We start from the raw sequence: 225697 nt of genomic DNA, 5'->3' as shown, positions 1-225697 counted from the left end.
CTTCGACAGGGGCCTGCACGCCCTGGCCATCCAGGCCAAGGCGCCGGGGGAATAGACCTCTCCGGTGTCATTCCCGGTCGACGCGAAGGGGAAGGGAATCCACTAATGCGCTCAGCGCTATGGATCCCCTTCCCTCGCCTGCGGCTCGCCGGGGATGACAAAGCCGTACGGCTTTGTCACTTGATCCGCTCGAGCACGCTCACGTAATTCGCCACCGCCGCGCCGCCCATGTTGAAGATGCCGCCGAGAACCGGATTCTTCACCTGGATGCCTCCGGCCTCCTCGCAGAGCTGCATCGCGCTGAGCGCATGCATAGAGACGCCGGTGGCGCCGATGGGGTGGCCCTTCGCCTTGAGACCGCCAGAGGGGTTCACCGGAAGCTTGCCGTCGCGATTCGTCCAGCCTTCCTTGATCGCGGTCGCGCCCTGCCCGCGTGGGGTCAGGCCCATCGCCTCGTATTCGATGAGTTCGGCAATGGTGAAGCAGTCGTGGGTCTCGATGAAGGAAAGATCCGTCAGCTGGATTCCGGCCTGGGAGAGTGCGCGCCGCCAAGCTTCCGCGCAGCCTTCGAACTGGATGATGTCGCGCTTCGACATGGGCAGGAAATCCTGCGCATGGGCTGTGGCCCGGAAGGCGACCGCGCGCTTCATGCGCAACGCCGTCTCGGTGTCGGCCAGGACCAGAGCGGCCGCGCCATCGGAGACGAGCGAGCAATCGGTGCGCTTCAAGGGTCCTGCGACGTAAGGATTCTTCTCGCTTTCGGCGCGGCAGAACTCGAATCCTAAGTCCTTGCGCATCTGCGCATAGGGATTGTCGACGCCGTTCTTGTGGTTCTTCGCGGCGATCAGGGCAAGCGCATCGGACTGGTCGCCGTAACGTTGAAAGTAAGTGCCGGCGATCTTGCCGAACACGCCCGCGAACCCGCCCGGGGTGTCGCCATCCTCCGGCAGATAGGACGCCTTGAGCAGGATGTTGCCGATCTCGGGCCCCGGCGTCTTCGTCATCTGCTCCACGCCGACCACCAGCACCGTCTTGGCGCGCTTGGCCTCAATGGTCTTGATCGCCTGATGCACGGCGGCCGATCCGGTCGCGCAGGCATTCTCGACCCGGGTCGCCGGCTTGAAGCGGAACTTGTCGCTCGCCTGGAAGACGAGGGAGGCGGTGAAATCCTGGGCCGAGAAGCCGCCGTTGAAATGGCCAAGCACCACCTCGTCCACGTCCTCGACGGCAAGGCCCGCATGTTCCAGCGCCTCGTTGGCGACGCGGACGATCAGGCTCTCGACACTCTCGGTATCGAGCTTGCCGAAGGGAGTATGGGCCCAGCCGACGATGCAGGCAGTCATGGATGTCTCCTCGAGGATTGTGTTGTTGAGAGACAAGGTGGCTCTCTTTGGGGCTTTCAGCAAGCCGGCCGATCGCATGTCAGGTGCGCTTGAGAGGCTTGAGCTTGGCTTCATCCTGTCGTTCATCGATGCGTGACACGAATCACGAAGGAAAATCCCATGCGCCTGTGTGTCTTCTGCGGCTCCAGCAGCGGCCAGGATCCTGTTTATCTCGAGACTGCGCGGGCACTCGGTGAGACCATGGCCGCCCAGGGGATCGATCTGGTCTATGGCGGCGCCTCTGTCGGGCTCATGGGCGCGGTCGCCGATGCGGTTCTCGCCAAGGGCGGCCAGGTGATCGGCGTCATGCCGCAGGCGCTGGTCGACAAGGAGATCGCCCATCGCGGATTGAGCGACCTTCGGGTCGTAGGCTCCATGCATGAGCGCAAGGCGCTCATGGCCGAGCTCGCGGACGGCTTCATCGCCCTGCCCGGGGGCTTGGGCACCTTCGAGGAGTTGTTCGAGGTCTGGACCTGGGCGCAACTCGGCTATCACCGCAAACCCTGCGCGCTTCTGAATGCCGACGGCTTCTACGACAAGCTGACGGATTTTCTGGACGACGTGGTCGAGCGCGGCTTCGTGAAGCCGATCCATCGCGCGATGCTGATCGTCGAGAATGAGCCTGCCGCCCTGATCAAGGCCATCCGCGCCTATGAGCCGCCGAAGGTCGACAAATGGATCAAGGCGGGCGAGCGGTGATCGAGATCGTCACCGCCCTCGTCCGCAACGAGCGTGGCCATGTCCTGCTCGTGCGCAAGCGCGGCACGACGCATTTCCTCCAGCCCGGCGGAAAACGCGAGCCGGGCGAGAGCGATTTGGATGCCCTTGCACGGGAACTCCATGAGGAAATCGGCTGCCGCATCGTTCCGGGATCCGCAAGGCACCTCGGTGTTTTCGAAGCGTCGGCAGCAAACGAGCCTGGAAAGACGGTGCGGGCCGTCGTCTATGCGGTCAGCCTTGCTGGAGAGATTTTCTGTCAGGCCGAGATCGACGAATTCATCTGGATCGATCCGCGTGCGCCGGTCAAAACGCAGCTCGCCCCATTGACGCGAGACACCATTCTGCCTCTTGCACTGTCGCTAAGCGACTGAGATCAGGCCTTGTAGGCGCCCACGCCTTCGCCGAGATTGGCGTTGTTCGCCTCGCGGATCTTGGCGGCCTCCTCGTCATAGAGGAAAGGCAGGAAGGCAAATCGGCGGCCCTCTGTCACGCGAGACACCGCATGAAGAAGCGGGCATGAGAACACCACCGCGCCTCCGGCCGGAGCCTTGTAGCTCCGCGAACCGAATTCCGGGAAACTGACCTCGCCGCCTTCGAAATCGCTGTTGAGATTGATCGAGACGGCGAAGCGTCGATGGGCCGTGCCGCTCGTCGTGTTGTCTCGGTGCGCACGGAAATGACCGCCGTCCTCCGCCGCATAGCAGGAGACGATGTAGCGCTCCATGCGCGAGGGCTTGAAGAAGTGCACCCGTTCGATCTCGGGATTGATGCGGCGGATGATGCGGTGCTGCACCTGGCGGATCAGATTTTGATCCGTGATCGTGTAATCCTTGCGCCGCTTGTGGTTCGGATCATGGGTGGCAACGGTCTTGCCGTTGACCTCGCGCATGAAGCCCGATTCCTCACCGCCATGCTGCTCGTAGAGACCGATCAGGTACCGGCAGAATTCGGGCTCGAACACGTCCGGGATCACGAGTACGGGAGCGGGAATCTCGAAACCGGCGAACCGATTCACCGGGGGCAGGTCACGTACATAGGCCATCACCTTCTCACGGTCGCTGCCATCGGCCTCGAAGGGAAAGATGGCACGCACGCGCAAGGTTGGGTTAAGTACCATCCAGAAGCGTCGGATCGGAATCTGCGACTGGCCCGGCAGTGCGTTGCGCGGCAGAGCACCATAGAGGCGACCGACAGTGCCATCGAAATCCCAGAAATGACGGATGCCCGGAACGATCTGCTCCGCCCGCATCTCCGACTCGTCCGACGGATCGACGCTCACGCCGAAGATCGCGACCTTGTCGTCGTCGAACAGATCGCGGTGTGTCTCCTGGAACGAGGCCAGGGTCGCACGCCCGACATCGTCCGAACCCATGCCGTAGAAGCACAGGACGACATAGCGCCCAGCCACCGTGTCGAAGCTGAATTGCGGATTGCTGGTTGAGTTCTGCTTGAACCAGGGAGCTGGGTCCCCAACCTGGAGAACACGGTAGGCAGGTTGAACAGTCTCAGGGGCAGCGGCACCAGTCATGAAAAGGGTCCGAACACGTTCATTGGATATGCAACGTTGTTCGTTAACATGTGACTGCCGCAGCGACAAGCTAACGTTGCGCCAGGAGCAGTAAGCCGACGCCGGCGAGGATCAGGAGCATGCCGGCCAGTTCCCGTCGGGTTGTCGTCTGCGCCAGGAAGCGATGAGAGACCGCCTGCGCCATCAGCACCTCGACGAGAGCCAGCGTACGGACATTCGCCGCTGTCGTCAGCGCGAAGCCGATGAACCAGAACTGGGATGCGAGCGCCCCGAGAAAGCCCGCTCCCAGGGAGGGACGCCATGCTTTGAAGCTCGCCATCAGCGCCTTGCGGTCGAAGAGCCCAAGCCAGATCAGAAGGATCGCCGTCTGCAGGCCCAGGCCCCAGACAAGGGTCGTGGAAGCCCTGATCAGGGGAGATCCCCCGTCGAGCGACAGGATGGCGCCGCGAAAGCCGATGGCTGCCAGAGCGAAGAAGGCGCCCGAGGCGAGGCCGAAGAGAATAGGCTTCAGGCCCGATGACGCGAGGCCCGTGCCGGGCTTCACGGACATGAGCAGAACTCCTGCCGTCGCGACGACAATGGCCAGTCCCATGGTCGGTGTCAGGTGATCCCCCAAGAGCACCAGCCCGAACAGAGCCACCTGCACCGGCTCCGTCTTGGTATAGGCGGTCACTACCGAGAAGGCGCGCTCGCGCATGGCCGCGAGCATCAGGGCCGTGGCAAGGATCTGGGTGACGGCGCCGGTGAGGACGTAGGCCAGAAAGGTCGGGTTGGATCCTGGAACAACCTCTCCGGTCACAAGGTTCATCACGACCAGCGCCAGAAGAGCGAAGGGAAATCCGTAGAGGAAGCGGACCTGGGTCGCTCCCACGGTTCCAATGGTTTCGGTCAGGCGGCGCTGGGTGGCATTGCGGCCGGTCTGCGCAGCGGCTGCAGCCAGCGTCACCGGAATCCAGAGAAGGGATGTATTCATATCGATCTTCAAACCGCACTGCTCTTGCCACTCTCTTGCCACGGATTTCGTTAAGAACGGTGATACAAACAAGCAATAAGCCGCCAAAACCTAGCCAAGGCCAAGGTTTGGCACTAAAAATAGCCCAGCTGACAGGCGGGGCCCGATCGATCCTCTCCTATCGTTGAACGAAGCCAAGGAGTCGTTCCGCATGAACGTTAGCCGAGCCCTCCGCGTGACAGCCTTTGCTTTGACTGCTCTGATGAGCGGTTCGGCTCTGGCCGCCGGCGGCCCCGCTCTTGTGGTTGAAGTGGAGTCCGGCCGCGTCCTGCACGCGGAGCGCGCGACTGACCCCTGGTTTCCCGCCTCGATTACCAAGCTGATGACGGCCTATGTGGCCCTCGACAAGGTCCGCTCCGGCCAGTTGAGCATGGAAACGCTCCTGACCGTCTCCGATAGCGCGGCCGCCCTGCCTCCCTCCAAGATGGGCTTCAAGCCCGGCACGGAGATCCGTCTCGACAACGCCCTGAAGATCATGATGGTCAAGTCAGCGAACGATGTCGCTGCAACCATTGCCGAAAACATCGGCGGCTCGATCGACGGCTTCTCGGAACTGATGAACGAGCATGCCCAGCGCCTCGGCATGGTCAGCAGCCACTTCGTCAATCCGCACGGCCTGCCCGACGAGCGCAACCAGACCTCGGCCCGCGACATGGCCGTGCTCGCCCGCGCGCTGCTGCGCGAGTTTCCCGCTCACGCAGACCTGTTCGATATCGGCGCAGTCCAGTTCGGTCGGCGCATCATGCGCAACACCAACGGGCTGATCGGCCGCTATCCCGGTGCCGACGGCATGAAGACCGGCTTCATCTGCTCGGCCGGATTCAACGTGGTGGCGAGCGCGACCCGCAATGGCCGCCATCTCATCACCGTCGTGCTCGGCGCTCCCTCCGCCAACGAGCGCACGATCAAGGCGGCCGAGTTGTTCGATCGCGGCTTCAGCAGCAAGGTGAACTTCACCAATCCCGAGCTTGCTGCTTTGCCCGCCTCGGCCAATACCACGCCGCCCGACATGCGCCCCGTCATCTGCGACCGGCGCGGACCGATGCCGCAGGAAGAGGATACTCCGGCCGTCGCCGAGACCGACAGCAACATCCCGAACCTGTTCTCCTCCGAGGTCATGGCCTTTGCCGGGGATTCCTCTGAGAAGCCGGTGCGCACCGTGCTCGGCCCCCGTGCCACGGTTCAGCCTGAGCGCGTCTGGATCGGCCTGAATCCTCCCTCCGAGGCCGAACTGGCCGCCCAAGCGGCAGCGGAAGAGGCCGCCGAGCAGGCTCGCAAGGCAAAGACCAAGAAGGCCACCGCTTCCAAGAAGACGCAGGCCAAACAGGCCGATGCCAAGGCATCGGACGACAAGAAGGCTGACGCGAAGGAGCCCGGGAAGGCCACCGCCAAGGGCAAGGAGCAGTCACGCGCCAGCGTCGCCGTCAAACCGGTGACCGGCAGCGCCAAACCTGCCGCAAAGTCGAAGCCCTCGACGGATACCAAGGCCAAGGCCCCGCAAAAGGCCGACGCCACGGCAAAGCCGAAATTCGTCGCGAACTGACCCGACAGATATCTGCTTCTCTGAAACGCCCGGCCACCGACCGGGCGTTTTGCTTTGGGCCTTGCATTCCCGCCCCTTTCGGGCGAACGGTTCCGCCTCATAGCCGAACCTTGCAATGAATCGCACCTCCTCCCCCGTCGACGGACTGCTCTTCGCCCTCGTCTCAGCCAGCCTCTACGGTTTCAATATCGTCTATGCCCGCATGGCTTCCTTTGCGGGAGCCAATGGCTCGGCCATCGTGGTCTATCGTGTCTTCTTGATGCTGGTGCTGGTCGGCATCGTCGCCGCTGTCACGAGAACTTCCCTGAGGGCGGCCCGGGTGGAGCGGGGCACGCTGCTTCTCCTCGGGGTCTCCACCGCCTTCGTGGGCATCTGTTATCTCTCGTCGGTCGCCTTCATCCCGGTCACGGTGGCGGCGGTGGTGTTCTACACCTTTCCTAGTCTCATCGTGCTCGCGAGCCCCTTCGTGGAGGGAACGAGACTCACGCCAGCTCTGCTTGGTGTGGTGGCAACGGCAACACTCGGCGTTGCCCTCGTCGTCGGACCGGCTTTCGGCGATCTCGACTGGCGTGGCCTGGCCCTCGCCTTCGGCGCGAGCATCGCCACCGCGATCCAGTTCTTTGCTGCCGCGCGGTGCCGCAAGACCGGCGTCATGGCCAAGACCTTCTGGATCCACCTGATCGTGCTGCCGACCGCCACGCTCATCAGCCTGGCCGCGGGCCAGCTCGCACCACCCTCCGCGCTCGCCATCGCGCCCTTCGCGGTCGCCATGACGATCGGCGGCTACGTATTCGGTTTCGTGCTGCAGCTCCTGGCGCTCGGACGCATCACGGCGGTTGCGGCCGGTATCATCTACTGCACAGAGCCCGTGGTGGCTGCCGTTGCATCGGCCGTCATCCTGAACGAAACGCTCGTCCCACTGCAAATCGCGGGCGGGGCTCTTGTGCTGGCGGCTATCGTTGCCAACGTTCTGTTGGAACAGCGCCGCCTGAAGGATGCGCCCCTAGTGCCGATTGCGGATTGACCCGATGACAACCATGACTCCCCCTGCCCCGATCCCGCTCACCATCCTCACCGGATTCCTGGGGTCGGGCAAAACCACCCTGCTCAACCGGCTCCTGAAGGATCCCGCGCTGCAGGACACAGTGGTCATCATGAACGAGTTCGGCGAGATCGGCCTCGATCACCTGCTGGTGGAGACCATCGACGAGGGCATGGTGCTGCTCTCCGCCGGCTGTCTCTGCTGCACCGTGCGCGGAGACCTCATCGCGACGCTCGAGGATTTGCTGCGCAAGCGCGATAACGACCGCATCCTGCCGTTCAAGCGCGTGATCATCGAGACCACGGGCCTCGCCGATCCGGCACCGATCCTCCACGCCGTACTCTACCATCCCTATCTGTCGATGCGTTACGCGGTCGAAGGCGTGGTGACGGTGGTCGATGCGGTGAATGGCACGGCCACCCTGGATGCGCATCGTGAAGCCGTGAAGCAGGCGGCCGTGGCCGAGCGGATCGTCATCACCAAAACCGATCTCGTTCAGGATCGGGACAGCCTCACCCTGCTGCGCGAGCGATTGCACCAGCTCAATCCCGGCGCGGCTCTTCTGGAGACGGATGCACCGGCCGAGGCGGTCATCTCGGGCGGTCTCTTCGGTCTCGACGGCAAGATCGCCGACGTCGCCGCATGGCTGAAAACGGAGGCTGTCGAGGAGGCGGAGCGCGAGAGCCATGCTCATCAGCATGGGCACCATCATCACCATCATCACGATGTGAACCGGCACGACGAGAAGATCCGTGCCTTCTGTCTCACCAGCGACGAGCCGATCCGCCAGGGAACACTCGACATGTTCCTCGACCTTCTGCGCTCGTCTCAAGGAGCGAAACTTTTGCGCGTGAAAGGACTCGTGGCTCTGGCCGAAGACCCAGAGCATCCGGTCGTGATCCACGGCGTGCAGCATGTGATCCACGTTCCCGCAGTGCTGCCGCGCTGGCCGAGCGAGGATCGCCGCAGCCGCATCGTGTTCATCGTCGATGATCTCGAACGCGAGACAGTGGAAAAGCTCTGGAACGCCTTCCTCGGACGCCCCGCCGTCGATCAGCCCGACGCGGCGGCGCTCTCCGACAATCCGCTGTCGTTGAGGCGTTAAGCCGCCATCTGCGAGCGCTGCGCCCAGCCGGTCATGGAGCGCTCCACATAGGCCGTGATCGCGTACATGATGACGCCGAGCACCGCGAGCACCAGGAGAGCCGCCCAGACAAGAGGCACTTCGAAGGCCGCGGAGGCGCGGGTGAGCAGGTTGCCGATGCCTACGTTGGACGCATTCTGTTCGCCGATCACGGAACCCACATAAGCCAGCGTGATCGCCACCTTCAGGGAACCAAAGAAATACGGCATCGCGCGCGGCACACCGACCTTGAACACGATGTCGCGCTTCGAGGCGCCGAGCGCCCGCAGCACGTCCTCCATTTCCGGCTCGACCGTGGAGATGCCGGTGGCGACGTTCACCACGATGGGGAAGAACGAGATCAGGAAGGCCGTCATCACCGGCGGCACCCAGCCGACGCCGAACCAGAACACGAGAATCGGAACCACGGCCACTTTCGGGATCGAGTTGAAACCCACGAGCAGCGGATAGGTGCCGGCATTGATGAGCCGCGAGGAACCGAGCAGCATCCCGAGCAGCAGCCCGAACCCGACCGCGAGACCGAAGCCGGCCAGCGTCATCCAGAGGGTGTGCATGGCGTGGTAGGCAAGCTGAGTCCGGTATTCCCACACGGCGAACAGGATTGTGGAAGGCGCCGGCAGGATGAAGCTCGAGATCCTCAGAACATGACAGAGGATTTCCCACAGGACGAAAAAGCCGATGGTGAAGACCCATGGAGCAAGAGCGAGCTGGTTCTTGGTTTTCATGGGTTTCTCATGCCGCTTGGCGCGCCTGCGCGATGTGACCGCGCAATTCGTGGACGAGAGCGGAGAATTCCGGCGTGTAGGTGATCTCGAGATCGCGCGGCCGCGGGAATTCGACCTCCCGCTCGGCAACGATGCGGCCCGGACGCGCGCTCATGCAGAAGATTCGATCCGACAGGAACGCGGCCTCGCGCAGATCGTGGGTGACCAGAATGATCGTGACCTTCTGCGCCGCATGCAGATCGCGCATCACGCACCACAACTCCTCGCGGGTGAAGCTGTCGAGCGCGCCGAAGGGCTCGTCGAGCATCAGGAGTTTCGGCTCATGGATCAATGCACGGCAGAGCGAGGCGCGTTGCTGCATGCCGCCCGAGAGTTGCCAGGGAAATTTGTGCCCCTGCCCCTTCAGGCCGACCTGCTCCAGCAGGCTCTCGGCCTTGACCACATATTCCGCCTTGTGACGACGCAGGCGTGAGCGGTGCGGCTCCACGATTTCGAGCGGCAGGAGGATGTTGTCGAGTGTCGTGCGCCAGGGGAGCATGGTTGGGTTCTGGAAGGCCATGCCGGCGAGCTTGACCGGCGCGCCCACCTGCTTGCCGTCGACGATCACCGTGCCTTCGCGGGGAAACTGCAAACCGGTGGCAAGCTTCATCAAAGTGGATTTGCCGCAGCCCGAGGGGCCGACGATGGCAGCGAACTCGCCCTCGCTCACCTTGAGGTTCAGGTTTCTGACGGCAGGCAAGCCATCCTCGGCCCGCGCATAGACATGGGTGACGTCGTGAATGTCGACAAAGGGTTTCATGAAACAATGCCGTCGGGTCAAAAGAAAAGCCCGGCTGCTGTCACAGCCGGGCTCGAACGTTCAGTTCACCTTGCGCTGGTCGGCGGCGGGGAGGAACTGCTCCGTGAACACGGCGTCTACCTCCGGCTTTGTCTTGTAGGTGAAGGTGAGGCCGATCTGGTCGAGGGCTTTGGCGAAGCGAACCTTGTCGATGCCGCCAAAACCGTTCTCCTTCACCCACGAGGTGATCATGTTCTGCTCCAGCACCATCTTGAGGCGCTCGAGTTCCACGTCCTTCTTGGCGACGTCGTTGCGCTTGATCACCGAATCCACTGCGCTCGACGGATCCTTCACCGTATCCTGCACGCCCTTCATGATGGCGCGCAGAAGCCCCTTCACGGCCTCCGGCTTCTCCTGGGCGAACTTCTGCGAGACGATGATGGTGTTGCCATAGAGATCGACGCCGTAATCGCTCATGAGCATCACGACGATATCGTCCGCTGGCACGCCGCGGGACTTCAGGTTGATGTAGGAAGACATGGAGAAGCCGAACACTGCATCGACTTCTCCCTGAGCCAGCATGGGCTCGCGGACGGGGAAGCCCACATTCTCGAACTTCATGGTGGAATCGTCGATCTTGTTGACGGCCTTGAAGATCGGCCATTGCGCATAGGCGCCGTCGGCAGCCGGAGCGCCGAACTTCCTGCCCTGGAGACTCGACACCTCCTTGGTGATGCCGCGGCTCTTGCGCCCAATGATGGCGAAGGGCGGACGGTCATAGATGACCATCACGGCCTTGATGTCGGTACCGGGATTCTCGTCACGGAAGCGCACGAGGGAGTTCACGTCGCCGAAGCCCACGTCATAGGTGCCCGAGGCGACGCGGGAAATCGGCTCGCGGGAGCCTGCGGCCGGATCGATCGTGACGTCCAATCCCTCTGCCTTGAAGTAGCCCTTGTCGATGGCAACGGCGAAGGGGGCCGCCGGGCCTTCCCAGCGCCAGTCCAGGGAGAACCGCACGGGTGTTTGAGCCTGAGCCGCAGCGGACCCGAGAAGCACGGCCGCTCCGGCCAGCATCCCCTTGACCCACTTCGCCTTCGTCGAACGATCCGCAAACATCACCGTCACCTCTGTTTTTATGGTCTGTGGCCTCGTGGCGCTCTTTTTCACCATCTGTCCTGTTCTTGACCATGCAATCAGATCGGCTCTCCGGGTCAAGTCTCTTGCCCGGGCAACCCCGCCTCCAGAACCGGCACATGACGTAAAATTGAGCAGAAATTCTTAAGTTCCGGACCCTTGACGGGTACAAGAGAGCTTCCCAAGTTGGACCCATCGGCGCCCGGGCCCCTCTGGCAGGATGCAGCATGCGACTGTGATGTCGGAGCCGATGCTTGAACAGAAGCAATCAAAGGTCCGGTTATGCCAGAATTCCTGCTCATGGAATGGCTGGGTAAGCCCGTCTGGATGTGGACGGCTTTCCTGAGCCTTGTCGTTTTTCTCCTCGCTTTCGATCTCGGTGTCCTGAACAGAAAGGACAAAGAACTCGGCGTGAAGGAGAGTCTCCTTCTATCTGCTTTCTACATCGGCATCGCAGCCGCCTTCGGTGCCTATATCTGGTGGTCCTTCGAGACCGGCCTGCTGGTGACCGAAGACGGCACGCACGCGGGCATCTCGTATTTCACAGGCTTCTTCATCGAGAAGTCCCTGTCGATCGACAATGTCTTCGTGATCTCGCTGATCTTCAGCTACTTCGCGATCCCCCGGAAATACCAGTACCGCGCCCTCGTGTGGGGTATCATCGGCGTCATCGTTCTGCGCGGCATCATGATCGCATTGGGCGCTGCGCTGGTACAGGAATACGCGTGGATGCTCTATGTCTTCGGCGCCTTCCTCATCGCGACGGGCATCAAGATGCTGGTCGTACCCGAGAGCGATCCCGACATCGAGAAGAACCCGCTCGTCCGCTTCCTGCGCAACCACATGCGGGTCACGAACCGCCTGCACGATCAGCACTTCTTCGTGCGGGAGCCCGATCCGAAAACGGGCAGGATCGTCACCTGGGCGACGCCGCTCTTCCTGGCCCTTGTGGTGATCAATGTCGCGGACCTGATCTTCGCGGTGGATTCGGTGCCGGCGATCTTCGCCATCACCACGGACACCTTCGTGGTCTACACCGCCAACATCATGGCGATCCTGGGCCTGCGGGCGCTCTACTTCGCGCTGGCCGCCATGGTGCATCGGTTCCATTACCTGAAATACGCCCTGGCTCTGGTGCTCGTCTTCATCGGCGGCAAGATCTTCTGGAACCAGCTCGTGGGCAAGCTCGATCCCACCATCTCGCTCGGGGTGACTCTCGCCCTGATCGCAGGCGGTGTCGTCTACTCGCTCTGGAAGACGAAGAACGAGGAAGAGACCGTTACCGGTTAAATCACCTCATACGTCATCACCGGCCTTGTGCCGGTGATCTCGTTTGGAAAGGTGCCGCGCCCCTCTTATCGAGATGGCCGGGACAAGCCCGGCCATGACGTCATGCGGCAGTCACACCGGCAGCATGCCGTCGCTCTTCACTTCTTCCATCACCGCATAGGTGCGCGTTTCCTTCACGCCCGGAAGCGCGAGAAGAATCTCCCCAAGAAAATGCCGATAGGCGGCCATGTCGGCCACGCGGGTCTTGACCAGATAATCGAACCCGCCCGCCACCATGTGGCATTCGAGAACCTCCGGAGCGCGCTTTACGGCAGCGGCAAATTTCTCGAAGACGTCCGCCGTCGTCTTGTCGAGGGAGACCTCCACGAAGACCAGAAGCCCAAGCCCGAGCCGGTGCGGATCGAGCCTCGCGCCGTAGCCGGCAATCACCCCCTCCCGCTGCAGGCGCTTGACGCGCTCACCGGTGGAGGTCGGCGACAATCCTACCTTTTCTGCAAGCTCGACCGTGGCGATGCGGCCATCGGCCTGGAGAGCCTTGAGAATCTTGCGATCGATCCGGTCCAAATCCGTCATTATCACGGCCCTTTGACACTTTATCCGCCGTTTCTAAGGCAGCATCGCCGATTTTGCCATCGAAACACGCCCGCCGGCCTCATATATTTCCGGAAACATCCAGAGGATTTTCCGATGAGCTCTGCTGCCAGCACCGCCCTGCCCTTCAACCCGCCCTATGCCGAAGACGACAAGGCCCTTGCGGCTCGGCTCCTTGCCGGCGCGCGGCTCTCGCCTGAGCGGGAGAAACGCGTCGACGAGCAGGCCACCCGCCTGATCGAGGCGATCCGCGCCAAGGGCGGCGGCCTCGGCGGCGTCGAGGAGATGCTGCGGGAATATGCGCTCTCCACCAAAGAGGGCCTCGCGCTCATGGTGCTCGCCGAGGCCCTGCTGCGGGTGCCCGACGCTGCCACCGCCGACCGGCTGATCGAGGACAAGCTGGGTCAGGCCGATTTCGCCGGTCACGAGGCGAAGTCCGATGCCTTCCTGGTCTCGGCCTCGGCCTGGGCGCTCGGCATCACGGCCCGTATCATCCAGCCCGGCGAGACGCCGGAAAGCATCCTGGGCCAGCTCACCAAGCGCCTCGGCCTGCCCGCCGTGCGCACCGCCACCCGTCAGGCCATGCGGGTGATGGGCAACCATTTCGTGCTCGGCCAGACCATCGAGGAGGCGCTCAAGCGCGCCGGCTCATCGAAAGGCCGCGTCTACCGCTATTCCTTCGACATGTTGGGAGAAGGCGCCCGCACCGCCGAGGACGCCCGCCGCTATTTCGAATCTTATGCCTCCGCCATCGATGCCATCGGCCGTTCCGCCGGCAACGAGCCGCTGCCGAATCGTCCCGGCATCTCAGTGAAGCTCTCGGCTCTCCATCCGCGCTATGAGGCCACGAGCCGCGAGCGGGTCATGCGCGAGCTGGTGCCGCTCACGATCGAGCTGGCGCAAAAGGCGAAGTCCTACGATCTCAACTTCACCATCGACGCGGAAGAAGCAGACCGGCTCGAACTCTCGCTCGAGGTGATCGAGGCCGTGCTCGCCGATCCGTCGCTCGCCGACTGGAAGGGCTTCGGGCTCGCCATCCAGGCTTACCAGAAGCGTGCCGGTTCGGTGATCGATGCGATCGCCGCCATGGCCGAGCGCTATGACCGCCAGCTCATGGTGCGCCTGGTGAAGGGCGCCTACTGGGACACGGAGGTGAAGCGCGCCCAGGAGCGCGGGCTCGACGATTACCCGGTCTTCACCCGCAAGGCGATGACGGACCTGCATTACATGGCCTGCGCCGAGAAGATGCTGTCCTTACGCCCGCGCATCTACCCGCAATTCGCCACGCACAATGCGCTCACCGTCGCGTCCATCATCGAGCGCGCCGGCGGAACGGAGGGCTACGAGTTCCAGCGCCTGCACGGCATGGGCGAGGCGCTTTATGCGCGGCTCCTGGAGGATAACCCGGGCCTCGCCTGCCGCGCCTATGCGCCGGTGGGCGGTCATCGCGATCTCCTGGCCTATCTCGTGCGACGCCTGCTGGAAAACGGCGCCAATTCCTCCTTCGTGTCAGTCGCGGCCGACACCGACGTTCCAATCCAGTCGCTGTTGAAGCGTCCAGCCGACATCATCGTATCCGCCGACCGGGCGCGTCATTCCAAGCTGCCGCTGCCGCGTGACCTCTACGGCCCGGAGCGCGCCAATTCGAAGGGCGTGGAGTTCGGCCATCAGGCCTCGCTCGATGCGCTGTTGGCGGAGATCAAGAAGGGTGGGCAGCAGAGCTTCAAGGCGGAGCCGCTGATCGATGGCAAGGCGGCCTCCGGCACCTCCCGCCCGCTCGTCAGTCCCATCGACGGCAGCATCGTCGTGGGTCATGTGACGGAAGCCTCTCCCGATGTGGCCGACCGCACGATGATTGCGGCGCAGGCCGGCTTCGCAAAATGGAGCCGAGAGGATGCAAAGACCCGCGCTAGGGCTCTGCAGCGCGCAGCCGATCTCCTGGAAGAGCGGCGCGGCGCGCTGCTTCACCTTTTGCAGGTCGAAGCTGGAAAGACCCTCGACGACGCACTCTCCGAGGTGCGCGAGGCGGTCGATTTCCTGCGCTACTACGCCGTCCAGGGTCGTACTCTCTTCGGTGCGGGTGAGGCCATGCCGGGACCGACGGGCGAGAGCAACGTGCTGCGTCTGCGCGGCCGCGGCGTGTTCGTTGCGATCTCGCCCTGGAACTTCCCGCTCGCGATCTTTCTCGGCCAGGTCAGCGCCGCGCTGATGGCGGGCAACGCCGTTGTCGCCAAGCCCGCCGAGCAGACGCCGCTGATCGCCGATTTTGCCGTGCGCATCCTGCATGAAGCCGGTGTGCCGAAGACGGCACTCCATCTCGTGCCGGGCGACGGACGCGTCGGCGCGCGTCTCGTCGAGCACAAGGACGTCGCGGGCGTGGTCTTCACCGGCTCGACGGAAGTGGCCCGTATCATCAACCGCGCGCTCGCGAACAAGGATGCCGCCATCGTGCCGCTGATCGCAGAGACCGGTGGCATCAACGCCATGATCGTCGACGCCACCGCTCTTCCTGAGCAAGTGGCCGACGACGTGGTGATGTCCGCCTTCCGCTCCGCCGGCCAGCGCTGCTCCGCGCTTCGCCTGCTCTGTGTCCAGGACGATGTGGCCGACCGCATGATCGAGATGATCGCGGGCAATGCGCAGGAACTGAGGATCGCCGATCCGCGCGAGATCTCGACCCATGTGGGGCCGGTGATCGACCGCGAGGCGAAGGACAAGCTCGACGCGCATATCGAGACGATGAAGCGCTCGGCGAAGGTGCATTACGCAGGCGAAGCGCCGGCCACCGGCACCTATGTGGCGCCGCATATCTTCGAGCTCAGCAAGCCGCACGATCTCGCGCAGGAGGTGTTCGGCCCGATTCTGCATGTGGTGCGCTACAAGGCGGGTCGTCTTGGAGAGGTGATCCAAGCCATCGAAGGTACTGGCTACGGCCTCACGCTCGGTGTTCACTCGCGCATCGACGCCACTGTCGAACGCGTCGTGCAGGCTCTGTCAGTGGGCAACGTCTATGTGAACCGCAACATGATCGGCGCGGTTGTCGGGGTGCAGCCCTTCGGCGGTCACGGTCTGTCGGGCACTGGCCCGAAAGCCGGCGGCCCGCACTACCTTCTGCGCTTCGCCACCGAGCAGACGGTGACGATCAACACGGCAGCCGCCGGCGGCAATGCGAACCTGATTGCGATGGGGGAGTAGATCCGCTCACCGCATCCTTGGCTTTCTCTCGTCATCCCCGGACTTGTTCCGGGGATCCACGTCTTTGGACGCACCTAGAAAAGACGTGGATGGCCGTGACAAGCACGGCCATGACGTTGCGGTGACTTCACGAACCAAAGTGAAAACGCCTCACTTTCTCCCACGGTCCACCGCGATACCACCACAACTCGAGCCCAACGGCCTTAACCTGAAACGACTTGAATCTGTCGCTCAGTTCTTCCAGGAGAGCCCTGGCCTGAGTCGGATCGACCTTGTTCTGCACCGTCACATGCGGATCATGGTTCTGCCGGTCCTGCGGCTTGAGCCAGTCAATCCATTGCAGGGCAAGATGTCGGCGCAGCTGTGCCAATTCCGCCGATTCAAGCATATATGCAACGCCGCGCCCGAGAGAGCGCAGACCTGTCACATCAAGAATGAAGGGTTTCTGGCCTGGAACCCACGTCTCGATGTCATGCTGAATGATTGGAAGATGCTCACCCGGCAGAGCATGGAACAGCGTGAGATGCGCGGGGATGAAATTGGACTTGGAAGGAAAGTAGCGCCGTCTTCTCTCTTCGAAGAAGGCGAAGGCTCGCTCGTCGAATGTCAGTGTGAGGATGAGCGGCGCGGTCTGGTCCATGAAATGAAAAACCCGGCTCGGGGCCGGGTTGTTTCAGCTTAGAAGTTCAGCGCCGCCTTGGCTTCGCGCAGCTGTGCGATGGCCGATTCAGCTGCATGCTTGGCTGCCGGTTCGTTGGTGGCGTCGTAGTGCATTTCCGCTGTCAGGATCTCCTGGTCGAGGATATCCTGAGTCAGCTCCTCCTCCGGAAGAGCGCGCTCGGCGAGGACCGTAAGGCCGTTCTGGTTCACGTCGGCGAAGCCACCGCGCACGAGGACGCGGCGCCCATTGCCGGGCGTGCTGGTGACGACGAGGAACCCGGTCTTGAGGGTGGTCATCACCGGCGAATGGCCGGCCAGAACCGTCATGTCGCCCTCGGTCGCCGGCAGCACGACGGCGTCGACCTCGCCGGAGAACAGCACCCGCTCGGGAGAGACGAGTTCGAAGTTGAAGGTAGCCATCTGAGCTCCTCATCATCCCGACCGATGATCGGGAATCGTTTGGGAGATACGCTTGGACAAGAGCATCCCGGAGCGTGCAGGCACGGCTCCGGGATGCTGCTTAATTTAACTTAAGCCGCTTCGGCTGCGAGGCGCTGGGCCTTCTCGACGGCTTCCTCGATGCTGCCGACCATGTAGAAGGCAGCTTCGGGAAGGTGATCGTACTTGCCTTCCACGAGACCCTTGAAGCCCTTGATGGTGTCTTCGAGAGCGACGAGCTTGCCCGGCGAACCGGTGAAGACTTCGGCCACGAAGAAGGGCTGCGACAGGAAGCGCTCGATCTTGCGGGCGCGGGCCACGGTGAGCTTGTCCTCTTCGGAGAGCTCGTCCATGCCCAGGATCGCGATGATGTCCTGAAGCGACTTGTAGCGCTGCAGAATCTGCTGCACCGAACGCGCGACATTGTAGTGCTCCTCGCCGAGGATCGCGGCGGAGAGCATGCGCGAGGTCGAGTCGAGCGGATCCACCGCCGGATAGATGCCCTTCTCGGCGATCGAACGCGACAGCACGGTCGTGGCGTCGAGGTGGGCGAAGGAGGTGGCCGGAGCCGGATCGGTCAGGTCGTCGGCGGGCACGTAGATCGCCTGCACCGAGGTGATCGAGCCCTTGTTGGTGGTGGTGATGCGCTCCTGCAGCATGCCCATGTCGGTCGCAAGCGTCGGCTGATAGCCCACCGCGGAAGGGATACGGCCGAGAAGCGCCGACACTTCGGAGCCGGCCTGCGTGAAGCGGAAGATGTTGTCCACGAAGAACAGCACGTCCTGGCCCTGGTCGCGGAAGTTCTCGGCAACGGTGAGACCGGTCAGCGCGACGCGGGCGCGGGCACCCGGAGGCTCGTTCATCTGGCCGTAGACGAGGGCGCACTTGGAGCCTTCGCCGCCGCCATGCTTGTTCACGCCCGACTCGATCATCTCGTGATAGAGGTCGTTGCCCTCGCGGGTGCGCTCGCCGACGCCGGCGAACACAGAATAGCCGCCATGCGCCTTCGCGACGTTGTTGATGAGCTCCATGATGAGCACGGTCTTGCCGACGCCGGCGCCGCCGAAGAGACCGATCTTGCCGCCCTTGGCGTAGGGAGCGAGCAGGTCGACGACCTTGATGCCCGTGACGAGGATCTGGGCTTCGGTGGCCTGCTCGGCGTAAGACGGAGCGGGCTGGTGGATAGCGCGGACGCCTTGCGCCGGGATCGGGCCGGCTTCATCGACCGGCTCGCCGATGACGTTCATGATGCGGCCGAGCGTTCCGTCGCCGACCGGCACCGAGATCGGTGCGCCGGTATCGGTGACGGGCTGGCCGCGGACGAGGCCTTCGGAGGTGTCCATGGCAATGCAGCGCACGGTGCTTTCGCCGAGCTGCTGGGCTACTTCGAGCACGAGGCGGTTGCCGCCGTTCGTGGTCTCGAGAGCATTGAGGATCTCGGGCAGGTGTCCGTCGAACTGCACGTCGACGACGGCGCCGATGACCTGGGTGATGTGACCGACCTTGCCGGCGGGAGTAGCGGTGTTAGCCATGTGAGGCTCCTCTCGGATTCGTCAGAGCGCCTCGGCGCCCGAAATGATTTCGATCAGTTCCTTGGTGATCATCGCCTGACGCGACCGGTTATAGGTCATCGTCTGCTTCTTGATCATCTCGCCCGCGTTGCGGGTCGCATTGTCCATGGCGCTCATGCGGGCGCCCTGTTCGGAGGCTGCATTCTCGAGCAGCGCCCGGAAGATCTGCACGGTGAGGTTCCGCGGCAGGAGCGTCGCGAGGATCTCGCCTTCCTCGGGCTCGTACTCATAGACCGCGTCGGGGGCGCCGGCGCTGGCCTCGATCTGGGCTGGGATGATCTGCTGCGCGGTCGGGATCTGGGCAATCACCGAGCGGAAGCGCGAGTAGAACAACGTCGCCACGTCGAACTCGCCCGCCTCGAATCGCGCGAGGATCTTCTGAGCGATCATGTCGCCCTGCTCGAATCCGAGCTGACGCACAGAGCGCAGGTCGATGAGCTCGATGATCTGCTCGGCGAACTGGCGGCGCAGGATGTCGTAGCCCTTCTTGCCGACGCAGATGATCTTGATGGTCTTGCCCTCGGCCAGGAGCCGGGTGGCATGATCGCGGGCAAGACGCGCGATCGACGAGTTGAACGCCCCGCACAGGCCGCGCTCCGCGGTGCAGACGACCAGCAGGTGAACGCGGTCGGAACCGGTGCCGGCCAGAAGACGCGGCGTGTCGGGCCCGATGGTGATGCCGGACGCGAGGTTGCCGAGCACCACGGCCATGCGCTCCGCGTAAGGGCGCGCGGCTTCCGCCGCGGACTGCGCGCGGCGCAGCTTCGCGGCGGCCACCATCTGCATGGCCTTGGTGATCTTCTGCGTCGCCTTAACCGAGGCGATGCGGTTACGAAGGTCTTTTAAGCTCGGCATCGAGCGTCCCTACCCTCTCCGGAAAACCGGCTGGATCTTACGAAAACGCAAGTCTTTACGAGAAAGACCTTTACGAGAAAGACTTGGCGTAGTTCTGGACGACGTCCTTGAGCTTCGCTTCCGAGTCGCTCGACAGGTCCTTCGAAGCGCGGATGGCATCGAGGAGATCGGCGTGCTTGCCGCGCAGGACCGACAGCAGGCCGTCCTCGAAGGCGCGCACCCGATTGAGGGCCAGACTGTCGAGGTAGCCGTTCACGCCGGCATAGATCACGGCGACCTGCTCTTCCATCTTCAGCGGCGAGAATTGCGGCTGCTTCAGGAGCTCGGTCAGGCGCGAGCCGCGGTTCAGCAGGCGCTGCGTCGTGGCATCGAGGTCGGAGCCGAACTGAGCGAAGGCCGCCATCTCGCGGTACTGCGCCAGCTCGCCCTTGATCTTGCCTGCGACCTTCTTCATCGCCTTTGTCTGGGCCGAGGAGCCCACGCGCGACACCGAGAGGCCGACGTTCACCGCCGGGCGGATGCCCTGGTAGAAGAGGTCCGTCTCGAGGAAGATCTGGCCGTCGGTGATCGAGATCACGTTGGTCGGGATGTAGGCCGACACGTCGTTGGCCTGCGTCTCGATGACCGGCAGAGCGGTGAGCGAACCCGAACCGTTCTCCTCGTTGAGCTTCGCAGCGCGCTCGAGCAGGCGGGAGTGCAGGTAGAACACGTCGCCCGGATAAGCCTCGCGGCCCGGCGGGCGGCGGAGCAGGAGCGACATCTGACGGTAGGCGACGGCCTGCTTGGACAGATCGTCATAGGTGATCACGGCATGCATGCCGTTGTCGCGGAAGTACTCGCCCATGGCGCAGCCGGCGAAGGGCGCCAGGAACTGCATCGGGGCCGGATCGGACGCGGTGGCCGCGACGATGATGGAATATTCCAGCGCGCCGTTCTCTTCGAGAACCTTCACGAACTGAGCCACCGTGGAGCGCTTCTGGCCGATGGCGACATAGACGCAATAGAGCTTCTGGCTCTCGTCGTCGCCCTGGTTCAGCGGCTTCTGGTTGAGGATCGTGTCGAGGGCGATCGCGGTCTTGCCGGTCTGGCGGTCACCGATGATCAGCTCGCGCTGGCCGCGGCCGACCGGGATCAGGGCGTCGATCGACTTGAGGCCCGTCGCCATTGGCTCGTGCACCGACTTGCGCGGAATGATGCCGGGGGCCTTCACGTCGACGCGGCGGCGCTCGGTGGCCTGGATCGGACCCTTGCCGTCGATGGGGTTGCCGAGCGCGTCGACGACGCGGCCGAGCAGGCCCTTGCCGACCGGCACGTCCACGATGGCGCCGGTGCGCTTCACGGTCTGGCCTTCGGCGATCTCGCGGTCGGAGCCGAACACCACGACGCCGACATTGTCGGTCTCGAGGTTGAGGGCCATGCCACGCACGCCGCTCTCGAATTCGACCATCTCACCGGCCTGGACCTTGTCGAGGCCGTAGCAACGGGCGATACCGTCACCGACGGACAGAACCTGCCCGACTTCGGTGACTTCAGCTTCGGTACCGAAGTTCTTGATCTGCTCTTTGAGGATCGCGGAGATCTCAGCGGCTCGAATGTCCATCAGCGGACCTCTTTCATCGCTAGACGAATGGAATTGAGTTTGGTGCGCACCGAGGCATCCACCATGCGGGACCCCATCTTCACGATGAGACCGCCGATGAGGCTCGGGTCGATTTTGACGTCGACGGAGACGTCAGCCTTGGCGACGTCGCGCAGCGCCGCCTTGATTTCGTTGAGAACGGTGTCGGACGGCGCTTCCGCCAGAGTGACCTGCGCCTGGACGATGCCCTTGGCTTCGGAGACGAGGTTCCGGTAGGCGCGGATCATGTCGGGCAGCGCAAAGAGGCGGCGCTTGGACGCGACGAGACGGATGAAGTTGCCGGCAAGGCCGGAAATGCCCGCCTTGTCGAGGACGGCTCCAATCGCGCCCGCCTGCTCTTCAGCCGTGAAAACGGGGTTCTGGATCAGGCGCTGAAGGTCTTCGCTACCGCGGATCAGCTGATCGAAGCGGCCGAGGTCGCTTTCAACGGCATCCACCGAATTCGCTTCCCGGGCGAGTTCGAACAGCGCCGAAGCATAGCGCAGTGCTACGCCCGACAGGAGGGGTCCTTCTTGCGAACCGCTTTGCGCCACGTAACCGTCTCTCTCGTGTCTTAACGGGCCTCGGACCGGGAATGCCTCTCGAACGAGGCCCTCGGGAAACCCGTCAGGTGTGGAAATGAGCCCGGGGCGGGAGCCTTCTCCCCCGTCAGGCGAGGGTGCACTAGCATGGGTTTTTCTGAGGCGCAAGGCGAGCTGGGCCCTGTCTGGCCGGGAAAAAACCGAGCACCCGGTTAAGGTAAAGCTCCTGAGGAGCCCCTTCGTCGAAAAACGCCCTAAAGCTCCAGGGCGGCAACTTCGCAGTTGCTCAGGAACCGCCCGACAAGCTTGCTGAAGAAGGTGCCATGCCCGACGACGGCAATCATCGTCTCCGGCCGCGCGGCGAGCCAGCCCCGAAACCGCTCGACCCTTTCCTCGAACACGTGGGCAGGCTCGTAGATGAAGCCCCGTTCGTTCACCTCGCCGTCGTTATGCCACCAGACTTCCTCCAGATGTCCGAAGTGCAGATGCGGAAAGTCCTGTGACAGCTGGGAAACGGCACGCCCCACATCGCAGCTGCTCTCCAGATGTTCCCGGTGGAGGCATTCGACGAGGATCGGCGGTGAGGACGGATGCGTTCCGAACAGCCCCATGGTGGTCTGGATCGCCCGGGTCAGCGGGGATGTCACAATGAGCTCATAGGCGTGCTGGCGCAGCTCCGGCGCCCGCTCGGCCACCTGTCGCTGACCGAGGTCGGTCAGAGGCGCATCGAAATGCAGCGGGTCCTCGCCGTGCTCTGCGAAATGGGCGTTGAAGGTCGATTGGCCGTGGCGGATGCAATGGACGATCTTGGTCATGGTGCCTGTCTTGATGCGAGGATCTTGCTTAATCACAAGAAGCTCTGCGGGTCCACGTCGATGGAGACGCGCGTGTTGCCGCGGATTTTCGGGCAGCGGGCCATCCAGCTCCTCAAGTAGGCCTGAAGGTCCACCTCGCGCTCGGTTTTGGCCAGGAGCCGGAAGCGATAGCGGCCCCGGATCAGGGCGAGCGGCGCCTCGGCGGGGCCGAGCACCGTGACACCGGGCGGCGGTTCCGCCACGAGCGCCATGGCGCGGGCATGGGCTTCCGCCACCTCGCGCTCCTCGGCCGAAACGATGAGGGAGGCCAAGCGGCCAAAGGGCGGCAGGCCCGCCATCTCGCGGACACGGGTCTCCTCCTCGTAGAACCGCTCCGCATCGCCGGAGATGAGAGCCGCGATGACCGGATGGTCCGGCTGCCAGGTCTGGACCAGGGCCCGGCCCGGCTTCTCGCCGCGCCCGGCGCGGCCCGTCACCTGCTGGAGCATCTGGAAGGTGCGCTCGGCAGCCCGCGGATCGCCCGAGGTGAGGCCGATATCGGCATCGAGCACGCCAACCAGCGTCATGAGTGGGAAGTTGTGCCCCTTGGCCACGAGCTGGGTGCCGATGACGATGTCGAACTCGCCCGCCGCGATGGCCGCCAACTCCGCCCGCAGCCGCTCCGTGCCGCCGGGAAAATCGCTGGAGAGCACGATGCAGCGCTTGTCAGGAAACAGCTCCGCCGCCTCTTCCGCGATCCGCTCGACGCCGGGGCCGCAGGGCACCAGCGAATCGACGCTGCCGCATTCGACGCAGGCGTGAGGCGTGCGCTCCACGTGGCCGCAATGATGGCAGACGAGGGAGCGCCGGAACCGGTGCTCGACCAGCCAGGAGGAACAGTTCGGGCATTCGTAACGATGGGCGCAGGCCCGGCAGAGGGTTAAGGGCGCATAGCCGCGCCGGTTGAGGAAGAGCAGGGCCTGCTCGCCTCGTCCGACGGTCTGCTCTACGGCCGTCACCAGGGTCGGCGAGAGCCAGCGTCCTTTCGGGATCTGCTCCTTGCGCAGGTCCACGGCCCGGATCTGCGGCATCGAGCGCCCGCCGAATCGTTCGGGGAGCTTCACGTGGCGATAGCGCCCGCGCTCCACATTGACCCGGCTCTCGATCGACGGCGTCGCGGAGGCTAGCACCACCGGGGCATTCTCGATCTTGCCCCGCACCACCGCCATGTCGCGGGCATGGTAATGAACCCCGTCATCCTGCTTGTAGGCGGTCTCGTGTTCCTCATCGACGACGATGAGGCCGAGATCGGCGTAAGGCAGGAACAGGGCCGAGCGGGCGCCCGCCACCACCTTCACCTCGTTCGCCGCGATGGCTGTATAGAGCCGCTCGCGCTTGCGGCCCGTGACGCCGGAATGCCAGGTCGCCGGCTTGACGCCGAAGCGGGCGGCGAACCGGTCGAGGAACTGGGCCGTCAGCGCAATCTCCGGCATGAGGATCAGGGCCTGCCGGCCGGTCCGCACAGCCTCGGCCACCGCCTCGAAATAGACCTCGGTCTTGCCGGAACCCGTGACGCCTTCGAGCAGGATGACCGGGGGATGCTCCTCGCTCATGGCGGCGACGAGCTTTTCTGCCGCATCACCCTGGCCGTCGGAGAGCGCCGTGTGATTAAAGACCGGATCGGGCATCTCGGCGACGGGCTCGGCCAGAAGCGCCACCGTCTCGAGGGTGCCCTCGTCGATCAGGCCGTTGACCACGCCGGCGCTGACCCCCGCCGCATGCGCCAGCTCGCTCTTCAACCGCACGATTCCGTCCTGGGCGACCTCGATCACCTTCTGCCGCGCGGGCGTCATGCGCTTCGGCAAGGCACCTGCCAGCTTCACGCCGACCCGCGAGACCTCCTGCCGGTCCGGGTCCGGGATCTTCAAGCCCATGGCGAGGGCCGAACCCTTGGGCGCCAGGGTGTACCAGGCGATCCAATCCAGGAACTTGCGCATGTTGGGCGACAGGTTCGGCGCCTCGATGACGCCCGTCACCTTCTTCAGATTGCCGCCCTGCCCTTCGCGTAATGACCAGACGACGCCCGCCACTTCACGGTTGGCGAGCGGCACCTGCACCACGTCGCCCTCCTTGAGGGCGAGGCCATCCGGCACGGCATAGGAATAGGCCGTGTCCAGCGCCAGCGGGATGAGGACATCGGCGATGCGGCTTGTCATTTGATAAGGAGTTAACCTGTGACTGTTATGGTTCTGCCCTTGCATAAATGGGACTCATGTCAAGCAGCGCCACGCAAAATGCCCTCGATCTCGTCCTTCCCGGCGCAGATGACACCCGCCGTGAGGCGATGGCGTGGCTCGCCTCCCTCGCCAAGGAGCGGCGGCTCTCAGGCAAAACCGTCGAGGCCTATGCCCGGGACCTGCGCCAGTTCCTGACCTTTCTGACGAACCATCTCGGCGAGCCGCCCGGCGTGAAGGGAATCCTCGGCCTGAAGCCGATGGATATCCGCGCCTTCCTGGCGGCCCGGCGCATGGATTCGGTGGGAAGCCGTTCCCTCATGCGTCAGCTCGCGGCCCTGCGCTCCTTCGCCCGTCATCTGGAGCGGGAGGGATTCGGGACGGCCTCGGCCTTTGCGGCGATTCGCACCCCGAAGGTGGACAAGAACCTGCCGCGCCCCCTCTCTGCCTCCTCGGCCGTCGCCGTGACGGATGCGGAAACGCGGGCAGGAGAGAGCCGCAAGCCCTGGATCCTGGCACGGGACGCCGCCGTGCTGTCGCTCCTCTACGGCGCGGGCTTGCGTATTTCGGAGGCGCTCGGATTGCAGCGGCGCGATGCACCGGTGAACGGCATCGATACGATCACGGTCACCGGCAAGGGTGGCAAGATGCGCAGTGTGCCGGTGATTCCGCCGATCCAGCGCGCGGTGGAAGAATATCTGCAGCTCTGCCCCTATGCGATTCCACCGGAAGGCTCCCTCTTCGTCGGCGCCCGCGGCGGGCCACTCTCGCCCCGCATCATCCAGCTTGCCGTCGAGGAACTGCGCGGCGCCCTCGGTCTTCCGGAAAGCGCCACGCCTCACGCGCTGCGCCATTCCTTCGCGACGCATCTGCTGGCCAAGGGCGGCGACCTGCGCGGCATCCAGGAATTGCTGGGCCACGCCTCGCTCTCGACCACGCAGCTCTACACGAAGGTGGATGCGGCAAGGCTGATGGATGCGTTCAACGCGGCGCACCCGCGGGCACGGGTGAAATCGGAAGCCTGAAGGTGTCATTCTGGACGGCGTAGACGATCCGGGATCGCTTAGAGAATGCGGCGCCTGAACCTCAACACTGTCATCCTCGCAAAGGCGGGGATCCATAACCACTGACGATGCCGAACTGGTCAAAGGTCGTGGTTATGGATCCCGGGCTCTGCTGCGCAGCCCCGGGATGACGGATGTGTCTGTCAAAGAGCCAGCACCGTGGGGCCCGCAGCTTGCGCTGCGAGCCTGAGTGGTGATCGAGGGTGGCGCGACAGGCAGCCCGGCTCGATTGCGCTGATGGGAGATGGAAGAGCCGAACTGTCTCTTCGCGTCCGGTTTGTTTCGGCGGACAGGAGAGGCCGGCTCAGTCAACCGCCGCCGGCGGTGACCGTCTGCGCGACGGCGGCCTGCGACCGATCCCGACTACCCGCCCAGCATCCTGGGCCACTCGCCTGATCCGCTTGCGAGGCGGACCAGCGAGACCGGGTCGTCTTCCACACTGCGACGCCTCGCGAGCGCGCCCCTCGAAGAAGAGACCCTCACGATATAGCCGGGTTTAGGAGAATTGTCAAGAACAAAAACAGAACATACCTTCGGCCTCCACCTCATCTGCGTCATGGCCGGGACAAGCCCGGGGATGACGTGGAGGATGTCATTTCCGGAAGGACACGTCGGCGGAGAGGAAGGGAACGTATCCTCCGCACCTGATCGTGGATCCCCTTCCCGGCCTGCGGCCGCCGGGGATGACAGCGGCAGCGTCAAGTCCGGGGATGGCCACGATTGAGATATCGGGCAGGAGCGCCGGCGGATGGAGACAGAGCCTACTCAGCCGCCACGGGCTGAGCCAGCAATTGTCGCGCCGCCGGCCCGATATCGCCCGCCGTCCAATGGGGCCGGCAGACGGAGACGTAGCGGCCTTCGCCGCCGATCTCGACCACCTCGCCGGAGCGCACGGCCTCGCCGTTGCGGTCGTATTTCAGGATCATCGTCGCCTTGCGGCCGCAATGGCAGAGCTGCTTGATCTCCTGAAAATCCTGAGCCAGCGCCATCATGGCGATGATGGCATCGCTGAACAGCGTGCCGTAGACGTTGTTCTTCAGCCCGTAGGCCATGACCGGGACGTTCAGCTCGTCGACGATCCAGGCGAGCTGGCGGACTTGGTCCGCCGTCATGAACTGGACTTCGTCGATCAGAACCACCGTGACCGGCTTTTTCGCGTGCTCGGCGGAGACGAGGGCGCCGATGTCGTCGCTCTTCCTCAAGGGGATCGCATCGGCCTCGAGGCCGATGCGGGATTTCACCTTGCCGACGCCGAAGCGGTCGTCGATCAGGCTCGTGAACAGCAGCACGTTGCCGCCGTTCTCGATGTAATTGTAGCGAACCTGCAGGAGATGGGTCGTCTTGCCTGCATTCATCACCGAATAGATGAAGTGAAGCTTTGCCATGAATCCATATTACATATGGATGGCACGCTTCTCTACCGCGAGCGCTGCTTCCTTCACAGCTTCCGCGAGCGTCGGATGCGCGTGGCAGGTGCGGGCCATGTCCTCGGAGGATCCGCCGAACTCCATGGTGATCGCCGCCTCGTGGATGAGGTTTCCGGCTTCCGGGCCGATGATGTGGACGCCGAGCACCTTGTCGGTGGTGGCATCGGCCAGGATCTTCACGAAGCCGTCCGTGGTGCGGTTGACCTTGGCGCGGCCGTTGGCCGTGAAGGGGAACTTGCCGACGTTGTAGGCGATGCCCGCATCCTTCAATTCCTCCTCGGTCTTGCCGATGGAGGCGACCTCGGGGAACGTGTAGACCACGCTCGGGATCACGTCGTAGTTCACGTGGCCTGCCTTGCCGGCGATGATTTCCGCCACAGCAACACCTTCGTCCTCGGCCTTGTGGGCGAGCATGGGGCCGGCGATCACGTCGCCGATGGCGTAGATGCCGGTGACGTTGGTGGAGAAATGCGCATCGGTCTGGATACGGCCGCGATTGTCGAGCTGGACGCCCGCATGGTCGAGGCCGAGGCCCTGCGTGTAGGGCACGCGGCCGATGGCGACGAGCACCACATCGGCCTCGATGGTCTCAGGCGTGCCGCCGGCGGCGGGCTCGAAGGTGAGCGTCGCGCCGTTGGCCGTCTTCTCGACCTTGGTGACCTTGGAGCCGAGCTTGAACTGGAAGCCCTGCTTCGAGAGGATGCGCTGGAAGTTCTTGGCGACCTCGCCATCCATGCCGGGCAGGATGCGGTCGAGATATTCCACCACCGTCACTTCGGATCCGAGGCGGCGCCACACGGAGCCGAGCTCCAGGCCGATCACGCCGGCACCGATGACCACGAGGCGCTTCGGCACGCTCTCGAGTTCGAGCGCGCCGGTCGAGGAGACGACGACCGTCTCGTCGATCTCGACACCCGGCAGGCGCGTTACATCCGAACCCGTGGCGATGATGATGTTCTTCGTCTCGAGCATCTGGTTCGAGCCGTCCTCGGCGGTCACCTCGACCTGACCGACGGCGGCGATGCGCGCGGTGCCGATGAAAGCATCGATCTTGTTCTTCTTGAGCAGGAATTCGACGCCCTTGGTGTTGCCGTCGACGCCTTCCTGCTTGAAGGACTGCATCGTCTTGAGATCGAGCGTCGGCGCGGAAACGCCGATGCCGAGACCGGCGAAGTGATCGCGCGCATCCTCGAACATGTGCGAGGCGTGCAGCAGCGCCTTCGAGGGGATGCAGCCCACGTTGAGGCAGGTGCCGCCATGGGTCTTGCGCTTCTCGACGACGGCGGTCTTCAGGCCGAGCTGCGCGGCCCGGATGGCGGCCACGTAGCCACCCGGGCCGGTGCCGATGACGATGACATCGTAGGACATGGGAATCATCCCTTTTTACGTCATGGCCGGGCTTGTCCCGGCCATCCACGTCTTGAAATGGCCGCCCGGTTCAGAAGGCGTGGATGCCCGGCACAAGGCCGGGCATGATGAGGTGTTTTGATTACAGATCGAGAACGAGGCGGGCCGGATCTTCCAGCGCCTCCTTGACCCGCACCAGGAAGGTCACGGCTTCCTTGCCGTCGACGATGCGGTGATCGTAGGAGAGCGCGAGATACATCATCGGACGCACGACGATCTGGCCGTTGCGGACGACCGGTCGCTCCTCGATGCGGTGCATGCCGAGGATGCCGGATTGAGGCGCGTTGAGAATCGGCGTGGACAGGAGCGAGCCGTAGATGCCGCCATTGGTGATGGTGAAGGTGCCGCCCTGCATCTCGTCGATGGAGAGCTTGCCGTCGCGGGCGCGGCGGCCGAAATCGGCGATCTTCTTCTCGATGCCGGCGACCGAGAGATCGTCCGCATCGCGCACCACCGGAACCACGAGGCCCTTATCGGTGCCGACCGCGATGCCGATGTGGTAGTAATTCTTGAAGACGAGATCCTGACCGTCGATCTCGGCGTTGACGGCCGGAACGTCCTTGAGCGCCTGGATCACCGCCTTGGTGAAGAAGCCCATGAAACCGAGCTTGGTGCCGTGCTTCTTCTCGAACACGTCCTTGTACTGGCTGCGCAGGTTCATCACCGCGCTCATGTCCACGTCGTTGAACGTGGTGAGCATCGCGGCACTGTTCTGTGCATCCTTCAGACGACGCGCGATGGTCTGGCGCAGCTTCGTCATCTTCACGCGCTCTTCGCGCTCGGCATCGACCGGAGCGGAGGGAGCACGGACCTGGACAGGAGCGGCAGGCGCGGGAGCCGCAGCGCCACCCGTGGCGATGGCGGCGAGCATGTCGCCCTTGGTCACGCGTCCGTCCTTACCGGAGCCGGCGACACCGGCCGGGCTCACGCCGCTCTCGGCTGCCAGACGGGCGACCGCCGGACCATGATCCTTGGCGGCGCCGGGAGCGGCCGGTGCGGGGGCGGGAGCCGGGGCCGGAGCGGCCTTGGGAGCCTCGGCCTTCGGCGCGGGCGCGGCGGCAGCCGCAGCGCCGCCCTCGACGATGGAGCCGAGCACTGCCCCGGGGCTCACCGTCTCACCGTCCTTGGCGATGATGTCGCCGAGCGTGCCGCTCGCAGGAGCGTTGACCTCGAGCGTCACCTTGTCGGTCTCGAGCTCGAGCACGGGCTCGTCGGCCTTCACGGGATCGCCGGGCTTCTTGAACCAGCGGCCGATGGTGGCCTCTGACACGGATTCGCCAAGGGTGGGTACGCGGATTTCGGTTGCCATGGTCGTCTTCGGGTCTTGCGGGACTCTTTCGAGCCCCTTGGAATGGGGTGAGAGCCGTCGCGGTGTTTAAGCCGCGAAAGCCTCGTCGAGGAAAGCCTGCAATTGGGCCGTGTGCTTGGACATGAGGCCTGTGGCGGTGGCGGCGGAGGCGGGACGTCCCACATAGCGCGGACGATCCACCTTGGAGCCGGCCGTCTTGAGCACCCACTCGAGATAGGGCTCGACGAACATCCAGGAGCCCATGTTCTTGGGCTCTTCCTGGCACCACACCACGTCGGCCTTCTTGAAGCGGGAGAGCTCTGCAGCCACCGACTTCGCCGGGAATGGATAGAGCTGCTCGACGCGCAGCAGATAGACATCGTCGATGCCCCGCTTCTCGCGCTCTTCGAGCAGGTCGTAATAGACCTTGCCCGTGCAGATCACCACGCGCCGGATCTTGTCGTCCTTCACCAGCTTGAAATTCTCGCGCCCGGTCTGAGCGTCGTCCTGCAGCACGCGGTGGAAATGCGTTCCTTCCGCGATGTCGGCGATGGTGGACGTGCAGCGCTTGTGGCGCAGCAGGGACTTCGGCGTCATCAGGATCAGCGGCTTGCGGAAATCGCGCTTCAGCTGCCGGCGCAGGATGTGGAAGTAGTTCGACGGCGTCGAGCAGTACCCGACCTGCATGTTGTCCTCGGCGCACATCTGCAGCCAGCGCTCCAGACGGGCGGAGGAATGCTCCGGCCCCTGGCCCTCATAGCCGTGCGGCAGCAGGCAGACGAGGCCCGACATGCGCAGCCATTTGCGCTCGCCCGACGAGATGAACTGGTCGAACACCACCTGGGCGCCGTTGGCGAAATCGCCGAACTGCGCTTCCCACAGGGTCAGCGCGTTGGGCTCGGAGAGGGTGTAGCCGTATTCGAAGCCGAGCACCGCCTCTTCCGAGAGCATCGAGTTGATGACCTCGTAGCGGGCCTGGTTCTCGCTGATGTGGTTGAGGTTGGTGTAGCGCTCCTCGTTCTCCTGGTCGGTGAGAACCGTGTGGCGCTGCGAGAAGGTGCCGCGCTCCACGTCCTGGCCGGAGAGGCGCACGCGATGGCCTTCGAGCAGGAGCGAACCGAAGGCGAGCGCCTCGGCCATGGCCCAATCGATGCCCTCGCCGGTTTCCAGCATCTTCTTGCGATTGTCGAGGAAGCGCTGGATCGTGCGATGGAGGTGGAAGCCCTCCGGAATCGTGGTGAGCGCCTTGCCGATCTGCTGGATGGTCTCGACCGAGATGCCGGTCTGGCCGCGGCGCGGATCGTCCTGATCCTCGCGCACCGCCTTGAGGCCCGACCAGCGTCCGTCGAGCCAGTCGGCCTTGTTGGGCTTGTAGTTGGACGCGATGTCGAACTCGGCATCGAGCTTCGAGCGCCAGCTCGACTTCATCTCCTCGACCTCGGCCTCGGTGATGACGCCCTCAGCGATGAGCTTCTTGGAATAGAGCTCGACGATCGCCGGATGCGAGCGGATCTTGCGGTACATGAGCGGCTGGGTGAAGGCCGGCTCGTCGCCCTCGTTGTGACCGAAGCGGCGGTAGCAGAACATGTCGATGACGACGGGCTTCTGGAACCGCTGGCGGTACTCCGCTGCCACCTTCGCGGCGAACGTGACAGCCTCCGGATCGTCGCCGTTCACGTGGAAGATCGGCGCCTCGACCATCTTCGCCACATCCGACGGATAGGGCGAGGAGCGCGAGAAACGCGGATCGGTGGTGAAGCCGATCTGGTTGTTGATGATGAAGTGGATCGAGCCGCCGGTGCGGTGACCGCGCAGGCCCGACAAGCCCAGGCACTCCGCCACGACGCCCTGGCCCGCGAAGGCCGCGTCACCATGGATGAGGAGCGGCATCACGGCCGTGCGGTTGTCAGGCGAGCAGCCGTGCTGGTCCTGCTTGGCGCGGACCTTGCCGAGCACCACCGGATCGACGATCTCGAGGTGCGACGGATTCGCGGTGAGCGACAGGTGGACGTTGTTGCCGTCGAAATTGCGGTCGGAGGAAGCGCCGAGGTGATACTTCACGTCACCCGAGCCTTCCACGTCGTCCGGCGCGAAGGAACCGCCCTTGAATTCATGGAACAGTGCCCGGTGCGGCTTGCCCATCACCTGGGTCAGCACGTTGAGGCGACCGCGATGGGCCATGCCGAACACGATTTCCTTCACGCCGAGATTGCCACCGCGCTTGATGATCTGCTCGAGCGCCGGGATGAGCGACTCGCCGCCGTCGAGGCCGAAGCGCTTGGTGCCGGTATAGCGGACATCCAGGAACTTCTCGAAGCCTTCCGCCTCGACGAGCTTGTTGAGGATGGCGCGCTTGCCTTCCTTGGTGAAGGAGATTTCCTTATCCGGCCCTTCGATGCGCTCCTGAATCCAGGCCTTCTCGACCGGATCGGAGATGTGCATGAACTCGACGCCGAGTGTCTGGCAGTAGGTGCGCTCCAGGATGCCGACGATCTCGCGGACCGTGCCGAACTCGAGGCCGAGCACGTTGTCGAGGAAGATCTTGCGATCCCAGTCGGCTTCCGTGAAGCCGTAATGGGAGGGGTGCAGTTCCTGATCGTTCGGACGCGGATTGATCTCGAGCGGATCGAGCTTGGCATGCAGGTGGCCGCGCACGCGATAGGCGCGGATCAGCATGATGGCGCGAATGGAATCGCGTGTCGCCTGCTGCACGTCGATCTGGCTGATCTCGGCGCCCTTGGCTTCCGCCTTCGCCTTGATCTTGTCGCCGACAACCTTCTCGATCTGGGTCCAGTTGCCGTCGAGGGCGGAGATCAGCTCGCCATTGGCATGGATCGGCCAGTTCTGTTTTTCCCAGGACGGACCGTTGGCCGCCTTCTCGACAGCCTGCTTGTCGTCCTTCAACGCGCCGAAGAAAGCCTGCCACTCGGCATCGACCGAGGCGGGATCCTTCTCATAGCGGGCCTGGAGCTCCTCGATATAGGACGCATTCGCCCCGTAGAGGAAAGCGGTGTTCAGGAGGTTTTGGTTGGCGTCTTGGCGTGCCATGGCAATCTACAATCCAAAAAGCTGGTTGGCCGCCCCGTCGTCGGGGCGGCCTGACTTGTTACTTACCCTTGAGAACCTCGACGAGGGTCTTGCCGAGGCGCGCCGGCGACGGCGACACGCGGATGCCCGCGGCCTCCATGGCGGCGATCTTGTCCTCGGCACCGCCCTTGCCACCGGAGATGATGGCACCGGCATGGCCCATGCGGCGTCCGGGAGGAGCCGTGCGGCCGGCGATGAAGCCGACCATCGGCTTCTTGCGGCCCTTCTTGGCCTCGCGGGCGATGAACGCGGCCGCCTCTTCCTCGGCCGAGCCACCGATCTCGCCGATCATGACGATCGACTCGGTCTTGGGGTCGGAGAGGAACATGTCGAGCATCTCGATGAACTCGGTGCCCTTCACCGGGTCACCGCCGATGCCGACCGCCGTCGTCTGGCCGAGGCCTTCGTTGGTGGTCTGGAACACGGCCTCGTAGGTGAGCGTGCCGGAGCGCGACACGATGCCGACGGAGCCGGGCTTGAAGATGTTGGCCGGCATGATGCCGATCTTCGACTCGCCGGCGGTGACGATGCCCGGGCAGTTCGGGCCGACGAGGCGCGACTTGGAGCCTTCGAGCGCACGCTTCACGCGCACCATGTCGAGCACCGGGATGCCTTCGGTGATGCAGACGATGAGCGGGATCTCGGCCTGGATCGCCTCGCAGATGGCGTCCGCCGCGCCCGGCGGCGGAACATAGACGACGGAAGCATCGGCGCCGGTCTTCTCGCGCGCTTCCATGACCGTGTCGAACACGGGCAGGTTCAGGTGCGTCGAGCCGCCTTTGCCGGGCGAGGTGCCGCCGACCATCTTGGTGCCGTAGGCGATCGCCTGCTCGGAATGGAAGGTCCCGTTCTTGCCGGTGAAGCCCTGGCAGATGACCTTGGTGTCTTTGTTGATGAGGATGGACATCAGCTCGAAACCTTACTTTCCGCCGCGCACGGCGTTCACGATCTTCTGGGCGGCGTCGTCGAGGTCGTCCGCCGGGATCACGTTGAGGCCGGATTCACGGATGATCTGCTTGCCCTCTTCCACGTTGGTGCCTTCGAGGCGCACCACCAGCGGGACCTGCAGGCCGACCGCCTTCACGGCGGCGAGAACGCCGCGGGCGATGACGTCGCATTTCATGATGCCGCCGAAGATGTTGACGAGGATGCCCTTCACGTTCGGATCGGCGGTGATGATCTTGAACGCCGCCGTCACCTTCTCTTCCGACGCGCCGCCGCCGACATCGAGGAAGTTCGCCGGCTCTTCGCCGTAGAGCTTGATGATGTCGAGCGTCGCCATGGCGAGGCCGGCGCCGTTGACCATGCAGCCGATGGTGCCGTCGAGGGCGATATAGGCGAGGTCGAACTTGGAGGCTTCGATTTCCTTCTCGTCCTCTTCCGTGATGTCGCGTAAGCCAACCACGTCGGAGTGACGATAGAGAGCGTTGCCGTCGAAGGAGATCTTGGCGTCGAGGCATTTGAGGTGCTGATCCTTGGTGACGATCAGCGGGTTGATCTCCAGCATCTCCATGTCCTTCGCGGTGAAGGCCGTGTAGAGCTTGGTCACCAGATCCTCGGCTTCCTTGGCGAGCGCGCCCTTCAGGCCCAGCGCCTTGGCGACCGTGCGGCCGTGATGGGGCATGATGCCGGTGGCAGGGTCGACGGAGAAGGTGAGGATCTTCTCAGGAGTGTCATGCGCGACCTGCTCGATGTCCATGCCGCCTTCCGTCGAGACGACGAAGGCGACCTGGCCCGTGGCGCGGTCGACGAGCATGGAGAGATAGAGCTCGGTGTCGATGTCGGAGCCGTCTTCGATGTAAAGACGATTGACCTGCTTGCCGGCTTCGCCCGTCTGGATCGTCACCAGGGTGTTGCCGAGCATCTGCTTGGCGAACTCCTTGACCTCTTCCACCGACTTGGCGAGACGCACGCCGCCCTTCTCGCCGGCAGCGGCTTCCTTGAACTTGCCCTTGCCGCGGCCGCCCGCATGGATCTGGGACTTCACGACCCAGAGCGGACCGCCGAGTTCCTTGGCGGCGGCTTCCGCCTCGTCGGGCGAGAAGATGGCGATGCCGCGGGAGACAGGCAGGCCGAATTCCTTCAGGACCGCTTTGCCTTGATATTCATGGATGTTCATGTGCTCTTCTCTTTCGTCATCCCGGACGCCGTAGTCGATCCGGGATCGTTGACCGCGTCAAACTCGTCATGCGATCCCGGCTCTTCGGCCGGGATGACGCTTTACTTCAGAGCCGAGTTGATCTGCTTGCAAGCGTCGACGAGGCCCTGCACCGAAGCGACGGACTTCTCGAACATGGCCTTCTCGTCGGCGGAGAACTCGACCTCGACGATGCGCTCGACGCCGTTCTCGCCGATCACGATCGGAACGCCCACGAACATGTCCTTCACGCCGTACTGGCCGTTCAGGTAGGCCGCGCACGGCAGGACGCGCTTCTTGTCCTTGAGGTAGCTCTCGGCCATTGCAATCGCCGAAGCGGCGGGAGCGTAGAAGGCGGAGCCGGTCTTGAGCAGGTTGACGATCTCGCCGCCACCCTTGCGGGTGCGCTCGACCATGGCGTCGAGCTTCTCCTGGGAGGTCCAGCCCATCTTCACGAGGTCAGGGAGCGGAACGCCGGCAACCGTGGAGTAGCGCACCAGCGGCACCATGTCGTCGCCATGGCCGCCGAGCACGAAGGCGGTCACGTCCTCGACCGACACGTTGAACTCTTCGGCCAGGAAGTGACGGAAGCGGGCGCTATCCAGCACGCCGGCCATGCCGACGATCTTCTCAGGCTTCACGCCCGAGAACTTCTGGAGCGCCCACACCATGGCGTCGAGCGGGTTGGTGATGCAGATGACGAAGGCGTTCGGGGCATATTGCTTGATGCCGTTGCCGACCGCTTCCATGACCTTGAGGTTGATGCCGATGAGATCGTCGCGGCTCATGCCGGGCTTGCGCGGCACGCCGGCGGTGACGATGATCACGTCGGCGCCTTCGATGGCGGCGTAGTCGTTCGCACCCTTGTACTTGGCATCGAACCCGTCGACCGGCGCGGATTCGGCGATATCGAGACCTTTGCCCTGGGGAATGCCTTCCGCGATGTCGAAGAGAACGACGTCGCCGAGTTCCTTCAAGCCGACGAGATGGGCGAGTGTTCCGCCGATCTGGCCTGCACCGATGAGCGCGATCTTTTTCCGGGCCATGGTCTGTCCTTGGGTTTTTTGGCAGGAGCCTTTTTGAGGTGGCGCTGTTTGCCATGAGAGATGGGCCGCCATCAAGCGACCAAAAGGTTAACGGGCAACGCTTTGAGCCTTCGGAAAAGTCGCAACAAGCTTAACCGTTCAAAAATACTTTTTTATTACAGCAGCTTGACCGCCCCGAAGCCGCTCTAATTTTCTTGTTACATTTTTTGAAATTTGTAACTAACGTTACACGCTACCGTTCGCCAGGGCCCGCAGGACGACCCGGATCATGGTGGCGAGACGCTGATCCAGGATGTCCTGAGGGACATCTGCATCAAGGCGAACCGTCAACGGATTGATGAAGCGATAGACGGAATCCGTAATGAAGGCATGGGCCTTCTCCCGATCCCGGGGGTCGAACTTGCTCGTCGTGATCCCCTCGTCCAGCACCCGCTCGATCAGCAGGCGCATCCGGGCCCGGTGCTTGCGGATGAGAGGACGCGCCGTCTCGGTGGCCGTGCAATAGACGTCGAAGAGATGCCGGTCTTCCTTCAGGAGATCCCGGTGGAGGCGGGCCCAAGCCTGGATCAGGCGCTCCAGCTTGTCGTCGGCAGGATCGGGGGAATCCGCAACGTCGGCGATGGCGGCCTCCATCTCCCGCAGCCATTGCCCGGCCACCGCATCGATAAGAGCCGCCTTGTTGGCAAAGTAGCGATAGACATTGGCATGGGTCATGCCGGCGGCGTCGGCAATACCAACCACGGTGATGTGCTTGGGCCCGAATTCCTTGAGCTGGTCGGCGGCGATGGCGAGAAGCCTTGTATCGGCCGGAGCGGCCTCCGCGGCCCGCAACGATGCGCCAGCCGGCCGCTTCATGTCTCGGCAAGCCCCGTCGTGTCGCCGGAAGCTTCCGAATCCGAGCGGCCATGCGGCAGGGACAGGTATTCCTCCGACCGCATCTCGATGAGACGGGAGACGGTGCGGTCGAACTCGAAGGCCTCGCGGCCGGAATCCGCATGATAGAGCTCATGCACCTCGGCCTCTGCGGAGGCCAGGAGCTTTACGTGAGCGTCGTAGAGAGCATCGATGAGCAGAATGAAGCGCTTCGCCTCGTTGCGCCGCTCGAAGGACATTTTGGGGATGTTTTCGAGGACGACCGTGTGAAACTCCTCGGCGACGGTGAGGTAATCGGCGGCGCCCAGGGGCTTTGAGCAGAGATCCGAGAAGGAAAAACGCGCCACGCCACCCGCCGCCTGCGGCACCTCGACGGGATGTCCTTTGACGGTCAACGTCAATGGCCTTCCGCTCTCGCGGCCGGTCAGACTCTTGAAGGCGCGGGTCAGGCAAAGATGGGCGTGGTTGTCTGCGGGTGTGTAGAAGACGGGACTTCCGGCAAGCTTCTCAAGCCGGAAATCCGTGCGGGATTCGAGCTTCACCACCGCCATCCGCTCCTGCAGCAACCCGATGAAGGGCAGGAAGAGCGAGCGGTTGAGGCCGCCCTCGTAGAGCCGGTCGGGCTCTACGTTCGAAGTGGCAACCACCACGACTCCGCGAGCAAAGAGCGCCGTGAACAGGCGCCCGAGGATCATGGCGTCTGCGATGTCGGTAACGGTGAACTCGTCGAAGCAGAGCACCCAGGCCTCGTCGGCCAGCGCCTCCGCTACGGGACCGATGGGATCGTCACCGGTGACCTGACCGGCCTTCAATTTCTGGCGGTAGGCATGGATGCGCTCGTGCACGTCGGCCATGAAGGCATGGAAATGGACCCGGCGCTTTCGCCTCACGGTCAGCGCCTCGAAGAACAGGTCCATCAGCATGGTCTTGCCGCGCCCGACCGAACCCCAGACGTAAAGGCCCTTCGGCGTCTCGGCGCTCTTCTTGCCGAAGAGCCAGCCGAGCGCGCTGGGCTTACGGGCGAGGCGGTGATTGGCGAGGTTCTCGGCCAGTGCCTCGAGACGCTTGAGCAGCGCCACCTGCGCCGGATCGCGCTCGATGGCACCCGAAGCGACGAGAGCGTTGTAGCGGGCCGTGATGGAATGAGGCGAGGAGAAGGAGGTGTCGTTCACGGAATGATCGATACCTCTCTCAGGATGTCAGCGCAAACGTCTTCAGGCCGGTCCGGGCTGAAAATCCGCCAGCCCCTGGCCTCACCGCGAGAGAGTGACAGGCGCGCCGGATTTGGCGAGAACGCCGCTGAGCGACGAGGACGAGCCGCGCAGGCGCGCCGCCACCGAACCGCCTGTCTGGTAGAGATAGACCTCGCCGTCGCGGTAATCCCAGGCGTTGACCTTGGACAGATCCTGGTTCGAGCAGCCGGAGGCCGAAGCCCGGTAGAGATCGAGTGCGGGCGAGCTCGAGAGCTGGACCCGGCAGGAACCGCCGGACGTCTGGACGTTCCAGTTGCCGACCATGGCGGTGCGGCTCGACGGTGTCGGAGCGGGCGCGGGTGCCGTAGGTGCAGGCGACCCGAAGGTCGGCGGCGGAGGCGCGGGCGGCAGGCCGGCGATATCGGTGCCGCCGGGAGGAGCCATCGGATCGGGAACTGTCGGCGCGCCGGCGATCGGCGGCAGCGGCGACGCCTCGATGGGGCCGGACGGCACCGCCTCGACCGGCGGAGCCTCGGTGATCGGCGCCGCGGCTGCGCCACGGATCGGCGGTCCGCCGAGCCGGGTCGAGGAGCACGCGCCGAGCGCCAGGGCGGAGCACATCACAGCCATCGTCAGCCAAATCGGCTTCGTCATCTTGATCCTCGCATACGGGACCGTCCTTGGGACGGTTGATCACGCGGCCTAGGCTATAAGGAGGAATATGAACCCAGGCCAACATTGTTCCGGTTACGACATATGAGATCACAATTCACAAAAAAAGGCGCCTGTGGCGCCTTTTCACGAAGATGTTGCAAGGAAGCGTCACCGACGTAAACGTCACACGGCCCGCGCGATCATCATCTTCTTGATCTCGGCGATGGCTTTCGCCGGGTTGAGCCCCTTGGGGCAGGTGTTGGCGCAGTTCATGATCGTGTGGCAGCGATAGAGCCGGAACGGATCGTGCAGGTTGTCGAGGCGCTCGCCGGTGGCCTCGTCGCGGCTGTCGATGAGCCAGCGATAGGCCTGCAGAAGGGCCGCCGGGCCAAGGAACCGGTCGCCGTTCCACCAATAGCTCGGGCAGGAAGTGGTGCAGCAGGCGCAGAGGATGCATTCATAGAGCCCGTCGAGCTTCGAGCGCTCCTCCGGGGTCTGACGCCATTCCTTTTCGGGCGCCGGCGTTTCGGTCTGAAGCCAGGGCTCGATGGAAGCATGCTGGGCGAAGAAGCTCGTCAGATCCGGCACCAGATCCTTCAGCACCGGCATGTGCGGCAGCGGATAGATCTTGATCGAGTCCGAGGCGCAATCGTCGATGCCGAGCGTGCAGGCGAGCGTGTTGCCGCCCATGATATTCATGGCGCAGGAGCCGCAGATGCCCTCTCGGCAGGAGCGGCGGAAGACCAGCGTCGAGTCGACGTTGTTCTTGATCCACAACAGGGCGTCGAGAACCATCGGGCCGCAATCGTCGCGGTCGACATAATAGGTGTCGATGCGCGGGTTCTGCCCGTCATCCGGGTTCCAGCGATAGATGCGGAATTCCTGGACGTTGGAGGCACCCGCCGGCTTCGGCCAGGCCTTGCCTTCGGTGTAGCGGGAATTCTTGGGAAGTTGAAACTGGGCCATCGTTTTTCGTCTTCCTTAGTACACGCGAGCCTTCGGCTCGATGTACTGGATGTCGTTCGACATGGTGTAGGTGTGCACCGGGCGGGAATCGAGGGTCACCTTGTGGGAGGTGTCGTCGAGCCACGCGAGCGTGTGCTTCATCCAGTTCTTGTCGTCGCGCTCGGAGAAGTCCTCGCGGGCGTGCGCGCCGCGGGATTCCTGACGGTTCGCAGCACCCTCCATGGTGACGACGGCCTGCCCGATCAGGTTGTCGAACTCCAGCGTCTCGAGAAGGTCGGTGTTCCAGATCAGCGAGCGGTCCGTGACCTTGATGTCGGCGGCTGCGTTCCAGACATCGTGGATGAGCTTCACGCCCTCATCCAGCACCTCGCCGGTGCGGAACACCGCGCAGTTGTTCTGCATGGTCTTCTGCATCTGGAGGCGCAGGTCTGCGGTCGAGGTCGAGCCCTTGGCATAGCGGAACTTGTCGAGGCGCGAGAGCGCGAGCTCGTCGGCGTTCTTCGGCAGATCCGCATGACGGGCGTTCGGCTCCAGGATCTCGGCGCAGCGCAGGCCCGCCGCGCGGCCGAACACCACGAGGTCGATGAGCGAGTTCGAGCCGAGGCGGTTCGCGCCGTGCACGGACACGCAGGCCGCTTCGCCCAAGGCCATCAGGCCCGGCACCACGGTGTCGGGGTTGCCGTTTTTGAGCGTCAGCACTTCGCCGTGATAGTTCGTCGGGATGCCGCCCATGTTGTAGTGCACGGTCGGCAGGACCGGGATCGGCTCCTTCGTCACGTCGACACCCGCAAAGATCTTCGCACTTTCCGAGATGCCGGGCAGGCGCTCATGCAGGATCTTCGGGTCGAGGTGATCGAGGTGGAGATAGATGTGATCCTTGTTCTTGCCGACACCGCGGCCGGCGCGGATCTCCATGGTCATCGCGCGCGAGACCACGTCACGGGAGGCAAGGTCCTTGGCGGAAGGAGCATAGCGCTCCATGAAGCGCTCGCCTTCCGAGTTGGTGAGGTAGCCGCCCTCCCCGCGCGCGCCTTCGGTGATGAGGCAGCCCGAGCCGTAGATGCCGGTCGGGTGGAACTGCACGAACTCCATGTCCTGCAGCGGCAGGCCGGCGCGCAGCACCATGGCGTTGCCGTCGCCCGTGCAGGTATGGGCCGAGGTGGCGGAGAAATAGGCGCGTCCATAGCCGCCCGTGGCGAGGATCGTCATGTGGGCGCGGAAGCGGTGGATCTCACCGGTCGACTGGTTGAGCGCGACGACGCCGATGCAGCGGCCGTCGGAATCCATCATCAGGTCGAGGGCGAAATACTCGATGAAGAAGTTGGTCTGGTTGCGAACGGCCTGACCGTAGAGCGTGTGCAGGATCGCGTGGCCGGTGCGGTCGGCGGCCGCGCAGGTGCGCTGCGCGGTGCCCTTGCCGAACTCGGTCGTCATGCCGCCGAAGGGGCGCTGGTAGATCTTGCCCTCGGAGGTGCGCGAGAAGGGAACGCCCCAGTGCTCCAGCTCATAGACCGCGGCGGGCGCGTTGCGCACGAGATACTCGATGGCGTCCTGGTCGCCGAGCCAGTCCGAGCCCTTCACGGTGTCGTACATGTGCCAGCGCCAGTCGTCCGGCCCCATATTGCCGAGCGAGGCGGAGATGCCGCCCTGCGCGGCCACCGTGTGCGAGCGGGTCGGGAACACCTTGGTGATGCAGGCGGTGCGAAGGCCGGCCTGCGAGCAGCCGACCGTGGCGCGAAGACCCGCGCCGCCTGCACCCACGATCACCACGTCGAAGGTATGGTCGATGATGGTATAGGCCTTGCCGTTGACGGCGGCGCCGTTCGTTGCTTGAGCCATGAGAGAATTCCTTAAACGAGGATGCGGCCGAGGCTGACCTTGAGGATGGCGTAGAGGCAGGCCACCCCGATGATCACGGCGTAGAAATTGTTCGCGATGACGGCGACGATCTTCCAACCCTTCTCGTGGACGTAATCCTCGATGACGATCTGCATGCCGAGACGCATGTGGTTCGTGACCGAGATGACCGCGAGGATCAGGATGATCGCGATCAGCGGGTGCGAGATGACGGCGATCGCCTCCTGATAGGAGGGAGAGCCGGCCAGCGCCGCGATGATGATCACGAAGGCGATGACGAGCGGGACGTTCGACACCGCCGTGACGCGGTGGATCCACCAATGCTCGACGCCATGCCCGGAGGGGCCGAGGCCCTTCACGCGGGAGAGCGGGGTGCGCATGGAAACGCGGGTATCAGCCCTGTTGTCGGCCATGGGTCCTGCTCCTTTAGAAAGCGATGAAGGCGACGATCCAGATCGCCAGCGTGAGCGCGACCGAGCCGACGAGGGTGAAGCGGGCCATGTTGATGCGCTGCTCCGGCTCCATGCCGTAGCCGAAATCCCACACGAGGTGGCGCACGCCGCCCAGCATGTGGTGCATCAGAATCCAGGTATAGACGAAGAGGATCAGGTAGCCGAGGGGCGAGCCGAAGAACCATTGCACGGCGTCAAAGGCCGAAGGCCCGGAGGCCAGGGCCACGAGCCAGATGGCGAAAAGCGCGATGCCGCCATAGAGCGCAAGGCCTGTGAGACGGTGGGCGACGGACATCGCCATCGTCCAGCTCCACCGATAAATCTGAAGATGCGGGGACAGGGGCCTGGGGGCCACTTTCGCCTCTGCCATGGTATACACTCCTGGTCGGCGACGATCGGTCGCCCTTAGTTTGGAATGGCTCGTATCTGATGCGCGGCAACACCGCAATGTGTCTTCGGCCCAAGAAGGCTACATCAGGACACACTTCGTCAGCCGCGAAGATAGATCCAGGCTCGCTTACTGCACAATTTTTAATTATTCTTATCTACCTTCGCGAATGACGAAGGAAGCCTCATGCAATTCGATCTGACGGACTTGAGCCTCTTCCGGCATGTGGTCGAGGCCGGCAGTATCACCCATGGCGCCGAACGGGCCCATCTGGCGCTGGCGGCGGCAAGCACCCGCATCCGCAACATGGAAAAGTCTCTCGGCGCTCCCCTCCTCCTGCGCAACCGTCAGGGTGTCACCCCCACGCCCGCCGGCCGGACCCTGCTCCAGCATGCTCGTGCGCTGTTAGCCCAGGCCGAATGCCTGCGGGAAGACCTGGGCTCCTACACGGGCGGGCTCATCGGCCAAATCCGGATTCTCTCCAACACCAATGCGCTGACCGAGTTCCTGCCCGAGGCGCTCGGCGCCTTTCTCGCCGAGCACCCCCATGTCTCCATCGACTTGGAGGAGCGACTGAGCGACGAGATCGTGGGCCTGATCGCCGAAGGCGTCGGCGATCTCGGCATCGTGGCGGGCACGGTCGATACGGGCCGGCTCGAGACCTATCCCTTTCGCAGCGACCGCTTCGTCCTCGTGGTGCCGAAGGGCCATCCCCTCGCCTCCAAGGCGAGCATTCCCTTTGCGGAAGTGCTGGACCACAACTTCGTCGGGCTCGACCGCGCAAGCGCCCTCCAGCGCTTCCTTGCCGGCAAGGCGACGCGCATCGGAAAGCCCATCCGCCTGCGGGTGCAGCTGCGCAGCTTCGATGCCGTCTGCCGCATGGTGGAGGCCGGTGTCGGCCTCGGCATCGTGCCAGAGACTACGGCCCGCCGCGCCGCCCGCACCACGGCCATCATCCCGGTCGAACTGGAAGATGCCTGGGCCGCCCGCGACCTCACGCTCTGCATTCGATCATTAAAAGACCTGCCGCCGTCCGCACGCCAACTTGTGGAGCATTTGCGCAAAGAAGCGTGACGGATTGCTCTAGGAATTCACGCCTGCCCGCCTTCAAAACGCCGTGAGGATGGAATGATGATCCTTACGGGATTGTCTGTAGAGCCGTCCGCCTCGAACAAGGACGGCCTGACACCATCAAGGAGGAAGCAATGCGTGGAATGGAACGCCTATCGCTTATCGCCGCCATCGGCCTTGTGACCCTGGCGCCCATCGGCGCCGCCCAGGCGCAAAGTGTCCAGGAGACCACGTTCTTCGTCACCAGCGTCGGCTCCGGCAAGGGTGCGGATCTCGGCGGGCTCGAGGGCGCAGACCGGCATTGCCAGACTTTGGCCGAAGCCGCCGGCATTCGCGGCAAGATGTGGCGCGCCTATCTGTCGACTCAAGGCACGGGCGGCGGAACGGCCACCAATGCCAAGGACCGCATCGGGCGCGGCCCGTGGCAGAACGCCAAGGGTGCGGTCGTCGCGAAGGACGTGGCAGACCTGCACGGAGCCAGCAACAACCTCACCAAGCAGACGGCCCTCACCGAGAAGGGCGAGATAGTGAAGGGCGGCGGCGACCAGCCGAACCAGCACGACATCCTCACCGGCTCGCAGCCCGATGGCACCGCGTTCGCGGGCAATCAGGACATGACCTGCGGCAACTGGACGAAGAGCGGCACCGAGGGCGCGGCCATGATGGGCCACCATGACCGTAGGGGCCTGGACGAGTCGCCGCCGGCCAAGTCCTGGAACTCGTCGCACGCGAGCCGTGGCGGCTGCAGCCAGGACGCCCTGCGCGGCACCGGCGGCGCCGGCCTGTTCTACTGCTTCGCGGCGAACTGATTAGGCGGCGAAATCCACCGCCGGCATGGTGAAGCCGCGTCGCAGGCAGGCGGCCTCCAGCGTGTTGCGCAAAAGGCATGCGATGGTCATGGGGCCGACACCGCCCGGCACCGGCGTGATGGCGGAAGCGACTTCGGCCGCTTCCGCGTAAGCCACATCACCGACCACCTTGGTCTTGCCCTCGCCGGCGGCCGGGTTCGGCACCCGGTTGATGCCCACATCGATCACGATGGCGCCGGGCTTGACCCAATCGCCGCGCACCATCTCGGGCCGGCCAACGGCGGCGATGAGGAGGTCCGCACTGCGGCAGACTTGCGGAAGATCCTTCGTCTTCGAATGGGCCACCGTCACCGTGCAGCTCTGGGCGATGAGCAGCTGCGCCATGGGCTTGCCGACGATGTTGGAGCGCCCGACCACGACCGCGTTGAGGCCGGAGAGATCCCGCCGCACCGATTGCGCCAGCAGCAGGCAGCCCAAGGGCGTACAGGAGACGAGGCCGGGCACGCCGGTCATCAACCGGCCAGCATTGATGGGATGGAAGCCATCCACATCCTTCACCGGATCGATGGCCTCGATCACCTTCTGCGCATCGATCTGCTTCGGCAGCGGCAATTGCACGAGAATGCCGTCCACCGCCGGATCAGCATTGAGCTGCGCGACGAGATCGAGAAGCTCCACCTCGCTGGTGGAGGCGGGCAGCTTATGTTCGAAGGAGCGCATGCCGACCTCGACGGTCTGGCGCGCCTTGTTCTTCACATAAAGCTGGCTCGCCGGATCCTCACCGACGATGACCACCGCGAGGCCCGGCGTGACGCTCTGTCCCGACAGGGCCTTGACCGCATGGGCAATGCGCCCACGCAGGCCTTCGGCATAGGCTTTTCCGTCGATGATCGTGGCGCTCATGGCTCTGTCCGTCCTGTCAGTGCGGCGAGGGCAGCGGCAAGCTTTTGCCCCTCGCCGGAGATCGCAAAGGTTTTCAGCCGGGCGGTGGCGCCCGCCTCGAGGCTCACCGCCGAGGCGGGAACCTTGAGCGCCTTGGCGAGCAGGCGTCGGACACCCTCGTTGGCCGCCCCATCCTCCGGCACCGCCCTGACCCGGACTTTCAAGACCGGCCTGCCATCGGAGAGAGTCTCGATGCCGTCAATGGCATCCCGCCCGCCCCGGGGCGTCACGCGCACCCGGACCTCGAGGCCGTCCGGGCGGATGCTCCAGGGCAAATCCTCAGCCCCTTAAAACGCGATCGGCATCAAGTAGTCGACGATCAGGTTCTGAATGAAAATGATCAGCAGGATCAGGATGATGGGCGAAATATCGACGCCGCCGAGATTGGGCAGGAGCTTCCGGATCGGCCTCAAGGCCGGTTCCGTCACCGCATCCAGGAAATTCCAGATCGAGCGGACGAAATCGTTGCGGGTGTTGACCACATTGAAGGCCACCAGCCAGCTCAGAATCGCCGAGGCGACGATGAGATAGGTATAGAGCTGCAAAGCCAGCAGGATAACATTGAGGAGCGCGCGCATGAGGAACCTGTCAGGGATCGGCTTTGCTCATGTAACGATTGAAGCGAAGCTGAACAACCCATAACCGCCTCGGCGGGCTGCCACTTCCCCTCCGGATGCCGTTGCCAGCCTGTCGCCGGCCGATTGACAGACCAAAGCCGGGGAGCCTAAAACTTGCGCCACTTGGCTCGATTCAATCGACCGGGGCTGTAGCTCAGATGGGAGAGCGCTGCAATCGCACTGCAGAGGTCAGGGGTTCGAATCCCCTCAGCTCCACCAAGTCCCCATCCTCATCCGGTCGTCACTGATAAAACGTCCAGAGAAGGCTTTCGCTGAGTTCCTTCAGGGCCTCGACGGCTTCGGGCCGCTCGCGAGCGATGGCGGCGACGATGGCATCGGCGAGCGCGAAGGTCGCCGTCGGCGAATTCGGCAGCAGCCGGTTCCTCGCCGGGGCGAAGAAGGTGATGTCGGCGATGGGCACGAGCGGCGAACTTGGCGCATCCGTCAACGCCAGCACCGTTGCCCCGCGATTCTTGGCGAGTTTCGCCAGATCGACGGTGCCGCGCGAATAGCGCGGGAGAGAGATGGCCAGGACAAGATCGTCGGCCCCGACCGTCATCAGGTGCCGGATCGCTTTCTCGGGCCCGCCGCGTGACGACGCGAAAATCACGTTCGCATCGAGATAGAGCGTCAATCCCTCCTCGAGATGAGCCGCCACATGGTGGCTCGCTCCGGATCCGACGATGAAGATCCGGCGGGCGCGCAACAGGGCGTCCATGGCCCGGGAACAGGTCTCCTCATCAATGGCGGCAAGGGTCTCGTCCAAATTGGCCGCCTGATCCTTGATGGCCGTGACGAAGGTCGAGAATGCTGAGCTTTTCGTGCTGTGGGCATCGGCCAGGCTGTCGACGGGAGCCATGGCGAGCCGGAGCGCCGCGGAGAGCGCCGCCCGGAACTCGCCGTAACCGCCGTAACCGAGAGCGCGAACGAACCGGGTCACCGTCGCGGTGGAAGCGCCGCAGCGCTCGGCGAATCCCTCGATCGTCATCGTCGCCGTCTCAAGCGGGTTTTGCAGTACGAAATCCGCCGCACGCCGGTGGGCACCGCTGAGCGAGGGATAAACGTGCGCAATCCGGTTGGCCAGATCCGTCGTCGGCTTCAGGACTTGCGACATGGGCGCTCCCTGCTGATTGACGTCAGAAAATTTTCATGATTTCTAATTCGCGAAAATAAATCTGTCAAAAAGGCAGTAACAAGGGAACCGGAGAGAAATCCAATGCGCAATCCTGTCATATTCGCCTTAGTCGCCGGCACGTGCCTGCTCAACGCTCCTGCCTGGGCTCAGTCCCTCAAGATCGCCCTCAGCTCGGAGCCGACCGCAATCGACCCACACTATCACGATCTGTCGCCGAACAATGCCTTGGCTGCGCATATCTTCGACAGCCTGACCAAGCAGGACGAGAAGCAGAAGGTCCTGCCGAGCCTTGCGACGTCCTGGGAGAACGACGGCGAGAATCGTTGGACGTTCAAGCTCCGCCAAGGAGTGACGTTCTCCAATGGCAAGCCTTTCACCGCCGACGACGTGATCTTCAGTTTCTGCCGGACCCTGAAGAACGAGACGGCGATCGCAGGCTCCTTCGCCGACATCACGGGCAACTTCACGGCTGTCGAGGCGCCTGATCCGCATACCCTCGTCATCACCACGAAGGCGCCGGATCCGCTTTTGCCGAACTTCCTGTCCAGCATCGCCATCCTGAGCTCATCCATCATCCCGCATGACAAGCTGAGCTTCGATCCCGCCAAGAACTGCGGCGTCACCGGACCATGGCCGGTCGTCGGTGACTTCAACGACGGCAAACTCGCCATCGGCACCGGCCCGTACAAGTTCAAGAGCTATGTGAAGGGCACGGGCATCGAGCTCGAGCGCAACGAGAAGCACTGGGGCCCGGCCGAACCCTGGGCCAATGTCAGCTTCGTGCCGGTTCCGAATGCCGGTCCGCGCCTGGCAGGCCTGCTCGCCGGCGATTACGACGTGATCGAGAACCCGGCCGCGCGTGACATATCCCGCATCAAGGACGACAAGCGCTTCGGCCACGTGATCACTCCCTCGACACGCGTGATCTACTTCCAGCTCGATGTGGAGCGCGAACCGAGCCCCTTCGTGAAGGCCGATAACGGCAAGAACCCGCTGAAGGATCCGCGCGTGCGCAAGGCGATGTCGCTCGCCATCGACCGTGACGCCATCATCAAGCGTATCATGGACGGCGCTGCGGAGCCTGCCTATCAGTTCCTGCCCACCGGCATGTTCGGCGCGCTGCCCAATCCGCCGAAGCTTGCCTACGATCCGGCCGCGGCGAAGAAGCTCCTGGCAGAGGCCGGCTATCCCAACGGCTTCCTGATCACGCTCTCGACGACCAACGACCGTTACATCAACGACAGCCAGATCACGCAGGCCGTCGCACAATACCTGACTCAGGTCGGCATCCGCTCCGACGTGGACGCCATGGCCCGCGCCCTCTATTTCCCGCGCCGCGCCAAGAAGGAGTTCAGCGTGGCGATCGGCGGCTGGGGTTCCACGAGCGGCGAGGCTTCGTCCTTCCTGCGCCAGTGGCCCGCGACACCGGACGAGGCGAAGACCATCGGCGGCTCGAACTATGGCGGTTATTCGGATCCGGAATTCGACAAGCTGCTCCGCACGGCCATCGCCACCCTCGACGACGGCAAGCGCTCGGAGATTCTCCAGCAGGCCGGAACGAAGGTTCTCGAAGGCGGCGCGTTCATCCCGCTGCATTTCGAAAGCACCGTGTGGGCCTATAAGGCGAACCTGAAATATGTCGGCCGCGCGGACCAGTTCACGATGGCCATGCAGGTCAAGCCCGCGAAGTAAGCAAGCAATCAGCGAAATCGCGAGCAGATCGGAACGTTTGACATGACGGCCTACATCTTGCAGCGCCTGATCCAGAGCGTCCTGGTTCTGCTCGCGGTCTCGGTCGTGGTTTTCCTTGCCGTCTACGGCATTGGAGACCCGATTGAACTCCTGGTTCCTCCGCAGGTCAGCGCCGCCGAACGTGCGGCGATGATCCGGCGCCTCGGGCTCGATCTGCCCGTCTGGCAACAATATTTTGGATTCCTGGGCAATGCTCTGAAAGGCGATCTCGGGCGCTCCTTCGTCCACGGCGTTCCAGCCGTCGATCTGATCCTGGCGCGATTGCCGGCCACCTTCGAACTCGTTCTTCTGGCCATGAGCCTTGCGGCTGTCGTCGGCATTCCGCTCGGTCTCCTCGCCGGCCTCAACCCCGAGAGCCGCCCGAGTCGCGCGATCATGGCCGGGACGATCCTCGGCTTTTCCCTTCCGAGCTTCTGGAAGGGCATGATGCTCATCCTGCTCTTCAGCGTTTTCCTCGGCTGGCTGCCGACGGCGGGGCGGGGCGAAACGGTTTCCATTCTCGGCATTCAGACGAGCCTGCTGACGCTCGACGGCCTGAAGCATCTCGCCCTGCCCACGCTCAACCTCGCCATTCCGAACATGGCCCTGATGATCCGCCTCGTCGCGGCGGGAACGACGGAAGCGATGACACAGGACTACGTCAAATATGCCCGCGCCAAGGGCGTGCGCAGCAAGCGCATCGTCGGGCGGCATGTGCTGCGCAACATCCTGATTCCCGTCGTGACGGTGGCCGGCATGGAATTCGGCAGCCTCGTCGCCTTCTCGACGATCACCGAGACCGTGTTCGCCTGGCCGGGCATGGGCAAGCTTCTCATCGACAGCATTTATCACCTCGACCGCCCTGTCGTCGTCGCCTACGTCATGCTCGCAACCTTGCTTTTCGTCGCCGTGAACTTCCTCGTCGACATTCTCTACGCGGCGCTCGATCCGCGCGTGAAGCTGACGGGAGAAATGGCATGAACCTGTCGAACCCGATGGCGGCAACCGTGGCGGCCGATGCCGATACCACATTGCGCAAGAAGGTCCTGCGCCGGATCAGGAGCCGCCCCACGACACGCGGTGCTGTCGTCCTCTTGGGGTTTCTTCTGCTTCTTGCGGTTCTTGCCCCGTTCATCGCTCCCCAGAATCCGCATGACCTCGCATCGCTGAGCGTGATGGACAATCGCCTTGAACCCGGCTCTCAGGGAATGACCGGCATCACTTACTGGCTCGGCACCGACGCGCAGGGCCGCGACATGCTCAGCGCCATCCTGTACGGACTTCGGACCAGCCTGCTGGTCGGCCTGACATCCACAGCCGGCGCGCTCGCCATTGGCATCTTCGCGGGGCTCGTCGCGGCACAATTCGGCGGCGCCATCGATGCCACGATTATGCGCGTCGTCGATTTCATGCTCGGCTTCCCCTCGATCCTGATCGCCCTCGTGCTGCTCGCCTCCATCGGGCGCGGTGTCGACAAGGTGATCATTGCGATCATCCTGGTGCAATGGGCCCAGTATGCACGGTTGATGCGCGCGGCTGCGCTCGTCGAGCGGCGCAAGGAATACATCGAGGCCGCCGTCAATTTTGGCCTGCCGACGCGCCATATCATGCTGGCCCATCTGCTCCCGAACTCCATCGGCTCCGTGCTCGTCGTGTCGACGATCAGCATCGCGGGCGCGATCACCCTGGAGGCGACCCTCTCTTTCCTCGGTGTCGGCGTTCCGGTGACGCAGCCCTCGTTGGGCCTGCTGATCGCCAATGGGTTCGAGTTCCTGCTCTCGGGAGAATATTGGATCGCCGTCTTCCCGGGCATCGCTCTCGTGCTGCTGATCATGTCGCTCAATCTCGTTGGCGAACGCCTGCGCCGCAGCTTCAACGTGAGGGGCTCATGACGTCTCCTCTGCTCGAAGTTCGCGGGCTGAAGACCGTGTTTCACGATCTCGCGGGCGCTTGGCCCGCCGTCAATGGCGTCGATCTCGTCGTGCAGCCTGGCGAGATCGTGGGTCTCGTCGGCGAGTCCGGTTCCGGTAAGTCCGTGACCGGCTTCTCGCTGGTCCAGCTGATCGATCCTCCGGGCGAGATCGTTTCCGGCGACGTGCTGTTCAAGGGAGAGGATTTGCGCCGGGCTTCCGAGGAGCGTCTGCGCCATCTGCGGGGCGACCGCATCGCGATGATCTTTCAGGATCCGCTGATGACCCTCAACCCTGTCCTCACCATCGGCGAGCAGATGTGCGAAGCCATCCTGGAGCATCGCCCTTGCAGCAGGCAGGAGGCCCTGAAGGAAGCGTCGCGCGCCTTGTCGCGGGTCGGCATTTCCTCTCCGGATGCGCGCCTGAAGCAGTATCCGCACGAGTTCTCGGGCGGCATGCGCCAGCGCGTGGCGATTGCAACCGCGCTCCTGAACGCGCCCGATCTGATCATCGCCGACGAGCCGACGACGGCACTCGACGTGACGATCCAGAGCCAGATCCTGTTCGAAGTCCAAAAGCTCAGCCGCGAGACGGGCACGGCGGTTCTCTGGATCACCCATGATCTCGCCGTCGTCGCGGAGCTCGCCGACCGTGTCGCCGTCATGTATGCCGGGCGGATCGTCGAGACAGGAACCGTCGACGACGTCCTCGACCGACCCCGCCATCCTTACACGGTCGGCCTGCTCGGCTCCTCGGCCACAACGGTCGCTCCCGGCGAGCGGCTGAAGCAGATCAATGGAGCTGCGCCCAGCATCGACGCCCGCCCGAGCGGATGCCCGTTCCGTCCGCGGTGCGAGCGCGCTCTGCCCCTCTGCGCGGAGATCGCCCCCCCGTCACAGGTCACGAGCAACGGGCACAGCTATCGTTGCCACAATCCCGTGCCTGAGAGCCACGCCCCATGACCGAACCCTTCTTCGAACTGCGTGGCGTCAAGAAGCATTTCCACGGCAAGTCGACGTTTGCGCAGCGCATCCTCGTCGCAACCGGAAATGCTCCGCCGCCGCCCGTTTTGAAAGCGGTCGATGGTGTCGATCTCAGCGTGAAAAAGGGAGAGGTCCTGGGCCTTGTCGGCGAATCCGGCTGCGGCAAGTCCACGCTTGCACGGGTTGCGACAGGCATCACCAAGCCCAGCGCCGGAGACATCGTTTACGAGGGACGGCGCGTTGCCGAACTTCGCGGCAAGGAACGGCTCGATTATCTGCTCAAGATCCAGATGGTCTTTCAGGACCCCTATGCTTCGCTCAATCCACGCATGCAGGTCCGCAACATCATCGGAGAGGCCCTGCAGGTTCATGGCCTGCTGCCGAAGAGCGAGATCGACGCGGCGGTCGACAGGTCTCTGACCGAAGTCGGCCTCGACCTTGCCTACAAGAATCGTTACCCGCACCAGTTCTCCGGGGGACAGCGCCAGCGCATCGGCATTGCCCGCGCGCTTGCGGTGAAACCCGACTTTCTGGTTTGCGACGAGCCAGTCTCCGCACTCGACGTCTCAATCCAGGCACAGGTCATCAACCTGTTCATGGATATTCGCGAGAAGCACGGGCTGACCTATCTGTTCGTCAGCCACGACCTTGGAGTCGTCCGGCATATCAGTGATCGCGTCGCGATCATGTATCTCGGACGCATTGTCGAGATCGGGCCGGCCTCCGCCATCTTCGCCAAGCCGGCTCATCCCTACAGCGCGGCACTCATTGCGGCGAGCCCCTCGACGGCACGGCGCAAGCGTGCGTTCCAGCCGCTCAGGGGCGAGCTGCCTTCCCCTCTGGCACCGCCCAGCGGCTGCCCGTTTCACCCCCGCTGCGAGCACGCCATGGCGCAATGCCGTGAAGTCCGCCCGGTCCTGAAAGAGATCGCTCCCGGACGCAGCGCGGCCTGCCATTTGCACCATTCGGACAACGCATGACGACGACCACGCTTACCCCTGAGATCGGCCGTAGCACGCTTCCCTTCACCGATCCGCATCACCCCGACAGACCGCTGGAGATCAACTTTTTTCGCCCGGCCGATCATGGTCCCGACGATCCGGTCGTCATCGTCCAGCACGGCATGCTCCGCAACGGCGACGAATATCGGGACTTCTGGATTCCCGCCGCGGAAAAGCACCGTATCCTGATCGCGGCACCGACCTTTTCCGACACGCGCTTTCCCGGCCCGGAATCGTACAATAACGGCCTGGTCGTCGAGGACGGCGGAAGCCTGCGTCCTTTCGAAAAATGGCTCTATGCCGTCCCGGCCCGCGTCTTTGCTGCCCTGCGGAAGAGCGGCGTGACGCGCCGCTCGAAGGCACGGCTCTTCGGTCATTCGGCCGGCGGACAATTCGCACACCGGATGCTCGCGACCCAGGATCATGGATCCTTCGAGGCCGTCATCGCAGGAAATCCAGGCTGGTACACCCTGCCGACGCTGGAACGCGACTTCCCGGAAGGACTCGGCAGCCTCAGCCTCGACAAGGCCAGTCTCGCGCGCTGGCTCGCTTATCCGATGCACATCTTCGCAGGCGATCAGGATATCAGCACCGACGATCCCAACCTGCCGGCCCAGGCCGAAGCCTTGAGACAGGGACCGCATCGTTATGCGCGCGCGCAGTTCGTCTACGATTTCGCTCGCCGCGAAGCCGAACGTCTCGGGCTTCCCTTCCATTGGAAGCTCATCCGCGTCGAAGGCGTGGGCCATGACGGTGCCGCCATGTCGCGTGCAGCTGCCACCTATTGGTTCGAGGGACGCATTCCACCGGCTGAAGAACTGGTCACCGCAGAAGCGGGCGCTTTGTAAATCGACCTCGATTCAATAACCATCTACGATTGACCTCGGAGCAAGACATGAACGTTCGAAATGAGATCTGGCAGCATGTGGATGCTGCAAAGAGCCGCCTCATTGCCTTGAGCGACCGGATCTGGGGAATGCCGGAGGTCTGCTACACCGAAGTCCGCTCGGCGGCCGAGCATGCCGCGGAGTTACGCCACCAGGGCTTTCGCGTCACCGAGGGTGTTGCCGGTATCCCGACCGCGGTCATCGGCGAAGCGGGTGAAGGCGGCCCGGTCATCGCTTTCCTGGGCGAGTACGATGCCCTTCCAGGGCTGAGCCAGGAATCCGGTGTTGCGGAGCATCGGCCCATCGAGCCCGGCGGCCACGGGCATGGATGCGGGCACAATCTCCTCGGGTCGGGTGCCATGCTTGCCGCCGTCGCCTTGAAGAACTGGCTTGCGGAGAAGGGCATTCCAGGTCGCGTCCGGTATTATGGCTGCCCGGCCGAGGAAGGGGGCGCGGCCAAGGCTTTCATGGTGCGCGCCGGTGCCTTCGACGATGCCGATATCGCGATCTCATGGCATCCCTACAGTTTCTGGGAGGTCGCGCCGGCATTGTCGCTGGCCAACACGCGCGCCGACTTCTCCTTTAGGGGGCGCGCGTCCCATGCCGCCGCAGCTCCTCATCTGGGACGCAGCGCACTCGATGCCGTCGAGCTGATGAATGTGGGCGTGAACTATATGCGCGAGCATATGCCGTCTGATGCACGTGTGCATTATGCCCTGCTCGATACGGGCGGCATCGCGCCGAACGTGGTGCAGGCCTATGCCCGCGTGCGCTATTCGATCCGCGCCATGGACCTGCCCGGCATGCTCGACCTGATCGAGCGCGTGCACAAGATCGCGCAGGGAGCCGCACTCATGACGGAAACCAGCGTCGAGATGCGCATCGTCAGCGCCGTCTCGAACACGCTTGGCAACACCCCGCTCGAGCATGCCCTTCACAATGCCATGGAGGAGCTCGGGGCGCCTCCCTTCGACGACGCTGATCGTGACTTTGCGCGCAAGATCCGCGCAACGCTATCGGAACAGGAGATCGCATCCGTCTACCGAGCCATCGGCCAGCCGAAGACCGATGCGCCTCTCGCCGATTTCCTGACGCCTCTCGACTCGCCGCGCAAACCCATGATCGGCTCGACCGATATCGGCGACGTGAGCTGGGTCGTGCCCACCATCCAGGCGCACGCTCCGACGGTGGCGATCGGCACGCCGTTCCACACATGGCAGATCGTCGCCCAAGGCAAGATGCCGGCCGCGCACAAAGCGATGGTGCATGTTGCCAAGGCCATGGCCGCAACCGGCATGGCCGCGATCACCGATCCATCCCTGATTGCCGCCGCCAAGGCCGATCTTGCGGAGAGAACGCGGGAAACCCCGTATGTGAGCCCGCTGCGCGAGGGTGTCGAGCCGCCCCTGGACATGTCGCGCAACTGACAGAAGCACCAGAACTCCGGTCGGTGGGCCTGCAAGCGGCCCACCCCTGGCGCATCGTGCGGACCCGAAGGGCCGCCGCCGCGGTACGAGATTACGCCCCGCGGCTCTCCAGATAGACCCTCGCCGCTTTGATGGCGGCGTTACACTCCGCCGATGTGCCGCCGAGGACCTCCTCGGGAGCGGTGTTGCCGGTCCAGACGTTCAGGGCGGTTGTGACGACCCAAAGCGGCTCGGCCATGGCGCGATCGGCGAGCTTCGGCAGAGAGGTTTCGGCGCAGGTACGCACGTCGGCAATGATGGCCTGAGGCGCTCGGATCTGGGCCAGGCGGTCCCTCATCTCCGCCTGGAGTGGATCGACGATCAGCACGCTGACGACGAATGCCAATAGGTCTTGAAGCATTCTCACCTCTGCGCCGGCATCGGATCGGGAAAGATCCGACATCACGCGAGGGCCGGCACGGCTCGCGTCAGAGGGGCCCGGATCGGGGACTTTCAGGACTTAAGCATCACAGGCCAAGGTTCAAGGGCGCCCCAGCGCGTGCGCATCGTGAAGCCATAAACATAAGATCATCGACCTATTTCCTGCCCATAAACCCATGTCGCGGAGAAAAATACGCCTGAGCTGAAATGAACTGATCCGATGGGCGGCAAGAGCCTCAAAGTTGCCTGGATTGCCCCTGTATGAGCTGAGCCGTGTTGGAAGCGATTTGCGGATCGGATCATCAGCCTCATGAGCAGCCCGCCTCAGCCTCGAAGTGACTTCACCTTCCCCTGGTCGATCGATCATGAACCGCAAGACCGACTTTTTGAGAAACTCGAGCAGTTCTACAGGCTGTGCCATCTGCGATGGCAGTTCATCGAGACGTGCAGGCTGGCGGCGCGTCCCGCGCTTGAGCGCGCCGGTGTCGTGCTCGATCAGACCGTTCTCGCCACTGCCCTGATCGTTCTTCCAAAGGCGTTTGCCAGCTGGGATGCACTGCGCCCCGCCCTGCTCTCACACACACGAGCGCTATTGCCGTTCATTCCACTCGCCAGTGCTGAAGAGGAAGCGCTCAATGCTGATCCGATTTGGAACCTCCTAGCCGAATTTCGGGCGCTTGCACCGGAGCAGCAGGACAAATCCGCCAAGAATCTTGCTCTCCTGTGGGATCACTTCGAGACCACATTCGATGGCTTGAGCGGCTTCTTGGCAGAGCCACAGGCCGAGCAGTCCCTGTATCTCGAAAAGCTCATGACGGCCTCGCGGCGGATGAAGCTCGCCCGCGGATCGGAGGTCGCGTTCCACTATGTTACCGTCGAACTGATGCGGCTCTACGTGCATGGTCTGCAGCGCGGACGGTCGGATCGCGCCGCACTGACGCTCGCGTCTAACGTCGTCGCCCTGATCAACCGCGGACGCATGATGACGCCGGCGATTACGGCCGACGCTCCATCCCGTCCGCTGCATGCGGCCGCAGCATAGGCATCGGAACACGCCCCTTTTCGGACCGTTCCTTTGCTGAGTCGGAATTCGAATCGGGGAGGATCATGTCATGGACGAGAGCACCCGCGCGCCCGATACCAGGCCGCATTTCGAGACCGTCGATCCGGCGACCGGACAAATGGGCCGGACCTATGAGGGGCACACACAGGACGAGGCGCTCGCCATCGCGCAGCAGACCCGTCAGGCTTTCGAGGAATGGCGCCGGACATCCTTCAGCCATCGCGCCGGCCTCATGAAGACGGCCGCGGCAGTGCTGCGGCGCCGGCAGACGGAATTGGCCGGGATCATGACCGACGAGATGGGCAAGACCCGCAAGGAGGGTCTGGCCGAGATCGAGAAATGCGCCTTCAACTGCGATCACTTCGCCGAGAATGCGGAGCGCTATCTGGCCCGCGAGCCGGTCGATCTCGGCGGCCCTAGGGCTTTCGTGACGTTCAATCCCCTCGGCGTGGTGCTCGCCGTCATGCCGTGGAATTTCCCGTTCTGGCAAGTCTTTCGCTTCGCCGCACCGACGCTCATGGCCGGCAATGCGGGTGTGCTCAAACATGCCAGCAATGTGCCGGGATGTGCTCTCGCCATCGAGAGCGTGTTTCAGGAGGCGGGCTTTCCGAAACATCTTTTTCGCACGCTTCTCATCCCGAGCCGGGATGTGCGCGCCGTGATCGAAGCGCCATCCATCGCCGCCGTCACGCTGACAGGCAGCGTGACGGCCGGACGCCAGGTGGCGGGTGCTGCCGGGGCCGTGCTGAAGAAAAGCGTGCTCGAGCTCGGCGGCTCCGATGCCTATCTCGTTCTGGACGACGCCAACATCGAGAAGGCGGCTCGCGTCTGCGCTGCCGCCCGCATGGTCAATGGCGGGCAAAGCTGCATCGCCGGCAAGCGCTTCATCGTGCAGAAAAGCGTGCGCGAGGCCTTCGAGCGCGCCTTCGTCGAGGCCATGAGAGCCTATCCGATGGGAGATCCGCGTGATGAGGCCACGAAGCTCGGGCCCATGCAGAGCATCAAGGCGCGTGACGAGATCCACGATCAGGTGCGAAGAAGCCTCGAGAAGGGGGCACGCCTGCTTCTCGGCGGCGAAGTGCCGGGCCGGCCGGGTGCGTGGTATCCGGCAACGGTGCTCACGGATGTGCGGCCCGGCATGCCGGCCTATGACGAGGAGGTCTTCGGCCCTGTGGCGGCGATCATTGAGGCCGCCGACGAGGCAGAAGCCATCGGCATCGCCAATGCTTCGCCCTTCGGCTTGGGTTCCGGCGTCCTGACCGAGAATCTGGAGCGGGGCGAGCGCATTGCCGCCGAGGAATTGGAAGCCGGCATGAGCTTTGTGAACGCGAATGTACGCTCCGACCCGCGCATGCCCTTCGGCGGCGTGAAGGAATCAGGCTACGGCCGCGAATGCGCGCGTTTCGGCATCCGCGAGTTCACCAACATCAAGAGCGTGCTCGTCGAGGGCTGATTGCGTGATCGCCTTGGCAAAAATCGGGAGGCGCTTTAGCGCCTCCCTGACGGATCGAATTCGATATTCACTAGCGGCAGCGGCGGATGCGGCGCGTGACGATGTCGCCATCGGGTTCTTCCTCACGGATCACCACGGTGCGGCACCGGTTGATGCTGCCGGTCGACAGGTCGTCGCGGTCGTAGACGCGACGGCGCTCGATATAGCGACGCTCGTAACGATCCCGATCAGGCCCAACGCGGACGCTCGGGCCATCGGGGCCGATTCCGAACTGCACTTGAGCAGATGAAGGCGTTGAAACGACAACGCTCGAACCAATTAAAGCGGCTGCCAAGAGCCAAGCTGATTTCCTCATCGTTCCATCTCCACGTATTGGCATTGGATGACCAACGCATTACTTCGCTTTACGTTTCATGAAATGGAACGACAGAACGCATCACACCCGGAGAGCGCGACTGTACGCTAATGCCTTAGGACAATAACTACAAACAACGACAAGAATGGGGACAAATACGCAAAGCCGACGCTTGCCTGCAGCCAAGCTTCCGCTCTCAATGCTAGCGCGGCGCGGCCTCGATCTCGGTCTGCTCGACCACACGCTCGATCAGCTCCGCTTGGCTTTTGATGCAATAGAGCGGCACACCGCCGGCCGTGGAGGGCAGGAGGCGGAGAATTCTGAACAGATCCCGGGGGAGGTTTGGGGCGGCGGCGCTGGGGCGAACGACTTGGCCGATCTTGAACATGTGCTCCTTCATGGAACCCTCCAAAGGAACCAAGGGACGACTGCATCATACCAGCCTCACGCCCCGCCCGTGAGACTTTGTCGACAGATCGCATCACTCTTCAGAAGGAGCGATAGACTCTTCGCTGGATCGGCACGAAATCAGATCGGGCCTCTCGGGATGTCATGCCAGTAATCCCGCATCTCCTGCTCACGCTTGCGGTCGGGCCAAACCTGATCGTCGCCGTAGAATGAGGGCGCGCCCTGGACCTGAGCCTCCGTCACATCCGTGCGGTAGCCCTCGAGCTCCGTGTCGTAGGACAGCTTCTCCCACGGGATCGTATGGTGGTGAACACCGAGACCGAGGAAGCCGCCGAAGGTCACGTCCACATAAAGAACCCGTCCGCTCACCTTCTCGATCAGCAGGCGCTTGATGGTGCCGATCTGCGTGTCCAGTGGACCGTAGACGGCGGTGCCTTCCACGCGGTCGCTCTCGATCACCGGATGCCAGGAGTCCGACCGGTTGATCGGCCCCCAAAGGTAGAAGCCATTCTCGATGATCCCGGCGGCGACGACGGCCCGGCTGACATTGAGCGTCCACTCGTCATCGGGACCGACCTGCTGGACGAGGGTCCAAGGCCCCTGCTCGACCGGCAACATTTCGCCCGTCGCGCCCTCCGTGAAGCCGCGCAGCTCGGGAGTCGTCTTGGACTGGAACACATAATACGTTCTCATGGGCGCCTCCCGTCCGGCTGGATCGATCGCTCCGCATCCCCTCACTGGCGCCGAAAGAACGCAATCGCCGCTCAGCGAGGTGATCTAAATTTCAACCTCAAGCTCTTGAGCGCGGTTCCTCGCAAGTGCGAAAATGTGGGCAAGATTCTGACTCGCACGACCTGTTTTACGGCGTTGGACCGCGGGCCTTTCGGTGCTAGGCTGAGTATGCGGGTGGGGAGCTTCGCAGTGCAGGGAAGGAACCTGTGGTCGCAGACTTGGCAATATCCTTGCTCGTTGTTCTGGCCGGCGCCGTCGGAATGCTCCTGCTGCTTCTCACATGGTTCGGCGGCAGAACCATCACGCCCGAGATCGAGGACGATCTCGATCCGATTCTGGGCGCACGAGACCCCATGGCCATCTACGAATCCCATGGCCCGTTCATTCCCATGCCGAGCCATCTGAAGACCAACGATCAGATGGTGGAATGGATGACGAAGGAGCTTCCCAGGCTTACAGCGGAAAGCGCGAATCCCCGGGCGTAGCAGGCCGAACGCGTGACATCCGTGGATTCACATCGACGTCAATCGCAGCGGCGGACCCGCCGCGTGACCGTGCGGCCCCACTCGTTCTCTTCATGAATGGTGATGTTGCGGCAGCGGCTCTCATAAACGTCATAACGGCGCTCTTCGCGCAGAGCATCCCGGCGACCGGCTTCATAGGCGCGGGCACGCTCCTCTCGCCGGCGTTCACGGCGTTCGTAGCGCTCCTGCTCGGGGTCGCGCACACCGATCTGCGGACGGCCATCGGGTCCGATACCAAACTGGATCTGCGGCTGAGCCGAGGAGGACGAGGCAACGAAGAAACTTGAACCCATGGCTGCGACGGCAAGGAGAATCATTTTTCGCATTTGAAAAGTCCTGTTCGACAATTCGCAATCCAACGCCCGCTTACACACCCGGTTCCAGACCAGATTGCTGAATGTCGTCAAACAATAGCTTAATAAAAATGGATTGAAGCGATAACGTTTCACGGGAACATTAGGGCTGAAATCAATACACTCACTGCATATGCCAAAGCAATCAGAAGCGGCACGAGCATAGCGGCTGACGCAAGCAGAAAAACCGACAAGCTGAGACCGCGCATGATGTGGCTCCTTCAATCGTGACGTTTGCAGCCTACCCGGAACCTGGGCCGCAACATGGCACAAACTTGGCCAAACATAAGAAGCTCTACAAAGACGGCGCTCTTATATAGCCTTGCGCGACAAGGAAATTGTGCTCAAATTGCAGCAAATTTCACCGATCGCAGCTGTTCGGGAATCAGCCGTTGGAACTGTCGCGCGGTCTCGGGCGTGTTGCGATGTAGAGGCCGACGCTGCCCATGATCGCCGCGAGAATAACGAGCAGGATGCGATTTTCCGTGAGCCACAGGATCAAGGCGTAGGACAGAACAAGCGCAGCAAGCGCATAGAATTTGGCGTGCAGCGGAATGGCTCTTTGATCGCGCCAGGCGGTTAGCAATGGTCCGAAGCGAGGATGGTTGTACAAACGCTCGGCAAGGACCGGATTCGAGCGGGCAAAGCACCAGGCCGACACGAGCACGAAAGGCGTTGTCGGCAGAACCGGCAGGAAAATTCCGACGATGCCCAGTACGAGGCTGGCATAGCCAAGGCAGAGATACAGGCGACGCATCATCCGGTTTCTCGCAAGATCAATCCGGAATGGGCATAACGCGTCATCCTTCGATCCTGTGCCTTCACGATCCGCTCGCCAGCATCGTCTCGACGCCTGCGGCAATCTCGAGAAGCCGCCGGTCGTGACCGTGGCGCGCTATCAGCATGAGTCCGACCGGCCGCTCCGTGCCGGGGATCGGCAGCGAGATACCGGTCAGATCGAACTGGTTGCCGAACATGGTGTTGCGCAGGATCAGCCAGTCCATCTTGTTGTAGAGCTTGTCGTCGGCTTCCAGCGGTGCGATCAGGGGCGCCGAGACAGCGGTGGTCGGCAGCACCAACACGTCGAGCGGGGACAAACGCTCGTCCATGGCGGCCGCGAGCGCGCGCCGGCGGCGCAGCATGCGGATGTAGATCGGTGCCGGCACAGTGCCGCTGCGCGCGATCCACCAGCGCACGCGCGGATCGATTTCCTTCGCTTTTGTCTCCAACCAATCCGCATGGACTTCCGATGCCTCGATGGATGCGATGGAGGCCGCGACGGTGGTGTCCGCCATCTCCTGTAGCAGATCCTCGATGCCGTGATCGACGATTCTCGCGCCGACGCGGGACAGGAGCGTCAACGATGTCTCGAAGGCCCGCTCCACCATCGGCTCGGTGTCCGAGAACAGGCGACCGCGTGGAACGCCGATCCGCAATCCGGCCAGGGGATGTGGCCTCAACGCGCGTGTCTCCTCACCTGCCATGATGGCATCCGTGACGGCACAATCCTGCACGGTGCGAGCCAGCGGTCCGATGGAATCGAGACTGGGCGAGAGGGGGAAGGCACCGTCGAGCGGCACCCGATGCGCCGTCGGCTTGAAGCCGACGACACCGTTGAGCGCTGCCGGAATGCGCACGGAGCCGCCGGTATCGCTGCCGATGGAAATCTCGCTCGTGCCCTCCGCCACCGAGACACCAGCGCCCGATGACGATCCGCCGGGGATCCGCAAAGGATCTGCCGCATTGCCGGGCGTGCCGTAATGCGGATTGAGGCCGAGACCCGAGAAGGCAAACTCCACCATGTTGGTTTTGCCGAGGATGACGGCGCCAGCGCGGCGCAGGCGGCGGACGATGATCGCATCGCTGTCAGCAGCAGGCGCATCGCGCAGGGCAATCGAGCCTGCAAGCGTCGTCTCGCCCTCCACATCGAAGAGATCCTTGATCGAGATGATTGTGCCATCAAGCGGCCCGAGCGAGAGACCGGCATGGCGCCGCGCATCGGCGGCATCGGCGGCAACGCGGGCCGCCTCTTCGTAAACGCGCAGAAACACACGTTCGTCGGCCGCACGCCCGGCAAGGCGCTCCAGAATGGTTTCGAGCTTGTCTCTGATCGTCGTCATAAAGGCACCGGATGAGGGGACAATGGCTTATAGCATCGGACCCAAAAGTGGATCCACTTTTGGGATCCAATCCGATGCCCAATTCCTTAAGCAGCGCATCGTTCGGAGCGGACCCAGCGGGCCGCGCCAGCGAAAACCGGGCCCACTTTTCGCTGACGCGGCCCGCTGGGTCCGCACGATGCGCTAGCCCATCACCTGGAAATGGCACTTTAGCGCCTCGCTGTCATCCCCGGTGAGCGAAGCGAGGGAAGGGATCCACCCACGTGCTCAACGCCATGGATCCCCGTCCCGGTCCTGCGGACCGCCGGGGATGACATAGGGGACTGTGTCCTATCCGTCATCAAGACGCATAGCGCTCGCAGGTCTCGTCCGCATCGCTCAGGTCGAGGGCCAGGGTCGAAATCGGGAAGGTGATGACGCAGCGGATTCCGGCCGGTGCGAAATCGAGCTTGATCTCGCCTCCAAGCTGCTGCGCGAGGCCGCGCTGAATAAGCTTGGATCCAAACCCCTGACGCTCGGGTTGCTTTACCGGAGGGCCACCGCTCTCGACCCATTCCACAAGAAGTGCAGGTTGTCCGCTTCCTGACGCGACGGCCCACATCACGTGAACCTTGCCATCCGGAACGGAAAGCGAGCCGTACTTGACGGCGTTCGTCGCCAGTTCGTGGATGGCAAGCCCCAGAGCCAGAACAGCGCCCGGCTGCAGATTGATCCGCGGACCGCGCAGGCGGATGCGCTGCTGCATGCCATCCTGATAGGGCTCCAGCTCGTTCTTCAGCACGTCTTCCAGAAGCGCACCCTGCCATTGAGTGGCCGTGAGAAGGTCATGAGTCTTGGCCATCCCGTGCAACCGATCCATGAAGGCGTTCCACGCGGCCGGATCATTGCTGTCGGCGGAGCGCCTGGTCAGCGAGGCGACCGATTGAACCGTCGCCAGCGTATTCTTGACCCGATGATTGAGTTCGTGAAGCAGAAGCGCCTGCCGCTCCTCGGCGAGCCGGCGCTCGGTGATGTCCTGTGAAACGCCGACCATGGACAGCTGTCCATCCGGTCCGATTCTCATGCGACCGCTCACCCGAATCCAGCGCTCGCTGCCGTCTGGCCAGACCGCCCGATACTCCACATGAAGGTCTGTGCGGGTTGCGAGAGCCTGCGCGACGGCTTCCGCCTGCATCGCACGATCGTCAGGATGGATCGACGCAACCAGATCCGCATAGGAGAATGGCTCGTCGGGTCCACGCCCGAAATGAGCGCGGCAGATGGCCGATGTGGTGAAGGCCCCCGTGGAAGGGACGAACTCCCAGGAGCCGAGATGTCCCGCATTGAGCGCCAGGCGCAGGCGCGCTTCGCTCTCGGCCACATGGGCGAGAACCTCATCCCGCTCGCGCTCGTGCGTGCGGATGCCGGTGGCCGCCTCCACGAGAGCCTTCTTGATCGTGTCGAACTCCAGAACTCGCGTCGTCGTCGGATCGGCGACTTCATCTCCACGCCCGAGGGCTCGCGCTGCCGCCACAAGCTGGTCGACCCGCTTGGCGATGGAGCGGGAAAGCAGAACCGCCAGGAGAATGCCGCCCAGGATGACAGCTCCGAGAATCGTGAGCCAGAAGAGAGAGCGCTGCGCCGATTTGGCCAGTTCCGCTTCCGGGATGCTGATGACGAAAGACCAGCCATAGGTCGGAGACTGGCTGAAATAAGTGCGCACTGGAATGCCATCCAGCGTGACGCTCTGGAGCCGGCCTTCCTGCGCGGCCGCAAGGGCCTCCTGAATGTAAGGGCTGGCAAGCTGCCCGACGAATCGCTCTGGCGACCTGGAGCGGGCCACGATCCGCCTGCTGCGATCGAGCACCGCGGCATTCCAGCCTTCGGCAATCCTTTGATCGCGGATGATGTTCTGGAAGACATCCGGCGTAATCGCGAGCGACAGGATATAGGCGACCCTCTCATCGAGAATGACCGGGGCATCGATGATGATCAGGCGCTGTCCCGTCAATGAGCCCACATATAGATCGGACACATGCGGCTTACGGGATTCCTGAACGCGCTGCAGAACATTCGGACGGTTACTGTTCGGCAGGATGACGCCGTAAGGCACGTGGGTGTTGAAGATCACTCGCCCTTCGGGTTCGAAAAGAGCCACCCAGGAGGGCTCCGAGAGAGGAGTGTTTTTCGCCCGCTGATAAAACTCTTCGAAGTCCCCTCTGGCGAGACTGGACGACTGAGCTAGAACCTGCAGGGCCACTACCGATTTTTCGATTTCGCGATCGAGCGATAGGCTCAGGGCGCGGGCCGTTTCCTGCATGCGCAGATCGGTGGCCTGACGCTCGGCCTGATAGCTTGAATAAAGCCCCCCAGCGGCCACCAGAATCGTCGGCAGGGCGAGAACCAGCACCAGTCCCCACAACACCTGCCGCAGCGATGTGCGGGCGCCTTCGGGGCGCCCCTCAATCGATGATCCGGTGTTGAATCTTCGGCCTTCCATCTAGCCGACATCCTGGATGGGCATGGTGACACACACCAGAACGGCGGGATTGTCGAGCGGCCATTCAACACCAGCGTCGAGCTGGCGCGCGAGAGCTTTCAGGATGGTCCCGGAGGCGCTGTCCTTCGCGGCCTGCTTTTCCTCGAGACTGAAGGCATCATCCGAGATCCGGAAGAGCAGCGTGCCATCGTGGATCCGGAGCGTGAGCTTCAACTTTCCTTGCCGTTCCCGGTAGGCGTGTGTGAGTGCATTGACGACGATCTCGTTGAACAGAAGCGCCATGGGGGCTGCCTTGGCGGCCTCGACCTCCACATTCCCGATTTCGAATTCCGGCGTGATCCTCACGCCAGGAACGGACGCAGCCAGCTCCTCGCACAAGCCCCTGGCAAAGCGCGAGGCATCGAACCGCGCCGATCCCTGCCCATCATAGAGGTCGCGATGGGCGGCGGCGAGAGCCTGCATGCGCTCCTTCATGCGCCCGAGCACCTGGCGCACCTGCTCGTCCTTGGCCTGACGGAACTCGATTCCGACCAGGGAGAGCAGCAGCTGGAGATTGTTCTTCACCCGATGATCGAGCTCGTGCAGAAGCGCCGTGCGCTCATCGAGCATCTGCTGCAGGGCACCCTGCGCCTGCCTTTTCTCATCGCGCTCGCGGGCTTCGGCCAAGGCCCGCAGGACGGTGGCGGGCAGGCGGTCGAGCTTGTCCTTGAGGACGTAATCCGTCGCGCCGCGCTTCAAGGCCTCGACGGCAACCTCTTCGCCCAGGGCGCCGGAAACGAACACGAAGGGCGTGGCGGGAGATATGTCCCGGGCGATCTCGAGCGCTTTCAGGCCATTGAAGGCCGGCAGAAGATAATCGGCGAGAATGAGATCCCAGCTTTCCTCCCGAACGGCCTTTGTGAATTCATCGGCGGACACCACCCGCTCGATCGATACGGGAAGCCGGGCATCGATCAGGGCTTCCGTCACCAGCTCGGCATCGAGCGCGCTGTCCTCCAGGAGGAGGATGCGCAGCTCCCGATCGGACAGGATGACGGGCGGCCGATTCATCGATATCTCTATCCTCCGTTGCGCCGCGGCGGCGGCTCGTTGAGGATAGCCCAGAATACACCGAGATCCTGGATCGCGTCGAAGAACTCGCGAAACCCCACGGGCTTTACCACGAATGCGTTCACGCCGAGCTCGTAGCTGCGCACGAGGTCGCTTTCCTCCCGCGACGAAGTGAGCATGACGACAGGTGTCTGCCTCAAGTGCGGATCGGCCTTGACCGCCTCCAGCACCTCGAGCCCATCAATCTTCGGCAGCTTGAGATCGAGCAGGACGACGGCCGGGTCGGCGGTGTTGCGGTTTTCATGGGCGCCGCGGCGATAGAGAAAATCGAGCGCCTCCTCGCCGTCGCGCACCACGACGACCTCGTTGGCGAGCTGGCTCTGCTCCAGGGCCGCCATGGTCAGTTCGAGATCCTTCGGGTTGTCCTCGACCAGCAGAATCGGCTTCAGCTCCGCCATTCATGCGGCTCCTTCACTCTGATCCGGCAGGGCGATGGAGAAGGTCGCTCCCTTGTCGAGCACTCCCTCGGCCCAGGCCCGGCCTCCATGTCTTTCCACAATGCGGCGTACATTGGCCAGCCCGATCCCGGTTCCCTCGAAGTCTTCCATTCGGTGCAGACGCTGGAAAACGCCAAACAGCTTTTCGATGTACTTCATATCGAACCCGACCCCGTTGTCGCGCACGAAATAGACCGTCTCCCGATTGTTCCGATAGGAGCCGATCTCGATACGTGCCTTCTCCCGGGTGCGGGTGTATTTGACGGCATTGTCTAGCAGGTTTTCGAAGACAAGCCGAATCAGTACCGGATCGGCATTCACCGCCGGCAAGTCCCCAACGATCCACTGGATCCGGCGGTTCCCCGATTCCATGGCCAGTTTCTGCAGGATCTCCTCAACCATGCCGGCGACGTCGACCTGCCGGGGCTTCAGAGCCGTGCGGCCCATCTGCGAGAAGCGCAGCAGGTTGTCGACGAGGGTTCCAGCCGTGTAGGCGGCATCGATGATTGTGTCGATGTAGCGCTTGCCCTTTTCCGACAGATCGCTCCATTCCTGTTTCTTCAAAAGTTCGGAATAGCCGACGATGTGCCGGAATGGTGCCCGCAGGTCGTGCGAGACCGAATAGGAGAAGGACTCCAGCTCTTTGTTACTGCGGCGCAATTCCTCCGAGAGCGCCGCCAGTTCCTCGGCCCGACGCAGCACGATGCCGACGATGGCGTTGCGAAGTTCCTTGACCGCCTCGACCTCGCTTCGATCCCAAGGCAGGGAGCGGTCGCGCACCGTCTCCTTCCAGATCTCGAAGGAGCGCCGGGGATGGAGCCTTAAGCCTCCCGCCTCCTCCTCGACAGGTTTTTGCGGATTTCCGCCCCATTTGACATTCTGCACGACCTCGGGGCGGAACCAGAGCACGTAGCTCGAATGCACCTTCGAGATTGAAATCGAGAGCAGCCCGCTCGCCTTGTCGGCAAAGGCTTTCGCCGCTGGATACACCTCGGACAGATTGTCAGCGACAAAGACATCCTCCTGATGGTTCTCGGACAGCCAGTCGAACAGAGCCCGAACCTGTTCCTCATCGGGGGTTTGGCCCACGCACCAGCAATGATCCTGCGTCAGCACGGCGGCTCCTTTCGCACCCGCGAGCATCATCAGGTCGTCCGGATGGTTCACCAGCCCCGCGATGAAATGCTCCTCCGCGGCCATATGGGCGAGAAGCCGTGTCTGCACGGCACCGAGGCGCACGCGGTTTTCGGCGAGAGTCGTGTTCTCCCGTGCCTCCAGCTGCAGGGAAAAGATCTGCGTGAGGAAATCGCAGCCGTTGCGCACCTGCAGCGAGACCCGCTTCGGCTCCTTGTTGTGGCAGGAGATCAGGCCCCACAGCTTGCCGTCGCGCAGGATCGAGATCGACATGGAGGCAAGCGTCCCCATGTTGCGCATGTATTCGAGATGAACCGGCGAGACGCTACGCAGCACCGAGTCGCTCAAGTCCAGCGGCGCGGGATCGCACGACTGGATCGGGACAGGTGTATAATTCGCATCGGGAATGATGCGCAACCGGTTACGCCGATAGAGCTCCCGCGCCTGGGCGGGAATGTCGGAGGCGGGGAAGCGCAGGTCGAGATAGGAAGGCAGCGCCTCGTTGCGGTCCTCGGCGATGACGGTGCCGTTCCACTGCTCGTCGAAGCGGTAGATCAGCACCCGGTCGAAGCCGGTCATGCGGCGGATATCCTGCGCCGCAAGGCTGCACAGGACCTCGACCGTGGAGGCTCCCTGCAGCTGTTCCACGAATCGGCGCAATGTGGGATAGAGCGCATCGATGCTGGAGATTGCACCGAAGGGCGGCTCTTCCAGTTCGAGAACGGCATGCTCGCCCGAGCGGGAGATTGCCGTCTCGTAGAATCGTTCCTCCCGCGCGGTCTGGACCTGGATGGTCCTGACGAAACGCGTGCTTCCCGCCGATGGCGGATCGTCCAGCTGCGCGCTGAATTCCGCGCTCAGAGCCGGCAGCACCTGCTCGAAAGGCCGGCCGAGAACATCAGCCGGATCGAACCCGAAGGTCTCGGCGATGTTGGTGCTGGCATAGGCAATCGTCCTGTCGGACAGCCTGATCGCGAGAAGCATCCCGTGCGGCTGGATGCTGCCGGGAATGTGGATCGGCTCCCGCTCGCAGGCGGTCAGATCGATGTCTTGCGGCGTTTGCAGCGTCATGGAACCTCGCACAGCCAGTCATGCATCACATCGAAGGTTTGTTGCGCAGATGCGACGATCAGATCATCGGTTTCTGGTGACGAAGCCTCCAGAAGCACCGCGCCGAACGATTTCCACATGGCAGCGATATCGCGGCCGTAGCTGCGGAAATAGGCGCAACCTGTCTCCGCATTGAGCCCGAGCTTTCGCTCGACCTCGCGCGCGATGATGGCGCCGCCAAGCGTCGAGCCCTCGACCACATACATGCTGCCCAGCACCGCCTCGGGGGCCCGCAGCGGCATGAGTGGTCGACCTTGCGGCAATTGAATGATCTCGTCGGAGGTGAGTCCCAGAGCCTCGATATCTCTGGCGAGAAGCTGCGCCTTGCAGCGGCTCTGAAAGAACGTCCGATCCGGAGCCGCTTCGAGGGCTTCGCTCTCCCAGGCCTCGTGGAAGCCGTAAAAGCGGATCAGCAGATCCCTATAGGCATCACGCGATGAGATTCGGCGGTCGAGATCGATGGCTGCCTCGATCCTGTCATGTGCTGCGCGGGTTTCGATTTTCAGGCGTTCGAGAAGTGTCATGGGGCCTCGTCCACGGGGCGGCCCAGCCTTCCAGCAACCACCCGTTCGACTATCCCCAATCCGTCGTGGATCAGAACGGCGAGCAACGCAACCACCAATCCGCCCTGCAGCACGAAGGCGACGTTGTTGGATTGAAGGCCGGCAATGATGACCTCGCCCAATCCCTTCGCCGCCACCGTCGAGCCGATGGTGGCGGTACCGAGACTGATGATCACCGAGAGACGAATGCCGGCCAGGATCACCGGCAGTGCGAGCGGGAGTTCGACCTGCATGAGACGCTGACGCGGATTCATGCCCATGCCCTTGGCGGCTTCAAGCGTCTGCGGCGACACTTCCATCAGGCCGGTGAGCGTGTTCTCGAAGATCGGCAGAAGACCGTAGAGAAAGAGCGCGATGAAGGTCGGCTTCTCGCCGAAACCGACGAGCGGCACCGCAATCGCCAGGACTGCGATGGGCGGAAAGGTCTGGCCGATATTCACGAGGCTGCGCGAGAGCGGCAGGAACTCGCTTCCTGACGGACGCGTGACGAAGATGCCGAGCCCCACGGCGAGAATCGTGCTGGCCAGCGTCGCCAGAAACACGATGCGTAAGTGCGATAGGGTCAGGGCGAGCAGGCTGCCCTGATTGTAGATCGCCGGCGCATCGTTCACGGTCAGGGGCTTGAACGCGAACGCGAAGAGCTGCGGTGCAGTGATGAAGAGCACCAGCAGGAGCAGCGCTGCACCACGCAGGACGAGCGAACGGCCGCTCATGGGACGGGCCGCCCATGCGCCATGATGCCCCTCACGCTGACGCGTCCGACGATGGCACCGGAAACATCCGCGACTGGCAGTTCGTTCCTTCCCACCCAGATCAGCCGTGAGAGAGCATCCCGTAAGGAATCGGTGACGAGGATGGGCTCTCCCTCGACGGCACCCTGCTCGAGAGCTTCCTGCACGCGAATCAGGGACAGGAGACGGAAAGGCCGCTCCGCCGTTCCCACAAGCTGCTCGACGAAATCTTCCGCCGGATGTGTGAGCAGTTCCGCAGGCGTCGCATATTGCAGGAGCCCTGCCCGATCCATCACGGCGATCTTGTCGCCCAGTTGGAAGGCCTCGTTCATGTCGTGCGTGACGAGAACGATGGTGGTGCCGAGGCGGCGCTGGATCGCGATGAGATCGTCCTGCGCCTTGCTGCGGATGACCGGATCGAGCGCGCCGAAGGGCTCGTCCATCAGGAGAAGAGCGGGCTTTGCTGCGAGCGCCCGCGCGACGCCGACACGCTGCTGCTGACCGCCGGACAGCTCGTGCGGGAATTTTCTGGCGAATTCCGCCGGATCAAGCTGGAACAGATCGAGCAGTTCCTCGACGCGGGCCGCGATCCGCCTTTTGTCCCAGCCGAGAAGACGCGGCACGGTGGCGATGTTTTCCGTGACCGTTCGATGAGGAAACAGCCCGTAGCCCTGGATCACGTAGCCGATCCGGTGCCGCAGCTCGTCCTCCGGGATCGTCATGGTGTCTTCACCGTCGATGAGCACGCGGCCCGAGCTTGGCTCGACGAGGCGGTTGATCATGCGCAGCAGGGTCGATTTGCCCGCGCCCGACGTACCGACGACGACCGCGATCGTTCCCTCATCGACCCGGAAGGACACGTCGTCGACGACGGTCGTCGCGCCATAGCGCTTGGTGAGATGCTCGATCTCGATCATGAGGAGCCCCGCTTGGTCAGATCGATGATCGCATCAAGGGTGATGGCGGCAGCAAAGGACAGCGCCACCGTCGGAATGGCGCCCAGGAGCACGAGGTCGATGGCCGTCTGTCCGATGCCCTGGAACACGAAGGTGCCGAAGCCCCCTCCCCCGATCAATGCCGCCACCGTGGCCAATCCAAGGTTCTGAACCAGCACGATGCGGATGCCGGCGAGAATGACGGGAAGCGCCAGGGGTAACTCGACCTGCCACAGGCGCTGGCGCGGGGACAATCCCATGCCACGGGCCGCATCGATCACGTCGGCCGGCACCTGCTTCAATCCGGTGACCGTGTTGGCCACGACCGGCAGCAGGGAATAGAGAAAAAGCGCGATGAAGGCTGGCGCTACCCCGATGCCGCGAATGCCCAAAGCCGCGGCCAGAGGCACATGCGCGGCGAGATAGCCGAGCGGCGCGATCAGGATGCCGAAGAGCGCAATGCTCGGGATCGTTTGGACGATGCTGAGCACTTGAAGAATCGCCGTTCTGAGACGCCGGATGCGATGGCCGAGAATGCCGAGCGGCAGCCCGACGAGGCAGGCTGCCACCATCGAGCCGAAGGCGAGCCACAGATGCCGGCCTGCCTCGCGCCAGAAGGTGTCCGACCGATTCGCATATTCCTTGAGCAGGGAGAGATCGTTCCAGGCTCCGGAGACGAGCAGAAGTGCAATCGCACCCGCCGCCACAGCGAGAGCGGCGAGCCGCGCCCAGGGTCCCAGGCGCAGACGCGCCAGCGCATCGGCCGCAAGCAGCGCGAAGGAGAGAGCGAGCAGCCAGAAGCCGAGAGACGGTGAGACGCGTGCAAAGGTGTTGCCGGCCGGCGTGATGAATCCGGCAGACCATCCGACTGCGGGAAAGATCACGCACAGGCCAAGAGAAGCGGCGGCGAGGCGAATCAGTGGCGTGTGGACCAGCGCCGCGCACAGCGCAATGCCGAGCGACACGACCAGGACGCCGAACGCGCCCGAAAGCGGCAACGCGTCGATCAGCATTCGCCCTTCGCCGGCCACGATGCGGTTGGCGCGATAGATCACGAAGGGCGATGCGAAGAGCGCGATGCCGATCAGAACGGCGATCACGCTCCCGAGGCGATCGAGGGACAAGGATGGGCGCAACGAAGGCATACCGGGCGCGGTCGTTCGGGTCGAGATCGTATTCACAAAACTTCCGGCCTTTGTCGCGCCGCCTGTCGTCCCTTGGACGGGACTTCAGATCATTTCAGAAAACCCTTGGACTTCAAATAATCCGTCGCCACGGCCTTTCCCGGTTCGCCGCCGACCTGAACGCGAGCATTCAGCTGCTGGAGTGTCGCAAGATCGAGGGATGCAAAGACAGGCTTCAGGATCTCGGCGATCTTTGGATTCTCCTTCAGAACCGATTCGCGAATGATCGGAGCCGGTGCATAGACGGGCTGCACATTCTTGTTGTCTTCCATCACCACCAGGCCCGACGGGGCGATGCCGCCATCGGTGCCATAGACCATGGCCGCATTGGCGCCGTTGGTCTGCTCCGCCGCCGCCTTGATGGTCGCTGCCGTGTCGCCGCCGGAGAGTACGATGAGCTGCTCCGGCTTCATCTTGAAGTCATAGGTCTTCTGGAATGCCGGCAGGGCCGAGTCCGAATTCACGAATTCGGCGGAGGCCGCGAGCACAACCTTGCCGCCCTTCGAGATCCATTGGCCGAAATCGGCGAGGGTCTTCAGCTTGTTGCCATCGGCCAGGTCCTTCCGCAGCGCGATGGCCCAGGTGTTGTTGGCGGGCGAGGGGTCAAGCCAGACGATCTTGTTGGCATCGTAATCGAGCTTCTTGGCCATCTCGAAGCCCTTGGCCGCATCCTTCCAGACCGGATCGTCCGCCTTGTTGAAGAAGAAGCCCGCATTGCCGGTATATTCCGGGTAGATGTCGATCTCGCCCGCCGTGATCGCCTTGCGCACCACTGGCGTCGCCCCGAGCTGGATGCGGTCCTGGGTCTTGATGCCGTTGGCATTGAGCATCAGCAGAATGATGTTGCCAAGCACTGAGCCTTCCGTATCGATCTTCGACGAGACGACCACATCGGCCTTGGCGGCACCCACCGCTGCCAATGCGAGGGCAGCAGCCAATGTCAGCGACTTGAGGACGGTCTTCATGGGAATCCCCTTATGGAACCTTGCCCTGCTGTTTCTAGGACAGTTCCGCCATTTAGGCAGAGGGGGCCTCAAGAAGACTTCGGTTTGGGGATAAAAACTTTGTGTGGAAACGACAAAGACCCGCCGAAGAAAATTTCATTCTCCGGCGGGGACGGCCGTCAAGCGCTCTCGGGGGCCTCGTCAGGCGCTCAAGGTCGTCGGAGGCTCCTGGGCAATGGTGAAGCGGACCTGGGCCTGGGGCCGGTGATCCTCCGACAGGCTGCGCCAGGTGCGCTCGGCCTCGGTGCGGCTCTCGAAGGGGCCGACCACCCGCTCGGTGCCCTGGACGATGGTTTCGCAGTCGCAGGAGGTGTACTCGCCGCCAACCACCCAGAAACGTGACTTAAGCATTTTCAATCTCCATTGGTGCAAAATTTTGGGGTTCGCCAAGGCTCATTCGGCCGCCTGAAGCTTGGCCGAGGTCTGGAACTGCGCGGTCTCGGTCGATTCCGCCATGGCCGTTGTGGAGGACTTGCCGCCGGTGATGACCACCGAGACCTGGTCGAAATAGCCGGTGCCGACCTCGCGCTGGTGGCGGGTAGCGGTGTAGCCGTCGGTCTCGGCGGCGAATTCACGGACCTGGAGCTCGGAATAGGCACCCATGCCGCGGTCGCGGTAGCCACTCGCCAGCTCGAACATGCCGTAATTGAGCTGGTGGAAGCCGGCGAGCGTCACGAACTGGAACTTGTAGCCCATGGCGCCGAGTTCGCGCTGGAACTTGGCGATGGTGGCATCGTCCAGCTTCTTCTTCCAGTTGAAGGACGGCGAGCAGTTATAGGCGAGCAGCTTGCCCGGATAGCGTTTGTGAATCGCTTCCGCGAACTTGCGCGCATCGTCGAGATCCGGATGCGAGGCCTCCCACCACAGGAGGTCGGCGAGTTCCGCATAGGCCAGGCCGCGGGCGATGCAATGGTCGAGGCCGGCGCCGTCCTTCAGGCGATAGAAGCCTTCCGGCGTGCGGCTGTCGGGCTCGATGAAAGGCCGGTCGCGCTCGTCGACATCCGAGGTGATGAGCTTGGCCGATTCCGCGTCCGTGCGGGCCATGATGAGAGTCGAGGTGCCCATCACATCGGCGGCCAACCGCGCAGCGATGAGGTTGCGCTCATGCGCCGAAGTCGGAATCAGCACCTTGCCGCCGAGATGGCCGCACTTTTTCTCCGAGGCGAGCTGATCCTCGAAGTGCACGCCCGCGGCGCCGGCCTCGATATAGGCCTTCATGATCTCGAAAGTGTTGAGCGGTCCGCCGAAACCGGCCTCCGCATCGGCCACGATGGGCAGGAACCAGTCGCGCTTCGCGCCACCCTCCGCATGCTCGATCTGATCGGCGCGCTGGAAGGTGCGGTTGATGCGCCGGCACAGCTCGGGGCCGGAATTGGCCGGATAAAGCGACTGGTCGGGATACATGGCGCCGGCCACGTTCGAATCCGCCGCCACCTGCCAGCCGGAGAGGTAGATCGCCTCGAGGCCGGCGCGGGCCATCTGCATGGCCTGGTTGCCAGTCATGGCGCCGAGCGAATGGACATAAGGGCGCTCGTGCAGGAGCTGCCACAGGCGCTGTGCGCCGCGCTCGGCGAGCGTGTAGGCGATGGGGAAGGACCCGCGCAACCGGGCGACATCGTCGGCCGAATAGGGTCTGCGGATACCGTCGAAGCGCCCCTCGGGAGCGGCGGGGATCAGGTCCTGCAGGGAACCCGGATTCGGCTGGCTATTCATGATTACCCTTCCTTTTACATTTCTTGACAAAACTCTCCTGCAGGCCAGAATTGTTGCAAAGCAGCAGGACGTCTTGACTTGATTAACTCTCGAAGAAGCCGTTGTTTCAACGGTGGATTTCAAAAGAAAAGTCGTTCTGTAAAGCTTTGACTCGACGGGCCGTGTAAACTTGTAAAAAGATTTACAATATGGATGAGAGCAGAAAGCTTTTCGTGGGACCCCGCCTCAAGCGGCTACGGCGCGAGCTCAACATGAGCCAGTCCCGCATGGCCGAGGAGCTCGGGCTGTCCCCGAGTTACCTGAACCTGATGGAGCGCAATCAGCGCCCGATCACCGCGCAGGTGCTGATCCGCCTCGCCCATGCCTATCAGCTCGACCCGCGCGAATTCGCCAACGACGATCACGAGCGCACCGTCTCGGAGCTGGAAGAGGTTTTCGCCGACCCGCTCTTCCGCTCCACGCCGGTGGCGCGGCTCGAGCTGCGCGAGACCGTGGAGAGCGCGCCCTCCCTGGTCGATGCCATCAACCGGCTCTACCGCGCCTATCAGGCCATGCGCGGCGCCCGCGAGGCGGTGACGCCGAGCCTCAGCGACCGCGACCGGGCGGAGGACTCAGCCCAGGTCAATCCGCTCGACCGGGTACGGGAACTGATTCACGAGGCCAAGAACCATTTTGCCGAGCTGGACGAGGCGGCCGAGGCCCTGGCCTCGGACCTGGCCATGACGGGGCACGACCTCTTTTTCGCGATCAACGAGCGCCTGCACTCCAAGCACGGCATCCGGGTGCGCGTGATGCCCATCGACGTGATGCCGGATTCACTGCGCCGTTACGACCACCATCGGCGTCAGTTGCTGATCTCCGAACTGGTCGATCCATCTGGCAGAACCTTCCAGGCCGCCTACCAATTGGCCTTCGCCGAGATGCGCGAGACCATCGATGCACTCGCCGCGCGCCTCGAGTCCACGGACGGACCCGCACGGCGGCTGCTGCGCGTCTCTTTCGGCAACTACTTCGCCGGCGCCCTCATGATGCCCTATGGCAAGTTCCATGCGGCGGCCGAAGCGCTCGGCTACGACGTGGAGGTCCTGGGCGCCCGCTTCGGCGCGAGCTTCGAGCAGGTGGCGCACCGGCTCACGACGCTGGCCCGCCCCGCCGCACGCGGTATTCCCTTCTTCCTCGTGCGGGTGGATTCGGCCGGCAACGTCTCGAAACGCTTTTCCTCCGGCCGCTTCCCGTTCTCGCAGTTCGGCGGCACCTGTCCGCTCTGGAACCTGCACTCGACCTTCCGGACGCCGGGTCAGGTAGCGACCCAGATCGTCGAGCTGCCGGATACGTCTCGCTGGTTCTCCATCGCCCGCACGGTCAAGCGCGCCTTCAACCCCTGGGGAGCGCCCGATCCGCAATTCGTGGTGGGCCTCGGCTGCGAGCTGAAATACGCCCATCGCCTCGTCTATGCGCGCGGCCTCGACCTCGCATCTTCGGACGCGACGCCCATCGGCATCAATTGCCGCCTGTGCGAACGTATCGCCTGCCCGCAGCGCGCCGCCCCTCCCCTGATGCATGCGCTGATCGTCGACGAAATGAAGCGCGGCGTCTCGCCCTTCGAGTTCGATGCTACTTAGGCACCACCTCCCTTTACCTTGAAGCGTCTCAGGCCGGGCGGTTGTGACGGTAGAAGGCGTTGGGGATGCCGTCGACATCCCGGATACTGGTGAACGCCATCCCGACCTTTTCCAGAACTCGGCGGGAGGCTTTGTGCTCAGCCACCGCGAACCCTATGACGTGATCGACGGCCTCAACCCTGTAGATCCAATCCAGCAGCGCCCCGGCAGCCTCCGTTGCATAGCCTTGGCCCCAGAGGGGTCGCATGAAGGTGTAGCCAAGTTCGAGTTCCCAGGTCGCGTCAAATCGCCCAAAACCAGCCCGGCCGATGAAAGCCCCTTGCCGGTCGGTGACCTTGAACTTGGTCCAGCCATGGGCCGCATAATCCGCCCGGAAACTCTCGAACTTCTTCTGGAGGAACAGTTCATCCCAGGGCGGATCGCCCATCTGCAGAAAATGCTGCACCTGCGGATCACCATGAAGGGCTGCCAGCAGAGGAAAGTCCTCAGGCTCCCAAGCATGAAAGCAAAGACGCTCGCTCACCAGAACAGGGGTCTTCGTCATCCGGAATTTTTATCCCTTGTCATCGAGCCAGTGATCGAGGAACCGATCGAGCCAGCGCGAGACATGCGGGTCGTGCTGGAAGCGTCCGGCCAGTTGCCGCACACGGTCCTGGGCACCCGGCATACGCAGTCGCTCCTCCGCGACCACCGTCCAGCGGCACATCATGGCGTGGGTGACCTCCGGGTGGAACTGGAGCCCGAAGGCCCTTTCCCCGGACCGGATCGCCTGAGTCGGAAAATCGTCGCCGGTCGCCAAGGTCTCGGCACCCGACGGGCAGTCGAAACCTTCCCGGTGCCAGTGATAGACATGGCTCGGCCAGGGAACGCCCCAATCCTCGCTGAGGGCTTCGCCGGCCGCTGTCGGCAGCAAGGGGTAATAGCCGATCTCGGCCCGGCCTTCGGGATGAGCCCACACCCGGGCGCCGAGATGCTTGGCCATCATCTGCGCCCCCAGGCAGAGGCCGAGATAGGGCTTGTTCTCCTTCAGAGGCACTTCGATCCAGTCGATCTCCGTCTTGACGAAATCGTCCGGATCGTTGGCGCTCATCGGCCCTCCGAAGATCACGGCTCCCGTATGCTCGGCAAGCGTTTCCGGCAGGGGATCGCCGAAGCGGGGGCGTCGGATGTCGAGGCGGTAGCCGCGCTCCATGAGCAGGCGCCCGACCCGGCCGGGGGTCGAATGCTCCTGGTGCAGAACGATGAGAATGGGTGCTTTGGAACGCCGCCTAGGCATGGTTTCGATCCGATGCAGAGGCGTTCATGACGAATGGAGAGCGATCACGCGAGGACAACATGGGCCGATTATTCGGGACAAGGAGCATGCTCCGCAAGAGGGCACCGGCAGCCGATCTGGCCCAGTCCTTTGCCGGATAAACTGAAGTGGTACGAGACCTAGGCAAGGGCAGGCTACCGCCCTAAGATTGGCATAACGATATCATGGATCAGGCCGGTTACGTCCGGTTTTTGCTTGGATACGCAAAAATGATAGAAGCGCTTGATTCTCCAGGCTTGAAGTCCAGAACATCCAGCGCATCTTGTCTCGTGCTCTGCTGAGCCATCGGCCAGCGCTCCAGCGTGAAAGAAAGTGAACCCGTGACCGAAAGCGTAACGAGCGACGGCGATCTCAACGGCCTGCGTATCCTTGTCGTTGAGGACGAAGCCGCGATCTCCCTGCTCCTGGAAGACATGCTTCTCGATTTCGGCTGCGAGGTGATCGGCCCGGCGGCCCGGCTGTCGGCGGCCCTTGACGTCGTGTCACGCGAACAGGTCGACCTGGCCATCCTCGACGTGAACGTTGCTGGCGAGCCGATCTATCCAGTAGCCGAAGCCCTGGCCCAGCGCTCGATCCCCTTCGTGTTCTCGACGGGCTACGGTAGCGCCGGAATCCGCGACGCCTTCCGCGACCGTCCCGTTCTGCAAAAGCCCTTCGCCCAGCACGATCTGAAGCAGAAGCTGCTGATCGCGCGCGGCAAGATGGCTTGAAGCGGGCCCCTCCCCCTCGGTTGAACACCTCATCTGTGGCTTTCATGCCGCAATCGTTCACCCTGTGCTGCAAAACACACCGTCCATGATGTGAATCGGCTTTGATCCGAAGCCCTTCCTGCTAAGCTAAAGTAACGTTAGAGCAGGTACATGTCGGTCAAGTTGGTTCTTTCATGTCCGTAGGATTCTTCAGGCTTCTGGCCGCAACGAGCGCCCTGGCGCTGTGCCTTGCCGAAGCACAGGCCCAAGCACCCTTGCCGCGCCAGACCCCGGCCGCAGGCTCCATCGTCGCCGCCAAGGGCGGCGAGGAGATGCGCTTCGTGCGCGAGGATCTCTGGCGTGCGGCCCAGCTCCAGCAGAGCCTCGTCGGCGGCGATACCCTGCGCACGAATGCCATCGGCAATCTCGCAATTCTGTTCAAGGACCAGACGCAGATCCGCGTCGGCCGCAATTCGACCCTGACCGTGAACGAGGTGGCTGACGGCCCGACAGACGCGACCCAGCTCAGTCTTCAGGGCGGCAATATCTGGGCGCGCGCGGCCCGCGGTGGCTCGTGCGTCGACGTCAAGACGCCGGCGGCGGTCGCGGCGATCCGCGGCACCGACTGGTCATTGGCGGTGGACGGCTCGGGCAAAACCTCGCTCGTCGTGCTTGAAGGCGTCGTCGAGCTCAAGAATCCGCAAGGCGCCGTGACGGTGCGCCAGGGCGAAGGAGCGGTGGCCGCAATCGGCCAGGCCCCGACGAAATTCGTACTCGTCAGCCCCAACGACCGCGAGCAGATGCTCTTCTACATGTCGATGCGGGAGGTCTTCATCAACCTGCCGACATCGACCCTGGAGCCGAAACAGTTCGAGGCCGAGGATACGAGGATCCAAGCTCTCGCGCCGGAAGCGCGCACGACGGAAGACTGGCTCACGCTTGCCGAGAGCCTCATGAACTCCAAAGGCAGGCAAGCCGCGGCAGCTCCCCTTGCCGAGGCTCGTGGCCGTCCGATGACCAGGGCGCAGCGTGCCCGTGCCGATTATCTGGAGGCACTCATCGCCGGCGCAGACCGCCGTTGGCAGGACGCCATCAAACTGTTCGAGCGCGCGAAGCCGGGCCTGGATTCGCGGCGTCGGGGCTGGGCCGAGTATGGTCGCTATGCAGCGGCGTCTTTGGCCGATCCGAAGCGGGTTCAACCCGCGCCGAAGGTCCCCATCAAGGACCCGAGGACTGCGGAGATCAACGCCTATCTCACCGGCTTTCGTGAGGATCTCAAGGCTGCCGCAGCAGAAGCCGCCGCAGCTGGAAAACAGTTTCCGAAGGATGCTGGCCTTGCCATCCTCTCGGCGTCTCTCGCGCAGGATCTCGACCATCGCAAGGACATGTATGCGGCCTATGAACGGGCTCGGGCCATCGATCCGACCGATCCGAACGTGATCGCATTCGGGGCCACGATCAAAGCGGATTATGCCCGCGATATCGACGGAGCCTTGGCAGACCTTTACAAGGTCGTGAAGACCGATCCGAATTTCTCGCTCCTGAACCAGATCGGACTGCTCGAACAGGGCCGGGGGGCCTTCATCGAGGCGGAGGCCGCGTTCCGGCGTGCCATCGAAATCGAGCCGCAGAACCCGATTCCCTACACCAATCTGGCCATTCTTCTCCTCGATCAGAGCCGCGTGGAAGAGGCGGGCGCTCTCATCGACAAGGCGCTCGCTCTCGATCCGCCCACGGCCTATTCGGCCCGCGGGCGATACCTTTTGCAGAAGGGCAAGATGGCCCAAGCCATCGAGTCCCTGCTGGCCGGTTCTGCCGTCAATCCGGCCCTTTCCAACGATCAGGTCACCCTGGCCGATGCCTATTTTCAGAACGGCGACTACGAACTCGCCTGGCAGACCCTCGACAACGCGGACCGGCTCGACCCCAGGGCGCCCATCGTCCCCATTCTGCGCACGGCCTTCGCGCTCGATCTTTATCTGGCCGACGAGGCGATCCTTGCGGCGCGCGAAGCCCTGCGGCGCTACCGGGCTCGTGGTGGTGACTATGCCGGCATCTCGGTCACCAAACAGACCGGGTCCTATCCGGTCGAGGCCTACCGCTTCATCAACATGCATGAATGGGCGCGCTTCTATGCCGACCGCACATTCGATCCTTTCGAGGCGCAAGGGTATTTCGACCAGGCGATCCTCAGCCGGCCGGGCCTGTTTCCCACGGAACCGACGTTGTCGGCGGCGGAAGGAACCGATCTCAACAGCGCCGCTCTGAATCTCTCGATCCAGGGCCTCCTTCTCGACCCTCTGGCCGTTTCCGGCCGCATCGGACGCTTCGATCCCATCCGCCGGCCATTTCTCGACACCGAGATCGGCGGCGGCGCGATTGTGCGCGGCGGGAAGGTCGGCTGGGAGTCGGGCGTGCTGGTCAACGGTTTCTCCAATGAGCCGTTGCCGACGAGCTTCAGCCTGTCTGCGAGTGCCAACGAGGCCCGTGGCAATCTGACCGCCGATAACGAAAGGGGGCGGGGGATTACGCTCAGCATCGGCACTGCCCCCAATGCAGCCGACCGGTTCATGTTCATGGGCTGGGCGATTGAGGCCCAGCCTGGCCTGACGGATATCGACCGGTTTGACCGCACCGAGCAGATCGAGCGGGACGAGACCACCCTCTTCGGCGTGGCGGGCTGGAGCCACACTTTCGCCTATCGGAATGTCCTCTCGGCCGCCGTGTTCGCGACCCGGAACGATACGCTCGATCGCGGAGAGCTCTGGGACTTCAGTGCGTTTCCCACCATCAATACCCTGTGGCAAGAGAAGCAGCGCGTGGATGGCGTCGTCGGAGCAGTGAGCCATGCCATCGGGATCGGCGACTTCAATCTGCGCTATGGCCTGGAGGCCCAGGCAGGTCAGCTGCGGTACAAAGGGTTCAGCCATTCTCGCGACATTTATTTTGGAGGATACGAGGAATACCGGCAGGACTCAGCGGCCTTCGACAGCCCCTTTCGCGGTGGCCGTGCCTATGCCGATCTTTCATGGCGCCCGAACGATTGGTTCGAGGCTCAGGCAGGCATCCATCGCACCTTCCTCGACGTGAAGAATGCCAGACCCGATGTTTGGGTGGCGCCCCGCTTCGGCATCGGCGTCTCGCCGCTGGAAGGCCAATGGCTCCGCGCCGCCTATGTCGAGAATGCCGATACTTATCTGAGCTACTCCCTCGGACCGGCGACGACGGTCGGACTGATTCCGAACGATACCCCTGCAAGCGGACCGACGAAGAGTCTTATCCTGCGCTGGGACGCGGAATGGACTCCGCATGTCTTCACGGCCCTGGAATATCAGCGACAGACGCTGAACGATCTCAACATTCCCAGAATCAACACGTTGAGCAGCATCGAAGGTATCGAGGAAGCCCGTGCGGAATGGATCGCCGCAACGGTCAACGTCTGGCTGGGTCATGGCATCGGCGTCTTCGGCACCGTCGGTGGAGCGACCTCGAAAATCCTCGCGACATCGGAAGATCTGGAAGGACGAGGTGTGGGAGAGCCGGTGCCCTACATTCCGGAGCGCTTTGCCCGCCTCGGGTTCACCTTCGTTCACCCGAGCCGGCTGCGGTTCACCGTGACTCAGAACTTCATCGGCGAGCGATCCGGGAACTACGACAACGATCGATTGGAATCCTTCTGGACGACCGATGCTGCGATCACCTGGGAAACGCCGGACCGGCGCTTTCAGGTCGGCCTGACGGCCCTCAACCTGTTCGACCAGAGTTATGATTTCGGGTTCGACATCCCGGCCCCAGGCCGCACCGTCGCAGCCACCGTCAAGGCACGGTTCTAGAGTGAGCAGGAAGCCGTCAGCCTCGAGCGACCATGGCGGCGGAGAGCCCCTCTGGCGCCACTTCGCCATGGCCGCGCTCATCGCAGCCCTGCTGATCCCGGTTCTCTACGTTCCGCCTTTTCGCCTCATCGAAGCGCGGCTCTACGATATTCTCTCTGTGATCGCGCCGCCGCTCCCGGCACGGCCGGGCGCCGTGGTGGTGGCAATCGACGAGCCGTCCATCGGAGAAATCGGCCAGCGCTGGCCGTGGTCGCGGGAGCTTCACGCGAAACTGGTCGAGAGCCTGCGCATGGCGGGCGCGAAGGTGATCGCCTTCGATATCATCTTCGCCGACCCGACCACCGAGGAAGCCGATACGGCCTTGGCAAAGGCGCTCGGCCCGGATGCGGTGCTGGCAGCCGACGATGTCACCACCCCGCTGGCTCAGGGCATCCAGGTGACTCGGGTCAGCCCTCTTGATCCGTTCCTCGATGCCGGTGCGGTGGCCGGCATGGCCTCGATGCATCTCGATGGAGATGCCTATCTGCGCCGCATGCCGCCGATGCCGGACAGCTTTGCCGCCGAAGTGCTTCGGCTGAAGGGGGAGCCGCAGGCCACCGCTCCCGATGGCGCGCTGATCCAATATTTCGGGCCAGCCCGCTCCTATCCGACCGTTTCCTATTATCAGGCTCTGGACCCGAAGAACTTCCTGCCACCAGGGTATTTCAAAGATCAGGTCGTACTGGTGGGCCTAAGCCTGAAGCAGGCGACCACGGCCGATATCGGCGCCCCCGATACGTTCGCGACCCCCTATACGCTGACCGAAGGCACCCTCACGGCCGGCGTCGAGGTCCAGGCCACGATCCTCGACAATCTTCGTCACAATCTCTACGTGCTGCCCGTGCCGCGGCTTGTCATGGTGCTTCTGGTGATCGCCGGAGCTTTTCTGGCCGCGGCCTTTTCCACCCACGGCGTGTCCTGGAGGACCGGACTGGCGGCAGCCTTCCTGCTCGCCTTCTTCATCATAGGATCCTGGGTCGTGCTGCGCTTCGGCCGCGTCTGGGCACCGCCGGCCTTGCCGGCGGCGGCGGCGCTTGCCGTCTTCGGGACGAGGTTCGGCCTGGATTATGCCCGTGAGCGCCAGCTGCGCCGTACCGTGTCAGAAGCGTTCTCGCGCTATCTCTCGCCCGATCTCGTGGCGCAGCTCGCGCGCGATCCGAGTGCCCTCAAGCTCGGGGGCGAGCGCCGCAATCTCTCGATCCTGTTCTGCGACGTGCGCGGCTTCACGACCCTGTCGGAGAAATTGAAGGACGAGCCGGAGCGGCTGACCACGCTCATCAACCGCCTGCTCGATCCGCTCTCCGAGGCGGTGCTGGCGGAAGGCGGTACCATCGACAAATATATCGGCGATTGCGTGATGGCGTTCTGGAACGCGCCGCTGCCGAGCCCGGACCATCCCTTGCGCGCCGCGCGCGCCGCCATGCGCATGCTGGAAGCGGTCGATATTCTGAATGCGCAGCTGCGGCAGGAAATGGGCGAGGATGCACCGCGCTTCGCCATCGGTGTCGGCATCAACACCGGCGATTGCGTGGTCGGCAATGTAGGCTCGCGCTGGCGCTACGATTATTCCGTGCTCGGCGACACGGTGAACCTCGCCTCGCGTCTGGAGAGCCTGTCGAAGGAATACGGTGTCGCCATCGTTCTCGGTCCCGCGACGGCGGAAGCGCTGCGGGAGCATTTCGTGCTGATCGAACTCGACCGCATCGCTGTCAAAGGGCGCGCCGAGAAAACCGCCATCTTCACCATCGTGGCACCGGCTGGACAGAGTCAGGATCCTGCGCTTGCGGAGCTGACGGAGCTGCATCCGACGCTTCTCGACAGCATCGGCGCCGGACGGCGGGTCGAGGCTCTCGAACTCGTCCAGCAGTGCCAGGCGCTCGCTCCATCCCTGTCGAACTACTACAAGAAGATCCTGCTCAAGGCGACGGCCATCCCTGAATAACCGATTTCCCCTCGAAGCCTGGCCGCCACACGACTTTGCCGTTCATCGCCCATGATCAGACTTGACCTGCACATGAAATGTTTTTCCGCCAACGTGATTTTGCGAACGAATTGCAAATAAAAACAAAGTCTTGCGCTTGAGACAGCACGGTCTATAAGGGCGCCTCGTTTCCCGCAGAACCCTCTCGTTACGCATCGCGCCATGGACAAGATTCAAAAACTTGCCCTCGGCAGCATATTCGTCGGAACCATTGTTTTCGTCCTGAAATATGCCGCCTATTACATCACGGGCAGCATTGCGCTTTATTCGGATGCGCTGGAGAGCGTCATCAATGTGGTGACGGCGGTGGCGGCCTTCATGGCCGTGCGCCTGAGCGCCACGCCGGCCGATGCAAACCACCCTTACGGCCACCACAAGGTGGAATATTTCTCCGCGGTTCTCGAAGGCGTGCTGATCATCGTGGCGGCACTCGCCATCCTGCGGGAAGCGTATTTCGGTTTCCTGTCTCCCAAGGTCATCGATGCCCCCGTGCAGGGCCTTGCCATCAATGCGTTGGCCGGTGTGATCAACGCTTTCTGGTCCTGGATGCTGATCAGCCGGGGCCGACGCCTGCGTTCACCCGCACTCGTGGCCGACGGACGCCATCTCCTGACCGACGTGATGACCTCTGCCGGCGTTATCGTCGGCCTCCTGCTCGTTCCGCTCACCGGCTGGCACTGGCTCGATTCTGCCCTTGCCGCATTGGTGGCCCTCAACATCCTCTGGTCCGGCTGGGGTCTGATGAAGGAAAGCATCGGCGGCCTCATGGACGAGGCCTTGCCCGAGGCGACCTTGAGCCGCGTCCGCGAGATCATCGCGGTCAATGCGGAAGGCGCCATCGAAGCGCACGACCTGCGCACGCGCCATGCCGGCCGGATGATCTTCATCGATTTCCATCTGGTGGTGCCGGGCCACATGAGCGTCACTGATGCCCATGACATCTGCGACCGGCTGGAGCGCGCCCTCAAGGCAGATGTGAAGGATTCGCTCATCACGATCCACGTGGAGCCCGACAACAAAGCCAAGCACGCAGGCATCGTGGTGCTGTAGAACTTTTTGCACCGGGTTGGTTCGACAGTCATTGTCTGCTGTCCGGATCATTAAATCTTTAATGCATCGTTAAAATTTTTCAGTATTTACCAAGATTACAGTCCCATTTTTCTGCAGGATTAAGTAGTTCTGCGTAATGACTTGCCCGAAACTGAAAATTTATAACGAGAATGCCTGGTTGAGCGCGTCGTGGGGGCGCGCGCCTCCCGCGGCGATGCGGGCGGGCCACCGAACAGCGATGCGTGCCTTGAACAATCTCAAGATTATTACGAAGCTGGCGATCCCGGTCATCGTGATGATGGCCGTCACCATCGGCCTCATCATCTTTGCGAGGAGCGGCCTCGATACGCTTGCGGAGAATACGCAGCAGATCATCGACACTCACGCAGCGCGACGTGACATCGCTCTCACCATCAAGGTGAACGTGAACGAAGCCTCCATCCAGGAAAAGAACCTGCTCATCGAAAAACGCTTCCAGGAGATGGCCGTCTACGACGAGGCCTTCAGAGAGGCCAAGAAAGCAGCCCTGACGAATCTGGATGCCCTGATCGCGCTCTCGGATACAGCGGAGCTTCGGGCAGCCAATGAACAGCTGAAACGGAATGTCGAAGACTATTTCGCAATCATGGGCCGAACCATTGCCCATGCGCAGCTGAACGAAAGCGACGAGGCCTTCGCGCTCTCGACCGGCGATGGACGGGCCCTGCGCAAGAAGACCCTGGACATTCTCGATAACCAGACCGCAGCCATTGCTCAGGCTCTCGATCGAGCCAAGGCGGACGCGACTTCTCTCGCGTCCTTCACGTCGACGCAGCTGATTACGGCGTCCTTTGTGGGCTTGACGCTGGCGATCGGCCTGCTCTGCACGATCGCGATCTTCGGCGTTGTCCGCCCGATCTCCGTGACAACGGCAGCCATGAACAGTCTTGCAAACGGCGATCTCGGGGTGGCTGTGACAGGAGTCGAGCGCAAGGACGAGGTCGGTGCACTGGCCCGCTCGCTGCAGGTGTTCAAGGACAACGCCATCGAGGCCCGTCGTCTCGCAGCGGAGCAGGAAGCAGAGAACGAGGCCAAGATGCGCCGTGCCGAGCTGCTCGATCAATTGACCAAGCGCTTCGAGTTCAACGTCTCGACCCTGACGCAGGGCCTGTCCTCCGCGGCAACCGAGATGGAGGCCACGGCGCAGTCGATGACCACCATCGCCGGCCAGACCACCACGCAATCCGTCACTGTGGCCTCCGTGGCGCAGCAGACTTCGGCCAATGTGCAGACCGTGGCGGCCGCCACGGAAGAGCTCTCCATCTCGATCCGCGAGATCGCGTCTCAGGTGAGCCAGTCCTCACAGATTGCGGAACGGGCAGTCGAAGGGGCCCAGCGCACCAACGGCACAGTACAGGATCTCGCCGCCATGGCCGACAGGATCGGCAACGTGGTGCAGCTGATCAACACCATCGCGGGCCAGACCAATCTGCTGGCGCTCAACGCCACCATCGAGGCGGCGCGCGCCGGCGAGGCCGGCAAGGGTTTTGCTGTTGTCGCCTCCGAGGTCAAGGATCTGGCTAATCAGACGGCCAAAGCGACGGAAGAAATCTCGATTCAGATCAATTCCGTTCAGCAGGCCACCCAGCAGACGGTTTCGGCGATCCAGGAAATCGCCCGCACGATCACCGAGATGTCGCAGATTGCCGTGTCGATTGCGACGGCGATGGAGGAGCAGGGAGCGGCCACGGCCGAGATCGCGCGCAACGTACAGGAGGCGGCGCGCGGCACTGAACAGGTGACCGGGAGCATTGTGGATGTGCAGCACGGCGCCGGCGAGACCGGGGCGGCAGCCAGCCAGGTGCTGGGCGCTGCACAGGAGCTGTCGCGCCATTCCAACGACCTGGGACGGGAGGTCGCAGCCTTCCTCTCGGAGGTCAAGGCAGCCTGAGCATCTCCGTTCAACATCCACCGAAATCAAAAAGGCTCGGCTAACTGTTAGCCGAGCCCATTTTCTTTGCCGCCACGCTGAAACAAGCGCCCTTCGAGAATCTTTAGGTTACGATGGGTTGAGGTCTCGCTCCTGGAGACATACCCATCGTAGAGAGCGGACCGGCATGCTTGTTCGAGCGGGTTCCTGACCGACGCTGGTTCCGCAACATCGATGAACCGGGCACCCGCCCCGGCTTGAACGGATGGAGGCAGGCATCGCGATTTCGCCTGGGCTGAAGACCCCCTCCGCGTCGATACTTTGAGCGTTGGAGGCACCCTTCAGCTCGACATTTTGGAATTCACTAACCGGTTTACCCGGATGAACGTCAATGACGTGTGACCGAGAGTCACCGCGGGCCCTTCCATCCATGGAATGGGCCCGTTTGATTCATGAGCGCAGCTTCTTGCTGGACGCATCGTCTGGAGCATTTTTCGGCGAAGTGGATCCGGTTCGCCGTCAAAAAATGCAGCAGCCCCAAAAATGCGGCAACCCAAGGAGAAGAGATGATTCCACGTCAGTGGAAACAGCTCTAGCGCATCGTGCGGAAAAGTGGTCCCGGTTTTCCGCACGATGCGCTCTCCAAAGAGTGGAGCATCGGATCAGATTCCAAAAGTGGGTCCACTTTTGGGTCCGATGCTCTAGTGCGAAGAACCAGAGCCACTTCTCCACACGATGCTTAAAACACGAAAGGCGCCCGAAGGCGCCTTGTCGATGAGTTTCCCTTGGGAAGGAAATTGGAGCGGGCGAAGGGATTCGAACCCTCGACCCCAACCTTGGCAAGGTTGTGCTCTACCCCTGAGCTACACCCGCACGCTCCCTCTCGTCTCTAGCATCGGACCCAAAAGTGGAATGCGCTTTTGGGAGCACTCCGATGCTCCTCGTCATGTTGGCGCATCGTTCGGTGCGGAAAACTGTAAACACTTTTCCGCACGATGCGCTAGCAGGATGGTGGAGCCAGGCGGAATCGAACCGCCGACCTCTTGAATGCCATTCAAGCGCTCTCCCAACTGAGCTATGACCCCCTGCCATGCCTTCCGGCCTGACGTCGCCGTCAGGAGTGGAATGGTGCCGCAAGAGGGATTCGAACCCCCGACCCCCTCATTACGAATGAGGTGCTCTACCAGCTGAGCTATTGCGGCATCGCAATTCTGCGATCCGAGAGGCCGCCCTCTTACCCGCTCCCCCGCCGCTTGGCAAGGGAGGGAAAGGTCGGAACGGCCTACCAGACCGAAAAAACGCTGCGACGTGCGGACGCCTGTTCCTTCGGCTTCGGCACGTCGGGCGGCGTGGTCGGGAAGACAACCGGCTCGGGCTGCGGGAGGGATGCTTCCTCCTTTACCTCATCCCTGACCGGCTCTGCGACGATGGCTTCGGCGCGGACTTCTTTCTCCGCAGGCGCGGGCTCAGGTGCGGGAGCGGGCTCGCTGACAGGCGGGGGAGCAGGCTCTTCCGCTGCCGCAATGGGCAGCGCCCTGACCTCGTCATCGAGATCGGCCGTCACGTCGTCGTGCAGGGTGAGCTCGGGGGCGATCAGCACATCGGGCGGCGCCTGCCAGACGAAAGCGTCGAGGCGGCCGGTGACGGGGGAGATCGGCGCCCAGTGGTCCGACACAACCCCGTCGGCGATCCAGGCCGGATCCCGCGGCGCGCGGGTGGCGCGGGCGAGCCATTCCCGGCCCTTGCCCGTGGAGCCGTGCTCCGCCTGCTCCAAATCGGACATGAGCAGGCACACCCGCATGCTCGGACGATCCTGCAGGAGCGGTTCGAGTGCATCGCGGGCGCGGCCGAACTCGCGCGCTTCGAGAGCCGAGCGTGCCACAGCGAGCCTGCCTTCCGGGGCTCCGTTGGAAAGGCGGGACAGGGTCTCGGCGCGCTTGAGGCGGTCGAGAGCGGAATCGCCTGGGCGAAGATTAAGATAGACTTCCGCCAGATCCGGATGCGGCTGGGTGCTCCAGGCGGCTTCCACCACCTTGGCGGCCTTGCGCAAATCGCCCTTTCGCGACAGCAGACGGCCGGCAAGGGCCGCAGCCGGCACGAGGTCGGGCGCGAGCTTCGTGGCATCCTGAGCGCTGCGGAGCGCACCTTCCGGATCGTGATCGACCCTTTCCAGGGCATCGGCGGTCAGAAGCACAGCCCGGTGACGCTTGGCCGTTTTCTTGTCGAGAAGACCGAGAGAGGTCCGCCGCTCGACGGTCTCCAGGGCTCCGCGCCAATCCCGTTCAGCGCAGCGTGCTTCGAGAACCGCATCGCTCGCCCAGGCGGCGGCCGGGGCCAGACGCACGGCTTCGGAGGCGTATTGGTGGGCCGAGGCTGCATCACCCCGGCGTCGCGCCTCGACGAACAGGCCGCGCAGGCCGAGAACCCGAGTCTCGTCCTCGTCCATCATCTGCGTGAAGGCTGCCTCGGCTGCCTCCCGATTGCCCGAGACCTGGGCGGCCTGGGCCTTGAGCAGCAGCGTCAGCGGCTCCTTACCCAGGAGGCGCTCGGCCTCGTTGGCATAGCGGCGGGCGGCGATGGTATCGCCCGCGCCGACCGCCACCATGCCCCTGGAGACGGCCTGATAGCCGCGGGAACGGCGGCGCGCACGGGACGCGAAGGTCAGGCGGGTGGGAAGCTGGATGAGACCGGTGATCAGGGCCCAGAGCAGAGCCAGCGCCAAAGCCAGGCCGGCCAGCGCGATGGCGGCCACCGCCACCGACATCTGAATCTCATAGCCGCCGAAGGTGATCAGGACCGTCCCCGGCCGGTCGGCCAGCCAGACCGCGCCAAAGGCCGCGACGCAGAGAAGACCGATGAAAACAAGAGCGCGCCACATGCGGGGCAGATCCTTTTATTGCGTCGTACGGTTGAGGGTGGCGAGAGCATCGGTGCTGATCGCCTGCGCGGCCTGATGGGCCGCGGCGACCGCCTTGACCTGCCGGCCCCATTCCTCGGAAAGCCGCCGCGACGGCTCCGGCAAGGCATCCCATGCGGCAGCGGCCTCGACCACATCGCCGTGCTCCAGGGCCTGCCGGATGCGTGCAGTAAGGGCCGGAACGCCGGTCGAGCCGGCTTCGTTCACCGGCTTGACCGTGACCACCCGGTCGGCCATGCGCAGCAGCCGGTCGGTCCAGCTGTTCGTCGGGCCGCGGCTCTCACGCAGGATCGCCGTCTCGACCGGCTCGAAGCTGCGGGCCAGCGACTCCGCCGTCGGAGCGCCCTGCTGCGCGAAGGGCTCCAGAGGCGCCACGCGGCTCGCCTCGGCTCCGGCCTTCTTCACGCCGTCGAGCACGTCCGCATAAGGCGTGCCGCTGTTCAGCGTATCGTTCAGGCGACCAGCGAGAACGACCTTGGTTCCGGTCTGGCTCGCTGCCTCGGCGTTCCGGGTGTTTTCCACCGCCTGCTGAGAGAGCGCGGCAAGACGCTGCTCCTGCTCGGAGAAGCGGCGGTCGGTGTCCGTGAACCGGCGCTCCGTCTCCCCAAAACGTCTTTCCGCTTCACCGAATTGGCGGACCTGGTCAGCGAAGCGACGATCCAGATCCGTAATGCGGCGGTCGAGATCCTGCGTGACGTTCGCGGCATTCGTCGCGTTCTGGGCATTCGCCCGAACCTGCTCGTCCAGCGCCGAAAGACGGCTGGTCAGGTCCGTGAGCGCCGCCTCGTTCTGGGGAGCCGGCTGCGGAGCCTCAGGCATGGGACGGTTCAGGGCTGCCTCGGCTTGGCTCGCGGCCTGCTGGGCCGTGCTCTGGATGCCTTGGAGCCGTTGATCCAGCTCGCCCTTGGCGGTTTCGAGCGCCTGCACGCGCTCGGTCAGCGCCTGGACATTGCCCTGCGGCTGACCAGCCGGTCCGGGCTGCCGGAGGGCTCCCAGGCGCTGCTCGAGCTGAGCCAGACGCAACTCGACCGGCTGGTTCTGCCCTGGCGATTCCTGCCATGCCTGCAATCCATAGAGAAGCCCGGCACCGATGACGCCTCCGAGCAGGCCGGCCCCGATCAGGGCACCGGCGGAACTGCGCTGCTCGGGAGCGGGGCGCGGAGGCACGGTTTCCTCGCGCGTCTGCGACGTGGAAGGTTCTCCGAAGGAGCTTTCCGGTAAAATGGTATCCTGCCTTCCAGACTCCTCGACGGAGGCCCCGGAGGGGAGCGTATCGGTGCCGATCCCCGAATCGAGAGTGGCTTCAGGTGAAACCACCACATTATCGGCCGGAGGCTCGCTGGAGCTGGCGATGGTCTCTTCCGGCTGCGCACCCGGCAGGGTATCCGCCGATGCAGCCTCCGGCGCGCGAACGTCCCTGCCAAGAGTGTCCGGTCCAAACGTGTCGTTCCCAAGCGTATCCTGGGCTTCGCCTTCGGGACTGGCCCGAACCGAACCGTCGTTGATCACGGTCGCCTTCAGGTCGAGGGTCGCCGGCTCACGCGAGGGCTTCTTGCGGGACGATTTCGGACGTCGGGGATCAGATGAATCGGTCACGGGTCACTCTTGCACGGGTCGCCAGGGAGGGATTCGCCTGGAGCGAGATCTTCAAACGGTCAGTGTGAAAGGCAATTGAGGCGAGCTTGGGCGCAGCGTTTCGTTCCCTCCCTGCGGTACGATCTCAAAATCGGACAGGCTCATCGGATCATGATCCTCTCCATATGGCAAAGATCCCTATCACCAGGATCGTAACCAAAGCGGCGACAGGTTTCACGGGAGCGGATCGAGGAGCCCAAGAAGCGCCTCCTCGGAAGGCTCTCCCGCCACAAGGGTCTTAGCGCCGGCCGACATCAGGGGCGCAGCCACATCGGCCGACAGGCAGAGATGGGGAAAAGTTTTGAGACTGGACGCCAGTCCCGCCTCCTCCGCCAGCCGGACGACGAGATCCGCGCTCCGCCGTGAATAATGGAGCGCGGCGCCGATTTGGCCAGTGCGCAGGGCCTCGATGGCAGCATCGGGAAGATGTTCGACGGCTTTCGCCTCATAGGCCTCCCATTGCAGCACGTGAAATCCCGCCGCGCGCAGGGAAGCCGCCGGCTCCTCCTTGTGATGACGGGCCGTCACGTGGAAAAGGGTGAGGCTGGATTGCAGCTGCCCACGAATCAGCCGCGATAGCGAAACCGCGTCGCCTTCCGCCACGGACACGTCGACGAATCCTTGCGAGCGCACCGCATCGGCCGTGCGCTCGCCGACGGCAAAGACCGGCTTTTGCCGCTCCAGATCGCCCAGAGCATCGACGGCGTGAGCGCTCGTGACGATGAGCGCATCATAAGCTCCGTCGGGCTTGAGGTCGCCCGTCGGCACGATCCGGGTGACGGGCGCAAGGCACGCCTCATGACCGCGCGCCGTCAGCCTCTCGGCCGTGCGCTCGGCGTCCTCGGGCGAGCGGGTGACGAGGATTCGCATCAGGCTTTCAGGAAATCCGGCGGCATGCGGGAGCGAAGTTCCGAGCCAGCCTCGCGCCCGAGCGCCACGGCATCGTCGGGCGAGCCGCGGCGCACGACCTCCAGGCTCTCAGAGCCATCCGGACGCAGCACGAGGCCGCGGATTTCGAGTTCGCTGCCGTTCAGCCGCGCATGGCCCGCAATCGGCGTGCGGCAGGAACCGTCGAGGATGGTGAGAAAGGCGCGCTCGGCGGCGAGCGCCTGGCCGGTCGGCGCATCGAGGATTGGATGAAGCGCCTGACGCACCCGCTCGTCTTCGGCCCGGATCGCGATGGCGATGGCGCCCTGTCCCACGGCGGGGAGGAAATCGTCCGTTTCGAGAACCGTCGTCACATGACCGGTGAGCCCGAGACGGCGCAGGCCCGCCATGGCGAGGAGAGTCGCATCGACCTCGCCGCGCTCGAGCTTTGCCAGACGCGTCTGCACGTTGCCGCGCAGAAGTGTCACCTGGAGATCCGGCCGCAGGCGGCGGATCTGCGCCTGCCGCCGCAGGGACGCGGAGCCGACAATGGCTCCTTGCGGCAAATCGTTCAAACTCTTGAAGCGATGGCTGATGAAGGCGTCGCGCACATCCTCGCGCGGCAGGAAGCCGGCGATGACGATTCCGCCCGGCAGGGTCGTCGGCAGGTCCTTGGCGGAATGGACCGCGAGATCGATGGAGCCGTCGAGCAGCGCAATGTCGAGTTCCTTGGTGAAGAGTCCCTTGCCGCCAGCCTCCGAGAGGGGCCGGTCCTGGATCGCATCGCCCGTGGTCTTGATGATCGACAGGGGCAGGTGCTCCACGGTCCAGCCATGGGCGGCGACCAGCCTGTCTTGCGTCTCGTGAGCCTGTGCGAGAGCCAAGGGGCTTCCTCGCGTACCGATGACCAGGGTGGGTGAAGCGGTCATTCTGGCTGGGTTCTCCTTCAAGCATGATCAGGATAAGTGGAAGCCGGTTGTCCGCCCGGATCATGCGAATTCAATAGAATGTCAAATGCGATCTGCGTTTGATCTTGTGCGGCGCGGCGGACTATAGGGGGAGGAACGCCGGGCCGAAAGCCCGGACAACACCTTAATCGAGCAGCCAACGATCATGCGCATTCTAGGCATCGAGACCACCTGCGACGAGACCGCGGCCGCCGTGGTCGGCGTCGGCTTCGACGGACGCGGCGAGATCCTCTCCAACGAGGTGCTGAGCCAGATCGCCGAACATGCCCGCTATGGCGGCGTCGTGCCGGAAATCGCCGCCCGCGCCCATGTGGAGGTGATCGACCGGCTCGTCGCCCGCGCGCTGAAAGGCGCCAATTGCTCGGTGAAGGACATCGACGGCATCGCGGTGGCGGCCGGTCCCGGGTTGATCGGCGGCGTGCTGGTGGGCCTGACCACGGCGAAAGCCATCGCGCTCGTGACCCGCAAGCCCCTGATGGCGGTGAACCATCTCGAAGCCCATGCGCTCACCGCACGCCTCACCGACGGCATCGGGTTCCCCTATCTCCTGCTGCTCGCCTCCGGCGGCCACACGCAACTCGTGGCGGTGCGCGGCGTCGGCGATTACGTCCGCCTCGGCACCACCATCGACGACGCCATCGGCGAGGCCTTCGACAAGGTCGCCAAGATGCTGGGCCTCCCCTATCCCGGCGGGCCGCACGTGGAACAGGAGGCAGCAAAGGGCAATCCGGAGCGCTTCGCCCTGCCACGGCCGATGCAGGGCCGCGCGGAGCCGAATTTCTCGCTCTCCGGCCTCAAGACCGCCGTGCGGATCGAGGCGGAAAAGATCGCGCCGCTCACGGGAAGCGACATCGCCGATCTCTGCGCCAGCTTCCAGGCCGCCATTGTCGACGTGGTGGTCGACCGCACCCGCGTGGCCTTACGGACCTTCCGCGACATCGCGGGCCATCCGACTGCCCTCGTGGTGGCGGGCGGCGTCGCCGCCAACCAGGGTATGCGCCAGGGGCTGCAGCGTCTCGCCGTCGAGGCCGGTCTCAAGCTCGTGGCCCCGCCGCTGAATCTGTGCGGCGACAACGGCGCCATGATCGCCTGGGCGGGCCTGGAGCGCATGCGCCTCGGCCTCATCGACGATATCGCCGCCCCCGCCCGCGCCCGCTGGCCGCTGGACACCAGCCGCGACGAGGCGGGTGCGAAGGCGTGATGGCACAGGCGGGTCCGATCGGGATTGCCGGAGCGGGTGCCTGGGGAACGGCGCTGGCCAATGCCGCGGCCATCGCCGGCAACGATGTGGCGCTCTGGATGCGCTCGCCCGAGCATGCCGCGGCGCTGACGGCGACGCGTTCCAACGAGCGTTTTCTGCCCGGCGTGCAACTCCACGACCGCATCCGTCCGACCGCCGCTCTCGCCGATCTGGCCTCCACTCGCGCCGTCCTTCTCGTCACGCCCGCTCAGACGACGCGGGAGATGAGTGCGGCGCTGGCTTCCGTGCTGCCGCCCGAGACGCCCCTGGTGCTCTGCGCCAAGGGCATTGAGCGGGAGAGCAAGGCCTTCCTCTGCGACGTGGTGGAGATCGTTCGTCCCGGCTCGCCCGTGGCCGTGCTCTCGGGCCCGAGCTTCGCCGACGACGTGGCCCGCGGCCTGCCCACCGCCGTGACGCTCGCCTGCCGCGATGCGGTTCTCGCCGAAGAGCTTGCAACGGCCCTCTCCGGCCCGACGCTGCGTGTCTATCACCGCCAGGACGTACGCGGCGTCGAGATCGGCGGCGCGGCCAAGAACGTGCTCGCCATTGCCTGCGGGGCCGTGGCCGGAAAAGGCCTCGGCGAAAGCGCCAAGGCCGCCCTCATCGCCCGCGGCTTCGCGGAACTCCTGCGTTTTGCCCGCGCCTATGGCGGCGAGGCGGAGACTTTGATGGGGCTCTCAGGGCTTGGCGACTTGGTCCTCACCTGCTCCTCGGCCCATTCGCGCAATTTCGCCTTCGGCCAGCGTCTCGGCCAGGGCATGAGTGTCGTTGAGGCCGCCGGCGGCAAGCTGGTGGAGGGGGCTGCGACCGCAAGCGCCCTCGTGGCGCTGGCGCGCGCGAAAAACATCGACATGCCGATCGCGGAAGCCGTCGAGCAGATCCTGTCCGGCGCATGGACCCTCGATCAGGCGGTCGATGCGCTGATGAACCGTCCGATCAAGTCCGAGCATTGAAGCGAAACCCGCGGAAGATTTCGCAAAACGAATGAAGGGGTAAGCACACCATGGCCCACTGGCTCTACAAATCCGAACCTTCGGTCTGGTCCTGGGAGGCCCAGGTCGCGGAAGGTGCGAAAGGCACCCACTGGAACGGCGTGCGCAACCACGTGGCCAAGCAGAACCTAATGGCAATGAAGAAGGGCGAGAAGGGCTTCTTCTATCATTCCAACGAGGGCAAGGCGGTGGTGGGCATCGTCGAGGTGATCAAGGAATACTATCCCGACCACACTGACGAGACCGGCAAGTTCGGCATGGTGGACATCAAGGCGGTGGAGCCGTTTCCGAAGCCTGTGACGCTCGACGACATCAAGAAAGAGCCGAAGCTGAAGGACATGATCCTGGTCAACAATTCCCGCCTCTCGGTACAGCCGGTGACTGACGAGGAATGGAAGCTCGTCTGCAAGATGGGCGGATTATAAGAAACGTTCTATCATGCATCCGCTTGCTGGGGTCTTGAGAATGCCTGACATCAATTATCTCGCCGTCGTGCTCGCGGCCGTTGCCGCCTGGCTCGTCGGAGCGGTCTGGTACATGGCCCTGGGAAAGCCGTGGATGGCCGCTCTCGGCAAGACCCGCGAAGAGTTGATGGGCCCGACTGGCAAACCTTCGGCAGCCCCCTTCATCATCTCCTTCGTGGCCGAACTGGTAATGGCGTTCGTGCTCGCTGTCCTCATCGTCCGGCTCGGACCGGTGACGCTCGCGAATGGAATCGCAACGGGTTTCCTGGCCTGGGTCGGGTTCGTCGCCACCAGCATGGTGGTGAATCACGGCTTTTCCGGAGCGCGCCCGATGCTGACGGCCATCGACAGCGGCCATTGGCTCGCGGTGCTCCTGGTTGAGGGGGCCGTGATCGGTGCTTTCGGATCGTAAGGGATCGGACACCCGAAAGTAGCAACGACCAAAGTCCGATCCCGGTCCCGCTTGCCGGGCCCCTCTCTCTTTCCTTAAACCTAGCGCTAATTCTATTCGAGGATGCGTTGGGAGAAGCGCCATGGAAGAGAAGATTTACGACGTGCCGGGGGAGTGGAAGCATCGGGCCTATCTGGACGATGCGGGCTATCTCGCGAAGTACGAAGCTTCCATCACGAACCCGGAGGCCTTCTGGGCCGAGGAAGCCAAGCGCATCCATTGGTTCAAGGCCCCGACCCGGATCAAGAACACCCATTTCGGGCCCGGCAACGTCGCGATCCGCTGGTTCGAGGACGGCGTCACCAACGTGGCCTATAACTGCATTGACCGGCATCTCCACACCCGCGGCGACCAGGTCGCCATCATCTGGGAAGGCGACGACCCGTCGGAATCGAAGACGATCACCTATCGCGAGCTTCATGACGAAGTCTGCCGCATGGCCAACATCATGCGCAACCGCGGCGTCGAGAAGGGCGACCGGGTCACGATCTACATGCCGATGATCCCGGAGGCCGCCTATGCCATGCTCGCCTGCGCGCGGCTCGGGGCCATCCACTCGGTGGTGTTCGGCGGCTTCTCGCCCGATTCGCTCGCAAGCCGCATCCAGGACGCCAAATCCGCCTTCATCATCACGGCGGACGAGGGCCTGCGTGGTGGTCGCAAGGTGCCGCTGAAGGTGAACGTGGATGCCGCGATCGAGCGCGTCGGTCCTGGTGTCGTCGATCACGTGCTGGTGGTGCGCCGCACCGGTTCTCCCGTCAACATGGTGCCGGGCCGTGACGTCTATTACCACGAGGCGGCCGAACTCGTCTCCGAGGAGTGCCCCTGCGAGGAGATGAACGCGGAGGATCCGCTCTTCATCCTCTACACCTCAGGGAGCACCGGAACGCCCAAGGGCGTGCTGCACACCACCGGCGGCTATCTCGTCTATGCGGCGATGACGCATCAATACGTGTTCGACTACCACGACGGCGATGTCTATTGGTGCACCGCCGACGTGGGCTGGGTCACCGGCCATTCCTACATCCTCTACGGACCGCTGGCGAACGGCGCCACGACCCTGATGTTCGAGGGCGTGCCGACCTATCCGACGATCTCCCGCTTCTGGGAGGTGATCGACAAGCACCAGGTCAACATCTTCTACACTGCCCCGACGGCGATCCGCTCGCTGATGCAGGCGGGCGAGGAACCGGTGAAGAAGACCTCGCGCAAGTCCCTGCGCCTGCTCGGCTCCGTCGGCGAGCCGATCAATCCGGAAGCCTGGGAATGGTACCATCGCGTGGTCGGCGACGACCGCTGCCCGATCGTCGATACTTGGTGGCAGACGGAGACCGGCGGCATCCTGATCACGCCGCTGCCGGGGGCCACGAAGCTCAAGCCGGGCTCGGCCACGCGGCCGTTCTTCGGCGTGAAGCCGGAAGTGGTCGATGCGGATGGCAAGGTGCTGGAGAATGCGGCCGAGGGCAACCTGGTGATCGCCGATTCCTGGCCGGGCCAGATGCGCACGGTCTACGGTGACCACGAGCGCTTCGTGCAGACCTACTTCTCGACCTATCCCGGCAAGTACTTCACCGGCGACGGCTGCCGGCGCGATGCGGACGGCTATTACTGGATCACCGGACGCGTCGACGACGTGATCAACGTCTCCGGCCATCGCATGGGCACGGCGGAGGTGGAATCGGCGCTCGTCGCCCATCCGAAGGTGTCGGAGGCCGCGGTGGTCGGCTATCCGCACGACATCAAGGGCCAGGGCATCTATGCCTATGTCACCCTGATGACCGGCGAGCAGCCCTCGGAGGATCTGCGCAAGGAACTGGTCGCCTGGGTGCGCAAGGAGATCGGCCCGATCGCCTCGCCGGACCTGATCCAGTTCGCGCCGAGCCTGCCCAAGACCCGCTCCGGCAAGATCATGCGCCGCATCCTGCGAAAAATCGCCGAGGACGAGTTCGGCTCGCTCGGCGACACCTCGACGCTGGCCGACCCCGCCGTCGTCGACGACCTGATCACCAACCGGCAGAACAAGCGCACCCAAGCGGCGTGATCGACCACGAGCGTCAGCCGATCCGGGATCGCTGGACGAGCATGACTCCTTCTTCTCTCCCCCTTGCGGGGAGGGATTGAGGGTGGGGGTCGAAAAGTCGGAGCGCGCTGCTTATATCCAGACAGCACCGAAGCGTTTACCGCCTCACTCGGCTAGCCTTCCCCCAATCAAACCACCCCCACCCTGCCCCTCCCCGCAAGGGGGAGGGAAACAGCGCCCCGTCCGGGGCGCGGTTCCTAAACCTGACGGAACCGTAGCCATGTGCTTCGCGTCTCACCCTCACGCATCATCCGCAGGAGGGTTCGAGACATGGGTGCGCGCGCCGCCTTCGCCATCGCCGCCATCATCGGTATCGTGGTCACCAGCACCGGGACTTCCGCCCGCGAAGTCGTACCCTTCGAGGGACGCGTCTCAGCGGGAACCGTCGTGATCAAAACGGCGGAGCGGCGGCTCTATTACGTGCGTGGCAACGGAACGGCGCTGCGCTACCGCGTGGCCGTGGGCAAGCCCGGCAAGCAATGGTTCGGCGAGGCGCGGATCGACGGCAAATATGTCAGGCCGGCTTGGTCGCCACCGGCGGAGGTGAAGCGCGACAACCCGCGCCTGCCCGACGTGATCCCCGGCGGCGCGTCGAACAATCCCATGGGTGCGCGGGCGCTCACCCTCGATCTCGACGAATACGCGATCCACGGCACCAATCGCCCGAGCTCCATCGGAACTTACGCGTCCTACGGCTGCATCCGCATGCTCAACGAGGACATCGTTCATCTCTACGATCAGGTGAGCGTCGGGACGCGGGTGGTGGTGGTGCCATAGATGAACGGCGAGATCTGACTGCGCCACTTAGATCAATCAAAGATCACACTGAGCCGAAGATCTTTCGGAGGCAGCGTTACGACCCGGTCAAGACATCTCTATGCCAGGAACACCGGACCTATCTTTACGGAAGGGTTAACGCATTCTCAATCTATGCGCTCGATGATGCCGAACACAATCTCTGAATAATTTCTGATAACAGTTTGGCCGGGGGGCCTCATGTTCGGTTTTCTGTCACGGATTTCTTTGCGCGCTCAGATTCTGAGTCTTGGTCTGCTCGGTGCGGCGAGCGTGGTGGTGCTTGCTCTGGTTTACATGATCGGTGACGGCACCGTGCAGGAATATCAGCGCAAGGCCGCGACCGAAACGCGCCTCGAGCACCTGATCGACGCGGCCGACAAGGGACTGCTCAAGGCCCGCCGCGCCGAGAAGGACTTCTTCCTGCGCAGCCACGAACAGCATGTCGCGGACCATGCCGGCGTCATCGCTGAGGTCAACCAGGAACTCGCCGAGGTCGAGCAGATCGCAACGTCAACCGGCAGGGCCGATCTTCAGGCTCAGGTGAGCAAACTGAAAGCCGGCCTCGTCCAGTACACCAAGCATTTCAATGCTGCGGTCGACCTTCAGCGCACGCTCGGTTTTGATGAGAAGTCAGGACTGCAGGCAGCCCTCCGGACATCGGTTCAAGCGGCCGAACAGAAATTGGAGAACTTCGACGACGATCACCTGAAGGTCTTGGTGCTGATGATGCGCCGGCATGAAAAAGACTTCATGCTCCGCGGCGATCCCAAATTCGGCGAGGACATCAAGAAGCGTGTCCAAGAGTTCACGCAGGATCTGTCGGGCACTGCGATTCCGGCCAAGACCCGGGCTGAACTCGTCGAAGCGATCACAGCTTACCAGCAAGCCGTTCTCTCCTTCATCGGGGCCCAAGTCGAGCTGATGGCCGAGAGCAAGGCTGTCGCGGAGGCTTATGCCAGCATCGAACCCGTGATCGGGGATGTCCTCAAGGCGGTCGACGAACAGTTCGAAAGCGCTCAGACCGCCGCCGAAGCAGCGATATCCCAAACCGCGTTCATCATGTGGTCTGCCATCGGCTTGACTCTCGCGGCTTTGTTGATCGCGGCTCTCACCATCGGCCGCGCAATCACGAAGCCGCTTCTGGCTATGACAGGAGCGATGCAGCGCGTTGCGCGGGGCGACTACAGCGCCCCCATACCGGGTCTCGGCTTCAGAAACGAGATCGGCGCCATGGCTGCCGCCATCCAGGTCTTCAAAACCAATGGCGAAGAAATGGAGCATCTGCGTGCCGAGCAGGAGAACACACGGATGCGAAGCGAACGCGAAAAGCAGCGCATCATGGCCGAGTTGGCTCAAAGCTTCGAGGCAAGGGTGGGTTCGCTGACCCGGAGCCTGTCCTCGGCGGCAACCGAGATGGAGGCCACGGCGCAGTCGATGACGGCGGTGGCCGGCCAGACGACGCAACGATCGGTCACCGTGTCCTCGGCGGCGCAGCAGACCTCGGCCAATGTGCAGACCGTGGCGGCCGCCACCGAGGAGCTGTCGATCTCGATCCGCGAGATCGCGTCTCAGGTGGCGCAGTCGTCGCAGATCGCCGAGCGGGCGGTGCAGGGGGCGCGCCGCACCGATGCGGCGGTGCAGGACCTAGCCACCACCGCCGCGAAGATCGGCGACGTGGTGCAGCTGATCAACACCATCGCGGGCCAGACCAACCTGCTGGCCCTCAACGCCACCATCGAGGCGGCCCGCGCCGGCGAGGCCGGCAAGGGCTTTGCCGTGGTGGCGACCGAGGTCAAGGAGCTGGCGAGCCAGACCGCCCGGGCGACGGACGAGATCTCGGCCCAGATCGGCTCGGTGCAGCAGGCGACGCAGCAGACGGTTTCGGCGATCCAGGAGATCGCCCGCACCATCACCGAGATGAGCCAGATCTCGACCGCGATCGCGGCGGCGATGGAGGAGCAGGGGGCGGCCACGGCCGAGATTGCCCGCAACGTGCAGGAGGCGGCGCGCGGCACCGAGCAGGTGACCGGCAGCATCGCCGATGTGCACCAGGGCGCCGGCGAGACCGGGGCGGCGGCCTCCCAGGTGCTGGGCGCCGCGCAGGAGCTGTCGCGCCATTCCGCCGATCTCGACCGCGAGGTCGAGCAATTCCTCGCCGGCATGCGGGCAGCCTGATCGCCCGGTCCGGACCCAGCTCAAGCCAGGGAGAAGGAACGTCAGCCCCCTCCCCTGGCGCGGCCGGACGTCGATCTATCGATACAAATCCGCCCGGCTCGACGGCACGCCAGAGAGTCCGCGCGTACGTTTGGAGGCGAGTATCTGGTTCACACCGATGACGCCGCGTTCGAAGCCGAGGGACACGCCGGCGAGATAGAGCAGCCAGGCGCGTGTCGTCTCAGGCCCGACTTCGGCCTCCGCCTGTGCCTTGCGGGCGACGAGGTTCTCCCACCAGAGCCGGGTCGTGCGCTGATAATGTTCGCGCCAGGCCTCGACATCGTGCACTTCGAAGCCGAAGCGCTCGAGATTGGCCACCGACATGCCGAGGTGATCGAGTTCGGCACCGGGGAAGATGTAGCGCATGATGGCTTTGGCTTCCGGCCGTAAGCGGCCAAAGGCTTTGTCCGAGCGCTTCGCGCGCCGGGCGATGGTGTGGTGAAGATAGAGCCCGCGCGGCTTGAGCAGCCGATGGACGGTCTGAAAATAGGTCGGATGGTTGGCGATGCCCACATGCTCGAACATGCCGATGGATGAGACCTTGTCGAACTCGCCGTCCATCTGGGTGAAATCCTTGAGGATCACCTCGACCCGATCCTGCAGCCCGAGGCGCGCAACCTTCTCCCGTGCGAGCGCCGCCTGCTCCTCGGCGAGCGTCACACCGGTGGCCTTGACGCCGTAATGCTGCGCCGCGTGGCAGATGAGCGCCCCCCAGCCGCAGCCGATGTCGAGCAGACGCTCGCCGGGTTTGAGCCGCAGCTTGCGACAGATCATGTCGAGCTTGTCGCGCTGCGCGCGGGCGAGATCGTCGTGCCAGTCCGGCTGGAAGTAGGCGCAGGTATAGACCATCTCCGGGTCGAGGAAGAGTTTATAGAACTCGTTCGACACGTCGTAGTGATGGGCGATGTTGGCCTTGTTCGTGGATGGCTTGCCATCGCGTGTGCCGGGCGCTTCGGTCGGCCGGTCGAGCGGGCGCGGCATGTCGGCCGGCGCACGCAGGAAATGATAGGCGGTTTTGAGAGCTTTCAGTTTGCTCAAGGTCTTCAGACGCTTGCCGATCTTCTGCGGGCGCTGGGAGGCGAGATCGAAGATGGTGCCGTTCTTGAGATCGAGCAGGCCGGCCACATAGGCATTCAGCGCGGTGTCCAGGCTCGGGCGGCGCAGGAGAGCCGCGATCACGCTCTCCTGCTTGATGGCGAGCCGCATCGCATAGGACGGCAGGTCCGCGGGAATCGTCGACCCGTCCCACAATTCAAAGCCGAACTGGAGATCGAGCGCCCGATGCGCATCGCTCAACAGATCCCGGAACAAACCCAGTCGCGCCGTCTCGGCCACCCCAGCCATGAGCCTTCCCCTTTTCGGGCAAGGTAGCGGGAGGCTGGCGAGGGAACAACCGTTCCTTCGCCGCCATCCACGTCAGGAAAGGGTCGTGGAGCCGATCAGGTCCGACAGGTGCCCGAGCTTCTCAGGGTTGCGGACGATATAGACCCCGACGATGCGGCCCTCCTCGATGTCGATGGTGGTCGTCTGCACGATGCCGTCCCGTTCGAGGGTGACATAGCCGGGCAGCCCGTTGATCAACCCCTTGTAGAGAACCGGCGGCACTGCGAATGCGGTCTTCTGCGCCACGTCCATGAACAGACCGGACACGCTGTGGAATCCGAAGAGCGGTTTGAGGGCCGCATTCCGGATGCCGCCGCCATCCGTGTAAGCCACGACGTTCTCAGCCAGGAGATTCCGCAGCGCGGTCAGATCACCGCTGCGGGAGGCTGCGAAGAAGGCGTCAGTCACGCGCTCGCCTTCCTCCCGGTCGATGGCATAGCGCGGTCTTTCCGCGCGCACATTCTTTCGTGCTCGCGCCGCAAGCTGGCGGCAGGCAGCCGAGTCCCGGTCAAGGGTTGCAGCGACCTCGTCGAAGCCGAGCCCGAACACGTCATGCAGGAGGAAAGCTGCGCGTTCCAGCGGCGAGAGCCGCTCCAGCGCCATCATGAGCGTCAGCGACAGATCCTCGCTCATGTCCTCCTCCCGGTCCGTTTCCAGAACCGGCTCGGGCAGCCAGGGCCCGATATAGGTCTCGCGCTTGACCCGCGCCGATTTGAGGATGTCGAGGCACAGGCGCGTGACGGTCTTGGACAGGAAGGCGCCGGGCTCACGGATGGCAGAGCGGTCCGTCTGGTGCCAGCGGATATAGGCCTCCTGCACCACATCCTCGGCTTCCGCGATGGAGCCGAGCATGCGGTAGGCGAGACGGACCAGCCCCGGCCTGAGGGGCTGGAACTGGTCCGCGGCGTCACCATCAGGCGGCAACACGGCTCGCCTCGACCGGATGAATGGAACGGAAGCCGATGGCCAGGCGGTTCCAGGCGTTGATCGCGCCGATCAGCAGCGTCAGGTTGACCTGCTCGGCTGGGGTGAAATGCCGGCTGAGTTCCTCATAATCCTCATCGGGAGCATGGGTCTCGGCCACCAGGGTCAGGGCCTCGGTCCAGGCGAGCGCGGCGCGCTCGCGGTCGCTGAAGAGCGGCGATTCCCGCCAGGCGCTGAGAAGATACAGCCGCTCTTCGGTCTCGCCATTGGCGCGGGCGTCCTTGGTGTGCATGTGGATGCAATAGGCACAGCCGTTGATCTGCGAGGCGCGGGTCTTCACCAGTTCGATCAGGCTGTACTCCAGACCGCTGTTCTTCAGGGTCTTTTCCAGCTCCACCATCGGCTTCAGGGACGTGGGGGCGACTTCAAAGGGAATCAGCCGGGCTTTCATTGTCTTGGTCCTTATGGATCGTGTTGCTCACGATGCTAAGACGAGATGGCAATGCCGGATGTGACATGAAGCCCGAAAAGTTTTTCAGCAAACCGACTTTTGCCTGAGCCTTCAGCCGTTAAAAGCCGACGAACAGCATATCGAGCGCTCGCTTGATAGGGTCCTGATCGGCGGCGAGCGAACCGGCGGGACGCTGCAACTCACGAACGGGAATGGAAGCGAGCAGCGGGATCATCACCACGAGATCGCGTCCATCAAGGCGAACCAGAGGCGTCAGTTCGTTGAGGAAAGGCGCTTCACTGCGCTCAAAGAGCGGCGCAACGATGCGGGTGGCGAGCGGTCCCAGGAAGCCGGATTGCAGATCGACCACGAGCCGGTTGGAACGGCCGACACCGGTATAAACATCGAACTGGCTCATCAGAATTGCCGGAACTCGTCGAGCGGCAGCCCGTCCCCTTCGACCATGTCGTTATAAGCCTCGATGGCTGCCTTGTTGTCCTCAAGCCAGCGGGCCTTCCGGGCTTCGGCTACCGAGTGAACCAGTCCGCTTTCGCAGGCCTGAGATACGTTGATGTTGAGGGCTTTCGCCTCGGCCACAAGCTCGACGGGAAGAGTGACGTTGGTAGGGCGCCGATCCCGCATGGCTCCGATTGGCTTGGACATTACACAGCTCCACGCATAGTATGCGCATATGTTATGCGCATATATCGCTTGAGTAAAGTTAGAGGAGCTTGAAAAGCATTGTTCAAAAATCGCTTGCGATGCCCTTCACTTCCCAATCCTCATAGCGGACGGGCTCGAGGCCGCCGCGGCCCTGGAGCTCCTTCTGCTTGGCGATCTCGGCCGCACGGGCATCGATTTCGAGCCGGCGGTGGGCGGCCTCTTCCAAGGCCCGCTGGGCAGCGGGGCTGAGGGTCTTGCCCGGGGCCGAGCCCTCAATGAGGCGATCAGAATTGGTGATATCATTCGTGCTCATGAGGTGCCTTATGCCAGATAGAGCATCGGACCCAAAAGTGGATTTGCACTTTTGGGATTGATCCGATGCTCCATTCTTTGAAGAGCGCATCGTTGGGTGCCGAAAACCGGATCCACTTTTCACTGGCGCGGCCCTCTGGGTCCGCACGATGCGCGCCCCTCTTGGGAGGGAGCTGGACCATTCCCACATAGGGTTCAACGGATGAATTGTCGCTGACCACGAGGTGGAGACCCCGATGAACACCGTCAAGACCGGAATGCTGCTGGCGGGCCTGATGGCCCTGTTCGGCGTCGTTGGCTATTTCCTGGGCGGCGGGACCGGCATGATGATCGCGCTGGGCTTCGGCCTCGCGACGAACCTCTTCGCCTATTGGAACTCGGACCGGCTGGCGCTCGCCGCCCATCATGCGGTGGAGGTAGACGAGCGCACGGCGCCGGAGCTGGTCCATATGGTGCGCGATCTCGCCCAACGGGCGGGCCTGCCGATGCCGCGGGTCTATCTCATCGACAATCCGCAGCCCAACGCTTTCGCCACCGGCCGCAACCCCGAGAATGCGGCGGTCGCCGCCACCACGGGCCTGCTCCACATGCTCTCCCATGACGAGGTGGCGGGCGTGATGGCGCATGAGCTCGCCCATATCAAGAACCGCGACACCCTGATCATGACGGTGAGCGCGACCATTGCCGGCGCCATCGCGACGCTCGCCCAATTCGGCTTCCTCTTCGGCGGTCGAGGCGACGACCGACCCAATCCCATCGTGATGATTGGCACCGCGCTTCTTGCACCGCTGGCCGCCATGATCATCCAGATGGCGATCAGCCGCTCGCGGGAATACGACGCCGACCGGATGGGCGCGCAGATCTGCGGCCAGCCTCTGTCGCTGGCCTCCGCGCTCGCCCGCATCGCCGGCGGCGTGGCGCATATTCCGAACCCGGATGCGGAGCGCCGCCCCGCGACCGCCTCGCTTTTCATCATCAACCCGCTTTCGGGTCAGGGCGTGGACAACCTGTTCTCGACCCATCCCGCGACCGAAAACCGGATTGCGGCCCTGCACGCTTTGGCGCAGGAGATGGGCGCGTCGGCGCAACAGCCCGGCTTCTTCCAGCAGAGTTCGTCGAGTCCTTGGGGGTCCGTTGGGGGTTCCACCGGGGGCTCGTCAGGAGGCTCGACCGGCACTCGTCGCGGGCCTTGGGGATAGGATTTTGAATCAATCGGACGAACAGGCAGGTCTCGGACCGCGCCGCTTGGCCTGGATGGCGGTGACGGAGACCCTGAAGCGGCGCGTGCCGCTCGACGATGTCATGGAGGAGCTGGCCCGCGCGGAAAATCTCTCGCCTCGCGACGAGGCCCTTGCCCGCGCCATCGCCATCGTCACCTTCCGGCGCCTCGGCACCCTGGGCCACGCCCTGCGGGAACGGCTCAACAAGCCGCCGAAGGACGAACGCTTGATGCATCTTCTCGCCATCGGGGCGGCGCAGATCCTGTTTCTCGACGTGCCGGACCATGCCGCCGTCGACAGCGCCGTTGAGCTCGCCCAGAACGATCCCAAGCTCCATCACGCCGGCGGCTTCATCAACGCCGTCCTGCGTCGCGTCGCCCGCGAGCGCGAGCAGATCCTTAGCCAGGACGATCCCTGGCTCGATACGCCAACCTGGCTGGAGGAGCGCTGGATCGCGCAATATGGCGAGCCGCTCGCCACGAAGATGGCGGAGGCCCACCGCTCCATGGCCTCCGTCGACCTGACGGTGAAGAGCGCCCCGGAGGCCTGGGCCGAGCGCCTCGGCGGCGTGCTCCTGCCCACCGGCAGCATCCGGCTCAAGGAGCGCACCGCGATCCGCGAACTCCCCGGTTTCGAGGAAGGCGAATGGTGGGTGCAGGATGCCGCCGCCGCCTTGCCCGCCCGCCTGCTCCAGGCAAAGCCCGGCGAACGCATCGCGGATCTCTGCGCCGCGCCCGGCGGCAAGACCGCGCAATTGGCCACGACCGGGGCCGAGGTGCTCGCCGTCGACCGCTCGGCCAAGCGGCTGCAGCGGCTGGAAGAGAACCTCGCCCGTCTCCAGCTGAAGGCCGAGACCCGCGCGCTCGATGCGGAAAAGCTCGACACGGAGCCCTTCGACGCCATCCTGCTCGACGCCCCCTGCTCGGCCACCGGCACCATCCGCCGCCATCCGGACGTGGCCTGGACCAAGAGCGAAGAGGACATCCGCAAGCTCTCCGGCCTCCAGAGCCGCCTGCTCGACAAGGCAGCAAGTCTCCTCAAGCCCGGTGGACGGCTGGTCTACTGTACCTGTTCGCTGGAAGCCGAAGAAGGCGAGCGACAGGCGGAAGCTTTCCTCGCCCGCCATCCCGACTTCACCCGCAAGTCCGTCACGCCCGATGAAATCGGCGGCTTTGCGGAATGCATCACGCCACAGGGCGATCTTCGCACTCTGCCGAGCCAGCTGGCGCTGGCGGAACACGAGCGCAGCGGCCTCGACGGATTCTTTGTCGCACGGTTTGTGCACAAAGGATCATGAAGAAGGTGAATCGTCCCTTACCTGTTGTTAACCAGTCAGCAGGAACTCCTCACCTAAGTTGGCTGAGATTCAGCACAACGAAGGGAGCGCCACGGGTGGATTTCGGGCCGGATCGCTGGCGTTTGTACAGGCTTGCCGCGCGCGAGGCAGGCCGTGCCATGCGCGAAAGCACCGTCTGGGGCCTGTCGAAGCTTTCCAGCCCGCCCGTGCCCACGCGCCTGCTCTTCGCGCCGCAGGATCTGCGCACCGCCGATCCCACCATCGCCACCGACATCTATTCCGGCTTCTTCGCCTTTTCCGGCCGCGCCATCACCACTGGTGGGCGCTCGCCTTTTGCGTTTGCCCCGCCGAGCCGCGCCTGGGGCGAGGCGCTCTACGGCTTCGGCTGGCTGCGGCACCTGCGGGCGGCCGGCACGGCCCTCGCCCAGGCCAATGCCCGTTCCCTGGTGGACGAGTTCATCACCTCGAAACTCGGGGACAAGCGCATCGCCTGCAGCCCTGAGATCACGGCCCGTCGGCTGATGTCCTTCATCAGCCAGTCGCCGCTGATCCTGGAAGGAGCGGACCATGCCTTCTACCAGCGTTTCCTGAAGATCATCGGCCAGCATGTGCGAAAGCTGGAGCGCCAGGTTCGCTCCGGCGCCCTGCCCTTCCAGCAGCTCATAGCCGGCATCGCGCTCTGCTATGCGGGTTTGTGCTGCGAGGGCCTCGACCGAAATTTAAGGCGCGCGAGCCGCCTGCTCGCCCGCGAACTCGAACGGCAGATCCTGGCCGATGGGGGACATGCGAGCCGCAACCCGCGGATCATGGTCGATCTCCTGTTCGATCTCCTGCCCTTGCGCCAGATGTTCGCCAGCCGCGAGGTCGATACGCCCGAGGCCCTGCTCCACGCCATCGACCGCATGCTGCCGATGGTGCGCCTGTTCCGGCACGGAGACGGCACGCTCTCCCACTTTAACGGCATGGGCGTGACGGCGGCCGATCATCTGGCGACGCTGCTCACCTATGACGACATGCGCAGCCAGCCGATCCATCACGCGCCCCATTCCGGCTACGAGCGGCTGGAAGCCGGGCGCACGTTGGTCGTCGCCGATGTGGGCGCCCCGCCGCCGCGGCCGCTCTCGCAGGATGCCGGTGCCGGCTGCCTGTCCTTCGAGTTCTCCAGCGCCGCGCAGCGCATCGTGGTCAATTGCGGAACGCCCTATATCGCGGGCGATGCGATCATCCAGGCTTCGCGCTCGACGGTGGCGTATTCCACCGCCTCCATCGACGACATCTCGTCCTGCCAGATCGTCGACAAGAAGGGGAATTGGCTGCAGCGCCGGATCTCCGCCTGGGTCCTGCGCCGCGTCGGCCCCGTCGTCATCAGCGGGCCGGAGCGGGTGACGGCGGAGCGCAGCGAACGCGAACACGCGCAGGTTCTGAGCGCCAGCCACGACGGCTACAAGCCCCGCTTCGGGATCACCCACGAGCGGCGCTGGCAGCTCGCGCCCAAGGGCAATGTGCTGGAAGGCGAGGATAATTTCTGGAGTGAGGGCGGTCAGGCCGGCACGGCACGGGCCATCATCCGCTTCCATCTCGCGCCCGGCATCAAGGCGAGCCGCGCACAGGGCGGACGCGTGGTGATGCTGGTTCTGCCCAATCGGGAGGCCTGGCAGTTCTCGGCGATTCCGGTCGAGGCGGAACTCGAGGACAGCGTGTTCCTCGCCACCGCCGAGGGCATGCGCCGCACGGAACAGATCGTGCTGACCATCCGTCCGAGCGAGACTCCATCCGTGCGCTGGCGCTTCGAGCGCCTGGCTCGCACTTTCAATGCGGAGCAGCCTCAGGATCAGGGGCCGGAGCTGATCTGAATGCGGATCGGCAAAACTCACGAGAATCGTTCGACCCGAACCGACAGGCCTCATTAGCGCATCGTGCGGAAAAGTGGATCCGGTTTTCGCTGACGCGGCCCTCTGGGTCCGCGCCCAACGATGCGCTCTTCAAAGAGTGGAGCATCGGACCCAAAAGTGGATCCACTTTTGGGTCCGATGCTCTAGCGAAAAGTCGCTCCCGCATTCCCGCAAGAGTTCTTGGACAGTGTTCTTGGACATTGTTCTTGGACATTGCGCGTCGGATTCATGAATCCGTTCGTTTCGCCCAGCAACGGAAAACCGCCCTCCCGAAAGATCGGAACGGCGGGACATAAGCGCGAAATGAGAAGGAAAGGAGCGTCATGGGCCTGTGGCCGATGACGCTCCGGGAAGGGGTTGGTTAGAACACCGGGTAGTAGTCGTGGCCCATGTCGACGAGGGTGTCGCCGTCCGAGATGGTGGCGACCTGGGCCGAGGTGGCGCTGCCGCCGAAAGCCGTGTTGGTCGCGTTCTGGTCGATGGTGTTGAAGGACTCCTGATCGTTGAACCAGCCGCCCCAGTAGCCGCCTCCGGAGTCGAGGAGAGCATCGGCATCGGCGATGCTGGCCACCTGGGCCGATGTCGCGTTGCCATGATCGGCCGTGTTGGTCGCGTTCTGGAAGATGTCGTTCACCGAAAGCTGGAAGTTGTCCATGATATTACCTCTTCAAGTTGGCGTTGCTCTCAAGACCGCCTGAGATCTTCTCTCCGTTGGCGATGAGTGGACTTTGAACGACTTCGACGGACCTCGCTGTGAAGCGCGTCACACCCAAAAATTTTTTTCATTTTTTTGTCGCTTCTGGAGCCCAACAGAAAGAAGCGCCTTGGAGCATTGTTTGGCGAAGCGGATCCTGTTCGCCGCCAAACAACGCGACGAACCAGGAGGAGAGATGATTCCAGACAAGCGGAACCATCTTGAGCGCCGATCCGGCTCGTTTCAGTTGGGATAGCCGGTAACTTGAGCGAACCCTTCGACGACTCGACAATTGTGACCTGATCACGAGCGTTGCTTTCGCGACGATCGTTGAACGTCACGTTCGGAATGCGCGGATTCGATCGTGTCGCTCCGCGTCGAAAAATCGCCTTTCCGGGAGGCGGGGAAGGCGGGCAAGGAAGAAAAGCGAAGTAAGAAGGAAGGGAGCGCCATAGGCTCACAAGCCGATGGCGCTCGAGGAAGGCGGGGACTATCAGAAGGGGAAGAGGCCGTCGGGGTCGATGGCCGTGTTGACCGCCGTCTGATTGATCAGGTTCGTCGAGATTTGGAAGTTGAAGTCCGGAGAGCCGCCTCCGGAATCGACGAGAGCATCGGGATCATTGATGCTCGCAGCCTGGGCCGAAGCCGCATCCCCATCCAATGCGGTGTTGACGGCCGTCTGGTTGACGATGTTCGTGTCGACTTGGACGTTGATCTCCGGAGATCCCGAATACCAATCCCAGCTGTCCCCGGAATCGAAGATGGTGTCGGGATCACTGATGCTCGCAGCCTGAGCCGAAGTCGCGCTGCCACCAACCCCGGTATTGGCGGCGGTCTGGTTGATGTCGTTCAAGGAGAACTGAAAATTCTGCATGAAATTTCCTCTTCAAGTTGGCGTTGCTCTCAATACCGCCCGAGCTGCTCTCTCAGTTGGCGATGATCGAACTTGAATGAGTTTCAAGATGAGGGCTGTGAGCTGCGTCACAGCCGGACATCGTTCTGACTGGGCACGGATTGCAGAGAGAGGTTCTGCGGCTTTCGCTGCCAGCGTACAGGAAACAAGCAAAAGGCCCCTCAGGGTACTGAGAGGCCGGAAAGGAGCGTCATGGGCCTGTGGCCGATGACGCTCCGGGAAGGGGTTGGTTAGAACACCGGGTAGTAGTCGTGGCCCATGTCGACGAGGGTGTCGCCGTCCGAGATGGTGGCGACCTGGGCCGAGGTGGCGCTGCCGCCGAAAGCCGTGTTGGTCGCGTTCTGGTCGATGGTGTTGAAGGACTCCTGATCGTTGAACCAGCCGCCCCAGTAGCCGCCTCCGGAGTCGAGGAGAGCATCGGCATCGGCGATGCTGGCCACCTGGGCCGATGTCGCGTTGCCATGATCGGCCGTGTTGGTCGCGTTCTGGAAGATGTCGTTCACCGAAAGCTGGAAGTTGTCCATGATATTACCTCTTCAGGTTGGCGTTGCTCTCAAGACCGCCTGAGATCTTCTCTCCGTTGGCGATGAGTGGACTTTGAACGACTTCGACGGACCTCGCTGTGAAGCGCGTCACACCCAAAAATTTTTCTGAATTGAACGCCGATTGGGCGAAGTGGCCCGACCTCTTCCGCCTATCTTGGCGCAGTTCGTCGCGAGCGGCCCAAAGGACTGAACCGGAGACCTAACGGCCACGCTCTCCATGCATCCCAGGCAAAAGGGGATGGTCCGAAACTCAGGCCTGCCCGGTTCCCATCCTTGGCCTGCCGTGGTATCGCGCCCGCATCTTCACCCTTGAATGGAGCGGCCGCCATGCCGAGCGACCTGAAGCGCGTTTCCCGCGCTCTGCTTTCCGTATCCGACAAGACGGGTCTCGTGGACTTCGCCCGCGCGCTCTCCGAGCGCGGCATCGAGCTGGTCTCCACCGGAGGCACGCATAAGGCGCTCAGCGAGGCGGGCCTAGCCGTGAAGGACGTGAGCGAGCTCACCGGCTTTCCCGAGATGATGGACGGGCGCGTGAAGACGCTGCACCCTTCCGTCCATGGCGGCCTGCTCGGTATCCGCGCCAACCCGGAGCATCAGGCGGCGATGCTGGCCCACGGCATCCAGCCCATCGACCTCCTGGTGGTGAACCTCTATCCGTTCGAGGCGACGGTGGCCGCGGGAAAACCTTACGACGATTGCATCGAGAACATCGATATCGGCGGCCCCGCCATGATCCGTGCGGCGGCCAAGAACCACGGCGACGTGGCGGTGGTGGTGGACGGCGCCGATTACGGCGCGGTTCTTGACGATCTTTCCGCCTATGACGGCTCGGTGACGCTCACCTTGCGCAGGCGCCTCGCCCAGAAGGCCTATGCCCGCACCGCCGCCTACGACGCGGCGATCTCCAACTGGTTCGCCACCGAGCTCGGCGAGGAGACCCCGCCCTTCCGTGCGCTCGGCGGCACCATCGCGGAAGTGCTGCGCTACGGCGAGAACCCGCACCAGAGCGCCGCCTTCTACCGCACGCCCGAGAATCGCCCCGGCGTCGCCACCGCCCGTCAGGTGCAGGGCAAGCAGCTCTCCTACAACAACATCAACGACACCGATGCGGCTTATGAGGCCGTGGCAGAATTCCTGCCGGAGCGCTCCGCCGCCATCGTGATCGTCAAGCACGCCAATCCCTGCGGCGTGGCGGAAGCCACAACCCTGCGCGAGGCCTACGAGAAGGCCCTGCGCTGCGACCCGGTCTCGGCTTTCGGGGGCATCGTCGCCATGAACCGCCCGCTCGATGCGGACGCCGCGAAGGCCATCACCGAGATCTTCACCGAGGTGATCATCGCGCCCGACGCGACCGAGGAGGCGATCGCCATCGTGGCCGCCAAGAAGAACCTGCGTCTGCTGCTGGCGGGCAGCCTGCCCGACCCGCGCCAGGAGGGCCTGACCCTGCGCACGGTCGCCGGAGGCTTTCTGGCCCAGAACCGGGACAACGCGGTGGTCGACGCCATGGACCTGAAGGTGGTGACGAAGCGCGCCCCCACCGACCGGGAGCTGGAAGACCTGCGCTTCGCCTTCCGGGTCGCCAAGCACGTGAAGTCGAACGCCATCGTCTATGCTAAGGATCTTGCAACGGTCGGCATCGGCGCCGGCCAGATGAGCCGCGTCGATTCCTCCCGCATCGCCGCCTGGAAGGCCGCCGAGGCGGCAAAGGCTGCCAATCTGCCTGAGACCCTCGCCAAGGGCTCCGTGGTCGCCTCCGACGCCTTCTTCCCCTTCGCGGACGGCCTGCTGGCCGCAGCAGAAGCCGGCGCCACGGCAGTGATCCAGCCCGGTGGCTCCATGCGCGACGACGAGGTCATCAAGGCCGCCGACGAGGCGGGCCTCGCCATGGTGTTCACGGGACACCGGCATTTCCGGCACTAAGCCCAACACAACGCGTCATCCCGGACGGCGAAGCCGATCCGGGATCTTTTTTGGAATAGAGCTCTGGACCCTCTCCCCCTCGTTGGGGAGAGTTGGAGAGCGGGGTACAGCGCCGGACTGGAACGAGGAAGGCGCCAACACCCCTTCCCTAGCCCTCCCCCACAAGGAGGGGGCCTCCCGCGCTAAACTCCTCAAGCGATCCCGGATCTCCGCTACGCTCCGTCCGGGATGACGTTCCTCCTACCTCTCCCCATATGAAGCGGAGCAGAAGGAGACGTTCATGATCATCACCACGACGCCGAGCATCGAAGGCCGCCGCATCGCTTCCTATCGCGGCATCGTTTCGGGCGAAGCTATCTTAGGCGCCAACGTGTTCCGCGATTTCTTCGCCTCGATCCGCGACGTAGTCGGCGGACGCGCGGGATCCTACGAGCGCGTTCTGCGCGACGGGCGCGACACGGCCCTGCAGGAGATGATCGAAGAGGCGCAGCGCCTCGGAGCCCACGCCATCGTCGGCGTTCACCTCGATTACGGCGCGCTCGGCAAGAACGAAGGCATGATGATGGTGTCGGTCAGCGGCACGGCGGTGACGCTGGAATAAACCTCTCCACTGTCATTCCGGGGCGAGCGTAGCGAGAGCCCGGAATCCATAAACACGACGTTTCAGAAAGAGGCGAGTAGCGTTCCGCCTGCTTCTGCATCGTCAGCGGTTATGGATTCCGGGCTCGCCTGCGGCGCCCCGGAATGACAGTGGGTGAGACTAAACCCGCTTCACGCCGCTCAGGAGCCAGAATCCAACAAGCAGGAACAGGATCAGCACCGCCGGTCCTGCCGCCTGCGTCTGGAAGATTGCCGTCGCGACGGCGACGGCGAGCGGCGCGAGGAAGGACGTGACTTTTCCTGACAGCGCCAGCAGGCCGAAATAGCGCCCGGCTTCCTGCGCGGGCACCAGCCGCGCCAGGAGGCTGCGCGAGGAAGCCTGGAGCGGACCGGCAACGGCACCGATGACGAGGCCGAGCAGCACGAACAGCTTCTCGGGCGCGGAGCCGTAGAGGCCGTCGTCAGGAGCGGGCGCCGCCGTTGGCACGACGAAGAGGATGTGTTCGCGTCCGAGCGACAGCACGCCGAGGCAGACGAGCGCGAGAATCACGATCGCTCCGAGGATCACCGGCTTTGCGCCGATGCGATCGTCGAGCCGCCCGCCGACCAGCGCGCCGATGGTCCCGGTGACGGTGAGCAGGATCCCGAAGATGCCGAGCTCGATGGCCTGCCAGCCGAACACGCCGGCACCGTAGATGCCGCCGAAGGCGAACAGTGCCACAAGCGCATCCTGATAGATCATGTTGGCGATGAGAAAGCGCCCGACGCTCTCGTGCCGCCGTGCATCGGCGATGGTGCTCCTCACCTGCTCGAGCCCCTTTCGCGCCGCCTCTTTCAGGCGCATCCCCGAGCGCGGAATATCGGGCGTGAAGAGAAAGAGCGGCAGCACGAAGAGCAGAAACCACAGGGCGGAGAACGGTCCCGTGATGCGGTCTCCTTCGCGCGTGGCCGGATCGAGCCCGAAGAGCGGGTCTAAGCCGAAGACCGTCTTCATCGACACCGGATCGGGGCTAAGAAAACCGAGCACGATCACGAGCGAGACGAGACCGCCCAGATAGCCCATCGCCCAGCCGGTGCCCGAGAGACGCCCAAATCGCTCCGGCGGCACGAGATGCGGGATCATGGCATTGTTGAATACCCCTGCGACCTCCACCGCTACGGTGCCAAAGGCGAAGCCGATCAGCGCGATGGCAATGGCATAGGGCTGTCCCGGCGCCGCGTACCACAATGCGAAGGAGGCGATGAACAGCACGAGACCGCACGACGCGATCCAGGGCTTTTTCGGCCCCGTGGCATCGGCAATGGAGCCGAGCACCGGCGAGAGGACGGCAAGCACCAGTCCCGCCGCCGCCGTCGCATAACCCCACAAACTTTGTCCGCTCACCGGATCGGGCGCGAGTGCGGAGGCGAAGAAGGGCGCAAAGACGAAGGTGGTGACGAGTGTGAAGAACGGCTGGCATGCCCAGTCGAACAGAAGCCAGCCGAAGATCGCGGGACGCGAGGCCTTTTGTGAGGGCGCGAGGGGATTGATGTCTCTCACTGGAGTTTGGCTTCCACTTTAGCGTTCCCCTCCCCCGTCATCGCCGGCCTTGTGCCGGTGATCTCGGTCCGAAAAGCGTGACGCTTCACATCATTGAGATGGCCGGGACAAGCCCGGCCATCTCAATGATGTGAGAGGGTGTCATTCCCGGCCGGAGCGCAGCGGAGGGGAAGGGAATCCATAACCCCGCGCATCTGCGTGGATCCCCTTCCCTCGCCTTGCTTGGCCTGAGGATGACACCTGCGTAATTCTCCTCCCCGCAAGGGGAGGAGAGTCCGCGAGCTTAGTTAGCTCATCCGCGCGAGATCGCCGAGGAGGCTCGCCGCGACGGTGATCTTCGACAGCGTCAGGCCGGACGAGACGATGCCGTCCACCGCGCTTCGGATGCGGTTGACGTCGGCGCCACGCTTTTCGCTCCAGGCCCGCACGGCCTCGACGCCCGAGAGATCCTGAGACGACACTTCGGCCGTCAGGCCGCGATGGGCATAGGCGATGCTGTCGATGGCGCGATCGAGCGCGAGACGATCAAAGTAGTCGCTGACATTGATCTGCTGTGCCGCGCTGATGAGCGCGCCGAGCCGGAACGAGGCCTCGAGCGCGAAATGCGTGCGGGCAATGTCGTTGACGGGTTTACCAGTCTTCTGCGCCGTCTGCACGATGTCAGGGGCAGCAACCAGATCCGGCAGCGATGCGATGCGGCGTGCCAGATCCTCCGGCGTGCCCTCATCCACCAGTGCCTTGGTGCGTGCATCCCATGCGGCCTGCGCTTCCGGCGACAGCGTCTCGGTGAGGCTGCGCTCGACCTCGGCGATCCCGGCCTGATAGGTGCCGATGATCTCATCAAGGGAATGGTTGACGAAATCCACGTTGCGGATGAACCAGACGATCCGGTTCATCAGAAGATCCTGCAATTCGCCATAAAGATGCAGCTGCACCTTGCCGGGCACAACGCCGTCGAGCGCATCGATGGCGAGGTTCAGCTCGGTGAGGCCGAAGGAATCGCGGGTGGCCGCATAGGCCGCCGCAATCGTCGGCGCATCCGCGCCGGTCTGGTCCACCAGACGGGCCACCATGGTCGGCCCGCCCCGGTTGATGAGGGCATTGGCGAGCTGCGTCGCGATGATCTCGCGGCGCAGGCGGTGGCTTGCGATCGCGTCCGGGAAGCGCTCACGCATCTCCGCCGGGAAATAGCGTTCCAGCTCCTTGCCGAGATATGGATCGTCCGGCACAGGGCTTTCCAGAAGCTCGTCGTGGAGCGAAAGCTTGGCGTAAGCCAGCAGCACCGCGATTTCCGGCCGCGTCAGTGCCTCGCCGCGACGTCCGCGCTCGGCGAGCGTGCTGTCGTCCGGCAGATATTCCACCGCGCGATTGAGACGACCCTGCGCTTCCAGCATGTGCATGAGCCGGCGCGCGAAGCCGAGATCGGCAAGGCCCAGCTGCTCGGAGAGCGAGAGCGCCAGCGTCTGCAGGTAGTTGTTGCGCAACACGAGAGCGGCAACATCCTCGGTCATGTCGGCGAGAAGTTCGTTACGCTGGTCCTGGGTCAGACGCCCGTCGCGCTCCGGCGTGGTGAGCGCGATCTTGATATTCACCTCCACGTCGGACGTGTTGACGCCGGCCGAATTGTCGATGGCATCGGTGTTGAGGCGAACACCGCTCTGCGCCGCTTCGATGCGCCCGCGCTGGGTCACACCGAGATTAGCGCCTTCGCCGATCACTTTGGCGCGCACCTCCGGACCGGTGATGCGGATCGCATCGTTGGCGCGGTCGCCCACCTGCTCGTCGGTCTCGGCAGATGAGCGGATATAGGTGCCGATGCCGCCGAACCAGAGCAGATCGACACGGGCTTTCAGGATCGCGTGCATCACCTCGGCCGGCGTGGCCTGAGGCTTGTCGATGTCGAGAAGCGCGCGCATCTCGTCCGAGAGCGGGATCGACTTCGCATTACGCGGGAACACGCCGCCGCCCTGCGAAATCAAGCTCTTGTCGTAATCCTGCCAGCTTGAACGGGGCAGGTTGAAGAGACGCTCGCGTTCCTTGAAGGCGCTTTCCGGATCCGGGTTCGGATCGATGAAGATGTCGCGGTGGTCGAAGGCCGCCACGAGCTTGAGCGCCCGCGACAGGAGCATGCCGTTTCCGAACACGTCGCCCGACATGTCGCCGACGCCCGCCACCGTCACCGGCGTGGTCTGGATGTCGATGTCCATCTCGCGGAAGTGGCGCTTCACCGCTTCCCAGGCGCCGCGGGCCGTGATGCCCATCTTCTTGTGGTCGTAGCCCTGGCTGCCGCCGGACGCGAAGGCATCGCCGAGCCAATGGCCCTTCTCGATGGACAGCGCGTTGGCGATGTCGGAGAAGGTGGCCGTGCCTTTGTCGGCCGCGACCACGAGATAGGGATCGTCACCGTCATGCCGCACGGTATCGGCGGGCGGGACCACGCTCTCGCCGACGATGTTGTCGGTGAGCTGCAGCAGCGTGCGGATGAAGATGCGGTAGCTCTCAGTCCCTTCCGCCAGCCAGGCCTGCCGATCGCTCGCGGGAGGCAGGTGCTTGGGCACGAAGCCGCCCTTGGCGCCGACCGGCACGATGACCGCATTCTTGACCTGCTGCGCCTTGACGAGACCCAGCACTTCCGTGCGGAAATCCTGCGGCCGGTCGGACCAGCGAAGGCCGCCGCGCGCCACCTTGCCGAAGCGCAGATGCACGCCTTCGACGCGGGGCGAATAGACGAAGATCTCGTAGAGAGGCTTGGGCAGCGGCAGGCCGTCCACCTTGGCGCATTCGAACTTGAACGCGATGGTCTGGCGCGGCAGGCCATTGTCCTCGAGCTGGAAGAAATTGGTCCGGATCGCGGCCTCGATCAGGTTGACGAAACGGCGCAGAATCCGGTCGTCGTCGAGGCTCGTGACGTCCTTCAGCTGATTTTCGATTTTTTCGCGGATCGCGGCTTCGGCACCGGCACGATCCTTGTCCTGGCGCGGGTCGAAGCGCGCGTAGAACAGCTTGACGAGATCGGCCGCGATGGTGCCGTGACGGGCCAGCGTCTCGGCGATGTAATCCTGCGCGTAGGTGACTTGTATCTGGCGCAGGTAACGGCCGAGCGCCCGCACCATGGCGACATCGCGCCAGCCGAGACCGGCTTCGAGCACGAGGCGGTTGTAGCCGTCCGATTCCGCAAGGCCGCGGAAGAGAGCAAGCAGCGCCGCTTCGATCAGGGCCTGGATCTCGTCGATCTTGATGACGCCGCCGGAGGCGCGCTCCAGGGTCATGTCGTGCAGCCATACCCTATCCGTGCTTGAGAAAGCGACGCGATAGGTACGCTCGTTGACGACGCGGAAGCCGAGGTTTTCCAGCAGCGGCACACGCTCCGACAAGGGCAGCGCCACGTTGAGCGAGAACACTTTCAGGTTCACGCGGGTCTCTTCATCGCCTTCGCGGCGATAGAGATCGACGGCGCGGGGACGCGCCTCCGAGAGCTGCTCCAGCAGAGCGATATCGGCGATGGCCTGCTCGGCGCCGAAAGCCTCGCGATAGGCGGCGCTGAAGGCTTCCGCATAGCGGGACGCGAGCGAGCGAGCACGGGCGCCACCGACGGTATCATCGAGCGCATCGCGCAGCGCATCGGCCCAGGTACGGACGATGGCGGAAATGCCTTTCTCGAGAGTTTCGCGCGGCACGTCCGGGGTCTGCCCCTCGTCGCGGCCGATGATGTAATGGGTGCGTGCGAGCGGGCCTTCCGGATAATCTGGGTAAGAAGCGGAAACGCGGCCCTCGTAAATGCTGGCTAGGAACTGGCCGATGCGCTGGCGCGCCTGGGTGTCGTAGCGGTCCTTCGGCACGAAGACGAGAACCGAAACGAAACGGTCGAACTCGTCGACACGGGCGAGCGCCCTCACCCGCGGACGCTCCGACAGGTTCATGATGTCGATGGCGAAGTGATAGAGCGTGTCCTCGTCGATCTGGAACAGTTCGTCGCGCGGATAGCTTTCGAGCACGTTCAGAAGCCCACGGCCCGCATAGCTCGCCGGATCGAAGCCGGCGCGCGCGAGGACCTTCGCCACCTTGAGGCGCAGGTAAGGCACCTCGCCCGTGGTGTTGGTGTAGGCGCTGGACGTAAACAGGCCGACGATGCGCAATTCGCCGCGCAGATGCCCGCTCTCGTCGAATAGCTTGACGCCGATATAGTCGAGATGGGCGCGGCGATGGACGCGGGATTTTACGTTCGCCTTGGCGATGATGAGCGCCTGCGGACGCGCCAGGAAGGCCCGAACCTCCGGCGTCATCGCCACAAGCTCGCGGCCGCGGCGCAGCACGCGCACGGACGGATCGCGCAAGAGGCCGAGGCCCGAGCCTTCGACCGGATCGGCCGCGGTATCGCCGGAAGGAAGACGGTATTCACGCAAACCGAGGAACGTGAAGTTGTCGCGCGCGATCCAGTCGAGGAAGGCGATGGCTTCGTTGACCTCGTCCTCCGGCAGCGGCGGGGGATTGAGGCGGTAATTGTGCACGATCTCGGCAACCCGGGAGCGCATCCCCGGCCAATCGTGCACCGCAACGGAGACGTCCCTGTGGACGAGGCGCATGGCCTCGATCAGGCGGGTCCGGGTCCCGGGATCGTCGAGGCGCGGCAGATGGATGTGGATGAAGCTTTCGCGCTTCACGCCGAGCCGTAGCGCCGCCGTGGCCTCGCCGACCAGGCGCACGAGAGCGCCGTTGGAATCCCGCTCTACGGCCAGGATCGGATGCGCCACCAGCAGCGGCTCATAACCCTGGTCCACGACCTCGGCGAGGGTCGAATCGAGCAGGAACGGCATGTTGTCGTTGACGATCTCGAGCACCGTCACATCCTGGCGCCGGCCCTCGCGCTCGATCTCGAAATCGAGGAGGCGGATGTCGGCACCGTCGGCGGTGCGGGAGGCCTTGAGATGCTCGAAGGCTTCCGCAGCGAGATCCGCCAGCGTCTGCGGCGAGTAAGGCGCCAGATCCTCGGGCGGCACACGCCCGAACAGATCACGCACGAAGGTTGGCGGAATGGATTTGTGCCCGGATTCCAGCACAGCGACGGCTTCCGCCGTCACTTCGCTTCCGCTGGTCGGTGTATCCAGCTTCATGCGCGCATCCTCTTAATTTTTTGGTCGCGGGAGCGTTGCCACAGAGCGGCAGATTGCGCAATAAAAGCATATCGTTCTGAGCAAAGTAGGGTAAAGTTGCTGCACTGCACAGGCACTTTACGCTGCTTTGGCCTCCGCAGACGACAGATTCGTGTCACCCCATTCCTTCATGGCCATCAGCACCGGCTCCAGAGAGCGGCCGCGGGCCGAGAGCGTGTATTCGACCCGAGGCGGCACCTGGGCATAAACCGTCCGGATGATAAGACCGTCGGCCTCCAGCTCGCGCAGCTGGTGGGTGAGCATGCGCTGCGTGATGGACGGGATGAGCCGGCGCAATTCGTTGAAACGCAAGGTTCCGCGCAAGAGCTTATAGAGCACGATGATCTTCCACTTGCCGTCGATCAGACTCATCGTCCGCTCGACGGAACATCCCTGGACCCTCTGCGGCATCACGGTACCCTTTTTGACACTATGGGCTGTTTTTGTGCGTTCTTGCGATGCCCTACACTATGCCCAACTATGCTCCCGTCAACAGGAGACAAATCATGCGCGCCGTCGGATACCAGCAATCCCTTCCCATCGATCAGGACGCTTCTCTCGTCGATGTCGACCTGCCGCGCCCCGAGCCCGGACCGCGCGACCTGCTCGTCGAGATCAAAGCGGTCTCCCTCAACCCGGTCGACACGAAAGTCCGCATGCGGGCTCAAGCAGAGCCCGGCAGCTGGAAGGTTCTGGGTTTCGATGCGGCTGGGATCGTCAGAGGCGTGGGCAAGGATGTCACCCTGTTCAAGGAAGGCGACGAGGTGTTCTATGCCGGCGCCATCACGCGGCAAGGCACCAATGCGGAGTTCCATGCGGTCGACGAGCGTCTGGTGGGCTCGAAGCCGAAATCCATCGGCTTCGAGGAGGCAGCCGCCCTTCCGCTGACCACGCTCACCGCCTGGGAAACCCTGTTCGACCGGCTGGAGGTCAAGCGTCCGGTGAAGGGCGTGGCCAATGCCATCCTGATCGTGGGTGGCGCCGGCGGCGTCGGCTCCGTCGCGATCCAGCTCGCGCGTCGGCTCACCGATCTGACCGTGATCGCCACCGCTTCGCGACCTGACACGCAGGCGTGGGTCAAGGAACTCGGCGCCCATCACGTGATCGATCACAGCAAGCCTCTCGCCGCACAGGTTGAGGTCTTAGGGCTCGGCGCGCCGGCCTTCGTGTTTTCGATTACCCATACGGACACGCATTTTGCCGAAATCGCCAAAACCATTGCGCCGCAAGGCCGTTTCGCCCTGATTGATGATCCGAAGACGCCGCTCGACATCAGCCTCTTGAAAGGCAAGAGCGTCTCGATTCATTGGGAATCCATGTTCACGCGCTCCACTTTCCAGACCGCCGACATGGAGCGGCAGCACGAGATCCTGAGCGAGGCCTCGCGTCTTGTGGATGCAGGCACGATCAGGACGACATTGGCCGAGGTGATCGGGCCGATCAACGCCGCCAATCTCAAGCGCGCGCACGCTCTCATCGAGAGCAACCGCACGCGGGGCAAGCTCGTGTTGTCGGGATTTTAGATCTGTCTCACGCGAGCCAATTTCCGGCTCCCGTTAAGAGAATGCTAACCGAGATAAAAAGAAGGGCTTTGCGATCTGGACCATCGCAAAGCCCTTTAAACAAAGGAAAAGGCTGCCTTGGAAGGCAGCCCTGTGTCTCGACTGGGTGGCCCGGCTCCTCAAGCGACTCAGAGGGCTGGGGGGCTGACGTGTCCAAGCCGTTCAATGAGCCGGGCCGTCGAGGCAACTTAAGCATTAACAGCATTCAGTGCGGCTCCATCACGGCGCGAATGAGGCAGGAATATGATTTGCACGAGCAGCGGACCCAAAAGTGGAATGCACTTTTGGGATCGATCCGATGCTCACGCTTTACATTGGCGCATTGTCTTTGCGGAAAACCGGATCCACTTTTCCGCACAATGCGCTAAAGAACCGGTGATTCATTGTGTCATGATGGGTTGATCCCTTAGCCGCCGAAGCCCATCATCAGCATATGTTGACCAGTCATGGGAGGCGTCATGAGCGAAGGTGACATCGCAGAGCCGCTGCGCGGCGGCTCGATGCAGGGTTCGGCCCACATCGTTCCTTTTCCCGCCGCGCCGAAACAGGTGTCCTTCGACCGTGTCGAGTTGCAGGCCATTCTCAATCTCTACGGCCGCATGGTAGCCGCCGGCGAATGGCGCGATTACGCGATCGACTTCATGCCCGAAAAGGCCGTTTTCTCCATCTTCCGGCGCACGTCGGAAATACCCCTCTACCGGATCGAGAAGGATCCGAAGCTCGCCAAGAAGCAGGGTGCTTATTCGGTCATCGTCTCGACGGGCCTGATCCTCAAACGCGGACATGAACTCGCACGCGTGCTGCGCGTCCTCGACAAACCGAAGGTTGTGTCGGCTTAACCGATAGGCATTGGACGCGTGGGAGGCTCCTGCATGCCGCGTCCAAGGGCCCGCTGCATCAGCACGGTGGAAAGCCAGCGCCCGTGCTTATACCCGATGCCTTTCAGGATGCCGACGGGCTCGAACCCCATGCTCCGATGCAGGCCGATGGAGCCCTTCGATTCCTCGTCGCCTATGACGGCCACCATGAGCCTGAAATCCCGTATTTCACATTCCTCGATCAGAGCGGCGAGCAACAGACGACCCACGCCCTGCCCCTGTGCGGAGGGCGCGACATAGATCGAATCCTCCACCGTCGAACGATAGGCCGGCCGGGTGCGGTAGGCCCCCGCATAGGCGTAACCCAGAACTGCGCCATCCTTCTCCGCCACGAGATAGGGATAACCGCCTTCCAGAATGGCGGTCCGCCGGCGCACCATCTCGGCTTTCGACGGCGGATCGAGCTCGAAGGAAGCCGTGCCATGCGTCACCGCATGGGCGTAGATCGCGGTGATGGCATCGAGATCGTTTTCTGAAGAGGCGCGGACGAGAATGCTCATGGGGATTCTCTAAAGCACTTTTGGGCCGGGAAGGAATAGCATTCCGGCATTGGGAAGACTGTCTTTTCATCTCCCTTTTGCCTTAATATGAGGCATTACAGGAAAGGCTTGCGCGTGAACGAGTTCGGGCCAAGCAAGACGCAGCCCTCCACTGCCTCCGGGACACAGACCTATGTGGTCTGGACCGCAATCCTGGCTTCCAGCATGGTTTTTGCCGATGGCGCCATCGTCACCGTCGCGATCCCGCAGATGCGCGAGAGCCTGCAGGCGTCGCTCGCCGAGATGCAATGGATCACCAATGCCTATGCGCTGACCCTGTCCGCCTTCCTGCTGCTCGGTGGCGCGGCCGGCGATGCCTATGGCTTGAGACGGGTCTTCATGATCGGCATTGCCTGCTTCGGCCTCACCTCCCTGTGGTGTGGTCTGTCCGGATCGGCCGGGATGCTGATCGCGGCCCGGGCCTTTCAGGGCATCGGCGGCGCCCTGCTGGTGCCGGGATCGCTCGCCCTGATCAGCGCCCATTTCCCAAAGGAGGCACGGGGCAAGGCCATCGGCACCTGGGCGGCCGCCTCCGCTATCGCCGCCGCGCTCGGGCCGATCCTGGGCGGCTGGCTCATTGATATCGGGCCCTGGCAGGCGATTTTCTGGATCAATGTCCCCATTGCTGCGCTGGCGCTCTGGCTGTGCTGGAGGCACGTGCCGGAAAGCCTGGTGACACGACAGGCCGCCATGGACTGGCTGGGCGGCGTTCTGGCTGTCGTGGGGCTTGGTCTCCTCGCCTACGGGCTGACGGCGCTTGGCGAACGGGATAGTCAGCGGAGCATCGCGATCCTGCTGACTCTCGCCAGTGCGATCGTTCTTGGCCTCTTCGTGCTGCACGAGAAGCGCTGCGCTGCGCCGATGATGCCGCTCGACCTGTTTCGCGTACCCGCTTTCGCCAACGTCAATGCACTGACCCTGCTGCTCTATTTTGCGCTGAGTGGCGCTTTGTTCTTCCTGCCGACAGCCCTGATCGAGGCTCATGGCTATTCGGCCGCCAAGGCGGGCTCGGTATTCCTGCCCTTCACGCTCGTGATGGCCGTGCTCTCCCGGCTCGGCGGCGTGATGGCCGACCGGTTCGGCACCCGCATGCTCCTGACGGTAGGCCCCCTCATCACGGGCTTAGGCTTCGCACTTATGGCTCCCGCCGTCCTTCACGGCGGCTATTGGCTCGCGATCGTGCCGGTTATGATTGTCATGGGCCTCGGCATGGGGATTACGGTCGCGCCGCTATCGACGACAGTGATGAATGCCGCTCCCGACGAGCGCATCGGCGTAGCTTCCGGGATCAACAATGCAATCTCCCGCGTCGCGGGGCTGATCGCAGTGGCCGGTCTCGGCGTCACCGCTACCTTTGGTTTCCAGCACGCCGCCGCCTGGGCCAGCCCGGAGATGGCGGGTCTCTTCGCACAGGCGACCTTCGGCACCGCGCCGCCGATGTCGGCCCCACCCTCCGACAGTTTAAGGGAAATCTATGCCACGGCCATGATCGGCGGGTTCGGGCTGGTGGCGCTGATCTGCGCCGCTGCGGCCGTTGCGAGCGCCTATTTCGGCTATCGCTGTGCAAATGACTCGCCGCTCTCCCGAATCGAGCGTTAACTACATTCGCTGGGGCCAAACTCTGACGGATGAGGTGAGCCATGGCCTTGTATCTCACGCGCTTCAGCTACACGCCCGAGACCTGGGCGCGCCTGATCGAAAACCCCGAGGATCGACGTGCGGCGGCGAGTTCGTACATCGAGTCGGTCGGCGGAAAGCTGCACGGATTCTGGTACGCCTTCGGCGAACACGATGGCTGGAATTTATGGGAGGCACCGGACAATGTATCGATGGCAGCTGTCGTGCTTGCCATCGGCGCGGGAGGCGCGCTTCGCTCGTGCGAGACAACCGTCCTCATCAGCGTCGAGGAACTGATGACAGCACTCGGAAAGGCGAAGTCGGTCAAGTATCGCCCGCCGGGAGCGTAGAGACGTTTCAAGCGTATGCTCGCCAAAAGAAAAGCCCCGGCTTTTCGGCCGGGGCTTTGCGATCGTTCGATCCGCTCGTCCTTACTCGTTGCGGTTGCCCACGAGAGCGAGGAGGAACTGGAACATGTTGATGAAGTCCAGGTAGAGCGTCAGGGCGCCGAAGACGGAGGCCTTGGCAGCTGTCTCGGAGTCGAAGTTGCCGTAGAGGTACATCTCCTTCAGCTTCTGCGTATCGTAAGCCGTCAGGCCTGCGAAGATCAGAACGCCGATCACGGAAATGCCGAACTGCAGGGCGCTCGACGCGACGAAGATGTTCACGATCGAGGCCAGGATCAGGCCGACGAGACCCATGATCAGGAACGAGCCCATGCCCGACAGGCTGCGGTTCGTGGTGTAACCCCACAGCGACAGCGAGCCGAAGGCCGCGGCCGTGATGAAGAACACCTGCACGACGCTCGCACCGGTGTAGCGGATGAGAAGCGTCGAGAGCGAAGCACCCATCACCGCCGCGAAGGCGAAGAAGGTGCTGCGGGCCGCTGCCGCCGACATCCGGTCCATGCGGAACGAGAAGAAGAAAATGAAAGCCAGAGGCGCCAGCGCCACAATCCACATCAGCGGCGTGGTGTAGAGGGTCACGCCGAACTGGGTCAGTCCGATGCTGCCGATACGGGCGACGGCAGCAGCCGGATCGCTCGTCGTGGCCAGCATGTTCACGCCGAGTGCGACCAGGGCCGAGATGGCAAGGCCCAGGACCATGTTGTTGTAGACGCCGAGCATGAAGGTACGCAGGCCCTGGTCGACCTGTGCCTCCGTCCGGGCAAAGCCGGTGCCATAGGCGTTTTGGTTTTGCTCATACGGTTGCATCGGAGTCCTTTCTCGCGGTGTCCCGTGTGTTCCCTCGAAAGGCTGGAAAGTCAGCCCTCGGCCGCCGCAGTTTTCGGCAGCACCTGAAATATGAGAGGGCTGGCTTCTTTCCGCAAGAGGGAGGGCCAAGCTTCAAACTTTCGTGAAAAAGAAGAATGAAAAGCAGAAAGGTTTCTGCCTCTCATTCTGCCTTTCACGATCCACTATAACAGTCGGGCTCAAGCCCGGCGTTAAAGGTTTCTTAAGTATGACGCCGGCTTTTGACTTAAGATCCGCCAAGTTCCCATCAGACCTAATCCGACACTCACGAGAACGGCGAGCGCGGAGGCCAAGACCGCGCCCGACAAGTCTAAGGTAAAGCTTAGGTTCATCACGCGGGTAATGATGAAGTAGGACGCGACGGTGCCGGCCAGCAGGCCGAACACGGCCGTGGCAAGGCCCAGCAATCCATATTCCAGCGCATAGGCCGAAATCAGCTTGGTCCGCGTGGCGCCCAGGGTCTTCAGCACCACCGCATCGTAGAGGCGCGCCCGATGGCCGGCCGCGAGCGCGCCGGCCAGAACCAGAAGGCTTGCGATCAGCGCGATGGAGCTTGCGCCGCGAATGGCCATGACGAGCTGAGAGACCACGTCGTTCACCGCCTCCAAGGCATCCTTGACCCGCACGCTCGTGACCATCGGATAGGTCTGGGCCGCGCTTCGCAGGATCCTCGCATCAAGGACCGCATTGGAACCGTTGGGGAAGGTGACGGTGGCCAGATGCGTATGCGGCGCACCGGCAAAGGCATTGGGCGAGAATACCATGACGAAGTTGATGCCCATGGTGCGCCATTCCACCTCGCGCAAATTGGCGATGGTGGCACTGATGTTGCGCCCGAGCACATTGACGGTGATCTCGTCGCCGATCTTCAACCCTAAGCCCTCGGCGATCTTATGATCGAAGGAGACCAGCGGCTTGCCCCGATAATCGTGCGGCCACCACTCGCCCTGCACGATCTTCGAGCCCTCCGGCGGCACCTTGGCATAGGTGATGCCGCGATCGCCCGAGAGCACCCAGGCCACGTCCTCGGCAGCCTTGATCTCGCCCACGGGGCGCCCGCCGAGGCTCACGAGCCGCCCGCGCATCATCGGCACGCGCTCGATATGGGCGTCGGAGGCTTGGGCTTTCAGGAAGCCCTCGAAGGAATCCGCCTGCTGGTTCGGGATGTCGAGGAAGAAGAAGCTCGGCGCCTTCTCCGGCAGGCTCTGCGTCAGCTGGCGGGTCAGGTTGGTATCGATGAGCGCAAGCGTCACGAGGAGTGTAATGCCGAGGCCCAGCGAGAGAACCAGCGACGGCGTGAGCGCGCCGGGGCGGTGGATATTGGCCAGCGCCAGCCGCGGTGCCGTCCGGCGAGGACGCGGCAGACGGCCGGCAAGCGCCATGATGCCGAGAGCCACGAGACGCAGCAGGATGAAGGAGCCGGCAGCGGCGCCGACGAACATCAGGGCGATGCGCCGGTCATAGGCCGCGAGCAGCGACAGCCCCACGAGGGCCGCAACCGACAGCACAAGCGCCGTCACATAGCGCTTGCGCGGCCAGCGCCGCTCCGGATCGACCTGGTCCCGGAAGAGACCGGAAACCGGCACGTCATGCGCTCTCCCTAAGGGAGCCAGCGCGAAGACCAGGGCCGTGAGGATGCCGTAGAGCAGCGCGATCCCGAGTTCGCTCCAGGCCAAAGTCGGCTGGATCGGGATCGGCAGGAGGTGGCCGAAGAGCCCGGTGATCACGAAGGGGAGCACGGCCCCGAAGGCGAGGCCGATGCCGATGCCGACCAGAGCAATCAGCATCACCTGCATCAGATACAGCATCACCACCTGCCCACCCGGCGCGCCGAGGCTTTTCAAGGTGGCAATCGAGGCGCGCTTGCGGTCGACGAAACCGCGCACCGCATTGGCGACGCCGACGCCGCCGACAAGCAGCGCCGTGAGGCCTACAAGGGTCAGGAACTGAGTGAAGCGCTCGATGTTGCGGGCAAAGCGCGGATCGGCGTTGAGGCGGGTGCGGATATTCCAGCCCGCCTCCGGCAGCACGCGGTTCGCCTCCGCCTCGATCTGCGTCAGGCCTTCTTCCGTGGACATGTTGGGCGGCAGGGTGAGCCGGTACGTCCAGCGCACGAGGCTTCCGGGCTGGACGAGGCCGGTCGCCTTCAATGCCTCCTGCGAGAGCAGGAGGCGCGGCCCGAAGCCGATGCCGTCAGCGATCTTGTCGGGCTCGGACACGAGGCTCGCCCGCAATTCCACATTCGCCGCGCCGACCGTCACCCGGTCGCCCACTTTCAGATCGAGGCGCGCAAGAAGGGCCGGATCGACGGCGGCTCCGAAGGCGCCGTTCTTCTCGGCGAACACCTCGGCGGGAGACATCTGCGGATCGGTTTCGAGCAGGCCGACATTGGGATAGCCCCCGTCGACAGCCTTCATCTCGACGAGCCCCGAGCCCTTCTCGCCGGCCACCGCCATGGCCCGCATGGTGGCAATCACATTGACCCGGCCTTTCGATTCGAGGAACGCCCACTCGGGTGTCCCCGCCTCCCGCTGGAGCAGCGAGAAGGCCATGTCGCCGCCGAGGATCCGACGGCCTTCGCGGGAGATGCCTTCCGTCAGGGAGCGGGACAGGGACGAGACGCTGGCGATGGCCGCAACGCCGAGCGCGATGCAAGCGAGAAAGATGCCGAAGCCTGTGAGACCCCCGCGCAATTCGCGGAAGGCCAGGCGCAGCAGGAGGGGCATCCGGGAGGCCGAGACGACGGGCCGCTTTTGCGGCGTGGCGGGAAGGGAGCCGTGCATGACTGGACCCTCACGCCACGGCCGAGGCCGCGCCGGCCTCCACCTGCCCCGAGCGCAGGCGCACCATGCGGTCGCAGAGGCGGGCGAGATTGAGGTCGTGGGTCACGAGGACGAGAGTCGCGCCCCGGTCACGTTTCAGGGCAAAGAGCAGGTCGATGATGGACCCGCCGGTATTCTCGTCGAGATTGCCGGTGGGCTCGTCCGCCACGAGGATGGCCGGATTGGGCACGATGGCACGGGCAATGGCCACGCGCTGCTGCTCGCCGCCCGAGAGCTGCGCCGGATAGTGATGAAGGCGATGGCCGAGGCCCACCGCCTGGAGCTCGGCCTCGGCGCGCTCGAAGGCCTCATTTTCGCCGGCAAGTTCCAGGGGCAGCGCCACGTTCTCCAGCGCCGTCATGGTGGGAACGAGGTGAAAGGACTGGAACACGATGCCGATCCGCCGGCCGCGAAAACGGGCGAGCGCATCCTCGTCGAGGCCCGACAGATCGGTGCCGTCGACGATGACTTTTCCGGAATCGGGGCGCTCGAGCCCGGCCATGGTCATGAGCAGGGTCGACTTGCCCGAGCCCGAAGGACCGATCAGGCCCACCGCCTCGCCCTTGTCGACTTCAAGCGAAATTCCCTTGAGAATATGCACCCGCGCGGCCCCGCGCCCGAGGCTCAAATCGACATCATGCAGCGCGATGGCCTTGTCCTGCATACCCATTCACCCGATCTGTTGGAAACGATCCAAGACGTCTGTTTAGTTCTGCCTAGATGGGAAGCCTATCGATGAAGCGCCAATCCGGCCCATTCATGACGATCATTTTTGCGTGTGCGGCGGCCCTTGCCGCCATGGTCGTCGCCCTCCCCGCAGCTCAGGCCCAAACCAAGCCAATCCGCCTCGTGGCGCTTGGCGACAGCCTGAGCGCCGGCTACAACCTGCCGCAGGAGGCGGCCTTCCCGGTTGTGCTGGAGAAGGCGCTGAAAGCCAAGGGTTACAACGTGGAAGTCGCCAATGCGGGCGTGTCCGGCGACACCTCCTCGGGCGGCCTCGACCGGCTCGACTGGTCGGTTTCGGACGGCACCGATGGGGTGATCCTGGAACTCGGCGCCAACGACATGCTGCGCGGCCTCGACCCCGCCGGGACCCGCAAGAACCTGGAGGCCATCGTCGAGCGCCTGAAAAGCCGCAACATCCCGGTGATGCTCGCGGGCATGTATGCCTCGCGCAATCTCGGGCCGGAATACGTGCAGAAATTCGATGCCATCTATCCGGACATTGCGAAGAAGCACGACCTTGTGCTCTATCCCTTCTTCCTGGATGGAGTCGCCGGCGACCGCGCCCTCAACCTGCCCGACGGGATGCACCCGACGGGCAAGGGCGTCGAGACCATCGTCGAACGCATCCTGCCCAGCGTCGAGACCTTTCTCGCCCGCCTTTCTCAGCGCTGAATCGCTTCAGCGCCTCATTCTCGCCTGAACGCGGCGGATCATGTCCCCGCGAGGAGCCAGACTTATGGAATATCGCCGCCTCGGCCGCACAGACCTCAACGTCAGCCTCATCTGTCTCGGCACCATGACCTGGGGCCAGCAGAACAATGAGGCCGATGGCCACGCGCAGATGGATTATGCCCTCGACCAGGGTATCAATTTCTTCGACACGGCCGAACTCTACTCGATTCCGCCCCGGCCTGAGACCCAAGGCTCGACCGAGCGGATCATCGGCTCCTGGTTCAAGGCCCGGGGCACGCGCGATAAGGTGATTCTCGCCACCAAGGTGGTCGGCCGCACCGACAATACCTGGTTCCGCGACAATGGCTCCAAGGGCGAGCTTTCCCGCGCACAGGTCGAGGAGGCGGTGAACAAGAGCCTCAAGCGGCTTGGGACCGACTATATCGATCTCTACCAGATCCACTGGCCCGACCGCCCCATGCCCTGGGGCTCAAACCCGACGATCTTCCGCCATCAGGAGGGCGAATCCCACCCGATCGCCGAGACCGTCGAGATCATGACGGACCTGGTGAAGGCCGGAAAGATCCGCCATTTCGGGCTCTCCAACGAGAGCGCCTGGGGCACCATGAGCTTCCTCAAGCATGCGGATGCCAAGGGCCAAGCCCGGGTACAGTCGGTGCAGAACGCCTACAACCTCCTCAACCGTACCTACGAGGTGGCGCTGGCCGAGGTGACGATGCAGGAAAATGTCAGCCTCCTCGCCTATTCGCCACTCGGTCAGGGCTATCTCACCGGCAAGTATCTCGACGGGGCTCGTCCGCCGGGCACGCGTACCACCCTGTTCGGCCGCGGCCAGCGCTACGAGAACCCGACCGCCGAGGCAGCGATCCGCAAGTACATCGCGCTCGCCAGGGAATTCGGCCTCGACCCGGCCCAGATGGCGCTCGCCTTCGTCAATTCCCGCCCCTTCCTCACGTCGAACATCATCGGCGCGACCTCGATGGAGCAGCTGAAGACGGACATCGCCTCCATCGACGTGACGATCACGCCGGAGCTGGAAAAGCGCATCGACGCCATCCATGTCGAGCACTGCAATCCGTGCCCATAAGCGCGTAACGAAATGCGTCATCCCGGACGGCGTCAGTCGATCCGGGAACGTTAAACGAATAAAACACTGTCATTCCGGGGCCGCGCAGCGGAGCCCGGAATCCATAACCGCTGACGGCGCTTTATTCTGGCAGAACGGTGTTTATGGATCCCCGCCTTCGCGGGGATGACAGTCGAGGTTCCATTGCCAGATTCTTAGAGCGATCCCGGATCTTCGCTTCGCTCGTCCGGGATGACGTTTTACGATCTGGAACAAACCCGGCCACCAATCGTCTGACGCATTGTCAGCAAGCCTCGGGAGGTGGTGCATGCCACGCCTGTTCACCGGCATCGAGATCCCGCCCGAGATCGCGCTGGCCCTGTCGCAGTTTCGCGGCGGCTTGCCTGGGGCGCGCTGGATCGACCCCGAAAACTATCACCTCACCCTGCGCTTCATCGGCGATATCGACGATCGCATGGCGGATGATGTCACTTCGATTCTCGGCGAGAGGCGTCAACGCGCCCCGCTCACCGTCACCATCGATGGACTGGACACGTTCGGCGGCGGGAAGCCCCGTGCCGTCTTCGCTCGCACCTCCGGCAACGGCGAGTTGAACGAACTCCAGGCGGAACAGGAACGTCTCCTGCGCCAGGTTGGCCTGTCTCCGGAGACGCGCAAGTTCACGCCGCATATAACACTGGCGCGGCTGCGCAATGTCTCACCCATCGATGTGGCGGACTACATCGCGGTCCGCGGCCATTTCCCGAAACTGACTTTCACGGCGGATCGCTTCGTTCTGTATTCCTCGCGGAATTCTGTGGGCGGCGGGCCCTATATCGTCGAAGCGGCCTATCCTTTGAGCTGACTCGACGCACCTTTGAAGGACTGTTACATCGAGGTCCATGGCTTCGCTCATCTTCATCACCCATCCCGAAGTGGTCATCGACCCGAACCAGCCCATCCCCGAATGGCCCTTGAACGCCATCGGGCGCGCCCGCATGGAACGCTTTGCAGCGATGCTCGGCGACAGGGATGTATCCGCCGTTTATTCCAGCACCGAGCAGAAGGCGATGGATGGGGCCGCCATCGTGGCGGAAGCGCTCGGCCTGTCCTATGAGACCGACGAGGATCTGGGCGAGAACGACCGCACGTCGACGGGCTTCATCGCGCCGCCGGAATTCTGGGACGTGGTGCGCGAATTCTTCGGTCGCCCGCATGAGAGCATCCGTGGCTGGGAACGCGCCATCGACGCACAGACGCGGATCGTGAACGCCATCCGCCGGATCCTGCGCGAGGACGAGACATCCGGTGACATCATTGTCGTCTCCCATGGCGCCGTCGGGTGCCTGCTGACCGCGCATCTGCAGAAGGTGGAGATCGGGCAGGAAAGCCGCCCGCAACATCCCGGCGGCGGCTGCTTCATCGTCATCGACCGCGACTCGTTCACACTGACGCAGGATTGGCGCTCCATCGAGGATGGATTTGCGTCTTGAATTAAGTGATACGCGAAATACCCCGCTGTCATTCTTAGGAATGACAGCGGGGTAATTTCAGGCTTGCATCCTCTGCACCTTGGGACTAGCCCCTGCCTCAAGACGCCCAGGACTGAAACGACCTCCATGAATATCAACCGCATCGCGCAACTGGCGCCCGGCATCGGCTTGTGCGCGGCAATTGCGATTGCGGCGATGGGTCTGCAATGGGCGGAGGAGCATTGGACCGGACGGCCCTGGCTCGAGGCGCTCGTCATCGCGATCCTCATTGGCACCATCGTGCGGACTCTCTGGACGCCGGATAAGCGCTGGGCCCCCGGCATCGGCTTTTCCGCCAAGACTCTGCTCGAGATCGCCGTGATGCTGTTGGGCGCCTCGATCAGCTTTCAGGCCGTGCTCGATGCGGGGGTCGGACTCATCCTCGGCATTGCCGTCGTGGTGGCGCTTGCTATCGGGGCGAGCTACGGGCTCGGCCGCTGGCTCGGTCTGCCGAAGCGCATGGCGATGCTCGTCGCCTGCGGCAATTCCATCTGCGGCAATTCGGCGATTGCCGCCGTGGCGCCCGTCATCGGCGCGAGGCCGGAGGATGTCGCCTCCTCCATCGCGTTCACGGCGATCCTCGGCGTGATCGTCGTCCTCACCCTGCCCCTGCTGGTACCGCTCCTCGACCTGTCGATGACCCAATACGGTGTGCTTGCCGGACTGACCGTCTATGCGGTGCCGCAGGTGCTGGCCGCAACCGTACCAGTGAGCCTCGTCAGCACGCAGCTCGGCACCCTGGTGAAGCTCGTGCGCGTGCTGATGCTCGGGCCGGTGGTCATCGCGCTGTCGCTTGCAATGGGCCGCAGCACGACGGATGCGAAGCCGAGTCTGTCCTGGAACCGGCTCGTGCCCTGGTTCATCGTCGGCTTCTTGAGCCTCGCCCTGCTGCGCTCTCTCGGCGTCATTCCCGATGCGGTCTTGCGGGCGATCGTGCCGACCGCAACGCTCTTCACGATCATCTCCATGGCGGCTTTAGGGCTTGGCGTCGATCTCAAGGTGCTCAGGAATGTCGGTGGGCGGGTGACGCTTGCGGTCACGCTCTCGCTCCTGGTGCTGATTGCGATCAGCTTAAGCCTCATCCGGCTTCTCGGCATTCCGTAAGCCCTTGAAACATCGCTTCTGTGCTTCATCACTAAGGCGAACCTGTCCTCACGATGAAGCACACCTATGCCCCGTCTGACCGAATCCGAACGTGCCGAACTCCTGCCCGCCCTCGACGGCTGGGCGCTCGTCGAAGGCCGCGACGCCATTCATAAGCGCTTCGTCTTCGACGATTTCAACGCGGCCTTCGGCTGGATGACCCGCGTCGCGCTCGTGGCGGAGGCCATGAACCACCATCCCGACTGGAGCAATGGCTACAACAAGGTCGAGGTGACGCTGTCCACCCATGATGCCAAGGGCCTGACGCGCCGCGACATCGAGCTGGCGCAGCGCATGGACCAGATGGCCGTGGGACTGTTGAAGCGATAGGCCTTCAGCGACCGCCGCGCCTATTTCGGCTGCATGCGCAGCGCGCCGTCGAGGCGGATGCCTTCGCCGTTGAGCATATCGTTCTCGATGATCGCCTTCACCAGGGTCGCATATTCCTCCGGGCGGCCGAGGCGGGAGGGGAACGGCACGTTGGCCTCCAGCGCCTTGCGGTAATCCTCGGCAATGCCCTCGAACAGGGGCGTATGGAACAGGCCCGGCATGATCGTCATCACGCGGATGCCGAAGCCGGACAAATCGCGGGCGACAGGCAGCGTGAGACCCAAAACGCCGCCCTTTGAGGCGGCATAGGCCGCCTGTCCGATCTGCCCGTCCTGGGCCGCCACCGACGAGGTGTTGACGATGACACCGCGCCCGCCGTCTGGCGTGACCGGATCGAGGCCGGCCATGGCCGTGGCGCATTTCGCAATCATGGCATAAGTGCCGATCAGGTTGATCTCGACGGCACGGCGGAAGCTTGCCACATCATGGGGGATGAGTTCGCCCGTTTCGCGCTTCTTCGCGACCGTGCGCTTGCCCGGCGCGATGCCGGCGCAGTTGACGAGAATGCGCTCAATGCCATTCGCGGCGCGGGCGGCGGCCAGCGCCGAATCGATGGACGCCTCGTCCGTCACGTCGGCCTTGCAGAAGACGGCGCCGATCTCGCGGGCAACCTCTTCGCCGCGCTCGGCGTTCATATCGAGGATAGCGACTTTCGCGCCGTTTTCGGCAAGCATGCGCGCGGTGGCCTCGCCGAGGCCCGAGGCTCCCCCTGTGACAATGGCTGCCATCAATTTGTCGAGCTTCATCGCTTTTCTCCCACTATCTATGGTCGTCTTAAGCTATCCTCGACCCATCGGGAACGCCCCTTAAGGAAGGAACAGATAGATGAGCGCACCCTTCATGAAGCCTTTCACCAAGGCCGAGATGGAGGCCATACGCAACGAGACCCGTGACGAAGAGGGTCTGAAGCGTCGGTTCTGGGACAAGCTGAAGCGTGTTGCCGGCAAGATCCCCTTCGCGGAGGATCTCGTGGCCGCCTTCTTCTGTGCCACCGATCCCTCGACGCCGAGCCGTGTGAAGCTCATTCTCCTCGGCGCCATCGCGTATTTCGTGTTTCCCACGGATGCGATCACCGATCTCCTGCCTCTGTTCGGCTTTGCCGATGATGCAGCCGTGCTGGCCGCCGCGATCACGCAGGTCGCCGGTTCCATTACGGAAGAGCACAAGGAGAAGGCGCGGAAAGCTCTCAGAGAGACGGAAAAACAAGCTTAACCTTGCGTTCGATAGGATCATATTCAGAACAAAGAATATTGACTTATTGCAATGTTGTTTCTGATCGTTATAGAGAGATCTTGTTCGCAAAAAAGTTATTTCGTTTCCTCCGACTTTTAAAAGACGAACAAGCTTTGAGTGCCACTGAGTTGGGCCGCTTCGGCGGCCGTTTTTATTGGGCTGCGGTTCAGGTGAAGCCGCCATGCTTGTCGCCACCGCCACGTTTCGACGCATCGCCAATCCGTTGGCGCAGCCTTAACGGAGATGGTGAAGAGTTCTTAACCATCCGGTTGTATGGTCCGCCCCATGATTACTGCATCTCTCCAGCGCGGCATCGCCGCGGGCATCCTTTCCGCCATATTCGTCATCGGAACCGGGCCTGCAGCTCTGGCTCAGTCCCAGCGTGGGCAGCAATCGACACGGCCTGCCGCCAAACCGGCGCCGGCCGCGAAGCCCAAACCTGCAGCGACGACCAAGACCAATGCGGCCAAGCCCGCTGCCGCCGCGGCTGCGGGAACCGCCGCTGGAGCGGCCGCTGCTGCCGCCAGGCCGGCCCAGGCCGCGACCGGCCCGGGTGGCGCATCGCTCCTCACCTCTTACGGGGATTGGGGCGTCTACACGGCCCTGACCGGCCGCTCGAAGATCTGCTATGCGCTCAGCCAGCCCAAGGACCGGCTGCCGAAGAACCTGAACCGGGATCCGGCCTATCTTTTCGTGTCCTTCCGCCCGGCGGAGAACGTGAAGAACGAAGTCGCCCTGGTGCTTGGCTTCACGGCCAAGGAGAACGGCCCGGCGGAAGCCGCCATCGGCAATGCGTCCTATGCCCTGATCACCAAGGCCGCCAATGCCTGGTTGAAGAATCCCGCCGAGGAAGGCCAGGCCATCGCCACCATGGCGAGGAGCGGAACCGTGACCGTGAAGATGCAATCGGCCCGCGGCTCGAGCCTGACCGACCGCTATTCGCTCAATGGCTTCAGCAAAGCCCTGGAGCATGCCCGCAAGGAATGCGCTTCCTAACACCCCTGCACGGTTGAAAATCGATGCCTCGATGAGCATGTTCCGGGCTAGAGCATCGGACCCAAAAGTGGATGCCACTTTTGGGATCTATTCGATGCTCACCTTTTTGAAGAGCGCATCGCTCTTCGCGGAAAACCGGAGCCACTTTTCCGCACGATGCGCTCGCGCCCGGAATTTTGTTTTTGAAGGCTCACGGTTTCGGCGCAATCGTGTTATATGGCACGCCAACTCCCAACAACGAGGCTTGAGATTTCCCATGGCGACGGTGCTCGACATCGCCAAGCATAACCCCAATGCGGCACCCGTGGCCGTCAGCGATGCTGCACGCGCGGCCGGGTTCATCGAAAAGAAGGCGGAGCTGAACGTCGTAGCCGGAGCCGCTCCCGGTGGCGCGTCGCTGATCGGCCTCACCCGTGACCAGTTGAAGGACTCGCTTGCTGCCATCGGCGTGCCCGAGCGCGAGCTCAAGATGCGCGTCGCCCAGCTCTGGCACTGGATCTATTTCCGCGGGGCGAAGGACTTCTCCGAGATGACCAATGTGGGCAAGGAGCTGCGCGCCAAGCTCAGCCAAGCCTATACGCTTGCCCGCCCGCAGGTCGTCTCCGAGCAGGTCTCGAAGGACGGCACCCGCAAGTGGCTCATCCGTATGCCTTCCACCGGCCCGCTCGACAAGGGCGCCGAGATCGAGTGCGTTTACATTCCGGAAGTCGACCGCGGCACGCTCTGCGTGTCGAGCCAGGTCGGCTGCACGCTGACCTGCTCCTTCTGCCACACGGGCACCCAGCGCCTCGTGCGCAACCTGACCTCGGCCGAGATCGTGGCGCAGCTCATCGTTGCCCGCGATTCCATCGGCGACTGGCCCCATGCGATGCCGCCCGAGGGCGCCTTCGTGCCGACTGATGGCGGACGCTTCGTGTCCAACATCGTGTTCATGGGCATGGGCGAGCCGCTCTACAACATCGGTGACGTGGTCGCCGCGATCGACGTGATGTCGGACGGCGAGGGCCTGACTCTCTCGCGCCGCCGCATCACCGTCTCCACCTCCGGCGTCGTGCCACAGATGGAGCGTCTGGGTGCGGAAGCCAATACCATGCTGGCGATCTCGCTCCATGCGGTGCGTGACGAGCTGCGCGACGAGCTGGTGCCGATCAACCGCAAATACGACATCAAGCAGCTGCTCGACGCCTGCCGCGCCTATCCTGGCCTGTCGAACGCGCGCCGCATCACCTTCGAATACGTGATGCTCAAGGGCGTGAACGATTCGGATGCCGATGCGCGCGAGCTCGTGCGCCTGCTGAAAGGCATTCCGGCGAAGATCAACCTGATCCCGTTCAATCCCTGGCCGGGCTCGAAATATGAGTGTTCGGACTGGGAGCGGATCGAACGCTTCTCCGAGATCGTCTATCGCGCCGGCTACGCCTCGCCGGTGCGCACTCCGCGCGGTCGCGACATCCTCGCCGCCTGCGGCCAGCTCAAAAGCGAGACCGAGAAGCTGCGCGCCCGCGCCCGCATGATGGCCGAACAGGGCATCGGCGCCGAGGGTGTCTATGCGCTGGGGGATGGGGAGTAAGCTCCCGTCGGTTCCCAAGCGGGCTCCAAGAAAGCTTCGTAACCTCTCCCACGTCATGGCCGGGCTTGTCCCGGCCATCTCGACTGTGTGAAGCACCGCGCTCTTCGGATCGGGATCACCGGCGCAAGGCCGGTGATGACGGACGCAAAACGGAAGTCCGCACGATTCTCTAAGCGTTGTCCCGCACGGCTTGCGCACGCTTGCCCGCCTGCGAGACGCGGCCGACGTCCATAGGATTGACGATCCGCTCACGACGGTCGCTCACATTCTTGCGCATGCCCTTCCGGGGCGTCTTTCCCGAATCGGGACGCGCCGGCGCCTCCGCGCCCTGTCGGAGAGCCAAAGCGCGGCGGGCGTTCGCGCGGAACTCATCCGCCTTGCGGCGCGTGCGCTCGCTGTTGATCCGGGTCAGTGCTTCGGCGAGCACTCCGGCCTTCTGACGGTTGCCGGCATCCTGCTTCTCGAAGGTCGTGCCCTGCCGGCCCTTGCCGCGGACTTCGCGGCGCTGGCGACGGGCGATGTCCCGCGCCCGGTCGCGCCGCTCCCGCAGACGCTGGGTCAGGTCCTTGAGCGCCGCATCGTCCAGTTTCCCCAGCACCGGATAGCGGGTCTGTTCGACGAGGGTGAACTCCTCGTCGCTCATGAGCCGCCGCTCGTCCAGTTTCGACGTGGCCATGGCGTCCTCCTCCTGCATGGATACCCGCCGCCCGGCTCCTTAATTAGTGCATTACCCGGCGGGGAAAACCGGACCCTTCCGCCGAGGCCTCTAGCGGCGCCAAGCGAACTTTGTCACTATGCGCCGGCATGATCCGCTGGCTTCTCCTGATCCCCTTCGCGCTCCTCATCGCCATCGGCGTGAGCGGCACCTTTTTTCTCATCGCCACCATCGTCGATCCGGTCATGGCGATGCTGACAGGGGATACGCTCTTCGTCGGCTTCTGGTCCCTGGTGGACGCGGTGTTCGCCGCAGAAGATCCCGGGCCCATCGTGGAGGATGCCTTTCTGGCCGTCGGCCGGATCATGTTCACGCTGCTCATCTTCCCGCCGCTGCTGATCGCGATCATCAGCGAGGTGCTCGGGATGCGGAGCCTGCTCTGGCATGCGCTCGCCACCGGCATCCTGACGGCGGCCGTGCCGTGGATCCTGCGCGGGTCGGCGCGCATCGCTACGCCGGCGGAGCTGCATGTGAGCCTCGTGCTCGGACTCACCGGCGCCGTGGCGGGCCTCGTCTATTGGCTCATCGCCGGGCGGGAGCCGCGGCGGCCCGATCCCAGCGCAGCGTGAAGCCCGAACGATGCACCAACGAAGGAGTTGAGCATCGGACTTTTGGCGTCGATGCGCGGCGCCGGGATCATGCCGCAATGCGATGTGCACGGCCATCGAAAAGCGGCTTGTTGAAACGGGGGCCCTGCTCCATGTGTTGATCCCAGCAAAGGTTCGAAAATCCGAATCGGGGGAAGGACAGACATGACGGCTTTGCTTTCAAGGATGCACGTTGCGCTGACCGGCATGATTCTGGCATTCGGCCTGTCCGCCTGTGGCATCAACAATGTCCCGACCCTGCAGGAACAGGCCAAGGCCGCCTGGAGCGAGGTGCAGAACCAGTACCAGCGCCGGTCCGACCTCATCCCCAACCTCGTCGAAACCGTGAAGGGCTTCGCCCAGCAGGAGCGCGAGGTCCTGACCCAGGTAACGGAAGCCCGGGCAAAGGCCACGCAGATTCAGGTCGATGCTTCCACCGTGACGGACCCGGAGAAATTCCGGCAGTTCCAGGAGGCGCAGAACCAGCTCTCGGGCGCGCTCGGCCGCCTGCTCGCCACCGTCGAGCGCTATCCGGAGCTGAAATCGAACGCCAACTTCCTCGCCCTGCAATCCCAGCTCGAAGGCACGGAGAACCGCATCGCGGTGGCGCGGCGCGACTACATCTCTGCCGTGCAGGCCTACAATACGGAGCTGCGCACGATCCCCGGCCGCTGGATCGCCGCCATCGTCTATCCCGATGCCAAGCCCATGGAGACCTTTACGGCCACGGCGGGCTCAGAGCGACCGCCAGAGGTGAAGTTCTAAGCGGATGATGGGCACGCCGTCTTTCCCCTCCCCCCTTGTGGGGGAGGGCCAGGGAGGGGGGTGTCGGCGCTATGCTGGTTCAAGTCCGGCGCTCACGCCCCCCTCTCCAACTCTCCCCCACAAGGGGGGAGAGAGCAGGACGGCGTTCCTCATTGCTGTTGTCATAACCCTCCTCATCCTCCTCTTCCCCCTCCCAGCCCTCGCCCAGACCTTTCCCCAGCTCACCGGCCGCGTGGTCGATGCGGCGAACCTTCTGAAACCCGAAGAGCGGGCGGCGCTCGAAGCCAAACTGAAGGCCCATGAGGACAAGACCAGCGACCAGGTGGTGGTCGCGACCGTGCGCTCCCTCGAAGGCTACACAATCGAGGATTATGCCAACCGCCTCTTCCGGCACTGGCAGATCGGCCAGAAGGATAAGGATAACGGCGCGCTGCTTCTCGTCGCGCCGCAGGAGCGGAAGGTACGCATCGAGGTGGGCTACGGGCTGGAGGGCGCGCTGACGGATGCACTCTCCAAGGTGATCATCACCACGGCCATCGCACCGCAATTCCAGAAAGGCAATTTCGCCGGTGGCATCGATGCGGGCGTCGATGCCATGCTGTCGATCCTCACCGGCGATGCGGAGGAATGGCATCGCCGGGCGGAAGTGCGCGAGGACAACACGACGAGCATCGACCCCGTCATCGCCTTCATCATCCTCATGATCCTGTTCTTCCTGATCTCCCGCCTGATGGGAGCTGGCCGTGCGCGCAGCGTCAGGCGCGGGCGCCGCGGTCCCTGGATCGTCACGACCGGTGGCTGGTCGGGCGGAAGCGGATGGTCCGGAGGCGGTGGAGGCTGGTCCGGCGGGGGCGGCTTCTCGGGAGGAGGCGGATCGTCGGGCGGCGGCGGCGCTTCGGGGAGCTGGTAGATGATTTCACCCGACGATCAGGCGCGCCTTGCCCATGCGATCAGCGACGTGGAGGACGATACCTCCGGCGAAGTCGTGCTCGTGATCGCCGAACAGGCCGCCTATTACCGTGCGATCCCGCTTCTCTGGGCGTTCCTCGCGGCGCTGATCACGCCCTGGCCGCTGATCTGGCTGACATCGATCAGCACGTCGCGGATCTTCCTGATCCAGCTCGCGGTGGCGCTGGTTTTGAGCCTCATGCTGTCCTGGCCCAAGCTGCGTTACGCTCTGGTTCCGCGCTCTATCAAGCGCACTCAAGGCCATGAGGCCGCCTCGCGCGAGTTCCTGAGGCGGGGACTCACCCGCACGCGCGAGAAGACCGGCGTGCTGATCTATCTGGCGCTCGCCGAGCATCACGCCGAGATCCTGGCCGATACGGGCATCGCCGACCGGGTTGATGCGACGATCTGGGCCGACATCGTCGCGGACCTAACCGCCGCAATCGGACGCGGGCGCATGACGGAAGGCCTGATCGAGGCCATCCGGCGCACAGGCGCGATCCTGGCCGAACACGCCCCGCCCCGCCTCGACGACGTGGACGAGCTGCCCAACAAGGTCATTATCCTGCTTTGATTAAAGCCCTGGGGCCTTGGCGGCGCCCAGAATGACACCGGGCCTTGCGGCATCCGTGCTCTGCAGCAGCACCACATAGGCATCGCCGCCGCTGCGCGCTGTCTCGAGCGGCACCTCGAACCGGGCCGAGCCGCCGAGCCACTCGCCGACGCGGTTCAGGCCCCGCACCACATTGGCATAGGTGATGGTCTTGCCGCGGTTCTCGCCGCGTTCGATCGGCACCGTCTTAGCCCTCAGGATTGGCAGCACCCACAATTCAGCCGCGCGCTGCGTGGTGTCGGGTGTTTCCTCGACGGCAATCGTCACGGTGCCGTTCTTCTCATCGATGGTCACGTTCACCGGCAGAGTCTTGCGGCCCTTCGACGTGGCCTGGATCGCCTTCTCGATCTGCGCCCGGTCCGAGCCGATGCAGGATTTCTTGCCGTTGACGATCATCTGCGGCGTGAAAACCTGCCGGTCGCTGCGAGAATGGGCATAGGCCTTCTGCCGCTCGGTGAAGGCCACATGGGCGAGCGTGTCCTTCCAGCCGAGATAATCCCAGTAATTCACCGGCAGGGACAGCGCGATGATGTCCGGCTGGCGGGAATACTCGACCAGGAGCTCATCGGCCGGCGGGCAGGAAGAGCAGCCCTGGCTCGTGAACAGCTCGACGACTGCGCGCGGCGGGTCTGCCAGAGCAGGCTGAAGGAGGGCGGTCAAACCGAGGGCCGCCAAAGTCAGTATCAAACGGGACGCCATGGTGCCGCCATCGAACACGAAATCGACCTCAAGGGAAACTCACGTTACCTTGAACGCTAGCGCACCGTGCGGACCCGGCGGGCCGCGCTCAACGATGCGCTCTTCAAAGAGTGGGGCATCGGATCAGATCCGAAAAGGGGAATCCACTTTTGGGTCCGATGCTCTCGTCGGAACCCGCCAGCGGCGGTGCATCCACAGCCACTGTTCTGGATATTCTCTCACCCATTCCTCCACCACGGAGGTCATGGCCTGCATGGCGCCCTGGACGTTGATCTGCCCGTCGGGATCACGCGGCAGATCGAGCGGCGGCGTGAGCTGCAGGCGGAAGCGGTGGTTGGGAAGGCGGACGACCCGCACGCCGTGAACCGGGCAGTCGAACCGGCGGGCGAATTTGCCCAGGATCGGATTCACCAGCGCCGGGCGGCCCATGAAGTTCACGATCACGCCGCGGGTGAAATGCTGGTCGATGAGCATGCCGAGATGACCATCCTTCTCCAGCGCGCCCTGCATGGCGAAGGCCGCGCCCTGGCGGGCCGCCTCCAGGTTGCCCATGGTCTCGCTGCGGATCTCATGCAGGACGCGGGCAATGGCCGGGTCGTTGGGCGCGCGGAACACCGCCGTCGCGTCGAGCCCGAAGCGGGCGGCGCAGATGGCAGGCAGTTCCCAATTGGCGAGATGGGCGGAGAAGATGAGCCCGGGCTTGCCGTCGTCACGCAAGCTGAGAAAGTGATCGATGCCGTCGACCTCGGTACGGCCGGGCACTGTGCTGTCCGGATCAAAATCGAACAGGCGGCCGAGATGGGGATATTCACCACCCGTGCGGCCGAGATTATCCCAGGCCGAGAGCGCCAGGGCCTTCACCTCGGCGTCCGACTTCTCCGGATAGGCGGCGCGGATATTGGTGAGCGCCGTCTTGTGCGCCTTCAGCAGCGGGCCGAAGGTGCGCGTGATCGCCGCGCCCACGGCGCCGGAGCGTTCTGGACCCAAGGCCCGCGAGAACGCGAAGACGCCGCGCACGACGCCGACCATGACCGTTCCGAGAAGACGCGAGACAAGGTTGCGGGAACGGTGGGTTTGCTGCACGTCGGTGAAGTCCTGGCACGATGAGCGGCGCGAAGCCGGCGTTGAAAAGAAAGGGCCCCGCGTCTTTTTCGAAGGCAGCCCGTTTCGTCAAGATCTGTGGTTACGCGGCCGTTTGTACCAGGGGCCGGGTCAGAACGTCACGATCACCTTGCCGAAGACCTTGCGGCCTTCGAGCCGCTCCAGCCCCTTCTGGAACTCATCCAGCGGGAAGACGGCGTCGATGACCGGCGTCATGCCGCCGGCCATCTTGTCGAGGGATTGCGCGATGTTCTCGATCCGGCAGCCGAAGGATCCGAAGATCCGGTATTGCTGCTGGAAGAGCTGCATCAGGTTCATGGTGGTGGAGACGCCCGAGGTGGAGCCGCAGGTCACGAGGCGCCCGCCGCGCTTGAGGCACAGAAGCGAGCCATTCCAGGTCTCGGCGCCCACATGCTCGAACACCACGTCGACGCCCTTGCGCTTGGTGAGACGCCGCACCTCGCCCTCGAAGCGCTCGGTGCGGTAGTTGACGACGTAATCGGCGCCGAGCGCCTTCGCCTTCTCGCCCTTCTCGTCGTCGCCGACCGTGGTGTAGACGGTACAGCCGATGGCCTTGGCCATCTTGATCGCCGCCGTGCCGATGCCGGAACCACCGGCATGGACGAGGATCGATTCACCGGGCTCGAGCTTGGCGTTGTCGAAGAGCATGTGCTGCACGGTACCAAAGCCGATCGGTGCGCAGGCCGCCTGCTCGAAGGACACTCCCTTCGGCACCGGAATGACCAGCCGTTCCGGCCGGTTGATCAGCTCGCGGGCAAAGCCGTCGATATGGAAGCCCATGATGCCGGCGACGTTCTCGCACAGATTGTCCCAACCCTTTTGGCAGGCCTTGCAATGGCCGCAGGTCTCGGCGCCGTACATGGTCACCGGGTCGCCCGCCTTGAACCGGGTCACCCCCTCGCCCACCGCGGCGATCTCGCCCGAGGCCTCGACGCCGACGGCCTGGGGCATCTTGCGCTTGGCGAAGGCCATGCCGCGGAAGCCCCAGACATCGAGAAAGTTCAAGGCCAGCGCCTTCACGCGAACCTGCACCTCGCCGGGGGCGGGCGGCGGAGGCGCCTCCATCTCGGTGATGCGGAGGTCACGGTCGCCGAAGAGTTGAAGGGAGCGCATGCGAAAAAATCCTGTTCGGCCTCATCCCCGGACTTGGTCCGGGGCTCTCCGTCTTGCCGGGCAAAGACGTGGATGGCCGGGACAAGCCCGGCCATGACGCGGAGAAATTGTTTGCGGCGACTTAAAGGGCAGCGAGGCAGATGGCAAGTTTCCTGCCGACATCTCGTGTCATCCCGGACGCCGCAGGCGATCCGGGATCGCAATCAGGACATGGCGCCGGAAACTCCACATTGTCATTCCCGCGAAGGCGGGAATCCATAAACACTGTGGTCGCAGGATGAAGAAGCGTCAGCGGTTATGGATCCCGGGCTCCGCCGCGCGGCCCCGGGATGACGGCGGTGTTTACCGATGCACGCCCAACATTGACGTGAGCCCACCGTCGATGGGCAACACCGCGCCGGTGATGTAAGCGGCGGGCTCGGACAGGAGGAAGGCGGCGAGGCCTGCGATTTCCTCAGGCTTGGCGAAGCGCCCTGCCGGGATCTGCTTTTCCATGTTCTCGCGGTAGGCCGCGTAAGGCGCCATCATGTCCGTGTCGATGAAGCCCGGCGCAATCACGTTGACGGTGACGCCGCGCTTGGCGGTCTCGACGGAGAGCGTGCGGCAATAGGAGATCAGCGCGCCCTTGGAAGCGGCATAGGCTGCGTTGCCCGGATTGCCCTGGAGCGCCGCCACCGAGCCGATGGCGACGATGCGCCCCCCTTTCGCGCGGATCATGCCGCGCATGAGCGCCTTGGCGATGCGGGTCAGCGACCAGAAGTTCACCTGCATGGCGGCTTCGGCCTTGTCCTGCTGCATCATGGCGGCGAGCGCATCGTAGGGCTGACCGGCATTGTGCACGAGACCGAAATAGCTCTCGCCTTCGATGCTCTCGCAGAACGCCTCCAGAGCCGCCTTATCGGCGAGATCGACTTCATGAGCCGTGATGCTGCGGCCTGGATGGGTCTGCATCAACTCGTCGGCCAGCGCCTTCGCGGCATCGCCCGAGGAGCGGTAGGTGAAATCGACATCGTGGCCGGCGGTCACGAGGGCCCGCACGATGGCCGCGCCGACGCCCTTACCGCCGCCAGTGACGAGAACCCGGGTCATGTGTTTTGGCTCCGGCAATATCCCCTCCCCCTTGTGGGGAGGGCTAGGGTGGGGGTGGCGGCGCCCGCAGATCGGAGGTCGCGCTCACACCCCCCTCTCCAACTCTCCCCCACAAGGGAGGAGAGGGTTCTGTTGCGCCATGTATGAGCAGACATAACCATTGAGCTACTTGGGCTCGGCCCCGAAGACGAGGCAGGTGTTCTGGCCGCCGAAGCCGAAGGAGTTCGAGAGCACGTAATTCACCTTCGCGTCGCGGGCGACATTCGGCACCACGTCGAGCGGGATTGCGGGATCCGGCACCTGATAATTGATCGTCGGCGGAATGCGGCCCGTGGCGAGCGTCAGCAGCGACATCACCGCCTCGACCGCACCGGCTGCGGTGAGCGTATGGCCGATCATCGACTTGTTCGAGGAGATCGGAAGGCTCGCCATGCGCTCGCCGAACACGGCGGTGCAGCTCATGGCCTCCATCTTGTCGTTCTCCGGCGTCGAGGTGCCATGGGCATTGATGTAGTCGATGTCTTCGGGCGACACGCCTGCATCCTCCAGCGCCTGGCGGATCGCCATGATGGCCGGCATGCCGTCGGGCGAGGAGCGGGTGCGGTGGAAGCCGTCGCCCTTCTCGCCGCAGCCGAGCACATAGCCGAGGATCGTGGCGCCGCGCGCCTTCGCGCTTTCCGCGTTCTCCAGCACCAGGGCGGCACCGCCCTCGCCCATGACGAAGCCATCGCGATTCTTGGAGAAGGGCTTCGACGCACTTTCCGGATTTTCGTTCTGGGTCGAGAGCGCCGAGAGCAGCGAGAAGCGGATGAGCGATTCCGGGTTCACGGAACCGTCGGTGCCGATGCAGAGCGCCGCATCGGTTTCACCACGGCGGATTGCCTCGACGCCGAGCTGGATCGCAGTGGCGCCGGACGAGCAGGCGGTCGAGAGCGAGATCGGCGAGCCCTTGGTGCCGAAGCGGTCGGCGACCCGGTCGGCCACCGAGCCGAAAATGAAGAGGTCGTGCCAGGGCTTGAAGCGGCCCGTGGCCGCGGCCTTGAGAAGATCTTTGTAAGTGACCTCACCCGTCTGGCCGGAAGCTTCGGCCAGCGCCTCGCGCTGCGGCCATTCCATCTCGACCGGCGGCACGGCGATGAAGAGCGCGCCCGGAAAATTCTCTTGGGCCAGGCCCGACTGGCCGACGGCTTCGTCGGCCGCCAGCGTGGCGAGACGCTCGGAAAGCACGGGCGCGCAGAAGGGCTCCACATCGACCGAGTCGATGGTGCCCGCAATGGTGGTGCGCAGGCCTTCCGTGGGAAAGCGCTCGATGCGGTGGATGCCGGATTTTCCGGCCGTCAGGGCGGTCCAGGTGTCGCCCTTGCCCTGGCCGAGGGACGTGACCACGCCCATGCCGGTGACGGCGACGAGCGGACGGCCCTGTCTGTCGCGAAGTGCCATTGCCTTCTCCTCAAGCCTTGGTGAGCCGGATGACGCCCTCGCCGCGCCAATGTCCGATGGAGGTGACGAGCGCCTCCCCGGCCTTTCCTTCAGCGATCAGCCCTGCGGCGAGCGCCACGCCCGTGGGCGCCTGCGCTTCGATCATATGGCCGACGAGATCGCCGGTGGCGTGAATGGCTGCCCCCGGGGCGATGTCCCTCAGTGCCGCCTGCTCTTCTTCCGTGATGCCCTTGATGCCGGTGGCGCCTGCCAGTACCACGTCCGGCTTCGCACCGAGCTGCTTCGACAGGGCATGGAGCGCCCCTTCGACGCTGCCGGCCTTGCGGCGGGAGCGGTCGGAAGCGACGCCCGTGATGGAAGCCAGCGGCTTTGCGCCACGTGCAGCCGCGTGCTCGCGGGATTCGAGCACCAGGAAGCAGGCGCCGGAGCCGAGGATCATGCCGCCGCCATCGGCGGGGCGTTCCCAGACCGAGGCATACGGCTTCTTCCAGAGGAAGCCGCCCATCTCGTAGATGAGGAGCACATCCGGCCGCTCGGCGTTATAGGCGCCGCCGACAAGGAAGATGTCGTCCTGGCCCGAGGCGATGCGCTCGCGGGCAATGCGCAGCGCATCGACGCCGCTCGATTCCTCGCCCATGAAGGTGCGGGACGCGCCTGTGACGCCGTGGACGATGGAAATGTTGCCGGCCAGAAGATTGGAGAGCTGGGCGAGAAAGAGGGTCGGGCGCAGGTCGCCCATCAGGCGCTCGTTGAGGAAGACGCCCGGGTTGTCCGCCTTCGCCAGGCCGGTGAGGATCTGCCCGTCGACCGTATAATCCCGCTCACCGCCGCCGGCGGCGACAATGAGCTGCATGCGGCTCTTGAGGGCCGCGTCGTCCTTGGCACCCGCCGCGTCGAGGGCGAGGCCTGCGGCATAGCAGCCGAGCTTCTGCCACGCTTCCATCTGGCGCTGGTCGGATTTTTTCGGGATCTGCCGGTCCCATTCGAGGGTGACGACCGGATGAACCGGAAACGGTTCGAAGGTAGCCGCATCCGTGTTCGGAGCGCCGCCGGCTACAAGCGCCGTCAGATGTGCCTCCAGACCCTCTCCAGCACTGGAGACGAGGCCGGTCCCTGTGATGACGACATCCCGCATCAAACACTCTCCTCAAGGAGGCCGATACGCTTGGCTTGTGCGCGCATCAGACCATCCATGCCTTCGGGGAAGGGCATGATCCGGAAACGCAGCTCCGCATCGCAGATCGGCTTGCCCTCGGCTGTGATCTTGGCCTTGGTCACCGCATAGCCCGAGCCTTCATGCTCTAGCTGCGCCGTGACGGTGAGTACCGTACCCGGTCCGACGAAGGTGCGAAAGCGCGCCTTGTCGACGCCCATGAGGAACGGCATGTGGGTGAAGCCCATCAGCCCGAGCACGAGATAGCCGGAAGCCTGGGCCATGGTCTCGGTCAAAAGGACACCGGGGACGAGGGGATGGCCGGGGAAATGCCCTTCGAAAACCGGGCTTTCTTGTGGAACGGTGGATGAGATCTCGATCCGCTTGGTCTCGCGGTCGAGGCTCGTCACCCGGTCGATCATTTCAAAATATTCGAGGCGCATCCGGCTCTCTTACCCTCTTGCTCCCGGCAGGTTCAATGGGAAGAGAATCCATGAGGCGCGGCGCTGATGGATCGCCTCTTCGAGCCGGCCTCGGCTGGCCGGCCCGCCGGGATGATTTTTTCCTAGATTAGGCCTGCTTGGCGGCCACGAGCGCGTCGATGCGCGCCACGAGGTTCTTCAGGACGAAGTATTCCTCGGCGGGGGCCTTGCCCTCGTTCACTTCCTGGGTCCACTGCTCCAGCGGCAGCTTGATCCCGAAGGCCTTGTCGATCGCGAACGCGATATCGAGGAAAGCCAGCGAATCGATGCCGAGATCCTCGATGGCATGGCTCTCGGGCGTGATCTGCTCGCGCGGGATATCGGCGGTCTCTGAAATGATACCGGCGACGGTCTCGAAGGTGGACGACATGACGTCGCTCTCCTGAACTGCTTGTTGGTCTCAACGATCCAGCGCCGGCAAGCTTGTCTTAGCCCGGTGTCCAGCCACTCTTTTCGTCAAGGAGGGTTGTTTCGAAACGCACCCCTTACACGAGAGCCTGCAGGGCGGCAACCGATTGGTTGCATCTCGCTCTGTTTGACCTTGGCCGAAATGTGGGAATTTGACCTGCGGCAACTACTTGAGGTGCAAGCGATTGATTAATCGGCTCCCATCGTCGATAAGGGCCGCCTTCGGTCGCAAACCGAATTATCTTACATTTTAGACAGATTGCTTGGATCGACGTGTTCAACAGGTTCCTCAAACCTGAAGTCCGCTATGCACGCCGCATGGCCCGCATTGCCCGCTGGGACAAACCCGTCGGAGGGCTGTCCGGGCGTCTGCGCGCCTGGGCCCATATGCTGCTCGCCGATCACGGGGTCTTCCGCCTGTTCTACCTGAACAAGCACCAGGTGACCGACCGCCTGTGGCGCTCGGCCCAGCCCGCCCCGCATCAGATTTCCGCTCTCAAAGCCGAAGGCGTTCGCACCATCATCAATCTGCGTGGCGGCCGCGAGCACGGCTCATGGCAGCTCCAGAAGGAAGCCTGCGAGCGGCTCGGCATTCATCTGGAAGAGTTCGTCGTCCGCTCCCGCGGGGCGCCGGACCGGGAAACGCTGCTCTCCGCCAAGGAATTCTTCGACAGGATCGAGTATCCGGCCGTCCTGCACTGCAAGTCGGGCGCGGATCGGGCCGGCTTCGTCGCAGCCCTCTACCTCGTGGTCTACGAGGGCAAGACCATCGACGAGGCCCAGCGCCAGCTCTCCATGCGCTACGGCCATTTCCGCTTCTCGAAGACGGGCATTTTGGACGAGTTCTTCGATCTCTACCGCCGCGAGGGCGAGGCCGAGGGCATCCCGTTCCTGACCTGGATCGAGACCCAGTACGATGCGGATGCCCTGGAGCGGAACTTCCGCCCGAGCTTCTGGTCGAGCCTCCTCGTCGACAGGATCATGCGGCGGGAATAGACCCAGGTCCGGTCCTCTTAAGATGACGCCACGAGGCTCGGTTCTTCGTCGTCGGAGAGCTGCAGGCGATGCAGGCGGGCGTAGACACCTCTCCTGGCGATCAGCGCCTCGTGCGATCCCATCTCGGCGATGCGCCCGTTCTCCATCACCACGATCTTCTCCGCATTGCGCACGGTCGAGAGGCGGTGGGCGATGACCAGGGTGGTGCGGCCCTTCATGAGGCGACGGATGGCGTCCTGGACCAGGCGCTCCGATTCAGAATCGAGCGCACTGGTCGCCTCGTCGAGCAGCAGGATCGGGGCGTCCTTCAGGAAGGCACGGGCAAGCGAGATGCGCTGGCGCTCGCCGCCCGAGAGGCGTCCGCCGCCAGGGCCGACCGTCGTGTCGTAGCCATCGGGCTGCTTCAGGATGAAGTCGTGGGCTGCCGCTGCCTTGGAGGCCGCGATGATCTCCTCGTCCGACGCATCCGGCCGCCCGAAGGCGATGTTGGCCCGGATCGTGTCGTCGAAGAGGATCACATCCTGGCTTACCACCGCGACGGCGCGGCGCAGGCTCGCCAGGGTCACGTCCCGCACATCTTGCCCATCGATCAGGACGGCGCCCTGATTGACGTCGTAAAGGCGCGGCACGAGGGACAGGAGGGTCGATTTGCCTGAACCGGAGCGGCCGACCAGAGCCGTGGTCTGGCCGGCCTCGGCCACCAGATTGACGTGGTCAAGCGCCACCGCCTCGCCATCGTAGGAGAAGGTGAGGTTCGAAAATTCGATCTCTCCACCTCCGAGCGCGAGCGGCTTCGCACCCGGCGTGTCCTGGATTTGAGGCCTCTCGTCCATGACCGTGAAGGTGCGGTGGAGGGCCGATGCCGCCTCCTGCACGATGGCGTTGAGGTTGCCGAGTGCCCGGATCGGCTGCGCCGCCATGACGAGCGCGGTGACAAAGCCGGTGAAATCGCCCACCGTACTGTCTCCGGAGAGAATGCGCTGGCCAACCAGCATCAGCACGATGGCGACCGCGAGGCCACCGCCGGTCTCGAGGATAGGATCCATCCGCCCGCGGGCATTGGCGGCCTTCATCTTGAGGTCGCGCACATCGTCGAAGGTCTTGGCGGCCTTCGTCTTGAGATAGCGCTCGAGCCCGTAGGTCTTGGCGATTCGCGTCCCGGCGAGGCTCTCGGTGATGAGGCTCGCCATCAGGCCCGTCTGCTCCTGGGTCGAGATGGCGACTTGGCGCAGCCTGCGGCCGATCTTGTTGACGGGATAGGCGAAGAAGGGCGCGATGATGGCTGCCACCAGGGTCAGAATCGGGTCGATCCACAGCATCACTACGATGAGCGCGATGATCGTCGTGACCTCGCGCAGGAAGACCGTCGAAAGGCGGGTGAGCGCCTCCCGGATGAAAGCGAAATCCGTGGTGAAGCGCTGGGTCAGCGCCGCCGGGCTCTCGCGCCCGGTCTGGGCGAGATCCGCATCGATCAGATGGCCGTAGAGCGCCGTCTGCATATCGGCCTCGATCCGAGTCACCACCTTGTTGGTGAGGATCGTCAACGCGAGCAGCGAAAAGCCCTTCACCGACGTGACCGCGATCACGAAGAGCGGCGCCAGCATGATCGCCTGCGCGTCCTTGGCATCGAAGGCATCGAAGGCGGCCTTGATCAGCACCGGATAGAGACCTGTCGCGCCTGAGACCAGGGCCACGAGCAGGAGCACCAAGGCCAGCGTCTTCGCGTGCGGACGCATCCAGTCCCGCCACAGGCGGCCGATCAAGGGAAGGGTATCGCCCCGAAGGAGACTTTTACGGGCCATGCTCTCTCTTACTGATCTCTTGCAGTTTCTCGTGCCGAAGGGCTCGCGGTTAGCACGCAAAGCCCTTCCGCCGCAAATCCTGAGCAGGGCTGGAACTTTGTGGGCGCCATTTCGCCGCTTTCGAAAAAGTCCTCTCTTTTCTCGAGACTGTCCTCACACGGCCCTGAGATGCCGGATCGGGCGGCCGGGCGCGATCATCTCGGCGGCGGAGATGATGCCCTGGGCGTCGATGCCGAAATGGCGGTAGAGGTCCTTGATCGTGCCGGTCTGGCCGAAATGCTCCACGCCGAGAGAGCGTGTGCGGTGGCCCATGACCGACCCCATCCAAGCGAGCGTCGCCGGATGGCCGTCGATCACCGTGATCAGCCCGCAATGGGGCGGCACATCAGCGAGCAGGCGCTCCACATGAGACCGGGCATGGACGAGGCCGCGCTCGCGGGCGCGCTGCGCCGCCGTCCAGCCGGCATTGAGCCGGTCGGCCGAGGTGATAGCCAAGAGGCCGATATCGCGCCGGTCCTCGGCCATGAGGCCCACGGCCTCGATGGCTTCCGGCGCGACGGCCCCGGTATAGGCCACGACCACCTGGGCATTGGGACCGGGTTTCCGCAGCCAATAGGCGCCGGCCATGATGTCGGAGGCGAGTTCCGGACTCATCTCGCGCTGTGGCTGCTCGAGGCTACGAGTGGAGAGGCGAAGATATACCGAGCCGCCGGTCTCGTCGCGTAGCCATGTTCTCTCGTCCGGCTCGCCCTCGCCGTCGCGCTGCATGTAGTCGAAGGCCCAGCGCATGATCACCGCGAGCTCATCGACGAAGGCTGGCTCGAACGAGGCCAATCCGTCCTGCGCCATACCGACCAGCGGCGTGCCGATGGATTGATGCGCGCCGCCCTCCGGCGCCAGCGTTATCCCTGAGGGCGTGGCGACGATCATGAAGCGGGCATCCTGGTAGCAGGCATAGTTGAGCGCGTCGGCACCACGATAGATGAACGGGTCGTAGAGGGTGCCGATGGGAAGAATCCGCTCGCCGAAAAGCGAATGCGAGAGGCCAAGCGCCGAGAGCACGATGAACAGGTTCATCTCGGCGATGCCGAGTTCGATATGCTGGCCGGACGGCGAGAATTCCCAATTGTAGGTCGAGGGAATCCGTTCCTTCTTGAAGGTGTCGACGAGGCTCTCGCGGGCATAGAGCCCGCGCCGGTTTACCCAGGCGCCGAGATTGGTCGAGACGGTGACATCCGGCGCCGTGGTGACGACGCGCGAGGCGAGCGCATGGTCGGAGCGGGCGAGCTCGTTGAGAATGAAGCCGAAGCCCTGCTGGGTCGACATGGCCGGATTGGCCGGGAAGATGAGTTTTTCGGGCACCGGCACCTGCGGTGCGGTGTAGCGCCGTATGCCCTTCTGGATGAACGGGACCTCGTTCAGGAAGCGCTCGATCTCCGCCTGCGGGAGCTTCAGACCCTCGAACTTGTCCCATTCATGCCCCGGCCGCACGCCTTGCGTCTTCTGCCAGGCCTCCATCTGGGTCGGCGTCAGCATGCCGGAATGGTTGTCCTTGTGGCCGGCGAGCGGCAGCCCGAAACCTTTGATCGTGTAGGCCAGGAAGCAGACCGGCCGGTCGTGCTGGCGCGCCTTCTCGAAGGCGTCGAGCAGGCTCGGCAGGTCGTGCCCGCCGAGATTGGACATGAGCTGTGCCAGCTCCTCGTCCGAGCGCTTCTCGATGAGGCGTGTCACCGGCCCCTGATCGCCGAGATCGTCGAGGAGGCGTTTGCGCCAGGCGGCTCCGCCCTGGTAGGTCAGGGCCGAGTAGAGTTGGTTCGGGCAGGAATCGATCCAGTCGCGCAGACGCTCGCCGCCGGGCTCCTTGAAGGCCTCCTGCATCAGCGCGCCGTGCTTGAGGATCACCACGTCCCAGCCGAAATTGCGGAACAGCGCCTCGAAGCGCTCCCACAGGCCCTCGCGGATCACTGCGTCGAGGCTCTGGCGGTTGTAGTCGATGATCCACCACGTGTTGCGGATGCCATGTTTCCAGCCTTCGAGCAGCGCCTCGAATATGTTGCCCTCGTCCATCTCCGCATCGCCCACGAGGGAGATCATGCGGCCCTCGGGCTTGTCCTTGGCCCAGCCATGGGCCTTCACGTAATCCTGCACGAGGCTGGCGAAGAGCGTCTGCGCGACGCCGAGGCCCACCGAGCCGGTGGAGAAATCGACATCGTCGATGTCCTTGGTGCGGGACGGATAGGATTGCGCGCCCTTGTAGCCGCGGAAATTCTCCAGCTTCTCGCGGGTCTGGCGGTCGAAGAGATACTGGATGGCATGGTAGATCGGGCTCGCATGCGGCTTAACCGCCACCCGGTCCTCCGGACGCAGCACCGAGAAGTAGAGCGCCGTCAGGATGGTGGAGAGCGAGGCCGAGGAGGCCTGATGGCCGCCGATCTTCAACCCGTCCTCATTGGGACGCAGGTGATTGGCGTTATGGATCGTCCAGGTGGAGAGCCAGAGCACCTTGCGCTCGAGTTCCTTCAAGATGCTCAGGTGCCGCGCGTCCGCCATGTACTTTCTCCCGGTTTGGCCGAGATATACGCCCGAAGCTTTTGGGAGGCGAGGCCCAAGTCCCTTGGGCTTTGGGAGGGGATTGAAAAACGAAAAGCCCGCCAGATGGCGGGCCTTCGTAAGTCTCTCGAATTTGAGAGAAATTGGAGCGGGCGAAGGGATTCGAACCCTCGACCCCAACCTTGGCAAGGTTGTGCTCTACCCCTGAGCTACACCCGCGCTCCGCGACGCCGGGGCGTCGTTGCGAGGCCCGTGATGTGCCCCAAAACGCGGCGCATTGCAAGTGGGTCCTGCAGAACTTTTCCGGCAAACCCTTGAGCCTGCTTCATCCGGTCGCTAGCGCATCGTGCGGAAAAGTGAGCATCGGATGGGTTCCAAAAGTGGTTTCCACTTTTGGGGCCGATGCTCTAGAACGCAGGCCGATATGGAGGATCGTCTTGGCCCATCTGTCCCCGCAGGAACTCCTGGATCGCCTGTCCTCGCTCGGCATCGAGACCGAGACGGTGGAACATATGCCCGTCTTCACGGTGGCCGAATCGAAATCGGTCAAGGAGGAGGTTCCGGGCGCCCATTCCAAGAATCTGTTCGTGAAGGACAAGAAGGGCCGCTTCTTCCTGATTTCCGCCAAGCACGATACCGCTATCGACCTCAAGCGCACGCACGAGGCCATCGGCGCCTCCGGCCGCCTCTCTTTCGGCTCGGCCGAGCAGCTGCGCGACCTGCTCGGGGTCGAGCCCGGCTCGGTCACCGCCTTCGCGGTGGTGAACGATACGGAAGGCAAGGTCACGATGGTGCTCGACGCCAATCTCATGGAGCATGAGCGGGTGAATTTTCACCCGCTGGTCAATTCCATGACCACCGGCGTGTCCCGGGAGGATCTGGTGACCTTCCTGCGGGCCACGGGGCACGATCCGCTCATCCTGCGACTGCCGGAGCCGGCGGAATTGCCAGACAACGCTTAAGCTCCCATGTAAGGAGCGTCCTTCTCACGACTCTCACCTCTCGAGGATCGCATGCTGTCCGATACCCCCGTTCCCTCCTCCGACGATCTCGTGAAGGACACCACCACGGCGAATTTCCGCCAAGATGTTCTGGCCGAGTCGATGCAGCAGCCTGTGCTGGTCGATTTCTGGGCCCCCTGGTGCGGCCCCTGCAAGCAGCTCACGCCGATCCTCGAGAAGGCCGTGCGCGATGCCGGCGGCAAGGTGAAGCTGGTGAAGATGAACATCGACGAGCACCCGCAGATCGCAGGGCAGCTCGGCGTGCAGTCGATCCCCGCCGTCTTCGCCTTCCAGCGCGGCCAGCCGGTGGACGGCTTCATGGGTGCCCTACCGGAAAGCCAGATCAAGAGCTTCATCGAGCGCCTCGTCGGACCGCTCGGCCCAAGCGCGGCTGAGGAGATCCTGGCCGAGGCCGACCGGCTCCTCGCCGCCGGCGATATCGGCGGAGCGGCCGAGCTCTATTCCGCCGTTCTCGCCCAGGACCCGGAGAACATCGCGGCCCTGGCAGCCCTCGTGAAGCTCCATGTGGAGGTGAGCGATCTGGAAGGCGCCAAGCGGTTCCTCGCCATGGCGCCGGAGGCGAAAGCCAATGATCCGGCGCTCACCGGTGCGCGGGCAGCCATCGAACTCGCCGAGCAGGCGGGCTCTCTCGGCGATCTTGCGGATCTCCAGCGCAAGATCGAGACCGATCCAGAAGACCATCAGGCGCGCTTCGATCTGGCGGTCGGCCTGAATGCCCGTGGACAGCGGGAAGAAGCTGCCAATCACCTCCTTGAAATCGTCCGCCGCGACCGCAATTGGAACGATGACGGCGCGCGCAAGCAGCTCGTTCAGTTCTTCGAGGCCTGGGGCCCGATGGACGCGATGACGCTGGCAGGGCGGCGGAGGCTCTCCTCGCTCCTGTTCTCTTGACGCTGTCCAACGCGACTTAGGAGATCGGGATGGGAATGAACGCGGTATACCGAGGGCCGGAGGATTGCCCGTCGGTCATCCCCGTCTTCCCGCTCCCAGGTGCGCTTCTTCTGCCGCGCGGACAGATGCCCCTCAACATCTTCGAGCCGCGCTATCTGGCGATGGTCGATGAGACACTGAAGACCGACCGCATCATCGGCATGGTGCAGCCCGATGCGGACAACGATCCGCTGGCGAATGTGCCGAAGCTCTATCGGGTCGGATGTGCCGGCCGCATCACGCAGCTCGCCGAGACCGGCGACGGGCGCTATCTCGTCACGCTGATCGGCATCGCGCGCTTCCGCATCGAGGAGGAGCTCCCGCCAGTCAACCTGTACCGCCAATGCCGGGTGACATTCGAGCCGTTTACCGATGACTTCACCGCCCGCGCCGGCGAGAACGACGTGGACCGCGCCGGCGTGGTGAAGGCTCTGCGCGATTTCGTCAACGCGGTGCATGTGAAGGTCGATTGGCGCGGCATCGAGGAGGCCCCCAACGAGGCCCTCGTGAATGCCTTATGCATGATGAGCCCCTTCGGGGTGCGCGAGAAACAGGCGCTGCTCGAAGCGCCGAACCTCAAGACCCGGGCGGAAGTGCTCATCGCGCTCACCGAGATCGAGCTTGCCCGCGGCGGCGCCAGCTCCGACTCGACCCTGCAATAGGACATTGAACGATGGTTCCAGATACGAATCCGGCCGAAACGCCCCAGCCCGTGGAGGCGACGCGGATCGACCCCAAGCTCCTGGAGCTTCTCGTCTGCCCGCTCACTAAGGAAACGCTCGAATACGACGCGGCCCGGCAGGAGCTGATCAGCCGCCGCGCCAAACTCGCCTATCCCATCCGCGACGGCATCCCGATCATGCTGCCGGAAGAGGCGCGGCCGCTGGGGGATTGAATCATTTCAACGTCATCCCGGACGCCGCAGGCGATCCGGGACCGTATGCAGAACAAGACGCCATACTGGTCTCGCGATCCCGGGCTCTGCTACGCAGCCCCGGGATGACCACTTACTGCGCCAGTTTGGTAATTGCCTCCGCTAGCGCCAGCGTCCGCTTCGCCATCTCCGCGTGAAGCCGCTCGACCATGCGGCCGTTGAGGCTGATGGCTCCCTTGCCCGCGTTCTCCGGCTGCTCGAACGCCGCAACGATGGTGCGTGCGCTTTCGATCTCGCCCGCCGAGGGCGCAAAGATCTCATTGGCAGCAGCGATCTGATCCGGATGGATCACCGTCTTGCCGTCGAAGCCGCAATCGCGTCCCTGCTCGCACTCAGTGCGAAAGCCCTCTGTGTCGGACAAGTCGTTGTAGACCCCGTCGAGAATGTCGATGCCATGCGCCCGCGCGGCGGCGAGCGCCGTCATCAGCCAGGGCAGCATCGCCGCGCGTCCCGGCAGCAGGCGGGCACGGGTGTCCTTGGCGAGATCGTTGGTGCCCATGACGAAGCAGGCCAGCCGCGTGTCGACGTCATGCGCCGCGCTCGCGATGGATTCCGCCCGCAGGATCGCGAGCGGCGTCTCGATCATCGCCCAGACCTTGGTGCGCTCTGCGGCGCCGAGCTTGCGCAAGCGCAGGCCCACCGCTGCGAGCGGTTCCGCCGAGGAGACTTTTGGAACGAGAATCGCATCGGGAGCGGCCGCGACGGCGGCTGCGAGATCCGCCTCGCCCCAGGGCGTTTCGAGCGCGTTGATGCGAATCACCAATTCCCGCTGTCCATAGCCGCCCGCCTTCACCGCAGAGCAAACCTGCTCGCGAGCCTGCGCCTTCGCATCGGGCGCTACTGCGTCCTCCAGGTCGAAGATCACCACATCGGCCGTGAGGGTCTTCGCCTTGTCGATCGCGCGGGCATTGGAGCCGGGCATGTAGAGGGCACTGCGGCGCGGACGAATTGGGGTCATGGCTTTTTCCTCGAGCGACAGATCGGTTTTAGTGGTGGTCCAACGCGAAGAACAGTGTCATTCCCAGCTTGCGAAACGACATAGAGCCGTCATGGCCGGACTTGTTCCGGCCCTCCACGCCTTTAGCACTATGCAGAATAAGACGTGGATCCCCGGGACGAGCCCGGGGATGACGAGGAGACGATGATCAATGTGGGTTGCAGGGGTCGATGGCTGCCGGGCCGGGTGGATCGCGGTGCTCATGCGGGTGGATGATCGTAACACCCATCGCATCGTGACGGCGTCGACGCTCGCCGATATTGCAGATGCCCCGGAGCAGCCTGCCGTGATCGCCGTCGATATGCCCATCGGCCTGCCCGACCGGACACAAGGATCGGGCCGCGCACCGGAGCAGTTGATTCGTTCCTTGCTCGGCGAGCGGCAATCCTCCGTTTTCGCCATTCCCTCGCGTAGCGCCGTCGAGGCGATGGATTACGCCGAGGCCTGCACCATCGCGGCTGCGACCTCTGACCCGTCGCGAAAGGTTTCGCGGCAGGGCTTCGCCATCTTCCCGAAGATCCGCGAGATCGATGCCCTGTTGCGGGCGCGGCCCGATCTCATGCCGCGCGTCTACGAGGTGCATCCCGAACTCGCCTTCTGGGCACTGAACGAATGCCAGGCGCTCCTCCAGCCGAAGAAGGTGAAGGGCGTTCCCTACGGTCCCGGCATGGCGCTTCGTCGCGAGCTTCTTAGGGAATCCGGGCTTCTTCCCGATGCTCTCATCGAGGCTCCCCCTCCACGCGGAGCCGCCCAGGACGATTTTCTCGATGCGCTTGCGGGGTTGACCGTGGCGCTCGATCTCGCGAGAGGTGGGGGACAATCTTTTCCCGATCCGCCCGGCCGTGACGCACACGGCCTTCCGGTCGCCATCTGGACGCTCCGCAGGTAGCTCATGACCATCACACGCTCCGAGATCGAAGCGGCCCATGCCCGCATCGCCCCCCATGTTCGCCGCACACCGGTCCTGAACTTGGGCAACGCCTTCGGCCATGACGGGCCGGTGAGCCTGAAGCTCGAATTCCTGCAGCACGCGGGCTCGTTCAAGACCCGCGGCGCCTTCAACACACTGCTCTCGAAAGAGGTCCCTGCCGCGGGCGTCGCGGCAGCCTCGGGCGGTAATCACGGTGCGGCAGTGGCCTATGCGGCCAGCCAACTCGGCGTGAGGGCGCGCATCTTCGTGCCGGAAATCTCGAGTCCCGCCAAGATCGCTGTCATCCGTTCGCACGGCGCCGAGGTGGTCATCGGCGGGGCGCGCTATGCCGATGCGCAAGCGGCCTGCGATCTCTACGTGGAGGAGAGCGGGGCGCTACGCATCCATCCCTTCGCGGCCGAGAGCACCATGATCGGTCAAGGTACGGCCGCGCTCGAATGGGAGCAGGATGGTCCAGCCCTCGATACCGTCCTCGTCGCCGTGGGCGGCGGCGGGCTGATCAGCGGCGTGTCGAGCTGGTGGGCGGGTCGCGTGAAGGTCGTGGGCGTCGAGCCGGAGGGCTCGCGCGCGCTCCATGCCTCGCTCGAAGCCGGACGGCCCGTCGATGTGGACGTGGATTCGGTGGCGGCCGATTCGCTCGGCGCGAAGAACACCGGCGATCTGGTCTATTCCATCTGCAGCCGCACGGTCGATCACGTAGCGCTCGTCACCGACGTGGCGATTCGCGATGCGCAGAGGTTGCTCTGGCGCGATTATCGCATTGCATCCGAACCCGGCGGAGCTGCCGCACTGGCGGCGCTCATCTCAGGTGCCTATAACCCCCGCTCAGGCGAGCGGATCGGCGTGCTCCTGTGCGGAGCCAATGTCGAACTCGCCAAGCTTGCCGAGATCACCCACCCGTAATGGAAGGACGCCCATGTTCCCGCAACGTCTGACCGAAGGCTACCGCGCCTTTCTCGACGAACGCCTTCCACGCGAGAGGAACCGTTACGAGGCTCTGGCGGAAAAAGGACAATCGCCCGAGGTCATGATCATCGGCTGCTGCGACAGCCGCGTCTCGCCGGAGGTCATCTTCGATGCGAGCCCCGGCGAGATGTTTGTCGTCCGCAACGTGGCCAATCTCGTGCCACCCTTCGAGACCGGCGGCGATTACCACGGCACTTCGGCCGCGCTCGAATTCGCCGTGCAGGCCCTGCGGGTGAAGCATATCGTGGTGCTCGGCCATGCCCGCTGCGGCGGCGTGCGCGCCTTCGCGGATGATACCGCCCCACTCTCGCCGGGCGACTTCATCGGCCGCTGGATGAGTCTCATCGCGCCCGCCGCCGAGCGGATCGGCCCGCGCGAAGGCGATCCAGCGGAGTATCTGACGCGCCTGGAGCTGGCCACCGTCGAAAACAGCCTCAAGAACCTGATGACGTTCCCCTGCGTGCGCATCCTGGTGGAGCGCGGCAAGCTGCAGCTCCATGGCGCCTATTTCGGCGTGGCAACCGGCGTTCTGCTGGTGCGCGACCCCGAAACCGGCGCGTTCAAGCCGGCGGTGGAAGAGGTGCCGGAACGGATTTCCCTGTTCAGCGCTCGCGACGCGGGATCGCTTTAAATGAAAAAGGCCGCCCGGAGGCGGCCTCTTGTCTTCTGGATGATTACGCCGCCTGCCTCTTCGGCTTCAGCAGGCCACGGTTGGCCATGGCTTCGGCGATCTGCACGGCGTTGAGCGCCGCGCCTTTCCGCAGGTTGTCGGAGACGCACCAGAAGGACAAGCCGTTCTCGACCGTGATGTCCTCGCGGATGCGGGAGATGTAGGTGGCGTCCTCGCCGGCCGCCTCGTGCGGGGTGATGTAGCCGCCGGGCTCGCGCTTATCGACCACCATGATGCCGGGCGCCGCGCGCAGGATGTCGCGCGCCTCGTCGGCCGTGATCGGCTGCTCGAATTCCAGGTTCACCGCTTCCGAGTGGCTGATGAAGACCGGCACACGCACGCAAGTTGCCGTGAGCTTGATCTTCGGGTCGAGAATCTTCTTGGTCTCGGCCACCATCTTCCACTCTTCCTTCGTGTACCCGTCCTCCATGAACACATCGATGTGCGGGATCAGGTTGAAGGCGATGCGCTTGGGGAACTTCTTCTCCTGCACGTCCTGGAGCGAGTAGAGCGCCTTGGTCTGGCGATCGAGTTCGTCCATGCCGTCCTTGCCCGCGCCGGAGACCGACTGGTAGGTGGCGACGACCACGCGCTTGATGGTGGCGCGGTCGTGAAGCGGCTTCAAGGCCACGACGAGTTGGGCGGTGGAGCAGTTCGGGTTGGCGATGATGCCCTTCTTCATGTCGCGAAGCGCTTCGGCATTCACCTCCGGCACCACCAGCGGCACCTCCGGGTCATAGCGCCAGGCGGAGGAGTTATCGATCACCACCGCGCCCTGAGCGGCGATCTTCGGCGACCATTCCTTCGAGACCTCGCCGCCGGCGGACATGAGGCAGATATCGACATCGGAGAAATCGTAGGTGTCGAGAGCCTTCGTCTTCAGGGTCTTGTCGCCGTAGGAGACTTCCGTCCCCTGGCTGCGGCGGGAGGCGAGAGCCACCACCTCATCGGCCGGGAAGGCCCGCTCGGCGAGGATGCCGAGCATCTCGCGGCCCACATTGCCGGTCGCACCGACGACGGCGATCTTGAAACCCATTGGACTTCTCCTGTTGTCGCTCTCCCCGGGAGATATAAGAACCCTGTTCGGGTGTCGCCTCTCGCCCCGACGGGAGAGAGGACCGGGGACGACGAGGCTTATTCGGCCGTCGTTTTCACGGCCGTCGTGGCGGTTTTCGTTTTGCTCGTCGTCTGAGTGAGCATCGCCATTGCCATCGTCCATCCAAAAGCCCGGTCGGGCTTCGATACGCCGCCAGCAACACACCAAAGTTACGCTGCCGTCAAGCGTTCTCTTGGGTTTGAGCGGTCTCAATCTCCCGTCAGCACGTCGGTCGAGAGATTGAAGCGATAGAACACCTTGTTCATCCGCTCGGCGCCGAGGCGCTCGTAGAACGTCTGCGCCCCCGTGTTGGTGCCATCGGTCGTGAGGTCGATTCGGGTGAGGCCCTGCGCGCGGGCGTGCTCTGCGAGCCAGCGCATGAGCACGGCACCGACCGCCTGACCCCGTGCGTGGCTTTCCACGAATAGTTCCTTGACGAAGAGAAGTCCGGTGAGCCTGAAACCGGGCCTCAGCACGGCGAAGCAGACCAGTCCGATGGCGCGCCCGTCGCGGTAGGCCAGGGCGTAACGGGTCCCTTCAGCCTCTCGCATCGAGCGCTCGACCATCTCTCGTGTCGGCTCGATCGGTTGAGCCACATCCGGGCCGACATAGTGCAGATCCAGGGCGCGGACCAAGGCCGCAACGTCGGCAGCATCCTCCTGGGCGGCGAGGCGGACGACGATATCGGGCATGCGGGACTCTGATCGGTTAAGCTTTGGTTTACCTTGCTTAGCAAAACCTTTCGATGCCTGGCCAGTGTCACGGTAGAACATGGGGATGACGTGATCAGCAGGTTGACTGGTTTCAAGCGATGCCGCGGGCGGTTTATGCCGAATGGGATGAGGACGACGTCGCCGAATGGGTCGACGAACGCCCGGCTCGTCGCCTGCGCCGGAAGCCCCTGCCCTGGCTGCGCATCGTCCTGATGTCGTCCTGCAGCATCGCCGGCTTGGTCTACTTCGCCATTGAGCAGCAGCAGAATATCCGCCCGGCCCAACGCCAGAAGGCCGTTCCATCCTCTGTTCTCGTCGCGCCGGCGCCAGCCTGGAAATCGCTGTCCCCCTCCCCGGCCATCTATGCGCTGGCAAGCACATCCGCCTCCGTCACATCGGAAGCACGCGAGCATGCGAACGGTGCGCGAGAGGACACCCTGATTCTCGGGCGCTTCGGCGACTTCCGCCATGCGCAGGTGGCCATCGTGCAAGGCATCGCCGAGACCGCCGGAAGCTTTTATATCGATACGGTCCGCAGGGCGGCGCGCTCCGGCCTCGCAGTGGCCCATCAGGGCCAGAGCCAGATGATCGCGACGAAGTTCGGCTCCGTGGAAGCTGCACCCTTGACCCTGGCGAACAAGGGCCAACAGGCCTGCCAGGCCTTCCGCTTCTCGGACACGACGACCGAATTCGGCTTCCAGGGCTGGCTCTGCGGATCTTCCGCTCCCGATGAAGCGCAGCTCGCCTGCTTCATCGACGGCATCGCCCTGACAGGCGCCGCCAGCCCGTCCTTGAAGGCAGTCTTCGCTCAGGCGGATCGCAAGCGCACGGAGGCCTGCGGGCCGAGCGCCCGCACGGCCTCGGTGGCGGTCAAACCTCCCGCCCGACCGTAACCGCGACCCGGTGCATGACATTGCAGCCATAGCCGTTCGGATTCCAGTTCGCGGCCCGGAACGGTTGGCCGCGACCTTTACTGTCGGTTGCGCGGGCATGGATCTCGTAATAGCCATCGCCGGGCAGGGTTAGATTGGCCTGCCAGCGCACCCAGTCGTAGCGGTTGCGCGGCGGTTTCATGGATGCCTCGATCCAGGTCGCGCCGCCGTCGAGAGTCACCTCGACCCGCGTCACGTCGTCGTCGCCCGCCCAGGCGGCACCGCGCACCTCGATGGAGCGCGTGCCTTCCGAAAAACGCTCGCCATCGGCCGGCGCGGTGACGATGCTGCGCACCGGCATCGACTCAAGAACACGGGTTTCGACCCCTTCCCCATCAGAACCCGGCGGCAGGGGTTGAACCGGCATTCGATACGAAAGCCCCGTCATGCCCGGTCCATCATGCTCGCGGTCGCGGATCCAGATCCGTTTGAGCCATTTCTGGCTCAAAGATCCCGGCCAGCCCGGCACAATCAGGCGTAACGGTCCGCCATGGATGAAGGGCAGGGGCTCGCCGTTCATGGCCCAGACGAGAAGCGTGTGCTCCTCCAGAGCCTTCTCAAGCGGCACACCGCGGGACATGGCCTGATGCTGGTAGTTGCCATGCTTGTCCGGATCGGCGCCGAAATGGCCGGTGAATAGCGCGGTCTTCTTCAGGCCAGCCTCGCGGAGAACATCCCCGAGCGAGACGCCCGTCCATTCGGCGCTGCCGGCGCCACCATTGGTCCAGGCATTGCCTTCGGCCTTGGGCGCGAAGAAGGAGCGGCCATTGCCGCCGCATTCGAGCACCATGCGGAAGGTCTTGTGCGGGAAGCGGCTTTTCAATTCCGCCAGAGTGAGCTGAAGCGGGCACTCGACCTCGCCATCGATGGTGAAGCTCCAAGCCTCTGCATTCTCTACCGGTGGAGGCAACAGGCCATTGTTGCGAACGAAGAAGCGCGCGATCGGCGTCGTCTCGTCGTCAAGGAACTCCTCGGGGGTCTCGGCAACCAGCGGTGTCTCGCCCAGAAGACTCAGACCCTTTTTTGCCGATAGATCGAAACCAGCCTTGGGCTTATCTTGCATCGGCCGTTGTCCTTCTCACCCTTTGGTAAATGTCACGCTTCGACGGAACCATTTTATGGGAGGCCGTCTTGTTTTGACATCATCGCACATGATGATCGCGCACAGCACAAGGACTGGGCGCCGTTCTTGGAGGATTACCCATGCGCCGCTTCGCACTTTTGGGTCTGGCTTCATTGGCTGCGCTCACGACCATCTCGGTGGTGGCTGATGCGCAGGCCCAGGATCGTCCCCTCGTTCTCCGAGTCCAACCCCGCAGCTTCCTCGATCCCGGCCCAGTGGCGCCGGTCGGATCGCTGAATCGCTACGTCACAGCGCCGATGATCTCCTCCATTGCAAACCCGCCCTACGGTTTCCAGAAGGACCGCTTCGGCGAAGGCACGCTGCCCGATCCGATCGGAGGACCTTTCGTCGGCGCGCGCAACCCCTTCCCCATGTTCGGTGTTCCGGAAGTCGGGGTGACAGGCTCGATCCGATAATCTTTCCCTGGAACGGAAAGCCCCGGGTCATGCCCGGGGCTTTTGCTGTTACGACTGGGCTTCCAGCTCCTTGACGATGGCATCGCCCACATCCTGCGTGCCCACGGCGTTCATGCCGGGGCCGGCGATGTCCTTCGTGCGGGTACCGGAGGCGAGCACGTTGGCGATGGCCTTATCCAGGCGATCCGCCTCGTCGAGGAGGCCGAAGGAATAGCGCAGCGCCATGCCGAAAGAGCCGATCATGGCGATGGGGTTGGCGAGACCCTTGCCGGCGATGTCCGGCGCGGAGCCGTGCACGGGCTCATAGAGCGCCTTGCGCTTGCCGGTCGCCGGATCCTCGGCGCCGAGCGAGGCGGAGGGCAGCATGCCGAGCGAACCGGTGAGCATCGCGGCGATGTCCGACAGGATGTCGCCGAAGAGGTTGTCCGTGACGATCACGTCGAACTGCTTCGGATAGCGCACGAGCTGCATGGCGCAGTTGTCGGCGAGCACGTGCTCGAGCTCCACATCCGAGAACTCGGCCTTGTGGATGCGGGTGACGACCTGGCGCCAGAACACGCCCGTCTTCATCACATTGAATTTCTCGGCCGAGGAAACCTTGTTGCGGCGCTTCTTGGCAAGATCGAAGGCGACGCGCGCGATACGCTCCACCTCATGCGTGTGATAGAGCTGCGTGTCGACGGCGCGCTGGGAGCCGTCCTCCAGAGTCACGATCTCCTTCGGCTCGCCGAAATAGACGCCACCAGTGAGCTCGCGCACGATCATGATGTCGAGGCCTTCCACCACCTCGCGCTTGAGCGAGGAGGCATCGGCCAGCGCCGGATAGCAGATCGCCGGACGCAGGTTGGCGAAGAGGCCGAGATCCCTGCGCAGACGCAGCAGGCCCGCTTCGGGGCGCACCGCATAAGGCACGCTGTCCCACTTCGCCCCGCCGACGGCGCCGAAGAGCACCGCGTCGGCAGCCTGAGCGCGATCCATGGCGGCTTCCGAGATCGACGCGCCATGGGCGTCATAGGCCGAGCCGCCGACCAGATCCGTCTCGGTCTCGAAACCGACGCCGCGCTTGCGGAACCAGCCCACAATCTTCTCGACCTCGCGCATGACCTCCGGGCCGATGCCGTCGCCGGGGAGAAGGAGAAGCTTGTGCGTTGCCATGGCAAGACCCTTGTTCTGTCGTGATTGAATTGCAGGGCTCTTAAAAGGCCGAACGGACGGCTTGGCAAGCTTTTGTCGCGTTGATCGTTAGGCGAAGATCGGTCACTCGTTCACGATCCGCCGGTCCCTGGGCGTCCGCACGACCGTCACCGAACAGGGCGCCTCGGCCACGACACGGGACGAGACGCTTCCCAGGTAGCGACGCAAGGCGGAGGAGGCCCGGGCGCCGATGACGATATGATCGACATTGTTGTGGCGGGCATAATCGACGAGCGCGGAAGCCGGATCGGGTGCCTCCAGCACGCTATAGGTGATCCGCTCCTTGGGAACGTCGAGCGCCGCGCCCCAGTGCCGGAGCTGAACAAGGCGCTGGACATGGAGGCTTCTCCCCTCCTCGTCCTCCAGGATGTCGACGGCGATGCGCGAGGTCTTCAGGATGTTGACACAGGCAATGCGCGCCTCGCTTTCAATGGAGAGGATGCGGCCGATCATCATGCGCAAGGAATCGGCGAGATCCTCGCTTCCCGGCGACAGGTCGATGGCGGCGAGCACGATGGGCGCCCGCGACAGATGACCGGCGATGTTGGGCGTCTCCAGCGGTTGCGCCTTGCGCGCTTTGAGCCAGCGCCGGAAGGTTTTCACGCCGCCGTCCCGCTCCAATCGCTCGGCGCGCTCGGTCAGCTTCACCTGCGCAGGATTTTCCAGGTCCAGGGCCAATTGAGCCGCCGTGGCATAACGGTCGTCCGGATCGATCTCCAGGCAGCGCAGGATCACCTCCTGCAGCCAGGGCGGACAATCGGGATTGAGTGCCCGCGGGGGCACCGGATCGCGCCACAGGCGACGGCGGATCTGGCCGCCGCGCGGATTGCCGAAGGGGCGCTCGCCCGTGATGAAGAAATACAGCATCACGCCGAAGGCAAAGAGATCGCTGCGCGGATCGGCCCGGTCCTGCAGCACCTGTTCCGGCGCCATGTAGGGCGTGGTCCCGAAGGGCTCGCGAAACTCCTCGGCCAGGAGATCGGGCAGGCGCTCGTGCCGGGCAAAGCCGTAATCGATGAGAACCGCCTCGCCGCTCTCACGGATCATCACGTTGCTCGGCTTGATATCGAGATGGATCACATGCTGGAGATGCAGATCGTGCAGAGCATGCGCCACCTTCGCCCCGATGGCGACGACCTCGGGCCAGGGCAGGGGAACCTCGTCGAGCCGCGCCTTCAACGATTCTCCAGGAATCCGCTCCATGACGATGTAGGGCATGGGATCGAGCGGCCCCGCCGCGACGAAGCGGGGCACATGCGGGCCCGTCAGGCGCGGCATGATCATCTGTTCGGTCTCGAAGCAGACGATGGGAAGCGGATCGTCGCTGTCGATCAGCATCGGGATCTTCATGATCAGCGGCGTCGGGTCATCGTCACGCCTGACCGCCCAGAGCTGCGCCATGCCGCCAGTGCCAAGATTTTCCTCGAGGGTAAAACCGTCGATCACCATGCCTGGATGCAAGCGCCAGCGCATGCGTCAGCGGCCCTGTTCGAGGCGAAGCGCCAGCTTTTCCGGCAGACCCGCCTCGCGCACCTTGCGGGCCGCCGCAGCCGAGTCATAGGGCACGCGCAGGTAGCGCAGGGTCTGGCGGGCCGTGTCGAAGACCGCGTAATTCGCCGCCGCCACTCCGTCCCGCGGCTGCCCGACGGCGCCGATCACGGCGAGCCAGGTGCGGGTCGGCAGAAGCGGGATGTCATTGTTCGCCACCGGCGAGAAGGTGCCGACCTTGGCGGTGGTGCTCATGTGGTAAAGCATCGGCACATGGACATGCCCGCAGAAGGTGATATGCGCGTCCACCCTGCTGAAATGCCGGATCGCCTCCATGGGACCCGCCATGTAGTCCCAGTTGCGCGGGGCATAGCCGTTGGCGTGAACGTAAAGGACGCTCCCCTCCTCATGAATGAGGGGAAGGCCGGCCAGGAAACGCCGCTGCTCCATCCCGAGCTGATTGCGTGTCCAGCGGATCGCTTCCCGAGCCACGCTGTTCATATCCTCGTCGGAGCCGTCGATGGCCGCATCATGATTGCCGAGAAGCGCCACGGCGCCCTTGTCCACGAGTCCCCTGACCGTATCGACCACCCAGGCCGGATCGGCGCCGTAGCCGACATAGTCGCCGAGAAAAATCAGACGGTCGACATGAAGCAGGCGCGCATGGGCGAGGCAGGCCGACAGAGCCTCGCGGTTGCCGTGGATGTCGGTGAGAAGGGCGATGAGCATGGAATCAGTACAACTCCAAACTCACTGCCACTGCAACTGGCTGATGGGGCTACGGGAGGCGCGCGAGCTTACCCTCGCAGCGCTTCCAGCACCTTGCCGCCCGGACGGCCGCGCGGTTCGAGGCCGATGCGGCGCTCCACGTCCTTGATGGCCTCGCGGGTCTTGGCGCCGATCTTGCCGTCCGGCTCGCCCACGTCGTAGCCGCGGGCGGTGAGCAGCTGCTGCAGCTCTCGGCGCTGGGCGCGCGAGAGCGGCGGATCGTCAGTGGGCCAGGCGGTCTGGATGCCGGGCAGGCCCTTCAGCCGGTCGCCGAGCAGCGCGATCGCGAGCCCGTAGGATTCGGCTGCATTGTAGGAATAGACCGCGTCGAAATTCTTGGTGACGAGGAAGGCCGGGCCGTTGATGCCGGCCGGAATGATGATGCCGGCGGCGTAATTGCCCGCGAGCGGACGTCCGTCGACGCGACGCACACCCATGGCTGCCCAGGTGGCAAGCGGCTTCTTGTTCTTGCGCCCGGCAAGGCCAGCATTGAAGCTTTCCGGCAGGCGCACCTCGTAGCCCCAGGGCAGGCCGTTCACCCAGCCGGCTTTTTTGAGGAAATTGGCGGTCGAATGCACCGCATCCGGCACGGAGTTCATGATATCGCGGCGCCCATCCCCGTCGCCGTCGACGGCAAGCCGCTGAAAGGTCGAGGGCATGAACTGGGTATGGCCGAAGGCGCCGGCCCAGGAACCGCGCAAGTTCGCCGGGTTGATGTCCCCGTCCTGCACGATCTTGAGCGTCGCCATCAGCTCGCCCTTGAAATATTCGTTGCGGCGCGGCGCGTAGCAGACGAGCGTCGACAGCGACTGGATCAGCGGCCGGCCGCCGATATCCTTGCCGAAATTGGATTCTACGCCCCAGACGCCGGCGATCGCATGGCGGTCGACGCCGAAGCGCGATTCGGCCGAGGCGAGCGCCTGGCCCCATTGGCGCATGGCGGTGCGGCCGTCCTGCACCCGCTCCTCGTCGACGAGCGCCGAGAGATAATCCCAGATCGGCGTCTTGAACTCGGGCTGGTTGCTCATAAGGTCGAGGATCGTCAGATCCGGCGTGACGCCGCGGGTCGCGACATCGAAAGCTTGGCCGGAAATGCCCTTGGCAGAAGCCTGACTGCGCAGGCTAGACAGGCACGAGGCGAAATTCGCCTGAGCCATAGCCGGCGCGGCAGCGGCAAGGCTTGCGAGAACGAGAAGAGTGGGGGCAAGAATGGTCTTCATGCCCGGCACATTGCAGGGAATTTGGTTAATCTTGTGAAAACGGGACTGGAATCCGTTCTGTCCCTGTCATCCCCGGACTTGTTTCGGGGATCCACGCCTTTTAGACGCTGCGCTTCCTAAGACGTGGATGGCCGGGACAAGCCCGGCCATGGCGGATAATAGGCAAAGAGGTTAAGCCCAGGCGCGCTCGGAGAGCTTCTTCTCGAAGGCATCGATGGCAGGCGCCTTTTCCATGGTGAGGCCGATGCCGTCGAGACCGTTGAGCAGGCAATGCTTCTTGAACGGGTCGATATCGAAGGTGACCGAGCCGCCATCGGGGCCACGGATTTCCTGCTTTTCCAGGTCGATTGTGAGCGTGGCATTGGCGCCGCGCTCCGCATCGTCGAACAGCTTTTCCAGGTCCTCGGGGCTTACCTTGATCGGCAGAATGCCGTTCTGGAAGCAGTTGTTGTAGAAAATGTCGGCGAAGCTGGTGGAGATCACGCAGCGGATGCCGAAATCGAGCAGCGCCCAGGGGGCATGCTCGCGGGACGAGCCGCAGCCGAAATTGTCGCCCGCGACCAGGATATTGGCCTTGCGGTAGGCCGGCTGGTTGAGCACGAAATCCGGGTTCTCCGAGCCGTCCTCGCGATAGCGCATCTCCGAGAAGAGGCCCGTGCCGAGCCCCGTGCGCTTGATCGTCTTCAGGTACTGCTTGGGGATGATCATATCGGTGTCGATATTGATGATCCGCAGCGGCGCCGCGACGCTTTCCAGCACGGTGAACTTGTCCATGGTCCTCACATCCCTTCAGGCGGCAGCCGAACCGCCCGTCAGTTGCCTCATATCAAAGGCTTTTGATGACCGCTAGGCCAACGATGGTCGCGGCGGGATGGGCACTGGCCCTCAGCGCCAGAGATTCGTCTTGGCGAGGTCATAGACCTTGTCGGCGCGGCCGCTCAGCACAGCCTTGACCATGTAGAGGGTGAAGCCTTTCGCCATGTCGAGGGTGATAGACGGCGGCATGGCGACCTCCGTGCGGTTCACCACCGCATCGACCAGGACTGGCCCGTCATGGGCCAGGGCGGCGGCGATCCCCTCCTCCACCTCGGCCGGATCCTCCAGCCTGATCCCACGAATACCGATGGCTCCGGCCATGGTTGCGAAGTTCGGGTTCTGAAGCTCCGTGCCGAAATCGAGAAAGCCGGTGGATTTCTGCTCGAGCTCGACGAAACCCAGAGTGCCGTTGTTGAACACCACGATCTTCAGGGGCAGGCGCTGCTGCGTCAGGGTGAGGAGATCGCCCAGCAGCATGGTGAAGCCGCCGTCGCCCGAAAGCGAGATCACCTGCCTGCCGGGAAAAGCGGCCTGCGCGCCGATCCCCTGCGCCATCGCATTGGCCATCGAGCCATGCCAAAACGACCCGAGAAGCCGCCGCTTGCCGTTCATTGCGAGATAGCGCGCCGCCCAGACCGTCGGCAGGCCGACATCACAGGTGAACACAGCGTCATCGGCCGCCTGATCGCTGATTGCCTTGGCAACCTGCTGCGGATGGATCGGCCGCTTGCCGGATTTTCCGACGGCGAGATCGTCCAGTGCCTGGCGCGCCTTGGCATAATGCTCCCGCGCTTTAGCGAGGTGCTTGCCATCGCTCTTCGGATCGAGAAGCGGCCGCAGGGCCGCCAAGGTCGCGCGAACATCGCCCACCACGCCGATATCGACCGCAACGCGGCGGCCGATCTGCTCACCGCGGATATCGACCTGCGCGATGCGCGTGTCGGCACCGTCCGGATAGAATTGGCGATAAGGGAAATCGGTGCCGAGCATCAGCAGGACATCGCAATCGCACATGGCGTAGTAGCCGGACGAGAAGCCGATCAGCCCGGTCATGCCGACATCGTAGGGATTATCCCATGCCACATGCTCCTTGCCGCGCATGGCATGCACCATGGGCGCCTGCAGGCGCTCGCCTAAGGCCAGCAGCTCGTCACGAGCCCCGGCGCAGCCCGAGCCGCACAGGATCGTGATGCGCTTAGCGTCGTTGAGCAGAGTCGCGAGACGGTCGAGATCGTCCGGCGCGGGCGTAATGACGGGAGCCTGCGGCAGCAGCCCGTCGAGTTTGGTCGATGGCGCAGCGGCCGTCTGCAGGGCAACGTCGCCGGGCAACACCAGCACCGACACGCCGCGCTTGGCCCATGCCTCGCGGATGGCGACCTCGAGGGTTCGCGGCATCTGGCTGGGAGCGGAGACGAGTTCGCAATAATGGCTGCATTCGCGGAAGAGATTTTCCGGATGCGTCTCCTGAAAATAGCCGCTGCCGATCTCAGGCGACGGGATATGGGCCGCGATGGCGAGCACCGGCACGCGCGAGCGATGGCAGTCGAACAGACCATTGATGAGATGCAGGTTGCCCGGTCCGCAGCTTCCCGCGCAGACGGCGAGTTCGCCCGTCAGATGCGCCTCGGCGCCGGCCGCGAAGGCTGCGACCTCCTCATGCCGGACAGGGATCCATTCGATCCCGCCCTGGCGGCGGATGGCGTCGGTCAGACCGTTGAGGCTATCGCCGACAATTCCGTAAACGCGTTTGACGCCCGCAGCGGCCAGGATCTCGATGAATTGTTCGGCCACAGTCTGTGCCATGAATCCTCTCCCGAGTAAGGACGGAATGCGGCCGCCGGGCGGCGAGCCGGTTTGTCGTCGGGCAAGAGCTATCTGGCGCAGCCTCAGGCCGATGGTAGCTTGCAAGCCCTGGAGCTGTTTCCACCTAGATGGAAACAGCTCTCTTCATTGCTTTCGCATTTTTGACAGCGAACCGGATCCACTTCGCCAAAAATGCTCTAGCCGGCAGCCGCTTCAATCGTCTCCATGTCATCGTCGGAGAGGCCGAAATGGTGACCGATCTCGTGGACTAGCACATGGGTGACGATGCCGCCGAGACTCTCCTCGTGCTCGGCCCAGTAATCGAGGATCGGGCGACGGTAGAGCCAGACCATGTTGGGGAACTGGCCTGTGTGCATCATCCCACCGCCTTGGGCGAGGCCGATGCCGCGGAAGAGGCCGAGCAGGTCGAAGGGCGTTTCGCACTCCATCTCGCGCATCGTCTCATCATCGGGAAAGTCCTCGACCCGGATCACCACGCCCTCGCAGAGACGGCGGAACTCCTCCGGCAGGCGGGCATAGGCGTCCCGTGCCAGGGTTTCGAGATCGGCGAGGGAGGGAGCCTGGAGATCGGCTAAACTCGTCATGGTGTCAGAGGATTCTCAACTGGATCAGAAGCCAGATGGCGAGGATGACGACGCCGATGAGCGATAGGGCGCGGCCAATGCGGCGGCCCCAGAGCTCGATCGGATCGGTGCCGCCGCCCTCGGCCGCCCCGATGGCGTCCTTGGCGCCGAAATGGTCTCCCGCGCGCTGTCCCATGCGGGCGAGCGCCGACGAACCGAGGGTCTCCGAATCCCGCTGGACCCGCTCCAGCGCTTCGCGCGCCTCACGGGCTTCCCGGTCCTGGTCACTCATGGATCCCTCCTCCAAACATTCACGCTTGCTTTACCATGGCGCTTGGATCGCGCCTTCGCAACGGAACGCCTCCGGCTCTCCGCCGTTAACAGCCCTGGATAGTTCAAGCGTTAACGAGGTAACGATGCGTAGGATGTTGAGTATCCTGGCTGCGGCCGGGCTGGTGGTTTTCGGCGCCGGTGCGGCGTCGGCACAAGGTGTTGACGTGCGGATCGGCCCCTCGGGCGTTCGCGTCTCGCAGGAGCGGCATTACGCTCCGCGCTATCGCGAGCGCATCGTCGAGCGGCGCGTGGTGCGTCCGGTCCGGTCGCGCACGGTCTGCCGGACCGTGATCCGCGAGCGGGTCCGTCCCAGTGGCGTGGTGGTACGCCGTCCGGTCGAGGAATGCCGTCGCGTCTATGCCGGCCGGCGGGCCTATGTGGACTGAGCCATCGAGGCTTTTGTCTTGGAAAAGTTCTTGGAAAAGGCCGTGACCTCAGCGGGTCACGGCCTTTTCCCATAGTTTCCTTGAAGTTGCCTGACGTCTGGCCGGCCGGAGGATGGCGCGGATTTCGCCTTCCATGTCGAAGGTGCTGTCCCCAAGCATCTGGTTCGAGGTATCGATCAAGGCATACATCCCTGTCACCTCGTCACGGCGCCTTCGTGCCGTTCGTGCGTGCTATTCCTCAAAGCGACCTGTGGCGTCACGATCGCGGTCGTATCGTCTCGTAAGCGGAAACAGCGGCAACCAGGACTCGCGACGGATGGTCCAGAGTTCGTAGGTTGGCCTCAGTTGGTCAGGGGCATCCAGGGATCCCAGGTTCACTTCGATTTCGTCCGCGGTGCGAGAGAAAATGGACGAGCCGCAGCATGGACAGAAAAACCGTCCGGCGTAGTCGCGTGTTTCGCCGTCGATCGTCACCGCATCCTGAGGGAACACTGCGGAAGCGTGAAAAAGGGCCCCATGATGCTTGCGGCAATCGAGACAGTGACAAAGGCCGACCCGGTATGGGCGTCCCGACGCCACGATCCGGACTTTGCCGCACAGGCAGCCGCCGGTGAATCGGTCCATGCTGCGTCTCCTCCGAAATCAAGCGGTCGGAATGGCTAAAACGAACCCCGTCGGGCGTCCATGACGCTCTACCCAGGATGCGATGTACCGAGACAATCGTACCTTGGCTCATATGCTATCGAATGCGAGCATGGCCTTTTCGCCATGTTCTTCAGAGCGTGCCCGCCATCGTATGCGAGCAGGAGGCGTTGTATTCTGCAATCCGCTCTTTAATCGATTTTCTCGGTCTGCCGCGTTCTTTTGCGTCTCTGTCCAATTTGGCTTCGCGTTCGTTGAACACGGCACGACATTCCGGAAAGTTCGTCTGTCTCCATTGAGCAATCTCAATGTCTCGTTTCAGCCGCTCACGCCGGTTGTAGCAGACAGGAAAATCAGGCTTTGCGCCCGACTCGTTCGCGAGAAAAAATCGGAGCTCGGCATCCGGATATTGCCGCAGCATGCCGAGCGTTCTTTCGAACTCGCTTTGTTTCTTGGTGCATTCCCAGGAGTGCTTCCGAGCAGCGGCATCGTCCCGCCTCTGCGCAAGAGCAGGATGAGCCGCCGCCAGTGGAAGGGCGACCGCCAGGGAGAAGATCGGCCATGAGCAGTATGTCATGGCCGGATACTATATCAAAACGAGCGGATGTCCACGAACCGACCCGCGATGGCCGCTGCTGCCGCCATGGCTGGCGAGACGAGGTGCGTGCGGCCCTTGAAGCCCTGGCGACCCTCGAAGTTGCGGTTCGAGGTGGAGGCGCAGCGCTCGTGGGGCGCGAGGCGGTCGGCGTTCATGGCGAGGCACATGGAGCAGCCGGGCTCGCGCCAGTCGAAGCCGGCGGCCTTGAAGATCTTGTCGAGGCCTTCCGCCTCGGCCTGCATCTTCACGATACCGGAGCCGGGCACGATCATGGCGTTGACGCTCTCGGCGACGCGCTTGCCTTCGACCACCTTCGCCACTTCGCGCAGATCCTCGATGCGGCCGTTGGTGCAGGAGCCGATGAAGACGCGGTCAAGCGTGATGTCGGTGATCTTCGTGCCGGGCGTCAGCCCCATATATTCCAGAGCGCGCCACTTGGAACGGCGCTTGTTCTCGTCCTGGATGTCATCCGGGTTCGGCACCACACCGGCAATCGAGACCACGTCCTCAGGCGAGGTGCCCCAGGTGACAATGGGCGGCAGGTTCGCAGCATCGAGCCGGATCTCGGTGTCGAAGAAGGCGCCCTCATCCGTACGCAAGCTATCCCAGTAGCGCACGGCCGCTTCCCAGGCCTCGCCCTGCGGCGCCTTGGGACGACCCTTCAGATAGGCATAGGTCTTCTCGTCCGGAGCCACCATGCCGGCGCGGGCACCGCCCTCGATCGACATGTTGCAGATCGTCATGCGGCCTTCCATCGAGAGCGACCGGATGGCCTCGCCCGCATATTCGATCACGTGGCCGGTGCCGCCGGCGGTGCCGATCTCGCCGATGATGGCGAGGATGATGTCCTTCGCGGTGACGCCGGCGGGCAGCTGCCCGTCCACGGTCACGCGCATGTTCTTGGCCTTCTTCTGGATCAGCGTCTGGGTGGCGAGCACGTGCTCGACCTCCGAGGTGCCGATGCCATGGGCGAGCGAGCCGAAGGCACCATGGGTCGAGGTGTGGCTGTCGCCGCAGACGATGGTCATGCCGGGCAGCGTGAAGCCCTGCTCCGGGCCCACCACGTGGACGATGCCCTGGCGGGTGTCGAGCTCGTCATAATACTCGACGCCGAAATCCTTGGCGTTCTGGGCCAGCGTCGCAACTTGAGTGGCCGATTCCGGATCCTCTATGCCGTGCGAGCGGTCGGAGGTCGGCACGTTGTGATCGACCACGGCCAGGGTCTTGTGCGGCTGGCGCACCTGGCGCCCGGCGACGCGCAGACCTTCGAAGGCCTGGGGGCTGGTCACCTCATGGACGAGGTGGCGATCAATGTAGAGAAGGCACGTCCCGTCATCCTGCTGATCGACGACGTGGTCGTCCCAGATCTTGTCATAGAGGGTGCGGGGCTTAGCCATGTGTCTCTTCCAACGGTCGAAAAATGGTGGTCTGGCGTGTTTAGCGGTCTCACGTCCGAACGGGAAGATGTCCTGAGCGCACACCGCCTTGAAACGATCGCATAGCAGACAAAGGGTATCGCGCAATTATATTTTTGTCGCGATTGCTTGCCGCCAAGCGTGCTTCACTACGTGCTTCACTAGCAAAAAGGCGCGGTTTCAGCCGCGCCTTTGCAAATTCTGAAGATTGAGACGAGAGCCTTACTCGGCCGCAGCCGGGGTCTCGGTCTTCTTCTCGGCGCGCTCGGCGATACGGGCCGACTTACCGCGACGGTCGCGCAGGTAGTACAGCTTGGCGCGACGGACGGCGCCGCGGCGCACGACCTTGATGGACTCGACCAGCGGCGAGTAGAGCGGGAACACGCGCTCGACACCTTCGCCGTAGGAGATCTTGCGGACCGTGAAGCTCTCGTGGAGGCCGGCACCCGAGCGGGCGATGCAGACGCCCTCATAGGCCTGAACGCGGGTACGCTCGCCTTCCTTGACCTTCACGTTGACGATCACGGTATCGCCGGGCTGGAAGACGGGAACGGTCTTGGCGAGCTTGGCAATCTGCTCCTGCTCGAGCTGCTGAATGAGGTTCATCGTAATACTCCTGCCGTTGCGTGGCCCTGAGCGATCTCAAAACCCGCGGGATTTCGGCGTCCTGTTTTAAGTTGAGGTCGCGCCTATACAGGAGATTGGGAGGATTGTCGAGCCTCTCTACTTGCTGTCATCCCGGACGGAGCGTAGCGGAGATCCGGGATCGTAGGCAGGATTAGGAGCCATTCTCGTCCGACGATCCCGGGTTCTGCTCCGCAGCCCCCGGATGACTGCCATTCAGGCTCTTGCAGGTGCAACCTCAGCGAACAGATACCGCTCAAACCAGTCCGGGAACGCCCGCGCCAAAGCTCTCGGCCCCTCCACCACGAGCCCCATCCGCTGCGCCTCGGCAAAGCTCACATCGCCCCGCCACCAAGCCACCAATGCCGGGAGGCGGGTCCGAACGCAGAGCGGCTCGGGAAAGCCCGGGTTCTGCGTGCAGAGCGAGACCTCGGCCTCCTTCATGAGCAGGAAGCGGGGCTGGCGCTGTCCTTCGATTTCGAAGCGGAGGACGATGGGCTCGGGCGGCAGAGCATCGGTGCGGACGCGCCGCTGCATATCGACGAGCACAGGCTCAAGATCGAGATCCTCATCCTCAGCACTCCGCGGCAACCAGCGCTGACCCCAGGTGCCGAGGGCACCGACGATGCCCATCAGCTCCCGGCCTGCTTCCGTCAGCGCGTATTCCGGGCCGTGCTCGCCTTCGATGCGTGTGACGGCTCCGACATGCACCAATTCCTGCAGGCGCTCGGAAAGCATGGTGCGGGAGATGCGCGGGATGCCGCGGCGGATGTCGTTGAACCGCCGGCTGCCGCACAGCAATTCGCGCACCACGAGAAGCGTCCAGCGCCCGCCGATGGCCTCGTGGGCGCGGGCCACGGAACAGAACTGACCGTAATCTGCCATGGATGAAGCGCTACCATGGCAATGAAGCTTGGAGAAGTCCGGATTCCGGACCTGACACGCGGTTCGCCTCGGCCTATGAGGGCGGACGTTTTTGGACAAAGCTCATGACCGCACAGCCCCACACCATCCTCGACCGTATCGGCAACACGTCTCTCATCGGCCTGCGCAACATCCGGCCCGCCAATGGCGCCCGCATCATGCTGAAATTGGAGAACGAGAATCCTACCGGCAGCATGAAGGACCGGATGGCGCTCGCCATGATCGAGGCGGCGGAGGCGGATGGGCGGCTCAGGCCGGGTGGCACCGTTGTCGAATATACCGGCGGCAGCACCGGCGTTTCCTTGTCGCTCGTCTGCGCCGTGAAGGGATATCCGCTCGACATCGTCACCTCCGACGCCTTCGCACAAGAGAAGCTCGATCACATGCAGCTCCTCGGCGCGACGCTGCATATCGTGAAAAGCGACAGCGGCCGCATGACCGAGAAGCTGACCAAGGACATGATCGAAGAAGCCCGCATCATCGCCGAGGCGAAAGGCTCCTTCTGGACCGACCAGATGAAGAACCGAGATCAGATCGCCGCCTATCACCGGATGGCCGACGAGATCTGGCAGCAGACGGAGGGCCGCATCGACGGTTTCGTCCAGAGCGTCGGAACGGCAGCTTCCTTGCGGGGAATCGCAGAGGGCCTGCGACGCCATCACGACACGATCAGGATTGTTGCCGTCGAGCCTGCCGAATCCGCCGTGCTCTCCGGCGGCCCTTCGGGCGCGCACAAGATCGACGGGATCGGCGCAGGCTACGTTGTGCCGCTCTGGCAGCAGACCATCGCCGATGGGATCGAGCGTGTCTCGACGGAGGAGGCCATGGCGATGGCCTTCCGGCTCGCGCGCGAGGAAGGTTTGTTTGCCGGCACGTCCACCGGCGCCAACGTGATCGCGGCCCTGCGTCTGGCCGAACGACTGGGACCGGATGCAACCATCGTCACGGTGATGTGCGATACGGGCATGAAATATCTGAAAACGTTTGGAGCGAGGCTCGGAGCGAATGCCGCTTCAGGATGAGGGCTGACGCTCCAGGAATTCAACGACGATGCCGTCGGGATCCTTGCAAAACGCGACTTTGCGGATGAGCTCGGCATTCGCCGCCTTGCGCGGCGGGACGGAGAACTCGACGTTGGCGGCACGAAGCATTTGGTAAACCGCTTCGACATCATCGACCCGAAACGTTATGTGGCGGATTCCGGCCTCGGCGATCGGAACCTCGCGCGCCGGCGTCGCTGCGCCGGCAGCAGGCTCGACGATTTCGAGCATCACGCCGCCGATTTCGAGAAACGCGATGCGCCCGCCCTCGCCCGTGCGCTTGACCAAGACTTCCTTCAATCCCAACAGTCCGCAATAGAACGCGATGGTCCTGTCGAGATCGCTGCTGGTCATGCCCACATGCTCGAAGCCCTGCACCATCGACACGTCTCTTTTGTTCAGCGCTGGGCTGCGATGAGCAGGAACATCGGACGTTCGCGCTCTTCCGCCCATTCGGGGTGAGCGGCGGTCTGCGCATCGCTCGGCGCCCATTCCTCCACATGCGTAATCGTGAAACCCGCGCGAATGAGCAGGTTGAGGTTGGTTCCGAGCGTGCGGTGCTGCTTGATCACGCCGTCAGTGAGCCAATTCGTCCGACGCGGACCTTCCTTCTGATAAGAATCGAGCGGCCATGTCTTGCGGCCATCCGGGCCGAGGGACCAGCTGGCTTTCGTCGGCGCCGTAAAGATCGGGTGCTCGACCGAGAAGACGAATTTTGAGCCAGGAGTAAGAGCACGGTGCAGCTCGGTCAGGAGACCGGGGAGATTTTTGATGTAATGCAGCGCGAGCGAGCTATAGGCGAAGTCGAACGTCTCAGTGCCGAGATCGAGCTGTTCGAGATCGGCGCGGCGATAGGTGATGCCGGGATCGGACGTCATCTCTGCCGCCCGTGCCAGCATGCGCTCAGAGACATCGAGGCCGAGCACGCACTGCGCGCCATGTTCGCGCGCCCAGCGGCAGAACCAGCCATAGCCGCATCCGAGATCGATGATCCTGCGGCCGCTGAGATCAGGAACAAGAGCCCGCAGCGAGGGCCATTCCGGGGCAGCGGACAAGCCGTCTTGCGAACGCGGAAGGCGGCTGTAGTTTTCGAAGAATCCAGGATCGTCGTAGATGTTCTGCGTTGTCATGTGCGACTCCCGGATTGGCCTTCACTCCAAAAGATCCGGCCGCCGCTCGCGCGTGATCCGCTCCGATTCCGCGCGGCGCCAGCGCTCGATCATGGCATGGTTGCCGGAGAGAAGCACATCGGGAATGGGCCGCCCCTCCCATTCGCGGGGACGCGTGTAATGCGGATATTCGAGGCGGTTCGACTCGAAACTCTCCTCGGTACCGGAGGCTTCCTTGCCCATGACGCCGGGCAGAAGCCGCACGCAGGCATCGAGCACGATCATCGCCGCCATCTCGCCGCCGGAGAGCACGTAATCGCCGATGGAGACTTCCTCCAAGCCGCGCGCCTCGATCACGCGCTCGTCCACGCCCTCGAACCGGCCGCAGACGATGACCACGCCCGGGCCCGCTGCCAGTTCGCGCACGCGCGATTGCGTCAGCGGCTTGCCACGCGGGCTCATGAGCAGCTTCGGACGCGGATCGTTCTCGGGAATGTTCGCGTCGATGGCAGCGGCCAGCACGTCGCAGCGGATCACCATGCCGGGACCGCCGCCGGCCGGCGTGTCGTCCACCGTGCGGTGACGGCCGAGGCCATGGTCGCGGATGTTCTTCGCCGTGAGCGACCAGACGCCGCGCACGAGCGCATCGCCCGAGAGCGACATGCCGAGCGGGCCTGGAAACATATCGGGATAAAGGGTGAGGATGGTGGCGGAAAAGCTCACGCCTCGTCCTCAGGCTCGGGTGCAGGTTTCGCCTGTTCGAACAGATCGTCCGGTGGCGATGCGATGACGCGCTTGCCCGCTATATCCACAGTCGGCACGAAGGCCTTGGTGAAGGGCAGGAACGCCGTCGGGCCTTTTTGCGTGGGCGCGATTTCCAACAGATCGCCACCGCCGTAATTGGGCACGTCAACCACTTTGCCGACGATCTCGCCCGCTTCGGTCTGAACGGAAAGGCCGATCAGGTCGGCGAGCAGGAATTCGTCATCCTCGTCGGGCGGCGGAAGCTTGTCGCGCGCGACGTAAAGCTGCACGCGGTTGAGCGCCTCAGAGGCTTCGCGCGTGGTGACGCCGTCGACGATGGCGATGAGTAGATCGGGCGCGCCGCCGGGAGCAGGCCGCACGTTCTTGAGAGAAAAGGTTTTGCCGTTGGATGCGATCAGCGGCTTGTAGTCGGCAATCGCTGCCGGATCGCCGGTATGGGATTTCAGCCGCACCTCGCCTTTCAGGCCATGGGCGCGACCGAACTCGCCGACGAGGACGAGATCGTCTTGGGGCTGCACGACTCGCCCTCCCCCCTCCGCGGGGGAGGGTGGCGAGCGGAGCAAGCTGGGAGAGGGGGCGTTCTTCGATTGAGCACGGCCCCTCTCCCGCCTCTCGCTGACGCGAGAGGCACCCTCTCCCGCTTCGGGGAGAGGGTTGGAGCCACGCATATTCGAACGCCCCCGCTTCATTGGGATGCTTACGCAGCCTCACCTTCGCCGGCGGCAGCGGCCTTCTCGGCAGCGCGCTCCTGGGCCTTCTTGCCCGGAACGGCCTTCTGCGGATTGTTGCGCGGCGAACGCTTCAGGAGGCCGGCGGCGTCGAGGAAGCGCAGGACGCGGTCGGTCGGCTGGGCGCCCTTGGCGAGCCAGGCCTGGATCTTCTCGTTGTCGAGAACGACGCGGCCGGCATCGTCCTTGGCCTTCATCGGGTCGTAGGTGCCGACCTTCTCGATGAAGCGGCCATCGCGCGGGGAGCGCGAATCGGCAACGACGATGCGGTAATAGGGACGCTTCTTCGCACCACCACGGGTGAGACGGATCTTCAGGGACATTTTTAGCTCCTAATGTTTAGGCTTTTCACCAAATTCGCTGATCAGGCGTTCGATAGAGGACTCGTCCTCCAAGTCACCCGCGGTTCGGAACACTTCCACATCGGTTGCACCGTCCTCGAGCAGATCAATCTCCCAGTATTCACCGGGAACGCGTGCGAGAACGGTGAGCCCGTCCTCACGGAAGAAGCGGATCTCATTCCAGATTCCCGCATTCTCCAATCTCCTTGACAGCGCATGAGCGCGCTGAAGAAGCTCAGCAGCTGTCATTTCAAAACTCACTTCTTCTTGCCTCCAAACGGGAAGCCGCCGATTCCCGGGAGCCCCGGGATCTTGCCACCACCCAAGCCGGGCAGGCCCGGCACACCCTTCGGCATGGGCGGAAGGCCGCCGGCGCCGCCGGGGAAGTCGGGCAGCTTGCCGCCCATCTGCTTCTGCAGCGCCTCGATCTGCTCCGGCGTCGGCTGGGGCATGCCGCCGCCACCACCGATGCCGAACATCTTTCCGAGCGCGCCGGCCATGCCCTTGCCCTTGCCGCCGCCCATCATCTTCATGACGTCGGCCATCTGGCGGTGCATCTTCAGGAGCTTGTTGATTTCCTCGACCTTCGCGCCGGAGCCCGCCGCAATGCGCTTCTTGCGCGAGGCCTTCAGGATATCCGGGTTGCGGCGTTCGGAGGGCGTCATGGAATCGATGATGGCGCGCTGGCGCTTGATGATCTTGTCGTCGAGATTGGCGTTCTCAAGCTGCGCCTTCATCTTGGCGACGCCCGGCAGCATGCCCATCAGACCGCCGAGGCCGCCGAGCTTTTCCATCTGGCTCAGCTGATCGCGCAGGTCTTCGAGATCGAACTTGCCCTTGCGCATCTTCTCGGCCATGCGCTGGGCCTGCGCCTGGTCGAAATTCTCCGCCGCCTTCTCGACGAGCGAGACGATGTCGCCCATGCCGAGGATGCGGTTGGCGACGCGGCTCGGATGGAACTCCTCCAGCGCATCGACCTTTTCGCCCGTACCGATGAGCTTGATCGGCTTGCCCGTCACGGCGCGCATCGACAGCGCGGCACCGCCGCGGGCATCACCGTCCATTCGCGTCAGCACGATGCCGGTGACGCCGAGGCGCTGATCGAAGGCGCGCGCGGTGTTGACCGCGTCCTGGCCGGTGAGCGCATCGGCGACGAGCAGCACCTCGTGCGGATTGGTGGCGGCGCGCACGTCGGCCGCCTCGACCATCAGGGCCTCGTCCACGGTCACGCGGCCGGCCGTGTCGAGCATCACCACGTCGTAGCCACCGAGACGCGCGGCTTCCATGGCGCGGCGGGCGATCTGCACGGCCGACTGGCCGGCGACGATGGGCAGCGTGTCGACGCCGACCTGCTTGCCGAGCACCGCAAGCTGCTCCATCGCGGCAGGTCTGCGGGTGTCGAGGGAGGCCATGAGCACACGGCGGTTCTCGCGGTCCGTCAGGCGCTTGGCGATCTTGGCCGTGGTGGTCGTCTTACCCGAGCCCTGGAGACCGACCATGAGGATGCCAACGGGCGGAACCGCATTGAGGCTGATCACCTCCGCGTCCGAGCCCAGCATCTCCACGAGCTGGTCGTGGACGATCTTGACCACCTGCTGGCCGGGGGAGACCGACTTGACCACCTCGGCGCCGACGGCGCGGGAACGCACCTTGTCCGTGAAGGAGCGCACGACCTCAAGCGCCACGTCAGCCTCGAGCAGGGCGCGGCGGACCTCACGCAGGGCCGCGTTGACATCCTCCTCGGTGAGCGCGCCGCGGCGCGTCAGCCCGTTCAGGATATTGGAAAGCTTGTCGGAAAGGCCTTCGAACATGATCACTCAATTCCTTTTGCGATGAGTGGTACATCGCTCTTGGCAAGGGCCTTTTCAAAGTGGTCGATCGCCGCCTTGAACTTGTCGCGGCAGCCGGGATTGCAGAAACCGACGACTTCGCCGCGATAGAGGGTGAGCGAATCCGCCGCGATCGGCTTTCCCGACCACGGGCAGGTCTCGTTGACCGCGTCCTCGATGCGCAATGTGTCGTCCGACATCCGTTTCATCCTCTTGCGTCATGGTCGCACTTGATGCGGCCATCCACATCTTACAAGCCTGGGGGCCAAGGCGTGGATGACCGGGACAAGCCCGGTCATGACGGCGTAAAGGAAACCCAAATGAAAGCGCGCCCGAGGGCGCATCGCGCTGTCGGACGTTGACCTCCAGCCTCTCGGGCTGGTCGGCGGCTCAAAAGGGCTCGCTCTACAGATTTGCGGTCAGCGCTTAAGGGGAAAAGGCAGCAGAGTCAAGGAAAAGGCCCATAATCGCGTCATCCCGGACGACGCGCAGCGAAGATCCGGGATCGTTTGCAGGATGAGGCGTTGGAACCTCAACACTGTCATTCCCGCGTAGGCGGGAATCCATACCCACGGCAGAATCAAAGGAGGACGCAACGGCCAGCACCTTATCCTGCAACACTCGCGGTTATGGATTCCGGGCTCCGCTGCGCGGTCCCGGAATGACAGTGCCCCGTTCCGAGAACGATCCCGGATCAGCTGCGCCGTCCGGGATGACGCTGCGTGCTCTTGCTTATCAGTCTCAGCATCCCCACGCTTAAAGCTTCGCCACAGACAGTACCTCAATGAACCGCCGCACCCTGCTCAAGGCCCTCGGCCTTCCCGTCCTCGCCGCCACCGGCGCCCTCGGCTGGATGACGGCCGCCCGGGCGACCAACCGCTATTACGAGGGGCCGGTCAGTGACCATTTCGACGGCGTGCGGTTCTTCTCGCCGGGCCAGCCGCAGGACAAGGGGTTCCTGGAACTTGCCCGCTGGCAGCTCGGCGGCGGGCGGAAAGACTGGCCTGAAACCTTTCCGAGCCCGTTCCGGGACAAGCCTCCAGCCGAGGTACAGGGCCTGCGCTCCGCTCTCATCGGCCATGCCTCGTTCCTGATCCAGGTGGCAGGACTCAATATTCTCACCGATCCGGTCTTTGCCGAGCGGGCGAGCCCGGTCTCCTTCGCGGGCCCCAAGCGGGTCAATCCGCCCGGCATCGCCTTCGAGGATCTGCCGCCGATCCATGCGGTGCTGATCACGCATAACCATTACGATCATCTCGACATCGAGACCTTGGGGAGGCTCTGGCAGCGATATCGCCCCAAGTTCATCACGCCGCTCGGCAACGATGCGGTCATCCGGGCCGAACTCCCGGACATCCCGGTCGAGACGCGGGACTGGGGCGGATCGGTGGATCTCGGCAACGGCGTCACGGTCCATGTCGAGCCCGCCAATCACTGGTCGGCGCGGGGCATCAACGACCGGCGCATGGCGCTCTGGTGTGCCTATGTGCTCACCACGCCTGTAGGTACGATCTACCATATCGGCGATACCGGCTTCGGCGACGGCAAGATCTTCCACAGGGTGCGCGAGCGCTTCGGGCGCCTACGCCTCGCCCATTTGCCCATCGGCGCCTATGAGCCGCGCTGGTTCATGGAGCCGCAGCACATGAACCCGGAGGATGCCGTAAAAGTGCTGCGCATCGTCGAGGCGGAGCAGGCGCTCGGCCACCATTGGGGCACGTTCCGGCTCACCAATGAGGGCGTCGACGAGCCGCCACACGAACTGATGGCAGCGCTCCAGGCGGCCGAGATTCCGGCGGAACGATTCAGGGCGCTGCGGCCCGGGGAGGTGTGGTCGCCGCCGTCAGCGTGAGGATCGGGGCCACCAGCCCCTGCGGATCGTCGACGAGGCAAGCGGTGCCAGCGTCCAGCAGCTCCTGCCGGGACCCATAGCCCCAGGTGACGCCGATCGTGGCGATGCCGTTGGCCTTAGCACCAATGGCATCGTGCTTCCGGTCGCCGATCATGACGGCGCGTGTGGGATCGAAGCGCTCCTGCTCGAGAATATGCCGGATGAGATCGCGCTTGTCGGCATTCCGGTTGTCGAGCTCCGAACCGTAGATCTCGACGAAGGAGCCGGAAAGGCCGAAATGCTCCAGGATCCGTCGCGCGAAGACATGCAGCTTCGACGTCGCGACATAGAGGTGGGCGCCCTTCTCCTGCAGGTCCTGGAGCAAGGCCGGAATGCCGGCATAGACCTCGTTCTCGAACAGGCCGACATCGCTGTAGCGCTCACGGTAGAGGCGCACGGCCTCCTGCACCTCATGCGTCCCGCCCAGAAGCTCCGTGAAGCCTGCGATCAGCGGCGGCCCGATCATCCAGGTCAGCGCGTCTGCCTCCGGAACGGGGCGACCGAGCCTTTCGAGCGCATACTGCACCGAGCGGGTGATGCCCGTTTTCGGATCCGTCAGGGTCCCGTCGAGATCGAAGAGCGCGATCATTCTTTCGGCTGAACGTAGATGTTCACCTCGAAATTGGTGTCCTGCGAATCCGTGAAGTCGCTCACGTATTCCTCGATGAAGGCGTCCTTGGCGACGATTTCCTTGATGTCGAGATAGGCCGTGATCGTCTCGTAGGTGCCGTCGATTTCGTCATAGGCATCCTTGTGCACGAAGCGGAAGGACTTGCCCTCCGGCGTCCGGCCGAACTTGATCTCGGGCGTGAGTTCGGTCTTGCCCTCCGGCACCTGGGCAATCGGCACCATCGCTTCGTATTTGAAACCGTTGTCGTCCGTGTCGACGAAGATCGTCAGCGGGCGGCCCGTTGGCGCGATCCCGGCCTTCTTCAGTTCGCCCTCGATCTTGGCAAAGGCCTCTTTCAGGTTGGTGAAGGCATCGTCCCAGGTGCTGATGCCCTTGAGCACCACTGTGGGCTTTGCCATCAGCACGCCCTCTTCCACGCCGGTCGGATCGCTCGGGTTCGGGAACAGGGTCGTGCGCCCGGCCTGTTGGGCAGGCGCGGATGTGGTCGGTGCCGGAGCTGGAGCGGCTGGGGCCGGCTGCGCAGTTGCCGGGGCCTGAGGGGCCGCGGGCGGCTGTATCGGAGCCGGGCTCGGGGTGCTCTGCGCCTGCGGCGCGGCAGGCGTGGCCGGACTTGCCGGAGCAGAAGATGAAGCTGGAGCCTCGGGTGCGGCCGGCGGCGGATTGGCCACTGGGGGCGTCTGCGCAAGCGCCACGCTCGAGCAGAGGGCGAGAACGAGTAGAAGACCTGTAGAGCGCAGCCGCATGAAAAAGACGCCTCACCCGCGAATCACGAAGGGATATGGGGCAGCACCATAGGGGGGATTTGTTGCAGCGGCGAGGCCGTCCGTGCGCCTCTGTGGAGGGCGGATTGCAGCAGGCCGTCCATTCATGGGATGCACAAAAATCCTCTGGCCGGGTGCCTGACGCCCTCTCGGAACGTCATGTCTCTGGCCTATGCTCAAGCCGTCATTGTCCCTCGTTGAGGCCGCCCAAGGAATGGAAGATTTTCTGATTTTCGCGTTGATCGGCTTCGGGGCCCAGCTCGTCGACGGGGCACTCGGCATGGCGTTCGGCGTGCTCTCGACCACGAGTCTTCTCGCCTTCGGCGTACCGCCGGCAACCGCCAGCGCCGTCACCCATGTGACGGAGATCTTCACCACCGCCGCGTCCGGCGCTTCCCACGTGGCCCATCGCAACGTGAACTGGCATCTGGTGGCCCGGCTCGCACCGGCCGGCATGATCGGCGGCGCCATCGGGGCCCTCATTCTCTCCAGCATCGACGCGAAGACGATTCAGCCCGTGGTGTCGGCCTATCTCATGGGAATCGGCCTCTACATCGTTTTCAAGGCGTTCCGGCCGCTCTGGCCCCGCGCGGTGCGGGACTGGATGGTGCCCTGGGTCGGCGCCGGCGGCGGTGTCCTCGATGCCATGGGCGGTGGTGGATGGGGGCCCATCGTCACGAGTTCTCTGATCGGTCGCGGCCACACTCCCCGACAGGTGATCGGCTCTACGAACCTGACCGAGTTTCTCGTCACCTCGATGATTTCCGCCACCTTCATCGTGACGCTCGGTTGGTCGGAGCTGAGCTCGGCGGCGGGGCTGATTGTCGGCGGGGTCCTGGCGGCACCTTTGGGCGGCTTCGTGGTCAGCCGCGTATCGACCCGGCCCCTGATGGTCGCGGTCGGCCTGCTCATCATCGCCACCAGCATCCCCCGGATCGTGCAGGCTTTTTAGCGCATCGTGCGGAAAAGTGGATCCGGTTTTCCGCGCCCAACGATGCGCCAGCTGGAGATGAGCATCGGATGGGTCCCAAAAGTGCAAATCCACTTTTGGGTCCGATGCTCTAGACGATATTGCCGCAGACGAGCGCGATCCCTCTCGCGATTTTCGGCATTTTAAGCCATATACGCCCCATGAGTGCCCTTTCGAACAGCCGTTTCCTGAAAATGAACGGTCTCGGCAACGAGATCACCGTGCTCGACCTGCGCGGCTCCGCCCATCGCGTGAGCCCGGCGGAAGCACGCGCCATTGCGGCCGATCCGCACTCGCGCTTCGATCAGCTCATGGTGCTGCACGATCCGGTGACGCCGGGCACTGATGCCTTCATGCGCATCTATAACACGGACGGTTCGGAATCCGGCGCCTGCGGCAATGGCACCCGCTGCGTCGCCTGGGCGATGACGGTCGATCCGGTCATGAGCCGTCCGGTCGAGGGCGATCTCGTGCTCGAGACCAAGGCCGGGCTGCTGCCGGTGGAACGCGTCTCGGACACGGTGTTTACCGTCGATATGGGCCCGCCGCGCCTCGCCTGGAACGAGATTCCCCTGCGCGATCCCTACCCGGATACCCGCACCATCGCCGCCGACACCAAGCTGCCCGAGATGCCTGAACTGCAGGGACCTTCGGCCGTGAGCATGGGCAATCCCCACGTCATCTTCTGGGTCGAGGACGCGCAGGCCTATGACCTGGCCGCCATCGGCCCGATCTTCGAGTACGATCCGGTCTTCCCGGAGCGCGCCAACATCTCGTTTGCCCAGGTCACGAGCCCCGAGCACATCGTTTTGCGCGTGTGGGAACGCGGCGCCGGCGCGACACGCGCCTGCGGCTCGGCCGCCTGCGCCACCCTCGTGGCGGCGGCGCGGAAGGGGCTGACCGGTCGCAAGGCCGTGGTGACGCTACCCGGCGGCGATCTCGTCATCGCATGGCGCGAGAGCGATGACCATGTGCTCATGACCGGCCCGATCGAGCTGGAGCACGAGGGCTCCTTCTCCCCTGCTCTGTTCACCGAGGTGGCGTGATGGCGGTCGAGGTCGTCACCTTCGGCTGCCGGCTCAATACCTACGAGTCGGAGGCGATGCAGCGCCACGCGGAGGAAGCGGGCCTCGGCGAAGTCGTGATCGTCAACACCTGCGCCGTCACCGGCGAGGCGACGCGCCAGGCGCGCCAGTCGATCCGCAAGCTCGCCCGCGAGAAGCCGAATGCCCGCATCGTCGTGACCGGCTGCGCCGCGCAAGTGGAGCCTGAGACCTTCGCGGCCATGCCCGAAGTGTCGCAGGTCGTCGGCAACCACGAAAAGATGAAGGCCGAGACCTGGGCCGGGATGCGCGATTTCGGCGTCGGCACGAGCGAGAAGGTTTTGGTCAACGACATCATGGCGGTGAAGGAAACCGCCGTGCATCTCATCGACGGCATGCGCGGACGCACGCGCGCCTTCGTGCAGGTGCAGAACGGCTGCGATCACCGCTGCACCTTCTGCATCATTCCCTACGGCCGCGGCAATTCCCGCTCGGTGCCCATGGGCGCGGTGGTGGAGCAGGTGCGGACCCTTGTGGAGCACGGCTCGCGTGAGGTCGTGCTCACCGGCGTCGACATCACCAGCTACGGCAAGGACCTGCCCGGCGAACCGAAGCTCGGCACGATGGTGAAGAGCCTTTTGCGCCACGTGCCGGAGCTGGAGCGCCTGCGCATCTCTTCCATCGACTCGGTGGAGGCCGACGACGACCTTCTCGACGTCATCGCCAACGAGTCCCGCCTGATGCCGCATCTGCATCTCTCGCTCCAGGCCGGCGACGACATGGTGCTGAAGCGCATGAAGCGCCGCCATCTGCGGAAAGACGCGATCGCCTTCTGCGAACAGGTGAAGAAACTTCGCCCCGATATGGTCTTCGGCGCCGACATCATCGCGGGCTTTCCGACCGAGACCGAAGAGATGTTTTCCCGCTCCCTCGATATCGTCGAGGAATGCCGCCTGACGCATCTCCACGTTTTCCCCTTCTCGCCCCGCCCCGGCACTCCCGCCGCCCGCATGCCGCAGGTGGCCCGCGACGTGGTGAAGGACCGCGCCCGACGCCTGCGCGAGAAGGGCGAGGCCGCTCTGCTGAAGCATCTCGGTGAGGAGGTCGGTGCGAGACGCAACGTGCTGATCGAGACGAACCAGCTCGGTCGCACGGAAGGATTTACGCTCGTGCGTTTCGACAGGCCCGTCACCCCAGGCGAGATCGTGCCGACCACCATCGCGGGGCACGACGGCAAGGATTTGCTGGCGGCGTAACATGACCGTCATTCCGGGGCCGCGAAGCGGAACCCGGAATCGTAAGCCGCATGCAGCGCCTTAAATTTCGGACGATCCCGGATCGGCTGCGCCGTCCGGGATGACGCCGCAGGCCTCCACCCGTTCCCGCATATGCTCCGGTACCGGAGCCTCCACGAAAATCGGCGGCTTCTTCGGGTAGAGCGGCACAGTGACGCTTCTCGCGTGCAGGTGCAGACCCGGACCATGAAAACGCGGGGCCGTGCCGTAGATCTGATCGCCTAGGATCGGAAAATTCATCGCCGCGCAATGAACCCTCAGCTGATGGGTGCGGCCGGTGATGGGGCGCAGTTCGAGGAGAGACAGGCCCTCGCCCCGCCCCAATACCCGCCAATGCGTCAGCGAAGGCTGGCCCTTCGGATCCACCTTCATCCACCAGCCGCGGTCGGGCGATTTCGGCGCGAGCGGCAGATCGATCTCCCCCTCGTCGACCTGAGGCCCGCCCTCGACCACGGCCCAATAGACCTTGTCGACCTCGTTCTTGCGGAAAAGCTCGTTCAGCCGAGCGATGGCCTTGGGGTGGCGCCCCAGCACGAGGCAGCCGGAGGTGTCCTTGTCGAGGCGGTGCGCAGCCTCCGGCCGGCGCGGCAAACCGAAGCGGAGGGCTTCGAGATGATGAAACAGGGTTTCGCCTCCCTTGGGGCCCGGATGCACCGGCAGGCCAGCGGGCTTGTCGATCACGAGCATCAGGGCATCGCGATAGAGCAATCGGCTTACTATCTCTTCCGCATTCATGACGCCTCGGCTAGAGCATCGGGCCCAAAAGTGGAAGGCACTTTTGGGATCCGTCCGATGCTTAAGCTTCTTGATGGCGCATCGTTCGGAACGGACCCGGAGGGCCGCGGCGGCGACCCGGAGGGCCACGTCAGTGAAAACCGGATCCACTTTTCCGCACGATGCGCTATGGAGGCCACGCGCGTTAAAGCAAGCACGAGATTCTTTGAAAGGCACAGCGAGACCCATGGCCGAGAACAAGCCCGGAATTCTGTCCCGTCTGTTCGGGCGCAAGGCTGAAGCTCCCACCGCACCCGAACCGGCGCTGGAGACGCCGCAGGCCGGAGGTACGCCGGAGGCGATGCCGTCTCCGCCTGCACAAGCCGCGGACGATCTCATCGCCATTCCTTCGACCGTGACCACCGCCTCGCCCGACACGTCGGAGGAGGACAAGATGCCACCGGAGCTGGCGGGCGCCGATCTCCAGCCCGTGGAAGATTTTGACCCGGAGGGCACCAGCCCGCAGGAGCCGCTGCCGCAGATCGTGACCGAGGCAGGTCCCGTGCTAAGCGCGGGCATTGCAGCCGCGGATCTGCCGGTCCTTGAACCTGCGCCCGCCGAGGTCGTCCCTGCTTCTGTCCCCGAGACCAAGCCTGCCGCTTCTCGCGGCTGGTGGCAGCGCCTGACGGAGGGCATGCGCCGCACCTCGTCCTCCCTGTCGGAGAGCGTCACCGGCCTCTTCACCAAGCGCAAGCTCGACGATGCCACGCTCGAAGAACTCGAGGATGCCCTGGTCCAGGCCGATCTCGGCGTGCCGACCGCCATGCGGATCACGGAGGCGATTGCGTCGGGCCGCTACAACAAGGAGATCTCGCCACAGGAGGTAAAGGCCATCCTCGCCGGCGAGGTGGAGAAGGCGCTCCAGCCCGTCGCCCAGGCCCTCACCATCGACCGCGCGAAAAAACCCTTCGTGATCCTCATGGTCGGCGTGAACGGCGCGGGCAAAACGACAACCATCGGCAAGCTCAGCCAAAAATTCCGCCAGCAGGGTCTGAAGGTCATGCTCGCCGCCGGCGATACCTTCCGCGCCGCTGCCATCGAGCAGCTGAAGGTGTGGGGCGAGCGTGTCGGCGCATCGGTTCTCGCCCGCGAGCAGGGCGCCGATGCGGCAGGCTTGGCGTATGACGCCCTCCAGGAGGCGAAGGCCAACGGCACCGACGTGCTCCTGATCGACACGGCCGGCCGACTGCAGAACAAGGCCGGGCTCATGGCCGAGCTCGAAAAGATCGTGCGCGTGGTGAAGAAGTTCGACGATACAGCGCCGCACGCGACGCTTCTCGTGCTCGACGCGACGGTGGGCCAGAACGCCATCAGCCAGGTCGAGCTGTTCCAGAAGGCCGCGGGCGTCACGGGCCTCGTGATGACCAAGCTCGACGGCACGGCGCGGGGTGGCATCTTGGTGGCACTTGCTGCCAAGTTCGGCTTGCCAGTGCATTTCATCGGGGTCGGCGAGGGCGTGGAGGACCTGGAACCTTTCACCGCACGGGATTTCGCAAAAGCCATTGCCGGGTTAGAAGCAACCTCATGACCGACGAAAAGCGCCTCCCTCCCCTGCTCAAGCTCGTCCTCGAACTGGGCCCGCTCGCCCTGTTCTTCATCGGCAATGCCTATGGCGACCGGTTCGGATTTCCGGAAGGCCAGCGCATCTTCGCCGCCACGGGCATCTTCATCGTGGCGACCGTCGTCGCGCTCGGCATCAGCTACGCCTTGATCCGCAAGCTGCCGATCATGCCGATGGTGTCGGGTATCGTGGTGGTGGTGTTTGGCGGACTCACGCTGTTCCTGCAGGACGAGACCTTCATCAAGCTCAAGCCCACCATCGTGAACACGATGTTCGGGCTGGTGCTGCTCGGAGGCCTTTATTTCCGCAAACCCCTGCTGCAGATCGTGCTCGACAGCGTGTTTGCGCTCGATGAGGAAGGCTGGCGCAAGCTCACCTTGCGCTGGGCCCTGTTCTTCTTCGCGCTCGCTGTGTTGAACGAGATCGTGTGGCGCACGCAGACCACCGATTTCTGGGTCAGCTTCAAGGTTTTCGGCATCATGCCGCTCACCATCGCCTTCGCGCTGGCGCAGACACCGCTGCTGTTGCGGCATGAGGTGAAAAAGGCAGAAGAGGTTTAAGCCTTTTACCCAAACACCTCGTCATCCCCGGGCTTGTCCCGGGGATCCATGTCTTAATCCGCCGTGTTTCTTGAGACGTGGATGGCCGGAACAAGTCCGGCCATGACGGGAAACGATGCCCCCTCACCCCACCGGCTTCATCAGCACCATCTTGCGCGTCACGCCTGGAAGCGGCTCACACTCGACCTCCATCCAGAGCGCCTCTTCCCCCGCCGCCGCGACGGTTTCCTGCGAGGCCAGCAATTCGCAGCCGGCCGCCTTCGTCGCCTGCTCGATGCGCGAGGCGATGTTGACGGTCTCGCCGACGACGGTGAATTCGAGCCGGCTCTCGTCGCCCACCACGCCGCAGAACACGTCACCCGTATGGATGCCGATGCCGAGGCGCACCGGCGGGCTGAAGCCGCGCTTGGTGTTCCAGCGCTCGATCAGGTTCAGCAGCGTGCGGCCGCAGGCGAGCGCGCGCTCCGCGTCCCCCTCCTGCGCTCCCGGCACGCCGAAAAGGATGAGAGCCCCGTCGCCGGTGAACTTGTCGATGACGCCGCCGTGCCGGCTTGCCGCTCGCAAGACCCGGCGGCGGAACGAGGTGATGAAGACGGCAAGCTGCGCCGGCTCCATGGTCTCGCCGAAGGTGGTCGAGGCCCGGATGTCGACAAAGAGCAATGTCACCGGAATGCGCCGCCCCTGACGTAAGGACGCGAAAGCCTGGTCGGTCAGGATAGGGGCGAGTTCGCGCGGCAGATAGCGCGTGAGCGTCACGCGCAAGGTTGTCTCCCGCACGGCCCGTTCCAGCATGAGGCGCCCCTGCCGCGCCACGAGGATCAGAATCAGGCCCGCGGCGAAAACCATGACGATGCGCACCAGATTGGCCTGCATCGAGAACAGTCCCCCCATCCCGACCAGCTCCTGCTGGCGCTCCGCGGGACTTACGAAACCGCCGCCGAAGGCCAGGAGGGAGAGACCAATCACATAGATGGCGGCAACGAAGGCCTGAAGCCGGGGCTGATAATGGATTGCCGCCGCCGCCATGGTGATCGGCACCACCCAGGCGACCGGAAAAACCGAAAAAAGGCTGCCGGGAACGCCTAGCCCCCAATGCGTGTAGCCAAGATTGCCGAGAATGAGGCAGGCGTCGAGAATGGCGGTGACGACCGGCAGCTTTGCGATGGCGATCCGTTTCGAGGCAAGCCAGGCTCCAACCCACCCGAGGGCTCCGAACAACACCAGGGTCAATTCTGCGGCCCAGATCTGCTTGAGCGCCATCGGGTTGGTGAATTCGACGCTCGCTGTGGTGATGAGGACGGCCAGCAGCAGCAGCCCGGCCGTGACCATGCGCGCGAGCCCTGCCCGCTGCAGGGCGCCCATATCCGCCTCACGGATCAGCCGGTGCGTGGCATCGCTCAAGACAGGCGTCGTACGCAGGCTGTCGATCAGGCCCAGAGCGGCGCGGATGCGGTATCGCGGAGTCACGGGTTTCTTTCTGCTTCCAAGGATTTATATGGTCCGGCCAACACGTGCCGCAACGCCGATTACCGATTGGTTACGCCGTCACGGCCAGCCGGTCAGGCCCCGGCATCATCCCCGCATCTCACAGGAATATATGGCCCATGAGCGAGGTCTTCCAGGCGATCACCCTCTATATCGATGCGGATGCCTGCCCGGTAAAGCCGGAGGTCTATCGCGTCGCCGAGCGCCATCGGATCAAGGTCTTCGTGGTCTCGAATTCCTTCCTGCAGGTGCCGCAGGATCCGCTGATCGAGCGGGTCGTCGTGAGCGCGGGCTTCGACGCGGCCGACGACTGGATCGCCGAGCGCGCCCGGCAAGGCGCCATCGTGATCACCGCCGACATTCCGCTCGCGAGCCGCTGCGTGAAGGCCGGCGCCGAGGTGATCGGCCCCACCGGAAAGCCCTTCACAGAAGCCTCCGTCGGCATGGCGCTCGCCACCCGCAACCTGATGGAGGACCTGCGCGCCATGGGCGAGGTCTCAGGCGGGCCGAAGGCGTTTTCGCAAAAGGACCGCTCGGCGTTTCTGTCGGCGCTGGATGTGGCAATCAACCGGCTCAAGCGTGCGGGGTTTAAAGTTGGCTAGTCCGCTCGTTGATAGGGAGATCAGGGCGGTAATGACGAATGAGGTTCAATACCTCGACCCTCGCCGCAGCAGCAAAGAGCCCTCGATCAAATTCGATCACAGCATTCTGTCCATACATCTTCAAGTTCGGCGGTCCGATTACTTTAATCGTGTTCTCTTGCACATTAACCGATTGAATCTCGGCCCACGATAACGTTCCAACCCGGAAAATAAAGTTCCGCCTGATACCTTCTGGTCCGACGATAAAATCTGGTCTCCTATCAAAAGCATGAAATAGTAGGCAGCTCGACGACAAGGCAACAACGATAGATAGCGCCCCAAATAGCGCCCCACGTACCCACCACGGCAACGTAAGCAGGATATCGCCGACCAAACTATTGCGCATTCGGTTGCCTCTGGGACGCCAATCCGGATCGGATAGGTCATATGCAATCCACAAAAGGAGCAAAGCTAGCGCAATAAAGAGCGCGGAAAATCCCAACACTTTGGGTTTGGAGAACGAGTAGCGCTTCTCAGGTTGCCCTATAGCTTGAGGTCCTATCGGCTTATCCAGGTTCTCCTCCCAATCTCGTCAGGATGAGAAACTTTATTACATTTTTGCGACTGTCCGCAACTTTTCCTTGAACCCGGAAAAATTCTCCGGCGTCAGCGGGCCGATATGCTTGTGGCGGATGGTGCCGTCGGGGCCGACGATGAAGGTTTCGGGCACGCCGTAGACGCCCCAGTCGATGGAGGCGCGGCCGTTGGGATCGACGCCGACGGCGGCATAAGGATTGCCAAGCGTGCCGAGGAAGCGGCGGGCGTTATCCGGGTTGTCCTTCTGGTTGATGCCGACGACGCGGATCGACGGATCCCTGGCGAGATCGACCAGCAGCGGATGCTCCTGACGGCAGGGGGCGCACCAGGAGGCCCAGACATTCACCACCGTCACACGGCCCTTAAGGTCCTCGTTGGAGAAGCCGGGCACCGGTTGGCCGTTAGCCAGAAGACCCTCGAGCGGCGCGAGATTGAAAGCCGGGACAGGCTTGTTGATGAGGACCGAAGGCACCTCGGCCGGGTTTCGGCCTGAAATCAGCTGTACGCCGAAGAGCACCACCAGGGCGATGAAGACGAGGGCCGGCAGCAGGAAGATGAGGCGGGTGCGGGGGCGCTCAACAACTTCAGCCACGGCGGGACCTCCGGCCGATGCCGCGCGCTTCGAGATCGGCCAGCGCACGGACCTGAATGCGATGATCGATCACGGCGCGCAGGATCAATCCGATCACGACCAGCGCGGTCAGGATGTAGGAAAACGCGATGAAGAACGTGTGCGACATGGATCAGGCCGCCTGTGCGTCGAGGCGCTCCGCCTCGAGGATGGTGAGCGTGCGCACCCGGCGGCGCAGGATCTCGGTGCGCATGCCCGACAGATGCAGTGCGAGGCCAGTCAGGGTGAAGGCCACCGCCATGATCAGGAGCGGGATGAGCATGGAGGAATGGATCGTCGGCCCATCGAGGCGGAACACGGCGGCCGGCTGGTGCAGGGTGTTCCACCAATCGACTGAGAACTTCACGATCGGCACATTCACGGCGCCGACGAGGGTGAGAATCGAGACGGCACGCGCGGCTCGATTCGGCTCCTCGATGGCGCGCCAGAGGGCGAGAATGCCGAGATAGATCAGCAGCATCACCAGCATGGAGGTGAGGCGCGCATCCCATTGCCAATAGGTGCCCCACATGGGCTTGCCCCAGAGCGAGCCGGTGACGAGGCAGATCAGCGTGAAGGTGGCCCCAATGGGCGCGGCCGCCTTTTGCGATACGTCCGCGAGCGGATGGCGCCAGACCAGGGTGCCTAGCGCCGACGAAGCCATGATCATGTAGAAGAACAGGGACAGCCAGGCCGCTGGGACATGGAGGTACATGATCTTGACCGTCTCGCCCTGCTGGTAATCGGCCGGCGCCGTAAACCAGACCATGTAAAGCCCGACGGCCATCAGCAGTGCCGCCAGACCGCCCAGCCACGGCAGAAAAGTGCCGCTGAGGCTCATGAAGCGGGTCGGATTGGCAAGCTCTCGGATCATGGGGCTCGATGTAGCGGTCTTAAAGAGTGCCTGCAACGGAGACATCGCCGCAAGCCGAATAACGATTTCGCCATTTGCGGGCTTTTAAGAACTTTGGAGCCGTTCGGGCATTCCGGAAATGTGCGTAGGACCTTGGCTTTAACGTCTCCCTGGTCCTCACCCTCGTCATCACCGACCTTGTGTCGGTGATCCCGCTTTATGGAAGCTCGCTGCTTTCCTGATCGGGATGGCCGGGACGAGCCCGGCCATGACGGAATGGGTGTCATCCCGGGCGGCCGCAGGCCGGGAAGGGGATCCACTCATGTGCTCGAAGCCCATGGATTCCCTTCCCCTCCGCTGCGCTCCGACCGGGAATGACAGCGAAGCCCAATTTCGTGCCCTTCATCCGCCACGCGAAACGGCCTATAATTCCGCATCATTGTTGCGGAGCGATCATGCGCCTTGGACTCTTGAGCCTCATCGGCCTCACCCTCGCTCTTCCCGCAGCAGCGCAGGACATCACCTTGCGCCTGCCGGTCGTCTGCGAGATCGGCCGCACCTGCTTCATCCAGAAATACGTCGATCACGACCCCTCGCCTGCCATGCGCGATTATCAATGCGGCGCCGTTGGGGAAGACGGGCATGATGGCACCGACATCCGCCTGCCGAACATGCTGGCACAGAAGACCGGGATCGACGTGGTTGCCGCAGCAGATGGAAAGGTCGCCAGCACCCGCGAGGGCGTTCCCGACACATTCGTGAAGGCGGAGGATCGCGAGCGGATCAGCCAGATCGGCTGCGGCAATGCCGTGGTGATCGATCACGGCAATGGCTGGCGTACCGCCTATTGCCACATGGCGAAGGGCAGCCTCACGGTGCGCTCCGGCCGCGAGGTGAAAGCGGGCGAGAAGATCGGGCAGATCGGTTTGTCCGGGCTGACCGAGTTTCCGCATCTGCATTTCACAGTGATCAAGGACGGCACGCCGGTCGATCCCTTCGCCTATGGCGCGCCGGAAAAATCCTGCGGCGGCGGCAAATCTCTCTGGGAAGCCTCGCTCCAGCGGGCGCTCGCCTATCAGGGCGGCTCTGTCCTCAACAAAGGTTTCGCCCCCGGTCCCGTGACGATGGAGGCCATCGAATCGGGAGCCGTCGAGCAGGACAAGCCCACGACCAAGTCCCCCGCCCTCGTGGCCTATATCCGCGCCATCGGGCTCAAAGGCGGCGACGTGCAGACGCTCACCCTGTTCGATCCCGACGGCAAGCCGCTCGCCCAGAACAAGGCCCCGCCGCTTGACCGCGACAAGGCGCAATGGATGGCTTTTGCCGGCGTGAAACAACCGCAGGGCGGCTTCCGCCCCGGCCTTTATCGGGCGATCTATCGGGTTGAGCGCGACGGAAAAGCCGCCATCGAGCAGGCTTTCGGAATCAGCCTGCGGCCGTGATGCCGTCGTGCGCCGCGCGGCTGTCCGCAGGCACCTCCTCGCGCTCGTTCAGGCCATAATCGCGAATCACGCTCGCGACCCGCAGGCGGTAATTGCTGAAAACACCGGCGCGGCCCTCCCCTTGCGTGGCACGATGGGACGGCAGGTTTCGCCAGGCCCGCACCGCCTCCTCGTCGCGCCAGAACGACAGCGACAGCAGTTTTCCGGACTCAGTCAGGCTCTGAAAGCGCTCGACGGAGATGAAGCCGTCCATCTCCATCAGATCGGCGCGCAGGGCGGCGGCGAGATCGAGATAATGGTGCCGTCCGTCGTCCCCGGCCGGCCAGACTTCGAAGATCACCGCAATCATGGTTTGATAAGCTCCGCATGGGGGGCCGAGGCGAGCCGGAGAAAGACCCGGTCTTCCCGGCGGATGAACTGTTCCCTTTTAGCGAATTCGTAATTGGCGCGCCCACCGGAATCGTTGCGCAGGCGCTCGCGATAGGCCTCGTATTCGTCCAGGCTCCTGATGTTGTAGAGGCCGTAGGCCGTCGTGGCCGAGCCCTCATGCGGCGCGTAATAGCCGATGAGATCCGCGCCGCAGCGGGGAATGGCCTGGCCCCAGTTGCGGGCATATTCGTTGAAAGCCTCCACCTTGAACGGGTCGATCTCGTAGCGGATGAAGCAGGTGATCATCTCAAAACATCCTTTTGGCTGAACCACGCTCGTTTCTAACCGATTGTCCGACGTCGATGGTTCGGTTATGATCGAAGTATGAAAGAAGGTCCCATCATCGCGTCCGTGGCCGCGCTCCTCGGCGATCCGGCCCGCGCCAATATCCTCACCGCCCTCATGGATGGGCGGGCGCTGACTGTAAGCGAGCTTGCGCAGGCTGCAGGCGTCACGCTCCAGACCGCCAGCGGGCATCTCGCCAAGCTCGATGCCGCCAATCTGCTCACCGCCGAAAAACAGGGGCGCCACCGCTATTTCCGGCTCTCGGGACCGGATGTGGCACAGGTGCTGGAGGCCCTGATGGGCCTTGCTCAGCGCACCGGTGCCACCCGTGTCCGAACCGGCCCGAAGGATGCGGCACTCCGATCCGCCCGCGTCTGCTACGACCATCTCGCCGGCGAACGCGGCGTTGCGATGCTGAAAGGCGCACAGCGGCAGGGCCTCATCGAGGGCGGGCAGGACCTCGCCCTCACGACGAAGGGGCGCACCTTCTTCGCCGATTTCGGCATCGATCTCGCGAAGCTGGAAAAGGGCCGCCGCCCGGTCTGCCGCGCCTGTCTCGACTGGAGCGAGCGTCACAGCCATCTCGGCGGCGCACTCGGCGCCGCGATTCTCAACCGGTTGATCGAGAAACAATGGGTCCGACGCGATGCCGGCCGCGTGCTGACTTTCACCTGCGAGGGCGTGGAGGAATTCGAGACGGCCTTCGGTCGGTCATAGAGATTTCGATGACAGCCACTTCTCGAACCAGTGATGCGCATAGGGCTCGCTGTTGAAGGGCGCGACCTCCTCGTAGCCCTCCCGACGATACAACACCTGAGCCTCCGTCAGAGCGCGGTTGGTTTCCAGATACAGCCTCGCGAGACCGACCTCGCGTGCCTTTTCCTCAAGCGACCGCAGCACCCTTCGCGCGATCCCGAGGCCGCGGGCGGAAGGCGACGTCCACATCCGCTTGATCTCGCCCGTAATGCCGTCTGCGACTTTGAGCGCTCCACAGCCAACGGGCTGGCCGTCGAGCCAGGCGACGATGAAAAATCCCGCCGGGGGCGTCATTTCCTCGGCGCTCGCCGAATTGCTTTTGGCAGGGTCGAAGCCGACGTCGAACCGCTCGGCAAGCTCCCTGAAATACTGCTCCAGGCACGAGCGCGCGGCCGCGCTGTCGGGCGCCTCAAGGCGCAACTCCACCTCGCCGATCCGCAATAGGCGCACGACGTCTGCCATGGCGTTGATGAGGCGCTCGCGCTGCGCCGGATCAAGGGGCATCAGAAAGGACGCAGCGAGTTCATCGGACAGTGCATCGTAGGTTACTCGCTCGGCGCACCCTTTTGACGTCAGGACAACATGGCGGACCCGGCCATCGCCCATCCGATGCTGAGTCTTCACAAGGCCCTGGTTTTCGAGCGAGCGAAGCAGACGGCTGACATAGCCCGAATCGAGCTTGAGCCTGTCGCGCAGGATCCGCACCTCGATCCCATCCGGACCGATCTCGTGGAGAAGCCGTGCCTGTCCAAGCGGGCGACCCCGCTGGAGATAGCTGTCTTCCAGCGCGCCTACATGTTGCGTGACGATGCGGTTGAAGCGGCGAACCTGCTCGATCTGGCGCGGATCCATTCTCTGACTTTAGTCAGATATGTGGCCTCGGGCAAGGCTGGTGCGATTCGATGGAAGAGCCCCTACTCCCCCGACCTCAGGGCCGCGGCCGCGCCGACCGTACCGACCACCGCCGCGATCAGCGACAGGGCGATCAGGATCAGGAAGGGTGTCGCGAACGGAATCGTCCCGCCCAGAGCTGCATTGGCGGCGGAAACCCCGAAGATCAGGGTCGGGATCATGAAGGGCAGGACCAGGATCGCCAGGATCAGCCCGCCGCGTCGCAACGACGACGTCAACGCCGCCCCCACCGCGCCGATGAAGGTGAGCGCGGGCGTGCCGACCAGCAGCGTCGCCACCATGGCAAGCATGCCCTCGGGTGTCAGAGCAACGAGGAGGCCGAGAAACGGAGCCGCGATGGCGAGCGGCAGGCCCGTGACGAGCCAGTAGGCGAATACCTTCGCGAGCACGACGATTTCCAAAGGCGCGTGCGAGAGTCTTAGGAGATCGAGCGACCCATCCTCCTGGTCGGCCTGGAACAGCCGGTCGAGACCGATGAGCGTCGCGAGCAGGGCCGCGATCCAGAGGATCGCCGGGCCGATACGCGAGAGCAGGTTGAGATCGGGCCCGAGCGCGAAGGGAATCAGCGTCACGATCATCAGGAAGAAGATGAGGCCCATGACGCCGGAGCCGCCGACACGCGCGGCGAGTTTCAGGTCGCGGACCAGGAGAGCGCGGAAGGAGCGAATCATGTGCCTTCTCCCGCGAATGCCGAGGGAGATGGGGTCCGCTCGATCCTGATCTCCTTGGCATCGTTCAGAAACAGCGGCGAATGGGTCGTGGCCGCGATCATGCCGCCATTGTCCCGATGGCTTTCCAGGAGGAGACGCAAGGTTTCCTGGGACGCGGTGTCAAGAGCCGAGGTCGGCTCGTCGAGAAGCCAGAGCGGCCGTTTCGCCACCAGCAGCCGGGCGAGCGCAACCCGTCGACGTTGCCCGGCCGAGAGATAGGCCACCGGCAGCCGGGCTGCATGGGCGAGCCCCACCGCGTCCAGAGCCTCGCGCGGCTTCAAGGCCGGGTTGCCGAGGAAATCGCGGGCGAAGGTCAGATTCTCCTCGGCCGTGAGCGCCGCCTTCAGGGCATCGCGATGACCCACATAATGCAGGCATTCGGGCAGGGTCCGCTCGCCTGCCTCCTCCAGAAGAATCACGCCGGCTGCGGGATGCAGCCGGCCCGCGAGGATCTCGAGGAGCGAGGACTTGCCGGCGCCGTTGCGGCCGGTGATCACCAGAGCCTCGCCTGGAGACAAGGTAAACGAAACGCCTTTGAAAATACGGCGCTCCCCCCTCTCGCAGGCCAAATTGTTAACGCTCAGACGCAAACCCCAAGACCCCTGCCCTGATTGCACCCCAGAATGGTTCTAAACCGTGTAGCGGGACGGCTCGAAATGATCTATAGCACCCCTGGCTGCGCCGCGCGCCAAGGCGTCCAATCCGCCTCGCGCGCTTCCTTCCCTGTCCGGGCGCCCCCGGAGCGGCGCGCGCTTATCGCGCTTTCGGCCGAACACATGTTCGTAACCCAAATGCACGCGAGGATTCGCCGTGACGCTCAACAACAGCTTCAATGCCCGCCAGACCCTCAAGGTCGGCGACAAGACCTATACCTATTACTCCCTCGTGGAGGCCGAGAAGAACGGCCTGAAAGGCGCCTCGAAGCTGCCCTTCTCCATGAAGGTATTGCTCGAGAACCTTCTGCGCTACGAGGACGGCCGCACGGTCACCAAGACCGATATCGAGGCCGTGGCCGCCTGGCTCGACAACAAGGGCAAGGACGAGAAGGAAATCGCCTACCGCCCCGCCCGCGTCCTGATGCAGGACTTCACCGGCGTTCCGGCGGTGGTGGACCTCGCCGCCATGCGCGATGCCATGAAGAATCTCGGCGGCGACCCGCGCAAGATCAACCCGCTCGTGCCCGTCGATCTCGTCATCGACCATTCGGTGATCGTGGACGAATTCGGCACCCCGAAGGCCTTCGACCGCAACGTGGAGCTGGAATATCAGCGCAACGGCGAGCGCTACCGCTTCCTCAAGTGGGGCCAGACCGCTTTCGAGAACTTTTCCGTCGTTCCTCCGGGCACCGGCATCTGCCATCAGGTGAATCTGGAATTCCTCTCTCAGGCCGTCTGGACCCGCAAGGACCCGGTCTCCGGTGAGGAAGTGGCCTATCCGGACACCCTGGTCGGCACCGATTCGCACACCACGATGGTCAACGGCCTTGCCGTTCTCGGCTGGGGTGTGGGTGGCATCGAGGCCGAGGCCGCCATGCTCGGCCAGCCGGTCTCCATGCTCATCCCCGAGGTGATCGGCTTTAGACTCACCGGCAAGCTGAAGGAAGGCGTGACCGCTACCGACCTGGTGCTCACCGTCACCCAGATGCTGCGCAAGAAGGGCGTGGTCGGCAAGTTCGTGGAATTCTACGGCCCCGGCCTCAACGACATGTCGGTCGCCGACCGTGCCACCATCGGCAACATGGCTCCCGAGTACGGCGCGACCTGCGGCTTCTTCCCGATCGACGACAAGACCATCGCTTACCTGCGCACCACCAGCCGTACCGACGAGCGCATCGCCCTTGTCGAGGCCTATGCCAAGGCACAGGGCATGTGGCGCACGGCCGAGACACCGGATCCGGTCTTCACCGACACCCTTGAGCTCGACCTCGGCGACGTGGTTCCCTCGCTTGCCGGCCCGAAGCGCCCGCAGGATCGCGTGACGCTCGATAACTCCAAGACCGAGTTCCTTGGCGCCATGGAGAAGGAGTTCCGCAAGGCCGGCGAGATTGGCAAGCGCGTGAAGGTGGACAGCGCTAATTACGATCTCGGCCACGGCGACGTGGTGATCGCGGCCATCACCTCCTGCACCAACACCTCGAACCCGAGCGTGATGATCGGCGCAGGACTTCTCGCCCGCAACGCGGTGAAGAAAGGCCTGACCTCCAAGCCGTGGGTGAAGACCTCGCTCGCGCCCGGATCGCAGATCGTAGAGGAATACTTCAAGAAGGCCGGCCTCCAGGGCGACCTCGATGCGCTCGGCTTCAACCTCGTCGGCTTCGGCTGCACCACCTGCATCGGCAATTCCGGCCCGCTGCCGGAAAACATCTCGAAGGCGATCAACGACAATGACCTCGTGGCCGTGTCGGTGCTCTCCGGCAACCGCAACTTCGAAGGCCGCGTGAACCCGGACGTGCGCGCGAACTACCTCGCCTCGCCTCCGCTGGTGGTCGCCTATGCGCTCGCCGGCTCCATGCTGGTGGACCTGACCAAGGATCCGCTCGGTACGGGCTCGGACGGACAGCCGGTGTACCTGAAGGACATCTGGCCCTCCTCCGCGGAAGTGCAGGAGTTCATCGACCGCACGATCACCAGCGAGCTGTTCAAGACCCGCTACGCCGACGTGTTCTCGGGCGATGCCAACTGGAAGAAGGTCACCTTCGAGCCGGGTCTCACCTATGAATGGGACATGGGTTCGACCTATGTGCAGAACCCGCCCTACTTCGAGGGCATGACCAAGGAGCCGAAGCCGGTCACGGACATCCTGAACGCGCGCATCCTCGGCCTGTTCCAGGACTCGATCACCACCGACCACATCTCGCCCGCAGGCAACATCCGCGCCGCTTCCCCGGCCGGTGAATACCTGCAGTCGCATCAGGTGCGCGTCGCCGACTTCAACCAGTACGGCACCCGTCGCGGCAACCACGAAGTCATGATGCGCGGCACCTTTGCCAATATCCGCATCAAGAACCAGATGGTGAAGGACGAGAGCGGCCACGTGGTCGAGGGCGGCTACACGATCCACCAGCCCTCCGGCGAGCGGATGTTCATCTATGACGCCGCCATGCGCTACCAGAAGGAAGGCGTGCCGCTGGTCATCCTCGCCGGCAAGGAATACGGCACCGGCTCGTCGCGCGACTGGGCGGCCAAGGGCACGAACCTGCTCGGCGTGCGCGCCGTGATCGCCGAGAGCTTCGAGCGCATCCACCGCTCGAACCTCGTCGGCATGGGCGTTGCCCCCTTCGTGTTCGAGCAGGGCACCTCGTGGGAAACGCTGGGTCTCAAGGGCGACGAGACCATCACCATCAAGGGCCTCGCCGGCGATCTGAAGCCGCGCCAGCGCATGGAGATGGAAGTCACCTCCGCCGACGGATCGGTGCGCAAGGTGCCGGTCCATTGCCGCATCGATACGCTTGAGGAAGTCGAGTACTTCCGCAACGGCGGCATCCTGCACTACGTCCTGCGCCAGCTCGCGGCATAAGGCTCGACAGAACAAGGCACCCGCTCTTCGGATGAGAAGCGGGTGTCAAAGACAAGCAGGGCGCTCCAACGATGGAACGCCCTGTTTTGTTGGTGTATCTAAAGCTTTGTGAGGCCGAACGAGGATCTGGATTACCGGGACAGGCGCGAAAGCTCGCCTGCGAGAACCACGTGTGAAATGGAACCGCCACTCCGGGCATGGGGGAAGCGTCCAGCGAGAACCGCTTCCTCGATGGTCGTCTTTGCCCGATCCAGATAATATCTGGGAAAGAAGCCCGCTCCTCGCATCTGTTCGTAATGTTTCAGAAAATCGTCTCTGAGCAGGTGAAGAGCTCCCTCCTTCGTGAAATCTCCCGGCTCCTCCGGTATGACTTCTCCCGCGAAGACATGTCCATCCGTCCGGGCTGAGAGTACTGCATCACCAGCATCGACCACATCACTAAAATGACGCGCATCGAACGACTTCCCCGGGTCATCGTATGGCATTGCGGCCAGTTCGCGATCGGCATTGATGAGAATATCCGCCAGCACCTGACTGCGGTCGATCTGATCGGATGGATACATGGAGGAAGCCTGCCTCAGAGCGGCGCCCGACAACGGCGAGAGAAGATTTCCATATTGCGGTGCGCGTCCTCCATGGCAACGATCGCGGAAATGACGATAATGAACGATCAAAGGATCAACGGAGGCTTCAGCACCTCCGCACAGCATCGAGAGATCCTCAAGGATATCCCGCTTTAGCTTCCTGAAATGGGTCGATGAGGGAATGAATATGCGGTGGGCTCTGATGAACTTGCCCGGCGCCATATCGGGATAAAACCGCCTGTGGCCCTCACCGCCAGCCCCACCGAACTGGACCGCGGTTGGAACGGGACGGGTAACGGGGAAATAGATCGGGCCATAAACACCGAGACACAGAGACTTCCACTGTTCATATGCTTCTGCTGTGCCTCGGCGAACAGGCATGCGTGGATCCTTACCTTTATCCATGAAGCGCAGGTGATACTTCTCTGCGATGCCCCTCGCGATCGCGAAATCGCTCTTGGAAGTTTTGTTGCTCGTGAAGTTGACCTTTCGGATGACCCCATCTCCGATATTGCGGGCCGCAGCCAGCATCAGAGACAAAACCGCACGAGAATCCCGACCGCCGGTCAGGTCAGCACGCATGTGAAGGTCCGATCGGAGCAATGTCGCCATGCGCCCAATCCAAATCTCCATGTAGTTACGGAATGCGCCTTTATGATCCTCATACGCGGTCCGATTAGAAACAGCCGATGTCATCCGCAACTTTACGGCGGTCCCGAAGAACGTGCGAGCGATCACGGCTTCCATGGTCGAGGGCACCAATCGGATTTCCTTGACGCTGGTTCTTAAGGACGTCAGCTGATCTCCAAACGATCCTTCAATAAAAAAGCTGGAAAGGTGAGCCTCGTCGATTGTGACAGGCAGATCCTTACCTGCAACAAAGCGTACAAGCTCAATGAAAGAGTTCGACAGGGCCCATCGTTCTCCACGCTGATACAGAAAGAGTTTGCAGTAACCACTGAAATCAGTGCCCACGACCGTCTCGCCATCGAGGGTGCAGATGACGATGTAAGCTCCATCTTGGCCCGGCTGAATATACCTCTTCCTCGACGCGATATACTTCTCATAGCCGGCATTGCCGAGAATGAGATCTTCGTCCTGAAAACAGAATCCGTGCAGGCGATGCGGCGGAAGAGCGTCGTAGCTGGAGATTAACAAAAATGCCTCGCTCGTCATTCTATGCAACGAGTGCGGCGCCTGCACTTACCGGTGATTTTCCTGATGGCATTCGAGACTAGCATTCAAAGCATCTCCCAGGTCCTGAACTCATTCACCAAATGAGTGGAGCGGCATCAACGGAAGATCTTTTCATGCTTCGTCTGCCGGTTTTGGGTGCAAGCAAGCTCAACAAAACACCCGCTCGCCATGTGAGAACCAGTCGGGTCCCTCGGTCAGGGTGGACTTCAGGGGAACAATTCATTTTACTGAAGCGATCCCGCTCGCTCCCTTTCACCCGTTTCTTTCCGACGGCACTCATAACTTCACCGCCAGGGCTACCGATTCCGGCGCTCACTTCCTTCAAGCGGAAATAGGAGGTGAGCGAAGAAGCGAATAGGATACAGTGCCCTGGCGAGCAGAGAATTGCCTGTGGCAAATCGGATATAGGCGGCCGCCAATCGATGCGCTCGTGAAACAGCCAATGCCTCACCGATTTTCCTGAACTCCTTGAGTTCCCTCTCGGTACTGCGCAAATTGTCCTGTAGTCGAGCGCAGGTTTTCTTGAAACGCTCCTTCTCGGAGTCGTGCCTGTTTCCGGAAGGCTCTCTCTCGGCAAGCAGCTTCTCAAGCTGATCCCTGTCGAGAGCTGCAATCCGGCGGATATCCCGTGCCCGTCGTTCTGCAAGACGCGCAAGAGACTTGTAGTATTCCAGGTTTTCGGAACCGAATGGCGTTTGCGGGACATCGACTTTTTTAAGCATATTGAAGATGCCTCTGCTGAATACCAAAAAGCTCCGCGACGCGTTTCATGTGAACGTCTGGCGAGTGCACTCTGCGAACATGGGCACGACCTTTTTCGGCCAATTCGCGGGCGAGACCGGGATCGTCCAAGAGACCTTGGATGGCTTGCATATAAGAAGAGGCCATGTCGCGATCATCAGCCAGAGACGGCAGCAGGATCCCTGTTTCTCCGTCGATAACGACCTCGGAAATGCTTCCGACATTGGGAGCGATGACCGTGAGGCCATGGCTCATGGCCTCCAGGATCACGTTGGGAATGCCGTCATGCAGGCTTGTGTAGAGAAAGATTGAAAACCGGGAGAGCGGCAGAGTGCCAAAGCCGTTGTAAGGCCCATGATATTGAAGGTTGCGTAGCCGTTCTAATATGAAGGGATCGAATCCGTTGAAGACGGATCCGCCGAATACATCGATATGCGCATCAGGAGCACTGCGGCTCAGGCGCGAGGCAATCAAGGGAAGCAGAGAGGGTCTCTTTTCGGTATCAAGGCGTGAAGCCCATAGAACGCGCCGGGCAGCATTGTTTTCGCGCGAAGGCAGCACCGCCGGCGCTTCGACCGGAGCATGGAGGCAGTGCCATTTATGTGTCTGCAAGCCGAGTCGATGATGATCCTTCTCAATCGTTGTCATGCTGTCACAGACGATCTTGGAAAGATAATCGAGATTGTCGGAGATAAGTCCGAGAGGAGAAGCCACGATCGATGATTGGCCGTCCTTGATGCGCTCGATATCGGAAAAGCGGTAATAGACGCTTTCTCTGTCCTTCAGGACAACGCCATACAAGCCCAGAAACCGGTCGACGAATATGGATTGTCGCATGTGGATCCGTGTCTCGGATGAACATGTTTCGATCAATTTCAAGGTCAGCACGCAGCGCTCATCCAATGAAAGCGCGCGGCAATGCACAGCCATGTCGACGACTACAGCATTCGGCGGCAGGCGCCCGGTCCATCGCGCGTTGTCAAGGTCTTCACCGAGAACGACGAGAAAGTCCTTGAAAGGATCGAGTTCGTACAGGGCCTCCATAAGATGCAGAAAATATTTCTCTGCCCCGCCTCGTGACATGAAGGGCAACAGGAACACATCGCTGAAATCACGATCTCGGACGATGTCGCATAGATCGCGATAGGCGGCTCCCAGAGGATAGGGTCCCGTGAAGTTCTCGTAGACTCGGCAAGTTTTATATCTTTCCGCTGAAATAGATGGCTCGATTGCGTTGGCCCGTGCAATGAAGTCTTTTGTTTGCGGATGTTCCGTAAGGCGGATCCTCAAACGTTCAGGCCGTTCCGACCTGACGTTTTCGCCCTCGACCCGGCCGCGTTGTTCGTGGCTCTCTGAAAGTTTCAGATAGACAGTAGGCTCAAAGAGTCGCGTCGGCGGTATTTGTCGGATTGAGATCGCATCGGCGGCCTTCAACAGGCTGTCTGGTCTCTGGCGATAGAACAGGATTGTTCCTGGAACGGTATGGATGTCGACGCCGAAGGCTACGGCCTCCGCGTTGAAATGCCAATCTTCATAGGCATAACCTCTCTGGAGCCGGACATCCGCATAGGGAATGCTCAGAAATATGTCCCTATGGGCACATAGGCGGGATATGTAAGGCTGCCTGTCGACGAAAGTCTGGGGAGGAATGACCTCCAAGCCCTTATAGGCGATAATCGAGTACTCACCCCCGAAGCAAAAAACTTGTTCGGGAAAATAAAGGGCGTTGTTACCTTTTTTATGAGCTTCTATTAAGATATCATGAAAGTAATTATATGAGACAAGATCATCCGCATCGGCGGTGAAGATATACTCTCCTGAGGATTGATTAATTCCATCATTGCGAGACGGCCCTAGGGATCCGTTATCGACCTCGATGATCTTGATTTTTTCATAGATACTTAAGTCGGACGATGACAGAACCTGCCGGGTTTCGTCATCTGTTCTATCGAGAACCGCAATCAGCTCCAGATAGATCCCTTTTGATCGTGCAAAGGCCCCAGCCTCGGAAAGAGAAAGAAGCGTACGCCGCAAAAAGACCGCTTCACGATGGATGTTGAGCACGATGGAAGCATGGATAGGATTTTCAACCATTGACTATGCTTTCCACGACGCTCCTGAAGCAGGAAAAGCGCGCGTCCTATCCAGAATCACCCGCCATCAATGCAAGTAACACAACTTCATTACATTTCGAAATGGGATTGTCAGGTCAAGGCTGTAAAATTTGGACGGATTGCTGAGAAACCGGCCACTCCAAATCCAAGACAAGCCTAGATCGATTTCTTCGACGGTTTTCCACACGAAGCACCGTCGGCCCACGGAACCGATGAAACGGCGCCCTCCACGGATGGAAGCGCCCCCTTCCCGGCTCAGATGACGAAGAGGTCGTGATAGTAGAGCTTGGTCTTGTTGGAGATCGTGGCGATATGATCGCCGAGACTGTAGCCGAGCGAAGCGACGACCCAGTCGCTTCCCTCATCCGGCTGCTCGGCAATCCCGTCGCCTTCATCGACGAAGAAGGTGTCGTCTCCTTTGCCGCCCCAGAGACGGTCCAGTCCGGCACCGCCGATCAGGATGTCTCGCCGTCCCATCCGTACAGGGAATCGTCGTCGGTCTCACCGCGGAGGATGTTGCTCACATTGTTGCCGAAGAGCGAGTTGGCCTCGGAGTTGCCGGTCCCCTCGAGAGATCCATATCCACGCAGCTCGAGAATTTCGACGTGATCCGGAAGAACGTAGGAAACATAGGCGACGAGCAGCTCGAGACTGCCCTCACCGGCTTCCTCGACCACAACATCATCGGGCGTCTCGACATAGTATTGGTCGTTGCCGAGACCGCCGATCAACGTATCGGCGCCGAGTGAGCCGTTAAGGATGTTATCGGCATCGTTGCCCGTAATGACGTTGTTCTTGGCATTTCCCTCCACTGGCAGCGCTCTGCCCATGCACATCGACGAGGGAGAAATTCTGCGTATCGGGCTCCAGTCGATAAATATTCCAGACAGGATCAAACGGATACTCGCTCATCGACTTCAAGCCCCTTTCGCAAAGGAGGGTGCTTATGCTTAGCCTTCCTCTTGGGAAGTCGGTCTTATCAGAGCAGGGATCGTTTCATACCGCCCGCAGATTGCAGAGCCATTGACGACATATCGTGAATGTATTTTCCTGTCATTGTCAGACGGATCGGGGAACCTGGGCAGGCGCTTGCGTCATTTTGGTCTGTCCCTTCAACCTTCTGACTTTGCTTAAAAAGCCACGCTTTCACCATCAGTCTTCCTATTTCGTTAAGGCACCATTAACCCTTTCACGCGGAAACTGAATTCATTGCTTCTCTTGACCCTTTTGCCAAAGCCATGAGCGACCTTCTCGTCAGTATCCGTCATGCGAAGCCCGATGACGCCGCTGCCTTGTCCAAGGTCTTCGATGCTGCCTGGCGCGAGGCCTATCTTGGGATCATTCCCGGCGTGACCCTGGACAAGATGTTCTCCCGGCGCAGCGCGCGCTGGTGGCGCTCCACGCTGTCGCGCGGGCGTCCGCTGGTGGTGCTCGACATCGGCCAGGGCGCCGTCGGCTATGCTTCCTATGGACGCTGCCGCGACCGGTCACTGCCGGCGAGCGGGGAGATCGACGAGCTCTATCTCCTTCCCGAATACCAGGGCATCGGCTTCGGCCGGCGCCTGTTCAACGCCGTGCGCAACGATCTTAAAGCGCGGGAAATGGACAGGATCGTCGTCTGGGCCCTTGAAGACAACGAGCGCGCCTGCGCCTTCTACGAGAGCATGGGCGGGCGAACGATCGCCCGCGTCGAGGAGCGCATCGGCGGAACGCCGCTCGCCAAGGTTGCCTATCTCTTCCGCTGACGGCGCTTCAATCGCTGCCCTCAGAGGAACCTTGTTTCGATTCTCGCTGCTGGGGCCTTCTCCCGAAGGAGAGGGGCATCCGATTGATCCAAAAGTGGGTTCCCCTTTTGAGTCCGATGCTCTAGTGAGGCGTCCAAGCTTCAGAAAGCGGCCTTTTCGGCCTAAGGGTTAAGCCGCTCTCAAGACGAGCTTTTGCCGCATTTTCACCGGCGTTCCGGCTTCCCCATTTCGGAGAAAGCCCGCCTCAGAAGATGCTTCAAGCCTTGTTCCGGAGAACAGCTCTATGCGCCTTGACGCGATCAAGATTGGTAAGAACCCGCCGGACGACGTGAACGTCGTCATCGAAGTGCCGATCGGCGGCGAGCCCATCAAGTACGAGATGGACAAAGAATCCGGCGCGCTCGTCGTGGATCGCTTCCTTTATACCGCCATGCGGTATCCTGGAAACTACGGCTTTATCCCCCACACCCTCTCGGGCGACGGTGATCCTTGCGACGTGCTGGTGGCCAACACCCGCGCCATTGCGCCCGGAGCTATCATCAATGTACGTCCGGTCGGCGTTCTCGTGATGGAGGACGACGGCGGCCAGGACGAGAAGATCATCGCGGTGCCGTCGAGCAAGCTGACCCAGCGCTACGACCGGGTGGCGAACTACACCGACCTGCCCGAGATCACCATCAAGCAGATCGAGCACTTCTTCGAACACTACAAGGATCTCGAGCCCGGCAAATGGGCCAAGATCATCCGCTGGGGCGACGCCGAGGAAGCCCGTCGCCTGATCGTCGAGGGCATCGAGCGGGCCAAGGCCGAGAAGTAAGCTTTTGCCAGTTTCTGAAATGATGAAGGCCAGGCGAATGTCTGGCCTTTTTCGTAGGTAGCCTCACTCGGCCGGAACGGGAGCGGTGGAACCTGCGCTGCGGTATTCCGCCCAGGCCTGCCTCAAGATCTGCACGGCTGAGGACAGGAACAGGCCGGCCATGATGCCGGCGACGATCAGGTCGGGCCAGGCGCTCGTGGTCACCCACACGGCGCCTGCCGCCGCCATGACGATGACGTTGCCGATGGCATCGTTGCGCGAGCACAGCCAGACCGAGCGGACATTGGCGTCGCCGTCCTTGTAGCGCATCAGCAGGAGCACGCTGGCGAGGTTGGCCGCGAGCGCCAGGACCCCGATGCCGCCCATGATCTCCGCCCGCGGCAGGCCGAGGATCAGCACGTGATAGAGCGTTGAGCCGAGCACCCAGGCGCCCATGAGCGACAGGCTCACACCCTTGAAGAGGGCCGCCGTGGCGCGGGTGCGCAAGGAAGCGCCGATGACGGCGAGGCTGAGGCCATAGGTGACCGTATCGCCGAGAAAATCGAGGGCGTCGGCCTGCAGGGCCTGCGAGCGGGCGAGATGGCCGGCCACGATCTCGGTGACGAACATCGCGGCATTGATCGCAATCACGGTCCAGAGGACGCGCTTGTAGCGCGGATCGACGCCATCGAAGACCGGCACACCACCATGACAGCCACAGGTGTCCGCATGGTCGTGGCCCTTCGCTGGAGCGACCTCATGAGCATGATGGTCGTGGGAAGAGCAGCACGCCTCGTGCCCATGGCTGTGATTCTGGCTCATCCGAATCTCCTTTTCGTCCGTTCGGATGAGTCGTACAATCTCTAGCGACTAGAGGTTCAAGAGGAAAATGACGGATCTGTCCATCGGGGAATTGTCTCGCCGGGTCGACGTGAAAGTCCCCACCATCCGCTATTACGAGCAGATCGGCCTTCTCCCCTCGCCGCCGCGCACGGAAGGGCGCCAGCGGCGCTATGGGGCGGAGGATGTGTCTCGCCTCAGTTTCATCCGCCATGCGCGCGAACTCGGCTTCGAGGTCGACGCTATCCGCGAGCTCCTGAGCCTGAGTGCGAAACCGGAACAGCCCTGCGAGCCGGCCGATCAGATCGTGGCGCGTCATCTGGAGAGCGTCGAGCGCCGCATCGCCCAGCTAAAACTCCTCCGCTCGGAGCTGCGGCACATGCTCGACGATTGTCGGCACGGAGAGATCGGCGAATGCCGGATCATCCAGGTGCTGGCCGATCACGACCAGTGCCGGCACGAGCACGGCAAGGTGAGCTAGAGCGTCTCACCTTTCAGCAATCGCGGCGCCTCTCGCTCGGTCAATCCCGCCGCCTCGCGGATGAAGAAGCGTTTCAGGCCCGGCATTCGGTCGACGAGACCGAGGCCAAGATCGCGGATCAGGCGGACAGGCAGCACGTCGTTCGAGAACAGGCGGTTGAGGCCGTCCGTCATCACGCCCATGGCGGTGATGTCGGTGCGGCGCGCGCGCTCGTATTGGTCGAGCACGTCGGCGGCGCCGGGATCCATGCCGAGACGCATGGCGTCGGTGATGATCTCGGCCAGCGCCGCCGCATCGTGCAGGCCGAGATTCAGGCCCTGGCCCGCAATCGGATGAATGACATGGGCAGCATCGCCGAGGAGCGCGAGGCGCTCAGCCACGAAGGAGCGGGCCACGCCGAAGGACAGCGGAAAGGACTGCGGTTTGGTCTCGAAGATGAGTTTTCCGAGCTGCAGACCGAAGCGGCGCTCCAACTCGTTAAGCAGGTCTTCGGGGTGCGATTCCAGCAGCGCCGGCACGTTGTCGCTGCGCTCGGTCCAGACGATGGAGGAGCGGTGCTTAAGACTGCCGTCGGCCTGGATCTCGGGCTTGAGGGGCAGGATCGCGAAGGGACCGGAAGGCAGGAAATGCTCGATCGCCTTGCCCTCATGATCGCGCTCGTGGGCGATGGTGGCGACGATGCCGGACTGCTTGTAGGGCCACGAGATCCAGCCGATGCCCGCCTGCTCGCGCAGGCGCGAACGAGCGCCGTCGGCAGCGACGAGGAGCGCAGCTTGCAGACTATCGCCATTCGTCAGAGCGACATCCGTGCGTGCGCCGTGAACGGAAAAGCCCTTCACGCCCTCAGATCGCAGATCGACTCCGGCCTCGCGGCAGGAATCCAGCAAGGCGGCAGTCAGGTCGCCCGCCGTGATCATGTGCGCGAAGGGCTCGTGCCCGTCCACGTCGCCCTCGAAGGTCAAAAAGGTCGGCCGCACCGGATCCTGCAGGCGGCTGTCGGTGATCACCATGTCGAGGATCGGTTGCGCCTTGTCTGCGACCTGATTCCAGATGGCGAGCGCTTCCAGCATCCGGCGTGCAGCCGCAGCGATGGCATAGGAACGCTTGTCGCCATGGGGGTTGCGCTTGAGAGCCGGGTCGCACATGACCACGTCGATCCCATCGGCGAGCGCCTTTTTGAGCGCCAGCGACAGGGACAGCCCGGCAAGCCCCCCGCCTGCAATGACGATGCGCGGTCGCTCCATATCCGTTGCTGCGCTCATCGCTCTAACTCCATGTCTTCAACGTTATAGGTGGGTGTCAGCGATCCATTGGCCAGCGTCAAGCTTGACCTTCCTGAGTCTCTCACCGATGGATGGCTGTTGCCGATCGAAGGATTTTGAATCCATGTCCCGTGCCGTCACTGACCTTCTTTCCATTCTCGACCTCGAGCAGCTCGAGGTGAACCTGTTCCGCGGGCAGAGCCCGAAGAGCGGCTGGCAACGTGTCTTCGGCGGGCAGGTGATCGGACAGGCGCTGGTCGCCGCGACCCGCACGGTCGACGGGCGCCATCCCCATTCGCTCCATTGCTATTTCATGCTGCCCGGCGATCCCAAGGTTCCGATCATCTACGAGGTCGACCGCATCCGCGACGGCAAGAGTTTCACCACGCGTCGCGTCCTGGCGATCCAGCACGGCCAAGCGATCTTTTCCATGTCGGCCTCCTTCCATCTCGATGAGGAGGGTTTTGCGCATCAGGCGGACATGCCGAAGGTGCCGGGACCCGATGAACTGCCCAGCGAGGAAGAGGTGAAGGGCGGCCTGATTCTTCAGATGCCGGAGCCCATGCGCGCCTATTACGAGCGCGAGCGGCCGCTCGAGATCCGGCCCGTGGAGATCAACCGCTATCTCTCGCGCGATCCGGGCGAGCCACGCTTCCATGTCTGGATCAAGACCACCGGCCGCCTGCCAGACAATCCGGCGATTCACCAATGCGTGCTCGCCTATGCGTCGGACATGACCCTTCTCGACACCTCGCTCATTCCCCATGGCCGCACGGTGTTCGAGCCCTCGATCCAGCCGGCGAGCCTCGATCATGCCATGTGGTTCCACCGGCCCTTCCGCGCCGACGAGTGGCTGCTTTATGCGCAGGACACGCCGAGTGCCGGCGGCGCGCGCGGCTTTTCGCGCGGACTCATTTTTAAGCAGGACGGGACTCTGGTGGCTTCCGTTGCTCAGGAAGGGCTCATCCGCGAGCGTCGCACCTGACCCCATCTGCCTAAAAATTCATCAGATAGGCACTTTTATAGCCCAGCTTCCACTGCCTAGGAAAGAGGCAGCGGCCCTTTTCCTATGGCCGGAAAGCTTGGCATGTTTCTTGCGTATATCCCCCTGACACCCGTCCATGAGGCCGGGTTCATCATTGGAAAAGCTGCCTGAGCATTTCGGGCAGCCGTCTCAAAAAGGGGGCCAAACCCATGAAAATCGTGATGGCGGTCATCAAGCCGTTCAAGCTGGAAGAGGTGCGCGACGCGCTCACCGCTCTCGGCGTGCACGGCCTCACCGTGACTGAGGTGAAGGGATATGGACGGCAGAAGGGTCATACCGAGATCTACCGTGGCGCCGAATATGCCGTGAGCTTCCTGCCGAAGCTGAAGATCGAAGTGGCGGTGGCGAGCGAGATGGTGCCCCAGGTGATCGATGCGATCACGGCGGCCGCGCGCACCGGCCAGATCGGCGACGGCAAGATCTTCGTCACCTCGCTCGAGAAGGCGGTCCGCATCCGCACGGGCGAGACCGACATCGACGCCCTTTGATTCCATTGTTTCAGTCATTCCGGAGTTTGAATCCGATGAAGTTCCGTCCTCTCCTCCTGCCGGCGCTCGGTGCGCTCGGATTAGGTCTCGCGGCCCTCGAGCCCGCACTGGCACAAGACGCCGCGACTGCTGCTCCCACCGTCAACAAGGGTGACACCGCCTGGATGCTCGTCTCGACGATCCTCGTGATCCTCATGACGATCCCGGGCCTCGCTCTGTTCTATGGCGGCCTCGTGCGCACCAAGAACATGCTTTCCGTGCTTATGCAGGTCTTCGCGGTGTTCAGCCTCGTGGCCATCCTGTGGTCCTTCTACGGCTACTCGCTCGCCTTCACCTCCGGCGGCGAGGGCATCGGCGCCTTCATCGGCGGCTTCTCCAAAGCATTTCTCGCCGGCGTGACCACGGATTCCACTGCCGACACCTTCACCAAGGGCGTGGCCATTCCGGAATTCACCTTCGCGGCCTTCCAGCTCACCTTTGCTTGCATCACCCCGGCCCTGATCGTCGGCGCCTTCGCCGAGCGCATCAAGTTCTCGGCCGTGATGCTCTTCACCGGCCTGTGGCTGACCTTCGTGTATCTTCCGATCGCCCACATGGTGTGGTTCTCGGAAGGCTATCTCTTCGCCATGGGCGCTCTCGACTTCGCCGGCGGCACGGTGGTTCACATCAATTCCGGCGTCGCCGGCCTCGTCGGTGCTCTGATGATCGGCAAGCGCATCGGCTATGGCCGCGACCTGCTCGCGCCGCACTCGCTGACGCTCACCTTCGTCGGCGCCTGCCTTCTGTGGGTCGGCTGGTTCGGCTTCAACGCCGGCTCGAATCTGGAGGCCACGGGCGGTGCCGCTCTCGCGCTCATTAACACCATCCTGGCCCCGGCCGCTGCCGGCCTCTCCTGGATGAGCGTGGAAGCTCTCGGAAAGGGCAAGGCCTCGCTGCTCGGCATCGCCTCGGGTGCCGTCGCCGGCCTCGTCGCCATCACGCCGGCCGCCGGTCTCGCCGGTCCGATGGGCTCCATCGTGCTCGGCCTCGTCGCCGGCGCGGTCTGCTACGTCGCCGTCACCGGCGTGAAGAACGCGCTCGGCTATGACGACGCCCTCGACGTCTTCGGCATCCACGGCGTCGGCGGCATTATCGGCGCCATCGGCACCGGCATCGTAGCGGCTCCGTCGCTCGGCGGCTACGGCGTCGGCGAGTACTCGATCGGTGGCCAAGTCTGGACCCAGTTCATCGCGGTTATCATCACCCTGATCTGGACCGGCATCGGCTCCGTGGTGCTCTACAAGATCACCGACCTGATTGTCGGCCTGCGCGTCACGCAGGACCAGGAGCGCGAAGGCCTCGACCTCGCGGACCACGGCGAGCGCGCCTACAACTACTAAGAACACCCGCATCGCCCCGACCGGGCGCTGCGGCAAGAAGCCTTCCAGAGGCTCAAACAGGAAAGCCCCGACCGAAAGGCCGGGGCTTTTCTTGTTGCTGATCCAACGGTCATCCCGGACGCCAGAGGCGATCCGGGATCGGATGCCGTAGTCTCAACACTGTCATTCCCGCGAAGGCGGGAATCCATAACCGCTGACAATGCTGAATTGGTCGAAAGTCGTGGTTATGGATCCCAGGCTCCGCTACGCGGCCCCGGGATGACAGGGCTTTATTCTGAAAACGATCCCGGATCGGCTGCGCCGTCCGGGATGACGCGGATCTGGCTTCATCCATTCTTCACGAGCTGCCGCAGCTTCGCCCGCCGCGTCTCCTCCGACTCCTGGAAGTTCGACGTGCCATAGAACTCGCCCTTGCTGTCCATCAGGAACAGCGTCGCCGAATGGTCCATGGTGTAGCCGTCATCCGTCGGCACCTTGCGGTAATAGATCTTGTAGGCGCGGGCGGCCGCTGCGATCTCGTCCTCCGTGCCCGACAATCCGACGATGCGCGGATCGAAGGACGAGAGATAGGTCTTCATCAGCTCCGGCGTGTCGCGCTCCGGGTCTACCGTGATGAAGGCGGCCCGCAGCCTGTCCGCATCCTTGCCCAAGGCCGCCATGTCCTGGGTCAGATCGTAGAGGGTGGTCGGGCACACCTCCGGGCAATGGGTGAAGCCGAAGAAGACCACGAAGGGCTTGCCCTTCAGGTTCTCCTCCGTGAACGGCTTGCCCTCATGGCTCGTGAGCTTGAATGGCCCGCCGATCGGCACTTTTCCGGCGCTCTGCTGCTGTTGTGTCGGGAAGAGCAGCAGGCCCGCCGTCACGACCAGCACCAGAAGGCCGGCGGTGAAGACGAGAAGCGGCACGAGAAGACGTTTGAGATTCATAGGCGATCTCCCGCGCTAGAGCATTTTTCGGCGAAGTGGTTCCGGTTCGCCGTCAAAAAATGCGGCAAATCAAAGAAGAGAGTTGTTTCCATGACAATGGGAACAGCTCTAGTGCTTGTGCTCGGCAGGCGCCGCACCGCCCATGCCGCGTACCACATATTCCACCTCGACGGAGCCCGCCTTCTCGAACACGAGCGTACCCTTGATCGTCTGGCCCTCTTTCAACGGCTCCTTCAGGTCCATGAACATGAGATGGTATCCGCCCGGCTTCATCTCGACCGTTGCGCCCGGCTTGATCTCGAGCCCGCCTTCCACCGGCTTCATGCGCATCACGTCACCTTCCATGCGCATCTCGTGCACCTCGACTTTGGAGGCGACCGGAAACGCGCCGCCGATCAGGCGGTCGGGGGCCGTGCCCGCGTTGGTGATGCGCAAGTAGCCGCCGCCGACCTTGGCGCCGCCCGGCGTCGCCCGCGACCAGGGCTGCTCGATGGTGAGCGGACCGGCTTTCACGGCCTGCGTCGTATTGACGATGCCCACGATCCGCACGCCGGGTGCCGGGGATTTCAGGCCGTGCGGATCCTCGCCTGCGGCCGGCACCTGAGTCCATTCCTCGGTTGCGCCATCGCATTCCTGCACCACAGGGAAATGGACCGTCGCGCCTGGCTGATAGGCATCGGTGAAGCGGGCCTGGAATACGAACTCGTCGTAGAAGGCGTCGTCGAGGGAGCCGGTCCAGACGATATCGGTCACGCCCTCGGACACGGCCTCTCCGTTGACCTGATAGGCCTTCACATAGGCGCCCTTGGTGGTCTCCAGCTTCCATCCGGCCTTCGGCATCGGCTTGACCGCGACGATGCCCTCCGGAATGCGGACGCGCACTTTCAGGGTCGCCTTGCCGGCGCAGCCATGGGGGATGCGCAAGACGGCCTTGTAGGTGGAATTCGGATTAGCCTGCCCGTTCTCGAAGGTGACATGGGCGAAGGCGGGAGCGGAAATCATGAGAGCGGCGGCGGTTAGCGCGGCGCCGAAGCGTGACGAAGTCATCAGGGACATCCTTGAGAGATGGTATGGGATTCTTGTCGAACGGCAATCAGCCGAGGCGCGGCGGCGCGCGAGATCCCAGGGGCAGGACGTCGGAAGTCAGACGTAAGGACGGCGGTTCGACGGCCCGGTCGCCCAAGACCGCCATCGGTGCGAGCCGCTCCAGAATGGCGGCAGCCGGGATCGGGCCTGTCGCGCCGGAGCTGTGGCAGCTTAAGGTGCAGCAGAGATTCTCATGGGCCTTCTTCGGCCCATGATCCGGCGCGGAGGAGCTGTCCTGGACACAGATGATCCCCTGCGCCTCGGCCGCCGCTGCGGCGTGGAAGGCGCCACTGACCGAGAGAAGCAGGGCCTGCAGGACGAACGCATAGGCCATCACCGCCACAATCGCGGCGCGTGTCCAACCGGTCCGGAAGCCCTTGCGTGTCATGGCCGGGACACTGGTCTTTTCGCGGTCGCCCGTCAACAGGGCAGAAAGGTCGTTACGGTTAAAGGACCCTTAACCCCACCGCGCTACGATCCGTAGCAACATTGTCCCGTCCTATGGTTTTTTAGAGTGGTTTGATGCGCGCGGCCCGCCGTTCTTCTTCCGCCTATGATGGCCTCTTCAGCGCCTTCCGAGCCTTCCTGGCTCGCCGGGCGCAGGAGCTGACGGGCCTGTGCCTGATCGCCGTCGCCGGAGCGGTCGCAGTGGCGCTCGCCACCTGGTCGGTCGACGATCCGAGCCTCAACAACGCCACCGATCTGCCCGTCCGCAACCTTCTCGGCTGGCCCGGCGCCATCGCGGCTGACCTGCTGATGCAGCTTTTGGGCCTCGGCGCCATCGCGGCCGTGCTGCCCCTGGCACTCTGGGGCTGGCGGCTGATGAAATCCGGCGATCTCGGCCGCCTGCAGCTGCGCCTTGCCCTCTGGGTCATCGGTGCGGGCGCCGCGACCGCGCTGGCCAGCGCCCTCCCCCCGACGCAAAGCTGGCCACTGCCGACAGGCCTCGGCGGCGTGGTCGGCGACGCGATTCTCGCCGGGGCGAAAGCCATTACGGGCCTCTCCAGCGGTCCGGCCAGCGCTGTCCTCGGCTTCCTGTTCGCCGGCATCGCGATCTTGAGCCTCACGGCCGCCTGCGGTCTTGGCCCGGCGGAGGAGCGGCACCACGAGGAGCCGGAGGAAATCGAGGAGCGCCAGCCCATCAGGCGGCGCAAGATCCAGGATTGGGACGAAGCGGAGGAGACAAGCCACGACGAGCCGGGTTGGGGCATCGTTTCGCTCGGCGCCCTCGCCCATGGCGTCATGAGCCTGCGCGCCTCCGCCCGCCGCTGGAAGGAGAACCGCCGCGTCGCCCTTGAGGAAGATTATTACGAGGAGGCGCCCCCGCAGCCGAAGCGCCCGGCCCGCCAGCCTGGCCTGCGCCGCGAGCCGGTTCTCGACGGCGCTCCCGTCCGCCCGCGCCCCGCTCCGGCTTCCGTGCCGATGCATGACGAAGATGAGGCCGGCTGGGACGAGGACGATATGCCTCCCTCGCCGGCGGCACGCCCCGCCCCTCGGCCCGAGCCGGCACCCACGCGCGTCGGACCAGCGCATGCAGCGCCCAAGCCTGGCAAGCGCATGGCCCGCGAGGCCCAGCCTTCGCTGCTCGACGAAGAGAATTACCAGCTGCCGCAGCTGAACCTGCTCGCCGAGCCGAAGCGGCCGTCAGCCCCCACGATCTCGGCCGAGGCGCTGGAGCAGAACGCCGCCCTGCTCGAAGGCACATTGGAGGATTTCGGCGTCAGAGGGGCCATCACCAAGGTCAATCCCGGCCCTGTTGTGACGCTGTATGAGTTGGAGCCTGCGCCGGGGACGAAGTCGTCGCGGGTGATCTCCTTGGCGGACGACATCGCCCGCTCGATGAGCGCGGTCTCGGCCCGTGTGGCGGTGGTGCAGGGCCGCAACGCGATTGGCATCGAATTGCCCAACCACAAGCGCGAGACCGTGTACCTGCGCGAGCTTTTGGCCAGCCAGGACTTCGAGACCTCGAAGCAGAAGCTGGCGCTCTGCCTCGGCAAGACCATCGGCGGCGAGCCGGTGATCGCCGATCTCGCCCGCATGCCGCACCTGCTCGTCGCCGGCACCACCGGCTCGGGCAAGTCGGTGGCGATCAACACCATGATCCTGTCGCTGGTCTACCGGCTCTCGCCGGCCGAGTGCCGCCTGATCATGGTCGATCCGAAGATGCTCGAGCTCTCGGTCTATGACGGCATCCCGCACCTGCTGACCCCGGTGGTGACCGACCCGAAGAAGGCGGTGGTGGCGCTGAAATGGGCGGTGCGCGAGATGGAGGACCGCTACCGCAAGATGTCGAAGCTGGGCGTGCGCAACATCGACGGCTTCAACGCCCGCGTGGTCGAGGCCAAGGCGCGCGGCGAGACCATCACCCGCACGGTGCAGACCGGGTTTGACCGCGAGACCGGCGAGGCGGTGTACGAGGACGAGGTGATGGATCTCGATCCGCTGCCCTACATCGTGGTGATCGTCGACGAGATGGCCGACCTGATGATGGTGGCCGGCAAGGAGATCGAGGGCGCGATCCAGCGCCTGGCCCAGATGGCCAGAGCCGCCGGCATCCACGTGATCCTGGCGACGCAGCGGCCTTCCGTGGACGTGATCACCGGCACGATCAAGGCGAACTTCCCGACCCGGATCTCGTTCCAGGTCACGTCGAAGATCGACAGCCGCACCATTCTGGGCGAGATGGGCGCCGAGCAGCTGTTGGGCCAGGGCGACATGCTGTACATGGCCGGCGGCGGGCGGATCACGCGCGTGCACGGGCCGTTCTGCTCCGACGAGGAGGTCGAGAAGGTGGTGGCGCATCTGAAGCGCCAGGGCCGGCCGCAGTACCTCGAGGCCGTCACGGCCGAGGAGGACGAGGGCGGTGGTGCCGCCGACACAGCCGTCTTCGACCAGGGCGAGTTCGGAGCGCCGGGCGGCGATCTGTACGATCAGGCGGTGGCGGTGGTGCTGCGCGACAAGAAGGCGTCGACGAGCTACATCCAGCGCCGGCTGCAGATCGGCTACAACCGCGCCGCCTCGCTGATGGAGCGGATGGAGAACGAGGGCATCGTCGGCCCCGCCAACCACGCCGGTAAACGCGAGATTCTGCTTGAAACTCCGGGGATGGGAGAGGATTAAGGATCCGCGCTGGAACCTTGGCCGCTGACCTGCGTCATTCTTGAGCCATGCGCAATGGCCAAGCAGCGGTCAATATCATGTTCCGAAGGAGACTTGATCGGATGCGTTCCGTCCCTCTCGCCAGCCTGGTGGCGGCCCTTGTCGCGGGTCCTCTGCCGGCCATGGCACAGACGGCGCTGCCGATCGAGATGATCCTCCCGTCTGCCCGGTCGGTTGCCGCTCAGGGCTTCAGCCCTTCACCCCCTCACCTGCCGACGGCCTCGTTCCATCGCACAACGCCTCCGGTAGCGGATGCTCAGCCGTCCCGGCCGGTCATTCCCCGGCCAGCCAATGGAGAGCAGGTACTGGCCGCGACCGCACCGCTTCCGCCGAGCCGCCCGATCATGGCGGAACCCCAGAAGCTCACCGCGCCAGAACCCATCACCATTGCGCCCCAGCCCATCGTGACCGCGGCCGTGGAGCCTGTGGCCCTGCGGCAGCCCCTGCCGAACAGCACGGTGGTGGAGCGGGCCAATGCCTATTTCACACATCTGACCACCCTCGTGGCCGATTTTACGCAGGTGGGCGGCGACGGACGCCGACAGGGCGGCACGCTCTATCTCCAGCGCCCCGGCAAGGTGCGGTTCGAATACGATCCGCCCGCCACTCTCCAGGTGATCGCCGATGGACGATCCGTCGCTGTGCGCGACCGCAAGCTCGCAACCCAGGACCTTTATTCAATCTCTCAGACGCCGCTGAAATTCCTGCTGCGCGAGCAGGTCAATCTCGGCCAGGATATCCGGATCACCGGCATCACCAACGACGGCGAAACGGTGCGCATCAACCTGGAGGATTCCTCGACGCTG

At 63.6% G+C, this 225697-nt stretch carries 219 protein-coding genes and 5 tRNA genes (2 of these 224 cut by a window edge); 87 read left to right on the top strand and 137 right to left on the bottom strand.

The genetic code is table 11. The annotated features are described in order from the left end of the window. Window positions 1-55 carry the 3' end of a BolA family transcriptional regulator gene (locus tag JO965_RS02215; protein WP_203442096.1) on the top strand. It extends 212 nt beyond the left edge of the window, so the window shows 55 of its 267 coding nt (coding positions 213-267); its start codon lies beyond the left edge, outside the window; it ends in the stop codon at window positions 53-55. A gap of 121 nt (window positions 56-176) precedes the next feature. Here JO965_RS02215 and JO965_RS02210 read toward each other — a convergent pair whose 3' ends face one another. Next, complete coding sequence (locus tag JO965_RS02210) at window positions 177-1343, bottom strand: acetyl-CoA acetyltransferase (RefSeq protein ID WP_203442094.1); 1167 nt, start codon at window positions 1341-1343, stop codon at window positions 177-179. A 159-nt stretch (window positions 1344-1502) separates the two neighbouring features. Here JO965_RS02210 and JO965_RS02205 point away from each other — a divergent pair, with 159 nt between their 5' ends. Then, complete coding sequence (locus tag JO965_RS02205) at window positions 1503-2081, top strand: TIGR00730 family Rossman fold protein (protein ID WP_203442093.1); 579 nt, start codon at window positions 1503-1505, stop codon at window positions 2079-2081. Continuing rightward, window positions 2078-2473 carry an NUDIX domain-containing protein gene (locus JO965_RS02200; RefSeq protein WP_246776715.1) on the top strand — a complete coding sequence of 132 codons (396 nt, stop codon included), beginning with the start codon at window positions 2078-2080 and terminating at the stop codon, window positions 2471-2473. Before JO965_RS02205 ends, JO965_RS02200 begins: the two co-directional genes overlap by 4 nt. Before the next feature lie 2 nt (window positions 2474-2475). Here the strand turns inward: JO965_RS02200 and JO965_RS02195 are convergent, their stop codons facing one another. After that, window positions 2476-3630: a redoxin domain-containing protein gene (locus tag JO965_RS02195; protein WP_203442091.1), complete on the bottom strand. Its 1155-nt coding sequence runs from the start codon at window positions 3628-3630 to the stop codon at window positions 2476-2478. 70 nt (window positions 3631-3700) lie between these two features. Beyond that, entirely contained in the window at window positions 3701-4603 is a 903-nt protein-coding gene (locus JO965_RS02190; protein ID WP_203442090.1) for an EamA family transporter, read from the bottom strand. A 190-nt stretch (window positions 4604-4793) separates the two neighbouring features. Here JO965_RS02190 and JO965_RS02185 point away from each other — a divergent pair, with 190 nt between their 5' ends. From JO965_RS02185 to JO965_RS02175, 3 genes are all read left to right on the top strand, one after another. Beyond that, window positions 4794-6185: a D-alanyl-D-alanine carboxypeptidase family protein gene (locus JO965_RS02185; protein WP_203442089.1), complete on the top strand. Its 1392-nt coding sequence runs from the start codon at window positions 4794-4796 to the stop codon at window positions 6183-6185. 115 nt (window positions 6186-6300) lie between these two features. Further along, on the top strand, window positions 6301-7209 hold the full coding sequence (locus JO965_RS02180; protein WP_203442088.1) for a DMT family transporter: 909 nt from the start codon (window positions 6301-6303) through the stop codon (window positions 7207-7209). Window positions 7210-7213: 4 nt separating this feature from the next. Beyond that, on the top strand, window positions 7214-8332 hold the full coding sequence (locus tag JO965_RS02175; protein WP_203442087.1) for a GTP-binding protein: 1119 nt from the start codon (window positions 7214-7216) through the stop codon (window positions 8330-8332). On the opposite strand, the gene JO965_RS02170 is transcribed toward JO965_RS02175, so the two are convergent. The 3 genes from JO965_RS02170 to JO965_RS02160 are packed head-to-tail and all read right to left on the bottom strand — an operon-like array spanning window position 8329 to window position 10993. After that, window positions 8329-9096, bottom strand: a complete 768-nt coding sequence (locus JO965_RS02170) for an ABC transporter permease (protein ID WP_203442085.1) — start codon at window positions 9094-9096, stop codon at window positions 8329-8331. The two genes, JO965_RS02175 and JO965_RS02170, sit on opposite strands and share 4 nt — an antisense overlap. 7 nt (window positions 9097-9103) lie before the next feature. Beyond that, window positions 9104-9895: an ABC transporter ATP-binding protein gene (locus JO965_RS02165; RefSeq protein WP_203442084.1), complete on the bottom strand. Its 792-nt coding sequence runs from the start codon at window positions 9893-9895 to the stop codon at window positions 9104-9106. Between the two features lie 60 nt (window positions 9896-9955). Next, window positions 9956-10993, bottom strand: coding sequence for an ABC transporter substrate-binding protein (locus JO965_RS02160; RefSeq protein ID WP_203442083.1), 1038 nt, complete (start codon window positions 10991-10993; stop codon window positions 9956-9958). 300 nt (window positions 10994-11293) lie between these two features. On the opposite strand from JO965_RS02160, the gene JO965_RS02155 reads away from it, so the two are divergent. Beyond that, complete coding sequence (locus tag JO965_RS02155; RefSeq protein WP_203442082.1) at window positions 11294-12301, top strand: TerC family protein; 1008 nt, start codon at window positions 11294-11296, stop codon at window positions 12299-12301. 111 nt (window positions 12302-12412) lie between these two features. On the opposite strand, the gene JO965_RS02150 is transcribed toward JO965_RS02155, so the two are convergent. Beyond that, the gene (locus tag JO965_RS02150; protein ID WP_201839525.1) at window positions 12413-12874 is read right to left on the bottom strand and encodes an Lrp/AsnC ligand binding domain-containing protein; all 462 of its coding nucleotides are present in this window, start codon (window positions 12872-12874) and stop codon (window positions 12413-12415) included. A gap of 114 nt (window positions 12875-12988) precedes the next feature. On the opposite strand from JO965_RS02150, the gene putA reads away from it, so the two are divergent. Then, entirely contained in the window at window positions 12989-16087 is a 3099-nt protein-coding gene (putA, locus tag JO965_RS02145; protein WP_203442081.1) for a bifunctional proline dehydrogenase/L-glutamate gamma-semialdehyde dehydrogenase PutA, read from the top strand. Window positions 16088-16214: 127 nt separating this feature from the next. Here the strand turns inward: putA and JO965_RS02140 are convergent, their stop codons facing one another. From JO965_RS02140 to JO965_RS02105, 8 genes are all read right to left on the bottom strand, one after another. Next, the gene (locus JO965_RS02140; RefSeq protein WP_203442080.1) at window positions 16215-16727 is read right to left on the bottom strand and encodes a 2'-5' RNA ligase family protein; all 513 of its coding nucleotides are present in this window, start codon (window positions 16725-16727) and stop codon (window positions 16215-16217) included. A gap of 38 nt (window positions 16728-16765) precedes the next feature. Continuing rightward, window positions 16766-17167, bottom strand: a complete 402-nt coding sequence (locus JO965_RS02135; RefSeq protein WP_203442078.1) for a F0F1 ATP synthase subunit epsilon — start codon at window positions 17165-17167, stop codon at window positions 16766-16768. Window positions 17168-17277: 110 nt separating this feature from the next. Further along, window positions 17278-18717, bottom strand: a complete 1440-nt coding sequence (gene atpD, locus JO965_RS02130) for a F0F1 ATP synthase subunit beta (protein WP_203442076.1) — start codon at window positions 18715-18717, stop codon at window positions 17278-17280. A 21-nt stretch (window positions 18718-18738) separates the two neighbouring features. Further along, window positions 18739-19611 (bottom strand): F0F1 ATP synthase subunit gamma, encoded by an 873-nt coding sequence (locus JO965_RS02125; RefSeq protein ID WP_203442075.1) that lies wholly within the window; start codon window positions 19609-19611, stop codon window positions 18739-18741. Window positions 19612-19681: 70 nt separating this feature from the next. Continuing rightward, a complete protein-coding gene (gene atpA, locus JO965_RS02120; protein ID WP_203442074.1) occupies window positions 19682-21211 on the bottom strand; it encodes a F0F1 ATP synthase subunit alpha in 1530 nt (509 codons plus the stop codon). Next, complete coding sequence (locus tag JO965_RS02115; RefSeq protein WP_203442073.1) at window positions 21211-21783, bottom strand: F0F1 ATP synthase subunit delta; 573 nt, start codon at window positions 21781-21783, stop codon at window positions 21211-21213. Before JO965_RS02115 ends, atpA begins: the two co-directional genes overlap by 1 nt. Before the next feature lie 242 nt (window positions 21784-22025). Continuing rightward, window positions 22026-22586, bottom strand: a complete 561-nt coding sequence (locus tag JO965_RS02110) for a histidine phosphatase family protein (protein WP_203442072.1) — start codon at window positions 22584-22586, stop codon at window positions 22026-22028. A 32-nt stretch (window positions 22587-22618) separates the two neighbouring features. Further along, window positions 22619-24781, bottom strand: a complete 2163-nt coding sequence (locus tag JO965_RS02105) for a primosomal protein N' (RefSeq protein ID WP_203442071.1) — start codon at window positions 24779-24781, stop codon at window positions 22619-22621. A 56-nt stretch (window positions 24782-24837) separates the two neighbouring features. On the opposite strand from JO965_RS02105, the gene JO965_RS02100 reads away from it, so the two are divergent. Further along, window positions 24838-25824 (top strand): tyrosine recombinase XerC, encoded by a 987-nt coding sequence (locus tag JO965_RS02100; protein ID WP_246776714.1) that lies wholly within the window; start codon window positions 24838-24840, stop codon window positions 25822-25824. An 800-nt stretch (window positions 25825-26624) separates the two neighbouring features. Here JO965_RS02100 and JO965_RS02095 read toward each other — a convergent pair. The 14 genes from JO965_RS02095 to sdhC form a co-directional block, all read right to left on the bottom strand. After that, on the bottom strand, window positions 26625-27248 hold the full coding sequence (locus tag JO965_RS02095; protein WP_203442069.1) for a thymidine kinase: 624 nt from the start codon (window positions 27246-27248) through the stop codon (window positions 26625-26627). Window positions 27249-27257: 9 nt separating this feature from the next. After that, window positions 27258-28658, bottom strand: a complete 1401-nt coding sequence (gene lpdA, locus JO965_RS02090; RefSeq protein ID WP_203442068.1) for a dihydrolipoyl dehydrogenase — start codon at window positions 28656-28658, stop codon at window positions 27258-27260. A gap of 121 nt (window positions 28659-28779) precedes the next feature. Beyond that, window positions 28780-30006, bottom strand: a complete 1227-nt coding sequence (gene odhB, locus JO965_RS02085; RefSeq protein ID WP_203442067.1) for a 2-oxoglutarate dehydrogenase complex dihydrolipoyllysine-residue succinyltransferase — start codon at window positions 30004-30006, stop codon at window positions 28780-28782. Window positions 30007-30072: 66 nt separating this feature from the next. Continuing rightward, entirely contained in the window at window positions 30073-33033 is a 2961-nt protein-coding gene (locus JO965_RS02080) for a 2-oxoglutarate dehydrogenase E1 component (RefSeq protein WP_203442066.1), read from the bottom strand. 58 nt (window positions 33034-33091) lie between these two features. Beyond that, a complete protein-coding gene (sucD, locus tag JO965_RS02075) occupies window positions 33092-33979 on the bottom strand; it encodes a succinate--CoA ligase subunit alpha (protein WP_203442065.1) in 888 nt (295 codons plus the stop codon). Window positions 33980-33991: 12 nt separating this feature from the next. Then, entirely contained in the window at window positions 33992-35191 is a 1200-nt protein-coding gene (sucC, locus tag JO965_RS02070) for an ADP-forming succinate--CoA ligase subunit beta (RefSeq protein WP_203442064.1), read from the bottom strand. 101 nt (window positions 35192-35292) lie between these two features. After that, on the bottom strand, window positions 35293-36255 hold the full coding sequence (gene mdh, locus JO965_RS02065) for a malate dehydrogenase (protein ID WP_203442063.1): 963 nt from the start codon (window positions 36253-36255) through the stop codon (window positions 35293-35295). Between the two features lie 225 nt (window positions 36256-36480). Then, the gene (locus tag JO965_RS02060) at window positions 36481-37110 is read right to left on the bottom strand and encodes a TetR/AcrR family transcriptional regulator (RefSeq protein ID WP_203442062.1); all 630 of its coding nucleotides are present in this window, start codon (window positions 37108-37110) and stop codon (window positions 36481-36483) included. Further along, entirely contained in the window at window positions 37107-38300 is a 1194-nt protein-coding gene (gene zapE, locus JO965_RS02055) for a cell division protein ZapE (RefSeq protein ID WP_246776713.1), read from the bottom strand. The genes JO965_RS02060 and zapE overlap by 4 nt, the downstream gene beginning before the upstream one ends. An 81-nt stretch (window positions 38301-38381) precedes the next feature. Further along, window positions 38382-38975 carry an AprI/Inh family metalloprotease inhibitor gene (locus JO965_RS02050; RefSeq protein WP_203442061.1) on the bottom strand — a complete coding sequence of 198 codons (594 nt, stop codon included), beginning with the start codon at window positions 38973-38975 and terminating at the stop codon, window positions 38382-38384. A gap of 183 nt (window positions 38976-39158) precedes the next feature. Then, a complete protein-coding gene (locus JO965_RS02045; protein WP_203442060.1) occupies window positions 39159-39941 on the bottom strand; it encodes a succinate dehydrogenase iron-sulfur subunit in 783 nt (260 codons plus the stop codon). 15 nt (window positions 39942-39956) lie between these two features. After that, window positions 39957-41780, bottom strand: coding sequence for a succinate dehydrogenase flavoprotein subunit (gene sdhA / locus JO965_RS02040; protein WP_203442059.1), 1824 nt, complete (start codon window positions 41778-41780; stop codon window positions 39957-39959). 11 nt (window positions 41781-41791) lie between these two features. Continuing rightward, window positions 41792-42211, bottom strand: coding sequence for a succinate dehydrogenase, hydrophobic membrane anchor protein (gene sdhD, locus JO965_RS02035; RefSeq protein ID WP_203442058.1), 420 nt, complete (start codon window positions 42209-42211; stop codon window positions 41792-41794). Window positions 42212-42224: 13 nt separating this feature from the next. Then, the gene (gene sdhC, locus JO965_RS02030; RefSeq protein WP_203442057.1) at window positions 42225-42620 is read right to left on the bottom strand and encodes a succinate dehydrogenase, cytochrome b556 subunit; all 396 of its coding nucleotides are present in this window, start codon (window positions 42618-42620) and stop codon (window positions 42225-42227) included. A 204-nt stretch (window positions 42621-42824) separates the two neighbouring features. Here sdhC and JO965_RS02025 point away from each other — a divergent pair, with 204 nt between their 5' ends. Beyond that, entirely contained in the window at window positions 42825-43712 is an 888-nt protein-coding gene (locus JO965_RS02025; RefSeq protein ID WP_203442056.1) for a LysR substrate-binding domain-containing protein, read from the top strand. Window positions 43713-43852: 140 nt separating this feature from the next. After that, entirely contained in the window at window positions 43853-44518 is a 666-nt protein-coding gene (locus tag JO965_RS02020; protein WP_203442055.1) for a hypothetical protein, read from the top strand. Here the strand turns inward: JO965_RS02020 and folD are convergent, their stop codons facing one another. The 3 genes from folD to JO965_RS02005 are packed head-to-tail and all read right to left on the bottom strand — an operon-like array spanning window position 44519 to window position 46038. Then, a complete protein-coding gene (gene folD, locus JO965_RS02015; RefSeq protein WP_203442054.1) occupies window positions 44519-45421 on the bottom strand; it encodes a bifunctional methylenetetrahydrofolate dehydrogenase/methenyltetrahydrofolate cyclohydrolase FolD in 903 nt (300 codons plus the stop codon). Then, window positions 45418-45735, bottom strand: a complete 318-nt coding sequence (locus JO965_RS02010) for a DUF167 family protein (RefSeq protein WP_203442053.1) — start codon at window positions 45733-45735, stop codon at window positions 45418-45420. Before JO965_RS02010 ends, folD begins: the two co-directional genes overlap by 4 nt. 12 nt (window positions 45736-45747) lie before the next feature. After that, window positions 45748-46038: a YggT family protein gene (locus JO965_RS02005; protein ID WP_203442052.1), complete on the bottom strand. Its 291-nt coding sequence runs from the start codon at window positions 46036-46038 to the stop codon at window positions 45748-45750. 182 nt (window positions 46039-46220) lie between these two features. Between JO965_RS02005 and JO965_RS02000 the strand changes: the two genes are divergently transcribed. Continuing rightward, window positions 46221-46296, top strand: a tRNA-Ala gene (locus JO965_RS02000). 22 nt (window positions 46297-46318) lie between these two features. Here JO965_RS02000 and JO965_RS01995 read toward each other — a convergent pair. Beyond that, window positions 46319-47191, bottom strand: coding sequence for a MurR/RpiR family transcriptional regulator (locus tag JO965_RS01995; protein ID WP_203442051.1), 873 nt, complete (start codon window positions 47189-47191; stop codon window positions 46319-46321). Window positions 47192-47293: 102 nt separating this feature from the next. On the opposite strand from JO965_RS01995, the gene JO965_RS01990 reads away from it, so the two are divergent. From JO965_RS01990 to JO965_RS01960, 7 genes are read left to right on the top strand one after another with little or no spacing between them, the layout of a single operon-like run. Next, window positions 47294-48904 (top strand): ABC transporter substrate-binding protein, encoded by a 1611-nt coding sequence (locus JO965_RS01990; RefSeq protein ID WP_203442050.1) that lies wholly within the window; start codon window positions 47294-47296, stop codon window positions 48902-48904. A gap of 42 nt (window positions 48905-48946) precedes the next feature. Next, the gene (locus JO965_RS01985; protein WP_203442049.1) at window positions 48947-49924 is read left to right on the top strand and encodes an ABC transporter permease; all 978 of its coding nucleotides are present in this window, start codon (window positions 48947-48949) and stop codon (window positions 49922-49924) included. After that, window positions 49921-50835: an ABC transporter permease gene (locus JO965_RS01980; RefSeq protein ID WP_246776712.1), complete on the top strand. Its 915-nt coding sequence runs from the start codon at window positions 49921-49923 to the stop codon at window positions 50833-50835. Before JO965_RS01985 ends, JO965_RS01980 begins: the two co-directional genes overlap by 4 nt. Next, window positions 50832-51815: an ABC transporter ATP-binding protein gene (locus JO965_RS01975; RefSeq protein WP_203442048.1), complete on the top strand. Its 984-nt coding sequence runs from the start codon at window positions 50832-50834 to the stop codon at window positions 51813-51815. Before JO965_RS01980 ends, JO965_RS01975 begins: the two co-directional genes overlap by 4 nt. After that, window positions 51812-52816 carry an ABC transporter ATP-binding protein gene (locus JO965_RS01970; protein WP_203442047.1) on the top strand — a complete coding sequence of 335 codons (1005 nt, stop codon included), beginning with the start codon at window positions 51812-51814 and terminating at the stop codon, window positions 52814-52816. The genes JO965_RS01975 and JO965_RS01970 overlap by 4 nt, the downstream gene beginning before the upstream one ends. Continuing rightward, window positions 52813-53685 (top strand): alpha/beta hydrolase, encoded by an 873-nt coding sequence (locus tag JO965_RS01965; protein WP_203442046.1) that lies wholly within the window; start codon window positions 52813-52815, stop codon window positions 53683-53685. Before JO965_RS01970 ends, JO965_RS01965 begins: the two co-directional genes overlap by 4 nt. A 47-nt stretch (window positions 53686-53732) precedes the next feature. After that, window positions 53733-55151, top strand: a complete 1419-nt coding sequence (locus JO965_RS01960; protein ID WP_203442045.1) for a M20 family metallopeptidase — start codon at window positions 53733-53735, stop codon at window positions 55149-55151. Window positions 55152-55242: 91 nt separating this feature from the next. Here the strand turns inward: JO965_RS01960 and JO965_RS01955 are convergent, their stop codons facing one another. Continuing rightward, window positions 55243-55551 (bottom strand): hypothetical protein, encoded by a 309-nt coding sequence (locus tag JO965_RS01955; RefSeq protein WP_203442044.1) that lies wholly within the window; start codon window positions 55549-55551, stop codon window positions 55243-55245. A gap of 330 nt (window positions 55552-55881) precedes the next feature. Between JO965_RS01955 and JO965_RS01950 the strand changes: the two genes are divergently transcribed. Further along, window positions 55882-56613, top strand: coding sequence for a hypothetical protein (locus JO965_RS01950; RefSeq protein ID WP_203442043.1), 732 nt, complete (start codon window positions 55882-55884; stop codon window positions 56611-56613). A 70-nt stretch (window positions 56614-56683) separates the two neighbouring features. Then, window positions 56684-58087 carry an NAD-dependent succinate-semialdehyde dehydrogenase gene (locus JO965_RS01945; RefSeq protein ID WP_203442042.1) on the top strand — a complete coding sequence of 468 codons (1404 nt, stop codon included), beginning with the start codon at window positions 56684-56686 and terminating at the stop codon, window positions 58085-58087. 70 nt (window positions 58088-58157) lie between these two features. On the opposite strand, the gene JO965_RS01940 is transcribed toward JO965_RS01945, so the two are convergent. The 3 genes from JO965_RS01940 to JO965_RS01930 form a co-directional block, all read right to left on the bottom strand. Then, a complete protein-coding gene (locus tag JO965_RS01940; RefSeq protein ID WP_203442041.1) occupies window positions 58158-58442 on the bottom strand; it encodes a hypothetical protein in 285 nt (94 codons plus the stop codon). 202 nt (window positions 58443-58644) lie between these two features. Continuing rightward, window positions 58645-58842: a hypothetical protein gene (locus JO965_RS01935; protein WP_203442040.1), complete on the bottom strand. Its 198-nt coding sequence runs from the start codon at window positions 58840-58842 to the stop codon at window positions 58645-58647. Window positions 58843-58970: 128 nt separating this feature from the next. Next, window positions 58971-59543 carry a PRC-barrel domain-containing protein gene (locus tag JO965_RS01930; protein WP_203442039.1) on the bottom strand — a complete coding sequence of 191 codons (573 nt, stop codon included), beginning with the start codon at window positions 59541-59543 and terminating at the stop codon, window positions 58971-58973. A 269-nt stretch (window positions 59544-59812) separates the two neighbouring features. Here JO965_RS01930 and JO965_RS01925 point away from each other — a divergent pair, with 269 nt between their 5' ends. After that, the gene (locus tag JO965_RS01925) at window positions 59813-60067 is read left to right on the top strand and encodes a hypothetical protein (RefSeq protein WP_203442038.1); all 255 of its coding nucleotides are present in this window, start codon (window positions 59813-59815) and stop codon (window positions 60065-60067) included. A gap of 38 nt (window positions 60068-60105) precedes the next feature. Here JO965_RS01925 and JO965_RS01920 read toward each other — a convergent pair whose 3' ends face one another. The 14 genes from JO965_RS01920 to aceA all read right to left on the bottom strand — a co-directional run bounded on the left by JO965_RS01920 (window position 60106) and on the right by aceA (window position 74979). Continuing rightward, the gene (locus JO965_RS01920; RefSeq protein WP_203442037.1) at window positions 60106-60555 is read right to left on the bottom strand and encodes a hypothetical protein; all 450 of its coding nucleotides are present in this window, start codon (window positions 60553-60555) and stop codon (window positions 60106-60108) included. Between the two features lie 289 nt (window positions 60556-60844). Next, window positions 60845-61219, bottom strand: a complete 375-nt coding sequence (locus JO965_RS01915) for a YbaN family protein (protein WP_246776711.1) — start codon at window positions 61217-61219, stop codon at window positions 60845-60847. A gap of 61 nt (window positions 61220-61280) precedes the next feature. Then, the gene (locus JO965_RS01910) at window positions 61281-62579 is read right to left on the bottom strand and encodes an amidase (protein ID WP_203442036.1); all 1299 of its coding nucleotides are present in this window, start codon (window positions 62577-62579) and stop codon (window positions 61281-61283) included. Window positions 62580-62919: 340 nt separating this feature from the next. After that, window positions 62920-65058 (bottom strand): sensor histidine kinase, encoded by a 2139-nt coding sequence (locus tag JO965_RS01905; protein WP_203442035.1) that lies wholly within the window; start codon window positions 65056-65058, stop codon window positions 62920-62922. Next, the gene (locus JO965_RS01900; protein WP_203442034.1) at window positions 65059-66108 is read right to left on the bottom strand and encodes a sensor histidine kinase; all 1050 of its coding nucleotides are present in this window, start codon (window positions 66106-66108) and stop codon (window positions 65059-65061) included. It abuts the gene before it with no gap. Window positions 66109-66116: 8 nt separating this feature from the next. Continuing rightward, window positions 66117-66566 (bottom strand): response regulator, encoded by a 450-nt coding sequence (locus tag JO965_RS01895; RefSeq protein WP_203442033.1) that lies wholly within the window; start codon window positions 66564-66566, stop codon window positions 66117-66119. Beyond that, the gene (locus JO965_RS01890; protein ID WP_203442032.1) at window positions 66567-68810 is read right to left on the bottom strand and encodes an ATP-binding protein; all 2244 of its coding nucleotides are present in this window, start codon (window positions 68808-68810) and stop codon (window positions 66567-66569) included. It lies immediately after the preceding gene. After that, complete coding sequence (locus JO965_RS01885) at window positions 68807-69373, bottom strand: biliverdin-producing heme oxygenase (protein ID WP_203442031.1); 567 nt, start codon at window positions 69371-69373, stop codon at window positions 68807-68809. The genes JO965_RS01890 and JO965_RS01885 overlap by 4 nt, the downstream gene beginning before the upstream one ends. Beyond that, window positions 69370-70125 (bottom strand): ABC transporter permease, encoded by a 756-nt coding sequence (locus JO965_RS01880; protein ID WP_203442030.1) that lies wholly within the window; start codon window positions 70123-70125, stop codon window positions 69370-69372. The genes JO965_RS01885 and JO965_RS01880 overlap by 4 nt, the downstream gene beginning before the upstream one ends. Then, window positions 70122-71060: an ABC transporter ATP-binding protein gene (locus JO965_RS01875; protein WP_203442029.1), complete on the bottom strand. Its 939-nt coding sequence runs from the start codon at window positions 71058-71060 to the stop codon at window positions 70122-70124. The genes JO965_RS01880 and JO965_RS01875 overlap by 4 nt, the downstream gene beginning before the upstream one ends. After that, window positions 71057-72223, bottom strand: a complete 1167-nt coding sequence (locus JO965_RS01870; protein ID WP_203444023.1) for an ABC transporter permease — start codon at window positions 72221-72223, stop codon at window positions 71057-71059. Before JO965_RS01870 ends, JO965_RS01875 begins: the two co-directional genes overlap by 4 nt. 89 nt (window positions 72224-72312) lie before the next feature. Next, window positions 72313-73227, bottom strand: a complete 915-nt coding sequence (locus tag JO965_RS01865) for an ABC transporter substrate-binding protein (RefSeq protein WP_203442028.1) — start codon at window positions 73225-73227, stop codon at window positions 72313-72315. Between the two features lie 180 nt (window positions 73228-73407). Further along, a complete protein-coding gene (locus JO965_RS01860) occupies window positions 73408-73617 on the bottom strand; it encodes a hypothetical protein (protein WP_203442027.1) in 210 nt (69 codons plus the stop codon). A gap of 42 nt (window positions 73618-73659) precedes the next feature. Next, window positions 73660-74979: an isocitrate lyase gene (gene aceA / locus JO965_RS01855; RefSeq protein ID WP_203442026.1), complete on the bottom strand. Its 1320-nt coding sequence runs from the start codon at window positions 74977-74979 to the stop codon at window positions 73660-73662. A gap of 188 nt (window positions 74980-75167) precedes the next feature. On the opposite strand from aceA, the gene JO965_RS01850 reads away from it, so the two are divergent. Continuing rightward, complete coding sequence (locus JO965_RS01850) at window positions 75168-76601, top strand: short-chain fatty acyl-CoA regulator family protein (RefSeq protein ID WP_203442025.1); 1434 nt, start codon at window positions 75168-75170, stop codon at window positions 76599-76601. A gap of 28 nt (window positions 76602-76629) precedes the next feature. On the opposite strand, the gene JO965_RS01845 is transcribed toward JO965_RS01850, so the two are convergent. Both JO965_RS01845 and JO965_RS01840 read right to left on the bottom strand, forming a co-directional pair. After that, on the bottom strand, window positions 76630-77145 hold the full coding sequence (locus JO965_RS01845; protein ID WP_203442024.1) for a GNAT family N-acetyltransferase: 516 nt from the start codon (window positions 77143-77145) through the stop codon (window positions 76630-76632). A 9-nt stretch (window positions 77146-77154) separates the two neighbouring features. Next, window positions 77155-77877, bottom strand: coding sequence for a glutamine amidotransferase (locus tag JO965_RS01840; protein WP_203442023.1), 723 nt, complete (start codon window positions 77875-77877; stop codon window positions 77155-77157). Window positions 77878-78236: 359 nt separating this feature from the next. Between JO965_RS01840 and JO965_RS01835 the strand changes: the two genes are divergently transcribed. The 5 genes from JO965_RS01835 (at window position 78237) to JO965_RS01815 (ending at window position 87438) form a co-directional block, all read left to right on the top strand. Next, a complete protein-coding gene (locus tag JO965_RS01835) occupies window positions 78237-78626 on the top strand; it encodes a response regulator (RefSeq protein ID WP_203442022.1) in 390 nt (129 codons plus the stop codon). Between the two features lie 173 nt (window positions 78627-78799). Beyond that, window positions 78800-82438, top strand: a complete 3639-nt coding sequence (locus JO965_RS01830; protein WP_203442021.1) for a FecR domain-containing protein — start codon at window positions 78800-78802, stop codon at window positions 82436-82438. A 1-nt stretch (window position 82439) separates the two neighbouring features. After that, the gene (locus tag JO965_RS01825; protein WP_246776710.1) at window positions 82440-84419 is read left to right on the top strand and encodes an adenylate/guanylate cyclase domain-containing protein; all 1980 of its coding nucleotides are present in this window, start codon (window positions 82440-82442) and stop codon (window positions 84417-84419) included. A 201-nt stretch (window positions 84420-84620) separates the two neighbouring features. Next, window positions 84621-85508, top strand: coding sequence for a cation diffusion facilitator family transporter (locus JO965_RS01820; protein ID WP_203442020.1), 888 nt, complete (start codon window positions 84621-84623; stop codon window positions 85506-85508). A gap of 238 nt (window positions 85509-85746) precedes the next feature. Continuing rightward, window positions 85747-87438: a methyl-accepting chemotaxis protein gene (locus tag JO965_RS01815; protein ID WP_203442019.1), complete on the top strand. Its 1692-nt coding sequence runs from the start codon at window positions 85747-85749 to the stop codon at window positions 87436-87438. Window positions 87439-88215: 777 nt separating this feature from the next. Here JO965_RS01815 and JO965_RS01810 read toward each other — a convergent pair. The 7 genes from JO965_RS01810 to hemC all read right to left on the bottom strand — a co-directional run bounded on the left by JO965_RS01810 (window position 88216) and on the right by hemC (window position 93765). Further along, a tRNA-Gly gene (locus JO965_RS01810) sits at window positions 88216-88290 on the bottom strand. Between the two features lie 136 nt (window positions 88291-88426). Next, a tRNA-Ala gene (locus tag JO965_RS01805) sits at window positions 88427-88502 on the bottom strand. A gap of 41 nt (window positions 88503-88543) precedes the next feature. Further along, window positions 88544-88619, bottom strand: a tRNA-Thr gene (locus JO965_RS01800). Window positions 88620-88699: 80 nt separating this feature from the next. Further along, window positions 88700-90295 (bottom strand): heme biosynthesis protein HemY, encoded by a 1596-nt coding sequence (locus JO965_RS01795; RefSeq protein ID WP_203442018.1) that lies wholly within the window; start codon window positions 90293-90295, stop codon window positions 88700-88702. A gap of 15 nt (window positions 90296-90310) precedes the next feature. Next, window positions 90311-91930: a COG4223 family protein gene (locus JO965_RS01790; protein ID WP_203442017.1), complete on the bottom strand. Its 1620-nt coding sequence runs from the start codon at window positions 91928-91930 to the stop codon at window positions 90311-90313. Window positions 91931-92143: 213 nt separating this feature from the next. Beyond that, window positions 92144-92839 (bottom strand): uroporphyrinogen-III synthase, encoded by a 696-nt coding sequence (locus JO965_RS01785; RefSeq protein WP_203442016.1) that lies wholly within the window; start codon window positions 92837-92839, stop codon window positions 92144-92146. Beyond that, on the bottom strand, window positions 92839-93765 hold the full coding sequence (gene hemC / locus JO965_RS01780) for a hydroxymethylbilane synthase (RefSeq protein ID WP_203442015.1): 927 nt from the start codon (window positions 93763-93765) through the stop codon (window positions 92839-92841). The genes JO965_RS01785 and hemC overlap by 1 nt, the downstream gene beginning before the upstream one ends. A 184-nt stretch (window positions 93766-93949) precedes the next feature. On the opposite strand from hemC, the gene tsaD reads away from it, so the two are divergent. The 7 genes from tsaD to JO965_RS01745 all read left to right on the top strand — a co-directional run bounded on the left by tsaD (window position 93950) and on the right by JO965_RS01745 (window position 102004). After that, entirely contained in the window at window positions 93950-95005 is a 1056-nt protein-coding gene (gene tsaD, locus JO965_RS01775) for a tRNA (adenosine(37)-N6)-threonylcarbamoyltransferase complex transferase subunit TsaD (protein WP_203442014.1), read from the top strand. Next, window positions 95005-95997: an NAD(P)H-dependent glycerol-3-phosphate dehydrogenase gene (locus JO965_RS01770; protein WP_203442013.1), complete on the top strand. Its 993-nt coding sequence runs from the start codon at window positions 95005-95007 to the stop codon at window positions 95995-95997. Before tsaD ends, JO965_RS01770 begins: the two co-directional genes overlap by 1 nt. A gap of 50 nt (window positions 95998-96047) precedes the next feature. Continuing rightward, window positions 96048-96461, top strand: coding sequence for an EVE domain-containing protein (locus tag JO965_RS01765; protein ID WP_203442012.1), 414 nt, complete (start codon window positions 96048-96050; stop codon window positions 96459-96461). Between the two features lie 40 nt (window positions 96462-96501). Continuing rightward, window positions 96502-96912, top strand: coding sequence for a DUF1761 domain-containing protein (locus tag JO965_RS01760; RefSeq protein ID WP_203442011.1), 411 nt, complete (start codon window positions 96502-96504; stop codon window positions 96910-96912). Window positions 96913-97033: 121 nt separating this feature from the next. Beyond that, window positions 97034-98992: an acetate--CoA ligase gene (gene acs / locus JO965_RS01755; RefSeq protein WP_203442010.1), complete on the top strand. Its 1959-nt coding sequence runs from the start codon at window positions 97034-97036 to the stop codon at window positions 98990-98992. 309 nt (window positions 98993-99301) lie between these two features. Next, entirely contained in the window at window positions 99302-99808 is a 507-nt protein-coding gene (locus JO965_RS01750; RefSeq protein WP_203442009.1) for a L,D-transpeptidase, read from the top strand. Between the two features lie 219 nt (window positions 99809-100027). Then, window positions 100028-102004, top strand: coding sequence for a methyl-accepting chemotaxis protein (locus JO965_RS01745; protein WP_246776709.1), 1977 nt, complete (start codon window positions 100028-100030; stop codon window positions 102002-102004). A gap of 75 nt (window positions 102005-102079) precedes the next feature. Here JO965_RS01745 and JO965_RS01740 read toward each other — a convergent pair whose 3' ends face one another. From JO965_RS01740 to JO965_RS01715, 6 genes are all read right to left on the bottom strand, one after another. Further along, the gene (locus tag JO965_RS01740; RefSeq protein WP_203442008.1) at window positions 102080-103387 is read right to left on the bottom strand and encodes a class I SAM-dependent methyltransferase; all 1308 of its coding nucleotides are present in this window, start codon (window positions 103385-103387) and stop codon (window positions 102080-102082) included. Window positions 103388-103459: 72 nt separating this feature from the next. Then, window positions 103460-104353 carry a sigma-70 family RNA polymerase sigma factor gene (locus JO965_RS01735; protein WP_203442007.1) on the bottom strand — a complete coding sequence of 298 codons (894 nt, stop codon included), beginning with the start codon at window positions 104351-104353 and terminating at the stop codon, window positions 103460-103462. Further along, window positions 104340-104801 (bottom strand): carboxymuconolactone decarboxylase family protein, encoded by a 462-nt coding sequence (locus JO965_RS01730; protein ID WP_203442006.1) that lies wholly within the window; start codon window positions 104799-104801, stop codon window positions 104340-104342. Before JO965_RS01730 ends, JO965_RS01735 begins: the two co-directional genes overlap by 14 nt. A 118-nt stretch (window positions 104802-104919) precedes the next feature. Continuing rightward, entirely contained in the window at window positions 104920-105219 is a 300-nt protein-coding gene (locus tag JO965_RS01725; protein WP_203442005.1) for a CcdB family protein, read from the bottom strand. Then, the gene (locus tag JO965_RS01720; RefSeq protein WP_203442004.1) at window positions 105219-105464 is read right to left on the bottom strand and encodes a type II toxin-antitoxin system CcdA family antitoxin; all 246 of its coding nucleotides are present in this window, start codon (window positions 105462-105464) and stop codon (window positions 105219-105221) included. Before JO965_RS01720 ends, JO965_RS01725 begins: the two co-directional genes overlap by 1 nt. Before the next feature lie 82 nt (window positions 105465-105546). Then, on the bottom strand, window positions 105547-105777 hold the full coding sequence (locus JO965_RS01715; RefSeq protein WP_203442003.1) for a DUF1674 domain-containing protein: 231 nt from the start codon (window positions 105775-105777) through the stop codon (window positions 105547-105549). Between the two features lie 235 nt (window positions 105778-106012). On the opposite strand from JO965_RS01715, the gene htpX reads away from it, so the two are divergent. The 3 genes from htpX (at window position 106013) to JO965_RS01700 (ending at window position 110146) form a co-directional block, all read left to right on the top strand. Then, window positions 106013-106975 (top strand): zinc metalloprotease HtpX, encoded by a 963-nt coding sequence (gene htpX, locus JO965_RS01710; protein ID WP_203442002.1) that lies wholly within the window; start codon window positions 106013-106015, stop codon window positions 106973-106975. Between the two features lie 55 nt (window positions 106976-107030). Beyond that, window positions 107031-108293 carry a 16S rRNA (cytosine(967)-C(5))-methyltransferase RsmB gene (rsmB, locus tag JO965_RS01705; RefSeq protein ID WP_203444020.1) on the top strand — a complete coding sequence of 421 codons (1263 nt, stop codon included), beginning with the start codon at window positions 107031-107033 and terminating at the stop codon, window positions 108291-108293. A 95-nt stretch (window positions 108294-108388) separates the two neighbouring features. Further along, window positions 108389-110146 (top strand): heparinase II/III family protein, encoded by a 1758-nt coding sequence (locus tag JO965_RS01700; RefSeq protein ID WP_203442001.1) that lies wholly within the window; start codon window positions 108389-108391, stop codon window positions 110144-110146. Between the two features lie 400 nt (window positions 110147-110546). Here JO965_RS01700 and JO965_RS01695 read toward each other — a convergent pair whose 3' ends face one another. The 3 genes from JO965_RS01695 to JO965_RS01685 all read right to left on the bottom strand — a co-directional run bounded on the left by JO965_RS01695 (window position 110547) and on the right by JO965_RS01685 (window position 112316). Continuing rightward, a complete protein-coding gene (locus tag JO965_RS01695) occupies window positions 110547-110840 on the bottom strand; it encodes a hypothetical protein (protein ID WP_203441999.1) in 294 nt (97 codons plus the stop codon). A gap of 532 nt (window positions 110841-111372) precedes the next feature. Next, on the bottom strand, window positions 111373-111753 hold the full coding sequence (locus JO965_RS01690; protein ID WP_203442000.1) for a hypothetical protein: 381 nt from the start codon (window positions 111751-111753) through the stop codon (window positions 111373-111375). A gap of 269 nt (window positions 111754-112022) precedes the next feature. After that, a complete protein-coding gene (locus tag JO965_RS01685; RefSeq protein ID WP_203441999.1) occupies window positions 112023-112316 on the bottom strand; it encodes a hypothetical protein in 294 nt (97 codons plus the stop codon). Window positions 112317-112664: 348 nt separating this feature from the next. Here JO965_RS01685 and purH point away from each other — a divergent pair, with 348 nt between their 5' ends. After that, window positions 112665-114257, top strand: a complete 1593-nt coding sequence (gene purH / locus JO965_RS01680; RefSeq protein ID WP_203441998.1) for a bifunctional phosphoribosylaminoimidazolecarboxamide formyltransferase/IMP cyclohydrolase — start codon at window positions 112665-112667, stop codon at window positions 114255-114257. A gap of 280 nt (window positions 114258-114537) precedes the next feature. Next, window positions 114538-114858, top strand: a complete 321-nt coding sequence (locus JO965_RS01675) for a heavy metal-binding domain-containing protein (RefSeq protein ID WP_009493654.1) — start codon at window positions 114538-114540, stop codon at window positions 114856-114858. Between the two features lie 159 nt (window positions 114859-115017). Here the strand turns inward: JO965_RS01675 and JO965_RS01670 are convergent, their stop codons facing one another. The 3 genes from JO965_RS01670 to JO965_RS01660 form a co-directional block, all read right to left on the bottom strand. After that, window positions 115018-116397 (bottom strand): MFS transporter, encoded by a 1380-nt coding sequence (locus tag JO965_RS01670; RefSeq protein WP_203441997.1) that lies wholly within the window; start codon window positions 116395-116397, stop codon window positions 115018-115020. 287 nt (window positions 116398-116684) lie between these two features. Next, window positions 116685-121508 carry an NAD-glutamate dehydrogenase gene (locus JO965_RS01665; protein WP_203441996.1) on the bottom strand — a complete coding sequence of 1608 codons (4824 nt, stop codon included), beginning with the start codon at window positions 121506-121508 and terminating at the stop codon, window positions 116685-116687. A gap of 117 nt (window positions 121509-121625) precedes the next feature. Further along, a complete protein-coding gene (locus JO965_RS01660; RefSeq protein WP_203441995.1) occupies window positions 121626-121958 on the bottom strand; it encodes a helix-turn-helix domain-containing protein in 333 nt (110 codons plus the stop codon). A gap of 95 nt (window positions 121959-122053) precedes the next feature. Between JO965_RS01660 and JO965_RS01655 the strand changes: the two genes are divergently transcribed. Then, complete coding sequence (locus JO965_RS01655) at window positions 122054-123070, top strand: zinc-binding alcohol dehydrogenase family protein (RefSeq protein ID WP_203441994.1); 1017 nt, start codon at window positions 122054-122056, stop codon at window positions 123068-123070. Between the two features lie 497 nt (window positions 123071-123567). Further along, window positions 123568-123948 carry a DUF2794 domain-containing protein gene (locus JO965_RS01650; RefSeq protein WP_203441993.1) on the top strand — a complete coding sequence of 127 codons (381 nt, stop codon included), beginning with the start codon at window positions 123568-123570 and terminating at the stop codon, window positions 123946-123948. Here JO965_RS01650 and JO965_RS01645 read toward each other — a convergent pair. Beyond that, window positions 123945-124487 carry a GNAT family N-acetyltransferase gene (locus tag JO965_RS01645; protein WP_203441992.1) on the bottom strand — a complete coding sequence of 181 codons (543 nt, stop codon included), beginning with the start codon at window positions 124485-124487 and terminating at the stop codon, window positions 123945-123947. The two genes, JO965_RS01650 and JO965_RS01645, sit on opposite strands and share 4 nt — an antisense overlap. Window positions 124488-124601: 114 nt before the next feature. On the opposite strand from JO965_RS01645, the gene JO965_RS01640 reads away from it, so the two are divergent. Both JO965_RS01640 and JO965_RS01635 read left to right on the top strand, forming a co-directional pair. Then, on the top strand, window positions 124602-126125 hold the full coding sequence (locus JO965_RS01640; RefSeq protein WP_246776708.1) for an MFS transporter: 1524 nt from the start codon (window positions 124602-124604) through the stop codon (window positions 126123-126125). A gap of 41 nt (window positions 126126-126166) precedes the next feature. Next, window positions 126167-126493 (top strand): GYD domain-containing protein, encoded by a 327-nt coding sequence (locus JO965_RS01635; protein WP_203441990.1) that lies wholly within the window; start codon window positions 126167-126169, stop codon window positions 126491-126493. 81 nt (window positions 126494-126574) lie between these two features. Here the strand turns inward: JO965_RS01635 and JO965_RS01630 are convergent, their stop codons facing one another. From JO965_RS01630 to JO965_RS01620, 3 genes are all read right to left on the bottom strand, one after another. After that, window positions 126575-127357, bottom strand: a complete 783-nt coding sequence (locus JO965_RS01630; protein ID WP_203441989.1) for a Bax inhibitor-1/YccA family protein — start codon at window positions 127355-127357, stop codon at window positions 126575-126577. A gap of 230 nt (window positions 127358-127587) precedes the next feature. Further along, window positions 127588-130179, bottom strand: a complete 2592-nt coding sequence (locus JO965_RS01625; RefSeq protein ID WP_203441988.1) for an ABC transporter permease — start codon at window positions 130177-130179, stop codon at window positions 127588-127590. Between the two features lie 10 nt (window positions 130180-130189). Next, window positions 130190-130882 carry an ABC transporter ATP-binding protein gene (locus JO965_RS01620; protein WP_203444019.1) on the bottom strand — a complete coding sequence of 231 codons (693 nt, stop codon included), beginning with the start codon at window positions 130880-130882 and terminating at the stop codon, window positions 130190-130192. Between the two features lie 71 nt (window positions 130883-130953). Here JO965_RS01620 and JO965_RS01615 point away from each other — a divergent pair, with 71 nt between their 5' ends. From JO965_RS01615 to JO965_RS01590, 6 genes are all read left to right on the top strand, one after another. Further along, window positions 130954-131616: an arylesterase gene (locus JO965_RS01615; protein ID WP_371826826.1), complete on the top strand. Its 663-nt coding sequence runs from the start codon at window positions 130954-130956 to the stop codon at window positions 131614-131616. A gap of 64 nt (window positions 131617-131680) precedes the next feature. Further along, window positions 131681-132724, top strand: coding sequence for an aldo/keto reductase (locus JO965_RS01610; protein ID WP_203441987.1), 1044 nt, complete (start codon window positions 131681-131683; stop codon window positions 132722-132724). A 307-nt stretch (window positions 132725-133031) separates the two neighbouring features. Continuing rightward, window positions 133032-133568 (top strand): RNA 2',3'-cyclic phosphodiesterase, encoded by a 537-nt coding sequence (gene thpR, locus JO965_RS01605; RefSeq protein ID WP_203441986.1) that lies wholly within the window; start codon window positions 133032-133034, stop codon window positions 133566-133568. 37 nt (window positions 133569-133605) lie between these two features. Further along, window positions 133606-134196, top strand: a complete 591-nt coding sequence (locus JO965_RS01600) for a histidine phosphatase family protein (RefSeq protein WP_203441985.1) — start codon at window positions 133606-133608, stop codon at window positions 134194-134196. A gap of 126 nt (window positions 134197-134322) precedes the next feature. Beyond that, a complete protein-coding gene (locus JO965_RS01595; protein WP_203441984.1) occupies window positions 134323-135339 on the top strand; it encodes a YeiH family protein in 1017 nt (338 codons plus the stop codon). Window positions 135340-135405: 66 nt separating this feature from the next. After that, window positions 135406-135708, top strand: a complete 303-nt coding sequence (locus tag JO965_RS01590) for a 4a-hydroxytetrahydrobiopterin dehydratase (protein ID WP_203441983.1) — start codon at window positions 135406-135408, stop codon at window positions 135706-135708. 20 nt (window positions 135709-135728) lie between these two features. Here JO965_RS01590 and JO965_RS01585 read toward each other — a convergent pair whose 3' ends face one another. Continuing rightward, window positions 135729-136514: an SDR family NAD(P)-dependent oxidoreductase gene (locus JO965_RS01585; RefSeq protein ID WP_203441982.1), complete on the bottom strand. Its 786-nt coding sequence runs from the start codon at window positions 136512-136514 to the stop codon at window positions 135729-135731. Window positions 136515-136593: 79 nt separating this feature from the next. Here JO965_RS01585 and JO965_RS01580 point away from each other — a divergent pair, with 79 nt between their 5' ends. The 3 genes from JO965_RS01580 to rlmN all read left to right on the top strand — a co-directional run bounded on the left by JO965_RS01580 (window position 136594) and on the right by rlmN (window position 139567). After that, window positions 136594-136980 carry a YkvA family protein gene (locus JO965_RS01580; protein WP_246776707.1) on the top strand — a complete coding sequence of 129 codons (387 nt, stop codon included), beginning with the start codon at window positions 136594-136596 and terminating at the stop codon, window positions 136978-136980. A gap of 306 nt (window positions 136981-137286) precedes the next feature. Next, window positions 137287-137997: a hypothetical protein gene (locus tag JO965_RS01575; protein ID WP_203441981.1), complete on the top strand. Its 711-nt coding sequence runs from the start codon at window positions 137287-137289 to the stop codon at window positions 137995-137997. A 256-nt stretch (window positions 137998-138253) separates the two neighbouring features. Continuing rightward, window positions 138254-139567 (top strand): 23S rRNA (adenine(2503)-C(2))-methyltransferase RlmN, encoded by a 1314-nt coding sequence (gene rlmN / locus JO965_RS01570; protein ID WP_246776706.1) that lies wholly within the window; start codon window positions 138254-138256, stop codon window positions 139565-139567. Between the two features lie 169 nt (window positions 139568-139736). On the opposite strand, the gene JO965_RS01565 is transcribed toward rlmN, so the two are convergent. Further along, complete coding sequence (locus JO965_RS01565) at window positions 139737-140243, bottom strand: hypothetical protein (protein WP_203441980.1); 507 nt, start codon at window positions 140241-140243, stop codon at window positions 139737-139739. 128 nt (window positions 140244-140371) lie between these two features. Between JO965_RS01565 and JO965_RS01560 the strand changes: the two genes are divergently transcribed. The 4 genes from JO965_RS01560 to JO965_RS01545 all read left to right on the top strand — a co-directional run bounded on the left by JO965_RS01560 (window position 140372) and on the right by JO965_RS01545 (window position 143156). Continuing rightward, window positions 140372-140851 carry a hypothetical protein gene (locus tag JO965_RS01560; protein ID WP_203441979.1) on the top strand — a complete coding sequence of 160 codons (480 nt, stop codon included), beginning with the start codon at window positions 140372-140374 and terminating at the stop codon, window positions 140849-140851. Window positions 140852-141034: 183 nt separating this feature from the next. Further along, window positions 141035-141634: a LemA family protein gene (locus JO965_RS01555; RefSeq protein ID WP_203441978.1), complete on the top strand. Its 600-nt coding sequence runs from the start codon at window positions 141035-141037 to the stop codon at window positions 141632-141634. Window positions 141635-141638: 4 nt separating this feature from the next. After that, window positions 141639-142544, top strand: a complete 906-nt coding sequence (locus JO965_RS01550; RefSeq protein ID WP_246776705.1) for a YgcG family protein — start codon at window positions 141639-141641, stop codon at window positions 142542-142544. Continuing rightward, a complete protein-coding gene (locus tag JO965_RS01545) occupies window positions 142545-143156 on the top strand; it encodes a TPM domain-containing protein (protein ID WP_203441977.1) in 612 nt (203 codons plus the stop codon). Here JO965_RS01545 and JO965_RS01540 read toward each other — a convergent pair whose 3' ends face one another. The 8 genes from JO965_RS01540 to JO965_RS01505 form a co-directional block, all read right to left on the bottom strand. Beyond that, window positions 143157-143894, bottom strand: a complete 738-nt coding sequence (locus JO965_RS01540) for a thioredoxin family protein (protein WP_203441976.1) — start codon at window positions 143892-143894, stop codon at window positions 143157-143159. It abuts the gene before it with no gap. A 123-nt stretch (window positions 143895-144017) separates the two neighbouring features. Then, window positions 144018-144923: a lipid A biosynthesis lauroyl acyltransferase gene (locus tag JO965_RS01535; protein ID WP_203444014.1), complete on the bottom strand. Its 906-nt coding sequence runs from the start codon at window positions 144921-144923 to the stop codon at window positions 144018-144020. A 183-nt stretch (window positions 144924-145106) separates the two neighbouring features. Continuing rightward, on the bottom strand, window positions 145107-146129 hold the full coding sequence (locus JO965_RS01530; protein WP_203441975.1) for a zinc-binding dehydrogenase: 1023 nt from the start codon (window positions 146127-146129) through the stop codon (window positions 145107-145109). Between the two features lie 342 nt (window positions 146130-146471). After that, complete coding sequence (locus JO965_RS01525; RefSeq protein ID WP_203441974.1) at window positions 146472-147218, bottom strand: SDR family NAD(P)-dependent oxidoreductase; 747 nt, start codon at window positions 147216-147218, stop codon at window positions 146472-146474. 165 nt (window positions 147219-147383) lie between these two features. Further along, on the bottom strand, window positions 147384-148658 hold the full coding sequence (locus JO965_RS01520; protein ID WP_203441973.1) for a beta-ketoacyl-ACP synthase: 1275 nt from the start codon (window positions 148656-148658) through the stop codon (window positions 147384-147386). Window positions 148659-148668: 10 nt separating this feature from the next. Then, window positions 148669-149793 carry a beta-ketoacyl-ACP synthase gene (locus JO965_RS01515; RefSeq protein WP_203441972.1) on the bottom strand — a complete coding sequence of 375 codons (1125 nt, stop codon included), beginning with the start codon at window positions 149791-149793 and terminating at the stop codon, window positions 148669-148671. Beyond that, window positions 149793-150254, bottom strand: coding sequence for a 3-hydroxyacyl-ACP dehydratase FabZ family protein (locus JO965_RS01510; RefSeq protein ID WP_203441971.1), 462 nt, complete (start codon window positions 150252-150254; stop codon window positions 149793-149795). The genes JO965_RS01515 and JO965_RS01510 overlap by 1 nt, the downstream gene beginning before the upstream one ends. A gap of 127 nt (window positions 150255-150381) precedes the next feature. Then, window positions 150382-150663, bottom strand: coding sequence for an acyl carrier protein (locus JO965_RS01505; RefSeq protein ID WP_009490841.1), 282 nt, complete (start codon window positions 150661-150663; stop codon window positions 150382-150384). A 311-nt stretch (window positions 150664-150974) separates the two neighbouring features. Between JO965_RS01505 and JO965_RS01500 the strand changes: the two genes are divergently transcribed. After that, complete coding sequence (locus tag JO965_RS01500; protein WP_203441970.1) at window positions 150975-151697, top strand: tyrosine-protein phosphatase; 723 nt, start codon at window positions 150975-150977, stop codon at window positions 151695-151697. Window positions 151698-151714: 17 nt separating this feature from the next. On the opposite strand, the gene JO965_RS01495 is transcribed toward JO965_RS01500, so the two are convergent. From JO965_RS01495 to JO965_RS01485, 3 genes are all read right to left on the bottom strand, one after another. Beyond that, window positions 151715-153499: an ABC transporter ATP-binding protein gene (locus tag JO965_RS01495; RefSeq protein WP_203441969.1), complete on the bottom strand. Its 1785-nt coding sequence runs from the start codon at window positions 153497-153499 to the stop codon at window positions 151715-151717. A gap of 153 nt (window positions 153500-153652) precedes the next feature. After that, window positions 153653-156049 carry a transketolase gene (locus JO965_RS01490; protein ID WP_203441968.1) on the bottom strand — a complete coding sequence of 799 codons (2397 nt, stop codon included), beginning with the start codon at window positions 156047-156049 and terminating at the stop codon, window positions 153653-153655. 144 nt (window positions 156050-156193) lie between these two features. Beyond that, window positions 156194-156268: transfer RNA gene (locus JO965_RS01485), tRNA-Gly, on the bottom strand. Between the two features lie 218 nt (window positions 156269-156486). Here JO965_RS01485 and JO965_RS01480 point away from each other — a divergent pair. From JO965_RS01480 to JO965_RS01465, 4 genes are read left to right on the top strand one after another with little or no spacing between them, the layout of a single operon-like run. After that, window positions 156487-157011, top strand: coding sequence for a prolyl-tRNA synthetase associated domain-containing protein (locus JO965_RS01480; protein WP_203441967.1), 525 nt, complete (start codon window positions 156487-156489; stop codon window positions 157009-157011). Between the two features lie 51 nt (window positions 157012-157062). Beyond that, window positions 157063-157962, top strand: a complete 900-nt coding sequence (gene trxA, locus JO965_RS01475) for a thioredoxin (RefSeq protein WP_203441966.1) — start codon at window positions 157063-157065, stop codon at window positions 157960-157962. Between the two features lie 29 nt (window positions 157963-157991). Then, window positions 157992-158663, top strand: coding sequence for an LON peptidase substrate-binding domain-containing protein (locus JO965_RS01470; protein ID WP_203441965.1), 672 nt, complete (start codon window positions 157992-157994; stop codon window positions 158661-158663). 11 nt (window positions 158664-158674) lie between these two features. Next, window positions 158675-158896, top strand: a complete 222-nt coding sequence (locus JO965_RS01465; protein WP_203441964.1) for a Trm112 family protein — start codon at window positions 158675-158677, stop codon at window positions 158894-158896. 112 nt (window positions 158897-159008) lie between these two features. On the opposite strand, the gene JO965_RS01460 is transcribed toward JO965_RS01465, so the two are convergent. Next, the gene (locus JO965_RS01460; RefSeq protein ID WP_203441963.1) at window positions 159009-159893 is read right to left on the bottom strand and encodes a CoA ester lyase; all 885 of its coding nucleotides are present in this window, start codon (window positions 159891-159893) and stop codon (window positions 159009-159011) included. Between the two features lie 190 nt (window positions 159894-160083). Between JO965_RS01460 and JO965_RS01455 the strand changes: the two genes are divergently transcribed. Genes JO965_RS01455 through JO965_RS01445 form a run of 3 tightly spaced genes read left to right on the top strand, consistent with a single transcriptional unit; the run spans window position 160084 to window position 162460 of the window. Beyond that, entirely contained in the window at window positions 160084-160821 is a 738-nt protein-coding gene (locus JO965_RS01455; protein WP_203441962.1) for a DUF429 domain-containing protein, read from the top strand. A gap of 3 nt (window positions 160822-160824) precedes the next feature. After that, entirely contained in the window at window positions 160825-161766 is a 942-nt protein-coding gene (locus JO965_RS01450) for a threonine/serine dehydratase (RefSeq protein ID WP_203441961.1), read from the top strand. Window positions 161767-161779: 13 nt separating this feature from the next. After that, a complete protein-coding gene (locus JO965_RS01445; RefSeq protein WP_203441960.1) occupies window positions 161780-162460 on the top strand; it encodes a carbonic anhydrase in 681 nt (226 codons plus the stop codon). A gap of 43 nt (window positions 162461-162503) precedes the next feature. On the opposite strand, the gene JO965_RS01440 is transcribed toward JO965_RS01445, so the two are convergent. Then, entirely contained in the window at window positions 162504-163535 is a 1032-nt protein-coding gene (locus JO965_RS01440) for an aspartate-semialdehyde dehydrogenase (RefSeq protein WP_203441959.1), read from the bottom strand. A gap of 269 nt (window positions 163536-163804) precedes the next feature. Next, window positions 163805-164287 (bottom strand): GNAT family N-acetyltransferase, encoded by a 483-nt coding sequence (locus tag JO965_RS01435; RefSeq protein WP_203441958.1) that lies wholly within the window; start codon window positions 164285-164287, stop codon window positions 163805-163807. 119 nt (window positions 164288-164406) lie between these two features. On the opposite strand from JO965_RS01435, the gene JO965_RS01430 reads away from it, so the two are divergent. Next, entirely contained in the window at window positions 164407-165201 is a 795-nt protein-coding gene (locus tag JO965_RS01430; protein ID WP_203441957.1) for a hypothetical protein, read from the top strand. Here the strand turns inward: JO965_RS01430 and JO965_RS01425 are convergent. Next, window positions 165179-166303, bottom strand: a complete 1125-nt coding sequence (locus tag JO965_RS01425) for a sulfite oxidase (protein WP_203441956.1) — start codon at window positions 166301-166303, stop codon at window positions 165179-165181. The two genes, JO965_RS01430 and JO965_RS01425, sit on opposite strands and share 23 nt — an antisense overlap. 140 nt (window positions 166304-166443) lie before the next feature. Here JO965_RS01425 and JO965_RS01420 point away from each other — a divergent pair, with 140 nt between their 5' ends. Beyond that, entirely contained in the window at window positions 166444-166779 is a 336-nt protein-coding gene (locus JO965_RS01420) for a hypothetical protein (protein ID WP_203441955.1), read from the top strand. Window positions 166780-166827: 48 nt separating this feature from the next. Here JO965_RS01420 and leuB read toward each other — a convergent pair whose 3' ends face one another. The 8 genes from leuB to JO965_RS01380 all read right to left on the bottom strand — a co-directional run bounded on the left by leuB (window position 166828) and on the right by JO965_RS01380 (window position 174944). Continuing rightward, window positions 166828-167934, bottom strand: a complete 1107-nt coding sequence (gene leuB, locus JO965_RS01415; protein ID WP_203441954.1) for a 3-isopropylmalate dehydrogenase — start codon at window positions 167932-167934, stop codon at window positions 166828-166830. 102 nt (window positions 167935-168036) lie between these two features. After that, window positions 168037-169446 (bottom strand): bifunctional serine/threonine-protein kinase/universal stress protein, encoded by a 1410-nt coding sequence (locus tag JO965_RS01410; protein ID WP_203441953.1) that lies wholly within the window; start codon window positions 169444-169446, stop codon window positions 168037-168039. Window positions 169447-169449: 3 nt separating this feature from the next. Next, the gene (locus JO965_RS01405; protein ID WP_203441952.1) at window positions 169450-170190 is read right to left on the bottom strand and encodes a metallophosphoesterase; all 741 of its coding nucleotides are present in this window, start codon (window positions 170188-170190) and stop codon (window positions 169450-169452) included. Between the two features lie 68 nt (window positions 170191-170258). After that, a complete protein-coding gene (locus tag JO965_RS01400; protein WP_203441951.1) occupies window positions 170259-171449 on the bottom strand; it encodes a lytic murein transglycosylase in 1191 nt (396 codons plus the stop codon). A 171-nt stretch (window positions 171450-171620) separates the two neighbouring features. Continuing rightward, window positions 171621-172223, bottom strand: coding sequence for a 3-isopropylmalate dehydratase small subunit (gene leuD, locus JO965_RS01395; RefSeq protein WP_203441950.1), 603 nt, complete (start codon window positions 172221-172223; stop codon window positions 171621-171623). A 111-nt stretch (window positions 172224-172334) separates the two neighbouring features. Continuing rightward, a complete protein-coding gene (poxB, locus tag JO965_RS01390; protein ID WP_203441949.1) occupies window positions 172335-174068 on the bottom strand; it encodes a ubiquinone-dependent pyruvate dehydrogenase in 1734 nt (577 codons plus the stop codon). Between the two features lie 197 nt (window positions 174069-174265). Beyond that, complete coding sequence (locus JO965_RS01385) at window positions 174266-174673, bottom strand: metallopeptidase family protein (protein WP_203441948.1); 408 nt, start codon at window positions 174671-174673, stop codon at window positions 174266-174268. A gap of 4 nt (window positions 174674-174677) precedes the next feature. After that, entirely contained in the window at window positions 174678-174944 is a 267-nt protein-coding gene (locus JO965_RS01380; RefSeq protein ID WP_203441947.1) for a hypothetical protein, read from the bottom strand. 124 nt (window positions 174945-175068) lie between these two features. Here JO965_RS01380 and JO965_RS01375 point away from each other — a divergent pair, with 124 nt between their 5' ends. Beyond that, the gene (locus tag JO965_RS01375) at window positions 175069-175371 is read left to right on the top strand and encodes a hypothetical protein (protein WP_203441946.1); all 303 of its coding nucleotides are present in this window, start codon (window positions 175069-175071) and stop codon (window positions 175369-175371) included. A 48-nt stretch (window positions 175372-175419) separates the two neighbouring features. Here the strand turns inward: JO965_RS01375 and JO965_RS01370 are convergent, their stop codons facing one another. The 6 genes from JO965_RS01370 to JO965_RS01345 all read right to left on the bottom strand — a co-directional run bounded on the left by JO965_RS01370 (window position 175420) and on the right by JO965_RS01345 (window position 179535). Beyond that, on the bottom strand, window positions 175420-175560 hold the full coding sequence (locus JO965_RS01370) for a hypothetical protein (RefSeq protein ID WP_203441945.1): 141 nt from the start codon (window positions 175558-175560) through the stop codon (window positions 175420-175422). 42 nt (window positions 175561-175602) lie between these two features. Next, a complete protein-coding gene (locus tag JO965_RS01365) occupies window positions 175603-175995 on the bottom strand; it encodes a GFA family protein (protein WP_203441944.1) in 393 nt (130 codons plus the stop codon). 151 nt (window positions 175996-176146) lie between these two features. Continuing rightward, the gene (locus JO965_RS01360) at window positions 176147-176434 is read right to left on the bottom strand and encodes a hypothetical protein (protein ID WP_203441943.1); all 288 of its coding nucleotides are present in this window, start codon (window positions 176432-176434) and stop codon (window positions 176147-176149) included. Window positions 176435-176604: 170 nt separating this feature from the next. Continuing rightward, the gene (gene leuC / locus JO965_RS01355; RefSeq protein ID WP_203441942.1) at window positions 176605-178008 is read right to left on the bottom strand and encodes a 3-isopropylmalate dehydratase large subunit; all 1404 of its coding nucleotides are present in this window, start codon (window positions 178006-178008) and stop codon (window positions 176605-176607) included. Window positions 178009-178248: 240 nt separating this feature from the next. Continuing rightward, entirely contained in the window at window positions 178249-178632 is a 384-nt protein-coding gene (rplS, locus tag JO965_RS01350; RefSeq protein ID WP_203441941.1) for a 50S ribosomal protein L19, read from the bottom strand. Window positions 178633-178866: 234 nt separating this feature from the next. Beyond that, entirely contained in the window at window positions 178867-179535 is a 669-nt protein-coding gene (locus JO965_RS01345; RefSeq protein WP_203441940.1) for a helix-turn-helix domain-containing protein, read from the bottom strand. Between the two features lie 104 nt (window positions 179536-179639). On the opposite strand from JO965_RS01345, the gene JO965_RS01340 reads away from it, so the two are divergent. Continuing rightward, on the top strand, window positions 179640-180596 hold the full coding sequence (locus tag JO965_RS01340; protein WP_203441939.1) for a PLP-dependent cysteine synthase family protein: 957 nt from the start codon (window positions 179640-179642) through the stop codon (window positions 180594-180596). On the opposite strand, the gene JO965_RS01335 is transcribed toward JO965_RS01340, so the two are convergent. From JO965_RS01335 to JO965_RS01300, 8 genes are all read right to left on the bottom strand, one after another. Continuing rightward, window positions 180588-180995 (bottom strand): VOC family protein, encoded by a 408-nt coding sequence (locus JO965_RS01335; RefSeq protein WP_203441938.1) that lies wholly within the window; start codon window positions 180993-180995, stop codon window positions 180588-180590. The genes JO965_RS01340 and JO965_RS01335 overlap by 9 nt on opposite strands. Window positions 180996-181012: 17 nt before the next feature. Further along, window positions 181013-181744: a bifunctional 2-polyprenyl-6-hydroxyphenol methylase/3-demethylubiquinol 3-O-methyltransferase UbiG gene (locus JO965_RS01330; protein WP_203441937.1), complete on the bottom strand. Its 732-nt coding sequence runs from the start codon at window positions 181742-181744 to the stop codon at window positions 181013-181015. 21 nt (window positions 181745-181765) lie between these two features. Further along, window positions 181766-182407 carry a tRNA (guanosine(37)-N1)-methyltransferase TrmD gene (trmD, locus tag JO965_RS01325; RefSeq protein WP_246776935.1) on the bottom strand — a complete coding sequence of 214 codons (642 nt, stop codon included), beginning with the start codon at window positions 182405-182407 and terminating at the stop codon, window positions 181766-181768. Window positions 182408-182442: 35 nt separating this feature from the next. After that, a complete protein-coding gene (gene rimM, locus JO965_RS01320) occupies window positions 182443-183051 on the bottom strand; it encodes a ribosome maturation factor RimM (RefSeq protein ID WP_371826825.1) in 609 nt (202 codons plus the stop codon). Between the two features lie 134 nt (window positions 183052-183185). Then, entirely contained in the window at window positions 183186-183539 is a 354-nt protein-coding gene (gene rpsP, locus JO965_RS01315; protein ID WP_203441934.1) for a 30S ribosomal protein S16, read from the bottom strand. A 9-nt stretch (window positions 183540-183548) separates the two neighbouring features. After that, window positions 183549-183818, bottom strand: coding sequence for a hypothetical protein (locus JO965_RS01310; protein ID WP_203441933.1), 270 nt, complete (start codon window positions 183816-183818; stop codon window positions 183549-183551). Beyond that, window positions 183815-185368, bottom strand: a complete 1554-nt coding sequence (gene ffh / locus JO965_RS01305) for a signal recognition particle protein (protein WP_203441932.1) — start codon at window positions 185366-185368, stop codon at window positions 183815-183817. Before ffh ends, JO965_RS01310 begins: the two co-directional genes overlap by 4 nt. Window positions 185369-185370: 2 nt before the next feature. Beyond that, window positions 185371-185586 carry a glutathione S-transferase gene (locus tag JO965_RS01300; RefSeq protein WP_203441931.1) on the bottom strand — a complete coding sequence of 72 codons (216 nt, stop codon included), beginning with the start codon at window positions 185584-185586 and terminating at the stop codon, window positions 185371-185373. Between the two features lie 584 nt (window positions 185587-186170). Between JO965_RS01300 and JO965_RS01295 the strand changes: the two genes are divergently transcribed. Continuing rightward, window positions 186171-187238, top strand: a complete 1068-nt coding sequence (locus tag JO965_RS01295) for an MBL fold metallo-hydrolase (protein WP_203441930.1) — start codon at window positions 186171-186173, stop codon at window positions 187236-187238. On the opposite strand, the gene JO965_RS01290 is transcribed toward JO965_RS01295, so the two are convergent. Both JO965_RS01290 and JO965_RS01285 read right to left on the bottom strand, forming a co-directional pair. After that, a complete protein-coding gene (locus tag JO965_RS01290) occupies window positions 187192-187866 on the bottom strand; it encodes an HAD family hydrolase (RefSeq protein WP_203441929.1) in 675 nt (224 codons plus the stop codon). The genes JO965_RS01295 and JO965_RS01290 overlap by 47 nt on opposite strands. Then, on the bottom strand, window positions 187863-188651 hold the full coding sequence (locus JO965_RS01285; protein ID WP_203441928.1) for a GyrI-like domain-containing protein: 789 nt from the start codon (window positions 188649-188651) through the stop codon (window positions 187863-187865). The genes JO965_RS01290 and JO965_RS01285 overlap by 4 nt, the downstream gene beginning before the upstream one ends. 232 nt (window positions 188652-188883) lie before the next feature. Between JO965_RS01285 and JO965_RS01280 the strand changes: the two genes are divergently transcribed. The 3 genes from JO965_RS01280 (at window position 188884) to mtaB (ending at window position 191938) form a co-directional block, all read left to right on the top strand. Next, window positions 188884-189621 carry a sulfite exporter TauE/SafE family protein gene (locus JO965_RS01280; RefSeq protein WP_203441927.1) on the top strand — a complete coding sequence of 246 codons (738 nt, stop codon included), beginning with the start codon at window positions 188884-188886 and terminating at the stop codon, window positions 189619-189621. Window positions 189622-189800: 179 nt separating this feature from the next. Then, a complete protein-coding gene (gene dapF, locus JO965_RS01275; RefSeq protein ID WP_203441926.1) occupies window positions 189801-190685 on the top strand; it encodes a diaminopimelate epimerase in 885 nt (294 codons plus the stop codon). Beyond that, the gene (gene mtaB / locus JO965_RS01270) at window positions 190685-191938 is read left to right on the top strand and encodes a tRNA (N(6)-L-threonylcarbamoyladenosine(37)-C(2))-methylthiotransferase MtaB (RefSeq protein WP_203441925.1); all 1254 of its coding nucleotides are present in this window, start codon (window positions 190685-190687) and stop codon (window positions 191936-191938) included. The genes dapF and mtaB overlap by 1 nt, the downstream gene beginning before the upstream one ends. A 60-nt stretch (window positions 191939-191998) precedes the next feature. Here mtaB and JO965_RS01265 read toward each other — a convergent pair whose 3' ends face one another. After that, entirely contained in the window at window positions 191999-192712 is a 714-nt protein-coding gene (locus JO965_RS01265; RefSeq protein WP_203441924.1) for an RluA family pseudouridine synthase, read from the bottom strand. Between the two features lie 226 nt (window positions 192713-192938). Here JO965_RS01265 and ftsY point away from each other — a divergent pair, with 226 nt between their 5' ends. After that, window positions 192939-194279, top strand: a complete 1341-nt coding sequence (ftsY, locus tag JO965_RS01260) for a signal recognition particle-docking protein FtsY (RefSeq protein ID WP_203441923.1) — start codon at window positions 192939-192941, stop codon at window positions 194277-194279. After that, window positions 194276-194872 carry a septation protein A gene (locus JO965_RS01255; RefSeq protein WP_203441922.1) on the top strand — a complete coding sequence of 199 codons (597 nt, stop codon included), beginning with the start codon at window positions 194276-194278 and terminating at the stop codon, window positions 194870-194872. Before ftsY ends, JO965_RS01255 begins: the two co-directional genes overlap by 4 nt. A 123-nt stretch (window positions 194873-194995) precedes the next feature. Here JO965_RS01255 and JO965_RS01250 read toward each other — a convergent pair whose 3' ends face one another. After that, the gene (locus JO965_RS01250; protein ID WP_203441921.1) at window positions 194996-196339 is read right to left on the bottom strand and encodes an adenylate/guanylate cyclase domain-containing protein; all 1344 of its coding nucleotides are present in this window, start codon (window positions 196337-196339) and stop codon (window positions 194996-194998) included. A 137-nt stretch (window positions 196340-196476) separates the two neighbouring features. On the opposite strand from JO965_RS01250, the gene JO965_RS01245 reads away from it, so the two are divergent. After that, window positions 196477-196959, top strand: a complete 483-nt coding sequence (locus JO965_RS01245; RefSeq protein WP_203441920.1) for a YaiI/YqxD family protein — start codon at window positions 196477-196479, stop codon at window positions 196957-196959. Here JO965_RS01245 and JO965_RS01240 read toward each other — a convergent pair. From JO965_RS01240 to JO965_RS01225, 4 genes are all read right to left on the bottom strand, one after another. After that, window positions 196946-197344 carry a hypothetical protein gene (locus JO965_RS01240; protein ID WP_203441919.1) on the bottom strand — a complete coding sequence of 133 codons (399 nt, stop codon included), beginning with the start codon at window positions 197342-197344 and terminating at the stop codon, window positions 196946-196948. The genes JO965_RS01245 and JO965_RS01240 overlap by 14 nt on opposite strands. Before the next feature lie 204 nt (window positions 197345-197548). After that, a complete protein-coding gene (locus tag JO965_RS01235) occupies window positions 197549-198127 on the bottom strand; it encodes a DsbE family thiol:disulfide interchange protein (RefSeq protein WP_203441918.1) in 579 nt (192 codons plus the stop codon). Continuing rightward, window positions 198120-198275 carry a heme exporter protein CcmD gene (gene ccmD / locus JO965_RS01230; protein ID WP_203441917.1) on the bottom strand — a complete coding sequence of 52 codons (156 nt, stop codon included), beginning with the start codon at window positions 198273-198275 and terminating at the stop codon, window positions 198120-198122. The genes JO965_RS01235 and ccmD overlap by 8 nt, the downstream gene beginning before the upstream one ends. 3 nt (window positions 198276-198278) lie before the next feature. Then, window positions 198279-199019 (bottom strand): heme ABC transporter permease, encoded by a 741-nt coding sequence (locus tag JO965_RS01225; RefSeq protein ID WP_203441916.1) that lies wholly within the window; start codon window positions 199017-199019, stop codon window positions 198279-198281. A 434-nt stretch (window positions 199020-199453) separates the two neighbouring features. Between JO965_RS01225 and JO965_RS01220 the strand changes: the two genes are divergently transcribed. Next, window positions 199454-200440 carry a M23 family metallopeptidase gene (locus tag JO965_RS01220; RefSeq protein WP_203441915.1) on the top strand — a complete coding sequence of 329 codons (987 nt, stop codon included), beginning with the start codon at window positions 199454-199456 and terminating at the stop codon, window positions 200438-200440. Here JO965_RS01220 and JO965_RS01215 read toward each other — a convergent pair. Both JO965_RS01215 and JO965_RS01210 read right to left on the bottom strand, forming a co-directional pair. Beyond that, on the bottom strand, window positions 200424-200789 hold the full coding sequence (locus JO965_RS01215; RefSeq protein ID WP_203441914.1) for an antibiotic biosynthesis monooxygenase: 366 nt from the start codon (window positions 200787-200789) through the stop codon (window positions 200424-200426). The two genes, JO965_RS01220 and JO965_RS01215, sit on opposite strands and share 17 nt — an antisense overlap. Beyond that, a complete protein-coding gene (locus tag JO965_RS01210) occupies window positions 200786-201115 on the bottom strand; it encodes an NIPSNAP family protein (RefSeq protein ID WP_203441913.1) in 330 nt (109 codons plus the stop codon). The genes JO965_RS01215 and JO965_RS01210 overlap by 4 nt, the downstream gene beginning before the upstream one ends. 78 nt (window positions 201116-201193) lie before the next feature. Between JO965_RS01210 and JO965_RS01205 the strand changes: the two genes are divergently transcribed. Next, on the top strand, window positions 201194-201871 hold the full coding sequence (locus JO965_RS01205) for a helix-turn-helix transcriptional regulator (RefSeq protein WP_203441912.1): 678 nt from the start codon (window positions 201194-201196) through the stop codon (window positions 201869-201871). Here JO965_RS01205 and JO965_RS01200 read toward each other — a convergent pair. The 3 genes from JO965_RS01200 to ccmA all read right to left on the bottom strand — a co-directional run bounded on the left by JO965_RS01200 (window position 201866) and on the right by ccmA (window position 204122). Next, window positions 201866-202762, bottom strand: coding sequence for a helix-turn-helix domain-containing GNAT family N-acetyltransferase (locus JO965_RS01200; RefSeq protein WP_203441911.1), 897 nt, complete (start codon window positions 202760-202762; stop codon window positions 201866-201868). The two genes, JO965_RS01205 and JO965_RS01200, sit on opposite strands and share 6 nt — an antisense overlap. A gap of 62 nt (window positions 202763-202824) precedes the next feature. Next, window positions 202825-203493 (bottom strand): heme exporter protein CcmB, encoded by a 669-nt coding sequence (gene ccmB / locus JO965_RS01195; RefSeq protein ID WP_203441910.1) that lies wholly within the window; start codon window positions 203491-203493, stop codon window positions 202825-202827. Continuing rightward, window positions 203490-204122 (bottom strand): heme ABC exporter ATP-binding protein CcmA, encoded by a 633-nt coding sequence (gene ccmA / locus JO965_RS01190; protein ID WP_203441909.1) that lies wholly within the window; start codon window positions 204120-204122, stop codon window positions 203490-203492. Before ccmA ends, ccmB begins: the two co-directional genes overlap by 4 nt. A 220-nt stretch (window positions 204123-204342) precedes the next feature. Here ccmA and acnA point away from each other — a divergent pair, with 220 nt between their 5' ends. Continuing rightward, the gene (acnA, locus tag JO965_RS01185) at window positions 204343-207048 is read left to right on the top strand and encodes an aconitate hydratase AcnA (RefSeq protein ID WP_203441908.1); all 2706 of its coding nucleotides are present in this window, start codon (window positions 204343-204345) and stop codon (window positions 207046-207048) included. A 131-nt stretch (window positions 207049-207179) separates the two neighbouring features. On the opposite strand, the gene JO965_RS01180 is transcribed toward acnA, so the two are convergent. The 4 genes from JO965_RS01180 to JO965_RS01165 all read right to left on the bottom strand — a co-directional run bounded on the left by JO965_RS01180 (window position 207180) and on the right by JO965_RS01165 (window position 212514). Beyond that, window positions 207180-208808, bottom strand: a complete 1629-nt coding sequence (locus JO965_RS01180; RefSeq protein WP_203441907.1) for a hypothetical protein — start codon at window positions 208806-208808, stop codon at window positions 207180-207182. Window positions 208809-209543: 735 nt separating this feature from the next. Next, window positions 209544-211664: a glycosyltransferase gene (locus JO965_RS01175; protein WP_203441906.1), complete on the bottom strand. Its 2121-nt coding sequence runs from the start codon at window positions 211662-211664 to the stop codon at window positions 209544-209546. Window positions 211665-211939: 275 nt separating this feature from the next. Further along, entirely contained in the window at window positions 211940-212161 is a 222-nt protein-coding gene (locus JO965_RS01170) for a hypothetical protein (protein WP_203441905.1), read from the bottom strand. Next, window positions 212140-212514 carry a hypothetical protein gene (locus JO965_RS01165; protein ID WP_203441904.1) on the bottom strand — a complete coding sequence of 125 codons (375 nt, stop codon included), beginning with the start codon at window positions 212512-212514 and terminating at the stop codon, window positions 212140-212142. The genes JO965_RS01170 and JO965_RS01165 overlap by 22 nt, the downstream gene beginning before the upstream one ends. 408 nt (window positions 212515-212922) lie before the next feature. Here JO965_RS01165 and JO965_RS01160 point away from each other — a divergent pair, with 408 nt between their 5' ends. Continuing rightward, window positions 212923-213429 carry a GNAT family N-acetyltransferase gene (locus JO965_RS01160; protein WP_203441903.1) on the top strand — a complete coding sequence of 169 codons (507 nt, stop codon included), beginning with the start codon at window positions 212923-212925 and terminating at the stop codon, window positions 213427-213429. A gap of 283 nt (window positions 213430-213712) precedes the next feature. After that, a complete protein-coding gene (ppa, locus tag JO965_RS01155; RefSeq protein ID WP_203441902.1) occupies window positions 213713-214246 on the top strand; it encodes an inorganic diphosphatase in 534 nt (177 codons plus the stop codon). 63 nt (window positions 214247-214309) lie between these two features. Here the strand turns inward: ppa and JO965_RS01150 are convergent, their stop codons facing one another. After that, complete coding sequence (locus JO965_RS01150; RefSeq protein WP_203441901.1) at window positions 214310-215047, bottom strand: cation transporter; 738 nt, start codon at window positions 215045-215047, stop codon at window positions 214310-214312. Window positions 215048-215114: 67 nt separating this feature from the next. Here JO965_RS01150 and JO965_RS01145 point away from each other — a divergent pair, with 67 nt between their 5' ends. Beyond that, complete coding sequence (locus tag JO965_RS01145; protein ID WP_203441900.1) at window positions 215115-215546, top strand: helix-turn-helix domain-containing protein; 432 nt, start codon at window positions 215115-215117, stop codon at window positions 215544-215546. Here the strand turns inward: JO965_RS01145 and JO965_RS01140 are convergent. Continuing rightward, on the bottom strand, window positions 215543-216808 hold the full coding sequence (locus JO965_RS01140) for a ubiquinone biosynthesis hydroxylase (RefSeq protein WP_203441899.1): 1266 nt from the start codon (window positions 216806-216808) through the stop codon (window positions 215543-215545). The two genes, JO965_RS01145 and JO965_RS01140, sit on opposite strands and share 4 nt — an antisense overlap. Before the next feature lie 124 nt (window positions 216809-216932). Between JO965_RS01140 and tesB the strand changes: the two genes are divergently transcribed. From tesB to JO965_RS01125, 3 genes are all read left to right on the top strand, one after another. Continuing rightward, complete coding sequence (gene tesB, locus JO965_RS01135) at window positions 216933-217793, top strand: acyl-CoA thioesterase II (protein WP_203441898.1); 861 nt, start codon at window positions 216933-216935, stop codon at window positions 217791-217793. A gap of 209 nt (window positions 217794-218002) precedes the next feature. Next, on the top strand, window positions 218003-218341 hold the full coding sequence (locus JO965_RS01130) for a P-II family nitrogen regulator (protein WP_203441897.1): 339 nt from the start codon (window positions 218003-218005) through the stop codon (window positions 218339-218341). Window positions 218342-218376: 35 nt separating this feature from the next. Continuing rightward, the gene (locus JO965_RS01125; protein WP_203441896.1) at window positions 218377-219720 is read left to right on the top strand and encodes an ammonium transporter; all 1344 of its coding nucleotides are present in this window, start codon (window positions 218377-218379) and stop codon (window positions 219718-219720) included. 326 nt (window positions 219721-220046) lie between these two features. On the opposite strand, the gene JO965_RS01120 is transcribed toward JO965_RS01125, so the two are convergent. The 3 genes from JO965_RS01120 to JO965_RS01110 form a co-directional block, all read right to left on the bottom strand. Continuing rightward, on the bottom strand, window positions 220047-220646 hold the full coding sequence (locus tag JO965_RS01120; RefSeq protein ID WP_203441895.1) for an SCO family protein: 600 nt from the start codon (window positions 220644-220646) through the stop codon (window positions 220047-220049). 108 nt (window positions 220647-220754) lie between these two features. Beyond that, window positions 220755-221693 (bottom strand): DUF1775 domain-containing protein, encoded by a 939-nt coding sequence (locus JO965_RS01115; RefSeq protein WP_203441894.1) that lies wholly within the window; start codon window positions 221691-221693, stop codon window positions 220755-220757. Window positions 221694-221739: 46 nt separating this feature from the next. After that, entirely contained in the window at window positions 221740-222120 is a 381-nt protein-coding gene (locus JO965_RS01110; RefSeq protein ID WP_203441893.1) for a hypothetical protein, read from the bottom strand. A gap of 134 nt (window positions 222121-222254) precedes the next feature. On the opposite strand from JO965_RS01110, the gene JO965_RS01105 reads away from it, so the two are divergent. Both JO965_RS01105 and JO965_RS01100 read left to right on the top strand, forming a co-directional pair. Further along, window positions 222255-224852 (top strand): DNA translocase FtsK, encoded by a 2598-nt coding sequence (locus JO965_RS01105; protein ID WP_203441892.1) that lies wholly within the window; start codon window positions 222255-222257, stop codon window positions 224850-224852. A gap of 101 nt (window positions 224853-224953) precedes the next feature. Beyond that, window positions 224954-225697: the 5' portion of an outer-membrane lipoprotein carrier protein LolA gene (locus JO965_RS01100; RefSeq protein WP_246776703.1), read on the top strand. It continues 183 nt past the right edge of the window; the window shows 744 of its 927 coding nt (coding positions 1-744); the start codon lies at window positions 224954-224956; its stop codon lies off the right edge, out of view.

This window comes from Microvirga sp. VF16, from assembly GCF_016864375.1.
Taxonomy (GTDB): Bacteria; Pseudomonadota; Alphaproteobacteria; order Rhizobiales; family Beijerinckiaceae; genus Microvirga.
Note: the sequence above shows the minus strand (reverse complement) of the source record. Positions and strands in the feature narration are given on the sequence as shown.

Bases quoted from the DNA above. Each gene is read 5' to 3' on its own strand.
- JO965_RS02210 (WP_203442094.1), bottom strand. From the start codon at position 1,343: ATGACTGCCTGCATCGTCGGCTGGGCCCATACTCCCTTCGGCAAGCTC.
- JO965_RS02205 (WP_203442093.1), top strand. From the start codon at position 1,503: ATGCGCCTGTGTGTCTTCTGCGGCTCCAGCAGCGGCCAGGATCCTGTT.
- JO965_RS02195 (WP_203442091.1), bottom strand. From the start codon at position 3,630: ATGACTGGTGCCGCTGCCCCTGAGACTGTTCAACCTGCCTACCGTGTT.
- JO965_RS02190 (WP_203442090.1), bottom strand. From the start codon at position 4,603: ATGAATACATCCCTTCTCTGGATTCCGGTGACGCTGGCTGCAGCCGCT.
- JO965_RS02185 (WP_203442089.1), top strand. From the start codon at position 4,794: ATGAACGTTAGCCGAGCCCTCCGCGTGACAGCCTTTGCTTTGACTGCT.
- JO965_RS02180 (WP_203442088.1), top strand. From the start codon at position 6,301: ATGAATCGCACCTCCTCCCCCGTCGACGGACTGCTCTTCGCCCTCGTC.
- JO965_RS02175 (WP_203442087.1), top strand. From the start codon at position 7,214: ATGACAACCATGACTCCCCCTGCCCCGATCCCGCTCACCATCCTCACC.
- JO965_RS02170 (WP_203442085.1), bottom strand. From the start codon at position 9,096: ATGAAAACCAAGAACCAGCTCGCTCTTGCTCCATGGGTCTTCACCATC.
- JO965_RS02165 (WP_203442084.1), bottom strand. From the start codon at position 9,895: ATGAAACCCTTTGTCGACATTCACGACGTCACCCATGTCTATGCGCGG.
- JO965_RS02160 (WP_203442083.1), bottom strand. From the start codon at position 10,993: ATGTTTGCGGATCGTTCGACGAAGGCGAAGTGGGTCAAGGGGATGCTG.
- JO965_RS02155 (WP_203442082.1), top strand. From the start codon at position 11,294: ATGCCAGAATTCCTGCTCATGGAATGGCTGGGTAAGCCCGTCTGGATG.
- JO965_RS02150 (WP_201839525.1), bottom strand. From the start codon at position 12,874: ATGACGGATTTGGACCGGATCGATCGCAAGATTCTCAAGGCTCTCCAG.
- putA (WP_203442081.1), top strand. From the start codon at position 12,989: ATGAGCTCTGCTGCCAGCACCGCCCTGCCCTTCAACCCGCCCTATGCC.
- JO965_RS02140 (WP_203442080.1), bottom strand. From the start codon at position 16,727: ATGGACCAGACCGCGCCGCTCATCCTCACACTGACATTCGACGAGCGA.
- JO965_RS02135 (WP_203442078.1), bottom strand. From the start codon at position 17,167: ATGGCTACCTTCAACTTCGAACTCGTCTCTCCCGAGCGGGTGCTGTTC.
- atpD (WP_203442076.1), bottom strand. From the start codon at position 18,717: ATGGCTAACACCGCTACTCCCGCCGGCAAGGTCGGTCACATCACCCAG.
- JO965_RS02125 (WP_203442075.1), bottom strand. From the start codon at position 19,611: ATGCCGAGCTTAAAAGACCTTCGTAACCGCATCGCCTCGGTTAAGGCG.
- atpA (WP_203442074.1), bottom strand. From the start codon at position 21,211: ATGGACATTCGAGCCGCTGAGATCTCCGCGATCCTCAAAGAGCAGATC.
- JO965_RS02110 (WP_203442072.1), bottom strand. From the start codon at position 22,586: ATGACCAAGATCGTCCATTGCATCCGCCACGGCCAATCGACCTTCAAC.
- JO965_RS02105 (WP_203442071.1), bottom strand. From the start codon at position 24,781: ATGACAAGCCGCATCGCCGATGTCCTCATCCCGCTGGCGCTGGACACG.
- JO965_RS02100 (WP_246776714.1), top strand. From the start codon at position 24,838: ATGTCAAGCAGCGCCACGCAAAATGCCCTCGATCTCGTCCTTCCCGGC.
- JO965_RS02095 (WP_203442069.1), bottom strand. From the start codon at position 27,248: ATGGCAAAGCTTCACTTCATCTATTCGGTGATGAATGCAGGCAAGACG.
- lpdA (WP_203442068.1), bottom strand. From the start codon at position 28,658: ATGTCCTACGATGTCATCGTCATCGGCACCGGCCCGGGTGGCTACGTG.
- odhB (WP_203442067.1), bottom strand. From the start codon at position 30,006: ATGGCAACCGAAATCCGCGTACCCACCCTTGGCGAATCCGTGTCAGAG.
- JO965_RS02080 (WP_203442066.1), bottom strand. From the start codon at position 33,033: ATGGCACGCCAAGACGCCAACCAAAACCTCCTGAACACCGCTTTCCTC.
- sucD (WP_203442065.1), bottom strand. From the start codon at position 33,979: ATGTCCATCCTCATCAACAAAGACACCAAGGTCATCTGCCAGGGCTTC.
- sucC (WP_203442064.1), bottom strand. From the start codon at position 35,191: ATGAACATCCATGAATATCAAGGCAAAGCGGTCCTGAAGGAATTCGGC.
- mdh (WP_203442063.1), bottom strand. From the start codon at position 36,255: ATGGCCCGGAAAAAGATCGCGCTCATCGGTGCAGGCCAGATCGGCGGA.
- JO965_RS02060 (WP_203442062.1), bottom strand. From the start codon at position 37,110: ATGAAGCGGCCGGCTGGCGCATCGTTGCGGGCCGCGGAGGCCGCTCCG.
- JO965_RS02050 (WP_203442061.1), bottom strand. From the start codon at position 38,975: ATGACGAAGCCGATTTGGCTGACGATGGCTGTGATGTGCTCCGCCCTG.
- JO965_RS02045 (WP_203442060.1), bottom strand. From the start codon at position 39,941: ATGGCCCAGTTTCAACTTCCCAAGAATTCCCGCTACACCGAAGGCAAG.
- sdhA (WP_203442059.1), bottom strand. From the start codon at position 41,780: ATGGCTCAAGCAACGAACGGCGCCGCCGTCAACGGCAAGGCCTATACC.
- sdhD (WP_203442058.1), bottom strand. From the start codon at position 42,211: ATGGCCGACAACAGGGCTGATACCCGCGTTTCCATGCGCACCCCGCTC.
- sdhC (WP_203442057.1), bottom strand. From the start codon at position 42,620: ATGGCAGAGGCGAAAGTGGCCCCCAGGCCCCTGTCCCCGCATCTTCAG.
- JO965_RS02025 (WP_203442056.1), top strand. From the start codon at position 42,825: ATGCAATTCGATCTGACGGACTTGAGCCTCTTCCGGCATGTGGTCGAG.
- JO965_RS02020 (WP_203442055.1), top strand. From the start codon at position 43,853: ATGGAACGCCTATCGCTTATCGCCGCCATCGGCCTTGTGACCCTGGCG.
- folD (WP_203442054.1), bottom strand. From the start codon at position 45,421: ATGAGCGCCACGATCATCGACGGAAAAGCCTATGCCGAAGGCCTGCGT.
- JO965_RS02005 (WP_203442052.1), bottom strand. From the start codon at position 46,038: ATGCGCGCGCTCCTCAATGTTATCCTGCTGGCTTTGCAGCTCTATACC.
- JO965_RS01995 (WP_203442051.1), bottom strand. From the start codon at position 47,191: ATGTCGCAAGTCCTGAAGCCGACGACGGATCTGGCCAACCGGATTGCG.
- JO965_RS01990 (WP_203442050.1), top strand. From the start codon at position 47,294: ATGCGCAATCCTGTCATATTCGCCTTAGTCGCCGGCACGTGCCTGCTC.
- JO965_RS01985 (WP_203442049.1), top strand. From the start codon at position 48,947: ATGACGGCCTACATCTTGCAGCGCCTGATCCAGAGCGTCCTGGTTCTG.
- JO965_RS01980 (WP_246776712.1), top strand. From the start codon at position 49,921: ATGAACCTGTCGAACCCGATGGCGGCAACCGTGGCGGCCGATGCCGAT.
- JO965_RS01975 (WP_203442048.1), top strand. From the start codon at position 50,832: ATGACGTCTCCTCTGCTCGAAGTTCGCGGGCTGAAGACCGTGTTTCAC.
- JO965_RS01970 (WP_203442047.1), top strand. From the start codon at position 51,812: ATGACCGAACCCTTCTTCGAACTGCGTGGCGTCAAGAAGCATTTCCAC.
- JO965_RS01965 (WP_203442046.1), top strand. From the start codon at position 52,813: ATGACGACGACCACGCTTACCCCTGAGATCGGCCGTAGCACGCTTCCC.
- JO965_RS01960 (WP_203442045.1), top strand. From the start codon at position 53,733: ATGAACGTTCGAAATGAGATCTGGCAGCATGTGGATGCTGCAAAGAGC.
- JO965_RS01955 (WP_203442044.1), bottom strand. From the start codon at position 55,551: ATGCTTCAAGACCTATTGGCATTCGTCGTCAGCGTGCTGATCGTCGAT.
- JO965_RS01950 (WP_203442043.1), top strand. From the start codon at position 55,882: ATGAGCAGCCCGCCTCAGCCTCGAAGTGACTTCACCTTCCCCTGGTCG.
- JO965_RS01945 (WP_203442042.1), top strand. From the start codon at position 56,684: ATGGACGAGAGCACCCGCGCGCCCGATACCAGGCCGCATTTCGAGACC.
- JO965_RS01940 (WP_203442041.1), bottom strand. From the start codon at position 58,442: ATGAGGAAATCAGCTTGGCTCTTGGCAGCCGCTTTAATTGGTTCGAGC.
- JO965_RS01935 (WP_203442040.1), bottom strand. From the start codon at position 58,842: ATGAAGGAGCACATGTTCAAGATCGGCCAAGTCGTTCGCCCCAGCGCC.
- JO965_RS01930 (WP_203442039.1), bottom strand. From the start codon at position 59,543: ATGAGAACGTATTATGTGTTCCAGTCCAAGACGACTCCCGAGCTGCGC.
- JO965_RS01915 (WP_246776711.1), bottom strand. From the start codon at position 61,219: ATGATGCGTCGCCTGTATCTCTGCCTTGGCTATGCCAGCCTCGTACTG.
- JO965_RS01910 (WP_203442036.1), bottom strand. From the start codon at position 62,579: ATGACGACGATCAGAGACAAGCTCGAAACCATTCTGGAGCGCCTTGCC.
- JO965_RS01905 (WP_203442035.1), bottom strand. From the start codon at position 65,058: ATGGAAGGCCGAAGATTCAACACCGGATCATCGATTGAGGGGCGCCCC.
- JO965_RS01900 (WP_203442034.1), bottom strand. From the start codon at position 66,108: ATGAATCGGCCGCCCGTCATCCTGTCCGATCGGGAGCTGCGCATCCTC.
- JO965_RS01895 (WP_203442033.1), bottom strand. From the start codon at position 66,566: ATGGCGGAGCTGAAGCCGATTCTGCTGGTCGAGGACAACCCGAAGGAT.
- JO965_RS01890 (WP_203442032.1), bottom strand. From the start codon at position 68,810: ATGACGCTGCAAACGCCGCAAGACATCGATCTGACCGCCTGCGAGCGG.
- JO965_RS01885 (WP_203442031.1), bottom strand. From the start codon at position 69,373: ATGACACTTCTCGAACGCCTGAAAATCGAAACCCGCGCAGCACATGAC.
- JO965_RS01880 (WP_203442030.1), bottom strand. From the start codon at position 70,125: ATGAGCGGCCGTTCGCTCGTCCTGCGTGGTGCAGCGCTGCTCCTGCTG.
- JO965_RS01875 (WP_203442029.1), bottom strand. From the start codon at position 71,060: ATGATCGAGATCGAGCATCTCACCAAGCGCTATGGCGCGACGACCGTC.
- JO965_RS01870 (WP_203444023.1), bottom strand. From the start codon at position 72,223: ATGCCTTCGTTGCGCCCATCCTTGTCCCTCGATCGCCTCGGGAGCGTG.
- JO965_RS01865 (WP_203442028.1), bottom strand. From the start codon at position 73,227: ATGAAGACCGTCCTCAAGTCGCTGACATTGGCTGCTGCCCTCGCATTG.
- JO965_RS01860 (WP_203442027.1), bottom strand. From the start codon at position 73,617: ATGCTTAAGTCACGTTTCTGGGTGGTTGGCGGCGAGTACACCTCCTGC.
- aceA (WP_203442026.1), bottom strand. From the start codon at position 74,979: ATGAATAGCCAGCCGAATCCGGGTTCCCTGCAGGACCTGATCCCCGCC.
- JO965_RS01850 (WP_203442025.1), top strand. From the start codon at position 75,168: ATGGATGAGAGCAGAAAGCTTTTCGTGGGACCCCGCCTCAAGCGGCTA.
- JO965_RS01845 (WP_203442024.1), bottom strand. From the start codon at position 77,145: ATGACGAAGACCCCTGTTCTGGTGAGCGAGCGTCTTTGCTTTCATGCT.
- JO965_RS01840 (WP_203442023.1), bottom strand. From the start codon at position 77,877: ATGCCTAGGCGGCGTTCCAAAGCACCCATTCTCATCGTTCTGCACCAG.
- JO965_RS01830 (WP_203442021.1), top strand. From the start codon at position 78,800: ATGTCCGTAGGATTCTTCAGGCTTCTGGCCGCAACGAGCGCCCTGGCG.
- JO965_RS01820 (WP_203442020.1), top strand. From the start codon at position 84,621: ATGGACAAGATTCAAAAACTTGCCCTCGGCAGCATATTCGTCGGAACC.
- JO965_RS01815 (WP_203442019.1), top strand. From the start codon at position 85,747: ATGCGTGCCTTGAACAATCTCAAGATTATTACGAAGCTGGCGATCCCG.
- JO965_RS01795 (WP_203442018.1), bottom strand. From the start codon at position 90,295: ATGTGGCGCGCTCTTGTTTTCATCGGTCTTCTCTGCGTCGCGGCCTTT.
- JO965_RS01785 (WP_203442016.1), bottom strand. From the start codon at position 92,839: ATGCGAATCCTCGTCACCCGCTCGCCCGAGGACGCCGAGCGCACGGCC.
- hemC (WP_203442015.1), bottom strand. From the start codon at position 93,765: ATGACCGCTTCACCCACCCTGGTCATCGGTACGCGAGGAAGCCCCTTG.
- tsaD (WP_203442014.1), top strand. From the start codon at position 93,950: ATGCGCATTCTAGGCATCGAGACCACCTGCGACGAGACCGCGGCCGCC.
- JO965_RS01770 (WP_203442013.1), top strand. From the start codon at position 95,005: ATGGCACAGGCGGGTCCGATCGGGATTGCCGGAGCGGGTGCCTGGGGA.
- JO965_RS01765 (WP_203442012.1), top strand. From the start codon at position 96,048: ATGGCCCACTGGCTCTACAAATCCGAACCTTCGGTCTGGTCCTGGGAG.
- JO965_RS01760 (WP_203442011.1), top strand. From the start codon at position 96,502: ATGCCTGACATCAATTATCTCGCCGTCGTGCTCGCGGCCGTTGCCGCC.
- acs (WP_203442010.1), top strand. From the start codon at position 97,034: ATGGAAGAGAAGATTTACGACGTGCCGGGGGAGTGGAAGCATCGGGCC.
- JO965_RS01750 (WP_203442009.1), top strand. From the start codon at position 99,302: ATGGGTGCGCGCGCCGCCTTCGCCATCGCCGCCATCATCGGTATCGTG.
- JO965_RS01745 (WP_246776709.1), top strand. From the start codon at position 100,028: ATGTTCGGTTTTCTGTCACGGATTTCTTTGCGCGCTCAGATTCTGAGT.
- JO965_RS01740 (WP_203442008.1), bottom strand. From the start codon at position 103,387: ATGGCTGGGGTGGCCGAGACGGCGCGACTGGGTTTGTTCCGGGATCTG.
- JO965_RS01730 (WP_203442006.1), bottom strand. From the start codon at position 104,801: ATGAAAGCCCGGCTGATTCCCTTTGAAGTCGCCCCCACGTCCCTGAAG.
- JO965_RS01725 (WP_203442005.1), bottom strand. From the start codon at position 105,219: ATGAGCCAGTTCGATGTTTATACCGGTGTCGGCCGTTCCAACCGGCTC.
- JO965_RS01720 (WP_203442004.1), bottom strand. From the start codon at position 105,464: ATGTCCAAGCCAATCGGAGCCATGCGGGATCGGCGCCCTACCAACGTC.
- JO965_RS01715 (WP_203442003.1), bottom strand. From the start codon at position 105,777: ATGAGCACGAATGATATCACCAATTCTGATCGCCTCATTGAGGGCTCG.
- htpX (WP_203442002.1), top strand. From the start codon at position 106,013: ATGAACACCGTCAAGACCGGAATGCTGCTGGCGGGCCTGATGGCCCTG.
- rsmB (WP_203444020.1), top strand. From the start codon at position 107,031: ATGGCGGTGACGGAGACCCTGAAGCGGCGCGTGCCGCTCGACGATGTC.
- JO965_RS01695 (WP_203441999.1), bottom strand. From the start codon at position 110,840: ATGGACAACTTCCAGCTTTCGGTGAACGACATCTTCCAGAACGCGACC.
- JO965_RS01690 (WP_203442000.1), bottom strand. From the start codon at position 111,753: ATGCAGAATTTTCAGTTCTCCTTGAACGACATCAACCAGACCGCCGCC.
- JO965_RS01685 (WP_203441999.1), bottom strand. From the start codon at position 112,316: ATGGACAACTTCCAGCTTTCGGTGAACGACATCTTCCAGAACGCGACC.
- purH (WP_203441998.1), top strand. From the start codon at position 112,665: ATGCCGAGCGACCTGAAGCGCGTTTCCCGCGCTCTGCTTTCCGTATCC.
- JO965_RS01675 (WP_009493654.1), top strand. From the start codon at position 114,538: ATGATCATCACCACGACGCCGAGCATCGAAGGCCGCCGCATCGCTTCC.
- JO965_RS01665 (WP_203441996.1), bottom strand. From the start codon at position 121,508: ATGAAGCTGGATACACCGACCAGCGGAAGCGAAGTGACGGCGGAAGCC.
- JO965_RS01660 (WP_203441995.1), bottom strand. From the start codon at position 121,958: ATGCCGCAGAGGGTCCAGGGATGTTCCGTCGAGCGGACGATGAGTCTG.
- JO965_RS01655 (WP_203441994.1), top strand. From the start codon at position 122,054: ATGCGCGCCGTCGGATACCAGCAATCCCTTCCCATCGATCAGGACGCT.
- JO965_RS01650 (WP_203441993.1), top strand. From the start codon at position 123,568: ATGAGCGAAGGTGACATCGCAGAGCCGCTGCGCGGCGGCTCGATGCAG.
- JO965_RS01645 (WP_203441992.1), bottom strand. From the start codon at position 124,487: ATGAGCATTCTCGTCCGCGCCTCTTCAGAAAACGATCTCGATGCCATC.
- JO965_RS01635 (WP_203441990.1), top strand. From the start codon at position 126,167: ATGGCCTTGTATCTCACGCGCTTCAGCTACACGCCCGAGACCTGGGCG.
- JO965_RS01630 (WP_203441989.1), bottom strand. From the start codon at position 127,357: ATGCAACCGTATGAGCAAAACCAAAACGCCTATGGCACCGGCTTTGCC.
- JO965_RS01625 (WP_203441988.1), bottom strand. From the start codon at position 130,179: ATGCACGGCTCCCTTCCCGCCACGCCGCAAAAGCGGCCCGTCGTCTCG.
- JO965_RS01620 (WP_203444019.1), bottom strand. From the start codon at position 130,882: ATGCAGGACAAGGCCATCGCGCTGCATGATGTCGATTTGAGCCTCGGG.
- JO965_RS01615 (WP_371826826.1), top strand. From the start codon at position 130,954: ATGAAGCGCCAATCCGGCCCATTCATGACGATCATTTTTGCGTGTGCG.
- JO965_RS01610 (WP_203441987.1), top strand. From the start codon at position 131,681: ATGGAATATCGCCGCCTCGGCCGCACAGACCTCAACGTCAGCCTCATC.
- thpR (WP_203441986.1), top strand. From the start codon at position 133,032: ATGCCACGCCTGTTCACCGGCATCGAGATCCCGCCCGAGATCGCGCTG.
- JO965_RS01600 (WP_203441985.1), top strand. From the start codon at position 133,606: ATGGCTTCGCTCATCTTCATCACCCATCCCGAAGTGGTCATCGACCCG.
- JO965_RS01595 (WP_203441984.1), top strand. From the start codon at position 134,323: ATGAATATCAACCGCATCGCGCAACTGGCGCCCGGCATCGGCTTGTGC.
- JO965_RS01590 (WP_203441983.1), top strand. From the start codon at position 135,406: ATGCCCCGTCTGACCGAATCCGAACGTGCCGAACTCCTGCCCGCCCTC.
- JO965_RS01585 (WP_203441982.1), bottom strand. From the start codon at position 136,514: ATGAAGCTCGACAAATTGATGGCAGCCATTGTCACAGGGGGAGCCTCG.
- JO965_RS01580 (WP_246776707.1), top strand. From the start codon at position 136,594: ATGAGCGCACCCTTCATGAAGCCTTTCACCAAGGCCGAGATGGAGGCC.
- JO965_RS01575 (WP_203441981.1), top strand. From the start codon at position 137,287: ATGATTACTGCATCTCTCCAGCGCGGCATCGCCGCGGGCATCCTTTCC.
- rlmN (WP_246776706.1), top strand. From the start codon at position 138,254: ATGGCGACGGTGCTCGACATCGCCAAGCATAACCCCAATGCGGCACCC.
- JO965_RS01565 (WP_203441980.1), bottom strand. From the start codon at position 140,243: ATGGCCACGTCGAAACTGGACGAGCGGCGGCTCATGAGCGACGAGGAG.
- JO965_RS01560 (WP_203441979.1), top strand. From the start codon at position 140,372: ATGATCCGCTGGCTTCTCCTGATCCCCTTCGCGCTCCTCATCGCCATC.
- JO965_RS01555 (WP_203441978.1), top strand. From the start codon at position 141,035: ATGACGGCTTTGCTTTCAAGGATGCACGTTGCGCTGACCGGCATGATT.
- JO965_RS01550 (WP_246776705.1), top strand. From the start codon at position 141,639: ATGATGGGCACGCCGTCTTTCCCCTCCCCCCTTGTGGGGGAGGGCCAG.
- JO965_RS01545 (WP_203441977.1), top strand. From the start codon at position 142,545: ATGATTTCACCCGACGATCAGGCGCGCCTTGCCCATGCGATCAGCGAC.
- JO965_RS01540 (WP_203441976.1), bottom strand. From the start codon at position 143,894: ATGGCGTCCCGTTTGATACTGACTTTGGCGGCCCTCGGTTTGACCGCC.
- JO965_RS01535 (WP_203444014.1), bottom strand. From the start codon at position 144,923: ATGGTCGGCGTCGTGCGCGGCGTCTTCGCGTTCTCGCGGGCCTTGGGT.
- JO965_RS01530 (WP_203441975.1), bottom strand. From the start codon at position 146,129: ATGCGCTCCCTTCAACTCTTCGGCGACCGTGACCTCCGCATCACCGAG.
- JO965_RS01525 (WP_203441974.1), bottom strand. From the start codon at position 147,218: ATGACCCGGGTTCTCGTCACTGGCGGCGGTAAGGGCGTCGGCGCGGCC.
- JO965_RS01520 (WP_203441973.1), bottom strand. From the start codon at position 148,658: ATGGCACTTCGCGACAGACAGGGCCGTCCGCTCGTCGCCGTCACCGGC.
- JO965_RS01515 (WP_203441972.1), bottom strand. From the start codon at position 149,793: ATGCGGGATGTCGTCATCACAGGGACCGGCCTCGTCTCCAGTGCTGGA.
- JO965_RS01510 (WP_203441971.1), bottom strand. From the start codon at position 150,254: ATGCGCCTCGAATATTTTGAAATGATCGACCGGGTGACGAGCCTCGAC.
- JO965_RS01505 (WP_009490841.1), bottom strand. From the start codon at position 150,663: ATGTCGTCCACCTTCGAGACCGTCGCCGGTATCATTTCAGAGACCGCC.
- JO965_RS01495 (WP_203441969.1), bottom strand. From the start codon at position 153,499: ATGGCCCGTAAAAGTCTCCTTCGGGGCGATACCCTTCCCTTGATCGGC.
- JO965_RS01490 (WP_203441968.1), bottom strand. From the start codon at position 156,049: ATGGCGGACGCGCGGCACCTGAGCATCTTGAAGGAACTCGAGCGCAAG.
- trxA (WP_203441966.1), top strand. From the start codon at position 157,063: ATGCTGTCCGATACCCCCGTTCCCTCCTCCGACGATCTCGTGAAGGAC.
- JO965_RS01470 (WP_203441965.1), top strand. From the start codon at position 157,992: ATGGGAATGAACGCGGTATACCGAGGGCCGGAGGATTGCCCGTCGGTC.
- JO965_RS01465 (WP_203441964.1), top strand. From the start codon at position 158,675: ATGGTTCCAGATACGAATCCGGCCGAAACGCCCCAGCCCGTGGAGGCG.
- JO965_RS01460 (WP_203441963.1), bottom strand. From the start codon at position 159,893: ATGACCCCAATTCGTCCGCGCCGCAGTGCCCTCTACATGCCCGGCTCC.
- JO965_RS01455 (WP_203441962.1), top strand. From the start codon at position 160,084: ATGTGGGTTGCAGGGGTCGATGGCTGCCGGGCCGGGTGGATCGCGGTG.
- JO965_RS01450 (WP_203441961.1), top strand. From the start codon at position 160,825: ATGACCATCACACGCTCCGAGATCGAAGCGGCCCATGCCCGCATCGCC.
- JO965_RS01445 (WP_203441960.1), top strand. From the start codon at position 161,780: ATGTTCCCGCAACGTCTGACCGAAGGCTACCGCGCCTTTCTCGACGAA.
- JO965_RS01440 (WP_203441959.1), bottom strand. From the start codon at position 163,535: ATGGGTTTCAAGATCGCCGTCGTCGGTGCGACCGGCAATGTGGGCCGC.
- JO965_RS01435 (WP_203441958.1), bottom strand. From the start codon at position 164,287: ATGCCCGATATCGTCGTCCGCCTCGCCGCCCAGGAGGATGCTGCCGAC.
- JO965_RS01430 (WP_203441957.1), top strand. From the start codon at position 164,407: ATGCCGCGGGCGGTTTATGCCGAATGGGATGAGGACGACGTCGCCGAA.
- JO965_RS01425 (WP_203441956.1), bottom strand. From the start codon at position 166,303: ATGCAAGATAAGCCCAAGGCTGGTTTCGATCTATCGGCAAAAAAGGGT.
- JO965_RS01420 (WP_203441955.1), top strand. From the start codon at position 166,444: ATGCGCCGCTTCGCACTTTTGGGTCTGGCTTCATTGGCTGCGCTCACG.
- leuB (WP_203441954.1), bottom strand. From the start codon at position 167,934: ATGGCAACGCACAAGCTTCTCCTTCTCCCCGGCGACGGCATCGGCCCG.
- JO965_RS01410 (WP_203441953.1), bottom strand. From the start codon at position 169,446: ATGCGCTGGCGCTTGCATCCAGGCATGGTGATCGACGGTTTTACCCTC.
- JO965_RS01405 (WP_203441952.1), bottom strand. From the start codon at position 170,190: ATGCTCATCGCCCTTCTCACCGACATCCACGGCAACCGCGAGGCTCTG.
- JO965_RS01400 (WP_203441951.1), bottom strand. From the start codon at position 171,449: ATGAAGACCATTCTTGCCCCCACTCTTCTCGTTCTCGCAAGCCTTGCC.
- leuD (WP_203441950.1), bottom strand. From the start codon at position 172,223: ATGGACAAGTTCACCGTGCTGGAAAGCGTCGCGGCGCCGCTGCGGATC.
- poxB (WP_203441949.1), bottom strand. From the start codon at position 174,068: ATGGCACAGACTGTGGCCGAACAATTCATCGAGATCCTGGCCGCTGCG.
- JO965_RS01385 (WP_203441948.1), bottom strand. From the start codon at position 174,673: ATGACGAGTTTAGCCGATCTCCAGGCTCCCTCCCTCGCCGATCTCGAA.
- JO965_RS01380 (WP_203441947.1), bottom strand. From the start codon at position 174,944: ATGAGTGACCAGGACCGGGAAGCCCGTGAGGCGCGCGAAGCGCTGGAG.
- JO965_RS01375 (WP_203441946.1), top strand. From the start codon at position 175,069: ATGCGTAGGATGTTGAGTATCCTGGCTGCGGCCGGGCTGGTGGTTTTC.
- JO965_RS01370 (WP_203441945.1), bottom strand. From the start codon at position 175,560: ATGTATGCCTTGATCGATACCTCGAACCAGATGCTTGGGGACAGCACC.
- JO965_RS01365 (WP_203441944.1), bottom strand. From the start codon at position 175,995: ATGGACCGATTCACCGGCGGCTGCCTGTGCGGCAAAGTCCGGATCGTG.
- JO965_RS01360 (WP_203441943.1), bottom strand. From the start codon at position 176,434: ATGCTGCGGCAATATCCGGATGCCGAGCTCCGATTTTTTCTCGCGAAC.
- leuC (WP_203441942.1), bottom strand. From the start codon at position 178,008: ATGGCTAAGCCCCGCACCCTCTATGACAAGATCTGGGACGACCACGTC.
- rplS (WP_203441941.1), bottom strand. From the start codon at position 178,632: ATGAACCTCATTCAGCAGCTCGAGCAGGAGCAGATTGCCAAGCTCGCC.
- JO965_RS01345 (WP_203441940.1), bottom strand. From the start codon at position 179,535: ATGGCAGATTACGGTCAGTTCTGTTCCGTGGCCCGCGCCCACGAGGCC.
- JO965_RS01340 (WP_203441939.1), top strand. From the start codon at position 179,640: ATGACCGCACAGCCCCACACCATCCTCGACCGTATCGGCAACACGTCT.
- JO965_RS01335 (WP_203441938.1), bottom strand. From the start codon at position 180,995: ATGGTGCAGGGCTTCGAGCATGTGGGCATGACCAGCAGCGATCTCGAC.
- JO965_RS01330 (WP_203441937.1), bottom strand. From the start codon at position 181,744: ATGACAACGCAGAACATCTACGACGATCCTGGATTCTTCGAAAACTAC.
- trmD (WP_246776935.1), bottom strand. From the start codon at position 182,407: ATGTTTCCAGGCCCGCTCGGCATGTCGCTCTCGGGCGATGCGCTCGTG.
- rpsP (WP_203441934.1), bottom strand. From the start codon at position 183,539: ATGTCCCTGAAGATCCGTCTCACCCGTGGTGGTGCGAAGAAGCGTCCC.
- ffh (WP_203441932.1), bottom strand. From the start codon at position 185,368: ATGTTCGAAGGCCTTTCCGACAAGCTTTCCAATATCCTGAACGGGCTG.
- JO965_RS01300 (WP_203441931.1), bottom strand. From the start codon at position 185,586: ATGTCGGACGACACATTGCGCATCGAGGACGCGGTCAACGAGACCTGC.
- JO965_RS01295 (WP_203441930.1), top strand. From the start codon at position 186,171: ATGAACCGCCGCACCCTGCTCAAGGCCCTCGGCCTTCCCGTCCTCGCC.
- JO965_RS01290 (WP_203441929.1), bottom strand. From the start codon at position 187,866: ATGATCGCGCTCTTCGATCTCGACGGGACCCTGACGGATCCGAAAACG.
- JO965_RS01285 (WP_203441928.1), bottom strand. From the start codon at position 188,651: ATGCGGCTGCGCTCTACAGGTCTTCTACTCGTTCTCGCCCTCTGCTCG.
- JO965_RS01280 (WP_203441927.1), top strand. From the start codon at position 188,884: ATGGAAGATTTTCTGATTTTCGCGTTGATCGGCTTCGGGGCCCAGCTC.
- dapF (WP_203441926.1), top strand. From the start codon at position 189,801: ATGAGTGCCCTTTCGAACAGCCGTTTCCTGAAAATGAACGGTCTCGGC.
- mtaB (WP_203441925.1), top strand. From the start codon at position 190,685: ATGGCGGTCGAGGTCGTCACCTTCGGCTGCCGGCTCAATACCTACGAG.
- JO965_RS01265 (WP_203441924.1), bottom strand. From the start codon at position 192,712: ATGAATGCGGAAGAGATAGTAAGCCGATTGCTCTATCGCGATGCCCTG.
- ftsY (WP_203441923.1), top strand. From the start codon at position 192,939: ATGGCCGAGAACAAGCCCGGAATTCTGTCCCGTCTGTTCGGGCGCAAG.
- JO965_RS01255 (WP_203441922.1), top strand. From the start codon at position 194,276: ATGACCGACGAAAAGCGCCTCCCTCCCCTGCTCAAGCTCGTCCTCGAA.
- JO965_RS01245 (WP_203441920.1), top strand. From the start codon at position 196,477: ATGAGCGAGGTCTTCCAGGCGATCACCCTCTATATCGATGCGGATGCC.
- JO965_RS01240 (WP_203441919.1), bottom strand. From the start codon at position 197,344: ATGCGCAATAGTTTGGTCGGCGATATCCTGCTTACGTTGCCGTGGTGG.
- ccmD (WP_203441917.1), bottom strand. From the start codon at position 198,275: ATGTCGCACACGTTCTTCATCGCGTTTTCCTACATCCTGACCGCGCTG.
- JO965_RS01225 (WP_203441916.1), bottom strand. From the start codon at position 199,019: ATGATCCGAGAGCTTGCCAATCCGACCCGCTTCATGAGCCTCAGCGGC.
- JO965_RS01220 (WP_203441915.1), top strand. From the start codon at position 199,454: ATGCGCCTTGGACTCTTGAGCCTCATCGGCCTCACCCTCGCTCTTCCC.
- JO965_RS01215 (WP_203441914.1), bottom strand. From the start codon at position 200,789: ATGATTGCGGTGATCTTCGAAGTCTGGCCGGCCGGGGACGACGGACGG.
- JO965_RS01210 (WP_203441913.1), bottom strand. From the start codon at position 201,115: ATGATCACCTGCTTCATCCGCTACGAGATCGACCCGTTCAAGGTGGAG.
- JO965_RS01205 (WP_203441912.1), top strand. From the start codon at position 201,194: ATGAAAGAAGGTCCCATCATCGCGTCCGTGGCCGCGCTCCTCGGCGAT.
- JO965_RS01200 (WP_203441911.1), bottom strand. From the start codon at position 202,762: ATGGATCCGCGCCAGATCGAGCAGGTTCGCCGCTTCAACCGCATCGTC.
- ccmB (WP_203441910.1), bottom strand. From the start codon at position 203,493: ATGATTCGCTCCTTCCGCGCTCTCCTGGTCCGCGACCTGAAACTCGCC.
- JO965_RS01180 (WP_203441907.1), bottom strand. From the start codon at position 208,808: ATGACGAGCGAGGCATTTTTGTTAATCTCCAGCTACGACGCTCTTCCG.
- JO965_RS01175 (WP_203441906.1), bottom strand. From the start codon at position 211,664: ATGGTTGAAAATCCTATCCATGCTTCCATCGTGCTCAACATCCATCGT.
- JO965_RS01170 (WP_203441905.1), bottom strand. From the start codon at position 212,161: ATGGGACGGCGAGACATCCTGATCGGCGGTGCCGGACTGGACCGTCTC.
- JO965_RS01165 (WP_203441904.1), bottom strand. From the start codon at position 212,514: ATGGGCAGAGCGCTGCCAGTGGAGGGAAATGCCAAGAACAACGTCATT.
- JO965_RS01160 (WP_203441903.1), top strand. From the start codon at position 212,923: ATGAGCGACCTTCTCGTCAGTATCCGTCATGCGAAGCCCGATGACGCC.
- ppa (WP_203441902.1), top strand. From the start codon at position 213,713: ATGCGCCTTGACGCGATCAAGATTGGTAAGAACCCGCCGGACGACGTG.
- JO965_RS01150 (WP_203441901.1), bottom strand. From the start codon at position 215,047: ATGAGCCAGAATCACAGCCATGGGCACGAGGCGTGCTGCTCTTCCCAC.
- JO965_RS01145 (WP_203441900.1), top strand. From the start codon at position 215,115: ATGACGGATCTGTCCATCGGGGAATTGTCTCGCCGGGTCGACGTGAAA.
- JO965_RS01140 (WP_203441899.1), bottom strand. From the start codon at position 216,808: ATGAGCGCAGCAACGGATATGGAGCGACCGCGCATCGTCATTGCAGGC.
- tesB (WP_203441898.1), top strand. From the start codon at position 216,933: ATGTCCCGTGCCGTCACTGACCTTCTTTCCATTCTCGACCTCGAGCAG.
- JO965_RS01130 (WP_203441897.1), top strand. From the start codon at position 218,003: ATGAAAATCGTGATGGCGGTCATCAAGCCGTTCAAGCTGGAAGAGGTG.
- JO965_RS01125 (WP_203441896.1), top strand. From the start codon at position 218,377: ATGAAGTTCCGTCCTCTCCTCCTGCCGGCGCTCGGTGCGCTCGGATTA.
- JO965_RS01120 (WP_203441895.1), bottom strand. From the start codon at position 220,646: ATGAATCTCAAACGTCTTCTCGTGCCGCTTCTCGTCTTCACCGCCGGC.
- JO965_RS01115 (WP_203441894.1), bottom strand. From the start codon at position 221,693: ATGACTTCGTCACGCTTCGGCGCCGCGCTAACCGCCGCCGCTCTCATG.
- JO965_RS01110 (WP_203441893.1), bottom strand. From the start codon at position 222,120: ATGACACGCAAGGGCTTCCGGACCGGTTGGACACGCGCCGCGATTGTG.
- JO965_RS01105 (WP_203441892.1), top strand. From the start codon at position 222,255: ATGCGCGCGGCCCGCCGTTCTTCTTCCGCCTATGATGGCCTCTTCAGC.